The organism is Rhizobium sp. SRDI943, assembly GCF_057653695.1.
On the sequence record NZ_CM172787.1, the window covers coordinates 3613725 to 3843300 of the forward strand.

General features: G+C 61.8%; 208 protein-coding genes, 1 tRNA gene and 2 pseudogenes (2 of these 211 only partly in view). 104 read left to right on the top strand and 107 right to left on the bottom strand.

Translation table 11 applies throughout. The features are described from left to right. The 5 genes from AC245Y_RS18375 to AC245Y_RS18395 all read left to right on the top strand — a co-directional run. Nucleotides 1-1624: the 3' portion of an ABC transporter transmembrane domain-containing protein gene (locus AC245Y_RS18375; protein WP_017995110.1), read on the top strand. The gene continues 179 nt to the left of window position 1, outside the view; the window shows 1624 of its 1803 coding nt (coding positions 180-1803); the start codon falls outside the window, past its left edge; its stop codon occupies nucleotides 1622-1624. A 143-nt stretch (nucleotides 1625-1767) separates the two neighbouring features. Beyond that, nucleotides 1768-2760 carry a Bug family tripartite tricarboxylate transporter substrate binding protein gene (locus tag AC245Y_RS18380; RefSeq protein WP_017995111.1) on the top strand — a complete coding sequence of 331 codons (993 nt, stop codon included), beginning with the start codon at nucleotides 1768-1770 and terminating at the stop codon, nucleotides 2758-2760. Between the two features lie 285 nt (nucleotides 2761-3045). Continuing rightward, nucleotides 3046-3234: a YegP family protein gene (locus AC245Y_RS18385; RefSeq protein WP_003552601.1), complete on the top strand. Its 189-nt coding sequence runs from the start codon at nucleotides 3046-3048 to the stop codon at nucleotides 3232-3234. A 272-nt stretch (nucleotides 3235-3506) separates the two neighbouring features. Then, complete coding sequence (locus AC245Y_RS18390; protein WP_017995112.1) at nucleotides 3507-3845, top strand: YciI family protein; 339 nt, start codon at nucleotides 3507-3509, stop codon at nucleotides 3843-3845. 7 nt (nucleotides 3846-3852) lie between these two features. Beyond that, the gene (locus AC245Y_RS18395) at nucleotides 3853-5109 is read left to right on the top strand and encodes an RNA polymerase sigma factor (protein ID WP_017995113.1); all 1257 of its coding nucleotides are present in this window, start codon (nucleotides 3853-3855) and stop codon (nucleotides 5107-5109) included. 92 nt (nucleotides 5110-5201) lie between these two features. On the opposite strand, the gene AC245Y_RS18400 is transcribed toward AC245Y_RS18395, so the two are convergent. From AC245Y_RS18400 to AC245Y_RS18410, 3 genes are all read right to left on the bottom strand, one after another. Next, nucleotides 5202-6233, bottom strand: a complete 1032-nt coding sequence (locus AC245Y_RS18400; protein WP_017995114.1) for a peptidoglycan -binding protein — start codon at nucleotides 6231-6233, stop codon at nucleotides 5202-5204. Between the two features lie 3 nt (nucleotides 6234-6236). Further along, the gene (locus AC245Y_RS18405) at nucleotides 6237-7343 is read right to left on the bottom strand and encodes a MotA/TolQ/ExbB proton channel family protein (RefSeq protein ID WP_017995115.1); all 1107 of its coding nucleotides are present in this window, start codon (nucleotides 7341-7343) and stop codon (nucleotides 6237-6239) included. Between the two features lie 112 nt (nucleotides 7344-7455). Continuing rightward, nucleotides 7456-8256: an inositol monophosphatase family protein gene (locus AC245Y_RS18410; protein ID WP_017995116.1), complete on the bottom strand. Its 801-nt coding sequence runs from the start codon at nucleotides 8254-8256 to the stop codon at nucleotides 7456-7458. Nucleotides 8257-8474: 218 nt separating this feature from the next. Here AC245Y_RS18410 and AC245Y_RS18415 point away from each other — a divergent pair, with 218 nt between their 5' ends. Continuing rightward, entirely contained in the window at nucleotides 8475-9053 is a 579-nt protein-coding gene (locus tag AC245Y_RS18415) for a TetR/AcrR family transcriptional regulator (RefSeq protein WP_017995117.1), read from the top strand. A gap of 74 nt (nucleotides 9054-9127) precedes the next feature. Beyond that, entirely contained in the window at nucleotides 9128-9868 is a 741-nt protein-coding gene (locus tag AC245Y_RS18420) for a 3-oxoacyl-ACP reductase family protein (RefSeq protein WP_017995118.1), read from the top strand. A gap of 82 nt (nucleotides 9869-9950) precedes the next feature. On the opposite strand, the gene AC245Y_RS18425 is transcribed toward AC245Y_RS18420, so the two are convergent. The 10 genes from AC245Y_RS18425 to AC245Y_RS18470 form a co-directional block, all read right to left on the bottom strand. Further along, on the bottom strand, nucleotides 9951-11048 hold the full coding sequence (locus AC245Y_RS18425) for a protein-glutamate methylesterase/protein-glutamine glutaminase (RefSeq protein WP_017995119.1): 1098 nt from the start codon (nucleotides 11046-11048) through the stop codon (nucleotides 9951-9953). A gap of 61 nt (nucleotides 11049-11109) precedes the next feature. Then, nucleotides 11110-11967, bottom strand: a complete 858-nt coding sequence (locus AC245Y_RS18430; protein WP_017995120.1) for a CheR family methyltransferase — start codon at nucleotides 11965-11967, stop codon at nucleotides 11110-11112. Nucleotides 11968-11997: 30 nt separating this feature from the next. Then, nucleotides 11998-12480, bottom strand: a complete 483-nt coding sequence (locus AC245Y_RS18435) for a chemotaxis protein CheW (RefSeq protein ID WP_012758901.1) — start codon at nucleotides 12478-12480, stop codon at nucleotides 11998-12000. Beyond that, nucleotides 12477-14285 carry a methyl-accepting chemotaxis protein gene (locus tag AC245Y_RS18440; protein ID WP_017995121.1) on the bottom strand — a complete coding sequence of 603 codons (1809 nt, stop codon included), beginning with the start codon at nucleotides 14283-14285 and terminating at the stop codon, nucleotides 12477-12479. The genes AC245Y_RS18435 and AC245Y_RS18440 overlap by 4 nt, the downstream gene beginning before the upstream one ends. Before the next feature lie 209 nt (nucleotides 14286-14494). After that, nucleotides 14495-16417: a HAMP domain-containing methyl-accepting chemotaxis protein gene (locus AC245Y_RS18445; protein ID WP_017995122.1), complete on the bottom strand. Its 1923-nt coding sequence runs from the start codon at nucleotides 16415-16417 to the stop codon at nucleotides 14495-14497. A 245-nt stretch (nucleotides 16418-16662) separates the two neighbouring features. Beyond that, complete coding sequence (locus AC245Y_RS18450; RefSeq protein ID WP_017995123.1) at nucleotides 16663-18372, bottom strand: methyl-accepting chemotaxis protein; 1710 nt, start codon at nucleotides 18370-18372, stop codon at nucleotides 16663-16665. 31 nt (nucleotides 18373-18403) lie between these two features. After that, the gene (locus tag AC245Y_RS18455) at nucleotides 18404-18913 is read right to left on the bottom strand and encodes a chemotaxis protein CheW (RefSeq protein ID WP_017995124.1); all 510 of its coding nucleotides are present in this window, start codon (nucleotides 18911-18913) and stop codon (nucleotides 18404-18406) included. Beyond that, a complete protein-coding gene (locus tag AC245Y_RS18460) occupies nucleotides 18910-20958 on the bottom strand; it encodes a chemotaxis protein CheA (RefSeq protein ID WP_017995125.1) in 2049 nt (682 codons plus the stop codon). The genes AC245Y_RS18455 and AC245Y_RS18460 overlap by 4 nt, the downstream gene beginning before the upstream one ends. Continuing rightward, entirely contained in the window at nucleotides 20955-21323 is a 369-nt protein-coding gene (locus AC245Y_RS18465; protein WP_012758907.1) for a response regulator, read from the bottom strand. Before AC245Y_RS18465 ends, AC245Y_RS18460 begins: the two co-directional genes overlap by 4 nt. Further along, nucleotides 21320-21649, bottom strand: coding sequence for an STAS domain-containing protein (locus AC245Y_RS18470; protein WP_012758908.1), 330 nt, complete (start codon nucleotides 21647-21649; stop codon nucleotides 21320-21322). The genes AC245Y_RS18465 and AC245Y_RS18470 overlap by 4 nt, the downstream gene beginning before the upstream one ends. Nucleotides 21650-21989: 340 nt before the next feature. On the opposite strand from AC245Y_RS18470, the gene AC245Y_RS18475 reads away from it, so the two are divergent. After that, nucleotides 21990-23732, top strand: coding sequence for a chemotaxis sensory transducer (locus tag AC245Y_RS18475; RefSeq protein WP_017995127.1), 1743 nt, complete (start codon nucleotides 21990-21992; stop codon nucleotides 23730-23732). A gap of 102 nt (nucleotides 23733-23834) precedes the next feature. On the opposite strand, the gene AC245Y_RS18480 is transcribed toward AC245Y_RS18475, so the two are convergent. Together AC245Y_RS18480 and AC245Y_RS18485 are read right to left on the bottom strand one after the other, a co-directional pair. Next, a complete protein-coding gene (locus AC245Y_RS18480) occupies nucleotides 23835-24917 on the bottom strand; it encodes a tetratricopeptide repeat protein (protein WP_017995128.1) in 1083 nt (360 codons plus the stop codon). 10 nt (nucleotides 24918-24927) lie between these two features. Next, on the bottom strand, nucleotides 24928-25581 hold the full coding sequence (locus tag AC245Y_RS18485; RefSeq protein WP_012758911.1) for a thiamine phosphate synthase: 654 nt from the start codon (nucleotides 25579-25581) through the stop codon (nucleotides 24928-24930). Nucleotides 25582-25688: 107 nt separating this feature from the next. On the opposite strand from AC245Y_RS18485, the gene AC245Y_RS18490 reads away from it, so the two are divergent. Beyond that, the gene (locus tag AC245Y_RS18490; RefSeq protein WP_012758912.1) at nucleotides 25689-26453 is read left to right on the top strand and encodes a sulfite exporter TauE/SafE family protein; all 765 of its coding nucleotides are present in this window, start codon (nucleotides 25689-25691) and stop codon (nucleotides 26451-26453) included. 166 nt (nucleotides 26454-26619) lie between these two features. Continuing rightward, entirely contained in the window at nucleotides 26620-26880 is a 261-nt protein-coding gene (locus AC245Y_RS18495; protein WP_003552646.1) for an ArsR/SmtB family transcription factor, read from the top strand. A gap of 206 nt (nucleotides 26881-27086) precedes the next feature. Here the strand turns inward: AC245Y_RS18495 and AC245Y_RS18500 are convergent, their stop codons facing one another. Beyond that, the gene (locus tag AC245Y_RS18500) at nucleotides 27087-27260 is read right to left on the bottom strand and encodes a YdcH family protein (protein WP_003552648.1); all 174 of its coding nucleotides are present in this window, start codon (nucleotides 27258-27260) and stop codon (nucleotides 27087-27089) included. 228 nt (nucleotides 27261-27488) lie between these two features. On the opposite strand from AC245Y_RS18500, the gene AC245Y_RS18505 reads away from it, so the two are divergent. The 6 genes from AC245Y_RS18505 to AC245Y_RS18530 all read left to right on the top strand — a co-directional run bounded on the left by AC245Y_RS18505 (nucleotide 27489) and on the right by AC245Y_RS18530 (nucleotide 31520). Next, complete coding sequence (locus AC245Y_RS18505; protein ID WP_003552650.1) at nucleotides 27489-27692, top strand: YdcH family protein; 204 nt, start codon at nucleotides 27489-27491, stop codon at nucleotides 27690-27692. A gap of 37 nt (nucleotides 27693-27729) precedes the next feature. Beyond that, entirely contained in the window at nucleotides 27730-28224 is a 495-nt protein-coding gene (purE, locus tag AC245Y_RS18510) for a 5-(carboxyamino)imidazole ribonucleotide mutase (RefSeq protein ID WP_003552651.1), read from the top strand. After that, nucleotides 28221-29297, top strand: a complete 1077-nt coding sequence (locus AC245Y_RS18515) for a 5-(carboxyamino)imidazole ribonucleotide synthase (RefSeq protein WP_017995130.1) — start codon at nucleotides 28221-28223, stop codon at nucleotides 29295-29297. Before purE ends, AC245Y_RS18515 begins: the two co-directional genes overlap by 4 nt. A 163-nt stretch (nucleotides 29298-29460) precedes the next feature. Then, nucleotides 29461-29586: a type B 50S ribosomal protein L36 gene (gene ykgO, locus AC245Y_RS18520; RefSeq protein WP_003542835.1), complete on the top strand. Its 126-nt coding sequence runs from the start codon at nucleotides 29461-29463 to the stop codon at nucleotides 29584-29586. A gap of 112 nt (nucleotides 29587-29698) precedes the next feature. Beyond that, nucleotides 29699-30334: a tetratricopeptide repeat protein gene (locus AC245Y_RS18525; RefSeq protein ID WP_012758914.1), complete on the top strand. Its 636-nt coding sequence runs from the start codon at nucleotides 29699-29701 to the stop codon at nucleotides 30332-30334. Between the two features lie 109 nt (nucleotides 30335-30443). After that, complete coding sequence (locus AC245Y_RS18530) at nucleotides 30444-31520, top strand: alpha/beta fold hydrolase (RefSeq protein ID WP_012758915.1); 1077 nt, start codon at nucleotides 30444-30446, stop codon at nucleotides 31518-31520. Between the two features lie 45 nt (nucleotides 31521-31565). Here the strand turns inward: AC245Y_RS18530 and AC245Y_RS18535 are convergent, their stop codons facing one another. Continuing rightward, nucleotides 31566-32282, bottom strand: a complete 717-nt coding sequence (locus AC245Y_RS18535) for an SDR family oxidoreductase (protein ID WP_017995133.1) — start codon at nucleotides 32280-32282, stop codon at nucleotides 31566-31568. Between the two features lie 116 nt (nucleotides 32283-32398). Between AC245Y_RS18535 and AC245Y_RS18540 the strand changes: the two genes are divergently transcribed. The 3 genes from AC245Y_RS18540 (at nucleotide 32399) to AC245Y_RS18550 (ending at nucleotide 36199) form a co-directional block, all read left to right on the top strand. Further along, on the top strand, nucleotides 32399-33253 hold the full coding sequence (locus AC245Y_RS18540; RefSeq protein WP_017995134.1) for a helix-turn-helix transcriptional regulator: 855 nt from the start codon (nucleotides 32399-32401) through the stop codon (nucleotides 33251-33253). 76 nt (nucleotides 33254-33329) lie between these two features. After that, a complete protein-coding gene (gene ggt, locus AC245Y_RS18545) occupies nucleotides 33330-35066 on the top strand; it encodes a gamma-glutamyltransferase (protein WP_017995135.1) in 1737 nt (578 codons plus the stop codon). Nucleotides 35067-35224: 158 nt separating this feature from the next. Then, a complete protein-coding gene (locus AC245Y_RS18550; RefSeq protein ID WP_017995136.1) occupies nucleotides 35225-36199 on the top strand; it encodes a threonine ammonia-lyase in 975 nt (324 codons plus the stop codon). A gap of 68 nt (nucleotides 36200-36267) precedes the next feature. On the opposite strand, the gene AC245Y_RS18555 is transcribed toward AC245Y_RS18550, so the two are convergent. Continuing rightward, entirely contained in the window at nucleotides 36268-37065 is a 798-nt protein-coding gene (locus tag AC245Y_RS18555; RefSeq protein ID WP_017995137.1) for an SDR family NAD(P)-dependent oxidoreductase, read from the bottom strand. 129 nt (nucleotides 37066-37194) lie between these two features. Between AC245Y_RS18555 and AC245Y_RS18560 the strand changes: the two genes are divergently transcribed. Beyond that, nucleotides 37195-38139 carry a GlxA family transcriptional regulator gene (locus AC245Y_RS18560; RefSeq protein WP_026157466.1) on the top strand — a complete coding sequence of 315 codons (945 nt, stop codon included), beginning with the start codon at nucleotides 37195-37197 and terminating at the stop codon, nucleotides 38137-38139. Nucleotides 38140-38280: 141 nt separating this feature from the next. On the opposite strand, the gene AC245Y_RS18565 is transcribed toward AC245Y_RS18560, so the two are convergent. Beyond that, entirely contained in the window at nucleotides 38281-39087 is an 807-nt protein-coding gene (locus tag AC245Y_RS18565) for a phytanoyl-CoA dioxygenase family protein (protein ID WP_017995139.1), read from the bottom strand. Between the two features lie 216 nt (nucleotides 39088-39303). Further along, complete coding sequence (locus tag AC245Y_RS18570; RefSeq protein ID WP_017995140.1) at nucleotides 39304-40215, bottom strand: LysR substrate-binding domain-containing protein; 912 nt, start codon at nucleotides 40213-40215, stop codon at nucleotides 39304-39306. 117 nt (nucleotides 40216-40332) lie between these two features. Between AC245Y_RS18570 and AC245Y_RS18575 the strand changes: the two genes are divergently transcribed. The 3 genes from AC245Y_RS18575 to AC245Y_RS18585 are packed head-to-tail and all read left to right on the top strand — an operon-like array spanning nucleotide 40333 to nucleotide 41707. Then, nucleotides 40333-40752, top strand: a complete 420-nt coding sequence (locus AC245Y_RS18575) for a tautomerase family protein (protein WP_017995141.1) — start codon at nucleotides 40333-40335, stop codon at nucleotides 40750-40752. Continuing rightward, nucleotides 40749-41153, top strand: coding sequence for a cupin domain-containing protein (locus AC245Y_RS18580; RefSeq protein ID WP_017995142.1), 405 nt, complete (start codon nucleotides 40749-40751; stop codon nucleotides 41151-41153). Before AC245Y_RS18575 ends, AC245Y_RS18580 begins: the two co-directional genes overlap by 4 nt. Further along, nucleotides 41150-41707, top strand: coding sequence for a DUF4865 family protein (locus AC245Y_RS18585; RefSeq protein WP_017995143.1), 558 nt, complete (start codon nucleotides 41150-41152; stop codon nucleotides 41705-41707). Before AC245Y_RS18580 ends, AC245Y_RS18585 begins: the two co-directional genes overlap by 4 nt. A 2-nt stretch (nucleotides 41708-41709) precedes the next feature. On the opposite strand, the gene AC245Y_RS18590 is transcribed toward AC245Y_RS18585, so the two are convergent. The 3 genes from AC245Y_RS18590 to AC245Y_RS18600 form a co-directional block, all read right to left on the bottom strand. Further along, the gene (locus AC245Y_RS18590) at nucleotides 41710-42345 is read right to left on the bottom strand and encodes a LysE family translocator (protein ID WP_017995144.1); all 636 of its coding nucleotides are present in this window, start codon (nucleotides 42343-42345) and stop codon (nucleotides 41710-41712) included. A gap of 139 nt (nucleotides 42346-42484) precedes the next feature. Further along, nucleotides 42485-43924: a pyruvate kinase gene (gene pyk / locus AC245Y_RS18595; RefSeq protein ID WP_003542849.1), complete on the bottom strand. Its 1440-nt coding sequence runs from the start codon at nucleotides 43922-43924 to the stop codon at nucleotides 42485-42487. Next, nucleotides 43924-44409, bottom strand: coding sequence for a DUF1036 domain-containing protein (locus AC245Y_RS18600; protein WP_011653476.1), 486 nt, complete (start codon nucleotides 44407-44409; stop codon nucleotides 43924-43926). The genes pyk and AC245Y_RS18600 overlap by 1 nt, the downstream gene beginning before the upstream one ends. A 201-nt stretch (nucleotides 44410-44610) precedes the next feature. On the opposite strand from AC245Y_RS18600, the gene AC245Y_RS18605 reads away from it, so the two are divergent. The 3 genes from AC245Y_RS18605 to AC245Y_RS18615 all read left to right on the top strand — a co-directional run bounded on the left by AC245Y_RS18605 (nucleotide 44611) and on the right by AC245Y_RS18615 (nucleotide 46092). After that, nucleotides 44611-45399 carry an N-formylglutamate amidohydrolase gene (locus tag AC245Y_RS18605; RefSeq protein ID WP_026157467.1) on the top strand — a complete coding sequence of 263 codons (789 nt, stop codon included), beginning with the start codon at nucleotides 44611-44613 and terminating at the stop codon, nucleotides 45397-45399. Between the two features lie 32 nt (nucleotides 45400-45431). Beyond that, entirely contained in the window at nucleotides 45432-45737 is a 306-nt protein-coding gene (locus tag AC245Y_RS18610) for a DUF1244 domain-containing protein (RefSeq protein ID WP_003582233.1), read from the top strand. Nucleotides 45738-45828: 91 nt separating this feature from the next. Beyond that, a complete protein-coding gene (locus AC245Y_RS18615; protein ID WP_003542853.1) occupies nucleotides 45829-46092 on the top strand; it encodes a DUF2312 domain-containing protein in 264 nt (87 codons plus the stop codon). Between the two features lie 164 nt (nucleotides 46093-46256). Here AC245Y_RS18615 and AC245Y_RS18620 read toward each other — a convergent pair whose 3' ends face one another. Both AC245Y_RS18620 and AC245Y_RS18625 read right to left on the bottom strand, forming a co-directional pair. After that, nucleotides 46257-48104 (bottom strand): peptidoglycan L,D-endopeptidase MepK, encoded by a 1848-nt coding sequence (locus AC245Y_RS18620; protein WP_017995146.1) that lies wholly within the window; start codon nucleotides 48102-48104, stop codon nucleotides 46257-46259. A 178-nt stretch (nucleotides 48105-48282) separates the two neighbouring features. Continuing rightward, nucleotides 48283-49830, bottom strand: coding sequence for a sigma-54-dependent transcriptional regulator (locus AC245Y_RS18625; protein WP_012758931.1), 1548 nt, complete (start codon nucleotides 49828-49830; stop codon nucleotides 48283-48285). 206 nt (nucleotides 49831-50036) lie between these two features. Here AC245Y_RS18625 and AC245Y_RS18630 point away from each other — a divergent pair, with 206 nt between their 5' ends. The 12 genes from AC245Y_RS18630 to AC245Y_RS18685 all read left to right on the top strand — a co-directional run bounded on the left by AC245Y_RS18630 (nucleotide 50037) and on the right by AC245Y_RS18685 (nucleotide 61967). Continuing rightward, nucleotides 50037-51893 (top strand): M3 family oligoendopeptidase, encoded by a 1857-nt coding sequence (locus AC245Y_RS18630; protein WP_017995147.1) that lies wholly within the window; start codon nucleotides 50037-50039, stop codon nucleotides 51891-51893. A gap of 93 nt (nucleotides 51894-51986) precedes the next feature. Beyond that, nucleotides 51987-53147 carry an aminodeoxychorismate synthase component I gene (locus tag AC245Y_RS18635; protein ID WP_017995148.1) on the top strand — a complete coding sequence of 387 codons (1161 nt, stop codon included), beginning with the start codon at nucleotides 51987-51989 and terminating at the stop codon, nucleotides 53145-53147. Then, nucleotides 53144-53773, top strand: a complete 630-nt coding sequence (locus tag AC245Y_RS18640) for an aminotransferase class IV family protein (RefSeq protein WP_026157468.1) — start codon at nucleotides 53144-53146, stop codon at nucleotides 53771-53773. Before AC245Y_RS18635 ends, AC245Y_RS18640 begins: the two co-directional genes overlap by 4 nt. A 2-nt stretch (nucleotides 53774-53775) precedes the next feature. Then, nucleotides 53776-54060 carry a YciI family protein gene (locus tag AC245Y_RS18645; protein ID WP_017995150.1) on the top strand — a complete coding sequence of 95 codons (285 nt, stop codon included), beginning with the start codon at nucleotides 53776-53778 and terminating at the stop codon, nucleotides 54058-54060. Nucleotides 54061-54077: 17 nt separating this feature from the next. Next, nucleotides 54078-54443, top strand: a complete 366-nt coding sequence (locus tag AC245Y_RS18650) for a nuclear transport factor 2 family protein (protein ID WP_012758935.1) — start codon at nucleotides 54078-54080, stop codon at nucleotides 54441-54443. Between the two features lie 195 nt (nucleotides 54444-54638). Beyond that, nucleotides 54639-56090 carry a homospermidine synthase gene (locus AC245Y_RS18655; RefSeq protein WP_017995151.1) on the top strand — a complete coding sequence of 484 codons (1452 nt, stop codon included), beginning with the start codon at nucleotides 54639-54641 and terminating at the stop codon, nucleotides 56088-56090. 171 nt (nucleotides 56091-56261) lie between these two features. Further along, entirely contained in the window at nucleotides 56262-56630 is a 369-nt protein-coding gene (gene omp10, locus AC245Y_RS18660) for an outer membrane lipoprotein Omp10 (RefSeq protein WP_012758937.1), read from the top strand. A 32-nt stretch (nucleotides 56631-56662) separates the two neighbouring features. After that, nucleotides 56663-56983 carry a hypothetical protein gene (locus AC245Y_RS18665; protein ID WP_012758938.1) on the top strand — a complete coding sequence of 107 codons (321 nt, stop codon included), beginning with the start codon at nucleotides 56663-56665 and terminating at the stop codon, nucleotides 56981-56983. Nucleotides 56984-57156: 173 nt separating this feature from the next. After that, on the top strand, nucleotides 57157-59130 hold the full coding sequence (locus AC245Y_RS18670) for a bifunctional metallophosphatase/5'-nucleotidase (protein WP_017995152.1): 1974 nt from the start codon (nucleotides 57157-57159) through the stop codon (nucleotides 59128-59130). Between the two features lie 124 nt (nucleotides 59131-59254). After that, on the top strand, nucleotides 59255-60289 hold the full coding sequence (hemH, locus tag AC245Y_RS18675; protein ID WP_017995153.1) for a ferrochelatase: 1035 nt from the start codon (nucleotides 59255-59257) through the stop codon (nucleotides 60287-60289). Nucleotides 60290-60467: 178 nt separating this feature from the next. Then, on the top strand, nucleotides 60468-61508 hold the full coding sequence (locus AC245Y_RS18680) for an SPFH domain-containing protein (RefSeq protein ID WP_012758941.1): 1041 nt from the start codon (nucleotides 60468-60470) through the stop codon (nucleotides 61506-61508). A gap of 3 nt (nucleotides 61509-61511) precedes the next feature. Next, a complete protein-coding gene (locus tag AC245Y_RS18685) occupies nucleotides 61512-61967 on the top strand; it encodes an NfeD family protein (RefSeq protein ID WP_017995154.1) in 456 nt (151 codons plus the stop codon). Between the two features lie 28 nt (nucleotides 61968-61995). Here AC245Y_RS18685 and AC245Y_RS18690 read toward each other — a convergent pair whose 3' ends face one another. After that, nucleotides 61996-62991 (bottom strand): KpsF/GutQ family sugar-phosphate isomerase, encoded by a 996-nt coding sequence (locus AC245Y_RS18690; protein WP_017995155.1) that lies wholly within the window; start codon nucleotides 62989-62991, stop codon nucleotides 61996-61998. A 159-nt stretch (nucleotides 62992-63150) separates the two neighbouring features. Here AC245Y_RS18690 and AC245Y_RS18695 point away from each other — a divergent pair, with 159 nt between their 5' ends. Further along, on the top strand, nucleotides 63151-64692 hold the full coding sequence (locus tag AC245Y_RS18695) for an outer membrane beta-barrel protein (protein ID WP_017995156.1): 1542 nt from the start codon (nucleotides 63151-63153) through the stop codon (nucleotides 64690-64692). 69 nt (nucleotides 64693-64761) lie between these two features. Here AC245Y_RS18695 and galU read toward each other — a convergent pair whose 3' ends face one another. After that, on the bottom strand, nucleotides 64762-65649 hold the full coding sequence (gene galU / locus AC245Y_RS18700; RefSeq protein WP_012758945.1) for a UTP--glucose-1-phosphate uridylyltransferase GalU: 888 nt from the start codon (nucleotides 65647-65649) through the stop codon (nucleotides 64762-64764). A 205-nt stretch (nucleotides 65650-65854) separates the two neighbouring features. Here galU and AC245Y_RS18705 point away from each other — a divergent pair, with 205 nt between their 5' ends. Both AC245Y_RS18705 and AC245Y_RS18710 read left to right on the top strand, forming a co-directional pair. Beyond that, nucleotides 65855-67078 carry a lytic murein transglycosylase gene (locus tag AC245Y_RS18705; protein WP_017995157.1) on the top strand — a complete coding sequence of 408 codons (1224 nt, stop codon included), beginning with the start codon at nucleotides 65855-65857 and terminating at the stop codon, nucleotides 67076-67078. A gap of 272 nt (nucleotides 67079-67350) precedes the next feature. Continuing rightward, entirely contained in the window at nucleotides 67351-68589 is a 1239-nt protein-coding gene (locus AC245Y_RS18710) for an SGNH/GDSL hydrolase family protein (protein ID WP_017995159.1), read from the top strand. A 34-nt stretch (nucleotides 68590-68623) separates the two neighbouring features. Here AC245Y_RS18710 and AC245Y_RS18715 read toward each other — a convergent pair whose 3' ends face one another. The 3 genes from AC245Y_RS18715 to gltB form a co-directional block, all read right to left on the bottom strand. Beyond that, nucleotides 68624-69262, bottom strand: a complete 639-nt coding sequence (locus AC245Y_RS18715) for a hypothetical protein (protein ID WP_026157469.1) — start codon at nucleotides 69260-69262, stop codon at nucleotides 68624-68626. A 266-nt stretch (nucleotides 69263-69528) separates the two neighbouring features. Continuing rightward, the gene (locus AC245Y_RS18720) at nucleotides 69529-70983 is read right to left on the bottom strand and encodes a glutamate synthase subunit beta (protein WP_026157470.1); all 1455 of its coding nucleotides are present in this window, start codon (nucleotides 70981-70983) and stop codon (nucleotides 69529-69531) included. A gap of 226 nt (nucleotides 70984-71209) precedes the next feature. Continuing rightward, nucleotides 71210-75934, bottom strand: a complete 4725-nt coding sequence (gene gltB / locus AC245Y_RS18725; protein ID WP_026157471.1) for a glutamate synthase large subunit — start codon at nucleotides 75932-75934, stop codon at nucleotides 71210-71212. A gap of 539 nt (nucleotides 75935-76473) precedes the next feature. Between gltB and AC245Y_RS18730 the strand changes: the two genes are divergently transcribed. Continuing rightward, on the top strand, nucleotides 76474-77526 hold the full coding sequence (locus AC245Y_RS18730; protein WP_012758951.1) for a threonine aldolase family protein: 1053 nt from the start codon (nucleotides 76474-76476) through the stop codon (nucleotides 77524-77526). A 54-nt stretch (nucleotides 77527-77580) separates the two neighbouring features. On the opposite strand, the gene AC245Y_RS18735 is transcribed toward AC245Y_RS18730, so the two are convergent. Then, complete coding sequence (locus AC245Y_RS18735; RefSeq protein WP_017995163.1) at nucleotides 77581-78435, bottom strand: LysR substrate-binding domain-containing protein; 855 nt, start codon at nucleotides 78433-78435, stop codon at nucleotides 77581-77583. A 45-nt stretch (nucleotides 78436-78480) separates the two neighbouring features. Between AC245Y_RS18735 and AC245Y_RS18740 the strand changes: the two genes are divergently transcribed. Then, nucleotides 78481-79530, top strand: coding sequence for a bile acid:sodium symporter family protein (locus tag AC245Y_RS18740; RefSeq protein ID WP_017995164.1), 1050 nt, complete (start codon nucleotides 78481-78483; stop codon nucleotides 79528-79530). A 164-nt stretch (nucleotides 79531-79694) separates the two neighbouring features. Here the strand turns inward: AC245Y_RS18740 and AC245Y_RS18745 are convergent, their stop codons facing one another. Beyond that, complete coding sequence (locus tag AC245Y_RS18745; RefSeq protein WP_012758954.1) at nucleotides 79695-80165, bottom strand: Hsp20 family protein; 471 nt, start codon at nucleotides 80163-80165, stop codon at nucleotides 79695-79697. A 406-nt stretch (nucleotides 80166-80571) separates the two neighbouring features. Between AC245Y_RS18745 and AC245Y_RS18750 the strand changes: the two genes are divergently transcribed. Beyond that, a complete protein-coding gene (locus tag AC245Y_RS18750; protein WP_012758955.1) occupies nucleotides 80572-81546 on the top strand; it encodes an alpha/beta fold hydrolase in 975 nt (324 codons plus the stop codon). Between the two features lie 48 nt (nucleotides 81547-81594). On the opposite strand, the gene hisN is transcribed toward AC245Y_RS18750, so the two are convergent. Beyond that, a complete protein-coding gene (hisN, locus tag AC245Y_RS18755) occupies nucleotides 81595-82368 on the bottom strand; it encodes a histidinol-phosphatase (protein ID WP_017995167.1) in 774 nt (257 codons plus the stop codon). A gap of 276 nt (nucleotides 82369-82644) precedes the next feature. Next, the gene (locus AC245Y_RS18760) at nucleotides 82645-83526 is read right to left on the bottom strand and encodes an N-formylglutamate amidohydrolase (protein ID WP_017995168.1); all 882 of its coding nucleotides are present in this window, start codon (nucleotides 83524-83526) and stop codon (nucleotides 82645-82647) included. A gap of 187 nt (nucleotides 83527-83713) precedes the next feature. Here AC245Y_RS18760 and cpdR1 point away from each other — a divergent pair, with 187 nt between their 5' ends. The 4 genes from cpdR1 to AC245Y_RS18780 all read left to right on the top strand — a co-directional run bounded on the left by cpdR1 (nucleotide 83714) and on the right by AC245Y_RS18780 (nucleotide 85231). Further along, nucleotides 83714-84076, top strand: a complete 363-nt coding sequence (cpdR1, locus tag AC245Y_RS18765; protein WP_003542883.1) for a response regulator CpdR1 — start codon at nucleotides 83714-83716, stop codon at nucleotides 84074-84076. Nucleotides 84077-84159: 83 nt separating this feature from the next. Further along, nucleotides 84160-84234 (top strand) — tRNA-Val (locus AC245Y_RS18770). A 184-nt stretch (nucleotides 84235-84418) separates the two neighbouring features. Next, a complete protein-coding gene (locus AC245Y_RS18775) occupies nucleotides 84419-84613 on the top strand; it encodes a hypothetical protein (protein WP_012758958.1) in 195 nt (64 codons plus the stop codon). 123 nt (nucleotides 84614-84736) lie between these two features. Then, nucleotides 84737-85231, top strand: coding sequence for a hypothetical protein (locus tag AC245Y_RS18780; protein WP_012758959.1), 495 nt, complete (start codon nucleotides 84737-84739; stop codon nucleotides 85229-85231). A gap of 154 nt (nucleotides 85232-85385) precedes the next feature. Here AC245Y_RS18780 and AC245Y_RS18785 read toward each other — a convergent pair whose 3' ends face one another. Next, the gene (locus AC245Y_RS18785) at nucleotides 85386-86111 is read right to left on the bottom strand and encodes a hypothetical protein (protein ID WP_026157473.1); all 726 of its coding nucleotides are present in this window, start codon (nucleotides 86109-86111) and stop codon (nucleotides 85386-85388) included. Nucleotides 86112-86342: 231 nt separating this feature from the next. Here AC245Y_RS18785 and AC245Y_RS18790 point away from each other — a divergent pair, with 231 nt between their 5' ends. Then, the gene (locus tag AC245Y_RS18790) at nucleotides 86343-86855 is read left to right on the top strand and encodes an MgtC/SapB family protein (RefSeq protein ID WP_026157474.1); all 513 of its coding nucleotides are present in this window, start codon (nucleotides 86343-86345) and stop codon (nucleotides 86853-86855) included. Nucleotides 86856-86915: 60 nt separating this feature from the next. On the opposite strand, the gene AC245Y_RS18795 is transcribed toward AC245Y_RS18790, so the two are convergent. Together AC245Y_RS18795 and AC245Y_RS18800 are read right to left on the bottom strand one after the other, a co-directional pair. Further along, complete coding sequence (locus AC245Y_RS18795) at nucleotides 86916-87107, bottom strand: hypothetical protein (RefSeq protein WP_017995172.1); 192 nt, start codon at nucleotides 87105-87107, stop codon at nucleotides 86916-86918. A gap of 58 nt (nucleotides 87108-87165) precedes the next feature. Further along, complete coding sequence (locus AC245Y_RS18800; RefSeq protein WP_017995173.1) at nucleotides 87166-87396, bottom strand: hypothetical protein; 231 nt, start codon at nucleotides 87394-87396, stop codon at nucleotides 87166-87168. Nucleotides 87397-87750: 354 nt separating this feature from the next. Here AC245Y_RS18800 and AC245Y_RS18805 point away from each other — a divergent pair, with 354 nt between their 5' ends. Continuing rightward, the gene (locus AC245Y_RS18805; RefSeq protein WP_017995174.1) at nucleotides 87751-88842 is read left to right on the top strand and encodes a DUF475 domain-containing protein; all 1092 of its coding nucleotides are present in this window, start codon (nucleotides 87751-87753) and stop codon (nucleotides 88840-88842) included. Between the two features lie 104 nt (nucleotides 88843-88946). On the opposite strand, the gene AC245Y_RS18810 is transcribed toward AC245Y_RS18805, so the two are convergent. The 7 genes and pseudogenes from AC245Y_RS18810 to AC245Y_RS18840 all read right to left on the bottom strand — a co-directional run bounded on the left by AC245Y_RS18810 (nucleotide 88947) and on the right by AC245Y_RS18840 (nucleotide 94674). Continuing rightward, nucleotides 88947-89117: a hypothetical protein gene (locus tag AC245Y_RS18810; protein WP_017995175.1), complete on the bottom strand. Its 171-nt coding sequence runs from the start codon at nucleotides 89115-89117 to the stop codon at nucleotides 88947-88949. A 156-nt stretch (nucleotides 89118-89273) separates the two neighbouring features. Beyond that, nucleotides 89274-90791, bottom strand: coding sequence for a tripartite tricarboxylate transporter permease (locus tag AC245Y_RS18815; RefSeq protein WP_012758967.1), 1518 nt, complete (start codon nucleotides 90789-90791; stop codon nucleotides 89274-89276). 88 nt (nucleotides 90792-90879) lie between these two features. Beyond that, on the bottom strand, nucleotides 90880-91371 hold the full coding sequence (locus AC245Y_RS18820) for a tripartite tricarboxylate transporter TctB family protein (protein WP_017995177.1): 492 nt from the start codon (nucleotides 91369-91371) through the stop codon (nucleotides 90880-90882). Beyond that, nucleotides 91368-92312, bottom strand: coding sequence for a Bug family tripartite tricarboxylate transporter substrate binding protein (locus tag AC245Y_RS18825; RefSeq protein ID WP_012758969.1), 945 nt, complete (start codon nucleotides 92310-92312; stop codon nucleotides 91368-91370). The genes AC245Y_RS18820 and AC245Y_RS18825 overlap by 4 nt, the downstream gene beginning before the upstream one ends. 378 nt (nucleotides 92313-92690) lie before the next feature. Then, a complete protein-coding gene (locus AC245Y_RS18830) occupies nucleotides 92691-93737 on the bottom strand; it encodes an ABC transporter substrate-binding protein (protein ID WP_017995178.1) in 1047 nt (348 codons plus the stop codon). 63 nt (nucleotides 93738-93800) lie between these two features. After that, a pseudogene (locus AC245Y_RS18835) lies at nucleotides 93801-93968 on the bottom strand (ornithine carbamoyltransferase); the annotation flags it as partial. Between the two features lie 220 nt (nucleotides 93969-94188). Beyond that, entirely contained in the window at nucleotides 94189-94674 is a 486-nt protein-coding gene (locus AC245Y_RS18840; protein WP_020487030.1) for a hypothetical protein, read from the bottom strand. A gap of 156 nt (nucleotides 94675-94830) precedes the next feature. Between AC245Y_RS18840 and AC245Y_RS18845 the strand changes: the two are divergent. Beyond that, nucleotides 94831-95224, top strand: a pseudogene (locus AC245Y_RS18845) (transposase); the annotation flags it as partial. 123 nt (nucleotides 95225-95347) lie between these two features. Here AC245Y_RS18845 and AC245Y_RS18850 read toward each other — a convergent pair. Then, complete coding sequence (locus AC245Y_RS18850; protein WP_026157475.1) at nucleotides 95348-96217, bottom strand: ornithine carbamoyltransferase; 870 nt, start codon at nucleotides 96215-96217, stop codon at nucleotides 95348-95350. 436 nt (nucleotides 96218-96653) lie between these two features. Here AC245Y_RS18850 and AC245Y_RS18855 point away from each other — a divergent pair, with 436 nt between their 5' ends. The 14 genes from AC245Y_RS18855 to AC245Y_RS18920 all read left to right on the top strand — a co-directional run bounded on the left by AC245Y_RS18855 (nucleotide 96654) and on the right by AC245Y_RS18920 (nucleotide 120795). Next, on the top strand, nucleotides 96654-98522 hold the full coding sequence (locus tag AC245Y_RS18855) for an adenylate/guanylate cyclase domain-containing protein (protein WP_017995181.1): 1869 nt from the start codon (nucleotides 96654-96656) through the stop codon (nucleotides 98520-98522). A 198-nt stretch (nucleotides 98523-98720) separates the two neighbouring features. Continuing rightward, a complete protein-coding gene (locus tag AC245Y_RS18860) occupies nucleotides 98721-99398 on the top strand; it encodes a response regulator (RefSeq protein WP_012758974.1) in 678 nt (225 codons plus the stop codon). Continuing rightward, complete coding sequence (locus AC245Y_RS18865) at nucleotides 99395-100777, top strand: sensor histidine kinase (RefSeq protein WP_017995182.1); 1383 nt, start codon at nucleotides 99395-99397, stop codon at nucleotides 100775-100777. Before AC245Y_RS18860 ends, AC245Y_RS18865 begins: the two co-directional genes overlap by 4 nt. Before the next feature lie 159 nt (nucleotides 100778-100936). Beyond that, nucleotides 100937-104263, top strand: coding sequence for a transglutaminase family protein (locus AC245Y_RS18870; RefSeq protein WP_017995183.1), 3327 nt, complete (start codon nucleotides 100937-100939; stop codon nucleotides 104261-104263). Nucleotides 104264-104301: 38 nt separating this feature from the next. Then, nucleotides 104302-106719 carry a circularly permuted type 2 ATP-grasp protein gene (locus AC245Y_RS18875; protein WP_017995184.1) on the top strand — a complete coding sequence of 806 codons (2418 nt, stop codon included), beginning with the start codon at nucleotides 104302-104304 and terminating at the stop codon, nucleotides 106717-106719. Between the two features lie 5 nt (nucleotides 106720-106724). Beyond that, nucleotides 106725-107603, top strand: coding sequence for a transglutaminase family protein (locus AC245Y_RS18880; RefSeq protein WP_026157476.1), 879 nt, complete (start codon nucleotides 106725-106727; stop codon nucleotides 107601-107603). Between the two features lie 116 nt (nucleotides 107604-107719). Then, on the top strand, nucleotides 107720-108919 hold the full coding sequence (locus AC245Y_RS18885) for a pilus assembly protein (RefSeq protein WP_017995186.1): 1200 nt from the start codon (nucleotides 107720-107722) through the stop codon (nucleotides 108917-108919). 275 nt (nucleotides 108920-109194) lie between these two features. Next, complete coding sequence (locus tag AC245Y_RS18890; RefSeq protein WP_012758980.1) at nucleotides 109195-111657, top strand: glycogen/starch/alpha-glucan phosphorylase; 2463 nt, start codon at nucleotides 109195-109197, stop codon at nucleotides 111655-111657. After that, nucleotides 111654-113861 carry a 1,4-alpha-glucan branching protein GlgB gene (gene glgB / locus AC245Y_RS18895; RefSeq protein ID WP_017995187.1) on the top strand — a complete coding sequence of 736 codons (2208 nt, stop codon included), beginning with the start codon at nucleotides 111654-111656 and terminating at the stop codon, nucleotides 113859-113861. The genes AC245Y_RS18890 and glgB overlap by 4 nt, the downstream gene beginning before the upstream one ends. A gap of 19 nt (nucleotides 113862-113880) precedes the next feature. Next, nucleotides 113881-115143, top strand: coding sequence for a glucose-1-phosphate adenylyltransferase (glgC, locus tag AC245Y_RS18900; RefSeq protein WP_017995188.1), 1263 nt, complete (start codon nucleotides 113881-113883; stop codon nucleotides 115141-115143). Between the two features lie 3 nt (nucleotides 115144-115146). Then, the gene (gene glgA / locus AC245Y_RS18905; protein WP_017995189.1) at nucleotides 115147-116589 is read left to right on the top strand and encodes a glycogen synthase GlgA; all 1443 of its coding nucleotides are present in this window, start codon (nucleotides 115147-115149) and stop codon (nucleotides 116587-116589) included. A gap of 6 nt (nucleotides 116590-116595) precedes the next feature. Beyond that, entirely contained in the window at nucleotides 116596-118227 is a 1632-nt protein-coding gene (locus AC245Y_RS18910) for an alpha-D-glucose phosphate-specific phosphoglucomutase (RefSeq protein WP_017995190.1), read from the top strand. 12 nt (nucleotides 118228-118239) lie between these two features. Then, nucleotides 118240-120216, top strand: a complete 1977-nt coding sequence (glgX, locus tag AC245Y_RS18915) for a glycogen debranching protein GlgX (RefSeq protein WP_012758984.1) — start codon at nucleotides 118240-118242, stop codon at nucleotides 120214-120216. A 90-nt stretch (nucleotides 120217-120306) separates the two neighbouring features. Then, nucleotides 120307-120795 carry a MaoC family dehydratase gene (locus tag AC245Y_RS18920; RefSeq protein WP_012758985.1) on the top strand — a complete coding sequence of 163 codons (489 nt, stop codon included), beginning with the start codon at nucleotides 120307-120309 and terminating at the stop codon, nucleotides 120793-120795. 14 nt (nucleotides 120796-120809) lie between these two features. Here the strand turns inward: AC245Y_RS18920 and AC245Y_RS18925 are convergent, their stop codons facing one another. The 6 genes from AC245Y_RS18925 to AC245Y_RS18950 are packed head-to-tail and all read right to left on the bottom strand — an operon-like array spanning nucleotide 120810 to nucleotide 126792. Beyond that, nucleotides 120810-121208 (bottom strand): VOC family protein, encoded by a 399-nt coding sequence (locus AC245Y_RS18925; protein WP_012758986.1) that lies wholly within the window; start codon nucleotides 121206-121208, stop codon nucleotides 120810-120812. 44 nt (nucleotides 121209-121252) lie between these two features. Beyond that, nucleotides 121253-121801, bottom strand: a complete 549-nt coding sequence (locus AC245Y_RS18930) for a sarcosine oxidase subunit gamma (RefSeq protein WP_017995191.1) — start codon at nucleotides 121799-121801, stop codon at nucleotides 121253-121255. Further along, complete coding sequence (locus AC245Y_RS18935) at nucleotides 121794-124787, bottom strand: sarcosine oxidase subunit alpha (protein ID WP_017995192.1); 2994 nt, start codon at nucleotides 124785-124787, stop codon at nucleotides 121794-121796. Before AC245Y_RS18935 ends, AC245Y_RS18930 begins: the two co-directional genes overlap by 8 nt. Continuing rightward, entirely contained in the window at nucleotides 124784-125125 is a 342-nt protein-coding gene (locus tag AC245Y_RS18940) for a sarcosine oxidase subunit delta (protein WP_012758989.1), read from the bottom strand. Before AC245Y_RS18940 ends, AC245Y_RS18935 begins: the two co-directional genes overlap by 4 nt. Before the next feature lie 12 nt (nucleotides 125126-125137). Next, nucleotides 125138-125539: a hypothetical protein gene (locus tag AC245Y_RS18945; RefSeq protein WP_012758990.1), complete on the bottom strand. Its 402-nt coding sequence runs from the start codon at nucleotides 125537-125539 to the stop codon at nucleotides 125138-125140. Beyond that, nucleotides 125539-126792 (bottom strand): sarcosine oxidase subunit beta family protein, encoded by a 1254-nt coding sequence (locus AC245Y_RS18950; RefSeq protein WP_012758991.1) that lies wholly within the window; start codon nucleotides 126790-126792, stop codon nucleotides 125539-125541. Before AC245Y_RS18950 ends, AC245Y_RS18945 begins: the two co-directional genes overlap by 1 nt. Before the next feature lie 253 nt (nucleotides 126793-127045). Here AC245Y_RS18950 and AC245Y_RS18955 point away from each other — a divergent pair, with 253 nt between their 5' ends. Then, on the top strand, nucleotides 127046-128077 hold the full coding sequence (locus tag AC245Y_RS18955; RefSeq protein WP_026157477.1) for a FecR family protein: 1032 nt from the start codon (nucleotides 127046-127048) through the stop codon (nucleotides 128075-128077). A gap of 5 nt (nucleotides 128078-128082) precedes the next feature. Here AC245Y_RS18955 and AC245Y_RS18960 read toward each other — a convergent pair whose 3' ends face one another. After that, on the bottom strand, nucleotides 128083-130254 hold the full coding sequence (locus AC245Y_RS18960) for a CHASE2 domain-containing protein (RefSeq protein ID WP_026157478.1): 2172 nt from the start codon (nucleotides 130252-130254) through the stop codon (nucleotides 128083-128085). Between the two features lie 435 nt (nucleotides 130255-130689). Here AC245Y_RS18960 and rpsU point away from each other — a divergent pair, with 435 nt between their 5' ends. The 4 genes from rpsU to AC245Y_RS18980 all read left to right on the top strand — a co-directional run bounded on the left by rpsU (nucleotide 130690) and on the right by AC245Y_RS18980 (nucleotide 134650). Beyond that, on the top strand, nucleotides 130690-130905 hold the full coding sequence (rpsU, locus tag AC245Y_RS18965; protein WP_012758994.1) for a 30S ribosomal protein S21: 216 nt from the start codon (nucleotides 130690-130692) through the stop codon (nucleotides 130903-130905). Nucleotides 130906-131041: 136 nt separating this feature from the next. Further along, nucleotides 131042-131911: a tetratricopeptide repeat protein gene (locus tag AC245Y_RS18970; protein WP_012758995.1), complete on the top strand. Its 870-nt coding sequence runs from the start codon at nucleotides 131042-131044 to the stop codon at nucleotides 131909-131911. A 490-nt stretch (nucleotides 131912-132401) separates the two neighbouring features. Continuing rightward, complete coding sequence (locus AC245Y_RS18975) at nucleotides 132402-134054, top strand: sensor histidine kinase (RefSeq protein ID WP_017995196.1); 1653 nt, start codon at nucleotides 132402-132404, stop codon at nucleotides 134052-134054. A 113-nt stretch (nucleotides 134055-134167) separates the two neighbouring features. Next, a complete protein-coding gene (locus tag AC245Y_RS18980; protein WP_012758997.1) occupies nucleotides 134168-134650 on the top strand; it encodes a DUF992 domain-containing protein in 483 nt (160 codons plus the stop codon). Nucleotides 134651-134733: 83 nt separating this feature from the next. Here AC245Y_RS18980 and AC245Y_RS18985 read toward each other — a convergent pair whose 3' ends face one another. The 6 genes from AC245Y_RS18985 to AC245Y_RS19010 all read right to left on the bottom strand — a co-directional run bounded on the left by AC245Y_RS18985 (nucleotide 134734) and on the right by AC245Y_RS19010 (nucleotide 141503). Further along, nucleotides 134734-136128: an NAD(P)(+) transhydrogenase (Re/Si-specific) subunit beta gene (locus tag AC245Y_RS18985; RefSeq protein ID WP_012758998.1), complete on the bottom strand. Its 1395-nt coding sequence runs from the start codon at nucleotides 136126-136128 to the stop codon at nucleotides 134734-134736. 7 nt (nucleotides 136129-136135) lie between these two features. Further along, nucleotides 136136-136534: a proton-translocating transhydrogenase family protein gene (locus tag AC245Y_RS18990; RefSeq protein WP_003552830.1), complete on the bottom strand. Its 399-nt coding sequence runs from the start codon at nucleotides 136532-136534 to the stop codon at nucleotides 136136-136138. Then, on the bottom strand, nucleotides 136534-137682 hold the full coding sequence (locus AC245Y_RS18995; RefSeq protein WP_017995197.1) for a Re/Si-specific NAD(P)(+) transhydrogenase subunit alpha: 1149 nt from the start codon (nucleotides 137680-137682) through the stop codon (nucleotides 136534-136536). Before AC245Y_RS18995 ends, AC245Y_RS18990 begins: the two co-directional genes overlap by 1 nt. A 156-nt stretch (nucleotides 137683-137838) precedes the next feature. Beyond that, nucleotides 137839-138063, bottom strand: coding sequence for an aa3-type cytochrome c oxidase subunit IV (locus AC245Y_RS19000; protein ID WP_003552834.1), 225 nt, complete (start codon nucleotides 138061-138063; stop codon nucleotides 137839-137841). Nucleotides 138064-138304: 241 nt separating this feature from the next. Beyond that, nucleotides 138305-139057 (bottom strand): N-acyl amino acid synthase FeeM domain-containing protein, encoded by a 753-nt coding sequence (locus AC245Y_RS19005; RefSeq protein WP_012759001.1) that lies wholly within the window; start codon nucleotides 139055-139057, stop codon nucleotides 138305-138307. A 142-nt stretch (nucleotides 139058-139199) separates the two neighbouring features. Beyond that, on the bottom strand, nucleotides 139200-141503 hold the full coding sequence (locus AC245Y_RS19010) for a putative bifunctional diguanylate cyclase/phosphodiesterase (RefSeq protein WP_017995198.1): 2304 nt from the start codon (nucleotides 141501-141503) through the stop codon (nucleotides 139200-139202). A gap of 328 nt (nucleotides 141504-141831) precedes the next feature. Here AC245Y_RS19010 and AC245Y_RS19015 point away from each other — a divergent pair, with 328 nt between their 5' ends. Continuing rightward, complete coding sequence (locus AC245Y_RS19015; RefSeq protein WP_012759003.1) at nucleotides 141832-142371, top strand: TRAP transporter small permease subunit; 540 nt, start codon at nucleotides 141832-141834, stop codon at nucleotides 142369-142371. Between the two features lie 21 nt (nucleotides 142372-142392). After that, nucleotides 142393-143886, top strand: coding sequence for a TRAP transporter large permease (locus AC245Y_RS19020; RefSeq protein WP_017995199.1), 1494 nt, complete (start codon nucleotides 142393-142395; stop codon nucleotides 143884-143886). 317 nt (nucleotides 143887-144203) lie between these two features. Here AC245Y_RS19020 and AC245Y_RS19025 read toward each other — a convergent pair whose 3' ends face one another. After that, nucleotides 144204-145310 (bottom strand): TRAP transporter substrate-binding protein, encoded by a 1107-nt coding sequence (locus AC245Y_RS19025; RefSeq protein WP_003552852.1) that lies wholly within the window; start codon nucleotides 145308-145310, stop codon nucleotides 144204-144206. 293 nt (nucleotides 145311-145603) lie between these two features. Here AC245Y_RS19025 and AC245Y_RS19030 point away from each other — a divergent pair, with 293 nt between their 5' ends. Further along, complete coding sequence (locus tag AC245Y_RS19030) at nucleotides 145604-146383, top strand: gamma-glutamyl-gamma-aminobutyrate hydrolase family protein (RefSeq protein ID WP_017995200.1); 780 nt, start codon at nucleotides 145604-145606, stop codon at nucleotides 146381-146383. Nucleotides 146384-146453: 70 nt separating this feature from the next. Here the strand turns inward: AC245Y_RS19030 and AC245Y_RS19035 are convergent, their stop codons facing one another. The 3 genes from AC245Y_RS19035 to AC245Y_RS19045 form a co-directional block, all read right to left on the bottom strand. Beyond that, entirely contained in the window at nucleotides 146454-147410 is a 957-nt protein-coding gene (locus tag AC245Y_RS19035; RefSeq protein WP_017995201.1) for a 2-hydroxyacid dehydrogenase, read from the bottom strand. Nucleotides 147411-147439: 29 nt separating this feature from the next. After that, nucleotides 147440-148462, bottom strand: a complete 1023-nt coding sequence (locus AC245Y_RS19040) for a LacI family DNA-binding transcriptional regulator (protein WP_003542973.1) — start codon at nucleotides 148460-148462, stop codon at nucleotides 147440-147442. 119 nt (nucleotides 148463-148581) lie between these two features. Next, entirely contained in the window at nucleotides 148582-149094 is a 513-nt protein-coding gene (locus tag AC245Y_RS19045) for a MarR family winged helix-turn-helix transcriptional regulator (protein ID WP_012759007.1), read from the bottom strand. Between the two features lie 85 nt (nucleotides 149095-149179). Here AC245Y_RS19045 and AC245Y_RS19050 point away from each other — a divergent pair, with 85 nt between their 5' ends. From AC245Y_RS19050 to cysE, 5 genes are all read left to right on the top strand, one after another. Beyond that, nucleotides 149180-149968 (top strand): creatininase family protein, encoded by a 789-nt coding sequence (locus AC245Y_RS19050; protein WP_012759008.1) that lies wholly within the window; start codon nucleotides 149180-149182, stop codon nucleotides 149966-149968. A 149-nt stretch (nucleotides 149969-150117) separates the two neighbouring features. Next, complete coding sequence (locus AC245Y_RS19055) at nucleotides 150118-151221, top strand: CobW family GTP-binding protein (RefSeq protein WP_012759009.1); 1104 nt, start codon at nucleotides 150118-150120, stop codon at nucleotides 151219-151221. Further along, nucleotides 151221-152210: a WD40 repeat domain-containing protein gene (locus AC245Y_RS19060; protein ID WP_012759010.1), complete on the top strand. Its 990-nt coding sequence runs from the start codon at nucleotides 151221-151223 to the stop codon at nucleotides 152208-152210. Before AC245Y_RS19055 ends, AC245Y_RS19060 begins: the two co-directional genes overlap by 1 nt. A 15-nt stretch (nucleotides 152211-152225) precedes the next feature. Further along, a complete protein-coding gene (locus AC245Y_RS19065) occupies nucleotides 152226-152720 on the top strand; it encodes a GNAT family N-acetyltransferase (protein WP_026157479.1) in 495 nt (164 codons plus the stop codon). Between the two features lie 122 nt (nucleotides 152721-152842). After that, complete coding sequence (cysE, locus tag AC245Y_RS19070) at nucleotides 152843-153661, top strand: serine O-acetyltransferase (RefSeq protein ID WP_012759012.1); 819 nt, start codon at nucleotides 152843-152845, stop codon at nucleotides 153659-153661. Nucleotides 153662-153691: 30 nt separating this feature from the next. Here cysE and AC245Y_RS19075 read toward each other — a convergent pair whose 3' ends face one another. The 4 genes from AC245Y_RS19075 to odc2 form a co-directional block, all read right to left on the bottom strand. Then, on the bottom strand, nucleotides 153692-154849 hold the full coding sequence (locus tag AC245Y_RS19075; protein WP_017995204.1) for a GGDEF domain-containing protein: 1158 nt from the start codon (nucleotides 154847-154849) through the stop codon (nucleotides 153692-153694). Nucleotides 154850-155004: 155 nt separating this feature from the next. Continuing rightward, nucleotides 155005-156033: a serine hydrolase domain-containing protein gene (locus AC245Y_RS19080; RefSeq protein WP_020487032.1), complete on the bottom strand. Its 1029-nt coding sequence runs from the start codon at nucleotides 156031-156033 to the stop codon at nucleotides 155005-155007. Nucleotides 156034-156284: 251 nt separating this feature from the next. Then, nucleotides 156285-156875, bottom strand: coding sequence for a GNAT family N-acetyltransferase (locus AC245Y_RS19085; protein ID WP_012759015.1), 591 nt, complete (start codon nucleotides 156873-156875; stop codon nucleotides 156285-156287). A 94-nt stretch (nucleotides 156876-156969) separates the two neighbouring features. Further along, on the bottom strand, nucleotides 156970-158103 hold the full coding sequence (odc2, locus tag AC245Y_RS19090) for an ornithine/lysine decarboxylase (RefSeq protein WP_003542992.1): 1134 nt from the start codon (nucleotides 158101-158103) through the stop codon (nucleotides 156970-156972). Nucleotides 158104-158629: 526 nt separating this feature from the next. Between odc2 and AC245Y_RS19095 the strand changes: the two genes are divergently transcribed. The 3 genes from AC245Y_RS19095 to AC245Y_RS19105 all read left to right on the top strand — a co-directional run bounded on the left by AC245Y_RS19095 (nucleotide 158630) and on the right by AC245Y_RS19105 (nucleotide 161373). After that, on the top strand, nucleotides 158630-159523 hold the full coding sequence (locus AC245Y_RS19095) for a LysR family transcriptional regulator (RefSeq protein ID WP_003542994.1): 894 nt from the start codon (nucleotides 158630-158632) through the stop codon (nucleotides 159521-159523). 138 nt (nucleotides 159524-159661) lie between these two features. Continuing rightward, complete coding sequence (locus AC245Y_RS19100; RefSeq protein WP_012759016.1) at nucleotides 159662-160303, top strand: DUF1007 family protein; 642 nt, start codon at nucleotides 159662-159664, stop codon at nucleotides 160301-160303. Then, nucleotides 160297-161373 (top strand): nickel/cobalt transporter, encoded by a 1077-nt coding sequence (locus AC245Y_RS19105; RefSeq protein ID WP_017995206.1) that lies wholly within the window; start codon nucleotides 160297-160299, stop codon nucleotides 161371-161373. Before AC245Y_RS19100 ends, AC245Y_RS19105 begins: the two co-directional genes overlap by 7 nt. A 2-nt stretch (nucleotides 161374-161375) precedes the next feature. Here AC245Y_RS19105 and AC245Y_RS19110 read toward each other — a convergent pair whose 3' ends face one another. The 4 genes from AC245Y_RS19110 to AC245Y_RS19125 all read right to left on the bottom strand — a co-directional run bounded on the left by AC245Y_RS19110 (nucleotide 161376) and on the right by AC245Y_RS19125 (nucleotide 163887). After that, complete coding sequence (locus AC245Y_RS19110) at nucleotides 161376-161582, bottom strand: hypothetical protein (RefSeq protein WP_012759018.1); 207 nt, start codon at nucleotides 161580-161582, stop codon at nucleotides 161376-161378. Then, nucleotides 161579-162274, bottom strand: coding sequence for a GNAT family N-acetyltransferase (locus AC245Y_RS19115; protein ID WP_017995207.1), 696 nt, complete (start codon nucleotides 162272-162274; stop codon nucleotides 161579-161581). The genes AC245Y_RS19110 and AC245Y_RS19115 overlap by 4 nt, the downstream gene beginning before the upstream one ends. A 145-nt stretch (nucleotides 162275-162419) precedes the next feature. Next, nucleotides 162420-163139 carry a tellurite resistance TerB family protein gene (locus AC245Y_RS19120; protein WP_012759020.1) on the bottom strand — a complete coding sequence of 240 codons (720 nt, stop codon included), beginning with the start codon at nucleotides 163137-163139 and terminating at the stop codon, nucleotides 162420-162422. Between the two features lie 109 nt (nucleotides 163140-163248). Then, nucleotides 163249-163887, bottom strand: coding sequence for a 2-dehydro-3-deoxy-phosphogluconate aldolase (locus AC245Y_RS19125; RefSeq protein ID WP_012759021.1), 639 nt, complete (start codon nucleotides 163885-163887; stop codon nucleotides 163249-163251). A 154-nt stretch (nucleotides 163888-164041) separates the two neighbouring features. Between AC245Y_RS19125 and AC245Y_RS19130 the strand changes: the two genes are divergently transcribed. The 3 genes from AC245Y_RS19130 to trhO all read left to right on the top strand — a co-directional run bounded on the left by AC245Y_RS19130 (nucleotide 164042) and on the right by trhO (nucleotide 166407). After that, nucleotides 164042-164530, top strand: coding sequence for a CYTH domain-containing protein (locus tag AC245Y_RS19130; RefSeq protein ID WP_012759022.1), 489 nt, complete (start codon nucleotides 164042-164044; stop codon nucleotides 164528-164530). After that, nucleotides 164508-165416, top strand: coding sequence for a CHAD domain-containing protein (locus AC245Y_RS19135; protein ID WP_012759023.1), 909 nt, complete (start codon nucleotides 164508-164510; stop codon nucleotides 165414-165416). Before AC245Y_RS19130 ends, AC245Y_RS19135 begins: the two co-directional genes overlap by 23 nt. A gap of 61 nt (nucleotides 165417-165477) precedes the next feature. Next, a complete protein-coding gene (gene trhO / locus AC245Y_RS19140; RefSeq protein WP_012759024.1) occupies nucleotides 165478-166407 on the top strand; it encodes an oxygen-dependent tRNA uridine(34) hydroxylase TrhO in 930 nt (309 codons plus the stop codon). Nucleotides 166408-166445: 38 nt separating this feature from the next. Here trhO and AC245Y_RS19145 read toward each other — a convergent pair whose 3' ends face one another. Continuing rightward, on the bottom strand, nucleotides 166446-168656 hold the full coding sequence (locus AC245Y_RS19145) for a putative bifunctional diguanylate cyclase/phosphodiesterase (RefSeq protein WP_017995208.1): 2211 nt from the start codon (nucleotides 168654-168656) through the stop codon (nucleotides 166446-166448). Between the two features lie 224 nt (nucleotides 168657-168880). Then, on the bottom strand, nucleotides 168881-170254 hold the full coding sequence (locus AC245Y_RS19150; protein WP_017995209.1) for a GH1 family beta-glucosidase: 1374 nt from the start codon (nucleotides 170252-170254) through the stop codon (nucleotides 168881-168883). A 238-nt stretch (nucleotides 170255-170492) separates the two neighbouring features. On the opposite strand from AC245Y_RS19150, the gene AC245Y_RS19155 reads away from it, so the two are divergent. Further along, a complete protein-coding gene (locus AC245Y_RS19155) occupies nucleotides 170493-170897 on the top strand; it encodes a DoxX family protein (protein WP_012759027.1) in 405 nt (134 codons plus the stop codon). Between the two features lie 177 nt (nucleotides 170898-171074). Here the strand turns inward: AC245Y_RS19155 and AC245Y_RS19160 are convergent, their stop codons facing one another. From AC245Y_RS19160 to AC245Y_RS19180, 5 genes are all read right to left on the bottom strand, one after another. Beyond that, nucleotides 171075-172262 (bottom strand): Gfo/Idh/MocA family protein, encoded by a 1188-nt coding sequence (locus AC245Y_RS19160; RefSeq protein WP_012759028.1) that lies wholly within the window; start codon nucleotides 172260-172262, stop codon nucleotides 171075-171077. Nucleotides 172263-172485: 223 nt separating this feature from the next. Then, nucleotides 172486-173538, bottom strand: a complete 1053-nt coding sequence (locus tag AC245Y_RS19165) for a sugar phosphate isomerase/epimerase family protein (RefSeq protein WP_012759029.1) — start codon at nucleotides 173536-173538, stop codon at nucleotides 172486-172488. Nucleotides 173539-173789: 251 nt separating this feature from the next. After that, complete coding sequence (locus AC245Y_RS19170) at nucleotides 173790-174737, bottom strand: substrate-binding domain-containing protein (RefSeq protein ID WP_012759030.1); 948 nt, start codon at nucleotides 174735-174737, stop codon at nucleotides 173790-173792. Between the two features lie 68 nt (nucleotides 174738-174805). Continuing rightward, entirely contained in the window at nucleotides 174806-175810 is a 1005-nt protein-coding gene (locus AC245Y_RS19175; RefSeq protein ID WP_017995210.1) for an ABC transporter permease, read from the bottom strand. A gap of 78 nt (nucleotides 175811-175888) precedes the next feature. Further along, nucleotides 175889-177415, bottom strand: coding sequence for a sugar ABC transporter ATP-binding protein (locus AC245Y_RS19180; protein WP_017995211.1), 1527 nt, complete (start codon nucleotides 177413-177415; stop codon nucleotides 175889-175891). Nucleotides 177416-177584: 169 nt separating this feature from the next. Here AC245Y_RS19180 and AC245Y_RS19185 point away from each other — a divergent pair, with 169 nt between their 5' ends. Continuing rightward, entirely contained in the window at nucleotides 177585-178616 is a 1032-nt protein-coding gene (locus AC245Y_RS19185) for a LacI family DNA-binding transcriptional regulator (protein ID WP_003543025.1), read from the top strand. A 188-nt stretch (nucleotides 178617-178804) separates the two neighbouring features. On the opposite strand, the gene xylA is transcribed toward AC245Y_RS19185, so the two are convergent. The 5 genes from xylA to AC245Y_RS19210 all read right to left on the bottom strand — a co-directional run bounded on the left by xylA (nucleotide 178805) and on the right by AC245Y_RS19210 (nucleotide 185685). Further along, nucleotides 178805-180115, bottom strand: coding sequence for a xylose isomerase (gene xylA, locus AC245Y_RS19190; RefSeq protein WP_017995212.1), 1311 nt, complete (start codon nucleotides 180113-180115; stop codon nucleotides 178805-178807). 48 nt (nucleotides 180116-180163) lie between these two features. Further along, nucleotides 180164-181615, bottom strand: a complete 1452-nt coding sequence (xylB, locus tag AC245Y_RS19195; RefSeq protein WP_017995213.1) for a xylulokinase — start codon at nucleotides 181613-181615, stop codon at nucleotides 180164-180166. 21 nt (nucleotides 181616-181636) lie between these two features. After that, the gene (locus AC245Y_RS19200; protein ID WP_032996465.1) at nucleotides 181637-182659 is read right to left on the bottom strand and encodes a LacI family DNA-binding transcriptional regulator; all 1023 of its coding nucleotides are present in this window, start codon (nucleotides 182657-182659) and stop codon (nucleotides 181637-181639) included. Between the two features lie 185 nt (nucleotides 182660-182844). After that, nucleotides 182845-184443 carry a DHA2 family efflux MFS transporter permease subunit gene (locus AC245Y_RS19205; RefSeq protein WP_012759035.1) on the bottom strand — a complete coding sequence of 533 codons (1599 nt, stop codon included), beginning with the start codon at nucleotides 184441-184443 and terminating at the stop codon, nucleotides 182845-182847. Between the two features lie 27 nt (nucleotides 184444-184470). Further along, on the bottom strand, nucleotides 184471-185685 hold the full coding sequence (locus tag AC245Y_RS19210; protein ID WP_017995215.1) for an HlyD family secretion protein: 1215 nt from the start codon (nucleotides 185683-185685) through the stop codon (nucleotides 184471-184473). A 151-nt stretch (nucleotides 185686-185836) separates the two neighbouring features. On the opposite strand from AC245Y_RS19210, the gene AC245Y_RS19215 reads away from it, so the two are divergent. The 5 genes from AC245Y_RS19215 (at nucleotide 185837) to lysS (ending at nucleotide 191759) form a co-directional block, all read left to right on the top strand. Beyond that, nucleotides 185837-186517 (top strand): TetR/AcrR family transcriptional regulator, encoded by a 681-nt coding sequence (locus AC245Y_RS19215; protein WP_012759037.1) that lies wholly within the window; start codon nucleotides 185837-185839, stop codon nucleotides 186515-186517. 207 nt (nucleotides 186518-186724) lie between these two features. Next, complete coding sequence (locus AC245Y_RS19220) at nucleotides 186725-187564, top strand: AraC family transcriptional regulator (RefSeq protein ID WP_017995216.1); 840 nt, start codon at nucleotides 186725-186727, stop codon at nucleotides 187562-187564. A 215-nt stretch (nucleotides 187565-187779) separates the two neighbouring features. Continuing rightward, nucleotides 187780-188529 carry a TerC family protein gene (locus AC245Y_RS19225; protein ID WP_018072717.1) on the top strand — a complete coding sequence of 250 codons (750 nt, stop codon included), beginning with the start codon at nucleotides 187780-187782 and terminating at the stop codon, nucleotides 188527-188529. Between the two features lie 244 nt (nucleotides 188530-188773). Then, nucleotides 188774-190240 (top strand): glutamate--tRNA ligase, encoded by a 1467-nt coding sequence (gltX, locus tag AC245Y_RS19230; RefSeq protein ID WP_017995217.1) that lies wholly within the window; start codon nucleotides 188774-188776, stop codon nucleotides 190238-190240. Nucleotides 190241-190262: 22 nt separating this feature from the next. Next, nucleotides 190263-191759 (top strand): lysine--tRNA ligase, encoded by a 1497-nt coding sequence (gene lysS / locus AC245Y_RS19235; protein ID WP_017995218.1) that lies wholly within the window; start codon nucleotides 190263-190265, stop codon nucleotides 191757-191759. A gap of 167 nt (nucleotides 191760-191926) precedes the next feature. Here lysS and AC245Y_RS19240 read toward each other — a convergent pair whose 3' ends face one another. Continuing rightward, on the bottom strand, nucleotides 191927-192679 hold the full coding sequence (locus tag AC245Y_RS19240; protein WP_017995219.1) for an SDR family NAD(P)-dependent oxidoreductase: 753 nt from the start codon (nucleotides 192677-192679) through the stop codon (nucleotides 191927-191929). Nucleotides 192680-192811: 132 nt separating this feature from the next. On the opposite strand from AC245Y_RS19240, the gene AC245Y_RS19245 reads away from it, so the two are divergent. Then, complete coding sequence (locus AC245Y_RS19245) at nucleotides 192812-193702, top strand: AraC family transcriptional regulator (protein ID WP_017995220.1); 891 nt, start codon at nucleotides 192812-192814, stop codon at nucleotides 193700-193702. A gap of 12 nt (nucleotides 193703-193714) precedes the next feature. Here the strand turns inward: AC245Y_RS19245 and AC245Y_RS19250 are convergent, their stop codons facing one another. After that, nucleotides 193715-194443, bottom strand: coding sequence for a hypothetical protein (locus AC245Y_RS19250; protein ID WP_017995221.1), 729 nt, complete (start codon nucleotides 194441-194443; stop codon nucleotides 193715-193717). A gap of 178 nt (nucleotides 194444-194621) precedes the next feature. Here AC245Y_RS19250 and AC245Y_RS19255 point away from each other — a divergent pair, with 178 nt between their 5' ends. The 7 genes from AC245Y_RS19255 to AC245Y_RS19285 all read left to right on the top strand — a co-directional run bounded on the left by AC245Y_RS19255 (nucleotide 194622) and on the right by AC245Y_RS19285 (nucleotide 201552). Beyond that, on the top strand, nucleotides 194622-195530 hold the full coding sequence (locus tag AC245Y_RS19255) for a LysR family transcriptional regulator (protein WP_017995223.1): 909 nt from the start codon (nucleotides 194622-194624) through the stop codon (nucleotides 195528-195530). A gap of 116 nt (nucleotides 195531-195646) precedes the next feature. Next, nucleotides 195647-196807 carry an ABC transporter substrate-binding protein gene (locus tag AC245Y_RS19260; protein WP_026157480.1) on the top strand — a complete coding sequence of 387 codons (1161 nt, stop codon included), beginning with the start codon at nucleotides 195647-195649 and terminating at the stop codon, nucleotides 196805-196807. Between the two features lie 228 nt (nucleotides 196808-197035). Continuing rightward, the gene (locus AC245Y_RS19265; protein WP_017995225.1) at nucleotides 197036-198022 is read left to right on the top strand and encodes an ABC transporter ATP-binding protein; all 987 of its coding nucleotides are present in this window, start codon (nucleotides 197036-197038) and stop codon (nucleotides 198020-198022) included. Beyond that, a complete protein-coding gene (locus AC245Y_RS19270; RefSeq protein ID WP_017995226.1) occupies nucleotides 198019-198984 on the top strand; it encodes an ABC transporter permease in 966 nt (321 codons plus the stop codon). The genes AC245Y_RS19265 and AC245Y_RS19270 overlap by 4 nt, the downstream gene beginning before the upstream one ends. Next, entirely contained in the window at nucleotides 198974-199786 is an 813-nt protein-coding gene (locus AC245Y_RS19275) for an ABC transporter permease (RefSeq protein ID WP_012759048.1), read from the top strand. Before AC245Y_RS19270 ends, AC245Y_RS19275 begins: the two co-directional genes overlap by 11 nt. A 14-nt stretch (nucleotides 199787-199800) precedes the next feature. Next, entirely contained in the window at nucleotides 199801-201228 is a 1428-nt protein-coding gene (locus AC245Y_RS19280) for a gamma-aminobutyraldehyde dehydrogenase (protein ID WP_017995227.1), read from the top strand. Nucleotides 201229-201378: 150 nt separating this feature from the next. After that, entirely contained in the window at nucleotides 201379-201552 is a 174-nt protein-coding gene (locus tag AC245Y_RS19285; RefSeq protein ID WP_003552965.1) for a DUF1328 domain-containing protein, read from the top strand. 76 nt (nucleotides 201553-201628) lie between these two features. Here AC245Y_RS19285 and AC245Y_RS19290 read toward each other — a convergent pair whose 3' ends face one another. The 8 genes from AC245Y_RS19290 to tal all read right to left on the bottom strand — a co-directional run bounded on the left by AC245Y_RS19290 (nucleotide 201629) and on the right by tal (nucleotide 208182). Further along, nucleotides 201629-202288: a DUF3313 domain-containing protein gene (locus tag AC245Y_RS19290; RefSeq protein ID WP_032996720.1), complete on the bottom strand. Its 660-nt coding sequence runs from the start codon at nucleotides 202286-202288 to the stop codon at nucleotides 201629-201631. Nucleotides 202289-202447: 159 nt separating this feature from the next. Then, a complete protein-coding gene (locus AC245Y_RS19295; RefSeq protein WP_017995230.1) occupies nucleotides 202448-203824 on the bottom strand; it encodes a sensor histidine kinase in 1377 nt (458 codons plus the stop codon). Further along, complete coding sequence (locus AC245Y_RS19300; RefSeq protein WP_017995231.1) at nucleotides 203821-204561, bottom strand: response regulator; 741 nt, start codon at nucleotides 204559-204561, stop codon at nucleotides 203821-203823. The genes AC245Y_RS19295 and AC245Y_RS19300 overlap by 4 nt, the downstream gene beginning before the upstream one ends. 234 nt (nucleotides 204562-204795) lie before the next feature. Further along, complete coding sequence (locus tag AC245Y_RS19305) at nucleotides 204796-205074, bottom strand: hypothetical protein (RefSeq protein ID WP_017995232.1); 279 nt, start codon at nucleotides 205072-205074, stop codon at nucleotides 204796-204798. Between the two features lie 194 nt (nucleotides 205075-205268). Then, nucleotides 205269-205760 (bottom strand): hypothetical protein, encoded by a 492-nt coding sequence (locus AC245Y_RS19310; protein WP_017995233.1) that lies wholly within the window; start codon nucleotides 205758-205760, stop codon nucleotides 205269-205271. 125 nt (nucleotides 205761-205885) lie between these two features. Further along, entirely contained in the window at nucleotides 205886-206332 is a 447-nt protein-coding gene (locus tag AC245Y_RS19315; protein ID WP_017995234.1) for a DoxX family protein, read from the bottom strand. Between the two features lie 123 nt (nucleotides 206333-206455). Next, nucleotides 206456-207124 (bottom strand): DUF1345 domain-containing protein, encoded by a 669-nt coding sequence (locus AC245Y_RS19320; RefSeq protein WP_017995235.1) that lies wholly within the window; start codon nucleotides 207122-207124, stop codon nucleotides 206456-206458. A 92-nt stretch (nucleotides 207125-207216) separates the two neighbouring features. After that, nucleotides 207217-208182, bottom strand: coding sequence for a transaldolase (tal, locus tag AC245Y_RS19325; protein WP_003543075.1), 966 nt, complete (start codon nucleotides 208180-208182; stop codon nucleotides 207217-207219). A 425-nt stretch (nucleotides 208183-208607) separates the two neighbouring features. Here tal and AC245Y_RS19330 point away from each other — a divergent pair, with 425 nt between their 5' ends. Next, nucleotides 208608-209633: a sugar-binding transcriptional regulator gene (locus tag AC245Y_RS19330; protein WP_017995236.1), complete on the top strand. Its 1026-nt coding sequence runs from the start codon at nucleotides 208608-208610 to the stop codon at nucleotides 209631-209633. A gap of 32 nt (nucleotides 209634-209665) precedes the next feature. Here AC245Y_RS19330 and AC245Y_RS19335 read toward each other — a convergent pair whose 3' ends face one another. Next, nucleotides 209666-210538, bottom strand: coding sequence for a methylated-DNA--[protein]-cysteine S-methyltransferase (locus AC245Y_RS19335; RefSeq protein ID WP_012759061.1), 873 nt, complete (start codon nucleotides 210536-210538; stop codon nucleotides 209666-209668). 79 nt (nucleotides 210539-210617) lie between these two features. Continuing rightward, nucleotides 210618-211115 carry a DUF2244 domain-containing protein gene (locus tag AC245Y_RS19340; RefSeq protein ID WP_017995238.1) on the bottom strand — a complete coding sequence of 166 codons (498 nt, stop codon included), beginning with the start codon at nucleotides 211113-211115 and terminating at the stop codon, nucleotides 210618-210620. Here AC245Y_RS19340 and nth point away from each other — a divergent pair. Further along, entirely contained in the window at nucleotides 211114-211920 is an 807-nt protein-coding gene (gene nth / locus AC245Y_RS19345; RefSeq protein WP_020487035.1) for an endonuclease III, read from the top strand. The genes AC245Y_RS19340 and nth overlap by 2 nt on opposite strands. On the opposite strand, the gene AC245Y_RS19350 is transcribed toward nth, so the two are convergent. Next, nucleotides 211885-212463: a TetR/AcrR family transcriptional regulator gene (locus AC245Y_RS19350; protein WP_026157481.1), complete on the bottom strand. Its 579-nt coding sequence runs from the start codon at nucleotides 212461-212463 to the stop codon at nucleotides 211885-211887. The two genes, nth and AC245Y_RS19350, sit on opposite strands and share 36 nt — an antisense overlap. Nucleotides 212464-212544: 81 nt before the next feature. Here AC245Y_RS19350 and AC245Y_RS19355 point away from each other — a divergent pair, with 81 nt between their 5' ends. Beyond that, nucleotides 212545-212970 (top strand): VOC family protein, encoded by a 426-nt coding sequence (locus tag AC245Y_RS19355; protein ID WP_011653606.1) that lies wholly within the window; start codon nucleotides 212545-212547, stop codon nucleotides 212968-212970. Nucleotides 212971-212973: 3 nt separating this feature from the next. Here the strand turns inward: AC245Y_RS19355 and AC245Y_RS19360 are convergent, their stop codons facing one another. Next, nucleotides 212974-213687, bottom strand: coding sequence for a sulfate transporter family protein (locus AC245Y_RS19360; RefSeq protein ID WP_012759065.1), 714 nt, complete (start codon nucleotides 213685-213687; stop codon nucleotides 212974-212976). Nucleotides 213688-213921: 234 nt separating this feature from the next. Here AC245Y_RS19360 and AC245Y_RS19365 point away from each other — a divergent pair, with 234 nt between their 5' ends. Beyond that, nucleotides 213922-214776, top strand: a complete 855-nt coding sequence (locus AC245Y_RS19365; protein ID WP_003543085.1) for a MurR/RpiR family transcriptional regulator — start codon at nucleotides 213922-213924, stop codon at nucleotides 214774-214776. A gap of 51 nt (nucleotides 214777-214827) precedes the next feature. Here the strand turns inward: AC245Y_RS19365 and AC245Y_RS19370 are convergent, their stop codons facing one another. The 9 genes from AC245Y_RS19370 to AC245Y_RS19410 all read right to left on the bottom strand — a co-directional run bounded on the left by AC245Y_RS19370 (nucleotide 214828) and on the right by AC245Y_RS19410 (nucleotide 224751). Continuing rightward, complete coding sequence (locus AC245Y_RS19370) at nucleotides 214828-216411, bottom strand: FGGY-family carbohydrate kinase (protein ID WP_026157482.1); 1584 nt, start codon at nucleotides 216409-216411, stop codon at nucleotides 214828-214830. Further along, a complete protein-coding gene (locus AC245Y_RS19375; RefSeq protein WP_017995242.1) occupies nucleotides 216411-217100 on the bottom strand; it encodes an HAD family hydrolase in 690 nt (229 codons plus the stop codon). The genes AC245Y_RS19370 and AC245Y_RS19375 overlap by 1 nt, the downstream gene beginning before the upstream one ends. A gap of 96 nt (nucleotides 217101-217196) precedes the next feature. Continuing rightward, a complete protein-coding gene (locus AC245Y_RS19380) occupies nucleotides 217197-218678 on the bottom strand; it encodes a mannitol dehydrogenase family protein (RefSeq protein WP_017995243.1) in 1482 nt (493 codons plus the stop codon). Between the two features lie 85 nt (nucleotides 218679-218763). Further along, entirely contained in the window at nucleotides 218764-219762 is a 999-nt protein-coding gene (locus AC245Y_RS19385) for an ABC transporter ATP-binding protein (protein ID WP_012759069.1), read from the bottom strand. A gap of 18 nt (nucleotides 219763-219780) precedes the next feature. Beyond that, nucleotides 219781-220611: a carbohydrate ABC transporter permease gene (locus AC245Y_RS19390; RefSeq protein ID WP_012759070.1), complete on the bottom strand. Its 831-nt coding sequence runs from the start codon at nucleotides 220609-220611 to the stop codon at nucleotides 219781-219783. 1 nt (nucleotide 220612) lies between these two features. Next, entirely contained in the window at nucleotides 220613-221485 is an 873-nt protein-coding gene (locus AC245Y_RS19395) for a carbohydrate ABC transporter permease (protein WP_020487036.1), read from the bottom strand. Nucleotides 221486-221623: 138 nt separating this feature from the next. Beyond that, nucleotides 221624-222934, bottom strand: a complete 1311-nt coding sequence (locus tag AC245Y_RS19400; protein ID WP_012759072.1) for an ABC transporter substrate-binding protein — start codon at nucleotides 222932-222934, stop codon at nucleotides 221624-221626. A 146-nt stretch (nucleotides 222935-223080) separates the two neighbouring features. Then, nucleotides 223081-224034: a sugar-binding transcriptional regulator gene (locus AC245Y_RS19405; protein WP_003543131.1), complete on the bottom strand. Its 954-nt coding sequence runs from the start codon at nucleotides 224032-224034 to the stop codon at nucleotides 223081-223083. Nucleotides 224035-224181: 147 nt separating this feature from the next. After that, on the bottom strand, nucleotides 224182-224751 hold the full coding sequence (locus tag AC245Y_RS19410) for an exopolysaccharide biosynthesis protein (RefSeq protein WP_245274032.1): 570 nt from the start codon (nucleotides 224749-224751) through the stop codon (nucleotides 224182-224184). Between the two features lie 413 nt (nucleotides 224752-225164). Here AC245Y_RS19410 and AC245Y_RS19415 point away from each other — a divergent pair, with 413 nt between their 5' ends. Beyond that, nucleotides 225165-226079, top strand: a complete 915-nt coding sequence (locus AC245Y_RS19415; protein WP_012759075.1) for an ROK family protein — start codon at nucleotides 225165-225167, stop codon at nucleotides 226077-226079. On the opposite strand, the gene AC245Y_RS19420 is transcribed toward AC245Y_RS19415, so the two are convergent. Together AC245Y_RS19420 and AC245Y_RS19425 are read right to left on the bottom strand one after the other, a co-directional pair. Beyond that, a complete protein-coding gene (locus tag AC245Y_RS19420; RefSeq protein WP_017995247.1) occupies nucleotides 226076-227986 on the bottom strand; it encodes a beta-N-acetylhexosaminidase in 1911 nt (636 codons plus the stop codon). The genes AC245Y_RS19415 and AC245Y_RS19420 overlap by 4 nt on opposite strands. A gap of 148 nt (nucleotides 227987-228134) precedes the next feature. Then, nucleotides 228135-229576: the 3' portion of an efflux RND transporter permease subunit gene (locus AC245Y_RS19425; protein WP_017995248.1), read on the bottom strand. The gene runs 1702 nt beyond the window's last position; only the last 1442 of its 3144 coding nucleotides appear in the window; its start codon lies off the right edge, out of view; its stop codon occupies nucleotides 228135-228137.

Here is a 229576-nt window from a genome sequence, read left to right on the forward strand (position 1 = left end):
CTTCACCCAGTCGGACGGCCGCTTCATCAACAGCTACTTCGCCATGCTGATGGTCATGGCCATCGTGCTCGCGGTCGCCAGCGCGCTGCGCTATTATTTCGTCATCACCATCGGCGAGCGCATTGTCGCCGATCTTCGCCGTGACGTCTTTGCCCATGTGACGCGGCTGTCGCCCTCCTTCTTCGACGTCAACCAGTCCGGAGAGATCGTCTCGCGGCTGACCGCCGATACGACGCAGATCAAGTCCGCCGTCGGCGCCACCGCCTCGGTGGCGCTGAGGAACCTCATCCTCTGTATCGGCGCCATGGGCATGATGATCGTCACCTCGCCGAAGCTTTCGAGCCTCGTCATTGGAGCGATCCCGCTGATCGTCTTCCCGCTCGTCGCCTTCGGCCGCTCGGTGCGCAAACGCTCACGCGCCGCCCAGGATACGCTCGCCGACGCCTCTGCCTTCGCCAACGAGACGATCGCCGCGACCCGCACCGTCCAGGCCTTCAACGGCGAAGACGCCGCGGCAACGCGTTACGGCACCGCCGTCGAATCCGCCTATGAGGCTGCCCGCGCCGCCATTCGCTCGCGCGCGCTGCTGACCGGGATCGCCATCACGCTGATCTTCGGCAGTGTCGTCGCCGTGCTCTGGGTCGGCGCCCATAGCGTGCTTGCCGGCACGCTTTCGGCCGGCACGCTCGGCCAGTTTCTGCTCTATGCCGTCATCTCCGCCGGTTCGCTGGGCGCACTGTCGGAGGTCTGGGGCGAACTTTCGCAGGCAGCCGGCGCCGCAGACCGGCTGACCGAGCTTCTCGACGAGGTTTCGCCGATCACAGCCCCCGCCAGCCCTGAGCCGCTTCCGTCGCCCAGCCGCGGCCGCGTCGAATTCTCAGGCGTGCATTTTGCGTATCCTTCGCGCCCCGGCAAATCGGCGCTGCATGGCTTAAGCTTCGCGATCACGCCAGGTGAGACCGTCGCCATCGTCGGTCCTTCCGGTGCCGGCAAGAGCACCGTCTTTTCGCTGCTGCTGCGCTTCTACGATCCGCAGCAGGGCAGCGTGAAGATCGATGGTGTCGACGCGCAGCTGACGACGCCCGACGAGCTGCGCCAGCGCATCGCCATCGTGCCGCAGGACGTCACCATCTTTGCCGCCTCGATCCATGACAACATCGCCTTCGGCCGTCCCGGCGCCTCGCGTGACGAGGTCCGCGCCGCAGCCCTTGCCGCGCAGGCCGACGAATTCATCGCCCGGCTGGACCAGGGCTACGAGACCGAGGTCGGCGAACGCGGCATCACGCTCTCCGGCGGCCAGCGCCAGCGCATCGCCATCGCCCGCGCCATCCTGAAGAACGCGCCGGTGCTGCTGCTCGACGAGGCGACCTCGGCGCTTGACGCCGAAAGCGAGACGCTGGTGCAGAAGGCGCTCGACGGCCTGGTGGACGGCCGCACGACGCTCGTCATCGCCCATCGCTTGGCAACCGTGCTGAAGGCCGACCGCATTCTCGTCATGGATCAGGGCCGGGTCGTCGAAGAGGGCACGCATCAGAGCCTGATCCGTCACGGCGGCATCTATGCGCGGCTGGCGCGGCTGCAATTCGACGCCGCCAATGAGGATGTGCTCGCCGCCGCGAAATAGCCGGCGCGCACTTCTCCCGCCAACAGCGACTAAAGTCTGAACCCGCCACGCCTCTCTGCGGTTGTCTTTCGCGCGTCCTGCCCTAACCTCTTCATTCCCCGGGGTGGGGATATTGCTGCTGAAATCCTTGGGAGGAGATAGGAATGGCGCTTTCCGATATGACGCGACGTACGGGCCTTGCGCTCGGTTTCGGTGTGCTTGCGGCCCTTGCCGTCAGCGCGTCTGCCACTGCTGCGGATTTTCCCGATCGGACGATCACCATGGTCGTGCCCTTCGCGGCCGGCGGCTCGACCGATGTCGTCGCCCGCATCGTCGCGCAGAAGATGTCGGAGGATCTCGGCCAGCAGGTGATCGTCCAGAACGTCGCCGGCGCCGGCGGCAATCTCGGCGCCGGTAACGTCGCCCGCGCCGAACCGGATGGCTACACCATCCTGATGGGCACGGTCGCGACCCACGCCCTCAATCCGCTGATCCTGAAATCGACGCCATATGATGCCGAAAAGGATTTCGCACCGATCTCGCTGCTCGTCGTCGTGCCGAACGTGCTGGTCGTCAATCCGGAACTGCCTGCAAAGACCGTGCAGGAACTCGTCGCGCTACTGAAGGCCGAGCCAGACAAATACAGCTACGCCTCATCGGGCAACGGCACGCCGTTGCATCTTTCCGGCGAACTCTTCAAGTCCATGGCCGGCGTCAGCATGCAACACATCCCCTATAAGGGCGCCGGTCCGGCATTGAACGACGTCATCGGCAACCAGGTGCCGATCATGTTCGACAACCTGCCCTCCTCGTCGAGCCACATCAAGGCCGGCACTCTGCGGGCGCTGGCGGTGACCACGGCCGAGCGTGCGCCGTCCTTCCCCGACGTACCGACCGTCGCCGAGTCAGGCATTCCAGGTTACGAGACCTATACCTGGAACGCGCTTTTCGCCCCGGCCAAGACGCCGAACGAAGTGGTGATGCGCCTCAACGCCTCGGCTAAAAAGGCTCTCGCCGACCCAGCTGTCGCTGAACGCATGAAGGAATTCAGCGCCACCATCGTCGGCTCGACGCCGGAAGAACTCGCCGCCCATGTGAAGGCCGAACTCGCCAAATGGGGACCGGTCGTCAAGGGCGCCAACATCCAGATGGAGTGATGCCGAGCATGATGCCGAAAAGTGTGAGCGGCTTTCGGATGACATCATGCTCTATTCTTTAAATGAGAACAGGATTCAGATTTTAGGCCGACCCGGGCTGAAATCATCCTGTTCTCGGCATAGGCGCTGGCGCCCCCTCATTCGCTTGCGTCCAATGGAAACGGTGACAATTGGACGCTAAGCAACCCAATCCTGATTAAGGCAGTGGAAAAGCTCGCCATTTTGATCTAGCCTCCGCTAAGCTGATGGTTGCAATTCAGCGTTTTGGGATTTCGGGAGACATCTATGTATAAATTCGAAGTCTATAAGGATAAGGCCGGCGAGTTCCGCTTCCGCTTCAAAGCATCGAACGGGGAAGCTATGTTCTCGTCAGAGGGCTACAAGGCGAAGGCGTCCGCCATGAGTGCAATCGAATCCATCAAGAAGAACACGCCAAGTGCCGAAATCGTCGATCAGACGAAGGCCGAATCCTGAGCAGACCGGCAGCGGCGGCATGATTGCCGCCCTGCCCTTTCGCGCCCGTAAGCAGCGCCGGCGCCCTTGAGCTCGGCTCGCTTGCTTGCGATTTCGGGCGCCATTTTTCTTTTTAGCATATTTTTTTGAAAGCCATGTCGAAACGACCGGTGGCCGCGCCTCATTGTTTCGGAACGGCCGCGCCGCTCCGCCGGGCTTCACGGCTTTCGGGATCTCGATCCCCGACATCGGGATGCCCGGATCAACGTCAGCAACGAGATCAGGAGTTTTCCATGCAATATGCTCTCATCATTCGCGAAGCCGCCGAGGATTTCGCTCGCCGCGGCGATCCCGTCTATCGCGACGGCTGGGTCGCCTACAGCCAGGCGCTCGCCCAGGCAGGAATCATGACCGGCGGCGCCGGACTGACAGGCCCGGAGACCGGCACGATCGTGCGCCGCAAAGGCGGGGACCATGATGTTCAGGACGGTCCCTATCCGGAAGGTAAGGAACAGCTCGGCGGCTTCTATCTGATCGACGTCCCCGACATGGACACCGCGCTCGAATGGGCGACCCGCGTTCCGATCTCCGACAAGGGTTCGGTCGAGGTGCGCCCGCGCCTGCAGATGTGAGGCGGCAATGCAGCCCGATGCCGGACGCGCTGCCGAAAAGGTGGCGCGTCAGTCGTACGGCAAGCTGATCGCCTTCCTCGCCGCCCGCTCGCGTGACGTGCCGGCGGCAGAGGATGCATTGTCGGAAGCGTTGGCTTCGGCCCTTCGCGTCTGGCCGGAGCGCGGCGTTCCCGGCAATCCGGAAGCCTGGCTGCTGGTGGCTGCCCGCCGCAACCTCATGCAGGCGGCCCGCCACCGCACCGTCGAGGCCAATGCGCAAACGACGATATCGGTCGCCTTCGAGGAGGCGGAGGAACGCATGAACGCGGCCGGCAGCGCCGTCTTTCCCGATGAGCGGCTGAAGCTGCTCTTCGCCTGCACCCATCCCGCCATCGACAGCTCCGTGCATACGGCGCTGATGCTGCAGACAGTTCTCGGCATCGAGGCAAAGACCATCGCCCGATCGTTCGTCGTTTCACCCGAGGCGATGGGCCAGCGGCTGGTGCGGGCCAAGCTGAAGATCCGCGATGCCGGCATTCCCTTCGCCGTTCCGCCTCGCCCCGCGTTGCCGGGCCGGTTGGCGGCGGTGCTTTCGGCGATCTACGCGGCTTACGGTCTTGGCTGGGACGGTCTTGACGGAGAGAACGAACGCCATTCGCTCGCCGGCGAGGCGATCTGGCTCGGCCGCGCGCTACTGGCGGTACTGCCGGACGAACCCGAAGCTGTCGGCCTGCTCTCGCTGATGCTTCACTGCGAAGCCCGCCGCAGCGCCCGGCGCGACGGTAGCGGCCGATATGTGCCGCTGGACGAGCAGGATACGGCCGCGTGGAACGCGATCATGATTGCCGAGGCGGATGCGCTGCTGCGCAAGGCCGGCAGCTTCGACCGTTTCGGCCCCTTCCAATGCCAGGCAGCGATCCAGTCCGTGCATGCAGCGCGCCGGCTATCGGGAACGACCGACTGGCAGGCGCTGACGACACTCTACGCGGCGCTGGTGATGATGAAGCCGACGGTGGGTGCGCGCGTCAGCCAAGCTGCGGTGATCGGCAGGGCCTTCAGCGCCGATGCCGGCCTGGAGCGGCTCGACAAACTCGATCCGCGCGACGTGGCAGCCTATCAGCCTTACTGGGCCGTGCGTGCCTATCTTCAGGCGCAGGCCGGCGACAATGCCGCCGCAGCCGACGCCTATATGACGGCGATCGGCCTCAGCGACAGCCCCGCCGTGCGCGACTTTCTCGCCGGCCGGTTAAAGGGTGTGCAGCGGCAATGTCAGCCCCCTGCATAACTCCTTAAATCGGAATCGATTTAAGGAGTTATGCAGCCATTCAAAGTGTTTCGGCGTCCTTTGTGCGTCTTCGAAGAGGCGCGGCGCTGAAATCACTTCTCGGTCAGCTTCAGCTCGATGCGGCGGTTGGTAGAGCGCGCATCCGGCGTTTCGCCCGGCGCGATTGGCTGGAACTCGCCGAAGCCGGCGGCAACCAGCCGGTCGGCCGGCACGCCTTGTGCGATCAGGAACTTAACGACCGAAATCGCGCGCGCCGAGGAGAGCTCCCAATTGTCGCGATAGCGGCCCGTTCCGGCAAGCGGCACATTATCCGTATGGCCGTCAACGCGCAGCACCCAATTGATCTCCGGCGGAATTTCCTTGGCGAGATCGAGAAGGGCCGCGCCAAGCTTCGCCATCTCGGTCTGCCCTTCCGGGTTGAGATCGGCGCCGCCCGAGGGAAACAGCACTTCCGACTGGAAGACGAACCGGTCGCCGACGATGCGGATATTTTCGCGGTCCGAGAGGATCTCCCGCAGACGGCCGAAGAAGTCGGAACGGTAACGGTTCAGCTCCTGGACACGGGCGGCAAGCGCCACGTTGAGGCGGCTGCCGAGGTCGGCGATCTTGGTCTGCGAGACCCGGTCTTTATCCTCCGACGCCTGAAGGGCTGCTTCGACGGCGGCAATCTGGCTGCGAAGCGCTGCGATCTGCTGGTTTAGCAGTTCGACCTGGCTGAGCGCTCGTTCGCTCACCTGCTTCTGCTCGTCGAGCTCCTGCGTCATCGAGCCGATCCGCTTCTGCGCCGCATCCTGACCGCCCGAACCGGCACTCAGCAGCGCTTGCAGCCGCGACCGGTCGCCTTCGGCGCTGGCAAGCGAGGCCTGCAGATTGGCGACAGAATCCTGGAGATCCTGGTTGCTGCCCTTTTCCAGCGCAAGAAGCTGCGTCAGCTCGTTGATCTGGCTGTTAAGACGATTGAGCACCTCATCGCGTCCGGTGATCTCACGGCTGAGTATGAACTGCCCGACGACGAAGACCGTCAGCAGGAACATGATGGAGATGAGCAGCGTCGACAGCGCGTCGACGAAGCCCGGCCAATAATCGACCGTGCGTTCGCGGCGCCGGTTGCGGGCTAGAGCCATGGCTTACTTGCCCTCGCTCTTTTCTGCCTGGCTGGCGCGGTCGCGCAAACGCTCGCCCCTCTCGCCTGCGCGCTCCTGCACGCCGATGCGTTCGGCAAGCCGGTCGAGCGTGCGGCGCATCGCCTTCGCCTCGTCCTGCTGTGCCTCGATCCAGTCGCGCAGCATCTGCTGCTCGTTGCGCATGTTCTTGACGAGGCCTTGAATGCCTTCGGCAAGGCTCGCCATGGCCGCGACAGAGCGCTGGCTGCCGGCACCACCCTCTTCCGAGACCTTGCGCAGATAATCGGAGAGCGCGCGCATGTCGTCCGACGAAGCGCCGGAAACCGCGTCGAGAGCCGGGGCAAGATGATCGGAGCCGACATCCGTCACCGAGGAGAGCCAGTTTTCCAGCTCCATATAGAAGCGGTTTTGCGCGCGGCCGGCCTGCAGGTCGAGGAAGCCGAGAATGAGCGAACCGGAAAGGCCGAGCAGCGAGGAGGAGAAGGCCTGGCCCATGCCCGAAAGCGGCGTGGAAAGGCCTTCCTTCAGCGCCGAGAGCACGTCCCCGGTGCCGTTCGAACCGGCATCGAGCGACTGGATGACAATGCTGATCGAACCAATCGTGCCGATGAGGCCCCAGAAGGTGCCGAGCAGGCCGAGGAAGACCAAGAGGCCGATCAGGTAGCGTGAAACGTCGCGCGATTCGTCGAGGCGGCTGGCAATCGAATCGAGGATCGAGCGCAGCGCCGTCGTCGACAGCGACGCTGAGGACTTGCGGCTGCCGAGCAGCGCCCGCATTGGCGCAAGCAGCCGCGGATTGCGGTTGACCTTGTCGACGCTGCCGGCGGCGCGGAACGAATTAAACCAGCGGACCTCGGGGCGAAGCGCCAGTACATGGTTGAAAACAAGGATGATTCCGACCGCGAGAACGCCGACGATCAGGCCGTTGAGGCCCGGATTGTGCATGAAGGCGGTCTGCGTCTGGCGGAAGAGGATAGCGGCGATAAAACCGACGATGACGAGGAAAAGCAGCATCGTCCAGAGGAAGGGCATGGGGCTCGAAAGCCTGTTGGCATAAATGCCCGCCGTCTTTTCGGTGGAGCCGATCTCCGCCACATTCACATTTTCCATAGGTTACGCAGCCTCCGGATTCCCTGCTGGCGGAGACTAGAACAACATTGTGCCGAATTGAAGTATGCCGGGGAGAAAACCGTGACTTTACAACAGCCGGATTTTCGTTCGGTCACTTGGCGGGAACCGGCCGCTTGACGACTTCGATCAGCGCCTTGTGGATGATCTCGTTGCCGGCGACGATTGTGCCGCTCTCCAGCATCGTCGCGCCACCCTCCCAGTCGGTGGCGAAACCGCCGGCTTCGCGGATGAGCAGGATGCCGGCCGCCATGTCCCACGGCGCAAGCTCCACTTCCCAGAAACCGTCGAACCGCCCGGCAGCGACATAGGCAAGATCAAGCGTCGGCGAACCCAGGCGGCGGATGCCCGCCACTTCGCCCATCACATGGCGAAGCTCGACCAGGAACTTGCCGTGATTGCGCTTGCCGAGCGCCGGCACGCCACAGCCGATGACGCAATCCGACAGCGCCCGGCGCGCGGCGACGCGCAGGCGCCGATCATTGAGGAAGGCGCCGCCGCCGCGCTCGGCGGTATAGAGTTCGTCGGTCGCCGGATTGAAGACGACGGCGGCGACGATCTCGCCATTGCGTTCGAGCGCGATCGAGACAGCGAAGGCCGGGATGCCGTGCAAAAAGTTCGTCGTGCCGTCGAGCGGGTCGACGATCCAGCGATGCGCGCCGTCGGTGCCCTTGATTTCCTCGCTTTCCTCGCCGAGGAAGCCATAGGTCGGACGCGCCTTGAGCAGCTCTTCCCTGACGATCTTTTCGGCCTTGCGGTCGGCGGTGGAAACGAAGTCGCCCGGTCCTTTCACGGAAACCTGCAGGTTCTGCACTTCGCCGAAATCACGCCCCAGCGACTTTCCTGCCTTGAGGGCAGCCTGAACCATGACATTGAGAAGAGCTGAACGGGCCATCGGCGCATTTTTCCTTGGGACTGATACGGGGCGCGCGCGCTGCCAGGGGCGGGAAGTGTCCCTGACCATGCATGACAGGCAGCGCTGCGAAGATTGGCGGCCTCAAGACCACAAAATCAGGGAAATTTCAAGGGGACGCACGCATGGCTGCCCTGCGGCGTCGGAAACTATTCATTTTATTCTGGACAGACCAGTCCAATAAGAGTAGAAGCCTGGTCATGGCACGACACAAGGAATTCGATCGCGACACCGCCCTTCATGCCGCCATCGGCGTATTTACCGAGCATGGCTATGAAGGCACCTCAACCGAGGAATTGCTGACGGCGATGAAGATCAGCCGCCAAAGCATGTACGACACCTTCGGCGACAAGCGCGGTCTCTATCTGGAAGCGCTGAAGCGCTACAATGTGGAGAGCATCGATAAGATCATCGCCGATCTTCGCCACGACGGTCGGCCGATCGAGGCGCTGGAAGGTGCTCTTGTCGCTTTCGCCTCGCGTCCCGCTGCCGAGGCCCGGCGCGGCTGCCTCGGTGTCAGCGCCATCTGTGAATTCGGCCGCTCCGATGCCGAGGTCGCAGCTCTTACCGACAGCGCCGGCCGCGCGCTTCACGCGGCGATCGAAAGCCTTCTCGCTGAGGCTCGCAGGAGCGGAGAACTCGCAACAGAGATCGATATCGCCGACGCCATTCCGTTTCTCGGCGCTGCGCTGTCGGGCATGAAAGTCAGCGCCCGAAACGGCGCCCAATCCGAGACGCTCCGCGGTATCGCACACATGGCAATCAGAAGCCTCCGCTGACGAAGGGACAACTCCGAACTGACCTTTCCATGGGCAATTCTAGACTGATCAATCCAGAAACAAAGGAAACCTACATGTCTCAATCCCTTTCCACCAAGATCGCCCTCGTCACCGGCGGCTCGCGCGGCATCGGTGCCGCTATCGTCCGAAGGCTCGCCGCTGATGGCGCCGCCGTCGCCTTCACCTATTCCAGCTCGGAGCACAAGGCGAAGGCGATCGTCGCCGAGCTGGAGGCTGTTGGCGGCAGGGCGCTGGCGATCCGGGCCGACAGTGCCGATGCGAAGGCCGTACAGGATGCCGTCGCGTTGACAGCCGGGCATTTTGGCGGTCTCGACATTCTCGTCAGCAATGCCGGCATTCTCATCCTCAACCCGCTCGACGACTATTCGCTCGAAGATTTCGACCGGATGTTCGCCGTCAACGTCCGCGCTGCCTTCGTCGGCATCCAGGCAGCGGCAAGACACATGAAGGAAGGCGGCCGCGTCATCACCATCGGCAGCGTCACCGCCGATCGCAGCGGCTTTCCAACCTCCGCAGTCTACAGCATGACGAAGGGCGCAATCGCCTCGATGACCCGCGGCCTCGCCCGCGATCTCGGCCCACGCGGCATCACCGTCAACAACATCCAGCCCGGCCCGACGGCGACCGACATGAACCCCAATGAGGACGATCATGAGCGCCTCAAGCCGCTGATGGCACTTGGCCGCCTGGGTGAGGACCGCGAGATCGCCGGCCTCGCCGCCTATCTCACCAGTGCCGAGGCCGCCTTCGTCACCGGCGCCAGCCTGACGATCGACGGCGGTTATCTCGCCTGAATACGGAACCTGCACGGCTATGATCAAAAGCCGGCGGCATCCTGCGATACCGCCGGTTTCAGCGGGTTCCGTTGAAACCGACTTAAAACTTCTGCTGCATTATCAAAACTTCGCGAGCGATCTGATCGAGCGGCAGGATACGGTCGACGCCGCCTTTGGCGATCGCCTCCTTCGGCATGCCGAAAACGACTGAACTCGCCTCGTCCTGCGCCACCGTATAGGCGCCGGCCTGATGCATTTCGAGCATGCCGCGCGCGCCGTCGTCGCCCATGCCTGTCATGATGATGCCCATGGCGTTCGAGCCGGCCGAGCGCGCCGCCGAGCGGAAGAGCACGTCGACGGAAGGCCGGTGTCGCGACACCAGTGGCCCGGTCTTGACGCTGACATAGTAGCGCGCACCCTGGCGCTCGAGCAGCATGTGCTTGTCGCCTGGTGCGATCAGCACATGGCCGCGCAGCACCGGATCGCCATCGACGGCTTCCTTGACCTCGACTTCGCAGAGCCCGTTCAGCCGCTTGGCGAAGGCGGCGGTGAATTTCTCCGGCATATGCTGGACGATCACCATGCCAGGCGCATTGGCCGGCAGTTCCTCCAGGAACTCGCGCAGCGCTTCGGTGCCGCCGGTGGAGGCGCCGACGCAGACGACCATCTCCGTCGTCTTCGCCATGGCCCGCCCCGTCGGCGGCGGCAGCATCACATCCGCCGTCAGCTTCTTGGCCGGCCCTTCCGCCGAAGCCGAGCGAATGGTTCCGGCGGCGCGGCGCACGTTTGAAAGGCGTGCATGCGAGGCGCTCTTGACGACTTCGCGAATGCGCATCGCATCATCGGAAAGGCTGTCGGCAGCCCCGATCTTCGATTTCAGGATGACGTCGACGGCGCCGGCCTCCAGCGCCTGGAGCAGCGTTTCCGATCCCGCCTCTGTCAGCGACGAGCACATCACGACGGGGATCGGCCGTTGCGACATCAGCTTGCGCAGGAAGGTGATGCCATCCATGCGCGGCATTTCCACATCGAGCGTGATGACATCGGGGGTCTCCTCCTGCAGCTTCCGCGCCGCCATGAAGGGGTCGGATGCCACCGCCATGATCTCGATATCGGGATCCTGCTCCAGCACATGGGTCAGCGTCTGGCGGATGCTGGCGGAATCGTCGATGATGAGAACGCGGATTTTCTTAGCCATGAATGCCCCTAATGCATGCCGTCCAGAAGTGCGCAGCGGTTTTGGGATGGCGCAATGCGCTTTAGATACGTTGAAACACCGTATTCGAGACCTGCTTCAACGGCAGATCGAAGCCGGTGATCGATTCAGAATGGCCGATGAACATGTAGCCGCCCTTCGCCAGGCAGGCACAGAGGCGGTTGAGAACACCGGCCTGAGTCTGCTTGTCAAAGTAGATTAGCACGTTGCGGCAGAAGATGACGTTCATCAACTCGCCGATCGCGTATTTCTCGTCCATCAGGTTCATGCGGGCAAAACCGATCTTGCTGCGCAGTTTCGGCGTGATACGCACCTCCCGCCGACCCGGCTGCTTGGCTGTCAGCACGTATTTGCGCTGCAGATCGCGCGGCACAGGCGCGATCAAATCTTCCGGGTAGATGCCCCGGCGCGCCGTCTGCAGCACATCAGTGGAAAGGTCGGTCGCCAGAACGCTGTAGGAGACGTCGTTGCGGCCTTCGGCGAATTCCGCCAGCACCATCGCCATCGTGTAGGGTTCCGCTCCCGTCGAGCAGGCCGAACTCCAGGTGCGGATGGTCCGAACGCCGCTATTGACAATCATTGGCAGCGCTACCGTCTGCAGATAGTCGAAATGCTTGGCTTCGCGGAAGAAGTCGGTCTTATTCGTCGTCACCACGTCGATCAGGTAGACGGTTTCCTGGTCGAGGCCGTCATGATTGAACAGGAAATCGCAATAATCGTCGAAGGTCGCATGGTTGGTTGCGCGAAGGCGGCGCCTCAACCGCCCTTCGAGCATCGTCAGCTTGGTCGGCGGCATCTTGATGCCGCTATAATCGTAGATGAACCGGGCAAGCTTATCGAAATTGCGCTTGCTGATCCGGTCGCCCGGCAATTGGGTTTCCACCGCTGCTGCCATTCTCATAGAATGCAGTACTCCGAGTTGATGCGCGGGTCAGGCCGCCGATTGCAGTACCGAGGCGTCCTCGCGCGACAGCAACCGTGCAAGGTCGATGATGACGACGAAGCCGTTTTCACGGCGAACGACGCCGGCGATATAGTCCGAGCGCCAGCGCACGCCGATATCAGGCGCCGCCTCGATCTGCTCGTGCCGGAATGGCGTGACTTCGAAGACGCGATCGGCGACGAGGCCAAGCGTCAGCAGCCGGTTTTCCATCGGCACGTCGAGGACGAGCACCCGCGTGTGCGGCGTCGGCACGGTCTTCGTCATGCCGAGCTTCAAGCGAAGATCGATCGTCGGCACGCCCTGCCCGCGCACGTCGCGCAGGCCGAGCAGATAGTCGGGACCATTCGGAATCTTGAAAGCTTCCGCATAGTCGAGGATTTCCCGTACCACCTCAACCGGCACGGCGAAAATCTCCTCGCCGAGGCTGAAGGTCACGAATTGCGCTTCCAAAGATGTCGTGGCCATGATCATGCGCTTTCCTTGAATTCGGCATCCCCATCATCGGGACCGCCCATGGAGAGATCGAGAGCGAAGCCTTTCGCCCGCGCCTGCTGGCCGGCGACGCTGTTGGCGGCCGGCTTCTTGGGCGTAGACTTGCGGCCGGCGGCGGGAGCCGGGCTGCGAACCGTCATCCTGGCGGCCGGCGTGCGGGACTGGCGGTTGCCTGCAGTATCGACCTTGAAGAAGGCGATCGAGGCCTGCAATTCTTCCGCTTGAGTCGCGAGCTCTTCCGAGGTTGCGGACATCTGCTCGGAGGCGCCGGCATTCTGCTGCGTCACCTTGTCGAGCTGCTGGATCGCTTCGTTGATCTGCGAAGCGCCGACATCCTGTTCGCGGCAGGCGGCGCTGATCTCGGAGACCAGTTCCGCCGTCTTGCGGATATCCGGCACCAGCCGGCCAAGCATGTCGCCCGCTTCCTGAGCGGCCTTGACGGTATCGCCCGACATCGAGCTGATTTCGGCAGCAGCCGACTGGCTGCGTTCGGCAAGCTTGCGCACTTCCGAAGCCACCACCGCAAAGCCCTTGCCGTGTTCGCCTGCACGAGCAGCTTCGACGGCGGCATTGAGAGCCAAGAGATCGGTCTGGCGGGCGATTTCCTGGACGATACCGATCTTCTCGGCAATGGTCCGCATCGCCTGTACGGCGCGCGTCACCGCGTCCCCGCTGGCTTCAGCATCCTTGGCCGACTGGCGGGCGATCTTTTCGGTCTGGGCGGCGTTATCGGCGTTCTGCTTGATGTTGGCGGCCATCTGCTCCATCGAGGCGGAAGCCTCTTCGGCCGAAGCCGCCTGTTCGGTGGCGCCCTGCGATACCTGCTCGGAGCTCGAGGACAGTTCCTGGCTGCCGGCCGAAACATTTTCTGCGGCAGCCGCCGCATCAGAGACGACACCGCGCAGACGCTCGACCATCTGCTCGAGCGCAATGCCCAGCATGTCCTTGTCAGAAAGCGGCTTCGGCGACACGGTCAAGTCGCCGTTCGAGATCTGGCTGGCGATACCAGCAGTGCTGCGAAGATTATCCGTCATGACGTTGATCGTGTTCACCAGGTCCTTGATCTCGTCGTTGCTGTTGATCTCGGCCTTCTGGTTCAGGTCGCCGGTGGCGACGGCGTTGGCGACGTTCATGATCTTACGCAGGCCGCTGTTGATGCCGAGGGCGATCCACAATGCGGCGGCAAAAGCGATGACGGAGGCGCCGACGGCGATGCCGATCAGCAGGTTCCTGGTGGAACCATAAAGGGTTTCGGTATCGTCATCGGCCTGCGCCATTGACTTCTGCTGCTGCGCAACGAGCGCCGCGAAGACGTCTTCCAGTTCCGTAACGAGGGCGCGAACCTCTCCCGACGACAGGGCATTGGCCCCTGCCCTGTCACCACTTTCCTGGATGGAGGCGACTTTGTGGGAGCCCTCGGTGAAACGCTTGGCCAGTTCGATCAGCCTATCCCACGTGGGCTTGCCGTCGACACTTGCAAGCTGTTGGCCACTCACCGCATAGGCCAGCATTTCGTCCATGCTCTTCGCCGAGTTCTGGTAGTTCTTCCTGGCCACTTCGGGATCCATTTCCAGAAGGGCATTCTTCTGCCAGCGAATGGCACTGAGCTCCGCAGCTTTTGCTTCCAGGGCCAGTTCCAGGCTTTTTGCAGGACCCGCGACAAGGTTGCCGACGGCGTCGTTCAGTGTGCTGAGGCTGATGATCCCATACACCGCGCTGCCCACCAGCAACAAAATGACGAAGCCGAACGCGGCCGCGAGCTTAAGCTTGATCGTGATACGCATCTCAATATCCTTTGTGAGAGCGACGTAATAAGTGTGAACCGGCTATTCCTTGGCGCTGCGTCATGCAGCAAAACCTTCCGGCGGACGAAGACTGCCCACGGATCTCCGTGCCGGCACCCGCAGGCGCCGGAAGCATGCCTCGCGGGCGCATTAGCTGGCCCGCGACGAGTGCGACGCGATAGCGCTTAAGCGCTTTCCCCAGGGGAGCGCTATGCGCTCTCCCGGAATTCCTCGTCGACCGTGTCGGGACCGCCCATCGACATGTCGAGGGCAAAACCCTTCACGCGGGCCTGCTGGCCGGCCACCGTATTGGCCGGCGCCTTGCCAGCCGGTTTGCGAGGTGCGGCGGGAGGCCGGTTGCGGACGGTGAGTTTTGCAGCCGGCGCACGCTCGCGGCGACCGCCTGCCATGTCGACCCTGAAGAAGGCAATCGACGTCTGCAGCTCTTCAGCCTGGGAGGCGAGTTCCTCCGAGGTTGCCGACATCTGCTCGGAGGCGCCGGCATTCTGCTGCGTCACCTTGTCGAGCTGCTGGATCGCCTCGTTGATCTGGGCCGCCCCGATATCCTGTTCGCGGCAGGCGGCACTGATCTCGGAAACCAGCTCGGCCGTCTTGCGGATATCGGGCACCAGCCGGCCGAGCATTTCGCCCGCTTCCTGGGCCGCCGTCACCGTATCGCTCGACATCGAGCTGATCTCGGCGGCAGCCGACTGGCTGCGTTCAGCAAGCTTGCGCACTTCGGATGCAACGACTGCGAAACCCTTGCCGTGCTCACCCGCACGAGCCGCTTCCACGGCAGCGTTGAGGGCGAGAAGATCGGTCTGGCGGGCGATTTCCTGGACGATGCCGATCTTCTGGGCAATCGTGCGCATCGCGTCGACAGCGCGGGAGACAGCCTCGCCGCTGGCTTCCGCATCCTTCGCCGACTGACGGGCGATCTTTTCGGTCTGGGCGGCATTGTCGGCGTTCTGCTTGATGTTGGAGGCCATCTCTTCCATCGAGGCGGAAGCCTCTTCGGCGGAAGCCGCCTGCTCCGTGGCGCCCTGCGACACCTGCTCGGAGCTTGCCGAAAGTTCCTGGCTGCCGGAAGAGACGTTCTCGGCGGCCGATATCGCATCGGCAACGACGCCGCGCAGGCGTTCGACCATCTGTTCGAGCGCGATGCCCAGCGCGTCCTTGTCGGAGAGCGGCTTTGGAGACACCGTCAGGTCACCGTTTGCGATCTGATCGGCGATGCCGGCGGTGGTCCGCAGGTTGGAGATCATGCTCTGCATCGCGATGCCGAGCGCATCCTTGTCCGAAAGCGGCTTGGCATCGGTGCTGAGGTCACCCATGGCGATCTGGTCGGCAAGTGCTGCCGTGGCACGCAGATTGGCAGTCATGGCATTGACCGTATTGATGAGATCCTTGATCTCGTCATTGGTCTTGACATCGACCTTCTGGTTGAGATCGCCGATTGCGACGGCGTTTACGACGGTCGTGATCTTCCTCAAGCCATTGTTGATTCCAAGCGTGATCCAGAGCGCAGCACCGAGCGCGATGAGCACTGCGATGCCGGAAGCAGTGGTGAGGATCAGCTTCGTTGAGGTGTAGAGATTGGTGTTCGATTGGTTGGTCGCCTGCATGCCCTTGCGCTGGATCTCGGTAAGGGCGGAGATCGCATCGCCCATGTCGCCGGTCATCGCCCGGAGGTCGCCGAGTGAAAGCGCCAGCGCGCCGGCCTTGTCGCCCTTGGCGTCAAGCTGCTGCAGCTCGGCGGATTTTTCACGGAATTTCCCGCCGACCGTCCGCAGCTTCTCCCAATGGGGTTTGCCTTCCGGCAAGGCGATCGCAAGGCCGGCATCGACGGCATCGAACATGACCTGCAAATTCTGGTCGCCTTCCTTGTAGAAGCCGGCAGCCGCGTCAGGATCGGTGGAAAGCAGAGCGTTCTTCTGAGCGCGGATGGCGTTGACTTCGGCAATATTGGCGTTCAGCGCCAGTTCCAGGCGGCGCACAGAGCCGTCGATCATCTTGCCGCTCGCCTCGTTCAAGGTGCCGAGGCTCAGGCTTCCATAAACCGCGATGCCGATCAGCAGCAGCGTCATGATGCCAAAGGCAAGACCCAGTTTGAGTTTAATGGTGAAACGCATGTGATACCCCCGATTTGCGGTCAAAACGAATGGAGAGACATGTCCCCTTGGCGGGACGTCAAGCTTGGAAAGTGATGTGCTGAAACGGGGAAAAGCGACTAAATTCACTTCCCGGCAGCCGGACATCTATCCATCGCAGCGCCAACGCCTACATGCGTTGGGGGATGTTCTCGCCTCAGGCCGCCGGAGCAGCCCGAGGGATCACATTGAGGCGAAGCGCTCACGCGCTTTCCCCGGGGGAGCGCTTATGCGCTCTCCCTAAAGTCGTCGTCGCTGGCGTCTGGACCGCCCATCGACATATCGAGAGCAAAGCCCTTGAGGCGCTGCTGTTGAGCCGAAACCGTCTGGCCGCGGCCTTGGCTGTGAGCCTGCAGGCCGGGCTTGCGGCCAGCGGCCGGGGCCTTGAGCGCCTTGGCCGAAGCCTTTGGCTGCGCTTTGTGGGCGCCGGACCGTGCGTTGCCTGCCGTATCGACCTTGAAGAAGGCGATTGACGTCTGCAGTTCCTCTGCCTGGGAGGCGAGCTCCTCGGAGGTTGCCGACATCTGCTCGGAAGCGCCGGCATTCTGTTGCGTCACCTTGTCGAGCTGCTGGATCGCTTCATTGATCTGCGAGGCGCCGATATCCTGTTCGCGGCAGGCCGCACTGATCTCGGAGACCAGTTCCGCCGTCTTGCGGATATCGGGCACCAGCCGGCCGAGCATATCGCCGGCATCGGCGGCAGCTTTGACCGTGTCGCTCGACATCGAGCTGATTTCGGCAGCCGCCGACTGGCTGCGTTCGGCAAGCTTGCGCACTTCCGAAGCGACCACCGCAAAGCCCTTGCCGTGTTCTCCCGCACGAGCCGCTTCCACGGCCGCGTTGAGAGCCAAGAGATCGGTCTGGCGGGCGATTTCCTGGACGATGCCGATCTTCTGGGCGATCGTGCGCATGGCGTCGACAGCACGCGTCACCGCTTCACCGCTCATCTCCGCGTCCTTGGCGGACTGGCGGGCGATCTTTTCGGTCTGGGCGGCGTTATCGGCGTTCTGCTTGATGTTGGCGGCCATCTGCTCCATCGAGGCGGAAGCCTCTTCGGCCGAAGCCGCCTGTTCGGTGGCGCCCTGCGATACCTGTTCCGAACTCGCCGAAAGTTGCTGGCTTCCGGAAGAGACGTTGTCGGCGGCCGACAGTGCGTCGGCAACGACGCCGCGCAGACGTTCGATCATGATATTGACGTTGCCCAGAAGTTCGCCGATTTCGTCATGGCTGGTGATGTCGGCCATCTTGGTCAGATCGCCTTCCGACACTTCGCGCACCACGGTGTTGGCACGGCCGAGGCCCTTGCTGATCGTGCTGGCGATCCAGAAGGCGGTGAGGGCGGCAATCAGCAGGGCGACGGCTGCGACCGCAACCATCATTGTGCGTGTCGTCGTGTACTGCGCTTCGGCGCCGTCGTCGGCAGCCTTCATGCGCTGCTTTTCAAGTGCCAGGATTTCGCTGAGCGTCGCGTCGATATCGTTGGCAGCGGCCCGCGCCGTCGTAACAGAGACGGTATTTGCGCCTTCGGCATTACCGGCCTTCACATAGTCACGGATCTGATCGTCGGCCGCATTGAAGGTCTTGGAAAGTTCGGCGATGCGCGCCCAGCGCGCCTTGCCTTCTTCCGTCGCCAGCGCCAGCACCTGGTTGAAGGCGTCGGTGAACTCCTTGCGGGCCTGATTGCCCTTCGCGACCGCGCCGGCCGTCTCGTCTGCGCTGCGGGCGGTGAGCAGGTTCTTCTGCTGGCGGATGGCCTCGAGCTGGGCAATGTTGATCTGCTGCGCGAGATCGAGGCGGGCTGCCGGGCCGGCAAGAAGCTTATCGATCGTGTCGTTCAGCGATCCAAGGCTGAAGATACCGTAAGCGGCGGTGCCTACGAGCATCAGAATGATGAAGGTGAACGCGGTCACCAGTTTCGTCTTTATTGTCAGTCGCATCGTCCAAACCCCTCGTTGAATTCATCCAGCGTCAATTGACGGCTCCCGCCGCATCGTGCCTCGATGAAAAGATCGCCTGCAGATTGGGGAGAATGATGAATTCTCCGCCCCTCTTCACCAGGCAGTTGATGTAGTCGGCGCGCCAACGCATGCCGATGCTGGGCGGGGCTTCGCTCGCGGACTTTGCAAGTGTCGTCACCTCGTTCACCTTGTCGGTTCTGAGGCCGACGAGCGTCTGCTCGCCCTGTAGGTCGATCTCGATGACGATGAAGCGGCTGTCGATCGTCGCCTCTGCTGCTTCCATCCCGAAGGCGAGACGCAGATCGGCGAGCGGAATGACCTTACCGCGGAAGTTGATGACGCAGGCGACGAAGGGCTGACTGCCCGGCACCGCGGTCTCAGGAAGCAGGTCCAGGATTTCCTGGACGATGACCGCTTCCAGCGCGAAGGTTTCGCCGTTGAGATCGAAGGTCAGGACCTCGACTTCCTCGGCATAGCTCCAGTGCTTGTCGAACCGTTCGGCTGCTGCTGTTGCACTCATCCTGCTACACGCAATTGCGCCTCCTGTTGCTGACCCGCGGCAACCAGGTGCCCAACGTCGAGAATGAGAGCGACGCTGCCGTCGCCGAGAATGGTGGCGCCCGAAAAGGTCGCGACGTTATTGTGCAGTTTCGACATCGACTTGATGACCGTCTGGTGGTCGCCGATGATCTGGTCGACGACGAGGCCGACGCGCTCCGTGCCGGTCGAGATGACGACGACCTTCTGATGCACGTCGGGCTTAGTGCCGGTGCGGAAGAGGTCGCGCAGGCGCAGGAACGGCACCAGGCTGTCGCGCAGCGAGATGAAGCTGCGGCCGCGCGAGCGGAGATCTTCCTCGAGCGACAGTTCGAGGCATTCCTCGACTGCCGAGAGCGGGATGACGTAGCGGCCGGAGCCGACCCGCACCAGCAGGCCGTCGATGATGGCGAGCGTCAGCGGAATGCGCAGCGACACTTCCGAACCTTGTCCCGGCAGGCTGACGATATCGATCGCGCCGCGGAGCGCTTCGACCGTCTTCTTCACCACGTCCATGCCGACCCCGCGGCCGGAGAGATTGGTGATTGCCGCGGCCGTCGAGAAGCCGGGGGCGAAGATTAGTTGCAGCAACTCGGAGTCGGAAAGCGGCTGACCGGGCTGGATGAGACCGGAGGATTCCGCTTTGGCGCGAACGCGTTCACGATTGATGCCGCGGCCGTCATCCTTGATCGAGATGATCACCTCGCCGCCGGCCTGGCGGGCCGAAAGCGTCACCGTGCCGGCTTCGGTCTTGCCGGAGGCAAGGCGGTCGGCGGGCGTTTCGAGGCCGTGATCGATCGAGTTGCGCACCAGATGCACAAGCGGATCGGCCAGACGCTCGATGACGGTTTTGTCGACTTCGGTGCTCTCGCCCTCCGTCACCAGTTCGATCACCTTGCCGGTTTCGCGGGCGAGATCGTGAATGAGGCGGCGAAAACGGGAGAACAGGGTGGCGACCGGCACCATGCGCAGCACCATCATCGTGTCGCGCAATTCGCCGGAGAGGCGTTCGATTTCTTCCGAGACGGAGCGCAGCGCGATATCGGCGCTGGCACTGGCCAGCTGGCTGAGGCGCGATTGCGCGATGACGAGCTCTCCGACACGGTCCATCAGCTCATCGAGACGTTCGGCCGGAACGCGGACATTCTCGGCCGCCTTCGCCTGGCTGATGGCGGCGGGCGCCTCGCGCTTGGCCGGAACCGCCTCGACAGGACGGAATTCCGGGACGCTGGTCGGCGAAGCCGCCGATACCGCGGCGACAGGGGCAGTTGCGGCCTTTTCCTCAACCGGCGCGGCGGTTGCCGCTGCCTGCCCGCCGATCTCCTCGACGCTGAGTTCCATATCATCAAGCACGAAGATGAAGACGTCGTCGATCGCTGAGCGGTCTTGCTCGCTGGTCAGCGTCACGTCCCAGGAAATGTGGAGTTCCGTCGGAGCCAGCGCGTCGAGGGGCGGAATGGCCGAGGAGTTGGCGCGCACGGTGCATTCGCCGAGATCGCGCAGCTCGTCCAGCAGGCCGAGCGGGTTGGTGCCGTTGGCCATCGAATTGGCAGGCAGGCTGAAGCGGATGCGCCAGCTGTTCTTCTTCTTCGCTGGCGCCTCGCGCCCGGCCGCAGTCGTAGGAACAGCGGCGGGCGCTGCTGCAGCCGCTTGCTTGCCGCCGACGGCAGCCTGCAGCTGCGCCAGAAGCTTATGCCCGGTATCGCCGTGATCGGCGTCCGGCTGGTCGACGAGGGCACGCATATGGTCCTGGGCGGCGAGAACGGCGGCGACGAGTTCGCTGGTCGCCGCGACCTCGCCCTTGCGGACGCGATCGAAGGCTGTTTCGCAATGATGGGTGAAGGCGGCGAGCGCCTCGAAACCGAACATCGCACCGGAGCCCTTGAGCGTGTGGAGGCCGCGGAACACGGCATCGACGAGATCCTTGTTGTCGAGCTGGTGGGTCAGGTCGAGAAGACCAGCCTCGATCGCTTCGAGGCATTCGGCAGCTTCCGTGCGGAAGACGGCGACCGGATCGAGCGTACTCATCGTCCGAGAACCTTCTTCACGATCTTCACCAGGCTTTCCGGGTCGAACGGCTTGGTCAACCAGCCCGTCGCGCCGGCGGCCTTGGCGCGCGCCTTGAGATCGGCGTCCGATTCCGTCGTCAGGAAGATGATCGGAACGCCGGCCTGCGCCGGCAGCTTGCGCAGTTCCTCGATCATCGTCAGACCGTCCATAACAGGCATGTTGAGATCGGTCACGATCAGATCGAAGCTGCTGCCCTTGGCTGTCGCGAGGCCCTCTGCCCCGTTGACCGCCTCGGTGACGCTATAGCCGGCATTGGTCAGCGTGACCTTGGTGGTCAGACGAATGCTGGCGGAATCGTCGACAGTCAGGATCTTTGCACTCATAACGTCACCTCTTTATGCAACCAGAAATTTGCGTCTTCGTGATCGAAGGATTCGATGAAACCTGCACGCTCAAGTACCTTCAGGACCGAGCCACTGGCCGGCGAAGAAAGCTTGAAGGTCTTTCCCTTGGCCTTTGCTTGGCGGCGCGAGGATTCGATGAGTTGAACAAAACTCAGATCCGCTTCTGCGCCCTCGGGAATGCTGATGATGATTGTATCATTGCTATGAAATTCATCGGTAAACTTGGAATATAGTTCGGACACGTTGCGAATGCTGAGCACGTCCGGCAAATTTATAGATTCGTAATATTGTTTCTGAGTATCCAATGCAGCCTCCTGGGCCAGAAAATACTTGACGACCCTAAAAGGACTCTCACGGCAGCGTTAATGCGGGGTAAACAGCGGTTGTAGGAAACTGCCGTATAGCGCATTCCCAGACTCCCAATTCTCATCCGGGATAAGTTGTATTTTTTTCTCAAAATTTAGAAATAAGTAAAATAAAAACAATAAGTTGAATCATCAATCCGAGCGTTAGGCTTTCCCCGACAGGCCATCAACATCTTTCGTTAATCACAACGCTGGCGAGTCCGGCGCGTTTACCGGACGTTTCCATCCTGCCCGTAAAAATAGAGTTCGAATTGCCTGGATTTTAAGAAAAGGTATAAAAGTGGCACACGCTCTGGTATCGCCGAACGCTGCAGCCTACTCATCAGGACGGGACATAAGCCAGACCCTGGAATCTGCTCGTAGCCAGGTGGAGGAACGTTTCCTCGAAGGCGGCACCGTGCTGCTCTCGGTGATGGATGTGCTCAACCGTCTGTTGAACTCGCTCGAGAGCGTCACCACGACGCTCGACAACAAGGAGGCGAGCGACACCAGCGCCGATCTCCGCGCCACGGTGGAGAGCCTGATGGCGCTGCCCGTCACCGAGGAAAACCGGCAGCAGGCGCTCGTCTCGCTGGCGCATACCGGCAGGGAACTGCGCAAGCACGTCGCCGACATGCAGGAGACGATGCGTTATCTCAGAACCTTCGCGGTGACCGTGAAGATTACCGGTGCCGGCCTTGCCGAATTCGCCGGCTTCGCCCAGGAGATCCTGGAGCGCATCTATTCCGGTACCGATGAGGTCAACCGTTTTGCCACGCATCTCGACAGTCTCGACAAGGAGGTCAAGCTCGCCGCCTCCTTTGGCGCCAGCGTTTCGAAGGGCTATGCCGATACCGTTCCTGCCGTCGCCGGAGCCCTGCGCGATGATGCCGCCAAGATCGCCGGCCATCGCAAGGATCTCGGCGTCATCGCCCGCGAGGTCGGCGCGATTGCCCGCGCCGTCCAGAGCAAGGTCGCCTCGACCCTGTCTGCCCTGCAGATCGGCGATATCACCCGCCAGCGCATCGAGCATGTGCAGGCCACTTTTTCGCTGCTTGAAGATTTCTTTGCCGGTGAGGATGGCGCCAGACTCGACGCCGGCGCGCGTCAGCGCCTCCAGAACGTCATTCACCATCTGACGGCGGCGCAGATGAGCGACATGTGTGCAAATTTCCAGCGGGATTCCGAGAACGTCGTCAAGACGATCGCAAGTTTCGATCACGACATGCGGGAGATTCTCAAGCTGCGCGATCAGATGAGCGGTCAGAGCGGCGAGGCCGGCGGCAACTTCATGCGCGCGCTGGAATCCAGCGTTTCGGCCGCCCATGAAATCGTCAAGCAGGTCGATACGGCAAGCCGCCAGGCCGACCAGGTGAGCCAGTCGACGATCGGTACCGCGGCCAAACTCTCCGAAGCGATCGGCAACATCCGCGCCGTCAAGACTGACATTCACTATATGGCTTTGAATACCAACCTGCGCTGCAGCCGACTCGGCGAGGAAGGCAGGTCGATCAACGTCGTCACCGCCGAGCTGCGCATCTTCGCCGGCAAGCTCGACGATTCCGCCGACGCCATCGTCAACGGCCTGCCGGCGCTCGAAGCTGCGGCCGGGCGCGTCGCCCCCGCCACGGATGCCGGAGCCGGCAATCTCGGAGAAAGCCTGACCTCGGCCGTCGGCAACATCCGCTCTGCAGCCAACGTGATGGAAAACGAGCTGAAGGTGCTCGCCGAGAACGGTCGCGAGGTCGCCACCAAGATCAGCCTGCTGATCGGCAAGCTCGATTTCCAGCATAATCTGGGCGAAGTCCTTGCCGGCTGCGCCGATATGCTAGAAGGCGTCGCCGGCACCGATGTCGCCGATATCTCCGATCTCGCTGAGACGATCGCGCCGCTCGACCGCAAGATCTTCAAGCACTATACGATGGTCCAGGAGCGCAGCATTCATCGCGGCATCATTCCGGCGAGCGAGGACAGCACCTCCGCTCCCGCCGAAACCGTCAAAGCCGAAAACGATGAAGACCTGTTCGCCGATGCTCTTTTCTAGGTTGGAACGCTACAGCGCCGCGCGTCTTTCAGACGAGCAAAGGACGCTGTAGTCCTCTGAATTGATGCATAGTAGCCCGTCGGCCGGGTCGCCAAGCGGCCGCTATCGCCGCCGGAACTTGTTGGCGGCATCGATCGCAGCCTTCTGCTGGGTGTCCTCGATACCGAGATAGAAATCTTCGAGCGCCGGATCGGCAAGCCCGGCGCGGCGCGACAGCACGTACCACTTCGCGGCCTCGATAGGGTTGGGCGCCGTGCCGATCGCGTTGATATAGAGATGGGCGAGCTTGTTCTGTGCAGCGACATTGCCGCCATTGGCGGCAAGTTTCAGCCATTCGAAGCCCTTGACGTAATCCTTCGGCCCGCCGACGCCGTTGACGAGCCAGATGCCGAGATCGAGCTGGGCCGTGTCGAAACCGGCGCGCGCCGCGCGTGCCATCCACTCGCGGGCGAGCTTTGTCTTTTCTTCCGGCAGGTCCTTCAGCGTCGCATAGATCTGCGCCACGGCATATTGCGAATCGGCAATGCCCTGCTCGGCCGATTTCTCATAAAATGGTAGCGCGAGCTTCAGTCCCTTCTCGCCGGGATTGTCGGCGATGAGAAGCTGCGCCCAGTTGAATTCCGCCGAAGGATTGCCGGCCTCGGCCGCCTTGCGCATGTAGTCGTCGGCCTTGACCCTGTCACGCGGCACGCCCTCGCCTTCCATCAGGATCAGTGCATATTTGAACATCGCCGCCCCGTCGCCGCCTTCGGCCGCCTTGCCGTACCAGAAGGCGGCGTTCTTCACGTCCTTCTTGACGCCGAGGCCCTGCGAGAGGATTTCGCCGATCAGCGTCTGCGCCGCCGGATCGCCGAGCTGGGCGCGCGGCAGCGCCTTGTCCATCGCCGTCAGGTAATAACCGCGCTGGAAGGCGCCATAGGCCTCGTCGATCGGCCCCTTGTAATCCTTCTCCGGCGGCAGATCCGGCAACTTCGCGCCCATGCGGTCGAATACGCCGACGCCATCGGAGGGTTGCACACCCGGGCTGGAAGGCCGGTCGGTGCGGAAGGTCGAAGCCGGCCCCGTGCCCGGCTGGCTGATGACGCTGTCCGGCGCCTGCGCCAAGGCAACATTCGGCCCGGCCGCAACGAGGGCGGCCATGCTGGCAAGGATATATTTCAAAAGGCGGGCGGGCGGGATCGGCATGAGCGCGATTTCAATCCTCAAACCGTGGCGCTTTTTCGTCAAGCAACGCATTGATTTCGGCAACGACAGACGGCGCCCGGGCAGGCTCGGCGAAGACCGCCAGCCGCAGCGCCACAAACTCCGCTCCGGTTTCGGCGACGGCGAGCGCCGAGGCCGGATCGGTGCCGCCCATGACGATGCAGGGAATCTCGATCATCGAGGCCCACCATTCGCCGAGCGCAAGGTTCTTCGGATGCGCCTCCGGCTTGATATCGCCGTCGAGCTTGCCGAAGAAGATATAGTCCGGCCTGACTTCGCCGATCTCCAGCGCATGGTGCCGGTCGGCCGCGTTGCCGCCGCCGACGATCAGCTTCGGCGCATGTTTGTCGATCGCTTCCGAAAGCGCCTCTGCATTGCTGGAAAGGTGCAGGCCATCGGCCTTTGCCCGGCCTGCGACACGGCTGTCGCCTGATATCAGCGCGGCTGCTCCAGCATCCTGGATCAATGGCACCAGCTTTTCCGCATGTTTCTGGAAGGTGCCGTCGTCGAGCCCGTATTGCGGCACGATCACCGAGGCGACATCGCCGCCCTTCAGCGCGTCGGCGACGATCTTTGCCTGTTCATCTGCATCGGCGATATCGGGCACGATGAGCACAAGGCGGCAGCGGTTTTCCGGTTCGGTCATGGGGTCTTTCCGTTTCCTGCGAATTCCCCTTCGAAATGAGGGATCCGCACTCGTTTTGTGTGAGTAGTTCCGTTAGACGAGGCTGGCAAGAGGAGGACGTCGAAAGCATGCCGCAGGATCTGTCATTCTACTACGCCGCCGTGCCCGCCGTTCTGCTGGTGGGCCTCGCAAAGGGCGGCATGGGCGACGCTTTGTCGCTGATCGGCCTGCCCTTTCTCGCCCTCGTCGTCTCGCCCGTCGAGGCAGCGGCCATCCTGCTGCCGATCCTGGTCTTCATGGACATGATCTCGCTCGTCATCTGGCGCAAACATGGCGACTGGGCGACGCTGAAAATCATGCTGCCGGGCGCGATCTTCGGTATCGCGCTGGGCTGGGCGACCTCGGCGCTGGTTCCGGGCAACATGCTGCGCATCGTCATCGGCGCGGTGACCATCCTCTTCTGCCTGCGCTATTTCTGGAACAGTTTCGGCCCGGGCGCCGGCAAGGTGATCCCGCCGCGCGGCCAGCGGCCGGTGGCCGCCGGCCTCTGGGGGACATTTTCCGGTTACGGCAGCTTCGTCGCTCATGCCGGCGGTGCGCCCTTCCAGATCTATGCCCTGCCGCTCAAATTGCAGCCGCGCGAATATACCGGCACCAGCGTGCGCTTCTTCGCAATCCTCAACGCCATCAAGCTGATCCCCTATTTCGCGCTCGGCCAGCTCGACACCCAGAACCTTGCGACCTCCGCGACGCTTCTGCCCTTCGCCCCGCTCGCCACCATCGCCGGCGCCTGGTGCGTGCGCCGGATGAGGCCACAGATCTTCTATCCCTTCATGTATGCGATGGCGCTGATCGCCGCCTTCCTGATCGTGGGCGAGGGCCTTGGCTGGTAGAAGCCATACAGCGCCGCACATCTTTCGAGAGGCGCAAAGGACGCTGTGGCACTTTGAACGGCTGCATAATTCCTGAAATCGACTCCGATTTTAGGAATTATGCAGTGACACGCTGCAATGCACAATTTCCTTGCTGGCGCGGCCGGTTTGACGTAGCGTTCCCGCCATGTCGAACACGGACCCCTTCTCTGCGATTGCCGATCCGAACCGGCGGTTTCTGCTGGAGGAATTGCGTCGCGCGCCACGGACCGTCAATGAGCTCGCCGAAGGCCTGCCGATCAGCCGTCCTGCTGTTTCGCAGCACCTGAAGGCGCTTCTCGACAGCAATCTCGTCTCCGTGACCTCGGAAGGCACCAAACGTATCTACGCGGTCAACAACCGCGGCTTCGACAAGCTCAATTTGTGGCTGGATCAGTTCTGGGCCTGATGCATGTTCCCATGCGATCTGGGAATACGATGTGAATCATAAGAACGCGATGTGAGACGTGGCGGACCCAAAAGCGCCAGCCACGATGCCGGATGCATCGGGCTGGCGCAAATCTGGTGTCAAATCACCGGTTCTTGCTGATTTTTGGTGGAATGGATGGATTTACCTTGTTGCGCAAGATGATCGTCCGGCGATCCTTGGGAAGATTAGTGGACGGATGACTTAAGACGCTGAATCTCGTCCTTGATGCGCAGCTTGCGACGCTTGCAATCGGCAAGTGCCGTATCGGAAATAGAGGGAGATGTTCTGAGCGCGTGCAACTCCTCCTCGAGAGCGACATGCTTTTTCTGGAGTGACTCAAGATGAGCTTGAACAGTCATATGACCCTTCCTTCCTCTTACCCTCCCCGGCCAACATCGTCGGGGATCAAGGTGTCAACGGGCGGGACTGTGACACATTTTTGAAGGCTTGTCGAAGGCCAAAAGATGAAGACTGGATGGCAATTTCATGATCAAGACTAACTAGCCGTTACCTGTATTTGATGATAGGAGCTTGCGGAAATCATCGGCAGATCGGACAAGGTCCAGGGACGATAACGGGGAATGTATATGGCCGATCAGGAACAGGCGGAAATCAGGCTCATAGTGGCGCGCTTGCGCCAGGAGCACGAGGATTTCGACGCCGCGATCAACGCCATGATCCAGACCGGATGCGACGCTCTGCGGATCCAGCGCATGAAAAAGAAGAAGCTCGTCATCAAGGACAGGCTCTCCAGGCTGGAAGATCAGATCATCCCTGACATCATCGCCTGAGCCTGACATCATCGCCTGAGAGGGAATAGCAGCAACGATGACAGACAGACCACCCGTCGCCATCATCATGGGCAGCCAGTCCGACTGGGAGACCATGAAAAACGCCGCCGACACGCTGGAGGCGCTGGAAATTCCCTATGACGCGCGCATCATTTCGGCGCACCGTACAGTCGACCGGCTGGTCAATTTCGCCAAGGGCGCACGCGCGGAGGGCTTCAAGGTCATCATCGCCGGCGCCGGCGGCGCTGCCCATCTGCCGGGCATGACCGCCTCGCTGACACCGCTGCCGGTTTTCGGCGTGCCGGTCCAGTCGAAAGCCCTGTCCGGCCAGGACAGCCTCCTTTCCATCGTACAGATGCCGGCCGGTATTCCGGTCGGCACGCTCGCCATCGGCAAGGCTGGTGCGGTCAACGCCGCCCTTCTCGCTGCCGCCGTACTTGCCCTTTCCGACGAAGAAATTGCCGACCGGCTCGACGAATGGCGCGAGCGCCAGAGTGCTGCCGTCGCCGAATACCCGATGGACGACCTATGACGGCAACAACGATCGGCATTATCGGCGGCGGCCAGCTCGGCCGCATGCTGGCGATTGCCGCCGCCAGGTTGAATTTTCGCACGGTCATCCTCGAGCCGCAGGCGGACTGCCCGGCCGCCCAGCTCGCCAACCGGCAGATTACCGCTGCCTATGACGATCCGGCGGCACTCGCCGAACTCGCCGATATCTGCGATGTCGTCACCTACGAATTCGAAAACGTGCCTGTCGCAGCCGCCGAAAAGCTCTCGGCGAGCGTGTCGGTCTATCCGCCGCCGAAGGCGCTGGAAGCCGCCCAGGACCGTCTCGTCGAAAAACGCTTTCTCAACGGCTGCGGCATAACCACTGCACGCTTCCATGCGATCGACAGCCAGGCCGATCTCGAAACGGCGCTGAAGGATTTCGGCGGCCAGGGCGTGCTGAAGACCCGCCGTCTCGGTTATGACGGCAAGGGCCAGAAGGTTTTCCGCTCGGCCGCAGACAGCCCGGATGGCACCTATGCAGCACTTGGCGGCGTGCCGCTCATTCTCGAAAGCTTCGTCGCCTTCGAGCGTGAAGTCTCGATCATCGCCGCCCGCGCCACCGACGGTACGGTCGTCTGCTTCGATCCCGCCGAGAATGTCCACCGCAACGGCATCCTCCACACCTCGACGGTTCCCGCCGCGATCTCGGCGCCGACGGCGGACGCCGCGCGGAAATCGGCCGAGAAAATCCTTGCCGCATTGAACTATGTCGGCGTCATCGGCATCGAATTCTTTGTGCTTGCCGATGGCGGTCTGATCGCCAACGAGATGGCGCCGCGCGTCCACAACTCCGGTCACTGGACGGAAGCCGCCTGCGTCGTCAGCCAGTTCGAGCAGCATATCCGCGCCGTCACCGGCCTGCCGCTTGGCAATGCCGAGCGACATTCCGACTGCGTCATGCAGAACCTGATCGGCGACGATATCCTAGCCGTTCCCGACTGGCTGCGGCGCCCCGACACGCTGGTTCATCTCTACGGCAAGACCGAGTGGCGCCCCGGCCGCAAGATGGGTCATGTCACCACCGTGACGCCGAAATCGCCGGTTTGGACCTGAGAAAACACCTCTACGCCTTGGGAAAAACACCTTCATGTGGTTGACACGGAAAAGGTGACGGGGTATCTGCTCCCCCACCTAAACAGCGCGCCCGATGGCGCGCTTTTGATTGTTAAAGATACGGGCGAATGTGAATTCCCCATAGAGATCGCGGATCAAAAAAATGAAGATTAAGAATTCGCTCAAGTCGCTCAAGGCTCGTCACCGTGACAACCGTCTGGTTCGCCGCAAGGGCCGCATGTACATCATCAACAAGCTGAACCCGCGCTTCAAGGCTCGTCAGGGCTGATTTCGCGCGTCCGGATCGCCCTGCCGCGTGCGCTTGCGCCGGCAGATATATCCGGTGGGTCGCTGCGGTGATCACGTCAAATTTGTTTGATCTTCGGCGCTGGCGGGCTAATATGTCCGCCATGCGCTTTTTTGCTTTGACATCAGCGGCGCTGCCGCTCGCCCTCATTCTCCTTACCCCCTCCTTTCCGGCCGCCGCCGCGGAAAAGTCGGCTGCCGTCGCGAAAAAGGACGTCATCGTCGAGCAGGCGGATGCCAACAATTCGCCGAAGCAGCACCTCGACCAGCTCTTCAGCCAGCTGAAGCGTGAACGCGATCCCGAAAAAGCCAGTGGCATCGCCAATGAAATCCGCATGGAATGGAACGATTCGGGCAGTGCCACCGTCAATCTGCTGATGCAGTGGGCCGACAAGGCGATCGAGGAAAAGCGCAACCCCGCCGCCCTCGATTTCCTCGACGAGGCGATCGCGCTGAAGCCCGATTATGCCGAAAGCTGGAACCGCCGCGCCACGCTGAATTTCGTCATGGGAAATTATCGCAAGTCGATGTCCGACATCGAACGTGTACTCGATCTCGAGCCGCGTCATTTCGGCGCGCTCTCCGGCATGGCGGCGATCCTCAGCAATTCCGGTAACGATCAGCTGACCTTGAAGGCGTGGGAGCGTTTTCTCGATATCTATCCCGCCGAACGCACCGCGCAAGAACAGGCCAACACACTTGCGGAAAAACTCGCCGGCAACCGCACCTGATTCCGGACGGCGGCCTTGACGTCGGATCGTGCCGCGCAATTTTAGAATAGAGCGGGAACGATGCGGTGCCCGCTCGCAGGTCATCCCGCAACTACCGCTTGTTGAGATCATGCTTGCAGAAGTTTCCGCTCTTCTCGCCCCGCTCGCCGCCGCCATCGGTTACTCCACTTATAAGGCGCGGCAATTTGAACACGCCTATCCGAATATCGGCGAACTGACCGATATCGGCGGCTACCGCATGAATGCGGTCCACGTCCCGCCGCCAGAAAATTCGGATCTGCCGGCTCTGGTCTTCATTCACGGCGCCAGCGGCAATCTGCTCGACCAGGTCGTGGCCTTCCGCGCCGCACTCGAAGGCCGGGCGGAAATGCTGTTCGTCGATCGCCCCGGTCATGGCTATTCCGAACGCGGCGGTCCTGAGAACGCCGTCCCCTCCGGCCAGGCAGATGCAATCGCCAGACTGATGGAGAAGCGCGGCATCGAAAAGGCGATCATCGTCGGCCATTCCTTCGGCGGCGCGATCACCGCCGCCTTCGGCCTGCGCCATCCTGACAAAACCGCCGGCCTGCTCTTCCTCGCGCCCGCCACTCATCCATGGCCAGGCGGCATCGACTGGTACTATCACCTGGCAACCGTGCCGATCGTCGGCTGGCTCTTCAACCACGCAATCGTCGTGCCGCTTGGGCTCAGCCGGCTGGAGCGGGGCACGCTGAATGTATTCCGCCCCAATCCGCGCCCGGCCGACTACATCGAAAAAACCGGTCCGTCGCTGGTACTGCGTCCCAGCGCGTTCCAGAACAATGCCGACGATTTCAAACGACTGCTTGCCTATGTGAAGGAGCAGTCGCTGCTCTATTCGCAGATCACCGCTCCGACCGTCATCATAACAGGCGACAGCGACGAGATCGTCTGGGAACACCTGCACTCGCGCGGCCTGGCCCGCGATATATCAGGCTCCGAACTCATCACCGTTCGCGGCGTCGGCCACAAGCCGGATTACCTCGCAACCGATGTCGCCATCGCCGCCATGGAGAAGATATCAGGCAAGCCGCGCGACCTGCAGGCGATCGCCCGCAGGGCCGAAGAGAGGCTTGCCGCGGCCTCACGCGATCGGACGGCCGCAGCCGTACCATCGTTGGGGCCGACAGGACCCCACGTCTTTTCAGAGGCGCCGAGGACGCCGTAGCACTTTGATGCTGCATAATTTTGTCAGCATCGTCCGAAACCTGCCTCAGGCGCCGAGACTGACGCCACCATCGCAGGTGATGACATGGCCACTCATAAATCCGTTTCCGATCAGGAAGGCAATCGCCTCCGCGATATCCTCCGGCCTGCCGACACGGCCGACCGGCGTGCGGCCGGCGAAATCCGCAAAGACGCTGTCGCGCTGCTCGGGCGGCAGGAAATTCCACCACGGCGTATCGACGACCCCGGGGGAAACGCCGTTGACGCGCAGCGGCTTCAATTCGGCGGCAAGCACCGGCACCATCGCCTCGATGCCGGCATTGACGGCCGCAAGTCCAGCCGTGCCAGGCATCGCAGCTTGCGCGCTGACCGCCGAAACGAAGGTGATGCTGCCGCCCGGCTGCAGCAGCGGCAGTGCCGCCTGGGCTGCCGCGGCATGCGGGATGAGCTTGGTCTGAAACCCGGCAAGCAGATCCGCCATGTCGAGCGTCACGAAGGGTCCGGCACCGTGACCGCTGCCCATCGCCAGCACGAGATGACCGAATGCGCCGATCTGGGAAAAAGCCTCCCCGAGACCGGAGAGCTCCGCCGCATCGAGCACGAGGCTGCGCAGCTCGCCCGCGAGCGATGCCGTCGCCGCGGCAAGCTTTTCGCCGTCGCGGCCCGCAATGGTAACGGTATACCCCTGTTTCAACAGTAATTTCGCCGTGGCAAGGCCGATGCCGGAAGAACCGCCGATGACGACCACATGCTGCAAAGACATGATGCTGCTCCTTGAATTGATCGAGCCGCGGGCGTTTCAATCACCCGCGGCACCGGCATCATGCGCGGCCTGGAAACGGCAAACAGTTCCAGTTTTATCCTGGTATTGATACTGATATGATCGCTCCCATGGACCAGAGACCCGATACATTCGATGCCCGCCGCCGTGAATTCGCAGCCTTTCTGCGTTCCCGTCGCGAGCGGCTGACGCCCTCCGAAGTTGGCCTGCCGGAGGGGTTTCGCCGACGCACGCCGGGTCTCCGCCGCGAGGAGCTCGCCATGCTCGCCGGCGTCGGCACCACCTGGTACACCTGGCTGGAACAGGGCCGCGACATCCGACCCTCCATTCAGGTGCTCAACGCCCTTGCCGATGCGCTGCGCCTCGACGAGGCCGAGCGCCGGCATCTCTTCATCCTCAACAATCGGCAAGTGCCTCAGGCAATCTCGTCCGCACCCGAATGTGTTGACGAGCCGCTGCAGCGCATGCTCGCCAACCTGACACACCAGCCGGCCTATGTGCTCGGCCGCCGGTGGGACGTGCTCGCCTGGAACCGTGCCGCCGAGGTGCTGTTCGGCGGTTACGACACGCTCGACCGCGACGAGCGCAATACCATGCATCGCCTCTTTGCCGACCCCGCGCATCGCAAGCTGCTCGTCGACTGGGAAGCAGTTGCCCGCGTCTCGCTGGCGATGTTTCGCGCCGACAGTGCGCGTTATGCCGGCGATCCGGATTTCGATCGGCTGATCACGCTGCTGAAACAGGCAAGCCCTGAATTTCGTGATTGGTGGCAGCGCCATGAGGTCGTCAGTCCGCTATCCGGCATCAAGCGCATCAACCATCCCGTCAAGGGCCGCATGTCCTTCGAACATACCGGCCTAACACTGACCAGCCGGCCGGAAATGAAACTCATCGTCTATACGCCGCTCGATGACGACGACACCAACCGGAAACTCGCCGAGCTCCTCACATAAAAGCCAACCCCTTGCATTGCCTCGGGCTGCCGCAGTCCCATATGTTTTTCCATCATTGTCCATAGGAGGGGAAATCATGGGCCGCCTGCATATCGGGACGATCTCCGTCATATCAGCTTTGTCGCTGAGCCTGACCTCGGCTTTCGCCGCCTCGCCTGCGCCCGTCGAAGCCGAGCACGGCATGGTCGTCACCGCCCAGCATCTGGCGACCGATGTCGGCGTCGACGTGCTGAAAAGCGGCGGTAACGCCGTCGATGCGGCGGTCGCCGTCGGTTATGCGCTGGCGGTGGTCTATCCCTCGGCCGGCAATCTCGGCGGTGGCGGCTTCATGACCATCCGCCTGAAGGACGGCACGAAGACCTTCCTCGATTTTCGCGAACGCGCGCCGCTTGCCGCAACGAAGACTATGTATCTCGATGCCAAGGGCGATATCGTGCCGCGCGCCAGCCTCGACGGCTATCTTGCCGTTGGCGTGCCGGGCTCCGTCATGGGCTTCGAGACCGCGCGCGAGAAATACGGCAGCAAGTCGCGCGAAGAACTGATCGCGCCGGCACTTCGCTTCGCCAAGGAAGGTTTCACGCTGGAACAGGGCGACGCCGCAAGTTTCGCCGGCAACGCCAAGCGCCTCGCCAAGGATGAGGCGGCGGCGAAGATCTTCCTGAAACCTGATGGTAAACCCTATGCATCCGGCGAAAAACTCCAGCAGCCGGACCTTGCCGCAGTCCTGGCAGGCATTTCCGAAAAAGGCCCCGACGCCTTCTACAAGGCCGCCCCCGCCGAGGCGATCGTCAAAGCGAGCCAGGCCAAGGGCGGCATCCTCGCCAAGGAGGATTTCGAGCAATATGCCGTGCGCGAATTGAAGCCGATCGAGTGCAATTACCGCGGCTACGACATCATTTCCTCGCCACCGCCGTCTTCCGGCGGCGTCATCATCTGCGAGATCCTCAACGTTCTCGAAGGTTATCCGCTCTCCTATCTCGGCTATAACTCGGCCGAAACCGTGCACATCATGGTCGAGGCGATGCGCTACGCCTATGTCGACCGCAATGCAGCGCTCGGCGATCCTGATTTCGTCGAGAACCCGGTCGAGAAACTGCTCGACAAGAAATATGCCTCGGAAATTGCCGCCAAGATCGATCCCTACAGGGCCGGCGCCTCGGCGAACCTGAAACCGCTCGGCGGCAAGGAAAGCACCGAGACGACGCATTATTCGATCATCGACGACGAGGGCAATGCGGTCGCCGTCACCTATACGCTGAACGGCTCCTTCGGCGCCGCGGTCGTCGCGCCCGGCACGGGTGTCCTACTCAACAACGAGATGGACGATTTCACCTCCAAGCCCGGTGTGCCGAACCTCTACGGATTGGTGCAGGGCGAAGCCAATGCCATCGCCCCGAAGAAGACGCCGCTTTCCTCGATGAGCCCGACGATCGTCACCCGGGACGGCAAACCATTCATGGTGATCGGCAGCCCCGGCGGCTCGCGCATCATCACCATCACATTGGAAGCGATCCTCAATGTCGTCGATTTCGGCATGGATATCAGTCAGGCGGTCAACGCCCCGCGTGTCCACCACCAATGGCAGCCCGACAAGGTCTTTCTCGAACCCTATGCACTCTCGCCCGATACCGAAAAGACGCTTGCCGCCATGGGCTACAGCTTCGATGGCGGCAATGACGCGCCGCAATGGGGCCAGGCCGCAGGCATCCTCGTCGGCGGCAAAAGCCTTGCGGCAATCGAAAAGGGCGGCGGCGCCCGCTACAATGGCGCCATGGATAGCCGCGCAGCGGAAGGGTCGGCAAGCGGCTACTGACGCTTCGAGATCGCCTGATCAAACAGTCGGTGGAAAGCGCAACACGGCTCTCAACAAGCGGCAGAGGCACCATTCATGTCACCGTGACAAAGTCGCCGTTCACAATTGACTTGCCTCGCCCTATGCATGGGCGAACCCGCAAGCAGAAAGATTCCCGAATGGCCAGCATTGAAATGATTGTCGCAGCCCGCGCCCGTCTGCGCGGTCATGCAAGGCGCACGCCGCTTCTCTCCTCCCCTTTCCTCGATGAGATCGCCGGCCGGCGTCTGTTCGTGAAAGCGGAATGCCTGCAGCATTCCGGCTCGTTCAAGTTTCGCGGCGGCTGGTCGGCCGTCTCCGGCCTCGATGCTGCGGTACGCTCGAAGGGCGTCATCGCCTTTTCCTCCGGCAACCACGCCCAGGGCGTTGCGCTTGCGGCCAAGCTGCACGGCGTGCCCTCCGTCATCATCATGCCGAGCGATGCGCCGAAGCTGAAGATCGCCAACACCCGCGCCTTCGGCGCTGAAGTGGTGCTCTACGACCGCGTCAACGAGGATCGCGACGAGATCGGCGCGAGACTTTCGGCCGAGCGCGGCCTGACGCTGATCAGGCCCTTCGACGAACCGCTCGTCATCGCCGGTCAGGGCACGACCGGTCTCGAAATCTCCGAGCAGGCTGGGGAGGAAGGCGTGACATCCGCCGAAGTCCTCGTTCCCTGCGGCGGCGGCGGATTGACCTCCGGCATTGCGCTGGCCCTTGAAGCCAGCTCCCCCGGCTTTCGCGTCCGTCCCTGCGAGCCCAGGGATTTCGACGACACGACCCGCTCGCTCGCCTCCGGCAAGATCGAACGCAACGCGGCGGTATCGGGCTCGATCTGCGATGCGATCGTCACGCCGCAGCCGGGCAACATCACCTTCCCGATCCTCAAGCGCCTCGCCGGCGCCGGCATCGTCGTCACCGACGAGGAGGCGCTGCGGGCCATGGCGCTTGCCTTCTCGCGATTGAAGATCGTCGTCGAGCCCGGCGGCGCCGTGGCACTCGCTGCCGCCCTCTTCCATGGCGATGCCCTGGAAAGCGACACGGCCGTCGTGGTCACCTCCGGCGGCAATGTCGATCCCGATATCTTCGCCATGGCTCTGGAACGTTTCGGCTGAACATCGTGCAAGTGAACGCCGTCGACCATCCGCAGCAGCAGCCGCGGATGGTTTCTATCTTTTTATAATTACGCGACCTTGTAGCGTTTCGCCGGCGCGGTGCGTGAGAGGTTCGGCATCAATGCCTGACGCGCCTGCTCGTAGGCGGCAAGCAGGCCTGCATCCTCAAGCGAGGGGATCGTTGCAAATTCGCCTTGCTCAAGACCTGCGAGCGACGCATCGACCATATTTTCTGCCGACATCACGATCTCATCCGGCAAATGTTCGACCGGCGTGCCGGCGATGTCCCAGAATTCCGTCGCGGTGGCGCCCGGCAGCACGGCCTGCACGCGAATGTTCTTCTCCGCCAGTTCGTGCTTCAGCGACTGGCTGAAGGCAAGCACGAAGGCTTTCGTACCGCCGTAAACGCCGTTCAGCAGCTCAGGCGCGATCGCGACGATGGACGCAATATTGATGATCGTGCCGCCGCCGCGTGTAGCGAAACCCGGCACGGCGGCATAGGTCAGCCGCGTCAGCGCCGTGACGTTGAGCTCGATCATCTCCTGCATCTTTTCGACATCGGCGGAAAGCAGCGGCGCCGTTCCACCGACACCGGCATTGTTGACCAGCAGCGTGATGCTCCGGTCTTCCTTCAACACCCCTTCGATGCGGGCAAGATCGGCCCGGTTGCCGAGATCGGCAACGACCATCTCGACCGTCCGGCCGGTCTCATCGGTCAGCCGGGTTGCCAGCGCCTGCAGCCGCTCGCCGCTGCGGGCAACGAGGATGAGATTGTAACCCTGCTTTGCCAGCCTGTGGGCATAGATTGCGCCGATGCCCGAGGATGCGCCGGTCACCAGCGCCGTACCCTTATGGTCCTGTGTCATGATCCGTCTCCTTGCATGCGCGCCAGCCCGATGCCTTGCGCTTAAGGAAAGTCTTACTCCCAATTGCGAATGTCTTGAATGTCATATATACCGCCTTTAAGGACATCGTCTTGCCAGGACGTGATGGTCATGCAGCAAATCGGCTTTCTTGTTTATCCCGGCTTCCAAATCATGAGCCTCGCGGCCGTCTCGGCCTTCGAGTTCGCCAATATCGAACTCGAGGAAAAGGTTTACGAGGTCCGCTATCTCTCCGAACACGGCGGGCCGATTACCAATTCGCTTGGCATGGTGATGGAGACGGAGGCCTTTGGGGACCCGGCCCTCGACACGCTGATCGTGACGGGAGCGCCCGGTATCAGGCTGCCGAATGCGGCGGAAACCGACTTCATCCGCACCGCCCTGCCCGCCACACGTCGCCTGGCGTCGATCTGCACCGGCGCCTTCTTTCTTGCCGAAGCCGGCATTCTCGACGGCCGCCGCGCGACGACGCATTGGTATGTCTCTCGCGAGCTGCAAAGCCGCTATCCCAAGATAAAGATGGAAGAGGACCGGATATTCATCATCGACGGTTCCATCTGGACCTCGGCAGGCATGACGGCCGGTCTCGACCTGACTTTGGCGATGGTCGAGAAGGATCACGGCTTCGAGGTAGCGCGCGCCGTTTCCCGCATGCTCGTCGTCTATCATCGCCGCTCCGGCGGCCAGTCGCAGTTTTCCGCCCTGCTGGAGCTGGAGCCCAAATCAGACCGGATTCAGAAGGCGCTCGCCCACGCCCGCAGCAATCTGAAATCGACGCTTTCGGTCGAGGAGCTGGCGGAAACTGCCCATCTCAGCCCCCGCCAGTTCAGCCGCGCCTTCCGCGCAGAAACCGGACAATCGCCGGCGAAGGCCGTCGAGAACCTGAGGCTGGAAGCGGCCCGGCTGATGATGGAGCAGGGCCGCCACCCGATAGATGTCGTTGCTCGCGAAACCGGCTTTGCCGATCGCGAGCGCATGCGCCGCGCCTTCCTTCGCGCTTTCGGTCAGCCGCCGCAGGCAATTCGGCGCGCCGCCCTGCAGGAACAGCAGATGTGATGCACCCGGCCTGCTGCATAATTCCTTAAATCGGAATCGATTTAGGGATAAAATTATGCAGCAATTCAAAGTGCTACAGCGTCCTTTGCGCGTCTGAAAAGACGCGCAGCGCTTTAGGCGGCAGGATGCATCCTGTTCTCGTTACCGCTCCTGAAGCGCCCGGCGTATTGCCGTCTCGACCGCTGAATAGGCACCGTCCTCCCGTTCGAGCCGAATGGGTTCGGAAGGTGCAAGGCCGGGCTGCGCCATGAAACGCGGCTGCTTGCCGCGATGCATCTGCGCTGCATGGATGAGAAACGGATGGCATAGATAGACGGTACCCGCCCGCCCTGTCGCCAAGGCCAGCGGCCGGTCTTCCCCGACGTGCTCCAACCTAAGATAGGCCATTCCCGACTCGCCCGCTGGCTCAAGAAGGCGGGCAATATCCTTGTGCGAACCGACGCGGATTCGGGTCGGCGCATCCTCTTCCCCGACATCCGAGAACAGGAAGAGCATCAGCAACGCCCGCCCGCGCGAGGTGATGTTCACCCGCCAGGCGGAAAAGTCCCGCTGCTCATCCGGATTGGAATCCTCGCCGACAAAGCTCAGATCGACATGCCAACCGGCATCGCCCGGATCATCGGGATGGGGAAAGCGGACCGGGAAACTGCCAAGCCCGCTGCGCGGCTCCCAGCGACCCTTGCCGACGAGCTGGTCGAAGGCCGAATGCAGCACCGGCGTGTTGACGGCTTTCTCGAATGGTCCGCCGCCATAACCGGCAAGCCGCACGACGGGCTGCGTCCACGTCCCTGGATCATCCGCAGCGAAGGGAATGTCGCGCCACATGATGGCACGAGCTTCCTTGGCCAATGCGCGGGGAAAAGCGTCGTCGATTCTGGTGAAGCCGTCCTCGATGAATTGCTCGATCTGCACAGCACTCAGTGCCGGCGGGTAAACATCTGATGTCATGACATATCTCTCTATCGCCAAACCTGCCGGTTCTGTCCTTGGCCAGATGCAGGGTGGTTACAGTCCACGGCAACGCACCAGCCACGAAGGCTGGTCAGCGGCCGCATCTTCTGATGCCCGAAGGCAGAGCCTCAATGGCTCAAGAAGAAGACCGAAGCGATATTGAGGGTGAACGTCTTCATAGCGGCCCAAAGCTACAGCCACGCGTCCGACGGGTCAATGCTGGGATGTCAGGCCACCACCCCCGCGCAACGCGCCATGCACCGACTGCAGCACGAGTTCGGCAAGCCGGGCCGCAGCCGGCTGCGGTTCGGCTTCCGCCCGATGCAGGACCAAGCCGAGCTTCGGCAAATCCGGCAAGCCGATCGCCCCCGGCGCCAGCGGCCGGACCTTCGCCGGCAGGCCGATCGGCGTGCGGATGGTGAGACCGAGGCCTGCCGCCGTCGCGGCCCAGAGACCGCCGAGACTGGGACTCACGAAGGCGAGCCGCCAGGAGATTCCCGCCTCATCCAGCGCCTTGGTCGCTGCACTGCGCAGCAGGCATGGCGCCTCCAGCGAGGCAAGCGGCATCGGCTCGCCGCTTGCGGCTTGCCAGGCCGGCGCCCCCTCGGCAGGTCCGATCCAGCGCATCGACACTTCGCCGATCCGCTCGCAATGCGCCGTCAGCGTGCCGTCACTCCAGGCAAGCGCGAGATCGAGCTTGCCCGATGTGACGCGCTCGAGCAGCTCGGCATTACGCACCACCCGCGCTTCGATCCGGACCTTCGGGTGGGCACGCGCAAAGCGGCCGAGCACATCAGGCAGCAGGGTCTCGCCGAAATCCTCCTGCAGGCCGAGCCGCACCCAGCCTTCCAGCTCGACGCTGTTAACGGCGGCAGCCGCCTCGTCGTTGAGCTCTAGCAGCCGCCTGGCATAGCCCAGCATCGTCTCGCCGGCATCGGTCAGCGCCAGCCCGCGACCCGCCTTGCGGAAGATCGCCGTGCCCGCCTGTTCCTCCAGCTTCTTCAGCTGCGCACTTACTGCCGAGGTCGAACGCCCGAGCCGCTCGGCCGCCTTGGCGAAATTGCCAAGCTCCATGCCGACCGAAAAGGTCCGAAGCACGTCGAGATCGAAGATCGTTCGTCTCATCACATAGTCCCATTTTTCAGGATCATTAATCCATAAAATTCTGCTTTTCAGCATTATCGTGCCGTGCGATGGTTCTGCTGTCAAGGCCGACCGACGGCCTGAACCATGGAGATTCCGATGCCCTTAGTTCGCATTTCCCTTCGTAAAGGCAAGTCGCCGGACTACCTCATGGCACTGGCCGACAACATCCAGCGCGCCCTGGTCGAGACCTTCGACGTGCCCGAAAACGACCGCTTCCAGGCCATCCACCAGCATGACGAGCGCGAGTTGATCTTCGATCGCAGCTATCTTGCCGGCCCGCGCTCGGACGACTTCGTCTACATCTCGATCACGATCGGCAGGCCTCGCACCGGCGAGATGAAGGCAGCGCTCTATCGGCGGCTCGCCGATCTCCTGGCGCAATCGCCGGGCCTCCGGCCTGAGGATGTGATGATCGTCATCAGCACCAGCGCACCGGAAGACTGGTCCTTCGGCAACGGCATTGCCCAGATGACCGACCCAGACTGGCGGCTTCGTGTGGCTGGAGGCCGACAATGATCGCTTTGAACCTGAGGACCATGACTGTTAGACGCCCTGGCAGGGCGGTCCGTTCGCCAGAGGGTGTCGCAACCTCGCCTTTCTGGATCGAGATGCTGCTCGAAGGCAGCGCCGATGGTGAGAACACCGCAATGCGCGCCACGCTCGATCCCGGCACTATCACCCGCTGGCACACACATCCCAAAGGCCAGCTGCTCTATGTGCTTTCGGGCCATGGGTTGGCGCAGAACGAGGGCGGCCTGATCGAAGCATTGCGTGCCGGCGATGCCGTCTGGTTTGCGCCCGGCGAGCGCCACTGGCATGGCGCGGCTGATGACAGCCCCTTCAGCTATATCAGTATCCAGCCGACGGAAAATGGCAGCGTCGTCGAATGGCTGCAACCGGTGGAGGCACAGCCATGATCGCCATGCAGTACAGCTTCACCCTGCCCGCCGATTACGACATGTCGATCATCGACCGCCGCATCCGCGACAAGGGGCCGATGCTCGACGGCTTCCCCGATCTCGGCTTCAAAGCCTATCTCAGCGCCCGCAAGGGGGAGTTCGGCAACCGCGACAATCTCTATGCGCCCTTCTATCTCTGGCAGAGGCCGGAAGGAGCAAGCGACTTCCTCTGCGGCCCAGGTTTCGAGGCTCTCACCAGCGCCTTCGGCTGGCCACAGGTGAGGACCTGGATCGTCTGGCAGGCAGAAATCTCGCCTGATATCGCCTCAGCCAAGTTCGCCACACGCGATGTCCTGCAGACAGAGCCTTATGCGCCGCTCGCCGACATCCGCCAGGCCGAAAGCGCGCAGGCTGGAGCCGACGTTGCGACGGGCAGGGCACTCGCCTCCGTCTCCGGCTTCGAACCGACGACCTGGACGCGGGTACGCTTCAGACTGTGGCGAGAAATTCCCGAGATCGGCGAGCAGACGCAGGCCTATCGCGTCGGCCATCTATCCCTGGCTCGACCCTGACCTCAAGCGGTTGCCCGGCGATAGAATGCCAGCGAGCCGGCAAGCGCCAGCAGCGCGCCACCGCAGGCCCGCTCCAGCCACATGGCGCTGGAGGTTTTGAGGAAACGCACGGCCTGCGAACCGAAGAAGGCGTAGCCGAACATGATGAGGAAATCGAGCGCGGCAAAGACCAGCGCGAGCAACGTGTATTGCGTTGCCTGCGGCAGGGTCGGGTCGATGAACTGCGGCAGGAAGGCCGAGAAGAACAGGTAGCCCTTCGGATTGGTCGCCGCGACCATGAAGCTCTTCAGCCCGATCGAGAAGGGCGAAGTCGCGCCCGCAGGCGCTCCGGACTTCAACGCCGCATCGATCGCGCCCTTCGAACGCAGCAGCATGATGCCGAGAAAAGCGAGATAGGCGGCGCCCGCCCATTTCAGCATCGAGAACCAGAATTCCGATGCAGCGAGCAGCGCACCGAGCCCGATCGCGACGGCGCCGATCAGCACGAAATCGGACAGCACCGCGCCGATCATGCCGGCAACTGCCCGGCGCAGGCCATGCCGAGAACCGTTGGTCAGCGCCAACAGCACCGTTGGCCCGGGCGTCGCGATGCCGACAAAAGAAACGGCTGCAAAAGCCAGAAGCGTGACGATATCCATGATGCTCCTCCGAACCCGGAGCATGTCCAGCTCCAGGGAGCGAAACTTGCATGCGTCGCCAAGCTTGGCAATGCCAGTCCGTCAACGAAAAAGCCCGCCGCCTCTTCAGGCAGCGGGCGTTCGAAGGCATGCGATTGGATCAGACGCCGCTCTGGCCGTCGGAGCCGATATAGGCGATGCGGATCATGTTGGTGGCGCCGGGCGTGCCGAGCGGCACACCGGCCGAGATGATGATGCGATCGCCCGGCTTGCCGAAGCCTTCGTCCGCGACGATGCGGCAGGCGCGGTTGACCATGTCGTCGAGATCGGTCGCGTCATGGGTGACGACGCAATGCAGGCCCCAGACGACGGCAAGACGGCGCGCCGTCTTGATGATCGGCGACAGCGCCAGGATCGGCACCTGCGGACGCTCGCGCGAGGCACGAAGACCTGTCGTGCCCGACGAGGTGTAACAGACGATCGCCGACAGCTTCAGCGTTTCGGCGATCTGACGGGCGGCCAGCGAGATCGCATCGGCGCCGGTCGCTTCCGGCTGGGCACGCTGGGCATAGATGATGCCGGGATAATGCGGCTCGCGCTCGATGGCGGTGGCAATCGACGCCATCGTCGTGACGGCTTCGACGGGATAGTCGCCCGAGGCCGATTCGGCCGAGAGCATGACGGCATCCGCACCTTCAAAAACGGCGGTCGCGACGTCGGAAACTTCGGCGCGTGTCGGCACCGGCGCTGAAATCATCGATTCCAGCATCTGCGTGGCAACGACCACCGGCTTGCCCGAACGGCGGCAGGCACGGATCAGCTGCTTCTGGATGCCAGGAACCGATTCGAGCGGCATTTCGACGCCGAGATCGCCGCGGGCGACCATCAATGCGTCTGACAGTTCGATGATTTCCTCGATGCGCTCGAGAGCCTGCGGCTTTTCGATCTTCGACATCAGGCCGACGCGGCCGCGGGCGATCTTGCGCACTTCGGCAAGGTCGTCGGGACGCTGGACGAAGGAAAGCGCCACCCAGTCGACATCGTCGGTGGCAAGCACTGCGTCGAGATCGGCGCGGTCCTTGTCCGTCAGCGCGCCGACGCCGAGCAGCGTGTCGGGAAGGCTGACGCCCTTGCGGTCGGAGATGCGCGTGCCCGAAATAACAGTCGTGACGATGCTCTTGCCGTCGCATTTTTCTGCGCGCAGGGCGAGCTTGCCGTCATCGATCAGTAGACGGTGGCCGGGCTGTACCGACTCCAGGATCTCGGGGTGCGGCAGATAGACGCGGTTCTGGTCGCCGAGGGCTTCGTTGTTGTCGAGCGTGAAGGTCTGGCCGGGCTTCAGATCCACCTTGCCGTCGACGAACTTGCCGACACGCAGTTTCGGTCCTTGCAGGTCGGCGAGAATGCCGATCGGCCGGCCGGAGCGCGCCTCGACCGAGCGGATGCGCTGGATGAGCATACGCATCATGTCGTGGCTCGCATGGCTCATGTTGATGCGGAAGACATCGGCACCCGCCTGGTGCAGCTTCTCGATCATCGATTCCTCGGAGGAGGCTGGCCCGAGGGTGGCGAGGATTTTAACTTTGCGATTACGCTTCATCAATTCTGGCTTTCTTGCGTCCCTGGGGTGTCGGAGAGTTGAACCATCCAGCTACCCTGGCGGCCCGTATCATATTCCTTGAATCCCATCTTCTGGTAACCGCGGGCATAACAATCCTGCACACCCGAGATCTTGAATTCATTTTCCGCCACGCACATCTGCACGTCACCCGTCCATCGTCCTCCCCGGGCGGCGTCCTCTGCGTAGAGGTAATAATAACGCGACTGCAATTCTCCCTCGATCAGCGTGGCGCAGGTCGTTGCCGGCACCTGCCACCAGCCCTCCGTCACCCAGCCATCCTTGGCCCGGTATCCGATCGCGACGCCGACGAGATTTTGTGTTCCATTGCAGACGCGAAAATCGGCGCGTGCGGCATCTGCGATGAAAAACGGCATGGCGGCTGCAAGAGCGAACAGAGCGAGACGGACCAGCGGTCCGGACCGCGTGAGGAAACTTGGCGCGGCTTGGATCAACACGGCTCCCAAATAGCTCCACGGTTATTCGTATCCGTGTCTTCTTGCGCCGCCGTCAAGCGAAAGTCAACGCAATGCTAATCGATTATATTTCCTTTCATAACCACCGTCGAGGGTCCGACTCAACCTCTCCCCACCCTGCCGCGCTTGAACCTGCCGCAGGTGCATGCGATCACTGCGCCCGACGGCGCAATGACAAACGGCAATTCCCTGATGGACGACTTCCAATCCTTCGAAATCCTATCCGGCAAACATGACAAAGGCATGGTGATCCTCGCAGATCACGCGATGAACCGCCTTCCAGCGCGATATGGCAGGCTCGGACTGCCCGACGCAGCTTTCGCCCGCCACATCGCCTATGACATCGGCATCGAGGGCCTGACGCGGCAGCTCTCGGCGAAACTCGGCGTTCCAGCCGTGCTCGGCGGCTTTTCGCGCCTGCTGATCGATCCGAACCGCGGCGAAGACGATCCGACGCTGATCATGAAGATCTCCGACGGCGCCGTCATATCGGGCAATCATCCGATCACGCCGCAGGAATGGGACTACCGCATCGAAACCTTCCATCGCCCCTATCACGACGCTGTGGCCGCAACGATCGACAGCGTGGCGAATGCCACCGGCAGAGCGCCGCTGGTGCTGTCGCTGCATTCCTTCACGCCGGCCTGGAAAGGCATTCCCCGTCCCTGGCACGCCGCCGTGCTCTGGGACAGCGACCATCGCGCCGTCGGCCCGCTGCTCGACATGCTGCGCGCCGACCCCGATCTCGCCGTCGGCGACAACGAACCCTATGACGGCGCGCTGAAGGGCGATACCATGTACCGCCATTGCATGATCACAGGCATTCCGCATGCGCTGCTCGAAGTGCGCCAAGACCTGATCGGAGACGAGACCGGCATATCCGCATGGGCCGAACGCCTGGCACCGATCTTTGCGGCGATGAATGCCGATCCCGCCTTGCACGGATACGATGTTCATCTGTCGCGCGCCGGCCCTTATTGAACGAATGGCCTCATTTAACGAAAGGAAGCGAGATGACCGCGCTCAGCAAGGAACAACAGACCGAATTCGAAGCTGCCGCCTTCCGCCGCCTCGTCGCACATCTTCGCGAACGCAGCGACGTTCAGAACATCGACCTGATGAATCTGGCCGGCTTCTGCCGCAACTGCCTGTCGAACTGGTATCGCGAAGCCGCGGAGGCCGAAGGTGTCCCGGTTACCAGGGACGAATCGCGCGAAATGGTCTATGGCATGCCCTATGAGGATTGGAAGAATCTTCACCAGAACGAGGCCTCGCCTGTGCAAAAGGCTGCTTTTGAACTGAACAACCCACACAAATAGCTTGGCTGGCCGCGAACAGGCTTGACCGTGACGCCGCTTCGCGGCAGTCACTGGCATCCAAAATTGATCACCAAAAAACCAGGAGAACACGATGTCTGATGCTCATGGCGTCGCCCGCGATCAGCTTCGCGCTTTCATCGAGCGCATTGAACGGCTGGAAGAAGAAAAGAAGACCATCGCCGACGACATCAAGGACGTCTATGGCGAAGCCAAGGGAATGGGCTTCGATACCAAGATCCTGAAGAAGGTCGTGGCGCTGCGCAAGAAGGACGAGCAGGAACGCATGGAAGAGGAAGCAATCCTCGACACCTACCTGCTCGCGCTCGGCATGATCGAGTCGCCGCCGGAAGGCTGATCCTTCCGGCATTACCGATGTCGACAAGCCGCCGGCCTCCCGGCGGCTTTTCTTTTGCGGTGAAAACAACTGCCTAAACAGCCAGCTTGCCGGATCGAAATAAAAAAGAAAAACCGCCGGATCGCTCCCTCCGGCGGTTTTCGACATTTCCTCGATTGGCAGGTTCAGTTCGTGTTGAACTTGCGCACTTCCATGAAGTTCACAGCCGTGCCGCTGAAGCGGGCCGGGTCGACCGAAGCGGTCTTGATGTTGAAGCCCTCGGCATAGACGGCGGTCGGCTGGGCGCGCATCGTCTGGCTGACGAACCGCGGCGCCTTGACCAGCTTGGAGGCCATTTCGAGGCGCGCATTGGTGAGCGCCCACTGCGAGATCATCTTTTCCGTCAGCTTCGGCTCGGTGCGCACCGTCGTGCGGCTGGCATCCGCTGCCGCGGCTTCCTTATGCGTCGGGCGACCACCCTTGGCGGGAAGCCCCTGCGCCACGGCGCTTTCGACAGCCGGTTCGTCGAAGCCGTCGCCAAAGCTTGCCGATTTGGTCATCGGCGCCAATGCCGCGAGTTCGAGCGGCGGCTTTGTTGCGGCAGGCGCCTTTTGCGTCATCGCGGCGTTGATCGCCTGCTCGACCGTCTGCGGCGGAGCCTTCGACGCGATCTGGCTTTCCCCCTCGTTCCGCTGCTGGTCGAGCGCATCGGCAACGGCAGGAGACAGCGCGTCCTGATCGGCTTCGTCGGCCTCTGCTTCCGGATCGGCATCGGCCGCGGCAAGAAGGTTCTCGGCAACGGAAGGGCGTTCGATCGGCGTCGGAACCGGCAGCGCATTCGCACCCGTCAGCACGGGATCGGTCGCTGCAACCTCGGCGTCGCCAGGCGCGCGGCGCTGGCCGAGAAGCGAGGGAACCGGAATGCTGTAGGCGCTGAGATCGGCGAACTGCTGCGGCTGGGCCTGATCGGCCGGAAGGGCCGCCGCAAGAGCCTGCTGTGCGGCATTACCCGAAGGCGGCGCGACGAGTGCACTCGCCACTTCGCTGGCCGCCGGCTGGTTGCTGAATGCGGGGCGAACCTGCGGCACCGGCGCGTTCAGATCGGCGACTTCGGTCTGTTGCGGCTCGGCGGGAGCAGGCTCGGCCTTCGGCGGCGTCGCCTTGGCGACGGCAACAGGGGTGGAATCATCCGACTCGTCTTCTTGCTCGTCCGCTCCGCCGCCAAAGAGCGCGGCAAACAACGTCTTGTGCTTTGGCGCCGATTCGGAAGCGCTGGCGATCTGGATCTGCGTGCCGCTGGCGCGGCGCTTATAGTCGGCCATCGCCTGCTGGTAGCCCGGTAGCGGCTTGCCATCGGCCGGAATATGGATGGTATTACCGTTCGGGAAGAGCCGGACAAGCTCGTCGCGGCTCATGCGCGGCCAGGCGCGAACGCCACCGACATCCATATGCACGAAGGGCGAGCCCGATTTCGGATAGAAGCCGACGCCGCCGACCTGCATCTTCATGCCGATGCCGCGCAACGTCGCCAGCTTGACGTCGGGAATGAAGAAGTCCATCGCCTTGCCAAGCATATGCTGGCTCTTTTCGGCGACGCCGGAATTGCGCGAGCGGCCGCGCAGCAGCTCGTTGGTTCCTGGCGAACGGAAACCGCAGACAACGTTGATGTAGTCCCTCGAACCGCTCTGGCGATAGACTTCCCAGATCAGGTCGAACAGGCGCGGGTCCATCTTCGTCGGCTGGTTCTTGCGCCAGTCGCGCAGGAAGCGGTTCAGCTGCTCTAGACCCTTGGGGTCGAACTTGCCGTTACGCTTATAGGTGATGACGGCTTTTTCGCCGGTATGAATGAAATAGAGCTTGAGGCTGCGGGTGTCGCCCGCTGCCTGCGAAGGCGTACCAACGAATACCGGTGAGGAAACCGCGAGCGCAAGAAGGGCGGCCGCTACCGTCCTTATTGCCTTTCCGCAAATGTCGGCGCACAACAAACGCCAGCTCAAGCGCGAAGGCTTGGAATTCCCATTCAGATTCGGCAACTCGATCCCCGTCAGACAGACAATGTCCCGTACTGTCTCAGATGACTGTCAAATGCGGTCACACGATGGCAAAAATGCCACACATGATCAACCTTTTCTTTACATAGTGAACGCGCCACTAACAAGTGGTTTATGACTAGTAACAAAACGTGGTTGCCTTAACCTTAATGAAAAGCGCTTAAGCCGCATCTTTCTGGGGATTGTCAGGGTCTATGCCGTAGTCCTTGAGCTTGCGATAAAGTGTGGATCGGCCGATACCGAGCTTGCGCGCTACTTGACTCATCTGCCCGCGATAGAATTTGAGTGCGAATCGGATGAGTTCCTCCTCGACATCGGCAAGTTTGCGCACGTCTCCGGCAGGATTGACGCTGGCAATCGCGTTTTCCGAGGCCTCGGACAGGCGGTGGTGGTGTACCTCCCCCGACATCGACGCCCTGAAGTCCTCGCCATAGCCGTTGTCGGGATCGAGGCCGGTATTGTCGGCAACGAGGGCCAGGTGATCCACCACGTCATATTCCGGAAGCTGGGCGGCGATCTGCGGGAAATCAGCCTCGGTCAGCTCCGGCCCTTCGGCCAGGACGACTGCGCGGAAGATCGCGTTTTCGAGCTGGCGGATATTGCCCGGCCAGTCATAGGCCGTCAGCAAAGCCAGCGTGCCGGCATTCACCGTCATGCGGCGGCCGTTCTTCTGCTCGCTGGAGAAGCGGTCGGCAAAGACGCGCACCAGATGCGGAATATCTTCCTTGCGTTTGCGCAACGCCGGAATGGTGATCGGGAAGACGTTGAGGCGATAGTAGAGATCCTCGCGGAAATGGCCGTTCTTGACCTCCTCGATCAGATCCTTGTTGGTCGCCGAGATCAGCCGGACATTGACCTTGTGCGCGGTGCGCGCACCGACGGTCTCAATCTCGCCCTGCTGGACGGCGCGCAAGAGTTTCACCTGCACTTCGAGCGGCAGGTCGCCGATCTCGTCAAGGAAGATGGTGCCGCCGTCGGCTTCCATGAATTTGCCGATGTGGCGCTCGGTCGCGCCGGTAAACGCGCCCTTCTCGTGACCGAAGAGAATGCTCTCGACCAGATTATGCGGGATCGCCCCGCAATTGACGGTGACGAAGGGCTTGTTCGAGCGGTCGCCGCCGGATTGGATGGCGCGCGCCACCAGCTCCTTGCCGACGCCGGATTCGCCTTCGAGCACGACGGGAATGTTGGACTGAGCCGCCCGCTGGGCGAGATCGATGACGCGGAGCATCGCCGGGCTTGCCGAGACGATATCGTCGAAGCCAACCGAACCTGAGCGCGACCGGCGTCCGGCGCGCGCCTTGACTTCGCGCTGGTCGAGCTTCATCGCGTTCGAGATCGAAGTGGCGATGCGTTCGGGCGAGACCGGCTTGACGACGAAATCGAAGGCGCCGGCGCGCATGGCCTGCACCACCGTTTCGATGCCGCCCTGCCCCGTCTGCACGATGACAGGGATCTGCGTGCCGAATTCGTGAAGCGCATCGAGGAATTCGAGGCCGGTCATCTCCGGCATCATCAGGTCGAGCACGATGACGTTGAAAAGGCCGCTGTCGCGTTTGACCATTTCCAGGCCGATACGGCCATTTTCCGCCTGGTGCACGACATGGCCGTGACGCTCGATTGCGTTCTTGAGCAGGCGGCGCTGCACGGGGTCGTCCTCGACCACGAGGATTTGCCCTGCTCCCTTGAGCTCATTGTAACCGGTCATTGTCGCCTCACTTCATGCGAAACCATAAAGCGCACTCTGACAGCAAGGCTTGAACATCCAGTTTTGAGAAATAATTGCATTTTAACGATTGCAACGGGTCGATTTCGTGCCGAAGCGAGGCCTTTCATGCGCCGAAAGCCCCTTGATGCCGGGCCTTAGCGCGCTTAGACAAGCAGTCTGTTATGAATGTGGAGAGGAATGCGCCCATGAAAATCAAGCTCCCGCACGCCGGCCTTCTTCTATCGGCAGCAGCGCCAGCTGGGGCCGCCGATCCGGCGCTCGGCGTTCTGCCGGTCTGGAAGCTGCAGGATCTTTATCCCTCCGCCACCTCCACCGCCTTCGTCGCCGACATGGAAAAAGCCGGCAAGGCCGCGATCGCCTTTGAAGAAAAGTGGAAGGGCACACTCACGGAGGCGACGGCGAAGACCGGCGCCGAGGGCATCGGCGCGGCCCTGAAGGAATATGAGGCGCTGGACGACATCATCGGCCGCCTCGGCTCCTTTGCCGGCCTCACTTATTTCTCCGATACCACCAACCCGACAAACGGCAAGCTCTACGGCGACGTACAGGCCAAGATCACCGAATTTTCCGGTCATCTCCTGTTCTTCGCGCTGGAACTCAACCGCATCGACGACGCGGTGATCGACGCCTGCATGGCGAATGATCCCGCCGCCGGACATTATCGCCCTTGGCTGCTCGACCTCAGGAAGGACAAGCCCTACCAGCTCGACGATAGGCTGGAACAGCTCTTCCTTGAGAAGTCGATGACATCAGCCGCAGCCTTCAACCGCCTCTTCGACGAAACCATGGCGGAACTTCGCTACGAGATCGATGGCGAGAAAGTGCCGCTCGAAGTGGCGCTGAACAAGCTGCAGGAAAAGGATCCGGAAGTGCGCCGCAAGGCAGCCATGGCGCTCGCCGAAACCTTCAAGGCGAATATCCGCACCTTTACGCTGATCACCAACACGCTTGCCAAGGATAAGGAGATCGCCGACCGCTGGCGCGGCTTCGAGGACATCGCCGACAGCCGACACCTGGCAAACCGCGTCGAGCGCGAGGTCGTCGATGCGCTGGCCGCAGCCGTCCGCGAAGCCTATCCCCGCCTTTCGCATCGCTATTACAAGATGAAGGCGAAATGGCTTGGCATGGAGCAGATGAATTTCTGGGACCGCAACGCGCCGCTTCCAGAAACCTCCAGCGCCATCATCTCGTGGCCGGAGGCGAAGGACACCGTGCTATCGGCCTATGGCAATTTTTCCCCCGAGATGGCTGATATCGCCAGGCGGTTCTTCGACGAACAGTGGATCGATGCTCCGGTTCGTGCCGGCAAGGCGCCCGGCGCCTTCGCGCATCCGACGGTTCCCTCGGCCCATCCCTATGTGCTCGTCAATTATATGGGCAAGCCGCGCGATGTAATGACGCTTGCCCATGAACTCGGGCACGGCGTGCATCAGGTTCTCGCCGGCGCGCAGGGAGCGCTGATGTGCCAGACGCCGCTGACGCTTGCCGAAACCGCTTCCGTCTTCGGCGAGATGCTGACCTTCCGCGCGCTTCTGCAAAAGACCACCGATACGCGCGAGCGCAAGGCGATGCTCGCCCAGAAGGTCGAGGATATGATCAACACGGTCGTGCGCCAGATCGCCTTCTACGAATTCGAGCGCAAGCTCCACACCGCTCGTAAAGCTGGCGAACTCACAGCTGACGACATCGGCGAACTCTGGCTCTCCGTCCAGTCGGAAAGCCTCGGGCCGGCGATCAGCATTTCTGAAGGGTACGAGACCTATTGGGCCTATATCCCCCATTTCATCCACTCGCCCTTCTATGTCTACGCCTATGCCTTTGGCGATTGCCTGGTAAATTCGCTCTATGCCGTCTACCAGAAAGCCGAGAAGGGCTTTCAGGAGAAGTATTTCGAACTGCTGAGGGCCGGCGGCACCAAGCACCACTCCGAACTGCTGAAACCGTTCGGCCTCGACGCCACCGATCCGTCGTTCTGGAGCCAGGGCCTGTCGATGATCGAAGGGCTGATCGACGAGTTGGAAGCGTTAGATAGAGCGGCCTGATCAGCCCTGTCCCCACGCCAAACCTCTTCCCGCAAACGGGAAGAGGCGCCGGCAGGCGGACGAGGGATCGCGCTCCAAGAAAAGACGCCGCCGATGGCCGAAACCCGACCCACTATTCTCTTCCGCGACGACGTGACCGGACAGGTGATGCTCTTTGCCGAACCGGCGGAGATCATCGTTGCCAGGACGCGCGCCGAGTTCTTTGCAGGCCTTGCCCGGATGGAGCAGGCCAAGGCCGCAGGCAAATGGCTTGCCGGCTACATGGCCTATGAGGCCGGATACCTCTTCGAGGAAAAACTCGCCTCCTTCGCCGGGGAGCATCGCGAGACCCCGCTCATCTGTTTCGGCGTGTTCGACGCTCCGCAGGCCGATACGCATCCGCTTGCCCAGCCAAAACAGCGCCTCGAAAACGAGGAATTCCTCACCGCTCCGAAAGCTGCCTGGGATTTCCCTATATATAAAGAGCGCTTCGACCGTCTCCACCAGCACCTGCGGCTCGGCGACGCCTATCAGGCAAACCTCACCATGCCGATCGAGGCCCGCTGGAGCGGCGATTCCCGTGCCGCCTTCTGGTCGCTGATCGAACGCCAGCCGGTCAAATACGGCGCGCTGGTCGATCTCGGCGGCCCGATCATCCTTTCGCGGTCGCCCGAACTTTTCTTCCGCACCGATGAAGAGGGCTGGATCGAGACCCATCCGATGAAGGGCACGGCAAAACGCGGCGCTACCGCCGCCGAGGATGCCGAAATCATCGAGGCCATGCGCCGCGATATCAAGACGCAGGCGGAAAACCGCATGATCGTCGATCTCCTGCGCAACGATATCTCCCGCATTACCGAGGTCGGCACGCTCGACGTCCCGAAGCTCTTCGACATCGAGACCTATCCGACCGTCCACCAGATGGTCAGCCATGTCCAGGCAAGGCTCCGCCCCGATCTTTCGATCCGCGACATCTTCTCCGCGCTCTTTCCCTGCGGTTCGATCACCGGCGCGCCGAAGATGCGGGCAATGGAAATCCTCCATGCGCTCGAGGATGTCCCGCGCGACGCCTATTGCGGCGCGATCGGCATGATCTCGCCCACCGGCGCCATGCGTTTTTCCGTCGCCATCCGCACCATCACGCTTTTTCAGGGCGGCAGGGCCGTCTTCAATGTCGGCGGCGGCATCGTCTTCGATTCGACCGCCGAGGCCGAATATGAGGAATGCCTGCTCAAGGCCCGCTTCGCTGTCGGCGACCAATGGATTGCGCGATGATCGATTTTTCGCTGATCGAGACGCTGCGCTGGCAGCCCGGCGAGGGCTTCATCCGGCTGCGGCTGCATCTCGCCCGGCTTTCCCGCTCCGCCCGTCGCCTTGGCTTCCCGCAGCCGATCGAGGCGGCGGCCAAGCTCGACGAAGCCGTTGCGGGTGCTGCCGGTCCGCTACGCATCCGCCTGACCTTCGACGCGCAAGGCCAGATCGAGGTGACGAGCGCCGCTTTCGCGCCCCTGGCGCCCGATGCCATCTGGACCGTCCGTGTCGCTGAGACCCGTCTCGATTCTGCTGATAGGTTGCTGCGTGTCAAAACCACGCGCCGCGCCATCTACGAGACCGCACGCGCCGAATACACGCCAGCCGAGGCCGATGAAGTTATCCTTTTGAACGAGCGCGGCGAAGTCTGTGAAGGCGCCATCACCTCGATCTTCCTGGACGACGGAACCGGCATCCTGCGCACCCCGCCGATCTCCTGCGGCCTACTCGCCGGCGTGCTGCGCACCGAGTTCATCTGCCGGCGCCAAGCCCGCGTCGGCCGTATCACGCTTGCCGATCTCGATGCCGGCACGCTTTATATCGGCAATTCGCTGCGCGGCCTGATCCGCGCAAACCTCGTCAGGAGCTGACCATGTTCATTCTCTCGCTCACCTATGTGAAATCCAACGATGAAGCCGACAGGCACATGGAACCGCACATGGCCTGGGTGAAGGAGGGTTATGCCAAGGGCTGGTTCCTCGCTTCCGGCCGCAAGGTGCCGCGCACCGGCGGCGTGATCCTCGCAATCGGCGATCGCGCTGCGATCGAGACCTATGTCGCCGCCGATCCCTTCACCATCCACGGCGTCGCCGAATACGACATCACCGAGCTTGCCGTAACGACCGCGGTCGAAGGGCTGGAAACCCTGAAGCGCTGAATTGACAGGAGCCGATCATGAATGATCTCGCCGCCCATCTGAAAGAGCTCGAGGAAAAACTCTTCGAGCCATCGGTTCGCGCCTCGCGGGAGATGCTGACTACGCTGCTCTCGCGCGATTTCCGTGAAATCGGCAGTTCCGGACGGCTCTATACCTTCGACGTCATTGTGCCCAGTCTTTTGGCCGAGCAACGGACGGGAACGTCCCGCGGCGAGCATTTCGAAACCCAAAGACTTGCGGAGCACATCGCGCTCGTCACCTACCGCGCCATTTACACAGACACCGACGGAAGCAAAAGGCGGACGCTGCGCAGTTCCATCTGGCGGCTGGAAGAGGAGGGGCACTGGCGCATGCTCTTCCACCAGGGCACCGTCATTGGTTAAGCCAATCCATGCGGGCTGCCGATCCCAGGGCAGCCTCGCCGGCCCTATCGCCGCTCGATATTTGGCCTTTCCCCGTCAATGCTCTTTATTGTGACGTCGTTTTATGGTTAGAGCCGGTCACCTCGCACTCTCTGCGGCAATTTCAAAACAATTCTTCGGGCTGAACGCCTTCGTCGCCTTCCACAGGAGAAAAGAATGACGGAACAGAATTATCCGGTATATGCCGAAATTACCGGTCCGATCGTAATGATCGGCTTTGGCTCCATCGGCCGCGGCACCCTGCCCCTGATCGAGCGCCATTTCAAATTCGACAAGAGCCGGATGGTCGTCATCGACCCTCGTGAAGAGCCCTCCGACATGGAGATCCTGAAGAAGCACGGCGTTCGCCATATCAAGGAATATGTCACCAAGGACAATTACAAGGAACTGCTGAAGCCGCTGCTGACGGAAGGCGAAGGTCAGGGTTTCTGCGTCAACCTCTCGGTCGACACCTCCTCGCTCGACATCATCAAGCTCTGCCGTAAACTCGACGTTCCCTATGTCGACACCGTCGTCGAGCCCTGGCTCGGCTTCTATTTCGACAAGGGCATGAGCAATGCCGACCGCACCAACTATGCGCTGCGCGAAACCATGCGCAAGGAAAAGGCGAAGAACCCGGGCGGCGCCACCGCCGTCTCCACCTGCGGCGCCAATCCGGGCATGGTCTCCTGGTTCGTCAAGCAGGCGCTCGTCAACCTCGCCAACGACATCGGCCTCAAGTTCGAGGAGCCGGACCAGCATGATCGCGAAGGCTGGGCAAAGCTGATGAAGAAGGTCGGCGTCAAGGGCATTCACATCGCCGAGCGCGACACCCAGCGCACCAAGCATCCGAAGCCGCTCAACGTCTTCTGGAACACCTGGTCTGTCGAAGGCTTCATCTCTGAAGGCCTGCAGCCGGCTGAACTCGGCTGGGGCACGCATGAAGAGTGGATGCCGAAAAACGCCAAGAAGCACAAGAAGGGCAACAAGGCGGCGATCTACCTGGAGCAGCCGGGCGCCAACACCCGCGTGCGCACCTGGTGCCCGACGCCCGGCCCGCAATATGGCTTCCTCGTCACCCACAACGAGTCGATCTCGATCGCCGACTTTTTCACGGTCCGCGACAAGGACGGCGAAGTGACCTTCCGCCCGACCTGCCACTATGCCTACCATCCGGCCAACGACGCCGTGCTCTCGCTGCACGAGATGTTCGGCAATGGCGGTACGCCGCAGCCGGTCCATCACGTTCTCGACGAGGACGAATTAGAAGATGGCATCGACGAACTCGGCGTCCTGCTCTACGGCCACGAGAGGAATGCCTACTGGTATGGCTCGCGCCTCTCGCTGGAAGAAACCCGCCGCATCGCGCCCTATCAGAACGCCACCGGCCTGCAGGTGACCTCCGCCGTTCTCGCCGGCATGGTCTGGGCGCTGGAAAACCCGAATGCCGGCATCGTCGAAGCCGACGAGATCGATTACAAGCGCTGCCTCGAAGTGCAGATGCCCTATCTCGGCCCGGTCGAGGGCCACTATACCGATTGGACTCCGCTGGACGGCCGCCCGGGCCTCTTCCCCGAGGATATCGACACCAAGGATCCGTGGCAGTTCAGGAACATTCTCGTTCGCTGAGATTGTCTGCACGGCTTTGACAATGCCCGCCGCAAGGCGGGCATTTTTGTAACGCCGGCTGTCTAAATGCCGCTCGCCGCCCCACCAAGGCTTGCCTTCATGCCGGGCGCGCGCCATGTTTTGCCCGAACTTGGCGGCTGTCCGCCGCGCCGATTCGCCGGGAGAAGCCTTATGAAAATCAGAACTGGTCTCGTTCTTGTCGGTGCAGCGGCCGCTCTTGCCGCCTGCGTTTCATCAGAGCCGCGTCGCTTGCCGGTTGCAACCGCGCCCGCCGCCACTGGCGTCGAAGGCAACTGGAGCGATCCGAACGGCATCGTTTCCACCTTCCAGGGCGGTAGCTTCACCACCCGCACCACCGACAGCAACCAGCTTCTTGCCTCGGGCACCTATATCAATACCTCACCGACCCTGGTCGAGATCAACATGACCTCGCTGGTGCGCAAGACCCAGTCCAAGGTCAATTGCGCCCTCGTCAACCCGAGCCAGCTCAATTGCACCTCCGATTCCGGCGCACAGTTCACGCTTTCCCGCCGCGGCTGAAAGATGTGGCGATAGGCTAGACTAAGCACACCATGCGGGCCCTCGCCTCTTATCTCGTCCTGCTGCTCGCCATGCCGCTTGCGGCACTTGCGGTCGTTTCGCCGGCCAATGTCTATCGTGCCCAGGGCATCGCCGCTCCCGATTGCGACGGGCCGCTGCAGGTGCTGATCTTCGCAGTGCCTGCCGTCCTGATCTATGGCGCAGGCGCGCTCCTTGCCTATCGGGCCGGCCGGCGCTTTCATCGCCTCGTTTCCGTTCTCTGCTTGATCATCGCGCTCGCCACGGTTCCGAATATTGCCGAGGCCGTGCACGAACTTTATCGAAACGCCGCCGACGGCGAATGCCTGGGATAGGAACTCGGCTTTTTTCCCCCGCCCCCTTGGAAAGCGCCTCGCCTGGCCCAGCTTTCTCTTGCGGTCGTGCATCGTCTGATGGAACATCCGCAGGCCGGGAAACCGCCCCGGCGCACGATAAAAGGGATCGGCGAGGATCAGGGGGATCTTTCGCCTCAATCAGGAGAACAGGGATGACGAAGTCTTTCAGCTTCGGTCTTTTGACCGCGTCCATGCTAGCGCTGAGCGCGGGCGCCGCCTTTGCGGATTACGAACTCAATATTCTTCATATCAACGATTTCCATTCGCGCATCGAATCGATCAACAAATTCGACTCCACCTGCTCGGCCGAGGAGGAAGGCAAGAAGGAATGCTTCGGTGGTGCGGCCCGCCTGAAGACCGCGATCGACCAGCGCCGTCAGGCGCTATCCGGCAAGAACGTCCTCCTCCTCAATGCCGGCGACAATTTCCAGGGCTCGCTCTTCTACACGACCTACAAGGGGGCAGCCGAAGCCGAATTCCTGAACCTGATGAAGTTCGACGCCATGACCGTCGGCAACCATGAATTCGACGACAGCGAGGACGGGCTCGCGACCTTCCTCGACAAGGTACAGTTCCCTGTCGTGACGGCGAACGTCAAGGCGACAGCCGCCTCCAAGCTCGGCGACCGCATCAAGCCCTTGCTGGTGCTCGATGTCGGCGGCCAGAAGATCGGCATCGTCGGCGCCGTCACCAATGATACGGCAGAGCTTTCCTCTCCCGGCCCGAACGTCACGATCGCCGATGACGTCCAGAGCATTACTTCAGCCGTTCAGGATCTGAAGGGTCAGGGCGTCAACAAGATCATCGCGCTCACCCATGTCGGCTACCCCCGCGATCTCGCCCTGATCGCCAAGATCCCGGATGTCGATGTCGTCGTCGGAGGCCACTCCCACAGCCTGCTCTCCAACACCGACCCGAAGGCTGAAGGTCCGTATCCGACGATGGTCGACAATCCCGGCGGCTACAAGGTGCCGGTCGTCCAGGCTGCCTCCTACAGCAAGTATCTCGGCGATCTCGTCGTCAATTTCGACGATAGCGGCGTCGTCAAGGATGCCAAGGGCGATCCGATCCTGATCGATTCCACCTTCACGCCCGATCCGGCCGTCCTCACCCGTATTGCCGAACTGGCAAAACCGATCGAGGACCTGCGCAAAAAGGTGATCGGCTCTTCCGAAAGCCCGATCGAAGGTGACCGCAAGGTCTGCCGCGTCAAGGAATGCTCGATGGGCAATCTGGTGGCAGACGCCATGCTCGATCGCACTAAAAACCAGGGCGTCACCATTGCCGTTCAGAACGGCGGCGGCCTGCGTGCGTCGATCGACGGCGGCGAGATCACCCAGGGCGAGGTCATCACAGTCCTGCCTTTCCAGAACACGCTCGCTACGTTTGAGCTGACCGGCGCAAACGTCGTCAAGGCGCTCGAAAACGGCGTCAGCCAGATCGACCAGGGCGCCGGCCGCTTCCCGCAGGTCGCCGGCCTGAAGTTCTCCTTCGACCAGTCGAAGCCCGTCGACAGCCGTGTCAGCGACGTTCAGGTGAAGGACGGCGACAATTTCGCTCCGATCGACCCGGCTAAGACCTACAAGGTCGCCACCAACAACTTCATGCGGGGCGGCGGCGACGGCTATACGATCTTCAAGGAAGGCCAGAACGCCTATGATTTCGGCCCGGATCTTGCCGACGTGACGGCCGAATACGTCGCCGCGCATTCACCCTACAAGCCCTACACGGATGGCCGCGTCACGGAACTGGCGCAGGCAGCGCCTGCACCCTCCGCTTCCGAGTCGGCGCCTGCCGCACCTGCTGCTCCGACCCCATCTACCGAACCCGGCCCTGCACCGGCTGCTCCTGCTCCATCCACCGAGCCGGCTCCCGCACCTGCTGCCCCGGCCCCAACAGCACCGGCTCCTGCACCCACTGCGGAACCGGCACCCGCACCGGCAGCCTCCACACCTGCCGCGACGACGCCTTCCACCCACGTCATCGCCGCGGGCGACACCTTCTGGGATCTCGCCGTGACCTTCTATGGCGACGGCACGCTGTGGCGGAAGCTTTCGGATGCCAATGGCAAGCCGAACCCACGGCACCTGACGGTCGGCAAGGAGATCGAAGTCCCCGCCAAGTAAGACGATTTGTCTCGATGCCACTGGCCGGTCCGGGGTTTTCCGGGCCGGCTTTTCTTTCTATAGGGTGAACCACGATCTCCAGGCTGCGTATGAGCCAACGGGACAAATGAACGTTAGGGCCAGAATGACAGCAGATATTTCACTCCGCCCGGCCGATCATCCGGCCGTTAAATTTGGTAAGGTCGGTGTGCTGCTGGTCAATCTCGGCACGCCTGACGGCACTGATTATACCTCGATGCGCCGCTATCTCAGGGAATTCCTGACCGATCGCCGCGTCATCGAATGGTCGCCCTGGAAGTGGTATCCGATCCTGTTCGGCATCGTGCTCAACACCCGCCCGCAGAAGGTCGGCAAGGCCTATGAGCTGATCTGGAACAAGGAGAAGAACGAAAGTTATCTGCGCACCTACACCCGCAACCAGTCGGAGCTGATGGCCGAGCGCCTGAAGGATCTTGATAACGTCAAGGTCGACTGGGCGATGCGCTACGGCACGCCGTCGATCGCCTCGCGCATCGACGCGCTGAAAGAAGAAGGCTGCGACCGGATTGTGCTCTTCCCGCTCTATCCGCAATATGCGGCGGCGACGACCGCCACCGTCAACGACAAGGCCTTCCAGAAGCTGCTCTCGATGCGCTGGCAGCCGGCGCTACGCACCGTTCCCGCCTATCATGACGACGAGACTTATATCGAAGCGCTCGCCACATCCGTCGAGAGGCATCTTTCGACCCTCGACTGGAAGCCCGAGATGCTGCTCGCCTCCTTCCACGGCATACCGATGTCCTATTTCAAGCAGGGCGATCCCTACTACTGTCAATGCCAGAAGACCGGCCGGCTGCTGCGCGAGCGGCTCGGGCTCACCAAAGAAAACTTCATGGTGACCTTCCAGTCCCGCTTCGGGCCGGAGGAATGGCTGCAGCCTTACACCGACAAGACGGTGGAGAAGCTCGCCAAGGGCGGCGTCAAACGCATCGCCGTCATCAATCCCGGCTTCGTCTCCGACTGTCTGGAGACGCTGGAGGAGATCGCCGAACAGGCCGCCCACTCCTTCCACGAAAACGGCGGCGAGAAGTTCGCGCATATCCCCTGCCTCAACGATGGCGAGGACGGCATGAAGGTGCTGGAAAAGGTCGTCCGCCGCGAATTGCAGGGCTGGATCTAGGAAACCATCTTCAGAAAATTACGCCGCACGGATAGTCGGCGACGACCCGACGGACCTAACCCTCCTTTCGCTTGGAAGGTGCGGCAGGCGTGCGTCATTTCCTCCTCGCAAAGAACATGCTAACTCACCACATCAGTGGTGTAGGTGGGCGCGAATGCGCCGATAGGAGGAATTTTTCATGCTGTTCGGCGGCTTCGACATCGTCGTGATCGTGCTGGTCATCTTCGTCATCCTGGTGCTCTTTGCCGGGATCAAGACCGTGCCGCAGGGCTACCGCTATACGATCGAGCGCTTCGGGCGTTATACCCGCACGCTGGAGCCAGGCCTCAACCTCATCACCCCCTTCATCGAGCGCGTCGGCGCCAAGTTGAATGTGATGGAGCAGGTGCTGAACGTGCCGACCCAGGAGGTGATCACCAAGGATAATGCCTCGGTTTCGGCCGATGCGGTCTCCTTCTATCAGGTGCTGAACGCCGCCCAGGCTGCCTATCAGGTCTCCAACCTCGAAAACGCCATCCTCAATCTCACCATGACCAACATCCGCTCGGTCATGGGTTCGATGGATCTCGACGAACTGCTCTCCAACCGCGATGCGATCAACGACCGGCTATTGCGCGTCGTCGACGAAGCCGTGCATCCCTGGGGCATCAAGGTCACCCGCGTCGAGATCAAGGACATTCAGCCGCCGCGCGACCTCGTCGATGCGATGGCCCGCCAGATGAAGGCCGAGCGCGAGAAACGCGCCCAGGTGCTGGAGGCCGAAGGCTCGCGCAATGCGCAGATTCTGAGGGCCGAAGGCGCCAAGCAGTCCGCCATCCTGCAGGCCGAAGGCCAGCGCGAGGCCGCCTTCCGCAACGCCGAAGCCCGCGAACGTCTGGCCGAGGCCGAAGCCAAGGCGACGAAGATGGTTTCGGAAGCGATCGCCGCCGGTGACATCCAGGCGATCAACTATTTCGTCGCCCAGAAATATACCGAGGCGCTCACCTCGATCGGTTCGGCGCCCAATTCCAAGATCGTGATGATGCCAATGGAAGCCTCTTCCATCCTGAGCTCGCTCGGTGGTATCGGCGCCATTGCCCGCGAAGTCTTCGGCGATGCCGGTAACGGCCCGTCAACGCCGCTGCCTGTGCCGCCGCGTCCACGTCCCGCACCGGCGCGCTCGACACCGCCGATCAATCCATCGACCCCCAATCCCTTCAATCCCGAGCAGGAGCGTTAAGCCATGCTGGCGAAGATCGTCGCCGAACTCGGTCCGTGGAGCTGGTGGGTCGCGGGCCTCGTGCTGCTCGCCGCGGAAATGATCGTTCCCGGCTTCTTCCTGGTTTGGATTGGCCTTGCCGCCTTGATCGTCGGCGCGCTGTCGCTGCTTTTCTGGGACAGCGCCTTCTGGGTCTGGGAGTTGCAGGCAATCCTTTTTGCGCTTTTCGCCGTTGCCGCGACCTTCGCCGGCCGCCGGCTGACACTGCGCAATGCCACGACCGACGAGCCCTTTCTCAATCAGCGCGGCGCCAGCCTCGTCGGCCGCACCGCAACACTGCACGAACCGATCCGCGAAGGCCGCGGCCGCATCCGTCTCGACGATACGCTATGGCAGGTGATGGGACCCGACCTGCCCGTCGGAACACAGGTGAAAGTGGTTTCAAGCAACGGCCGCGACCTGATGGTCGAGCCGGTCTGATCAAATAACTCTGAACAAACGAACCTGATCAGGCGACGCCGATCCGCAGCAGGTCGTGGAAATGCACCAGCCCGACCGGCCGGCGGTCGTCGTCGATGACGATCAGCGCGCCGATATGATGCTGGTTGAGCAGCGCCAGGGCCGCGGTCGCCAGCACCGTCGGCTTCACCGTCTTCGGCGTCCGCGTCATGATGTCGTCGACGGTAAGCTCGGCAAGATTGCGCGTCAGGTTGCGCGCCATGTCGCCTTCGGTGACGATGCCGCAGAGCCGCCCATCCTCATCAAGCACGCCGACGCAGCCGAAGTGCTTGCGCGACAGCACCGTGATCGCCTCCGGCATCGGTGTACCCTTGGCAACGAGCGGCAGCCGCTCGCCGGTATGCATGACATCGGCGACATGCATCAGGCTCGCGCCCAGCTTGCCGCCCGGATGGAAGACGTGGAAATCCGTGGCGGTAAAGCCGCGCGCCTCCAGGAGCGCCACCGCCAGCGCGTCGCCGATGGCAAGCTGCATCAGCGTCGAGGTCGTCGGCGCCAGCCCATTGGGGCAGGCCTCCTGTTCATTCGGCATCAGAAGGACGATATCGGCGGCGGCGGCGAGCGAGGAGCCTTCGCTGCAGGTGATCGCGATCAGCGGAATGGAGAAGCGCCGCGTGAAGGAAATGATGCTCTTGAGCTCGGCGCTTTCGCCACCTTTGGAAATCGCCAGCACGACGTCGTCGCGCGCGATCATGCCGAGATCGCCGTGATTGGCCTCCGCCGCATGCACGAAAAAGGCAGGCGTTCCGGTCGAAGCGAATGTCGCCGCGAGCTTGGCGCCGATATGCCCGCTCTTGCCGACGCCGGTGACGATGACGCGCCCGGAGATGTCGCCGATCACTTCGACCGCCCGTGTGAAAGGACCGGCCAAGCCATTGTCAAAAGCCTGTTCGAGCGCTTCAAGACCGCGTCTTTCGGTCTCTATCGTGCGTTTTGCCGATTCGAGCACGCTGTTTTCAACGAGGTTGATCGCTCTTCTGTTCATGAAATTGCGTTAGACCTTTTCACTTTCCAAGTCCACCCCGCAGTCTTTCCGACCCGCACTCTTTCCGAATTGTGAACAGCGCCCGCCGCCGGCAACGAATGGTTAACCACAAGGCTTTACCTTTGGGTAAGAACCGAAAGCATGTCAGGCGCGAATTGCATGGGCCAGCCAAAACAGACGAGCAGTGTGACGCCGCTCCGCGCCATGAGCCGTGCCGTCTCCTTTGCCGTGCTGGGTGGCCTGCTTCTCAGCCAGACAGCAGCCTTCGCGCAGTCCGCCTTGCCGCAGCCGGCAAACGGTCGCTCCGCCGCCTCCCAGGATAACCGCGCCACCAACAACGCCGCATCCGCCGCCGGCTTCGATGACGAGACCGGCGATAGCGCCACTCCTGCGGCAAACGACGCGACTGAGAACGCGGATGATAGCCAGCAGCGGCCGGCCATACCGGATGCACAAGCCGGCGACGACATTACCGGTTCCATCCTCGACGAGGACATACGCCGGCTGAACACCCGTGAAGCGCCGCTCGACGAGACACTGCCACGCCGCAGGGTTGCCGAAAGCGCCTCGACAGAGGAGACGCCGGGAATCCCGATCGGCACGTTTGTGCTCCGCCCGAGCGTCACCCAGAGCATCAACACCGAAACCACCAAGGACGGCAATACCAGGCAGCGGCGCGCCTTTCTCGAAACGGATGCGGCAGCGACCCTGACTTCCGACTGGGGCCGGCACCAGCTGACCGTCACCTCCGAAGGCGCCTGGCAGAGGAATATCAGCGGCGAGGGCGAGGAGCAGCCTTCCTTTAAAATCAACAGCGATCTTAGGCTGGATCTTCCCGACGAGACGACCGCGCACCTGACCGCTGGCTATAATTTCTACCGTGAAGATACGGACGATCCCGACGCCATCGCCGACGCCGCACAGCAGTCGGACGTGCAGGAATTTTCGGCCGGCGCCTCCGTCCAACGCGATTTCGGCATCCTGCGCGGCACGACGGCACTGGCGCTGACCCGCTCGATCTATTCGGATGCCAAGCTTGCGAACGGCACCACCGTCGCCCTCAGCGACCGTAACCAGACGACGGGCACGCTGCGCGGCCGCGTCGGCTACGAACTGTCTCCCGCACTCATCCCCTTCATCGAGGCGACGATCGGCCGTTCGGTCTATGACGAAACCCGCGACTCCGCCGGTTACGAGCGCTCCGGCCATAGCTATGGCGCCAAGGCAGGCGTCGAGGTCGATCTCGGTGAAAAGCTGAAGGGTGAAGTCGGCGTCGGCTACGAGATGGCAGATTTCGAAGACAGCCGCCTGTCCTCGATCGATACCGCCACGCTCGATGCGAGCCTGCTCTGGTCGCCGATCCGCGGCACCGATGTCAATCTCGACCTGCAGACGAGCATCCAACCCTCGACCACGGCAGGCGAAAGCGGCTACGTCTCACACGCGCTGACGACGACGGTCACCCACCAGCTGCGCGACAACCTGGTCGGGACGATGATCGGCGGGGTGATATGGCGCGATTATCCCACGGACAGCACCATCAACGACGAGCTCGTCTATACCGCCGCGACCGGCCTGACCTGGAACATCAACCGCTATCTCGATCTGACCAGCACGCTCGGCTACGAGTTGACGACGCGCAAGGAAGGCAGCGACTCGCAGCAATGGCGAGCCGGCGTCGGTCTCAAGCTGAAACGCTAAGAATGTCGGAAAATAGAGCGCCGCGTATCCCTTAGGACACGCGGCGCTCTATCACATTGAATCTACGACTTATTTCAGGCCCGCAAGCAATTCCCTGAAGCCGCCTTCGACGGAGGGGCGGATATCGTCGCGTTCGAGGGCGAAGGCGACGTTTGCCAGGATGAAGCCGTCCTTGGCGCCGCAGTCGTAAGTCGCGCCGCGGAAGTGGTAACCGGCGAAATCCTGTTCCTTCAGCAGCTTCAGCATGCCGTCGGTGAGCTGGATCTCGTTGCCGGCGCCGCGCTCCTGGGTTTCGAGGATCTTGAAGATCTCCGGCTGCAGGATATAGCGGCCGTTGATGAAGAAGTTGGAAGGCGCCGTCCCCTTGGCAGGCTTTTCCACCATGCCGGTGATGCGGAAGCCGTCGCCGATCGCCTCGCCGACGCCGACGATGCCGTATTTATGCGCCTGGTCCGGCGCGCATTCCTCGACGGCGATGATATTGCCGCCGCTCTGGGCATAGAGGTCGATCATGCCCTTCATGCAGCCCTTGTCGCCCTTCATGATCATATCGGGCAGCAGCAGTGCGAAGGGCTCGTCGCCGACGATCTCGCGGGCGCACCACACGGCGTGGCCGAGGCCGAGAGGCTCCTGCTGACGAGTGAAGCTCACCGTGCCGGCCTTCGGCAATTGCTGGGCGAGAAGGGTAATTTCCGCCTTCTTGGCGCGCTCGCGCAGCGTCTGTTCCAGCTCGAAATGAATGTCGAAATAATCTTCGATGACGTGCTTGTTGCGTCCGGTGACGAAGACCAGATGTTCGATCCCGGCTTCGATCGCCTCGTCGACGACATATTGAATGATTGGCTTGTCGACGACGGTCAACATTTCCTTCGGAACAGCCTTTGTCGCCGGAAGGAATCGCGTTCCCAACCCGGCAACCGGAAATACTGCTTTACGAACTTTGTTGTGTTGAGCCACACCCGGCCTCCTGCTTCGATCATATCGCTTTGGAAATGGAGTTTTTTTAGCTTTAACTAGTATAGAATTGCTACTGTTTTGCAAATGGTGACCGCAGCGGATCGCCATGGTAAAGAATTTGTTGACTCCGTTCCTGTAGTCTCGGGTCTGGGCGGAAATGATGCCCCGCTGCACCAGAAACTGAAGATGACGGATACGACTGTCGATGACCCAGAATCACAAAAACTCCCTTCGTGGTCTTGCTCTCGCCCTCATTGTCGCTGCCCAGGTGGCACTGGTCCCCGACAACGCGAAAGCTGATTCCCGCTTCCAGAAATGGATCGCGGATTTTTACCAGACTGCCGCTCAGAGTGGCATCAGTAAGGCAACCTATCAAAAGGCCTTTTCCGGGGTGAGCGAGCCCGATCCGACCGTGCTCGAAAAGGCGACCTACCAGCCGGAATTCACCTCGAAGATCTGGGACTATGTCGATTCCCGCGTCAACCCCTATACGGTCAAAATCGGCCGCGAGATGGCCGCCAAACACGCAAGGACGCTCGCTGCGATCGAGCAGCGTTTCGGCGTCGACAAGACCATTTTGCTGGCCATCTGGTCGATGGAATCGAATTACGGCGCGGTTCTCGACAAGGACGACCGGCTGCACTACGTGCCGCGCGCCCTGGCCACGCTTGCCTATGCCGATCCGAGCCGCGCCAAATTCGCCAAGAAGCAGTTGGTCGCCGCGCTGAAGATCCTGCAGAACGGCGATGTGCCGGCACGCGAGATGACCGGCTCCTGGGCCGGCGCCATGGGCCACACCCAGTTCATCCCGACAAGCTACCTGCTTTATGCTGTCGATGCCGACGGCAACGGCCATCGCGATATCTGGAACTCGATCCCCGACGCACTGGCGACCTCGGCCAATCTCCTGATGAAGAACGGCTGGGATACCGGCAAGACCTGGGGCTATGAGGTCGTCGTTCCCGCAGCGGCCGCCAAGCAGGCCGGCAAGACCCATACACTGGCCCAATGGGCGGCACTCGGCCTGACCCGCCCGAACGGCAAGGCCTTCCGCGAGAGCGCCACCAAGGCCATGCTGAAGATGCCGGCCGGAGCTGGCGGCCCAGGCTTCCTGATGACCGCCAACTTCTTCACCATCAAGAACTACAATGCCTCGGACAGCTACGCGCTTGCCGTCGGCCTGCTTGCCGACCAGATCGCCGGCTACGGCGGGATGCAGCAGCGTTGGCCGCGCCCGAACGGCGCACTCGACATCACCGAGAAATTCGAGCTGCAGACGCGTCTCAAGACGCTCGGCTATTACAATGGCGAGGTGGACGGCAATTTCGGCTCGGGTTCGAAGGCGGCGATATCAGCCGTGCAGTCTCGCATCGGCATGCAGCCGGACGGCGAGCCCTCGCTGCCGCTTCTGAACGCACTTCGTCGCTAGATCAGGATGATTTTAGGCCCGATCGGCCTAAAATCTGAATCCTGATCTAAATCAAAGAAGTAGAGCATGATGTCGTCCGAAAACCGCGCACACTTTTCGGCATCATGCTCTAGAGTTTGCGTCGGTTCGGGAATCATGCAGGGCGCTTCAAGTCTTTGTCTCATGCAGGTCGCCCCGTCCTGGCGCACGGTTTCGGCGAACCAGCATTGGAAGCGGCAGAACCGTGACCTAGATATTAGTGGGAGTGGACGCTGGCCTGCCCTGCGTGCAAGATGCCGGCAGATGCGGAACTGCCCATGACGAAGAAAATTGATCGGACCCGTAAAATCCGTTGGCTCGTGCTCGCCTTGGCGGCGGCTTCGCTATGCCTTGGCGTGTCTGCGCCGGTGCATGTCGCCGAAGCCCAGGAGCAGCGCTATCAGCGCCGGTCGATCTTCGATTTCTTCCTTGGCCGGCGCTATCTCGACGACGGCCCGCAGGCCCCTGACGTCCAGCAGCCGCGACGCCAGCAGCGCAAACGCCCGCCAGCGCAGAAAGCCATCGTCAATACCCGCACTGCGCCGCCGGTCCGCGCTCCCGTCGAGGAGGAGCCGGCCGTACAGAAACTTGGCGACGCCCGAAAGATCCTGATCGTCGGCGATTTTCTGGCCAGCGGCCTCGGCGACGGCCTCACGGCCGCCTTCGAGACCTCGCCGGGTGTCGTCGTCGAAGCCCGCGGCAACGTCTCATCGGGTCTTGTCCGCGACGATTATTATGACTGGCCGGAACAGCTGCCGAAGATGATCGACGAGCTGAAGCCGGCAATGGTCGTCGTCATGATCGGTGCCAACGACCGCCAGCAGATGGTGACCGACACCGCCAAGGAAAAATTCCGCACCGATGGCTGGTTCACCGAATACCGCCGCCGCGTGCTTTCCTTCGGCAAGGAGGTCACCGACCGCAAGATCCCGCTGCTCTGGGTCGGTCTTCCCGCCTTCGAATCCGATTCGATGACGGCCGATGCCGTTCAGATGAACCAGCTCTACCGCAACCAGGTCGAAAGCGTCGGCGGTGAATTCGTCGATATCTGGGATGGTTTCGTCGACGAAAACGGCAACTTCATCGTCACCGGTTCGGATGTGAACGGCCAGCAGGTGCGCCTGCGCACCTCCGATGGCATCAACCTTACTCAGGCTGGCCGGCGCAAGCTTGCCTTCTATGTGGAAAAACCGGCCCGGCGTCTTCTCGGCACCCAGGCGAGCCCGGATCTGGTCCGCCTCGACTCCAGCAATCTGCCCGGCCTCGGCCTTCCCGCCAATCCGGTCGAACATACCGTGCCGATCAGCCTCTCCGATCCCAATCTCGACGGCGGCGCCGAGCTTCTCGGCGCCAGGCCGCCGCCTGTGGCTTTGACGCGGTCGCCGCGCGACCTGCTGGTCGAGCAGGGCGAAATGACGCCAGCACCTCCCGGCCGCGTTGACGATTACCGCCTGCCTGCCGCAAAGGTGCCGGCCGAAGTCTCGGTCAAATAAAGGCTGCGCGAGGCTGCCCTCCACTTCGTCCCGTTTACTTCGCCGTCGCCGTCGCCTGCGGCCAGCTCAGATAATAGTAGTTCGCGCCGATCAAGCCAAAAAAAGCATTGCTGTCGTTCGTCTGGTCGACGTAGCTGCCGTTTTCCTTGACGAAGGCGCCGTTGGCGCCACGCTCCAGATGCGCATCGAGGAAGCCGCTCCAGCCGCTGACATCGATATCCTGGCCGGCCTTGCTCTCCGTGTCCGCCTCGTCGACATCGGCGACATCCCAGGCGTTGATCGATACGCCCTGTGTCGGATCGGTGATGGTCAGCGTGCCCGCTTCGAGGGCGGCCAGCATGTCATGGGCCTTGCCGCTCTCGCCCTCGGCCGCAGCCGCATCCTGCAGCTGCTGCTTCAGCATAGACATGAAGGAGGCGCTGGTGACGTCGGCGCCATCACCCGTTGTGTCGGACTCATCAGACGTGTCGCTTTGGGCCGAAAGCGTATCGAGCAGCCCGGAAAGGGCCTGGTTGGAAAGAAGCGAGGAAGAGCTCGGATCGAGCCCGTAGCTGCTCAGAATGCTGGCGGCCGACGAACTCTGCATATCCTGCGCGCTGTCGTCGGAGCCGCGAAGGTTTTTCAGGGCATATTGGGCCGAAACCAGCCGCGTGCTGTCAAGTGCGGAAACCATTTGAAAATCCTTGTCGATCATTCGCGGCCTTGCGTCGCGGCCGACGGTGAAATGCGCTGTGGCCAAAACGGCGGGGCACCTCCGCTTCGGTCGCCGCTGGCTGCTTCTCAGCCCGCGTCCGGCGAAAATCTCGCTTCCCGACATTGCCTGAGGCTTGCGGCGCAAGGCCTCCGCGTCAAGCGGTCGCACCACAGCGCGGCGCGCCAAGAAAAAACTCCGCCGGAGGGGCGGAGTTTCGTGTCTTCGAGAGGGTGTGCAGCCGACGGTCAGTTCGGCAGGACGGTCGAGCCCATTAGATCCTCGTCGATGGCGCGCGCTGCCTGCCGGCCTTCACGGATCGCCCAGACCACCAGCGACTGGCCGCGGCGCACGTCACCCGCCGTCCAGAACTTGTCGATCGAAGTCTTGTAGTCGCGGTCGTTGGCGACGACGTTGGTCGAGCCGCGCTTGTCGGTGTTGAGCGTCAGCTTGCCGTCGAGCTCCTTCAGCACGCTGCCGGTGAACGGGCCACGGAAACCGATGGCGATGAAGGCGAGATCGGCCCGGATGACGAATTCCGTGCCCGGAACCGGCCGCCGGCGCTCGTCGACCTCACAGCACTTGACGCCGGTCAGCACGCCGTCTTCGCCGACGAATTCAAGAGTGGCCACCTGGAATTCACGCACCGCGCCCTCGGCCTGCGAGGAGGAGGTGCGCATCTTCGTCGCCCAGAAGGGCCAGACGGCAAGTTTGTCTTCCTTTTCCGGCGGCTGCGGCCGGATGTCGAGCTGGGTGACCCTGACGGCCCCCTGGCGGAACGCCGTGCCGACGCAGTCCGAAGCCGTATCGCCGCCGCCGACGACGACGATATGTTTGGCGCCGGCAAGGATCGGATCCGACGGCCAGCCGACGCTGTCGATGTTTTCACGCCCGACCCGGCGGTTCTGCTGCACCAGATAGGGCATCGCATCATGCACGCCCGCAAGGTCGGTGCCCGGAATGCCCGCCTCGCGCGGCGTCTCGGAGCCGCCGCAGTAAAGCACGGCGTCGTGATCGGCGAGCAACTGCTCGACCTTGACGTCGACGCCGATATTGACGCCGCAATGGAAGGTGACGCCCTCACCCTTCATCTGCTCGACGCGGCGGTCGATGAAGTTCTTCTCCATCTTGAAATCGGGAATGCCGTAACGCAGCAGTCCGCCCGGCTTGGTCTCGCGCTCGTAGAGATGCACCTCGTGGCCGGCGCGGCCGAGCTGCTGGGCGGCCGCCATGCCGGCGGGGCCGGAGCCGATGACGGCAACCTTCTTGCCGGTATGGACCGTGGCCGGCTGCGGCCGGATGAAGCCGAGTTCATAGGCCTTGTCGGCAATTGCCTGTTCGACCGTCTTGATGGCGACCGGCGCATCCTCGAGATTCAACGTGCAGGCTTCCTCGCAGGGCGCCGGGCAGACACGACCGGTGAACTCAGGAAAGTTGTTGGTCGAGTGTAGGTTCTGGATCGCCGCTTCCCAGTTGTTGTTGTAGACGAGGTCGTTCCAATCGGGAATCTGGTTGTGAACAGGACAGCCGGTCGGGCCGTGGCAATAGGGGATGCCACAGTCCATGCAGCGGGCTGCCTGTTTCTGCACTTCCGGGTCCGACATCGGGATCGTGAACTCACGGAAGTGACGGATACGATCCGACGCCGGCTGGTACTTCGCCACCTGCCGGTCGATTTCCAGAAACCCTGTTACTTTACCCATATCTTCGTCCCTTACCCTCATGACCGCCTCACCGCAGCCAATCTGTCTATCGTCAGTCCCGGTACCCGGGGCAAGTTGCTTGTCTTGACCGTCATTGGACCATATCCCCTGGAAGACATCCGGCGATCTGAACAGCTTTCGCCGTCGGCGTAATCGTCACAAGTCATCGAGATATTTTCGTCACCCGTCACCTGCAGTCAGCTGGTGACGGATGTCCCGGTGCAATTCATTCCGCCGCGATGCCCATCCGGCTGCGCTCCATTTCCTCGAGCGCACGCCGGTATTCAACCGGCATGACCTTGCGGAATTTCGGGCGGTAGTCGGCCCAGTTGTCGAGGATCTCAGTGGCGCGGGCCGAGCCCGTATAATGCAGATGGTTGGAGATCAGCTGGTAAAGGCGCTCCTCGTCATGGCGCGTCATGTCGCCAGAGACGTCGACGCGTCCCTTGTGCATGAGATCACCGCCGTGATGATGCAGCTTTTCCAGCATGTCGTCCTCCTCAGGCACCGGCTCGAGCTCGACCATTGCCATGTTGCAGCGGCTGGCGAAATCACCGGTTTCATCGAGCACGTAGGCGACACCGCCGGACATGCCGGCTGCAAAGTTGCGGCCCGTGGCGCCGAGCACGACGACGACGCCGCCGGTCATGTATTCGCAGCCATGGTCGCCGACACCCTCGACGATGGCGATCGCGCCCGAATTGCGCACGGCGAAACGTTCGCCCGCCACACCGCGGAAATAGCACTCGCCCTCGGTCGCACCATAAAGCACGGTGTTGCCGACGATGATGGAGTCCTCGGCCACGATCCTTGAATTCTCCGGCGGCCGGATGATGATCTTGCCGCCTGAAAGCCCCTTGCCGACATAGTCGTTGCCGTCGCCGATCAGGTTGAAGGTGACGCCGCGCGCCAGGAAGGCGCCGAAGCTCTGACCTGCGGTGCCGCGAAGTGTCACGTTGATCGTGTCTTCCTTCAGACCGCGATGGCGATAACGCTTGGCGACCTCGCCAGAAAGCATCGCGCCCACCGAACGGTCGACGTTCTTGATGCCGACCTCGAAGGCGACGGGTGTCTTGGCCGTCAGTGCCGGCTGCGCCTGTTCGATCAGCACGCGGTCGAGAATGTCGTCGATCGGGTGCTTCTGCCGGCTCGTCCAGAAGGTCTCTTCCTTGGGAGCGTCAACCTTGTGGAAGATGCGGCTGAAGTCGAGGCCCTTGGCCTTCCAGTGCGACAGCATCTCGTCCTTCTCCAGCAGCTCCGAGGCGCCGATGATCTCGTCAACCCGGGTGAAGCCGAGCGAGGCGAGGATTTCGCGCACCTCGTTCGCGACGAAGAAGAAATAGTTGATGACATGCTCCGGCGCGCCTTTGAAGCGCTTGCGCAGCACCGGATCCTGGGTCGCCACACCAACAGGACAGGTGTTGAGATGGCACTTGCGCATCATGATGCAGCCGGCGGCAATCAGCGGCGCGGTGGCAAAGCCGAACTCGTCGGCTCCAAGCAGCGCCCCGATGATGACGTCGCGGCCTGTCTTCAGCCCGCCGTCCACCTGCAGGGCGACGCGCGAACGCAAGCCGTTCAGCACCAGCGTCTGCTGAGTCTCGGCAAGGCCGATTTCCCAAGGGCTGCCGGCATGTTTGAGCGACGTCAGCGGCGACGCACCCGTACCGCCGTCGAAGCCGGCGACCGTGATATGGTCGGCGCGCGCCTTGGCGACGCCGGCGGCGACCGTGCCGACGCCGACTTCCGAGACCAGCTTGACCGAGACATCCGCGGTCGGGTTGACGTTCTTCAGATCGTAGATCAGCTGCGCCAGATCTTCGATCGAATAGATGTCGTGATGCGGCGGCGGCGAAATGAGGCCGACACCCGGTGTCGAATGGCGGGTCTTGGCAACCGTCGCGTCAACCTTGTGACCCGGCAGCTGGCCGCCTTCACCAGGCTTGGCGCCTTGCGCGACCTTGATCTGCAGCACGTCGGCATTGACGAGATATTCGGTGGTGACGCCGAAGCGGCCCGAGGCGATCTGCTTGATCGCCGAACGTTCCGGGTTCATCGAACCATCGGCCAGCGGCATATAGCGGTCGGATTCCTCGCCGCCCTCACCGGTGTTCGACTTGCCGCCGATCCGGTTCATGGCGATCGCCAGGGTCGTATGCGCCTCCCTGGAAATCGAGCCGAAGGACATCGCCCCCGTCGAGAAACGCTTGACGATATCGACCGCCGGCTCGACCTCGTCGATCGATACTGGTGTGCGGCCGAGTGCCTCGGCGCTCTTCATCTTGAAGAGCCCGCGGATCGTGTTCATGCGCAGCGCCGAGTTGTTCACCATCTCGGCGAATTCCTGGTAACGGTCCTCGGCATTGCCGCGCACGGCATGCTGAAGGGCGGCGACCGCATCGGGCGTCCAGGCATGGCTTTCGCCGCGCATGCGATAGGCATACTCGCCGCCGATATCGAGCGTCGTCGCCAGGATCGGGTCGGCGCCGAAGGCCGCGGTGTGGCGGGCGACGGTCTCAGCGGCGATTGCCTCGAGGCCAACGCCTTCGATCATGGTCGCGGTTCCGAAGAAATACTTGTCGATGAACTCCGACTGCAGGCCGATCGCATCGAAGATCTGTGCGCCGCAATAGGACTGATAGGTCGAGATACCCATCTTCGACATTACCTTGAGGATGCCTTTGCCGACCGCCTTGATGTAGCGGTAGACGATTTCGGTGGCATCCACTTCCTTCGGGAATTCGCCCTTGGCATGCATGTCGAGCAGCGTGTCGAAGGCGAGATACGGGTTGATCGCCTCGGCCCCGTAGCCGGCGAGTAGGCAGAAATGATGGACCTCGCGCGGTTCGCCGGTCTCGACGACGAGACCGACCGAGGTACGAAGCCCCTTGCGGATCAGGTGGTGATGCACGGCAGCTGTAGCGAGCAATGCGGGAATCGCGATCCGGTCCGGCCCGATCTGGCGGTCGGAGAGCACGATGATGTTATAGCCGCCCTTGACGGCCGCTTCCGCGCGCTCGCAGAGCCGGTCGAGCATCTCGGGCATGCCTTCGGCGCCGCGCTCGATATCATAGGTGAAATCGAGCGTCTTGGTGTCGAAACGGTCTTCCGTATGGCCGATCGAGCGGATCTTTTCGAGATCGCCATTGGTCAGGATCGGCTGGCGCACTTCGAGCCGCTTGGCGTTGGCCGCGCCCTCATGGTCGAGAATGTTCGGCCGCGGCCCGATGAAGGAAACCAGGCTCATCACCAGTTCCTCGCGGATCGGGTCGATCGGCGGGTTGGTGACCTGCGCGAAGTTCTGCTTGAAATAGGTGTAGAGCAGCTTCGACTTTTCCGACATGGCCGAGATCGGCGTATCCGTGCCCATCGAACCGATCGCCTCCTGGCCCGTCGTCGCCATCGGCGACATCAGGATGCGGGTATCCTCGAGCGTGTAGCCGAAGGCCTGCTGGCGGTCGAGCAGCGACACGTCGCGGCGCAGCGCCCGCGGTTCCACCGGCTTCAAGTCTTCGAGGATGAGCTGCGTGCGGTTGAGCCAGCTGCGATAGGGATGGGCCGTCGCCAGTTGCGACTTCACCTCGTCGTCTGAGATGATACGGCCTTCTTCCATGTCGATCAGCAGCATCTTGCCCGGCTGCAGGCGCCACTTCTGGATGATGATCTCTTCCGGAACCGGCAGCACGCCGGCTTCGGACGCCATGATGACGCGATCGTCATTGGTGACGAGGTAGCGCGCCGGCCGCAGTCCGTTGCGGTCGAGCGTCGCGCCGATCTGCTTGCCGTCGGTGAAGGCGACCGCGGCCGGCCCGTCCCACGGCTCCATCAGCGCCGCATGATATTCGTAGAAAGCCTTGCGTTCGGCGGCCATCGACTGGTTGCCGGCCCAGGCTTCCGGGATCAGCATCATTACCGCATGCGCCATCGAATAACCGCCGCGCACCAGGAATTCGAGCGCATTGTCGAAGCAGGCCGTGTCCGACTGTCCCTCGTAGGAGATCGGCCAGAGCTTGGAGATGTCCTCGCCAAACAGCGGCGAGGAGACCGACGCCTGGCGCGCCGCCATCCAGTTGACGTTGCCGCGCAGCGTGTTGATCTCGCCGTTATGGGCAACCATGCGGTAGGGATGTGCGAGCTTCCACGACGGGAAGGTGTTGGTCGAGAAGCGCTGATGCACCAGAGCGACCGCGCTTTCGAAACGCGGATCCGACAGGTCCTTGTAATAGACGCCGACCTGATAGGCCAGGAACATGCCCTTGTAGACCACCGTCGCCGACGACAGCGACACCGGATAGAAATTGCTCTCCTCGCCGTCGAACTCGTCATAGATGCGGTTGGAGATTACCTTGCGCAGCGTGAACAGCCGGCGCTCGAACTCGTCGTTGTTTTCGGCATCCTCGCCGGCGCCGATGAAGACCTGCACATGATGCGGCTCGGTTGCGGCAATGGCCGGCGCCTTGGAGAGCGAGGAATTGTCGACCGGCACGTCGCGGAAGCCGATGAAGACCTGACCTTCCTCGGTGATGACGTCCTTGATCACCTTCTTGAAGTGCTCGATCTGCTTTTCATCGCGCGGCATGAAGATATGGCCGACACCATATTCGCCGACCGGCGGCAGGGTGATGCCCTGCTCGGCCATCTCCTCGCGGAAGAAACGGTCGGGGATCTGCACCAGGATGCCGGCCCCGTCACCCATCAGCGGATCGGCGCCGACGGCGCCGCGATGCGTCAGGTTCTCAAGGATGAACAGGCCATCCTTGACGATCTGGTGCGACTTCTGGCCCTTCATATGGGCGACGAAGCCGACGCCGCAGGCATCATGTTCGTTGCGCGGATCGTAGAGGCCCTGCTTCTTCGGCAGGCCGGAGGCGGATTTGGACATATTGGCCGTCGCGCGCAGATTAGCAGCAGCAAACCGGTCAACTTCCATGGATGGCGTCTTCGTCATCATCTTTCCTCCTGTCGAAGCCCGCGGAGCCGCGGGCGGCTTTTCGTCCAGCGCCGCAACCCGAAGATAGGTTCGGCGCATGACAGCGCTGTTGCATTGTGAAGATCGGCCGCAGACATCTGCTTTGAAGGAAAGCAAACCGTCGCGTTCCGCGCCTGCCATTCGCCTCCGCGCGCCGCCCCTTGAGGCTTGACGCTCGGAAGAACTATAGCGTGAAAGCCGGTCTGTTCCAGGGCTTTCGGCGTCTCTTCGGTCACAAAGGCCAAAATAGGACAGCAACACTGTCCTAATTCATCAGTTCTATGCCAGAAAGCATTCGGCTCTGCAAGAGCGCTCCGTTAAAAAACGTCAATTTGCGACGGAAGATTGCCTGGGTAGCGGCGATCGCGCAATAAAATTACGCGGAGACGTATTATTTTGTTTATTGATTGCGTAGTTCAATTTCCGTGATGTGTCGCGGGCGACAACCTTGATCCTGTGAAGCTTTGGCGTAATGTCCGCTGCGGACTTTGCCAACCCCTTCCTTTCCAACGGTTTCCCCCATGTTCTTTGCTTCCGATAATTGGGCCGGCGCCCACAAATCCATTGCCGAACGTCTGCTGACGGAATCGACCGGCTTTGCCGCCGCCTATGGCGCCGGCGATCTCGACAGGAAGGTCGAGGCCCGTTTTTCCGAGATCTTCGAGCGCGAGGTTTCGGTTTTCTTCGTCGCCACCGGCACGGCCGCCAACTCCCTGTCGCTGGCAAGCGTCCAGCGGCCCGGCGGCATCACCTTCTGCCATTCGGAGGCCCATGTGATCGAGGATGAATGCGGCGCGCCGGAATTTTTCTCCGGCGCTGCCCGTCTCGTTGCCATTGACGGCGAAGCCGGCAAGATCGATCCGGCGAAGCTTTCGGCGAAGATCGCAAGCTTTCCCGAGGACGCCGTCCATCATGGCCGCGCCAGCGCGGTGACCATCACCCAGGCGACTGAGATCGGCACCGTCTATTCCTTGCCGGAGATCGGCGAGATCGCCGCCATATCAAGGAAGCGCAATCTGCCGCTCCACATGGATGGTGCCCGCTTTGCCAACGCCCTGGTCGCACTCGGCGCCACCCCGGCCGAAATGACCTGGAAGCGCGGCGTCGACATGCTGTCCTTCGGCGGCACCAAGAACGGCTGCTGGTGTGCCGAAGCGATCGTCTTCTTCAATCCGGATCGAGCCCGGGAAATGCCCTTCATCCGCAAACGCGCTGCCCAGCTCTTCTCCAAGTCGCGTTTCATCGCCGCCCAGTTCGATGCCTATTTCGAAGATGGCCTCTGGCTCGATCTCGCCCGCCATTCGAACGGCATGGCCGACCGGCTGCGCGCCGGCATCGGCACGAGCAACTCCGCCCGCCTCGCCTGGCCGACCGCATCCAACGAAGTCTTTGCCGTCGTCAGCAAGAGTGCCGTGAAAATTGCTGAGGAAAAGGGCGCGAAGTTTTACGAATGGCCGGTCCCGGCGGCAACCCCCGAGCTCGTTTCCGAAAGCGAAACCCTGATCCGCCTCGTCACCAGCTTCGCGACCACGGAAGCGGACGTGGATGGTTTCCTGAAGTGCTTGGCGGCCTGATCGCCTGCCGGAAAGGCCTGCCGGCCCGGCAGGCCTTTCGGTGACGGGCAGGATTCACGCCGACCGCAATCCCCTCACCTTTTGCAGAATATCGTCGGACAGTGCCGAGACCAGAGCCTGGTCCGCGCCCTTGCGCGGCACCAGCACGAATTCCACATCCTCCAGCACCGGAAGTCTTCCCGCAGCGATTTCCTTCAGCCCTGAGGGCGCCATGCTGCGCGGCTGCACCAGCACGCCCATCCCGGCCCGCGCCGCCGCCGTCAACCCGCTCAGGCTGCCGCAGGTACAGACGATCCGCCACGGCACCCCGTTTCGCCCGAGTGCTTCGAGCGCGATCACCCGTGTGACGCTCGGCGGCGGAAAGGCGATCAGCGGCAGGGGGCCGGAGGCAAGCACACGCTCGGGATCACGCGCCAGCCAGACGAGTGGCTCGCGATAGACGAGTTTTCCGCGCGCATCGCCGAGCCGGCGCTTGGCAAGCACCAGATCGATCTCGCCATTGTCCTGCATCTCGTAAAGAACACCGGACAGCGCCACCGTCAGTTCCAGGTCGACCGAGGGGTGCGAACGAACGAAATCCTCCAGCACCGCAGGCAACTGGCTAGTGACGAAATCCTCCGACACGCCGAGCCGCAGACTGCCACGCAGGCTGTTATTCTTAAACAGCGACTGCACCTGTCCCTCGATCGAAAGCATGGCGCGCGCATGCGACAGCAGCGCCTCGCCGTCGCCGGTCAACATCACCTTATGGGTGTCGCGCGCCAGCAGTCTGCGCCCGAGTGCTGCCTCCAGCCGCTGGATGTGCTGACTGACCGTCGACTGCCCGAGGCCGAGCCTTTCTGCGGCGAGCGTGAAACTGCCCATCTGCTCGACGGCGACGAAACTGCGCAATTGCGAAAGGTCCAGCATGATCCAGCTTCTCGATAACTGTTATTACTTGCATCCTGGATCATAATGGACGACAGAACAATGACTGTTTTATCACGCCGCGAGACCGCCATGCGCCGCTTTCTGCCCGATACATTCACCACCCTGCTCATCTGCACGGTCATCCTTGCCTCGGTGCTGCCGGCAAGCGGCACATTCGCGGATTATTTCGGCATCGCCACCGATCTTGCCATCGCGCTGCTGTTCTTCCTGCATGGCGCCCGCCTGTCACGCGACGTGGTCATCGCAGGCTTGCTGCACTGGCGCCTGCATATCGTCATCCTGCTGACCACCTTCGGCATCTTCCCGTTGCTCGGCATGGCACTCGGGCTGATCCCCGACACGATCCTGCCGCAGCCACTCTATCTCGGCATCCTCTTCCTCTGCGTGCTGCCATCGACGGTGCAGTCGTCGATCGCCTTTACCTCGATGGCCGGCGGCAACGTGCCTGCCGCCATCTGCTCGGCCTCGGCATCCAACATCTTCGGCATGTTCCTGACGCCACTGCTCGTCGGCCTGCTGTTTTCCGTCGGCGGCCATGGCGGCTTCTCCTTCGACGCATTGAAGCAGATCCTGCTGCAGCTGCTTGCCCCCTTCATCCTCGGCCAGATCCTGCAGCCCTGGATCGGCGACTGGATCCGCGCCAAGAAGAAGATCCTGATGCCTGTCGACCGCGGCTCGATCCTGATGGTCGTCTATCTCGCCTTCAGCACGGCGGTGGTCGAGGGCCTGTGGCACACCTTCTCGATTGCCGATATCGCAGTCGTCATCTTCGCCGACATGGTCCTGCTGGCGATTGTCCTGGTGCTGACGATGTTCGGCAGCCGCTGGCTGGGCTTCAACAAGGCCGACGAGATCACCATCACCTTCTGCGGCTCGAAGAAGAGCCTCGCAAGCGGCGTGCCGATGGCGAACGTCATCTTCGCCGGCCAGTCGATCGGCGCGATCGTGCTGCCGCTGATGCTGTTCCACCAGATCCAGCTGATGGTCTGCGCCGTCATCGCCCAGAAATATGCCGCCGCCGCGGCCCGCCGCGCAACGGACAAGGAAATCGACGAAGCAACCAGCCCGGCATGAAGCATGTCGCGCAAATGTGTGCAGCGGTTTTGCGACAACGACATGCGTAAAAATAAATGGCTAAAGCGCGAGGAGCGAATCTGAAAGATCGCGGCACGCTTTAAGCCGCAATAAAAAACGGCGCCCCATAGGAGCGCCGTTCGTTTTATCCGATAAGGATCTGATTAGCCGTTGATGATCTGCGCCTCGATGGCCTTCGGAGCCTCGACCGGTTCTGCAGCAATTGCGATCTTGCGGGGCTTCATGGCCTCGGGAATATTGCGCAGAAGGTCGATGTGAAGCAGGCCGTTCTTCAGCGAAGCGGCGGTCACCTCGACATGATCGGCAAGCTGGAAGCGGCGCTCGAAGGCGCGCTTGGCAATGCCGCGGTAGAGGAACTCGCCGCTTTCGGCAGGTTCCTCGTTCTTTTCACCCTTCACGGACAGCACAAGGGCATGGGCTTCGATCGAAAGTTCGGTCTCGTCGAAACCGGCAACGGCCATGGTGATGCGATAGGTGTTTTCACCGGTGCGCTCGATATTATAGGGCGGATAGGTCTGCGCCTGCTCCGGCTGGGCAAGGCTGTCGAGCATGGTGAAGAGCCGGTCGAAACCGACGGTCGAACGATAAAGGGGGGAGAAGTCTACGTGACGCATGATGTCCTCCTGTGGAAGCGACGTGTTGCGATGAAATGCCCCTGAGACCCCATCTTTGGCGGCCTTGGGACGGTTGCGCAGGCCCTGTTCGGCACCCGCAGAAAGGAGATGGTGATGGGATTCGAGGAGTTCAAGACCTTTTTGCAATCGCCTTGATCGGCCCGTGAACCCCGCATGAACGACAGGTTCGGAGCACGTTCAGGCGCATTCACTTAGGAATTTAGGCGTCGGGTGAAATCTGGTCCCGATGGCTGAAGTGCATCGTCCCTTCTTCTTCAGCCTCAACTTCGGCCGGCCGCGAGCACCCTCATGCTCCTGCCGGCCCTTTTCCCCCACCGCTTTCCAAGCCGGATGCCATGCGCTATCCCTGATGCGAAGCAGTCAGCAGCGGCGCATTGGCAAAGTCATGGATCAGGTTCTCTATTCGACGCCCGATAATCCCGCCCCGGAAAACCGCACGGAAGGGTTCTTCGAAACCCATGACGGCCAGCAGCTGCGATACGCCGTCTTCCGCTCGAGCGGCCAGATTGCCAAGGGCACCGTCGTCATCCTGCACGGCCGAAACGAATATATCGAGAAATATTTCGAGACGATCCGCGATCTGACGGCCAAAGGACTCTGGGTCGCGACCTTCGATATGCGCGGCCAGGGCGGCTCGCCCCGGCTCCTGAAGAGCCGCAACCATGGCCACATCCGCCGCTTTGCCGATTACGAGCGTGATCTCGACACCTTCCTCGAAAAGGTGGTGCTTCCGGATACCCGCCTGCCCTTCTATCTGCTCGCGCATTCCACAGGCGGCCTGATCGCGCTGTCGGCTGCGCCCTATCTCACCACCCGTATCGATCGCATGGTGCTGTCGGCGCCCTTCATCGGCCTGACCGGCCAGTCGGCCTCGCCGCGTGTCATCCGCGCTCTGGCCGGCACGCTGGCTGCCGTCGGCCTCGGCTTCCTGCCGCTGACCTCGAAACCGAAGGAGCCGAACTTCAGCGACAACCCGCTGACCTCGGACGAACACCGCTTCGAGCGCAATGTCGCAATGATGAAGGCTCATCCGGAATTGACGCTCGGGCCGCCGACGGCCCGCTGGCTGATCGAGGCTTTCCGCACGATGGACCGGGTCACCTCCCCCTATCATCTCTTCTCGATCACCATCCCGACCATCGTCATCGCGCCGACGCGCGACGGGGTCGTGCCCTACACGGCGCAGGAGCGGCTTTCACGTTATTTCCGCGCCGGCCAACTGGTGCCGATCAACGGCGCCCGGCACGAGATCTTCCAGGAACGGGATATCTACCGTGCCGCCGCCCTTGCCGCCTTCCACGCATTCATTCCCGGCAGCGATGCCGAAGAAAACCAGGACGTCGCCGCCCTCGGCACGTGAGCCGGATCGGCTTTGCCGACCGGGGGATCAGCGCTGCTGACCCTGGGATCAGCGCTGCAGGATGGCGATTGCCTGTTCGTAGACTGCCCGGCTGCCGGCGGCGATGATCGAGCCGCCGTTTTCCGGCCGTCCACCGTCCCAGGTGGTGATGATGCCACCAGCCCCCTCGATGACGGGAATGATGCCGCCGACGTCATAGGGCTTCAGGCTGTTTTCGACGACGAGATCGACATGGCCGGCGGCAAGTAGCGCATAGGCATAGCAGTCGCAGCCATAGCGGAAGAGCCGCACCTGGCTCTCGATCTCGCGGTATTTCTCCATCTCCTCGCCGGCAAAGAGATGCGGCGAGGTGGTGAACAGGATGGCGTTCGAAAGCGCATCGCACTGGCGCGTCGCCAGACGCCGCTCGCCCTCCGGCCCGGTATAGATCGAGCCGTTCTGGTCGGCGAAATAACGCTCGCCGGTAAAGGGTTGTTCGATCATGCCCATGATCGCCCGGCCCGCCTTCTGCAGGCCGATCAGCGTTCCCCATACCGGCACGCCGGAGATGAAGGCGCGCGTGCCGTCGATCGGATCGATCACCCAGACATATTCGCGGTCGAGCCCGACATTGCCGTGTTCCTCTCCGAGAATGCCGTGGCTAGGGAAATTCTCCTCGATCAGCGCCCGAATGGCGAGTTCGGCCGCGCGGTCGCCCTCCGTCACCGGATCGAATCCCGAGGAAAGCTTGTTCGTGACATCGAGGCCGGAGCGGAAGCGCGGCAGCGTCTCGGCTCGGGCGGCTTCCGCCAGGCGGTTGAAGAACGAACGGTCAGGAAACATGATGGATCCGTTTGGCTGGCGGGAATGGCGCTTTTCATAGCGAAAAGCAACGAGAATGCAAACGCAGCAGGCAATCTGGCTCTAACTGCCCAAAGATATCGCAGCGCAATATATTGCTTGACATTTGTGCAATGCAATAGTAGCGTCTTCATACAGTCTTCTGACTGTAAATACCCTCCTTGGGTGTTTCCTCCCTAGACTTAGCCGCGCTCACAAGCGCGGTTTTTTTTGGCCGGGAAGACGAAGGCCAGACGCCGGCGACATCGAAAAAGAGAGCTATTCGGCGGCCAGCGCCCGCTCGCCGGCAAATTTCTCAACGTATTCCGCCATCTGCTGCATGAAGTCGGTGACGGCATCAGCCACTGCGGCGAAATCCTCGCGTTTCTCCAGCGTCACTTCATCGACGTAGATCGCCCGGTTCACTTCGATCTGCAGCGCGTGCAGGCCGCGCGAAGGCCGACCGTAATGTTCGGTGATGAAGCCGCCGGCATAGGGCTTGTTGCGGATCGCAGCGAAGCCCATTTCCTCGAGGATGGCGATGGCCGCGCGCGAAAGTTCGGCCGAAGCGCTGGTGCCGTAGCGATCACCGATGATGAAATCGGGTCGCGCAGTGCTGCCGGCAACGCGCACATTGCCGGGCATCGAGTGGCAGTCGATCAACACGCCGAAGCCGAACTGCACATGCGTTCGCGCAATCAGCCGGCGGAGCGCCGCATGATAGGGCTTGTAGACCGCCTCGACGCGGTCGAGCCCCTCCTGCACCGGCAGGCGCCGCGCATAGATCTCCATGTTTTCGGCGACGATGCGCGGAATGGTGCCGAGCCCGCCGGCGACCCTGAGCGAATTGACATTGGCATAGGGCGGCAGCAGCCCGTCGAACATCCGCGGATCGAGCTCGTAGGGCTCGCGATTGACGTCGAGATAGGCGCGCGGAAAGTTGGCCGCCAGAAGCGGCGCGCCGAGTGCGACGGCCGAGCCGAAGAGCTCGTCGACATAGTGATCCTCGGAACGGCGGATGGCGATGCCCTCCAGCCTGGACTGGGCGATAAATTCCGGTGGATAAATGCGGCCGCTATGGGGGGAGTTGTAGACGAAGGGAATGGTCTGCGACACGGGCTCATGAACCTCAAAAAGCTCGTATTCGCGTATTTCCGGCACTTTCGGCCCTCTTTACCATGTCATGAACTGACTGCTTGGCCCATGTTGCCAGTTGCCCGGCCGCAAGTCCATACTATGTAGAAGGGATGGCGGTCACGCACAGACAATTCACCGGTTGTTTACCGGGTAAAGACTAGTGTAAACGGCTGGCAGCCCACCAAAAACCTATGGATCGCGGTCTGGATTGATGACTCAGAAGATACTTCTCGCCGAAGACGACAACGACATGCGCCGCTTCCTGGTGAAGGCGCTCGAAAAGGCCGGCTACAAGGTCCTTTCCTATGACAATGGCGCCAGCGCCTATGACCGGCTGCGCGAGGAGCCGTTTTCCTTGCTGCTGACCGATATCGTCATGCCCGAGATGGACGGCATCGAGCTGGCGCGACGCGCCACCGAACTCGACCCCGACCTGAAGGTGATGTTCATCACCGGTTTTGCCGCCGTGGCGCTGAACCCTGATTCGAAGGCGCCGAAGGATGCCAAGGTCCTTTCCAAGCCTTTTCACCTGCGCGATCTCGTCGACGAGGTCAACAAGATGCTTGCCGCGTAAGGCCTGCGGGCGGCGCGTCACAAAACTGAAAAAAGCCTATTGACGGCTCCGAAGGTTTTGTGATCTATGCGCCGCCATCGGATGGGCGTGTAGCTCAGCGGGAGAGCACTACGTTGACATCGTAGGGGTCACAGGTTCAATCCCTGTCACGCCCACCATCCGATCCCCCTGACATTGTTGAGAAATCCCCGCCTTGGGGATTTTCTAATTCTTGAGGCTGGCCCGCGCTCCAGATCCGGCACTTTGCGGAGCGAGGGTTTGCACATGATTGGCCCGGGCCATGATCCGGGCCGGATTCAATTGGCTGTGGGATAGCCCCACACGTGGCAAATTGAGGGACGTATGACGCAAAGGACGCGGACACGGAAAGCGATATCCATCATCCTCGGCGTCGCCCTGGTTGGGGCTGGCCTCCTCGGTTTCGGTTATATGCAGTTTCATGTCGTCGAGCCCATCAGCATCAAGCTTTGGCTGATCCCGATCACGATATTTGCGGCTGGGGCAGCGATCCTCTGGGACGACTTCAAAAGTCCCTAACGCCTTGTTTGATGTCGAGCATCCGCCGGGTAGGACCAAAATAAGTCACAGAAGAGTGCCAATGCCTGGCTATCCAGTGCACGGCCGATTCGCCGTCGCAGACAGATGGGGTTGAGACAGAGAATGAGACTTTTCGCATCGGCAGCCGCCGCAATTTTTTCCGCCGCCCTTGCCTTGCCGGCCTCTGCCGCGCCGGCCGCGCCCGTCGAGACCTTTCCCGGTGCGCCCGGCGTCATTACCCTTTCCGGCAAATGCGCCAAGCTGGTCGTTGCCAAATTCGACGCCACCAAGGGCTGCAAGAACGAGCTTGCCAGCGTCACGCTGGCCAATGGCTTGGTGACCTTCATCTTCACCTCGGACGGCAAGGCGCTCGGCTTCCAAGGCGACGGCAGCGGCATCAAGCCTGCCTCCAACGGTAATGCCCGCCTGCCGCTCAGCCTCGTCACCACGGGTGTCGGCAACAAGATGACCGGAGAGGTCAAGGTCGCCGGCTTCTGCACCTTCGGCAATCCCTATGCCGGCAAGCCGATCGCGATCGAATGCACCGCCGAAAGCAAAGATTCCTCGTTTACCGGCAGCTTCCGCACCGGCGGCAAGCTGGTGAAGAAGGGTAAGTAGCCAGAGCAATCCCTGCAAAACTGCGCAGCGGTTTTTCGTCCGGAATCGCGTGAAAACAAAGAGAGCTTTTCCATGCATTCGAGAATGGAAATGCTCTACAGCGCCGCGCGTCTTTTCAGACGCGCAAAGGACGCTGTAGCATTTTGAATTGCTGTCAGGCGCACCAGGCGCCGCCGGCGGCCCCTGGCTTGCGTGCCAGTCCCTCGTTGATCAGCTGCGCGCCGAAAGAGCGCCCGTCGCGCGAGATGACGCGCGGCGCGCCAGAGGGCTCGCTCTTGCCCGCGGCATTCATGGTGAAGGGTCCGGCGTTCAGAAGCGCCAGCAGCCGCGACTTGGCGGCAAAGGCCACTCGGCGCTCGCCGTCACAGCGCGCTTGGTCGACCACCGGGCTTGCCATGTCGGCAATCACGATCTTTTCGCCCTTGTACCAGAAGACGCCGCCGTCGCTGACGCAATTGATATGGGCGCCCTGCCCGCAATAGCCGAAGGCAACCGTCCCGGTTTCCGAAACGGCCGGAGAGGCCGGTGACGGCACTGCCTTTATCGGCTGGATCATCGGCGTCGGGATCGTGGCCGGCGGCAGCGATTGCGACTGTCGCAGCGGCACTGCGACTTTCGGCGTGGGTGCGGCAAGCGCCACCTGCTTCGGCGGCACGTCCTTCCTGACGACGGGCCTCGGCTCCGCCGTTTCCCGCGTGATCGATGTCGATTGCCTTGCAAGCATCGGCTGGATGCTCTTCCAATGGTCGTGGGCGACGATGCCGCCGATCGCGGCAATTCCGATCACCGCCCAGGGCAGCAATCCGCCACCGCTGCTGCGCGCTTTGCTCTTTCCTCTGGCCGGCGCCTTGCGGCGGCCGCGTGTCGCTGTCTTGGCCATCTGTCCGATTCCCGTGAGGCCGGGATTATCGCTGCCCAATCCTTTCCGAAAGGTTGGCGCGGCGACAGGATGATGCCTGGTGCGCCGAACTTTCCCTCCAATGACATGCAAGCGCCGGCGCGGACCGGAGAGACCAACGGGACGGCCGAAACGCATGAGGGAAAAAAGCTGAACAAATTCCGCGCTCAGACGTTAGCCAGCGAAAATTCCATCTATTCTGGGGAAAAATCCATGGATCTCATCATCGCCGACATAATACCGGCGTCGCGTATCCACTATCCCGTCATCTTCGCCCGCCTCTTCGGCGCCATCGTCTTCGGCGGGCTGATCGGCTTCGAACGCGAGGCACGCGACCGCCCGGCGGGCTTCCGCACCCATATTCTGATTAGTCTTGCCGCTGCCCTCTTCGCCATCATCTCGATCGAGGCCGTGCACATGCCGGGTTTTACCGATGACGAGCAGGTGCGCATCGATCCGCTGCGCGTCGTCGAAGCAGTGACCGCCGGCGTCGCCTTCCTTGCCGCCGGCATGATCGTCTTTGCAAGAGGTCGGGTGCACGGGCTGACGACGGGCGCCGGCATGTGGCTCTCCGGCGCGATCGGCCTCGCCATGGGCTTCGGCTATTGGCCGCTCGCCTTCTTCACGACGATCGTCGCCATCTGCGTACTCTTCGCCTTCGGCAAACTCGAACAGCGGTTCGGCTTTAATTCCGGACAGCGTGTCGATCGCGATGAACAGAAATAGAAAAGCAAAGCGCCCGGCATCATGCCGGGCGCTCGTGTTGTCGGCGTGCCCTTCTGTGGGTCACTCGGCTGTTGGCCATTCAGCGCGTGTAGCCGAAGGATCGCTTTTACCAACCGACACGGTGCCGCCGATGGCGGAGAGCGGCTTCTGGCGTTTGCCGATATTGATGCGCTCGTCCGCCGCCTCGCGTACGGCCTTCCATTCATTTTCGTGCCGGATGAAGATTTCGCGGGGCACAAAGTTGATCGTCATATGTTTCTCACCCTGTTTCAAATCTACTGTCATCGCCCAAGGGCTTCCGGAATAGCCGTTATTTCTTGGTCTCTGCATTGCCCTTGATGTCGGGGCCACCCTTGGAAAGATCGGCGCCGGTAACATGGGCCGGCACGTGAATGTCGTGGTAGACGCCGGGCGTAAGCGTCAAGTCGACATGATGCGGCGGCAGCACCTGCGCCTTCTGCATGCGGTTCGGCTTCGACCGCTTCATGCGGTCGGACGCCTCCGTGCGTTTGTCGGGAAGATGGGTCGAAGTGTGCATCATCGGCCTCCTTTTTTAAGCTCAACCAGGGCCTAACGGGCGGGTATCAGGATGGTTCCAAAAAAAAATGCCCAATCTCGGTGTACCTGTCGGCCTTGACTGGCCCGCGAAGTTCATTACCTAGAGCCTATCCTGCAGCCTTCCAGACATCGGCTGACGGGGGAACTTTGGTGCCGGGCCCCTCTGGCGAGAGTTTTACGGCGCTCTCGTGATGTCGGTACCGCCTGCAGCTTAGCCGGCGGATTTTTCATCGATGAACAAGCTCACCATGCCTGACCCGCGTGCCCGTTGTGGCGTGCGGCGTCTTTCCAATTTTTCCACCCTCTTCGACACGATTTGCGGCCGCGAGGTGCGGCCATGAACCAGACTGTGACCTCTAAATCCTCGCTCAGCTATTTCCGCTGGGCTTTCATCGTCACTGCCCTCGGCCTCGTTCTCGGCGCCGTGCTCGGCTGGCAGACGACCGGCACGATCGGCGGCATGGCGACCGTCTTCTTCATCTGCACGGTGCTTGCCGTGCTGGAGATCTCCCTCTCCTTCGACAATGCCATCGTCAACGCCAACAAGCTGAAGGAGATGACGCCGGTCTGGCAGAAGCGCTTCCTCACCTGGGGCATCATCATCGCCGTCTTCGGCATGCGCATCGTCTTCCCGCTGGCGATCGTCGCGATCGCGGCACAGATCGGCCCCTGGGATGCTCTGGTGCTTGCCGCTCGCGAGCCTGCCGAATATGCCCGCATCATGAACGACGCGCACCTGCCGATCGCAGCCTTCGGCGGCACCTTCCTGATGATGGTCGGCCTCAACTATTTCTTCAATCACCAGAAGCAGGTGCACTGGATCGGCGGCCTTGAAAAGATGATGGCGCGTTCCGCCACCATCAAGGGTATCGAGATCGCCTTCGTGCTGGCGCTGATGCTGGTTTTCTCCTGGCTGATCGGCGGCGAGGAAGCCACTGTCTTCGTCCATTGCGCCATCTACGGCCTGCTCACCTTCCTCGCGGTCGAGGTGGTCGGCGGGCTGCTCGATGCCTCGCAGCAGACGATGAGCGCTGCCGCCAAGGGTGGCCTCGGCGCCTTCATCTATCTAGAAGTGCTGGACGCCAGCTTCTCCTTCGACGGCGTCATCGGCGCCTTTGCGCTGACGCAGAACCTCTTCGTCATCGCCATCGGCCTCGGCATCGGCGCCATGTATGTGCGCTCGATGACGATCATGCTGGTGGAGAAGGGAACACTTGCCGAATACCGCTATCTCGAACATGGCGCCTTCTATGCCATCCTGATCCTCTCGGTGATCATGTATGCGCAGACCATGGTGCACATCCCCGAAGTCATCACCGGCCTCGGCGGCGCGGCCTTGATCGGCCTGTCCCTCTGGTCATCCATCCGCCACAACAGGCGCGAAAAGGTGGAGGGTCATGGCATCAGACAGGAGGAGCTTCACGCCTGACATCGGGTGTCACAGCGCGCCGCGCTGCTGCATCCGTAGGGATAAAAATAAAGCCCGCGACCATCCGGTTGCGGGCTAATTCATTCATGCATGGCTTGAAGGTGTTAGCGGGAGACCTGACCGAAGGTGGCCGGGTCGATGCCGAGCTTCGTGAGATCATTGGCGCGCGGCCGACGGCCTGCTTCGACAGCGGCGCTGACAGCGTTTGCAGCCCCAAGGACGGCGAATGCGCGGCCAAAGAAGCCAGTACGGATTGAATTGCGAAGTGCGGACATTGTCCTTTTCCTCTTGCTCTATGATTGACTGTCCATAGATGGCGTCACGCATAGACCTCCACAATGCTCAGAAAATCACCTCAGCCATGCATAAACAGCAGGCCGGCACATGTCTCCATGGCCGGCCTCGAGGGAGGGGTGGATCGTCTTCTTATTTTAGTCTTCGTTTGCCGCAAGTTGCGACAGCACCTGACCTCTGCCGCGCAGCCGCAGGATCAGCGGGATGAGGAAGGCGGCGGCTGCAACGATGAGCAAGCCTGCCGCGATCGGCGACATCACAAGCGTCGTGACGTCGCCCTGGCTGATCGCCAGCGCTCGGCGCAGCTGCTGTTCGGCAAGCGGGCCGAGGATCAGGCCGACGACGGTAGGCGCGATCGGATAGCCGAACAGCCGCATCACATAGCCGAGCAGGCCAAAAGTGAGCAGCATGCCGAGCTCGAACACGGATGGATTGGCGCCGATTGTCCCAAGCGTCGCAAACAGCAGGATACCGGCATAGAGCCATGGCTTCGGGATTGTCAGCAGCTTTACCCAGAGCCCGATCATCGGCAGGTTCAGCACCAAAAGCATCGCATTGGCGATGAGCAGGCTGGCGATCAGTCCCCAGACGAGCTGCGGATTGGTGGCAAACAGCAGCGGCCCCGGCTGCAAGCCGTACTGCTGGAAGCCGGCAAGCATGATCGCCGCCGTCGCCGTCGTCGGCAGGCCGAGCGTCAGAAGCGGCACCAGCGTGCCGGCGGCCGAGGCGTTGTTTGCTGCCTCGGGACCGGCCACCCCTTCGATCGCGCCGTGGCCGAACTCTTCCGGGTTTTTCGCCAGCCGCTTTTCGGTCGCATAGGAGAGGAAAGTTCCGATTTCGGCGCCGCCGGCCGGCATCGCGCCGATCGGGAAACCGATCAGCGTGCCGCGCAGCCAGGGTTTCCATGAGCGCGACCAGTCCTCAGCGGTCATCCAGAGCGAACCCTTGACCGCCTCGATCTTTTCCGCGATCCGGTTGCCCTGCGCGGCGATATAAAGCGTCTCGCCGATCGCAAACATCGCCACCGCCAAGGTCGTTACCTCGACGCCGTCGAGCAGGTCGGGAATGCCGAAGGAAAGCCTGGCCTGCCCCGTCTGTTGGTCGATGCCGACCATGGCGAGCGCAAAGCCGATAAACAGCGAGGTCAGGCCCCTGAGCGCTGAATCGCCGAAAGCCGAGGAGACGGTGACGAAGGCAAGTACCATCAGCGCGAAATATTCGCGCGGCCCGAAAACCAGCGCCAGCTTGACGATGTAGGGAGCGATGAAGGCAAGCCCGAGCGTCGCGATCAGGCCGGCGACGAAGGAGCCGATCGCCGCCGTCGCCAGCGCCGGTCCGCCGCGCCCGGCGCGCGCCATCTTGTTGCCCTCGAGCGCGGTGACGATCGAGGCGCTTTCACCCGGCGTGTTGAGCAGGATCGAGGTCGTCGAACCGCCATACATGCCGCCGTAATAAATGCCGGCGAACATGATCAGCGAGCCGCCCGGATCGAGTTTGTAGGTGACGGGCAACAGCAGCGCCACGGTGAGTGCCGGGCCGATGCCGGGAAGCACGCCGACGGCGGTGCCCAGCGTCACGCCGACCAGCGCATAAACCAGGTTCATCGGCTGCATCGCAACCAGGATACCCTGCCATAGGAATTCGAATGTGCTCATCTTGGTGTCCCAAGCGGCGTTCCCGACCATCCGATTTCGGGGTCAGGCGCCGCGCAAAATCAAAAGAGCTGACAGCGCGTCCGCGCGGTCAGAAGAACAGATGTTCGAGCGGGCCGGCCGGCAGCGTCAGTTGCAGCAGCTGCGAGAAGATCGCCCAGACGACAAAGCTGAGGACGATGCCAAGCGGCAGCGAGATCCAGAGCTTACGCTTGCCGAAGCCGCGTGCCGTCAGCGCGAAGAGGATGCCGGTCGCGATCGAGAAGCCGGCGACGCGCAAAAGCAGCATCTGGCCGGCAAGACCGGCGACGATCCAGATGACGGGTGCGACTTCCTGCCGGTCACGTTCGGGAAAATCGCCGCGCCAGGCTTCGAAGGCGGTCCAGATCCCGAGACAGAAGAGGCCGAGTGCCACCACTTGAGGCACAGTCGCCGGACCGATGCGGTCGTACTGCGCAATCGTTTTCAGATGCAAGGCATCCCAGGCCATCACGCCGGCGACGACGAAGAGGAAAACGGCAATGATGAACGCCGCCCAATCAGGGCGGCGTTCGGTTGCCGAGGAGGGGCTATCCTCGCTCATTGAACAAGTCCGATATCTTTGAGAATGCCTTCAGTGGCCGAGACATCCTTTTCGAGCTGCGCCTTGAAGGCGTCGCCGGACAGATAGGTGTCGGCCCAGCCCTTGGTCTTCAGGGTTTCCTGCCAGGTGGCGGAGCTGTGCAGTTTCTCGAAATCGGCGGTGACGCTTGCCACCTGCTCTGCCGACAGGCCGGGAGCAGCGGCAACCATGCGCCAGTTCTGAATGGTGACGTCGGTGCCGGCTTCCTTCAGCGTCGGCGCATCGACGCCGTCGATACGCTTGTCGCTGGATACGGCGAGAAGACGGAGCGTGCCCGACTTCACCTGCGATTCGAATTCGCTATAGCTCGAGACGCCAGCCGTGACCTGGCCGCCGAGAATGGCGGCGAGCGCTTCACCGCCGCCGGAAAAGGCGACATAGTTGATCTTGGTCGGGTCGACGCCGGAAGCCTTGGCGATCAGGCCGACGGCGATGTGGTCGGTGCCGCCGGCAGAGCCGCCGCCCCAGGAAACCGCACCCGGATCCTTCTTCAGCGCCGCGACCAGGTCGGCCATGGTTTTGATCTCGGACGCGGCAGGAACGACGACGGCCTCATACTCGCCGGTCAGACGAGCGATCGGCGTGACATCCTTGAGCGTCACCGGCGACTTGTTGGTGAGGATCGCGCCGACCATGACATAGCCGCCGACAATCAGCGAATTCGGGTTGCCGGCAGCCTGGCTGCTGAACTGCGCAAGGCCGATGGTGCCGCCGGCGCCCGGAACGTTCTGGACCTGCACGTTGCCGGAGATCTTCTCCTGCTGCAGCGCGGTCTGCAGCGAACGGGCCGTCTGGTCCCAGCCGCCGCCGGGAGCGGCCGGCGCGATGATGGTGTAATCGGCCGCATAGGCCGGCAGCGCGATAGTCGCTGCAAGAAGGGTTGCAATGAACGTATGCTTCACGATGTGTCCTCCGTCGGCGGCTGAGCAGACCGCCTGTTATTCTCAAGGGAATCGGGAGGAATGGCTGCCAGCGGACGCAAGCGTCCTGAATGACGAGCGGAAATACCTCCCAAGGCTTCAGCTCTCCGCCTCCACGGAGAAGAAGTAGCCAAAGCGACCACAACAACCTGTCATTTAGCTGACATCGGTGAGATATCCAGAAGGACACGACACTTTTTTGCCGTAATTGGCAGTTGCCGGTCTAAATCCCGGTTCTTCGCTGCCGCATGGCCAGTACTTCTAGTCGCCGCGAAGTATGGCCGCGAGCCTCATCTGGCGAGAGCTACGGGCGGAGCGATCCAAAGCCTATAAGGAGGGCGAAGCCCACCGAAAGCGCCTTCACTGCATCCGCAGAACCTCGTTCCAGTGCGCGATCAGCCGCGCCCGCTTCACCTGGTCGAGATAGACCATCAGTCCGGGGCTGACCGGCACCGGCCGCAGTTGGGCGCCGAGCAGTTCCTGCAGCGTATTGGCGGTATTCTCGCCTGCCACCTCGGGGCTGACCGCGGGGATCTGCAGCTCGCGCGCCAGGATCGTCTGCCCTTCCCTCGACATGAAGAAGGTGAGATAGCGCCGCCCGAGTTCCGGCTCGGCGGCCGCCTGCGGCACCAGCCCGATCCGCGACATCACCACGGTATAATCCTTCGGCAGCACGATGCCGACATCGGGATAGCGCGACGCCCAGTCGGCCGCATAGGAGCCGAGAATATTGTAGCCGAGCACGAAGCGCCCGTCGGCAACGCGTTCGAGGATCGCCGAACTCGTCGAATAAAGCTTGACGCCGGCAGCCCCCATCGCCCCGATCACCGACCAGATGTCGCCGAACTGCTCCTGGTCGCGCGCCATGAAAAGAAAGCCGACGCCCGAGCGCTCGATATCGTAGGTGCCGATCCGCCCATAGACGTCGTTGCCCTTGCGTTTCAGATAATCGACGAATTCAGCCCGCGAGCTCGGCACCGGCTCATGCGCAAAGCTCGGCTTGTGATAGACGAACACCGCCGGCTCGAAGGTGAGCGCATAGGCGGTGTTGCGCCAGTTCGCCCATTTCGGCCATGCACCGCTCATCGGCAGGTTGCTGACCTGGGCATATCCGTCGTTGGAAAGCTTTACCTGCAGGTCCATCGCCGAGGAAAAGGCGAAATCCGCCGTCTTCTTGCCGGCATCCGTCTCCCTGACGATCCGGTCGTAGATGTCGCCGGTCAGCATGTCCTCGTATTTGACCGCGACATCGGGATTGGCCTCCAGGAAACCCCGGATCATTGGCTGCGCCAGAGGCTCGTCGAGCGAGGAATAAACCGTCAGCACCGGCGCATCGGCATTGCCCGACTTCGCCGGATAGAAGGCCTGATCGGCGACCGCGAAGCCCGGCCAGAACGCCAGCAGCAAGATGAAAACTCTCCTCATGCCGCAACAATGCCTGAGCGCGTCCAGAGGAGCAAGGGCACCGGACTAGGCAGCGACCCACTCCATCAGCGCATTCTGCGCATGCAGCAGAAAAGCCTTGGCGATACGGCTTCGGCAGAGCGGATGTTCCATCGCCCCCGCCGTTACCTCCTCGCCGCGCCGAACCGGCGGGCACGGCAGGGAGATCGCACCCTCCGACAAACGATCGAGCAGATACCCTGATCGACAAACTCACTGCATTGGCCGACAAGGCGTCCATCGCCATCCGGGAGCTCAAGGAGCGGGATTGGGCCGACGGAGGAAGCCATTCTCTGGGCGAACGCGGGCGGGCTGAGTGGCATTTGGGGTCGGGGAGCACTTTACTACTAGGCGACCCAACTTCGCGACCTAGGTGTCCCCTATGCATCCAAACCACATTTGAGCTGGTTTGCTCCTATTCAGTTTTGATGCCTGTGTTTAGCGTCACATAATAACGCGCAACAGCAACATCCATCTCTGCAATTACCAGTTGATACACCAATCGGGCACTCTTAGCGCCACCGTCTGAAGCTCTCAACGTAAGATCAATTATTTCCTGGGGTGAGTTGGCCATTCGAAAAGTTGGAGCCACAAGTAGATCATATCCGTCCTTGTTCCATTCAGTGTCACCTTGATCGTCAGATTTTGCTATTTCATCTTCCATTTCACTATCAATTCGCCGCTTTGCATCGGACAGCATTCGTAGGACTTCCTCAAGGTCTCCTTGCCCGATTGGTCTCTTTTGATCGCTCATCCGAGACTTTGCGCGTGTCGTGATCTCCTCTAACTCATGAATGGCCGCCATAGCAGCACCCACAGCGGCGTTGAACTTTTTCGACGGAACCCGCAGAATTTTGGGTGATGGGTCCGGCTCTGCTTTGCGTCGTAGGAAACCAAGCATTGTGTGTTCTCTCGTTCAAGGGGAACCGCCCGGGTTTGCCGGAGACCGTTTGGTTTAAGTTATGCGGCCATGGCTGGCGCGTCCAGCATGACGTAGTATCGTTCTTCAGCTTCGGCTGGTGGAATGTTGCCGATGGGCTCCAGAAGACGGCGGTGCCGCCGCGCCAATGAGGACTTGGCCATCTGCATGCGCGCCTTGTCGACGTCGACTATCCCGGCGCCGACAAGGTTCGTGTCATGATGGATAACCTATCAACCCACACGACCTCCGCCGTCTATCAGACCTTCCCAGCCGCCGAGGAGCGCCGGATTTTGCGACGTCTGGAGTTCCACTACACGCCCAAGCACGCCAATTGGCTCAATATGGTCGAGATCGAGATCGGCGTCCTGTGCCGCCAATGTCTTGACCGCCGCATCGCCAGTCGCGACAGCCTTGAAACCGAGGTCCGGACCTGGCTGCGACGCCGCACCGAAAGGGCCATCGCATCCGATGGATGTTCTCAACACAGCACGCAAGAGCCAAGATGGCAAAATCATATCCAACGCCATCGCTCAACGAGGCAGGAAAAGTGTGTAGCGGTTTTCCCAGGCAAAGCGCGAAGCACTTTTGCCGGGAATTGCGTAAAGACAAAAGGATAGAGCGGTTCTGCGCTTCCGTTAAAAGCTGAATCGCTCTAGGTCGCGACCCACTCCATCAGCGCATTTTGCGCATGCAACAGAAAGGCCTTGGCGACGCGGCTTTGGCAGAGCGGATGCGTCATCGCCTCCGCCGTCACCTCCTGGCCGCGCCGAACCGGCGGGCACGGCAGAAAGATCGCATCCTCCCGCAAACGATCGAGCACATCGGCCCCGATCCGGTAGCTGGCGAGCGCGTCCGAGGCTGCATCTCCCGGCCATGAATCGGTGATGACGACGTCGGCATCCGATAGTTCGCCCATATCGTTGCTCACACGGAAGCGCCCGTTGAGCAGCGCGGCGTCACGAATGTGCCAGCGTTCGGGATAGACCTGCACCACCTCGATCGGCAATGCGATCGACGCTTCGGCCCAGGAGCGGAGGATATTTGCGTCCGCCGCCACGCCAACGACCTTCAACCCATCGATCGAGCCGCGCCGGCTGTTGATATAGGCAAGGTCGCCGAGCGTCTCGCAGGGATGGTTGGAGCCTGTGCGCGCGTTGATGACAGGGACCGGCGAGGCTGCCGCCACCGCCTTCAATGTCGCAAACTCCTTCGTGCGGATCACCAGCATGTCGAACCAGTTGCCGAGATAACCCGAGAGATCGCCGGTTTCCTCCCTGGCATTGAAGCCGATCGGCACATGCACGCAAATACCGCCCATCGCCTGGATGCCGAGATCGAAGGCGGTGGTATTGCGCCAGCCGCCGTCATCGACAATCAGCGCGACGCGTTTGCCCGCAAGGCTCTGCGGCATCGTGCGCTCATCCCAGGCTTTGGCAAGCTCACCGGCGCGACCGATGATCGACCGCAGCCCGGCCTCCGGAATGTCGTGAAACTCCAGAAAATTCCGGGCCAAATCCGTCATCCAAAATCTCCGTCAGCCATGACACGTCACCACAATACCTTTCGCTGGCCTCACGACAATCGCCGAAGCAACCGCGAATCACATTGCATACCGCGTTGGATATCCTGGCGATTCGTCTTCCAAGCCATGCCCCTGGGTCCGGCTCAAGCCTTAAATCGTTCGGCGATCGGTTTTATGATGCCGACACGGGAAGTATCGGCCAAGGCAGAACACTGGGTTTTTCTCCGAAGCAAATTGCTTTTTCATCACAAAGGATTAGTAACTGGCTCCATCCTTCACCCATTTAGAGTATTGATGAAGATCGACGACGTTATATGGTCGCGCTGCCGCGTTAAAACGTCGAGACCGCCCGAATTTCTTATTTCGGGGGACGACTCTATGCGACAAAAACTCTATAAAAAGCTAGACTAAACTGGGAAGATCCATGGGAGGGGTCATGGAACGACGACTGAGCGCTATTCTCGCTGCAGACGTCGTCGGCTACAGCCGATTGATGGGCATCGATGAATCCGGCACGTTGCAGGCGCTGAACCGCCATCGCTGCGAGCTGGTCGACATTCGTATTTCAGACTACAAGGGCCGGATCGTTAAACTCACCGGCGATGGCATCCTTGCCGAATTCCAGAGCGTGGTGAATGCGGTGGCCTGTGCCGCCGAGATCCAGCGCAGCATGGCCGCCCGTAACGAGAAGGTGCCCAAGGACGAGCGCGTCGAATTCCGTATCGGCATCAATCTCGGCGACGTCGTGGTCGAGAACGGCGACATATTCGGAGATGGGGTCAATCTCGCCGCCAGGCTTGAGCGTATCGCAGCGCCGGGCGGCATCGCCGTGTCGGCCTCGGTGCGTGACCAAGTCGGCTCGCGCCTCAATCTTGGCTTCGAATTCATCGGCGAACATATGCTGAAGAACATCAGACAGCCCGTTCAGGTCTATACCGTCAGCTTGGCGCCGCCTTCCTCCGCCAGATTGGTGGCGCAGAACCGCAACACCTGCTTCATCGCGGTGCTGCCCTTTACCAATATGAGCGGCGATGCCGACCAGGATTACTTCTCTGACGGCATCACCGAAGACATCATCACCGATCTCTCCAAGATCTCCAGCCTGCACGTCGTGCCGCGCAATACGATCTTCACCTACAAGGGCATATCGGTAAAGGTGAAGCGGCTCGCCCAGGAGCTTGGCGTACGCTACGTGCTCGAGGGAAGTGTGCGCATCGTCGGCAATCGCGTGCGCATTTCCGGCCAACTGATCGACACTGCCAATGGCGACCATCTCTGGGCCGAGCGTTACGACCGCGACATGACCGACATCTTCGCCATCCAGGACGAGATCACCCATGCGATCGTCGGCCAGTTGAAGGTGCGCCTGCTGCCGGAAGAGAAGAAGGCGATCGCGACTGAGCCGACCGCCAATGTCGAGGCCTATACCTATTATCTCAGGGGCCGCCAGCTCTCCCACACCTGGACCAAATCCTATCTACAGCTCGCAAGGCGCATGTTCTGCAAGGCGGTGGAGCTCGATCCGGATTATGCCCGCGCCTATGCCGGCATCGCCGATTGCGACGCGGCGATCCGTGACTGGGCGCCTGATGACGTGCCGCTGAGACGCATCCTCGAGATGAGCGCCCGCGCCCTGGCGCTTGATCCTGACCTTCCCGAAGCCCACGCCTCCCATGGTCTCGCATTGCATCAGAGCGGCTATGACGACAGGGCGGCGGCAGCCTTCGAACGTGCCCTGGCGCTCGACCCGAACCTCTTCGAGGCGAATTTCCACTATGCCCGGTTCTTCTTCATGCACGGCAACTTCGCCGAATCCGTGCAATATTTCACCCGCGCCGCCGCAATCCGCCCTGATGACTACGTCTCGCCGATCCATCTGATGTCGGCCTACCGCTCGCTCGGCCGGGTGCTGGATACGGAAAACTGGGCGCGCCTCGGCCTGCTGCGCGCCGAACGGGCCTTGAACGTCAACCCGGAAAATTCAGGCCCCGCCCATCGCGGCGCGCTGGCGCTTGCCCATCTCGGCGACGCTGCAAGGGCACGCGACTGGGCCGCCCGCGCGATCGCCATCGATCCCGACGACATCGTCGCGCAGTATAATCTCGCCTGCGTCTACTCCGTCCTCGGCGACGTCGACCAGGCGATCGATCTGCTGCAGAAGCTGCTGCCGAACAGTTCCGTCTACCATATCAAATGGTTCGACAATGATTCCGACCTCGACAACATCCGCGACGATCTCCGCTTCCGGAAGCTGCTCACCGCCGCAATGATGCAGCGCGAGCGGGTCGAAAGGACCGGGAGCTGAGGTCGAGCTTTTCCCGGCCGTTCACTGGCGCATCGGCCCGAAAATCGGAATCGATTTTCGGAAAGCACGATGCGTAGATTCAAAGTATTACAGCGTCCTTTGCGCGTCTGAAGGACGCGCGGCGCTGTAAGCTTGAAAATCGCTGTGACATCCCTGCTTCATCTCTGTAATCTCCCTTGAAAAACAGGGGAAACATCCGTGCGCATCCTGCTCACCGAAGACAATATCGCGCTGGCAGACGGCCTGTCGGCGATCTTGCGCGGCACGGGCCATGCCGTCGATGTCGTCCATGACGGGGCGTCTGCCAATGCGGTCATCGCAGCGGAAAATTTCGATCTGGTGATCCTCGACCTCAACCTGCCGGAGATGGACGGTCTCGACGTGCTGCGCGCCATGCGCGCCCGGCAGAATCAGGCGGCCGTCCTCATCCTGACCGCGCGCGGCACGCCGGAAGAGCGGGTGAAGGGGCTCGATCTCGGCGCCGACGATTATCTGATCAAGCCCTTCGACATTGCCGAATTCGAGGCGCGCGTGCGCGTGCTGCTACGCCGCCAGGCCGGGCTGCGCTCGGCGACGGTCAGCTTCGGCGGCATCTCCTTCGATCTCAATTCCCGCACCTTTTCAGCAGGCGCCACTCCGCTCGATATTCCTGCTCGCGAGCTCGGTCTGCTCGAAATCCTCTTCATGCGGGCCGGCAAGGTCGTCGCCAAGGAAGCGATCATTCAATCGCTGACCGCCTTCGACGACGACATTTCCGCAAACGCCATCGAGCAATATGTCAGCCGCCTGCGTAAGCGCCTGTCGCCGCACGGCCTGACCGTCAAGACCGCGCGCGGCATCGGCTATTATCTCGACAAGCTGCCCGAGGCCTCATGAAAGCCGCCTATTCCCTCCGGCGCCGGCTGCTCTTCTGGCTGCTCGTCTCCACCGCCGTCATCGGTACGCTGGCCCTCGCCGATACCTATCGCGAGGCGGTCCAGACCTCCAATATCGTCTCCGACCGCGTGCTCGCCGGTTCCGCGCTGGCGATCGCCGAGCGCGTCGTCGTCGCCGAGGACGGCACGCTGCAGGTCGATATCCCCTATGTCGCACTGGAGATGCTGACCTCGGCCGCGCAGGATCGCGTCTTCTACCGCGTCGACGGCCCGCCGGGCCAATTCATCACCGGCTACCAGTCCCTGCCGGTCCTCAAGAAGACGCCGGGCGATGCCGCCGCCTTCGCCGACGATAGCTTCCGCGGCGAGCCGATCCGCATCGCCACACTCGAACGCTCGGCCTCGACAGGCATCCGCTCTGTGCCCTTCGTGGTGACGGTCGCCGAAACCACCATCGCTCGCCGGCAGCTGGCGCAGGCGATCCTCGTCCGCTCCGCACTCCGTCTCGCCTTCATGATCGCGGGCGCTGCCGTCATCGTCTGGATCTCGGTCACGGTGGCTCTGCGCCCGCTCTACAAGCTCGGCGACGCCATCGGCGAACGCAGCCCCGATGACCTGCATCCGATTGAGCAGACCGTGCCGAGCGAGGTCGAACCGCTCGTCGATACGGTGAATTCCTTCATGGTCCGCCTGCAATCGGCGCTCGATGCGCTCCGCCATTTCACCGGCAATGCCAGCCATCAGCTGCGCACCCCGCTGGCGATCATCCGCACTCAGCTCGCCCTTTCCGCCCGTGCCGGCTCGCTCGACGAGGCCCAAGCGGCGGCACTGAAGGGCGACCAGGCGGTGGCACATGCCGAACGCATCATCGCCCAGCTTCTCCTGATGGCCAAGATTGACGCCGCCACCGCCAAGGAGGCGCTCACCGCCTCCGCCATCGATCTCGCCGCCATTGCCCAGGAGATCACCGGCGAACAGATCCCGACGGCCGCTGTTGCCGGCATCGATCTCGGCTTCGAGGGCGAGAGCCCGGCGATGGTCCGCGCCGAGCCGCTGCTGATCGGCGAAATGCTGCGCAATCTTGCCGGCAATGCCATCGCCTATGCCGGTAAGGGAGCTGAGGTCACCGTCCGCATCATCGCCGCGTCAGAGACGGTCCGCCTCGAAGTCGAGGACAATGGCCCCGGTATTCCGCGCGAGAAGCTGGAAGCAGTGCGCCGGCGTTTTTCGCGCGGCAATGAGTCCGGTGCGCCCGGTGCTGGCCTCGGCCTGCCGATCGTCGAAGAAATCGCCAATCTTTTCAATGCCGCGCTGACGCTGGAGCCGGGCACAGGCGGTAAGGGCCTGAAGGCGGCGGTTACCTTTTCCAAGGCAGCGTAAAAGCCTTTGGCAATTCAAAATGCGACTGCGTCCTTTGCGCGTCTAAAACGACGCGCGGCGCTGTAGACCTTTCCGCCTTGCTTTCTTTCGCTGCATTGCACACACTGATCTCGGGAACAGCAAGCCGCACGACGATGCGAGCCGGATAAAAAGAGAAATATGTCGATCAAAGCCAGCATCTATCATCTGACGCATTACATCTATGACAAGCCGGTTCGCCTCGGCCCACAGATCATCAGACTGAAACCTGCCTCGCATTCGAAGACACGGGTGCTCAGCCACTCGCTGAAGGTCACGCCTTCCAACCATTTCGTCAATCTGCAGCAGGACCCCTACGGCAACTACCTTGCCCGCTACGTCTTTCCGGATCCGGTGACCGAGTTCAAGATCGAGGTCGATCTCGTCGCCGACATGACGGTCTACAATCCGTTCGACTTCTTCGTCGAGGAAGAGGCAACCAAGTGGCCGTTCGGATACCCCGAAACGATCCAGGAGGATCTGTCGATCTACATGACGCCGGAGCCGGCCGGTCCGCGCCTCAAGGCGCTGCTGCCGACGCTCGACTGGTCGCCCGACCAGCCGACGGTGGACATGGTCGTCGGCCTGAATGCCCGCCTGCAGCGGCAGATCGGCTATGTCATCCGCATGGAAACCGGCGTGCAGACGCCGGAGGAGACGCTGGAAAGCGCCAAGGGTTCCTGCCGCGACACCAGCTGGCTGCTCGTCCAGATCCTTCGCCATCTCGGCCTCGCCGCCCGCTTCGTCTCCGGCTACCTCATCCAGCTGACGCCGGACCTGAAGGCGCTTGACGGACCCTCCGGCACCGAAGTCGATTTCACCGACCTGCATGCCTGGGCTGAGGTCTATCTGCCTGGTGCCGGCTGGGTCGGTCTCGATCCGACCTCCGGCCTGCTGACCGGGGAAAGCCACATCCCGCTTGCCGCCACACCGCATTTCCGAAATGCCGCTCCGATTTCCGGCGGTTATTTCGGCGAGGCCGAAACCGAATTCGCCTTCGACATGAAGGTATCGCGCGTCGCCGAGCACCCGCGCATCACCAAGCCCTTCTCCGATGAGAGCTGGGACGAACTCAACGAACTCGGCGAGAAGGTCGATCGTGTCCTCGAAGCCGAGGACGTGCATCTGACGATGGGCGGCGAACCGACCTTCGTTTCGATCGACGATTTCCAGTCCGAGGAGTGGAACACCGCCGCCGTCGGCCCGACCAAGCGCGAAAAGGCCGACGTCCTGATCCGCAAGCTGCAAGAACGCTTCGCCCCCGGTGGTTTCCTGCATTACGGCCAGGGCAAATGGTATCCGGGCGAAAGCCTGCCGCGCTGGACCTTCTCGCTCTACTGGCGCCGCGACGGCAAGCCGGTCTGGCAGAACCTCGATCTGGTCGCCGCCGAAGGCAAGGATACCGGCGTTACCGCCGAGGATGCCGAAAAGCTCCTGACGGCGATCGCCAAGGAGCTGGCGATCAAGCCTGACATGGTGCAGCCGGCCTATGAAGATCCGGCCGACTGGATCATCAAGGAAGGCAACCTTCCCGAAAATGTCGATCCGGCGAATTCGAAGCTGAAGGATCCTGAGGAACGCAACCGCATCGCCCGCGTCTTCGCCCGCGGCCTGACCGTCGCGACCGGCTACATTCTTCCGGTCCAGGCATGGAACGCCAAGGCAGCGGAAAGCCGAGTCTGGGTCAGCGAGAAATGGCGCACCCGCCGCGGCAAGATCTTCCTCGTCCCGGGCGACAGTCCGATCGGTTACCGCCTGCCGCTCGGCACGTTGCCCTATGTTGCCCCGGCGCGTTACCCCTATATCCACCCCGCCGATCCGACGATCCCGCGCGAACCGCTGCCTGATGTCTTTGTACCGGCCGGCCGCGCCATGCCGGAAGCCTCTTTCCATGCCGATGAGAGCAATCGCGGCCGTGTCGAACAGACGCTCGGCGAACTCCGCGGTGCCGTGCGCACCGCCATGTCGGTCGAGCCGCGCGACGGCAGGCTCTGCATCTTCATGCCGCCGGTCGAGCGCATCGAGGATTATCTCGAGCTGATCGCCGCAGCCGAAAACGCCGCAGCCGAACTCAAGCTTCCCGTCCATATCGAAGGTTATCCGCCGCCGCAGGACGAGCGCATCAACGTCATCCGCGTCGCCCCGGATCCCGGCGTCATTGAGGTCAACATTCATCCGGCCTCGAACTGGAAGGACTGCGTCGACATTACGACCGCGATCTACGAGGAAGCGCGCGCCACCCGGCTCGGCGCCGACAAGTTCATGATCGACGGTCGCCACACCGGCACCGGCGGCGGCAACCATGTCGTCGTAGGCGCGGCCAATCCGAACAACAGCCCCTTCCTGCGCCGTCCCGATCTGTTGAAGAGCGTCGTCCTCCACTGGCAGCGTCATCCCTCTCTCTCCTACCTCTTCTCCGGCATGTTCATCGGCCCGACCAGCCAGGCGCCGCGCATCGACGAGGCTCGTCACGACAGCCTCTATGAGCTGGAGATCGCCATGGCGCAGATCGCTGCCCCCGGCAGCGGCCAGCAACCGCTGCCCTGGCTCGTTGACCGCCTGTTCCGTAACCTTTTGACCGACGTCACCGGCAATACCCACCGTGCCGAGATCTGCATCGATAAGCTGTTCTCGCCCGACGGCCCGACCGGACGGCTCGGCCTCATCGAGTTCCGCGGCTTCGAGATGCCGCCGAATGCGCGCATGTCGCTTGCCCAGCAATTGCTGGTGCGCGCGCTGATCGCTCGTTTTTGGGTCAACCCGGTCGACGGCAACTTCGTCCGCTGGGGCACGACCCTGCACGACCGTTTCATGCTGCCGCATTTCGTCTGGACCGATTTCCTCGACGTGCTCGCCGACCTTCGCCAAAACGGCTTCGACGTCAGCCCGGAATGGTTCAAGGCCCAGCTCGAATTCCGCTTCCCCTTCTGCGGCGAAGTCGAATACGAGGGCTCGAAGCTCGAACTGCGCCAGGCGCTGGAGCCTTGGCATGTCATGGGCGAGGAAGGCGCGCCGGGCGGCACCGTCCGATACGTCGACAGCTCCGTCGAACGCCTTCAGGTGCGGCTCGAAACCAGCAATACCGCGCGTTATACCGTCACCTGCAATGGCCGCACCCTGCCGCTGACGCCGACCGGCACCGCTGGCGTGTCGGTCGCCGGCGTCCGTTACAAGGCGTGGCAGCCATCCTCCGGTCTGCATCCTGTCCTGCCGATCAACACGCCTTTGACGTTTGACATTTATGATACATGGTCGAAGCGTTCGATCGGCGGCTGCATCTATCATGTTGCCCATCCGGGCGGCCGGACCTATGACACCTTCCCGGTCAACGGCAACGAAGCGGAAGCAAGGCGGCTCGCCCGCTTCGAGCCGTGGGGACATACGGCGGGCGGTTATATCCCGCACGCCGAGACGGGTTCGCTTGAATTCCCGCTGACGCTGGATCTGAGGCGGCCCGCCGGAATTTAAGGCCGAGGGTTAGGGCCGGGGGTTGGGGTTCAGTTTTGATGGGTAAGAGGCCGGCAGCGGAGCGCAGGGGAGAGGCAGAGGTCCGCATCGCCAAGGGTGCGGCCTTCGGCTATGCGCCGCTTCCTGGCACCGCTGACGAGATGGTCGACAACAAAGGCGCAGTCCGCCCCGTCTGGCAGAATTTCCTCTCGCATCTGAGCGCAATGCCGGAAAAGGATCTCGCCGAGCGTTTTGCCCGCGCCGACCGCTACCTGCGCGATGCCGGCGTCTTCTACCGCGCCTATGGCAGCAAGGGCACCGGCGAACGCGCCTGGCCGATTTCGCATATCCCGGTGCTGATCGACGAGCGCGAATGGAAGACGCTGTCGGCGGGGCTCGTCCAGCGCGCCGACCTGCTGGAGGCGATCGTTGCCGATATTTACGGCGACAACCGGCTGGTGGAGGAAGGGGTCCTGCCGCCGGCGCTGATGGCCGCCAATCCCGAATTCCAGCGCCCGCTCGCCGGTATCCGGCCGGGCTCCGGCCATTATCTGCATTTCTGCGCCTTCGAGATCGGCCGCGGACCTGACGGCAACTGGTGGGTGCTGGCCGACAGGACGCAGGCACCGTCTGGCGCCGGTTTCGCGCTGGAAAGCCGCGTCGCGACGACCCGGGCCTTCTCGGATATCTACGCCGAAACCCCGGTCCACCGCCTCGCCTCCTTCTTCGGCGCCTTCCGCGACGCACTACAGGGTATGAAACATTCGGGCGACGACCGCATCGCCGTGCTGACGCCCGGCCCGGCCAACGAGACCTATTACGAGCACGCCTACATCGCCCGCTATCTCGGTCTCATGCTGCTCGAAGGCGAGGACCTCACTGTCGTGAAGGGCCGCGTCATGGTGCGCACCGTTGCCGGCCTGAAGCCGATCGGGGTGCTCTGGCGCCGTCTCGATTCGGCCTTTGCCGACCCGCTGGAGCTGAACCAGAATTCGCATATCGGCACGCCCGGCCTGGTGGAAGCGCTGCGCGCCGAAAGCCTCACCATCGTCAATGCGCTCGGCACCGGCGTTCTCGAAACCCGGGCGCTTCTGGCCTTCATGCCGACCATCTGCCACCGTCTGCTGGGGGAAGATCTGCAATTGCCCTCGATCGCTACCTGGTGGTGTGGCCAGAAGGAAGAGCGCGAGCACGTCGCAAAGAACATCGAGAAGATGGTGATCGGCCCGGCCTATTCCCGAGCACCCTTCTTCGACGACAACGGCGAGTCCGTGCTCGGCTCGTCGCTGCGTGCGACCGCCAAGGATTCCATCACCGACTGGCTGAGTTCGGACGGCCCGAAACTGGTCGGCCAGGAGGTCGTCACGCTGTCGACGACGCCCGCCTGGGTGGACGGCAAGCTCGTGCCGCGGCCGATGTCGCTGCGCGTCTTTGCCGCCCGCACGGCAAACGGCTGGCAGATCATGCCCGGCGGCTTTGCCCGTATCGGCTCCGGCGCCGATGTCGCGGCGATCGCCATGCAGTCGGGCGGAGCGGCCGCCGACGTCTGGATCGTCAGCGACAAGCCGGTCGAGCGCCACACGCTGCTGCCGGCCGAGGGCAGCTTTACCCGCAACATGCCGGGCAGCCTGCCAAGCCGGGCAGCCGACAATTTGTTCTGGCTCGGCCGTTACATCGAACGTGCCGAAGGGGCGCTGCGCATCCTGCGCGCCTGGCATGCGCGTTACGCCGAAGCTGCCGATCCGAGCCAGCCGCTGCTCGCCGATGTCTCCGAGTATCTCACGGCCGTCGATATCGATACCGCCGAACCCGTGCCGGAAACGCTCTTGCGCAACATCGACAGCGCCGTTTATTCGGCGAGCAACATCCGCGACCGTTTCTCCCCGGACGGCTGGCTGGCACTCAACGATCTCGCCAAAACCGCCCGCCGCTTTCACGTCACCGTCGCTGCCGGCGACGACGCCAGCCATGCGATGACGATCCTTCTGCGCAAGCTCGCGGGCTTCGCCGGTCTCGTGCACGAGAACATGTACCGCTTCACCGGCTGGCGCTTCCTCTCGCTCGGCCGCTATATCGAGCGCGGCCTGCACATGACGCGCCTGCTCGGCCACATGTCCGGCCCGGAAGCGCCCGACGGCGCGCTCGACATGCTGCTCGAAATCGGCGACAGCGTCATGACCCATCGCCGCCGCTACAACGTCAACACGGCGCGGCTGACCGTCACCGACCTGCTGGCGCTCGACCCTCTCAATCCCCGCTCGGTCCTTTTCCAGGTGAACGAGATCCACCATGAAGTCGAGCAGTTGCCGAATGCCCTGATCAACGGCCAGATGTCGCCCTTCTACCGCGAAGCGATGCGGCTCCATTCCGGCCTGGCGGTGATGACGCCGGAGGGCATGGGGGCCGAGGTCTATCAACGGCTAGAACGCGAATTGGAGCAGCTTTCCGATCTGCTCGCCCAAACCTATCTCGGGTGACGGCGATGCTCTACGATCTCTCCCTCCGCATGGGTTACATCTACGACGTGCCGGCCTCCGGCGCTCGCCACGTCATGCGCCTGATGCCGCTGTCGCTGACCAATCGACAGCGCCTGGTCGCCGGCTCGATCACCATCTCGCCGACGCCGGACGAGCAGTCGCATTTCGTCGATTTCTTCCATAATCCCACCACCTCCTTCATGCTGCGCGCGCCGCACGAGACGCTCGACATTCGCATGCAGGCCCGCGTGCAGGTGGAAAGCCAGCCGATCGCCGCCGATTTCTCGCCGCTGCTTGCCGACCTGCCGGAGGAGGTCGCCGGAATCTGGTCGCTGGCGCCGGATTCGCCGCACCATTTCCTTGGCGACAGCCCGCGCCTGACCCAAGCCCGCGAGATCGCCGACTATGCGCAAAGCTGGGCCGTGCCTGATCTGACGGCGATGCAGATCGCCCATGCGCTCTGTAGCCGGATCAACAAGGATTTCACCTACGATCCTGACGCGACAACGGTGGACACGACGCCGCTCGAGGCGTTCAGATTGAAGCGCGGCGTCTGCCAGGATTTCACCCACATCATGATCCTGGCGCTTAGAAGCCTCGGCATTCCGGCCGGCTACGTCTCCGGCTTCCTGCGCACCATCCCGCCGCCCGGCAAGGAACGGCTGGAAGGGGCGGACGCCATGCATGCCTGGGTCAGGATCTGGTGCGGCGAGACGAACGGCTGGATCGAGCTCGACCCGACCAACGACATCCCCGCCGGCACAGACCACATCGTGGTCGCCTATGGCCGGGACTATTCCGACGTCGTTCCCGTCATCGGCGTATTGAAAAGTTATGGCGGCCAACGCGCCGTCCAGGCGGTCGACGTGATCCCACTGAAATAATCCCAAAACTGGAAAAATCCGACGATTCGTTAAAATTGTATTGACGCCGTAAGGACAGCGGAAAGGAGGAGCGTGCCTAATATCACCGCACAGGGCCTCCTACACGGGTGAACATGATGAGCACCTCCTTTTTGCATCCCTGCCTGCGTCGCATGCTTGGCGACCGTGGCGGTAATTTCGGTATAATGACGGCGATCGTATTGCCCGTCCTCTTTGGTGCTGCCGGCATGGCGATCCAGGTGGGCGACCTATTGCTCTCGAAACAGCAATTGCAGGAAGCCGCCGATTCTGCCGCGCTGGCAACCGCGACCGCCCTGGCAAACGGCACGATCCAAACCTCGCAGGCCGAGGCCTTCGCGCGGGATTTCGTCGCCGGACAAATGGCGAATTACCTTCAGAGCGGCATCGATATCAAGAGCACGACGGGCGTCGATGTCCGGACAACGACATCGGGCAAGTCGACATCCTATCAAGTGACGGTTTCGCCCGACTACAACATCGCGGTCAATCCGCTGATGCAGACGATCGGGTTCACGACGCAGAACATTTCAACGTCGAGCACGACGACCAGCGGCAATTCGCAAACCCAAGGCTCCGTCTCGATGTTCCTCGTCCTCGACAGATCCGGCTCAATGGGCGAGGATACCGCGACGGTCAACGCGTCAGATCCTACGGAAGAATACAATTACGACTGCAGCGAAAAAGACAGATACGGCAACGTAACCAAGAAGAAGACCTGCACCGATACGCGTCCTCACTACTACACCAAAATCGAAGCCCTGAAGCTTGCCGTCGGCACGCTGACGGGCGAACTCGACGCAGTCGATCCCGAAAAGGAATATGTCCGCACGGGTGCCGTTTCCTACAATATCGAGATGCAGAAAGCGAAAGCGCTGGATTGGGGAACGGCCCACGTCACCAAATATGTCAACAAGCTGACGGCGACCGACGGTACGGACTCTGGCGAGGCATTCAAGACGGCCTATAATAAGCTTGCCGACGCGGCCGAAGACAAGGCGCACGTGGACAAGACGGGACAGGTTCCGACAAAATACATCGTCTTCATGACGGACGGAGACAACAACTATACCTCCGCCGACACCGAAACGAAGACGTGGTGCGACAAGGCGCGCGACGCCAAGATGCAGGTCTATACGATTGCCTTTATGGCGCCGGCGCGTGGCCAGGCTCTGCTGAGCTATTGCGCGACAGCGCCGGGCAACTATTTTCCCGCTGGCGACATGACGGCGCTCCTGAAGGCATTCAAGGAAATCGGCATGAAAGCATCCAATCAGGTCACGCGTCTGACGAACTGATACAACGCCCAGAGAAATGGGAAACGAAAAGCCGCGCCGGAACAAACCGGTGCGGCTTTTCGTTGTGCTCGTTCGGCGCATCAGATCGGGAAAAGCGATTGAAATCAAGCCCCTCGACCCGCGTGAATATGAAGGTTTCGCAATTTTTTCGTTTGTCCAAATCCTTTGTTGCAAGTGCTTAGTAACGATGCATAAACTGTCGGCTGCGCAAGCGACAAATTGATTGAATCAGGCATAACATCCTGAAACAAAATTAAAATTGGCGAGACCTGACGATGAACACTGTTTCCAAGCCGATCATCCCCTCCCCCGCCCCTCGCAGTTCAAGGCCGGAAATTCTCGCTGAAGAAATTATCGAACGTCTGACCTACCGCATCGGCAAGGATGCCAAGGTGGCAAAGCCGCATGACTGGCTGACCGCGACGATCCTGGTGGTGCGCGACCGCATCATCGACAGGTGGATGGCTTCCACCCGCGAGGTTTATGCGACCGGCGCTAAGCGCGTCTATTATCTTTCTCTCGAATTCCTGATCGGCCGGCTGATGCGCGACGCCGTTTCGAACCTCGGCCTGATGGAGGAGGTGCGCGACGCACTCGCCTCGCTCGGCGTCGACGTCAACGTCATCGCCGGCCTGGAGCCGGACGCCGCACTCGGCAACGGCGGCCTCGGCCGTCTGGCTGCCTGTTTCATGGAGAGCATGGCAACGGTCGACGTCCCGGCCTACGGCTACGGCATCCGCTATGTCCACGGCCTCTTCCGCCAGCAGTTGGCCGACGGCTGGCAGGTGGAACTGCCGGAAAACTGGCTCGCCCACGGCAATCCTTGGGAATTCGAACGCCGCGAAAGCGCCTATGAAATCGGCTTCGGCGGCGCCGTCGAATTCATCACCACCCATGACGACCAGCCGCGCTACGTCTGGAAACCGGCCGAGCGCGTCATCGCCGCCGCCTTCGACACGCCGGCCGTCGGCTGGCGCGGCAAGCGCGTCAACACGCTGCGCCTCTGGTCGGCGCAACCGATCGATCCGATCCTGCTCGATGCCTTCAACGCCGGCGACCACATCGGCGCTCTGCGCGAAAGCAACAAGGCCGAAAGCCTGACCCGGGTTCTCTATCCTGCCGACGCCACCCCGGCTGGCCAGGAACTGCGGCTGCGCCAGGAATTCTTCTTCTCGTCGGCCTCGCTGCAGGACATCCTGCGCCGCCATCTGCAGCAATACGACGATTTCACCTCGCTGCCGGACAAGGTGGCGATCCAGCTGAACGACACTCACCCCGCCGTCTCGGTCGCCGAACTCGTGCGTCTACTCTGTGACGTACACGGGATGGATTTCGACCAGGCCTGGGAAATTACCCGCCAAACCTTCTCCTACACCAACCACACGCTTTTGCCCGAAGCGTTGGAAAGCTGGGCGGTGCCACTGTTCGAGCGTCTGCTGCCGCGCCACATGCAGATCATCTATGCGATCAATGCCAAGATCCTGATCGACGCCCGCAAGGGCAAGAACTTCTCCGATGGGGAAATCCGCTCGATCTCGCTGATCGATGAAAGCGGCGACCGCCGCGTGCGCATGGGCAACCTCGCTTTCGTCGGCTCGCATTCGATCAACGGCGTTTCGGCCCTGCACACCGACCTGATGAAGGTCACGGTCTTTGCCGACCTGCACAAGCTCTATCCTAACCGCATCAACAACAAGACCAACGGCATTACGCCGCGCCGCTGGCTGCAGCAGTGCAATCCCGGTCTCACCGGCCTGATCCGCGAGGCGATCGGCGACGAATTCCTCGATGATGCCGAAAAGCTGCGTGCGCTCGACGTGCATTCTTCCGATCCGGCTTTCCAGCAGAAGTTCGCAGCGGTAAAGCGCGCCAACAAGGTGGCACTCTCCAACCTCGTCGCCAGCCGCATGGGCGTGAAGCTCGATCCGTCGGCGATGTTCGACATCCAGATCAAGCGCATCCATGAATACAAGCGCCAGCTGCTTAATATCATCGAGGCCGTCGCGCTCTACGACCAGATCCGCTCGCATCCCGAGCTCGACTGGGTGCCGCGCGTGAAACTCTTCGCCGGCAAGGCGGCGCCGAGTTATTACAATGCCAAGCTCATCATCAAGCTGATCAACGACGTCTCCCGCACGATCAACAACGACCCGTCGGTGCGCGGCCTGCTGAAGATCGTCTTCGTCCCGAACTACAATGTCTCGCTTGCCGAAGTCATGGTTCCGGCCGCCGACCTCTCGGAGCAGATCTCAACCGCCGGCATGGAAGCATCCGGCACCGGCAACATGAAATTCGGCCTCAATGGCGCGCTGACGATCGGCACGCTCGATGGCGCCAATGTCGAGATGCGCGACAATGTTGGCGAGGACAACATCGTCATCTTCGGTCTCAAGGCCGACGAGGTGTCGAAAGTCCGCAGCGATGGCCACAATCCGCGCGCCATCATCGAGGGATCGCGCGAACTCGCCCAGGCGCTTGCCGCCATCGGCTCCGGCGTCTTCTCGCCCGATGACCGCAATCGCTATACATCGCTGATCGATGGCATCTATTCGCACGATTGGTTCATGGTCGCAGCCGATTTCGACGCCTACGCCCAGGCCCAGCGCGAGGTCGACCAGATCTGGACCAACCAGTCCGCCTGGTACACCAAGACGATCAACAATACCGCGCGGATGGGCTGGTTCTCTTCCGACCGTACCATCAGGCAATATGCAGACGAAATCTGGAGAGCCGGATGAAAACGCCGAAGACCATCCCTGAAGTAAAGCTTTCCTGGGAAATTTCGGCAGATGAAATCACGGCAATCCTTGCCGGCTCGCATTCCAATCCCTTTGCCGTCCTCGGTGTGCACCAGGCCGGCGACGCCTTCGTCGCCCGGTGCTTCATCCAGGGCGCCGAGGAGGTGACCGCCATGACGCTCGACGGCGGCGTCATCGGCGAACTGAAGCAGCTCCATGCCGACGGCGTCTTTGCCGGCCCGGTTTCCCTCACAAAGCTCCAGCCGGTGCGTTACCGCGCCCGGCGCGGCGATGCCGAATGGGCAGTCACCGATCCCTACAGCTTCGGTCCGGTGCTCGGACCGATGGACGATTATTTCGCCCGCCAGGGTTCGCATCTGCGCCTGTTCGACAAGATGGGCGCCCACCTCATCAAGCACGACGGCGCCCAGGGCATCCATTTTGCCGTCTGGGCGCCGAACGCACAGCGCGTCTCCGTCGTCGGTGATTTCAACAATTGGGACGGCCGCCGCCACGTGATGCGCTTCCGTGCCGACAGCGGCATCTGGGAAATCTTTGCCCCTGACGTACCGATCGGCGTTGCCTACAAGTTCGAGATCCGCGGCCAGGACGGCGTATTGCTGCCGCTAAAGGCAGATCCCTTTGCGCGGCGCAGCGAGCTCCGACCGAAGACCGCCTCGATCACCGCCGCCGAGCTGGAGCAGGAGTGGGAAGACGAGGCCCATCTGAAGCACTGGCGCGAGACCGACAAGCGCCGCCAGCCGATCTCGATCTACGAGGTGCATGCCGCCTCCTGGCAACGCCGGCAGGACGGCACGATGCTGTCCTGGGACGAGCTCGCCTCCAGCCTCATCCCCTATTGCGCCGACATGGGCTTCACCCATATCGAATTCCTGCCGATCACCGAGTACCCCTACGACCCCTCTTGGGGTTACCAGACGACCGGCCTCTATGCGCCGACCGCTCGTTTCGGCGAGCCGGAGGGTTTTGCCCGTTTCGTCAACGGCTGCCACAAGGTCGGCATCGGCGTCATCCTCGACTGGGTGCCGGCGCATTTTCCGACCGACGAACACGGTCTCGGCTGGTTCGACGGCACGGCGCTCTACGAGCACGAAGATCCGCGCAAGGGCTTCCACCCGGACTGGAGCACGGCGATCTACAATTTCGGCCGCACCGAGGTCGTTTCCTATCTCGTTAACAACGCGCTCTACTGGGCCGAAAAATTCCACCTCGACGGTCTGCGTGTCGATGCCGTCGCTTCGATGCTCTACCTCGATTATTCGCGCAAGCACGGCGAGTGGATCCCGAACGAATATGGCGGCAACGAGAACCTCGAAGCGGTCCGTTTTCTGCAGGATCTCAACATCCGCATCTATGGCAAAAATTCCAACGTCATGACCATCGCCGAGGAATCGACCTCCTGGCCGAAAGTCTCGCAGCCCGTGCATGAAGGCGGCCTCGGTTTTGGCTTCAAGTGGAACATGGGCTTCATGCACGACACGCTGAGCTACATGAGCCGCGATCCTATCTATCGCGGCCACCATCACAACGAACTCACCTTCGGCCTGCTCTACGCCTATTCGGAAAATTTCGTCCTGCCGCTCTCGCATGACGAGGTTGTCCATGGAAAAGGCTCGCTGATCGCCAAGATGCCGGGCGACGACTGGCAGAAATTCGCCAATCTGCGTGCCTACTACGCCTATATGTGGGGCTATCCCGGCAAGAAGCTGCTGTTCATGGGCCAGGAATTCGCCCAGTGGAGCGAGTGGAGCGAAGAGAAGGCACTCGACTGGAACCTGCTTCAGTATCGCATGCACGAGGGCATCCGGCGCCTGGTGCGTGACCTCAATTTCACCTATCGCAGCAAGCCGGCGCTGCATGAGCGTGACTGCGAGGGCGAAGGTTTCGAATGGCTGGTCGCCGACGACCACCAGAATTCCGTCTTTGCCTGGTTGCGTAAGGCGCCGGGCCAGAAGCCGGTCGCCGTCATCACCAATTTCACCCCTGTCTATCGCGAGAATTACTCGATCCGCCTGCCGTCCGCAGGTCGCTGGCGGGAAATCCTGAACACCGATGCCGACATCTACGGCGGCAGCGGCAAGGGCAATGGCGGGCGCGTGCAGGCCGTCGATGCCGGCGGCAACATCACCTGCTCGATTACCTTGCCGCCCTTGGCGACAATCATGCTTGAACCTGAAAATTAGTGACTGGTGGGAGGAGAAAATGGTAGAAAAGCGCGTTCAGCCACTTGCCCGCGATGCAATGGCTTATGTTCTGGCGGGCGGTAGAGGAAGCCGTCTCAAGGAACTCACCGACCGGCGTGCCAAGCCGGCCGTCTATTTCGGCGGCAAGGCCCGCATCATCGATTTCGCCCTGTCGAATGCCCTGAATTCCGGCATTCGCCGTATCGGCGTTGCCACGCAATACAAGGCGCATTCGCTGATCCGCCACATGCAGCGCGGCTGGAACTTCTTCCGCCCCGAGCGTAACGAGAGCTTTGATATTCTGCCGGCCAGCCAGCGCGTTTCCGAGACGCAATGGTATGAAGGCACGGCCGACGCCGTCTATCAGAACATCGACATCATCCAGGATTACGGTGTCGAATACATGGTCATTCTCGCCGGCGACCACGTCTATAAGATGGACTATGAATGGATGCTGCAGCAGCACGTCGATTCCGGCGCCGACGTCACCATCGGCTGCTTGGAAGTGCCGCGCATGGAAGCGGTCGGCTTTGGCGTCATGCATGTCAACGACAAGGACGAGATCATCGCCTTCGTCGAGAAACCGGCCGATCCGCCGCCCATTCCCGACAAGCCGGATTTCGCCCTCGCCTCGATGGGCATCTATGTCTTCCACACCAAGTTCCTGCTCGATGCGCTGCGCCGCGACGCCGCCGATCCGACCTCGAGCCGCGACTTCGGCAAGGACATCATCCCCTATATCGTCAAGAACGGTAAGGCGGTCGCCCACCGCTTCGCCAAGTCCTGCGTCCGTTCCGATTTCGAGCACGAGCCCTACTGGCGCGACGTCGGCACGATTGACGCCTATTGGCAGGCCAATATCGACCTGACGGCAATCGTTCCGGAGCTCGATATCTACGACAAGTCCTGGCCGATCTGGACCTATGCCGAGATCACCCCGCCGGCGAAATTCGTCCATGACGACGAGGATCGCCGCGGCTCGGCCACCTCCTCCGTTGTGTCAGGCGATTGCATCATCTCAGGCGCCATGCTCAACAACAGCCTGCTCTTCACCGGCGTCAGGGCCAACTCCTTCTCCAAGTTGGAAGGAGCGGTCGTCCTGCCGAACGTGAAGGTCGGACGGCGCGCGCAGCTCAAGAATGTGGTCATCGACCATGGTGTCGTCATTCCGGAAGGTCTGGTCGTCGGCGAGGATCCCGAGCTCGATGCCAAGCGCTTCCGGCGGACGGAAAGCGGCATCTGCCTGATCACGCAACCGATGATCGACAAGCTGGATATCTGACTTATGAAAGTTCTTTCGGTTTCGTCCGAAGTCTTCCCTTTGATCAAGACAGGGGGTCTGGCCGATGTGTCCGGCGCCCTGCCGATTGCTCTGAAAGCCTTCGGGGTCGAGACCAAGACCCTTCTACCCGGCTATCCTGCCGTCATGAAGGCCATTCGCGACGCCGTCGTCAGGCTCGAATTCCCCGACCTGCTCGGTGAACGGGCGACCGTACTCGAGGTCCAGCACGAGGGCCTCGATCTGCTCATCCTCGATGCGCCGGCTTATTACGACAGGCCGGGCGGGCCCTATCTCGATCCGCTCGGCAAGGACTATCCCGACAACTGGCGTCGTTTCGCTGCTCTGTCGCTCGCCGCCTCCGAGATCGCCGCCGGCCTGCTGCCCGGCTGGCGGCCGGATCTCGTCCACACCCACGACTGGCAGGCGGCGCTGACGTCGGTCTATATGCGCTACTACCCGACGCCGGAATTGCCGAGCGTGCTGACCATCCACAACATCGCCTTCCAGGGCCAGTTCGGTTCCGAGATTTTCTCCGGCCTGCGCCTGCCTGCCCATGCCTTCGCCACCGAAAGCGTCGAATATTACGGCACTGTCGGCTTCCTCAAGGGCGGCCTGAAGACCGCCCATGCGATCACGACGGTCAGCCCGACCTATGCCGATGAGATTCTGACGTCGGAATTCGGCATGGGGCTGGAGGGCGTCATCGCCAGCCGCGTCGACGATCTGCACGGCATCGTCAACGGCATCGACACCGATATCTGGAACCCGGCGACCGATCCTGTCGTCCACACCCACTACGGCTCGACGACGCTGAAGAACCGCGAAGAGAACCGTCGCTCGATCGCCGAGTTCTTCCACCTCGACAATGACGACGCCCCGATCTTCTGCGTCATCAGCCGTCTCACCTGGCAGAAGGGTATGGATGTCGTCGCCAACATCGCCGACGAGATCGTCGCCATGGGCGGCAAGCTCGTCGTGCTCGGGTCCGGCGAAGCCGCCCTTGAAGGCGCGCTGCTCGCCTCCGCCAGCCGCCATCCCGGCCGCATCGGCGTTTCGATCGGCTACAACGAACCGATGTCGCACCTGATGCAGGCCGGCTGCGATGCGATCATCATCCCCTCGCGCTTCGAACCCTGCGGCCTGACCCAGCTTTACGGCCTGCGTTACGGCTGCGTGCCGATCGTCGCCCGCACCGGCGGGTTGAATGACACCGTGATCGACGCCAATCACGCCGCACTTGCAGCGAAAGTCGCAACCGGCATACAATTTGCCCCCGTGACAGAAACAGGCATGCTACAGGCAATCCGCCGTGCGATGCATTTTTATCGGGACCGAAAACTCTGGACCCAATTGCAAAAGCAGGGCATGAAATCGGATGTCTCCTGGGAGAAGAGCGCCGAACGCTACGCTGCCCTCTATTCAAGCCTCGTCTCGAAAGGCATGTGACCTAAAATGATCAAGTCCGTCTCCACCACGCCCTATCTGGACCAGAAACCCGGCACGTCGGGCCTGCGCAAGAAGGTTCCGGTCTTCCAGCAGCCGAACTATGCGGAGAACTTCATCCAGTCGATCTTCGATTCGCTGGAAGGCTATCAGGGCAAGTGCCTCGTCATCGGCGGCGACGGACGCTACTACAATCGCGAGGTCATCCAGAAGGCGGTCAAGATGGCCGCGGCCAATGGCTTCGGCAAGGTCATGGTCGGCAAGGGCGGTATCCTGTCGACGCCGGCCGCTTCCCACATCATTCGCAAATACAAGGCTTTCGGCGGCATCATCCTCTCCGCCAGCCACAATCCCGGCGGCCCGACCGAAGACTTCGGCATCAAGTACAACATCAACAATGGCGGCCCGGCGCCGGAAAAGATCACCGACGCGATCTATGCGCGCTCCAAGACGATCGACAGCTACAAGATCGCCGATTTCGCAGACGTCAATCTCGACCGCATCGGCAAGGACGAGCTTCCCGGCGGCACGATCCTCTCGGTCATCGATCCGGTCGAGGATTATGCCGCGCTGATGGAAGAGCTGTTCGATTTCGGCGCCATCCGCAACCTGATCAGCCTCGGCTTCCGCATTGCCTTCGATGGGATGAGCGCCGTCACCGGTCCCTATGCCAAGGAAATCTTCGAGAATCGTCTCGGCGCTCCCTCGGGTTCGGTGCGCAACTTCATGCCGCTGCCGGATTTCGGCGGCCATCATCCGGACCCGAACCCGGTGCACTGCAAGGAACTCTTCGACGAAATGATGGGCGATGACGCGCCCGATTTCGGCGCCGCTTCCGACGGCGACGGCGACCGCAACCTCATTATCGGCCGCGGCATCTTCGTCACGCCGTCCGACAGCCTGGCGATCCTTGCCGCCAACGCCAATCTCGCCCCCGGCTATTCCGGCGGCCTCGCCGGCATCGCCCGCTCGATGCCGACATCGGGTGCTGCCGACCGCGTCGCCGAAAAGCGCGGCATCGGCATGTATGAAACGCCGACCGGCTGGAAGTTCTTCGGCAACCTGCTCGACGCCGGCATGGCGACGATCTGCGGTGAGGAAAGCTCCGGCACCGGTTCCAGCCACGTCCGCGAAAAGGATGGCCTCTGGGCCGTGCTGCTGTGGCTGAACATTCTTGCCGTGCGCGGCGAGAGCGTCGCCGATATCGTCACCCAGCATTGGCAGACCTACGGCCGCAACTATTATTCGCGCCATGATTATGAAGGTCTCGACACCGATGCGGCGAACGGCCTGGTGGATAATCTCCGCAGCCAGCTTCCCACCCTGCCCGGCGAGAGCTTCGGCAACCTGAAGGTCGAGAAGGCCGACGACTTCGCCTATCACGATCCGATCGACAAATCGGTGAGCGAGCATCAAGGCATCCGCGTGCTCTTCGAAGGCGGCTCCCGCGTCGTCTTCCGCCTGTCCGGCACCGGCACGTCTGGCGCAACCTTGCGCGTCTATATCGAGCGCTACGAGCCGGATTCGACTCGTCACAACATCGAAACGCAAGAAGCGCTCGCCGATCTGATCGCCGCCGCCGAAAGCATAGCCAGCATTCGTGAACGCACGGGACGCGATGCGCCAACCGTGATCACCTGATCCGGGGGGAACATGCGGGGGAACAGTTCGGCGCAAGCCGGCGCGATCGTCTTCGAGACCGGCGTCGAATTTGCCGTATGGTCGCATCATGCCGCACAGATCGAACTCTGCCTCTTCGAGGATGACGGCAACAGGGAATTCGCGCGCCTGCCGATGGCGCGCGACAGCAACCACATCCATCGACTGTTTGTCGACGGATTGAAGGCGGGCGCGCGCTACGGCTATCGCGCCGACGGTATTTATGCGCCCGATAACGGCCTCTGGTTCGATCCCTCCAAACTGCTGATCGATCCCTACGCCAAGGAGATCGATAGGCCGTTCCGCTACGATCCCCGCCTCGGCATCTATGGCGAGGACAGCCAGGATCTGATGCCGAAGGCGATTGTCACCACCGATACCCGAGCCGCGATCAGCAAGCCGCTCTTCAAACCGGGCGGCTTTATCTATGAGGTGGCGGTACGGCCCTTCACCATTCTCCATCCCGACGTGCCGGAGGCTGAGCGCGGCACGGTCGCAGCGCTTGCCCATCCCTCCGTCGTCGCACATCTGAAGCGGATCGGTGTCGATGCCGTCGAACTGATGCCGATCACCGCCTGGATCGACGAACGCCACCTTCCGCCGCTCGGCCTCACCAACGGCTGGGGCTACAATCCCGTCGCCTTCATGGCGCTCGACCCGCGGCTCGTGCCTGGCGGCATGACCGAGTTGCGCCAGACGGTCGCGGCCCTCCATGCCGAAGGCATCGCCGTCATCCTCGACCTCGTCTTCAACCATACCGGCGAGAGCGACCGTTACGGCGCGACGCTGTCGCTGCGCGGCCTCGACAACCTGCATTATTATCGCCACGCCCAGAATTGCCCGGGCGAACTCGTCAACGACACAGGCACCGGCAACACGCTCGCCTGCGATCATCCTGAGGTTCGCCGCCTCGTCATCGACAGCCTACGCCATTTCGTGCTCAACGCCGGCGTCGACGGTTTTCGCTTCGATCTCGCCCCGGTACTCGGCCGCACCGCGACGGGCTTCGAACGCGACGGAACACTGGCCTCGATCCTCTCCGACGATGTGCTTGCCGACCGGATCATGATCGCCGAACCCTGGGATATCGGCCCGGGCGGTTACCAGCTCGGCAATTTCCCGCCGCCCTTCCTTGAATGGAACGACCGGGTTCGCGATGATCTGCGCTGCTACTGGCGCGGCGACGATTGGAAGACCGGCGCGCTGGCAACCGCACTTGCCGGCTCCTCCGACATCTTCTCCCGCAACGACGGCAACGAGACGCGCAGCGTCAATTTTCTCGCCGCCCATGACGGCTTCACGCTGATCGATCTCGTCTCCTATGCCGCAAAGCACAACGACGCCAACGGCGAACACAATCGCGACGGCCATAACGAGAATCATTCCTGGAACAACGGCGTCGAGGGGGAAACCGTCTATCCTACGATCCGCAAGCGTCGCCGGGACGATGTGATGGCGCTGATCTCAACGCTTTTTGCCACCCGCGGCAGCATCATGCTGACGGCGGGCGACGAGGGCGGCCGCAGCCAGCACGGCAACAACAACGCCTATTGCCAGGACAACGAGATCACCTGGCTGGACTGGAAGGCGTTGGACGAGGGTCTCATCGCCCATACCGCCTTCGTTGCAGGGTTACGTCGCCGTTTCACCGTTTTCTCCGAAACGGGCTTCCTGGCGGGAAATGGCGATGTCGAATGGATTTCGCTTTCCGGCGAACCGATGAGCGTTGCCGAATGGGAGACGCCGTCGCTCTCCACCCTCGGCATGCTGTTATCGACCGGTGACCGCTCCTCTCGCGGCAGGCAGACCAGGCTTGGTGTGCTTTTCAATCGCTCGGGGAGCCGCCAATTTTTCACGCTGCCTTCTCAGAGCGAACCGGGCTGGCGCCAGTTGACCCCGGATGGAGCGAAGAAAACCGGTGGCCGTGCAACCGTCGAGCCACGCTCGATTGCCTTTTTCGTAGAAAATTGACCGCCTCCCGTCCCGCACGCAAATCCTTGTCGCAATCGTCACAAATGCACGATAAGGCTTTGCCGCGGCGGCTTATTTCACGAGGAATTCATGGTCACGGAAATTTCACTCTCCGACGTGCGGGGATTGATCGGCATGGAAACGGGCCTTTCGGATTGGGTCACCGTCGACCAGACGATGATCGACGCCTTCGCGTCGGCGACCGACGACCATCAGTTCATCCACGTTGATCCCGCACGCGCGGCGGCCGAAAGCCCCTTCGGCGGCACCATCGCCCATGGCTTCCTGACCCTGTCTCTGCTGTCGACGATGAACTACAACTGCCTGCCGAAAGTGCGCGAGCAGACTCTTGGCATCAATTACGGCTTCGATCGCGTCCGCTTCATGACGCCGGTGAAAAGCGGCGCCCGCGTTCGCGGTCGCTTCCTGCTTTCCGAAGCCCGCTTCCGCGGCGCCGGCATGCTGATGACCACCTATGACGTTACGATCGAGATCGAAAACGAGAAGAAGCCGGCACTGACGGCAAAATGGATCACCATCATCCAATTCGACCCGAAGGACCGTCCCGCGGACATCTGAGCAAAATCGCTTTGTTATTCGGCCGAATTGAACACGGCTTCGAGAGCATGTCCGTCGGGATCCATGACGAACGCCGCATAATAGTGCTCACCGTAATGAGACCGCAGGCCGGGACGGCCATTGTCGCTGCCGCCATGCGCGATTGCCGCCGCATAAAACTGATCGACTGCCTGGCGGTTCGGCGCGGCAAACGCCAGATGAAAACCCGGGCCGGGCGCACGCTGGCCATCCGGGCGATGCTTGATCGCCAGCTTGTCCCCGCCGCCGGGAAGGCCGTAGCCGATTGCCTCCCCTGTTTGCCCTGGCCTGATATCGTCCCAGACCCTGATATAGCCGAGCGCGGCAAGGGCGGCATCGTAAAATGCCGCCGACCGCTCGATATCGGAAACACCGAGGGAGACATGGTGCAGCATTCGCTTACCCCTTGAATGAGCGCACGCCCGCGATTTGCTGAGACTCAGTGCCCAGCGTCTTCAGCCGCCTCGTTCAGCAGCCCGAAGACATAATCCGAAAACGACCGCCAGCACTCCACCCGGAACGTGTCTTCTTCCGTACGGAAAAGCACGATTTCCGCCTTGCCGAAGACCGTGCGCGATGCGGCGCCGATCGGAAAGGAAGAAAGCGACAGATCCTGTGGGCAGCCGCCCGAAAGCGTCGCCTCGGCACCCGGTCCCGAAACGATGATCGCGACATTGCGGTGGGAAACGTCGGTCGCCGAATGCAGCGTACCGGCGGCGGAAAGTGCAGCCATCAGACCGGCGCCGGCCTCATCGATCACCAGCCACTCGTCCGGGCCAATCCAGAGCGCCGATCGGGCGCCGGCCCGGCCGGATGTCTTCGGAGCATCCGGCAGCGTCAGGCCGAGAGCAGAAGAAAGTGCCGAGAGCGATTCCGCCGGCGCGCGTAGCGCCACCCGGCTGGCCGTGGGTGCGGTCGTCAACCGCACCGCTGCGGAGCCGCCGAGACGTCCGGCCAGCGCCGGTTTGCGAATTGCGACATCAGCCATGGATGCGCCCCCCTTCCTTGTCAAAGAATACCAGATCCGTCACTTCGACGGCGATCGTCCGGTCCGGCATCGGCACATAGAGCGTTTCGCCCATCCGCGCCCGGCCGCCGGCGACGAGCGCGAAGGCAATCGACCTGCCGCAATTGTCCGACCAATAGGCTGATGTGACGTGGCCGAGCATGGTCATCGGCTTCGGCTCGTTCGGGCTCGCGACGATCTGCGCGCCTTCTTCGAGCACCAGCTTCGGGTCCTTGGTGACGAGGCCGACGAGCTGTTTGCGCCCGTCCTTGACGAGATCCGGCCGCTTCAACCCGCGGATGCCGACGAAATCCGTCTTTTTCTTCGAAACCGCCCAGGAAAGTCCGGCGTCATCGGGGGTCACCGTCCCATCGGTATCCTGCCCGACGATGATGTAACCCTTCTCGGCGCGAAGAACGTGCATCGTCTCCGTGCCGTAGACGCAGGCGCCGAGCGGCTCAGCATTGGCCCAGACCGCTTCGAGAACCGACTGGCCGTAATCGGCCGGCACATTGATTTCGAAGCCGGTTTCACCGGTGAAAGAGACGCGGAAGAGCCGCGCCGGCACGCCGCAAACCGTGCACTCGGCAACGCTCATATGCGGGAAGGCCTCGTTCGAAAGATCGAGCCCTTCGACCAGCGGCGCGACGATCTCGCGCGCCTTCGGTCCCTGCACGGCGATGACAGCCCATTGTTCGGTCACCGAAGTCAGCCATACCTTCAGATGCGGGAATTCCGTCTGCAGGTAATCTTCCATGTGATGGAGAACACGCGGCGCGCCGCCGGTGGTCGTCGTCACATGGAAACGGTCGTCCGCCAGGCGTCCGACAACGCCGTCGTCATAAACGAAACCGTCCTCGCGGGTCATGATACCGTAGCGGGCCTTGCCGGGCTTCAGCGTGTCCCAAGCATTGGTGTAGATGAGGTTGAGAAATTCCGCCGCATCCGGCCCCACCACCTCGATCTTGCCGAGCGTCGAGGCGTCGAAGATACCGGCCGCCTCGCGTGCCGTCCGGCATTCGCGAGCCACCGCCTGATGCATGGTCTCGCCGGCCTGCGGATAGAACCAGGCACGCTTCCAGTTGCCGACATCCTCGAAGACCGCGCCATGGGCTTCTTCCCAGGCATGCAGCGGCGTCTTGCGCGTCGGATCGAACAGCTCTCCGCGCGAATGACCGATCAGCGTACCGTAGGTAACCGGCGTATAGGGCGCACGGAAGGTGGTGAGGCCGACCTGCGGGATTTCCTTGCCGAGCATTTCAGCGGCAATCGCCAGGCCATGCATGTTGGAGAGCTTGCCCTGGTCCGAGGCCATGCCGTTGGTCGTGAAGCGCTTGATATGCTCGATCGAATGCATGCCCTCGCGCACGGCAAGGCGGATATCCTTGGCGCAGACGTCATGCTGGAAATCGATAAAGGCCTTGGCGTTGGTCTTCGGCCCGGCGCCTTCGGCAGCACCAATCATGCCGCCCGTCCAGTCATAGGCCTGTTCGGCCGAAATTGCGATCTTCTCGCCACTGCTTCTGCCGGTGGCCTGCGCCATCAGTTCGCCGGCGGCAAGCGACTCCTCGATCGTCCGCTGCAGGTCGTCGGTGCCGTTGCACGCGCCGACCGAGAGGCAGTCCTGCGCATAGGAGCCGGGCAGGAAACGCTGGCTTTCGGCATCGAAGGCCACTTTGCCGCGCGACTGCGAGAACAGATGGACGGACGGCGTCCAGCCGGCCGAAACCAGCAGCGCATCGACCGCGATCTTGCGCGGCGAACCGCCGCCGTTGCGCGCCACCGTCATCGACGAGATGCGCAGCCGTCCCGAGGTGTTGACGACCGATTGGCCGGCCAGAACATCGATGCCGAGCGTACGCGCCTCCTCCAGCACCGCCGCTCCCGGCGTCTGCCTGCAATCGACGATGGCGGCGATCGAAACACCGGATCGTTTCAGGTCGAAAGCCGCCTCATAGGCCGAGTCGTGCGCCGTGTAGATGCCGACTTTGGCCCCGACCGCAACGCCGTAATGATTGAGATACATCCGCCCCGCCGAGGCGAGCATGATGCCCGGCCGGTCGTTGTTCGGAAACACCATGTGCCGCTCGATCGCGCCGGTGGCAAGGATCACCCGCTTGGCCCGGACCTGCCAAAGCCGCTCGCGCGGCAGATCGCGGGAAGGCTTGGCAATATGATCGGTGACGCGCTCGGCAAGACCGACGAAATTGTGGTTGTAGTAGCCGAAGGCGGTCGTGCGGGTGAGCACTTCGACATTATCCATCGCCTTCAGCCGCGCCACGGCCTTCTGTGCCCAGCTATTGCCGTCCTGTCCGTCGATCCTCACGCCGGCATCGTAGCGCAATGCCCCGCCCGCTTCCGCCTGCTCGTCGCAAAGGATCACGCGGGCGCCGGTCTCGGCCGCAGCCAGCGCCGCCGAAAGCCCGGCAACACCGGCGCCGACCACCAGCACGTCGCAATGGGCATAGCGGCTGGCATAATGGTCCGGATCCTCCTCCGTCGGTGCGACGCCGAGGCCGGCGGCACGACGGATGAGCGGTTCGTAGACGTGTTTCCAGGCGGCGCGCGGCCACATGAAGGTCTTGTAGTAGAAACCAGCGGCAAAGAACGGCGACATCAGGTTGTTGACCGCACCGACGTCGAAGGCAAGCGAGGGCCAGCGGTTTTGCGAGCTGACGATCATGCCGTCGAAGACTTCCTGCACGGTGGCGCGCACGTTCGGCTGCTTGCGCGCCGTATCGCGGGAAACGTCGATCAGCGCGTTCGGCTCTTCGGCCCCTGCCGACAGAATACCGCGGGCCCGGTGATATTTGAACGAACGGCCGATGAGATGCACGCCGTTGGCGATCAGCGCCGAGGCGACGGTATCACCTTCGAGCGCCGTATAACTCTTGCCGTCGAAGCTGAAGCGCGCGGTCCTGGCCGGTGTCAGGCGCCCCTTGCCTGCGATACGGTTCACGCCGCTCATTGCGCCTCTCCTTCCACGGCTTCATATGTCTCGACAGGCCCATGCTGCTTGGCCGCCGCACCGATCTCAGGCTTTGGCTCCCCCGCCTTGTAGGTCATGATGAACTTGTCGCTCACCGTATCGCGCGCCGCGTTGAAGAAGCGCCCGCAGCCGTGAATATGCCGCCAGCGCTCGAAGATCAGCCCCTTCGGATTGTCGCGGATAAAGAAATAAGACTCGAATTCCTCGTCCGAAATCGAGGCGATATCGGCGGGCCGCGCGATATGCGCGTCACCTGCGCCACGGAATTCGAGCTCGGAGCGCTCTTCCTGACAGTAGGGGCAATAGATCAGCAGCATGTGTTACCCGTCTTAGAGTTCCGACCCGGAAACATTGGTTCCCGGAGGTTGATTGCAGAGACGCTTTCCCATCGTCACATAGGGAATGAGGCGCTTGAGAAGCTGTTCGAAATTGTCATAGGGCTCCAGCACATCGGTCATGCCGATATTCGCAAAAGCCATCTTGGCGATATCGTTGTCGATCACGAAGGCACGTCCCGGCGTTCCGCCGACCTCAGGCACGAAATAAACGGCTGGTTGGCGCAGGATCATCGCGCAAAGCAGCGTGCCGCTCTCGGCAACGAAGGGCCATTCGCTTTCGCCGGCAACCCTGTGGATCTTCTGCAGGCGGAAATCTCCGACGCCGGGAAAGACGTCACCGGCCGGCATTGCCGCGCCACTGATCCCGATCGTCAGGAGAGCCGCCGTCCACATCAGTGTGCCACCGCCGCCGCCGCCGCCTCGTCGATCAGCCGGCCACTGCGGAAACGATCCAGCGTCAGCCCGGCATTGAATTTGTGCGGCTCGTCGCGGGCAATCAGATGCGCGAAGAGATTGGCCGAGCCCGGCGTCGCCTTGAAGCCGCCGGTGCCCCAGCCGCAATTGACGTAAAGCCCGGGAACCGGCGTCTTCGACTGGATCGCCGAACGATCCGGCGTATTGTCGACGATGCCGCCCCATTGCCGCATCATCTTGACGCGCCGGAACATCGGGAAGAGCTCGCAGATAGCGTCGAGCGTGTGCGTGATGATCTGCAGCCCGCCGGTCTGGGAATAGGAATTATACTGGTCGGTGCCGGCGCCGATGACCAGCTCTCCCTTGTCGGACTGGGAGATATAGGCATGCACCGTGTTCGACATGACGACGCAGGGAAAGATCGGCTTCAGCGGCTCGGAGACCAGCGCCTGCAGAGGGCTCGATTGCAGCGGCACGCGCACACCAGCCATCTGCATGATTGTTGTCGTATGGCCGGCCGCCGAGACGGCGATCTTTCTGGCGCCGATGAAGCCACGCGAGGTCTCGACCCCGGTCACCTGTCCGTCCGGACCGCGCCGGATGCCGGTCACTTCACAATTCTGGATGATGTGCACCCCGCGGTCTGAGGCCGCCCGCGCATAACCCCAGGCGACCGCGTCGTGCCTGGCCGTGCCGCCGCGCCGCTGCAGTGCTGCGCCGTTGATCGGGTAGCGCGCGCTGGCCGAGATATCGAGCGGCGGACAATAGGCCCTCGCCTGCTCCGGCGTCAGCCATTCATTGTCGATGCCGTAGAGCCGGTTGGCATGGATATGCCGCTTGAAGGACTGCTGGTCGTGAATATTGTGCGAAAGCATCATCACGCCGCGCGGCGAATACATCACATTGTAGTTGAGCTCCTGGGAAAGCCCTTCCCAGAGCTTCATCGAATGCTCGTAAATGTGCATGCTCTCTTCGTAGAGATAGTTCGAGCGGATGATGGTGGTGTTGCGCCCGGTATTGCCGCCGCCGAGCCAGCCCTTCTCGATCACCGCCACATTGGTGATGCCGTGCTCCTTGGCGAGATAGTAGGCAGCGCCCAGCCCGTGGCCGCCGCCGCCAATGATGACGACGTCGTATTCGGCGCGCGGCTCAGGCGAAGTCCACTGCTTCTCCCAGCCCTTGTGGCCGCGAAGGGCCTCCCGTGCCACGGCAAAAACCGAATATTTCCGCATCCGCCTTCTTCTCCTTCGGGAAAGGGCTTGTTCTCCGCGCTCATACAAATCGCAAATCCAAATGCGGCACAACGGTTCTTTTGCGACGCGCGAGAGCTTTGCTTTCGACACGCTGACGAGAATGCCGTTCCAGGCGGATGACGCAAGCGTCTGCATTTCCGCTGAGCCGCCGGACCGCCCCTAACCCAAGAGGGTGAGAAGACAAGCAATTGCTAAAATGTTAACAATCGCACGTTCCCGGGGTACGTGTATCATGTGGGGTTGGCGCTCAGTATCAATCGCGATGCTTTGCATCGCGTTAAGCGGCGCATGGCCGGCGCTCGCCGCCGAGCCGGTTGGCCAGGCCGTCGTCATCAAGACGCAGGTGACGGGACAGAGCGGGCCGATCGAGGTCGACACCAGCGTCCATCGCAACGAGCGCATCAAGACATCACCGTCGGGGCTTGGCCAATTCGTGTTTCGTGACGGCACGAAGCTCGCGGTGGGCTGGGGTTCGTCGGTCGTGATCGACAAATATGTCTTCGATGATTCCCAATCGGTCAAGAAACTGACGATCAGGGCAGCAAAGGGCACATTCCGCTGGGTCAGCGGCAATTCCAACTCCTCGGCCTACCAGATCCTGACGCCGGCCGGCACGATCGGCGTGCGCGGCACCGCTTTCGATTTCTACGTCGGCCCGGATGGCACGACCGCCGTCGTGCTGTTGAATGGCGCTGCCCGTTTCTGCGGCCCGGGCGGCTGCCGGCAATTGCAGCAGCGCTGCGATTGTGTGGTGGCCAAGCCGAACGGCGATATGTCGGCGGCACGCCGGGTCGATCCCAGCATCCTCGCGACACTCGGAAATCAGCACGCCCTGCCCTTCCTCTCCGGCAATCAGCGGCTTGCAGGCGGCATCGGCATGCTCGGCGGCTGCAATATGGCGTCAGCCGCGCCGGAAAGAAGGGACAGGAACCGGCCCCCGCCTCCGGCTTCGCCCGATCCACAGAAACAAGATCCGCCGCCGAAACAGGCCGAGCCGCAAAAGGAACGGCCACACAAGCCCGATAAGCCGCATCACGACAAACCGCACCATGATAGGCCACATCACGACAGGCCGGATAGGCCCGACAAGCATGATGGAAACGACAGGCCGGGAAATCACAGCCAGAATCACGGGAATGACCGGGATCATCGAGGACACGACCGCGACCATGGCGGAGATCGTGATCACGATAAGGATCGTGATCGAGATCACGGCAGGGATCGCAACCACGACAAGGGCCGGAGTTTCAATCGGAACCGCTGACGCCTTCAGTCGGCCGCGCTCTTCTCGAAGCGATCAGCCACCTCGCGAAAATGATCGGTCCTGCCGGAGATCCGCTGATAGAATTCCGCCAAACCGCCGATCACCTGCGCCGCCCGGAGCTTTGCCGTGCCGATAAGCTTGCGGGTGTTCTTTGAATGCGAAAGCAGGGCCTGCATCAGTTGCTGGTGAACGACAACAAGCGCTGCAAACTCGGCAGATGCTGCAACGCGCTCGGCGCCGACGACGGCGAGGATCTGCGTTCGGCTGCTCTTGCCCTTGAGCGGGATGGCACCGGCCTCGATCAGCGCCATTCCCCGCACCGACCTTGCCGTGCTGTCGGATATCAGAATATCGAAGCCGACCTCTTTGCAGCATGATTCCAGCCGCGCCGCGACGTTGACGGCATCACCAACCGCCGAATAGTTGAAGCGCGTCTTGGCGCCCATATTGCCGACGCAGGCAAGGCCGGTATGGATGCCGATGCCGATCCCGACCTCTTGTCCTGGCCCGAAGCCGAAGGCGTCGCCGGCGTTCAATTCGGCCAGCGTTTCGCGCATGGCAAGTGCTGCGCGAACGGCCTTGGTTTCATGATCGGCCACATCGACAGGCGCATTCCAGAACGCCATGATCGAATCGCCGATGAACTTGTCGAGCGTGCCTTCATGGGCCACCACATGGCGGCTCAGCGCATCGAGCAACGTGTTCAGGAACGCGACGACATCTGTCGGCGCCAGCCGCTCGCTGATCTCCGTAAAGCTCCTGACGTCGACAAACATCACCGTCAGTTCGCGATCGTCGCCGCCGAGGCGCAAAGCATCGGGGGTATGCTCGATGCGGTGGAGCAGCGATGGAGAAAGATAATGCCCGAAGGCGCGCCGCACCGCGCGCCGCTCCCTGTCGATCACCAGGATCCGGAACGAGGTCGCGGCAAAATGAATGATCGATCCGCTGACGATCGGAGCCAGCGGATCGAAGAGAAGTCCTGCATAAAGAAACGACAGCCAGGACGCCACCAGCGCCATGGCCGTGATCAGCAGGCCACAGATTAGAGCGACGGCGGGGCTGACGAAGGTCGTCACCACGACGAGCAGGCATCCGACCACCGCGATCGTCAGGATTTCCAGCCCGTCGGCCCAGTCGGGCCGCGACAGGAAATGGCCGGAGAGGATCTGCTCGACGGCCTGCGCATGCAGCGAAACGCCGGGAACGTTCTCGCCAAGCGCAGTGACGCGGATGTCCTGCAGGCCGGCTGCCGATGTGCCGACGAAGACGATGCTGCCGTCGATGGCGGCCGCGACCTCGGGAGAGGCCCCTTCGGCCGCGAGCACCTGACGGGCGGATATATAACGTTCCGCTCGGTCGGGGCTGACATAGAGCCAGAGTTCGCCTGCTGCCGTCAGCGGCACGACGAAATCGCCGATCTTTGCCGATGTCATGATGCCGACGCGATCGGGCGCTCCCGATAGCACATAGGTCGATGCCCCCTGTGCGACGCGCAGGGCCTCGATTGCGAGATTAGGATAGAGCTGCTCGCCGTCTGTCAGGAACAGTGGCACCGCCCGCACCACCGGCGAGGGGTTGCCGGGATTGAGGCTGATATGGCCGAGCCCCGCCGCATTGGCCTCCAATTGCGGTCTGAGCGGCGTCGAGGCGCCGAGATAGGGCGGAGCCGAGACGGGGCTTTCGCCGGTGAAGGCGAAGCCCGCCTTGACCGGCGGCCGATAGTTGCCCTCGTTGGAAAGACCGAAGCCGAGCACGACGGGTTTTCCGGCAATTGAACGGGCGAATATCTCGTCATTGTCGGGCAGCTTCTCGGCCAAGGACGGATCCACACCGGCAACGTCGCGCACAACATTGCGCGGCGACAGCCGGTCCGGCTCGGCGAAGAGAACATCGAAGGCGATGGCCGAGGCACCCATCTCCGAAAGCCGGTCTACCAGCAGAGCCATCCGGTCCCGCGGCCACGGCCACTGGCCGAATTCGCGCAACGACGTCTCGTCGATGTCGATCACGCGGACCGGCATCGGCTCGAAGGTCCTGGGAACCAGTCGCTGATACTCGTCGAACGTCACGCCGCGGATCAGCTTGAAAATCCCAGGATCGCCTGCCCGGAGGAGCGTCAGCATAGCCACGATCGCCAGGCCGATAACGACACCGATTTGCTGCACGCGCGTCATGATCTCACCGGCTGTCCCTCCGACGGCCGACAGAACGGCCCGCACCTGCTGGCAGACAGGCTACGCCGCTTTCGGTCCAAACGCCATTCGCAGATGCATCCCGGGCGCTGTCTTTTCAGCATCCTGAGCTACGAAACCTATGCGCTAGTGAACGAAATCGTCGACGCCGGAGCACGCCGATCGCCCAAGGGTCAGGACGGCTCTCAAGGAGGCAATCGCCGCGCTGGACGAAGCTGCGCCCGAACCGGCCGGATCATGACTGGATTAGGCGAAGCATGATTTTTCCGCCCGCCTCCCATCCCCATCTGGACTTCCCCTACCCAATCTGCTATTTCGCGTCACCAATCGCAAGGCTCCTGCCGCGCGAACGTAATTATTTTGCCTCAGGCCGCTGCGCCGCCTCCGGCATCAACCAACCAAAGGAACGTGATTCTCGTGCAGGTACTTGTCCGCGATAACAATGTTGATCAGGCTCTCCGCGCTCTCAAGAAAAAGATGCAGCGCGAAGGCATTTTCCGCGAAATGAAGATGCGCGACTATTACGAGAAGCCGTCGCAGAAGCGTGCTCGCGAAAAGGCCGAGGCTGTTCGTCGCGTTCGCAAGCTGGCCCGCAAGCGCGCCCAGCGCGAAGGTGTGGTCGCAGCACGCTGAGCGTTTCCGTCGTTATTTCGACGTTTTCAGATGCATTGTGGCGGGGGCGATCGGTTCGCCGCCGCCTTTTTTAGTTTGCCGCTGAGAGATCGCATATCCGCGCACCGGATATGCCGTATGGGGAAAGCGAGCCCGAATGGCTGTCAATACCTTTAATCCGTCCCGCGCTCTGCGTTTGCAGAAAACGGCATTCCTGCCCGCTCTGGCGCTGGCGGCAATGTTCGGCCTCGCCGGCTGTGAGACGACCAATACCACGGATGCCGTGATCCGCATCGACAAGGCGCAGGGCTCGGAAGAGAACATCGCGTCGCTGACGGCGGTCATCAACGCCAATCCGAGGGATCCCGAAGGTTACAACGTCCGTGGTTCCGCCTATGGCCGCGCCGGCCAGTTCCGCCCGGCGCTGAACGATTTCAACACGGCATTACAGATCAATCCGCGGTTTTTCCAGGCTTACGCCAACCGCGCTCTCGTTTATCGCAACATGGGCCAGCAGGCCCAGGCGATTTCCGATTACAATGCCGCCCTGCAGATCAATCCGAGCTACGACGTCGCCTATATCGGCCGCGGCAATGTCTATCGCATGGCCGGCCAGGATGATCAGGCTTTCAACGATTTCGACAAGGCGATCCAACTCGGCACTACCGATGGCCGCGCCTATCACAATCGTGGCCTGATCTATCAGAAGCGCAATCAGCAGGACAAGGCGATCGACGATTTCTCGAAAGCGATCTCGCTCGCCCCGAATTCGGCCGAGCCCTATAATGGCCGCGGCATTTCCTATATCGCGCTGAACGACGACGACAACGCCTTTGCCGATTTCAACCATGCGATCGAGCTTAACGGCAACATCGCCGAATCCTGGGCCAACCAGGCGCTCGTCTACGAACGCCGCGGCGACAAGGCGAAGGCTGCCCGCTCCTATCGTCACGCGATCGGCCTCGATCCGAAGTACCAGCCGGCCCGTGACGGCCTTGCTCGCGTCGGCGTCGCCCCAGCCGGCTAAGGACATCATCGGGCGGCCCGCAACGGCCTCTTGCCGGTCGCGCCGCCCATCGGAGATGTCGACCAAAGCATTGATGATTCAAGCGAATCTTCCGGCCGCCCGATGTTATCGAGGTGATAGCGTGCTAACCTGGGCGGAGGAAGCGACGCTGCCGCAAAGCCGACCGCACCGCCTTGCAAAGAGAAGCCGAAAAAGCGTCCATCATCGTCGATGGCCTGTTATAGTGTGTTGCAACCTGCTCTTGCTCCCCCTAACATGGACCTGCTTCGATAGCCCGCTATCGGATGTTCGAACACGTGTTGAGGGCGGTTTGCGAAAGATGCGGATCTTTGCTTTCCTGGCCGCAGGCGAAAACCGTTGCGGGCCACGCGCATTGCAGCGCCGCGCGTCCTTTCAGACGCGCAAAGAACGCTATAGCCCTTTGAGTTGCTGCATGACTTTATCCTTAAATCGATTCCGATTTAAGGAATTATCCGATGTGGCGTAGCAGATGAAAATCGTCACGCTGTTCTTTCCCAAGGCTTCGATCGGCACCTACCTCGTCGCCATGGCCGTGGCGATCGCACTGCCGATCTTCGCCTTCGTGGCGCTGCTTCTGCTGCAGCTGGAGGACAATCAGCGTTCGACGCTGAAGCGCGAGACGGCCCAGGATGCGCTTGCCCTTTCACGGATCATCGACCGCCAGCTTCAGGACATGGCGACGACACTGCGGCTGCTTTCGAGTTCGCCGGAGCTTGAAAACGGCAATCTCGCTTCCTTCCATGAGCGCACGGAAACGGCCCTCAGAGACAATACGCTTTTCGTCATCGCCGTCGACAGCAGCGGCCAGCAACTACTGAACACGCGTCGGGCATTCGGCACGCCGCTTGGCAAGACGGCGAACATCCCTGCCCTCGAAGCGGTCATGGCTTCCGGTCGCATCGAGGCCTCCGACGTCTTTCGCGGCCGGACCAGCGGCGAATGGGTCTATAACGTCACCCTGCCACGGAAGAATGATCCGGTCGCAGCCCTTATCATCACGCAAAACGCGAAGGATCTGGGCAAGCTCGTGACCACCGAAGGTCTTGCCTCTGGCTGGTCGGCCGCCGTCATCGACGAGAGCGGCCACGTCGTCGCAGCCAGCGGCCCCGCTAATCTTGAACCCGGTACGCCCTTCGATCCGCGCATTCTGCCGGCGCTCACCGTGTCCCGCGGCGTCTTCGAGGACGAGACGATCCTGCCGCACATGCTCCTCGGTTATGCCCAGATTCCCGGTTGGTCGTGGAAGACAGTGATCTGGGGACCGATTGCCCAGGCTTCGATCCTCAGCACCTGGCGTTTCCTCATCATCGGCGGCGTGGCACTGGTGCTGGTCGCCGTGCTGGGCGCCTATGCCGTCGCAAGACAGGTGCGCACCACCATCCGCGATATCGCCGACATGGCAAACCGCATGGGCGAAGGTCATATCGTCTCACCGGTCGAGACCAGCGTCATCGAGGCGAACCAGGTGGCGATTGCCCTTTCGAATGCCTCTTTCGACCGCAGCCAGACCGAAGACCGGCTGCGTTTCGTCATGCACGAGCTCGTCCACCGCACCAAGAATCTTCTGACGCTTGCTCAGGCAATGATGCGCCAGCTGGCCAAGCAGTCGGACAGCGTCGAGACCTTCCGCGCCGCCGTCGCCGACCGCCTTGAGGGGTTGGTGCGCTCGATCGAGCTCCTGACCAGCGAACAATGGGGAGGCGTATCGCTGCGGCGGGTCGTCGACATCCATTTGCACGCATTCCCGCAATCGCGCGAACAGATCGACATCAGCGGCAAAAACTTCGTGCTGAAGCCGGATGCAGTGCAGAATCTCGGCCTCGCCTTGCATGAACTCGCCACCAATTCGGTGAAATACGGGGCGCTCTCCGTACCGCAAGGCCGTGTCCGCTTCGAGTGGCGCGACGTCAGCGAGGAAGACAAACCGGATGCCCTGCTCCGCTTCACCTGGGAGGAACGCGGCGGCCCGCCGGTCGCCCAGCCATCGCGCTCGGGCTTCGGCACGACCGTTATCAAGGCTCATGCCGCCTCCGCCTTCCGCGGCACGGTTGAGATCGATTTCCGGCCCGAAGGCCTGTTATGGGTGCTGACGGCGCAGCGCGCCACGCTGGAGCGGGAATAGAGCGCCGCGCGTCTCTTAAGACGCGCTAAGGACGTTCTATCACTTTGAAACTGCGCCCGGAACAATCGCTATCTCCACCCGTTTCGGACAGGTCGTTCCAAAGGAGAAAGACCATGTTCAAGCAAACGATGATCGCAGCCGCGGCACTGACGGCCGTTGCCTGGGCGAGCCCGGCGGGCGCGGAAAACTATGTCACGCTTGGCCGGCTGGTCTGCGGATCGGATGGCGGCCAAGGTCTGATCGTCACCTCGCAGAAGAGCCTCATTTGCACTTATACGTCGGCGGCCGGCGGCGCCAAGGCAGTCTATGCTGGCAAAATCGAGAAATTCGGCCTTGATATCGGCCAGACCGGCAAGAGCGTCATGATCTGGCAGGTGCTGGCAAAGACCGGCACGGATATCCCGCAATTCGCCCTTGCCGGCGAATATTACGGGATCGGCGCCGATGCGAGCATCGGTGCAGGCGCCGGCGCCAAGGTCATCGCCGGCGGCACGGACAAGGCCTTCATGCTGCAGCCGTTGAACGTCCAAGCGCAGGAAGGTTTGAACCTGGCGATCGGCGTCGAGAAGATGACGCTCGTGCCGGGCGAGACCTGACGACAGCAGCCACGTCAGCCAAGGCAGACAGCAGTTGCCTGCTTACGTGAATCAAACAGTCGCCCGAAGGGCGGCTGCAGCGATCAGTGCGCGAGCGCCTTGTTGATATCCTCGGTCATCTTCTTCGCGTCACCGAGCAGCATCATCGTGCCGTCCTTATAGAACAGCGTATTGTCGATGCCGGCATAACCCGAGCCGAGCGAGCGTTTGACGAAGAGGCAGGTCTTTGCCCGGTCGACGTCGAGGATCGGCATGCCGTAGATCGGTGAGGTCTTGTCGTCGCGCGCCGCCGGATTGGTCACGTCATTGGCACCGATGACATAGGCAACGTCGGCCTGGGCGAATTCCGAATTGATGTCCTCGAGCTCGAAAACCTCGTCATAGGGAACATTCGCTTCGGCGAGCAACACGTTCATGTGCCCAGGCATACGTCCTGCGACCGGGTGGATCGCATATTTTACCTCGACGCCGTTCTTCTTGAGATTGTCCGCGAGCTCGCGCAGCGCATGCTGGGCCTGGGCGACCGCCATGCCATATCCCGGCACGATGATAACCTTCGATGCATTGGCCATCAGATAGGCCGCATCCTCGGCCGAGCCGAGCTTGACCGTCCTGTCTGACGTGTCTGGTCCGCCGGACGCCGTCTCACCGCCGAAACCGCCGAGGATGACGGAGACGAAGGAACGGTTCATACCCTTGCACATGATATAGGAGAGGATCGCGCCGGACGAGCCGACGAGCGCGCCCGTGATGATCAGCGCCAGATTGCCGAGCGTGAAGCCGATGCCGGCCGCCGCCCAGCCTGAATAGGAGTTCAGCATCGACACGACGACCGGCATATCGGCCCCGCCGATCGGCACGATCAGCAGAACGCCGAGCGCCAGCGACAGCGCGACGACGGCCCAGAAGTCGAAATGGCTCTCGGTGGCGGCCAGCCCGATGATGAAGAGCACGATCAGCAGCAGCAGGCTCGCATTGATCACATGCCGGTAGGGCAGCAGGATTGGCTTGCCGGACATGCGCCCGTCGAGCTTCAGGAAGGCAATGATCGAACCGGTGAAGGTCAGCGCGCCGATCGCCACGCCGAGCGCCATCTCGACGCGCGCCTCAGTGTGGATGTGACCGATCTCGCCGATGCCGAAGGAAGCCGGCGTGTAGAGCGCGGAGGCCGCGACCAGCACGGCGGCAAGGCCGACCAGCGAATGGAAACCAGCGACGAGCTGTGGCATCGAGGTCATGGGTATGGTGCGGGCGACATAGGCGCCGACGCTGCCACCGATGGCAAGCCCAAGGATGATCAGCACGAAGCCGCCGAAGTCAGGCGTCGCCAGCACCAGCGTCGTCAGGATCGCGATCCCCATGCCGATCATACCGTAGAGATTGCCCTTGCGGCTGGTGGCCGGATGCGACAGGCCGCGCAGCGCCAGGATGAAGAGCACGCCGGAGACGAGGTAGAGAAAGGCTGCGATATTGGTCATCAATCCCTCACCGGTCCTTCTTGCGGTACATCGAAAGCATCCGCTGCGTGACAAGGAAACCGCCGAAGATGTTCACCGAGACGAGCACCAGGGCGACGAAGCCGAAGCCAGTCGCAAGCCCGCTGGTCGAGATGCCGACCGCCAGAAGCGCGCCGACGACGATGACGGAGGAGATCGCATTGGTGACGGCCATCAGCGGCGTATGCAGCGCCGGCGTCACCGACCACACGACGTAATAGCCGACGAAGATCGACAATACGAAGATGGCGAGCTGGAAGACGAAGGGATCGATCGCCCCGCCGGTCGCAGCACTTGCCGCTTCCGGTGCCTGGGCCGCCGCCGTGATCACGGCGGTCACCGCATGGTCGAGCTGCTCCAGCGCCCTGTCCATTGCTTCACTGGCCATCAGATGTCTCCCTTCTTCGCGCCGCCGAAGGCGGGATGAACCACGTCGCCGGCATAGGTCAGCATCGTCGCCTTGACGAGTTCGTCGTCAAGATTGACGACGACGCTCCGCGTTTCCTTGTTGACCATGGTCTCGAAGAAGGTCACGAGGTTCTTGGCGTAGAGCGCCGAGGCGCTGGCCGCAACCCGGCCCGGCATGTTGGCGAAACCGATCACTCTGACGCCCTCGACATCGGCGACCTCGCCGGGGACGACGCCCTCGATATTGCCGCCGCGCTCGACCGCGAGGTCGACGGCGACCGCACCCGATTTCATCGAGGCAAGCATGGCGCGCGAAACGAGCCGCGGCGCCGCACGACCGGGGATCAGCGCGGTGGTGATGACGATATCCTGCTTGGCGATGTGTTCGGCAACCAGAGCCGCCTGTTTCGCCTGATAGTCGGCAGACATTTCCTTGGCATAGCCGCCGGCCGTTTCCGCCGCCTTGAACTCTTCGTCCTCGACGGCGATGAACTTGGCGCCGAGCGAGGCGACCTGCTCCTTGGCAGCGGGGCGAACGTCGGTGGCCGAGACCGCGGCGCCGAGACGGCGCGCGGTCGCGATCGCCTGAAGACCGGCGACGCCGGCGCCCATGACGAAGACTTTGGCGGCCGGGACGGTGCCAGCCGCCGTCATCATCATCGGCATGGCGCGGTCATAAACCGCCGCCGCCTCGATGACGGCCTGGTAACCGGCAAGATTGGCCTGGGACGACAGCACGTCCATGGACTGGGCGCGGGTAATGCGCGGCATCAACTCCATCGCGAAAGCCGAAAGCCCGGCACTTGCCAGTGCCGCGATCGCTTCGTCATTGCCGTAGGGGTCCATGATGGCAATGATCACCGCACCGCTTTTATAGCCGGAGATTTCCGATCCGCTGGGCCGACGCACCTTCAGCACGACATCGGCCAAGGCTGCATCCGCAAAACTGCCGATCCTGGCACCGGCGGCCTCGAAATCCCCATCCGGAATCCGCGAAGCCGCACCGGCACCGGCTTCAACGACGACGTCGAAGCCGAAACTCTTCATCTTCTTCACGGTCTCGGCGGAGGCGGCGACGCGTGTCTCCTCGCCCGTGACTTCCCTTGCAACGAAAACGATATTGCCCAACTGCCCCCTCCTCCGGGTCAGCCAGACCGCCGCAGGTTTCCCTGCGCAGGCCAAGCACCTCATTCAAAAAGCTTCGGAGAAGCTCTCCTTCCCTCAGAGTGCCGTGCGTCCTTTCGGACGCACAAAGGACCGCTCTGACCCTCTGAATCTACGCGATCAGCGGAACAGGAAGATGCCGGCTGCGAGAAGAATGATGAAGACGAAGAGGCCACCGAGAAGGCCGGCGCCGCCGAAGAAACCAGCGGTCATCGCAAGCAGGAGGACGATGAGCAGCATCGAGCCGTATTTCGCGCTGGCGATGAACATGTCGTAGGTCTTTTCATGTTCTTTATAATCCATCGGCGCGCCGGTCTCGACCGGTCCGGTATGATGTTCGGCCATAAATATCGTCTCCCTGAAATGCCTCTGCGCTGCTCGATTCCCTAGCCTGAGCGAGGGAAATCCCTTCTTGCAGGGATTACACAATGACAGGCGAAAGCGCAATGCATGAGAATGCCGCAGGCGCGCGTGGCAACCGCGATGTCAGAGGCCTGGACGGACCTGAAGGACGGCTGATATCGCCTGCCGTCCATCGCCCTCCTCTGCCCGGCGGAGATCGTCTCTCCGTCGGGAACAGGGTAAATTACAGCGGCAGGTCGGTGCCGAGTTCGCCTTGCGGCACGAAACGCGCCGTCGGAATGATGGTGAGCGGCGGCAGGGTGTCGTTGGGATTGCGCGAAAACATCATGCGCTGCTCGCTGGCGCTCGAGATGAAGAAGGGATAGCGCGTCAACAGCTTTCGCCCGACCTCGATCACATTCGTCGCCATCAGCGTCATGTCGATCCCGTAATTCTTCGCCAGCCGGCCGGGCACGACCGTATCGGCATAGAAGACCCGCTTGTAGAAGGCCGCATGCGGCGGCCGAACGAATTGAAGAACGCGGTCCGCACGGAAATACGCCGCCGCCACGATGGTCGGCCTCAGCGTCAGATAGGGAACCCACGGCAGATCGGCGGTGAGCTCGGGGTCGGCCGCGAAACGCGCCGGATCGATCAGGGTCAGCCCCGCATCCAGAAGGTCATCCATCGCCTCGGGAAAGGCGCCACCGGACTGACTGAGGCGATGTTCCGGTGTCACATAATGAACCCGGATCGTACTGACCAGTTCCCCATAATAATACAGACCGAAGATATAGGCGTGGCTGTCGAAATCGCTGTCATCAAGCAGCCCTTTCGGGGCAAGCGCCAGCACGTCATGGGCCTTGTAGGCCTTGTAGCGCAACCGTTCCACCTGCTCCATGTCTTCGCTGCTTTCGACGCGGCGATACTCGACATGATCCAAAACTTCCAAAATTTTTGTGCTGAAATCGCTACGCTTGAACAGTGTCTCTGACATTTCTCGATCCGCTCGTTAACGGATCATTAATCATACGCCAGCGAAATTTAGGCAAGGAAATCCGATAATTTCCCTTGTTTTTAAATCGTTAAGGTTAACGCGGCACGCGCTTTTCACGGGGGAAACTGTCTGTTGAGACCGCTCAGGCGACCTTGTTGCGGCGGCGTTGTACGACGCGGCGGCCGATGCCCTGCTGCAACAGCGGGATATTCTGGGAAGGCACGGGCGGCGAGAAAACGTAACCCTGAACAAGATCGGCGCTGCGGTGCTTGTTGAGCAGTGCGAGCTGCTCCTCGGTTTCGACACCTTCAATGACGATCTTCAGGCCCAGTTCACGGGCGAGATGGACCGTGCCGCGCAGCAGCTTCAAGCGGCGGTTATCTTCGACGATGTTGCGCACGAAGGAGCGATCGATCTTGACGATATCGAGCGGCAGTGTGTCGAGGTAGCTGAGGCTGGAGAAGCCGGTACCGAAATCGTCGATGGCGATGGTGATGCCGCGAGCCCTGAGCTCGGCCAGGATGGCGCGCACAGCCGCCGGCTCGTCGATCAGGCAGCTTTCGGTGACTTCGAGATGCAGCCGCGCCGCGTCGAGACCGGAATGGGCAAGCGCTTCGGCGACCACCGCGAGAATATCGGCATCGCGCAGATCCCGCGCCGAAAGGTTCACCGAGACGGCGATATGTTCCGGCCAGTTCAAGCATTCGCTGCACGCCTTGAACAACACGAAACGGGTGATGTCGGAGATGATGCCCATATCTTCGGCGAGCCGGATGAAGACGTCGGGCGGGATCGAGCCCTTCTCCGGATGCACCCAGCGCGCCAACGCTTCGGCGCATTCGATCCGCGAGCCGTCGGACCGGAACATCGGCTGGAAGGCAAGATGCAGCGCCTGCGCCGAGACCGCGTCGCGCAAATCCGCTTTCAGCTTCTGCTGCTCGATATAGCGGCCATCCATCTCCCGCTCGAAGCCGGAAATGCCGCCCTTGAAGCGCGACTTGCTTTCGAACAGCGCCAGATCCGCCTTGACGCTCCATTCGTCCATCGCAAACGCAGCACTCTCGAGGATCGCGTAGCCGGCGCTGAGCGAAACCAGGAAGGTCAGCTCGTCGACTGCGTAGTTGCCCTGGATTGCGGCGTGCACGCGGCGGATCTCGACGTCGAGCGAGGCCTGTTCCTTCGCATGCGGGAAGAACAGGATGAACTGGTCTCCCATCAACCGGCCGAGGATGGCGTTGCCGGACGCCTGCTTGATGCGGGCGGCGATGGCGCAAAGCAGGTGGTCGCCTGTAACGTGGCCGCGCATGTCGTTGACATGTTTGAACTCGTCGATATCGAGAACCATGAAGCCGAGTGGCCCGGACTTCCTTTGATGTTTGGCGAGATAATCCTGCACCAGCTGCCCGAAATATTCTCGGTTCGGCAGGCCGGTCAGCGCATCGAAGCGGACCATGTGCATGATCTTCTGCTCCGCCTTCACCCGGCTCGACACGTCCTCGAAGATCAGCACGGCGCCGCCGTCGGCCCTGCGGCTGGCGGAGAATTCGAGCGACAGGCCCTCGGGGAAATGGATGAGCGTGCGCGACAGGTTGCCTTCGGCGACTTGGGTGAGCTGGCGCAGGATGAGCTCCGGCTGCGAGGCGTCCATGAAGCTGTAGCGCGCGCCGTAGCGTAGCACGGCGCCGAGATCGCGGTCCTTCAACCGATCCGGCGCACCGATCTTCAAAAGCTCGCAGGCCTTGCGATTGACGACCTGGATGCGGTTTTCGGCATCGACCATGACTAGGCCATGCGGCATGTTGTTGAGCGCCGTATCGAAGCGGTCGGCGATGATGGTGATTTCCCGGCGCGCGATGACATTCTCATAGAGGAACTCGCGCACGCCGTTCGCCATGGCACGCGTCGTCAGCCAGAAGGGAATGAGGAAGATCGACAACAAGCCACGATAAAAATCGAGCGCCAACAGGCTGCAGACAATCATCGGCAGACAGCAGGAAAAGGTCTGGAGGTCAACCGCCAGGCGCGAACCATAATTGCGGCCGACAACGGAAACCATGGTCGCCATGGTAACCGCAATGCAGGCAAGTTCCGCAAAGGAATCATGGACGACGAAGATGGCGTAGCCGCTGGCGATGCCAAGCAGGGTGGTGGTGCAGGCAGCACCCGCAACCAGGATCCGCTCCCAACGCTCGATTCCGGCGTGCGACAGGCTCTCCTTGTCAACGCGGTCGAACTGCCGGAAGATGACCATGCGAACGCAGAAGACCAGGAGGAAGGCGGCCGCCAGCAGGATATAGACGAAGGACTGGGTCTTGGCAGCAACGGCAAGGCATGTCGCGACATGCACGATCACGCCAGCAAGCAGCGTCATGCGGTTCCCGGAAAGGGAACTCACAAACGACAGATACACATCTATAGGGACCCTGTTCGGGTTATCTGGCTTCATCCACACTTTCCCTGTGCGCGGGAATTCTAGGCCCAACCTTTTAAAAATTGATTTCAATGGAATCAAACATTTGGTCAAATTTTCTAAAACCACAGGGTGAACCGCACAGCTTACGCGAGTTAATGCAGCCTACCGGCGAGATTACCGAAATAATTTATCCACGCCTGGGTTGTTGAAATATTTGACGGCCCTACGGCGGGGCCGATGCGTCTAAGACTATACTCCAACGCGAGGCATTTATCCTTCCAATTTCAAAGGCCGTGGTCTAAATCGATTGCAAGAGGAAAAACTGCCGGAAAACCGGTGGGACAAGAACAAGGGGAGGCGAATGTCGGTACTTCTGGCCGCAAGCCGGCTGATTGACTCGATCAGTCAGTTCATGGGCAAACTTTCCGAATATATGGTGCTGTTCTGCTGCCTGATCAGCGCCGGAAACGCCATCGTCCGCTACGCCTTCAACTACAGTTCGAACGGCTGGCTGGAGATTCAGTGGTATCTCTTCGCCTTCGTCGTCATGCTCGGCGCCTCGCATGCGCTGCGCAACAATGAGCATGTCCGCGTCGACCTGATCTATGGTTCGGTTTCCGACAGGGCGAAGATCTGGATCGACATCGTCGGCCTCATTGTCTTCCTCCTTCCCGCATGCCTCTATCTCACCTGGCTGTGCTGGCCTTTCTTCACGCTCTCCTACCATCAGGGGGAAATATCGGGCAACGCCGGCGGACTGATCCGTTGGCCCGTCAAGCTGATCCTCGTCGCCGGCTTCGCACTGCTTTCCCTTCAGGGCGTTTCCGAGCTGGTCAAGCGGATCGCAGCCCTCACCGGCCATATCAGCATCGATACGAAATACGAAAAGCCGCTGCAGTAACGCGGGCTGGGAGAAACGGACTTGTTTGATTTCGGCATCATCCCGCCGGCCATGTTCCTGGGCATGATCATCTTCATGCTCTACGGCTTTCCGGTCGCCTTTTCGCTCGCCGCCGTCGGCTTGTTTTTCGCCATCATCGGCATCGTCACCGGCCATTTCGGCGAGGTCTTTCTGCAGGCTCTGCCGCTGCGCTTCTTCGGCATCCTTTCCAACGACCTTCTGCTCGCCATTCCCTTCTTCACCTTCATGGGTGCGGTGCTGGAGCGCTGTGGGTTGGCCGAGGACCTGCTCGAGGGCACCGGCAAACTCTTCGGTGGTATACCCGGCGGGCTTGCCTATGCCGTCATCCTCGTCGGCGCCGTGCTCGGAGCGATCACCGGCACGGTGGCCGCTTCCGTGATCACCATGGGGATGATCTCGCTGCCGATCATGCTGCGCTATGGCTACAATCCGCGCCTTGCCACCGGCGTCATCGCCGCCTCGGGCACGATCACCCAGGTCATCCCGCCCTCGCTCGTGCTCGTCGTTCTCGCCGATCAGCTCGGCAGGTCGGTCGGCGACATGTATCTCGGCGCGATCGGCCCCTCGATCCTGCAGGTGACGATCTTCGTGCTCTTCATCCTGGTGATGTCGATTATTCGGCCGAAATCAATGCCGCCGCTGCCGAAAGAGGTGCGCGGCGATTTCAATTGGGCTCTGCTCGTGAAGGTGCTGATGGGCATGGTGCCCTCGATCGTGCTGATCTTCCTCGTGCTCGGCACGATCTTCATGGGTCTTGCAACGCCGACGGAAGCAGGCGCGCTCGGCGTCGTCGGCGCCATTGTGCTTGCCGCCATGAATCGCCGCCTCACCTGGCCGCTGATCCGCGAAGCAATGGCATCGACCACACACATTACATCCATGGTGGTGATGATCCTGATCGGCTCCACCTGTTTCAGCCTGGTCTTCCAAGGCATGGACGGCTCGCGCTGGATCGAGCACATGCTGTCGGGCATTCCCGGCGGGCCGGTCGGTTTCCTGATCTTCGTCAACATCTTCATCTTCGTGCTCGCCTTCTTCCTCGATTTCTTCGAGATCGCCTTCATCGTCATCCCGATGCTCGCACCCGTCGCCTCCAGTCTCGGCATCGACCTGATCTGGTTCGGCGTCCTGATCTGCGTCAACATGCAGACGAGCTTCATGCATCCGCCCTTCGGCTTCGCGCTCTTCTATCTGCGCTCAATCGCCAGCAAGGACGTCAAGACCTCGGATATCTACATGGGCGCGCTCCCCTGGGTCGGCATGCAGCTGATCCTGGTGGCGATCGTGATCTTCTGGCCGCAATCGGTAACCTATTGGCTGGATCACGGCCCGAAGGTCGACCCGAACTCGATCAAGATCGAAGTCCCGGGCTTCGGCGGCCAGCTCGGCCTGCCACCGCTGGGCGGCGGCGGCAATGGCTCACCGCAGATCCCCGGCCTGACCCTGCCGCCACTGAACGGCCTGCCGGGAGCACCGCCGCCACCGGCCAAATAGAGCCTTTCCGGATTAGATTGCAGCATTCTGCCGGAGCAGGTTTTCGTCAGGGCAAAGGCGATTGGCGACGGGCATACCCCAAGGTACGTCCGAGCCGATCGCCTTTGCCCTGGCGGAAAGATGCCCGGCCCATTTGCGAGGCAAATCTGCGGGGGGTTGGCTGAAACGGGCCGGCTGATCGACCGGCCGACTCCGTTTGAGCCAACAGAATGCTGCAATCTAACCCGGAAAGGCTCTAGTCCAGCAAAAAGCAAAACCCCGGATGGAGATCCGGGGTTTTGTTATTGCGCTCGTCTGAAGCGTCGACGGCGGAAAGCTTAAAGCTTTCCCGCCCGCTGCTGGATCATCATGAACGTATCGAAGGTGTATTCCGACAGCTGCATCCAGAGATAAGCGTCCCGCTTGAAGGCGGTCTGGTCGTCATAGATCTTCTTGAAATACTGGTTCGTGCCCGAGATTTCGCTGTAGATGCCCGTGGCTGCCTGGAAGCAGGCTTCCATGATCTCCTGGCTGAACGGGCGCAACGTCGCGCCTTCTGCGACGAGCTGCTTCAGCGCCGTCGGGTTCTTCGTGTCGTACTTTGCCAGCATGTTGGTATTGGCGAAGGCGCAGGCGTCGGTCAGCGCTGCCTGATAATGCTTGGGCAGGCTGCTCCATTTTTCGAGATTGAAGAACCCATGCACCGTCGGGCCACCTTCCCACCAGCCCGGATAATAGTAGTACTTCGCCACCTTGTGGAAGCCGAGCTTCAGGTCGTCATAGGGGCCGACGAATTCCGCCGCATCGATCGTGCCTTTTTCCAACGCCGGATAGATATCGCCGCCGGCGATCTGCTGCGGGATGACGCCGACCTTCTCCATGACGCGACCGGCAAGGCCGGCAATGCGCATCTTGACGCCCTTGAGGTCATCGAGCGTATTGATTTCCTTGCGGAACCAGCCGCCCATCTGCGCACCGGTATTGCCAGCCGGCAGCGCATACATGCCCTGCGTGGCATAAAACTCGTTCATCAGCTTGTTGCCGTTGCCTTCATAGTACCAGGCATTGGTCAGACGGCTGTTCAGCCCGAACGGAATGGCCGTTCCGATGGCGTAGGTCGGGTCCTTGCCGACGAAATAATAGGAGGTGGTATGGGCTGCTTCGACCGTACCGGCGGCAACGGCATCGACGGCCTGCAGGCCCGGCACGATTTCACCGGCCGCGAAGGGCTGGATCGTGAAATTGCCATCCGTCGCCGCGGCAACATGCTTGGCGATATCCTCGGCGCCGCCATAGATCGTATCCAAGCTCTTCGGAAACGACGACGTCATGCGCCACGCGATCTTCGGATTCTCCTGCGCGATCGCAGGCGCTGCCAATGCCGTTGCGGCAACCGCACCGGCGCCGGCGGTTCCCGCCTTCTTGAAAAACGAACGACGATCCATCAAAAACCTCCCGTATAGATGGTACTGCGCGGCGATCTTCACCCCCACCCGCAGCAAGGGCAAACCTAAGCATGGCGGGGGCCGCGATTCAAGCTTTAGTCTATTAGCCTTTGGCATCAAGACGGCAATAAGGCAACGCGCACGTATCCATCAGAATCAGCGGCTTAGCGGTAAACCGGAAAGGCAGGGCGCCGCCTCCGTCGCAATTTGGCTGCCTAATGCAGCCAAGCGTTGACTTGACGGCCGTTCAGGCGGAAGAAACGACGAGAATAAAGATTTTCACCGGGGCTGATATGACGAAACCGATCGTTGCCATTCCTGCCGATATCCGTAGCTTCGACGGCGCGACCTGGCATGCCGTGCAGCATCAATATCTGCGCGCCGCATTGAACGCATCCGGTGTCATGGCCTTCATCATCCCCGCTTTCGAAGAGGGCTACGATACCGACGCGATCCTCGACCGCGTCGACGGTCTGCTGGTCTCCGGTTCGGCCAGCAATGTTCATCCCTTGCTCTACGGTGCCGAGGCGGATGACAAGGACGGCCCCTTCGACCCCGCCCGCGACGCCACCAGCCTGCCGCTCATCCGCCGCGCCATTGACCGCGCCATCCCGCTGCTCGCCATCTGCCGCGGCATCCAGGAGCTAAATGTCGCCCTCGGCGGCTCGCTGGCAAGCGAGATTCAGGAGCAGCCCGGCATCTGGGACCATCGCCGGCCAGAAGGCGTCGACCGGGACGGCATGTACGCCATTCGCCAGACCGTCCACGTCAAGGAAGGCTCCTGCATCGCAGCCATTCTCGGACCGGGCGAGATCCGCGTGAATTCCCTGCATCGCCAGGCAATTGCCAGAACCGCCCCACGCCTGCAGGTGGAAGCGATCGCCGAGGACGGCACGGTGGAGGCCGTTTCCGTTATCGACGCCAAGGCTTTCGCCGTCGGCGTGCAATGGCATCCGGAATATTGGGCTGAAACCGACAAATCTTCGAACCAGCTGTTCGCCGCTTTCGGCGACGCCGTCCGCGCCTATGCCGCCGGCAAGCTACCGGATCTCCCGGCACAGGCGATCGCGTGACCACCAGGCGCCCGCGAAGCGCTATGTCTGTTGCTTGGCAGCAAGCATCGTCCGCCGAGCCAACCCGCACCTAAGCCTTCTGCGGCGTCTCCGGCACCGGTGTCAGCGCCGCACCCTTTTCGAACCAGGCGATGAGATTGTCGGAAACGAGATCGGCCATCGCATTGCGCGTCGGCACGGACGCGGAGGCGACGTGCGGCAGCAGCACGGCGTTGGTCGGCTCCAGCAGGTCGGCCGGCACGCTCGGCTCCTCATAAAAGACGTCGAGACCGGCAGCCCCGAGTGCGCCGGAGGCAAGCGCAGCACTCAGCGCCTCCTCGTCCACCGTCCAGCCGCGGCCGACATTGACCAGGATGCCGTCAGAGCCGAGTGCTGCCAGAATATTGGCATCGATCGTCTTATGCGTCTGCGGCGTCTTCGGAACGATGGCGATCAGCGTATCCACTGCTTCCGCCAGCCCTTTCAATGTCGGGTGATAGTCGTAGGACACATCGGCGTGGCGCGAACGTGTGTGATAACTGATCTTCACCTTGAACGGCTCCAGCCGCTTGGCGATTTCGAGCCCGATGCGGCCAAGGCCGTAAAGCCCGATATGGCGGCCCTTGAGCGAGAAGCGCGACAGCGGATAGGCCGTTCCCGGCTTCCAGTTGCCGGCACGCAGCCACGCTTCGGCCCGCGGCAACTCGCGAACCGTGTTCAGCAGCAGGCCGATCGCCGTATCGGCGACCTCGTCGTTCAGCACATCAGGCGTATTGGTGACGACAATGCCTTTTTCGGCGGCATGTTTCACATCGACGCCGTCATAACCGACACCGAAATTGGCGATCACTTCGGCATGCGGCAGCTGGTCTATCCAGGCGCCTGGGAAGGAGCCGGACACGGCGACGCCGCGGATACGGCCGGCAGTCTCGCCGTCCAGCGCAAGCTTCTCCTCGCGTGGGACGGCGATAATCTCAAACCGATCCTTCAACCTTTCGAGAACACGCTCGTGTATCTTCCCAGGAACGAGAATGGCGATGCGGGACATGGCTTTTCCTCTTGGATATGGCGGTCGGTTCAGGCGCGCGGCCGATGGGGACTGGTGGACTGGCGAATGCGCATTTCCGGTTTGATCAGATGCATGCCATCAGGCTCATGGCTGCCGGCAAGGCGATCGAGCAGCGCCCGAGCGGCCAGGCGCCCGACCTCGGCCTGACCGTTCCAGACGGTCGTTAGCGCAGGCGTAGCGATCGAGGCCTCCTCGAGATCGTCGTAGCCGGTGACGGAAATATCGCGTCCCGGCACCAGGCCCGCGCGCGCAATGCCGTTCATCAGGCCGATCGCTACGAGATCGTTCCAGCAGACGGCCGCGGTCGGCTTCTGCGGCAGCGAAAGGAAATGCACGGCCGCCTCGAAACCGCCCTGTTTCGAGCGCGGACCGGGAATGCGCAAGTTCGGATCGACCTCGATGCCGGCCTTGCGCAGCGAATTGACATAGCCCTGGTAACGGTCGCGGCCGGTGGATGTCTGGTCCGTGCCGCCGATCATGGCGATCGAGCGATGACCAAGGCCGATCAGGTGGTTGGTGGCAAGCGAGATGCCGTAGCTGTCGTCACCGCGATAGGTCGGCAGGTCCTGCCCTTCCATCGAGCGGGCGACGAGGATCGCCGGCATGCCGTTGTCTTCTGCCAGCTGCACGTCTTCAGGCGGAGTACCGATCGCCGGCGACATGATGACGCCGTCGCCACCGAGCTGCAGCAGCGTCTCGATGAAGGTGCGCTGCTTCTCGACATTGTCGTAATGGTTGGAAAGGATGAAGGTGTGGCGGCTGCGATCAAGCTCGCTTTCGATCGCCTTCAGGATCTCGCCATAGAACGGGTTCATGATGTCGTGCACGACGACGCCGATGATGCCGGAGCGCGAGGTCCGAAGGCTGGCGGCACGGCGATTGTAGATATAGCCGAGCGCGCGCGCCTGTTCCTTGATCTTCTCCCGGGTATTGCCGGCGACGAGCGGACTGTCGCGTAAGGCAAGCGATACGGTCGCCGTAGAAATGCCGAGCGTTTCGGCGATTGTCGAAAGCTTGATCTTCTGAACCACGTGTCCTCCTCCAGGCAGCACGCAAGGCAGTCAAGACCCCGCCGTCACACCGGCGCGGCCCTTAAAATGTTTAATTAAAAGATTTAATCGATGGAAGCAATTCGTCTTTCGGGGAAATTTCAGTCTTCGTCCGGTTCTTCGATATGAATGGCTTCGGCCTGCAGATTGGCATCGATCGCCTTCAGCAATCGGACGAGATTGCGAATTTCCTTCTCGGAGAACTCCTGCGTCGCCAACTTGTCGCAGGCCGAGGCCGCCATCTCGATCCCTTGCACGCTGCCGCGGCCGAGTTCGGTGAGATAGACCTTGGTGAGGCGCGCATCCTCCGCATCGGGCTTACGCTCGAGAAAGCCCTGCGCTTCCATGCGGCCGATGGTGCGCGTCATCGTCGGCGCTTTGACGCCGAGCTTCTGGGCAAGGCCGCCGGCCGTCATGCCGTCGCTCTCGGCAAGCGAGAGGATGACGCCATCCTGGCCGGCATAGAGGCCGCTTTCGAGCAGGTTGCGCGAGAGCACCGTCCGCATGGAACGTGCCGCCTGGGTCAGAGCCGGAGAGAGATCGACGAGCGTATACTCGGTCTGATCCTTCTTCTTGGACTTGTTCTTTTTGCCGTCCTTGTGCTTCTTTCCCATAGCCATCCCTTTGATCTTTAAGCCCCGGCGCCGCTGCGATATGACATTGCTCAGGATCTCGTCATAAACAAGAGGCAACGACCGGATGATGACACCTTCGCCGCGCTTCGAGGACAGCAACCCGGCCTCTACACCTGACGGGCGCCATCTGATCGCCGTGCTGCCGCTCGGCGCCCATGAACAGCACGGCCCTCACCTGCCCTTCGAAACCGACACCCTGATTGCCGAAGGCATCGCCGGACGATTGAAGATAGCCTTGCCTGCCGGCCTGCCGGTCACCTTCCTGCCCGCCGAATCTGTCGGCTATTCCATAGAGCATATGGATGTTGAAGGAACGAAGACGCTTGCCTTCGACGAAGCGGTAAACCGCTGGCTCGGCATCGCCGAGGGGCTGGCAAAGCAGGGCATCCGCAAATTGGTGATGCTGAACGCCCATGGCGGCAATTCGCCCATCGTGACCATTGTCGCGACCGAGGCGCGGCTCCGCTTCGCCATGCTGGCGGTGGCAACGAGCTGGACCCGTTTCGGCCTGCCGGATGGCGTGGTCACGCCGGAGGAAAAGGCGATCGGCATCCATGGCGGCGATATCGAGACATCGGTGATGCTGGCGCTTCATCCCGACAAGGTTGATATGGCGAAGGCGGCGAACTTTTCCTCGCGGCAGACGGAATTCGCCGAGCGTTTCAAGCATCTGCGCGCCTACGGGCCGCACGCCTTCGGCTGGAAGATGTCGGACCTCAATGCTGAAGGCGTGGCGGGAAACGCCGCCGCCGCCACAGTAGAGAAAGGCGAGGCGCTGATTGCCCATGCGGTAAAAGGACTGGTGGAATTGCTGAGTGACGTCGATGCATTCGATGTCGCGCAACTGCGGTGACTATGGGGCATCTGCACCGGCCAGACGACGTGATCTTATAACATTATAAAACCCTTTGAACTGCCACGCTCAAGCCATTATATGAGACCAACCGTTCAAGCAGCCGATCCCAAGCCGCTCGGCCGCACGCCTAAATCCTAGAGGTTCTCATGACCGACGCGATCTCCACCCTGAAGCCCATTCCCGTTACCGTGCTCACCGGTTATCTCGGCGCCGGCAAGACGACATTGCTCAACCGCATTCTCTCCGAAAATCACGGCAAGAAATATGCGGTCATCGTCAATGAATTCGGCGAAATCGGCATCGACAACGACCTGATCGTCGAGTCGGACGAAGAAATCTACGAGATGAACAATGGCTGTGTCTGCTGCACGGTGCGCGGCGACCTGATCCGCGTTGTCGAAGGCCTGATGCGCCGCCCCGGCCGCTTCGACGGCATCATCGTCGAGACGACCGGCCTTGCCGATCCGGTGCCAGTCGCCCAGACCTTCTTCATGGATGACGATGTGCGCGCCAAGACCGAGCTCGACGCCGTCGTCGCCCTCGTCGATGCCAAGCACCTGCCGCTGCGCCTGAAGGACAGCCGCGAGGCCGAGGACCAGATCGCCTTCGCCGACGTCGTCATCATCAACAAGAGCGACCTGGTGACCCCGGAAGAACTTGATGTGATCGAGGATATCGTCCGCGCCATCAACCCGGCCGCCCGAGTTTACAAGACCAGCCGCTCCGGCGTCGACCTCGCCCGCGTGCTCGATCAGGGCGCCTTCAACCTGGAGCGCGCGCTCGAAAACGATCCGCATTTCCTCGAGCACGGCCATGACGACCATGTCTGCGGCCCCGATTGCGATCACGACCACCACCATCATGACCATGATCATCAGCATGGTGACCACGGCCACGACCATCATCACCATGGCGCCCATCAACATGGCGCGATGTCGGCGATCCACGATGTGACGGTGCAGTCGGTGTCGCTGCGCGGCGCCGAGATGAACCCGGAGCGCTTCTTCCCCTGGATCCAGAAGGTCACCCAGACGCAGGGGCCAAATATCCTGCGTCTTAAGGGCATCATCGCCTTCAAAGACGATCCCGAGCGTTACGTCGTTCAGGGCGTGCACATGATCATCGAGGGCGACCACCAGCGGCCGTGGAAGGAAGGCGAAAAGCACGAGAGCCGTCTCGTCTTCATCGGCCGCGAACTTGACCGCGAGAAGCTCGAAGCCTCCTTCAAGGCCTGCGAGGCAGCCGCCTGATGCCGACAGTTGCACCGCTTGATCTCGACGGCCACGTTCTGGCCGTCGAATTTTTAGGTGATGTTCCCTTCTTCGCAAGCGCAAACGGTACATTCCACCGGCTGGACGGCGGCGACAGGGTTTCCGAAGCCCACCAGGGCATGCTCACCGCGATCCGCGATCCCTATAGCGAGAGCCTGATCTCGGGCGGCGAGGACGGCAAGGTGCTGCGCATTGCCGCCGACGGCAGCGTCAGCGAGATCGCGACCGCGCCGCGCAAGTGGATTTCGCAGGTCGCAGCCGGCCCGCAGGGTGCCGTTGCCTATTCCTACGGCAAGAGTTCACTGGTGCGCCTTGCCGACGGCACGACCAAGGAATTCGCCGAAGAGCGCACGGTCGAAGGCCTTGCCTTTGCGCCGAAGGGCCTACGCATCGCGGCGGCGCGCTACAACGGCGTGTCGCTGCACTGGATCGGTATGAACGCCAAGCCGGTCGACCTGGAATGGAAGGGTGCGCATACCGGCGTCACCTTCTCGCCTGATGGCAATTTCCTCGTCACCTCGATGCAGGAAAACGCACTGCACGGCTGGAAGCTCGACATCAAGCCCGGTACCGAAGCTCGCCACATGCGCATGACCGGCTACCCCGCCAAGGTGAAATCGCTCTCCTGGTCGGTCAAGGGCAAGTGGCTCGCGTCTTCAGGCGCGCCTGCGGCAATCGTCTGGCCCTTCCAGGGCAAGGACGGGCCGATGGGCAAGGCGCCGATGGAGCTCGGCACCCGCGCCAATATCATGGCGACCGCGGTGAAGTTCCATCCGCTCGAAGACATCCTCGCCATCGGCTTCATCGACGGCATGATCCTGGCTGTGCGCATCACCGACAGCAAGGAAGCGCTCCTGCGCCGACCCGGCAAGGGCGCGATCACGGCGATGAGTTGGAGCAAAAACGGCAAGCTGCTCGCCTTCGGCTCCGAAGCCGGCGACTGCGGCGTCGTCGATATTTCGGCTTGAGGCGCGTTGCCGGCGATGGACGACGCCTTGACGGTATCCGAAATCGTGGCGCTCACGGCCAATCACATGCAAGCCGCGGCCGAAATCAGACGTGTCGCCCTGTGGCAGCGGCTGCCCTGGCTGCCGGATGTCCATACGCCCGAGGAAGAGGAGCAGTATTGGCGCATGCATCTGCTACCGAATTGCTCGATCCTCGGCGCTGCCATGGGCAACCGGCTCGTCGGTGTCATCGCCTATGGCGACAACTGGATAGAGCAGCTTTACGTTCTCCCCGGGTTCCAGGGCATGGGCATCGGCTCCTCCCTCCTTGGCTGCGCCAAGGAGGAGATGAACGAGATCAGGCTCTGGACGTTTCAGCGCAATGCGGGCGCTCGCGCTTTCTACGAACGGCACGGTTTTATCGCCGAGGAGGAGACCGATGGCGCCGACAACGAAGAACGGGAGCCTGATGTACTCTATCATTGGCGCCTGCTTCCGGAGCTGACTGCTCGCCTGCAGCCATCCGGCTAGAATATGCTATCGGACCCAAGGCCATAGGATATCGGGGCTTGCCAAACGCCTTGCCCGGGCGAAACATGAAGCACGAGCAGGAAGCGCTTTGCGCGCCACCTTGGCTGATAGAGGAAACGAGAATGTCGAAATCGACCGGCCTCGGTTTGACCGAACAACAGCCGCAGGCTTTGGGCGACGCATCCGTCTGGACCGTGATCCGCGCCGAGGCCGTTGAGCTTGCCGCACGCGAGCCGATATTGCGGCGGCTGCTTGCCGCTCAGGTAACGGACACCGCTGGCAACGATGAGATCATCGCCCGCGTGCTGGCCGCGCGGCTCTCCGTGGCGCAGGTGGAAACGGGTGATCTGTTCGATCTCATCCTGTCCACACTTGATGGCGATATCATGCGAAAGGTCGAGGCCGATCTCATCGCCGTGCGCGAGCGCGATCCGGCCTGCACGACATTTCTGCACGCGCTTCTCAATCTCAAGGGCTTCCATGCGCTGCAGACGCATCGCATCGCCCATGCGCTCTGGACCGCCGGCCGTCCGGAGATCGCCAGTTGGCTCGCCAATCTCGTTTCGCTGGTCTTTGGCCCGGATATCCATCCGGCGGCGCGGATCGGCGCGTCCATCATGCTCGACCACGGTTCGGGCATCGTCATCGGCGAAACAGCGGTCATCGAGGATGAAGTGTCGATCCTGCAGAACGTCACGCTCGGCGGCACCGGCAAGGAGACCGGCGACCGCCACCCGAAGATCCGCCACGGCGTGATGATCGGCGCGGGCGCCAAGATCCTCGGCAATATCGAAATCGGCGCCTTCAGCAAAGTCGCCGCCGGCAGCGTCGTGCTCAAGTCGGTTCCCACGCATTGCACGGTCGCCGGCGTGCCGGCGACGCTCGTGCGCGTCCACCGCGTCGACGAAATCCCGGCCGAGACGATGGATCAGAATATCTAGAGCTGTCCTGAATAGGGAATTCGCCCGATCCTAGGCGGCTTGCTGATTTTCGCTGAAGGCCTCGACGCGGTTGCGGCCTTCACGCTTCGAACGATAGAGCGCCTCGTCCGCCTTCTGCATCAGCCGTTCAAAATCTCCGCCGCTTTCCGCGCGCGCGGCAACGCCGATGCTCAGCGTCGGAAAGATCGCCAGATCCGGTCGCTGCAGGACGGCAGCGGCGAAGGCGAGACGGATGCGTTCGGCAATAATCACCGCATCCTGCCGGGAAGCATTTTTCAGCACCGCCAGGAACTCATCCCCACCTTGACGGGCGAGCAGGTCGTCGGAGCGCATGATGCTTCTCGAAACACTGGCGAAAAGCCGCAGGATATCGTCGCCGGCGGCATGGCCATGCCTGTCGTTCAGCTGCTTGAAATGGTCGATATCGATGATCAGCAGCGATACCGGCTGGAAGCCGAGCGCCGGCAGATGCTGGGCAAGGCCGCCGCGATTGAGGGCGCCGGTCAGCGGATCGTGGTGAGCGAGTTCCGTCAGCTGATTTCGGCTGCGCTCGGCGGCCATCAGCACCATCGCCATGCTGCGCAGCATGATGAACGCGACCGCCGATACCGCCATCCAGCTGTGAACTGCACTGCCGCCGAAAGGATCCGGCCCGCCAATCTCACCGGTCGCCGCGAGAATGCTGCGAACCGCAAAAATCGCGGCAGTGCAGGCGTAGAGGCCGACAAGCAGCGCTGCCGAATACAGCTTCTCGCACCGGGCAATGATGATTGCCTCCCTTGCGACGGCAAGATCGCAGAGGCAGCAGATGACGGAGACGTAGAGGAGCCTCGCCGAGACTGCCGAGGGATCGCGGACAATAAGCGCGACAGGAACGCTGACGACGAAGATGGCAAGCCAGAAAGTGCGCTGGTCGAGCGCTCGTCCCGAAAACACCCGTACGGCAAAGAACATCAGCATGTAGCCGGCGATGGTGACGATATTGCCGCCGTCGATCGAGACAGAGGTGGGAACGAGATTGCGTAGCGCGACGAGAAACGAACCGACGCCGACAAGAAGGTTGCTCAAGCCCCACCAGAGCGGCCACCTCTCGAAGCGACCGGTCGCATAGGCTGCAAGCTGGAGAATGCCCAGCACGAAACAGCTCACGGCAACAATGAAATAGATTGTCCTGAGATCCAGCAGCATGGCGCTTTCCCGAAATTCTCGCGGAACTTACAGGAAGCGTTTTGCGGTTTGATTGGAGCCTTCGCTAAGAATTTAACGATCGCCGGTTTTTCCCTGCTGCATAGTTCAAAATGCGACAGACCCTTTGCGCAACTCAAAGACGCGCGGCGCTGTCGTCAAGCGGCCCGCACCGAGCCGATGATGTCCGCCAACAGACCGTGCAGCAAGTCCCTGTAGCCGTTTCGGGCAGACGGACCGCTCTCTTCCGAGGTCATGACGACGGTGAGATCGAGCGACGGCACGATGTAGAGCATCTGCCCGCCATAACCCCAGGCGAAATGCACCTGCTCGCCGCCGATCTGCCGCGTGAACCAGCCATAGCCATATTCATCGCCTGAGAAGCGCGAGTTGGTGCGCTGCTGCCACGACTGGGCGATCCAGTCGGCGGGGACGATCTGGCGGCCGTCGGCGGTCTTGCCGCCGTTACGGTAGAGTTCGCCGAAGGCAAGCAGCGACCGGGCGCTCATCGCCATCTGATTGCCGCCGAGATAGATGCCCTGCGGATCGCGCTCCCATGCGCCAATGCGGAAACCGTCGACAGGACCCAGCCATTCGCGCGCCAACACCAGCGTCGGCCGCCGGCCGACCTTGGTGAGAATGGCAGACAGCAGATGCGTGGATGCGGTGGAATAGAGCATCTCACCACCGGGCTGATCGACGAAAGGCTGCGACAGCGCAAAGCGCACCCAGTTGCGCGAGGAGACCCAGCGGCCGTAGTTCGGCCCCGACATGCGATCGAGCCCAGCCTGCATCGAGAGAAGATTGCCGATGGTGATGTCGTTGATGCGCGGGTCGGGCGTTACAGGGAGATCGGCCTTCAGGATCGGCGCGATCTTCTGATCCGGCCCAATGAGCAGGCCTTTGTCGATAGCGATACCGACCAGCGCCGAGATGATCGACTTCGAAGCGGATTTGATATTGGTCGATTCCGAGGGCGAATGACCACGAAACCCACGTTCGCTGAGCACGCGTCCGTCGCGAGCGACAATGACCGTCTTCAAAGGCCGCATCGCGGGGTCGCTCGCCACGCGATCGAGACGCGGACCAAGCCCGCCGACGGCGGAAGCCGTGCTCTGGGCAGCAGCCGGCCCCGTTGCGTCAAGCGGCAGGCAGAGGAGAAGCAGAAGGGAGAGAATGCGGATCATGTGGCGCAAGATAGGATATCGCCGCGATATGTTCGCATGCCGGCGCCACTTTTCACGCGATTGTGTTTCCGCGTGCGCCGGCGCCTTCTCGAAACTTGATGCCAGAAATACAATCCGCGCCGCAACCACACCAAGCCCGCCTGCCTGGGTGGTCAAACGGCGCGGATATTACCAGCCGGGGGAAAAGTTCCCAACCTGGCCGGCCGGTCGGCGCAGCCTTACAGCGCCGCGCTTCTTTCAGAATCGATGCGCTAGGCTGCGCGGCGAACCGGGGCACCGGCCAGCATGCGTCCCGAGGCGACGATCATGCCGGCCGCGCCGTCGAGCCAGCCTTCCGTCAATTCGAGCGCCAGAAAGCGCGAGCGTTCGAACGGACCCGGCATGACAAGATGGCGAGCCTTTTCGGCAAAGAAGCCGAAGCGCTCGTAATAGGCAGCATCGCCGACGAGCAGGACGGCACCGTGCCTACGCTTCTTCGCTTCGAGGATCGCCGCGCGCATCAGCGCCGAGCCGATGCCCTTGCCGCCGTGATGCGGCGCAATGGCGAGCGGTCCGAGCAGCAGCGCATTGATCGGCGTGCCTTCGTCATTGACGCCGGCCTCGATGTTCCAAAGCCGCACCGTGCCGATGACATGGCCGTCGCGATCGCGCGCGACGAGCGCAAGGCCCTCGGCCGGAACGCGGCTGCGGCGGATCTTCTCCGACGACTTCTTGCGGCGATCTGGTCCCATGACGCGGTCGAGCAGGTTTTCACGCGCAACGACATCCGAAGGATTTTCGGCGTCGATGGCGAAAGTGGTAGGCGCAAAGAATGCGCGGACAGAATCAAGAACAGCGGCCATCTTGGCCTCCCGTACCCAATACCGTTATCAGCGGCGATGAAGGAAAATTGTGAAGTTGCCGCCCCGGCTGGTTACGGGGCCGGCGGAAACGACCTTAGATGACGTAGGCCTTCAACGGGTCGAAACCGTTGAAAGCGACCGCCGAATAGGTCGTCGTATAGGCGCCGGTGCCTTCGATCAGGACCTCGTCGCCGATCGAAAGGGAGATCGGCAGCGGATAGAGGTTCTTCTCGTAGAGCACGTCGGCCGAATCGCAGGTCGGACCGGCAATGACGCAGGGCTCCATCTCGTCACCATCGTGTTCCGTGCGGATCGGATAGCGGATGGCTTCGTCCATCGTCTCGGCGAGACCGCCGAACTTGCCGATGTCGAGGAAGACCCAGCGGGCATCGTCATTGTCCGACTTCTTCGAAATCAGAACGACTTCCGCCTTGATGACACCGGCATTGCCGACCATGCCGCGGCCCGGCTCGATGATCGTCTGCGGGATCTGGTTGCCGAAATGCGTGCGCAGCGCCTGGTAGATCGACTTGCCGTAAGCTTCTGCGGACGGAACGTCACGCAGGTACTTGGTCGGGAAGCCGCCGCCCATGTTGACCATCTGCAGGTGGATGCCCTGCTTGGCAAGCGATACGAAGACGCGCTTGGCATCGGCGAGTGCCGAATCCCAGGCATCGACCTTGGTCATCTGCGAACCGACATGGAACGAGACGCCATAGGACTGCAGGCCAAGCTGATGGGCGTAGACGAGAACGTCGACAGCCATCTGGGGAACGCAGCCGAACTTGCGCGACAGCGGCCATTCAGCGCCTTCACCATCGGTCAGCACGCGGCAGAAGACACGGGCGCCGGGAGCGGCGCGCGAGATCTTCTCGACTTCCTCGTGGCTGTCGACCGCAAAGAGGCTGACGCCGAGCGCATGCGCGCGGGCAACGTCACGTTCCTTCTTGATCGTGTTGCCGTAGGAGATGCGGGCGGCGGTTGCACCGGCTTCGAGCGCCATTTCGATTTCGGCAACGGACGCGCAATCGAAATTGGAGCCGAGGCCTGCAAGCAGCTTCAGCACTTCCGGGGCCGGGTTGGCCTTGACGGCGTAGTAGATGGCGCTGTCCGGCATGGCGTGACGGAAGGCGTGGAAATTGTCGCGAACGACGTCGAGGTCAACCACGAGGCAGGGACCATCGGGACGTCGGGTTGCGAGAAAGTCGCGGATGCGCTGGGTGGTCATATCGATTCCCTCTTCCAATTCCAGAGCTCCGGTTTGAACCGGAGGACAAAGGGCATACGATAGCTCGCATTGGAACCAGCCGGTGGAGACCCCGGAACCATAGCAAGCGCTCGATGCGCAGATCGTGAACCAACGCCGCGGTGCGGTGTAAGTTCGGCTTTGTCTGCCATGGATTGGAGGGAGAATCCCAACCGCACTTCCGGCAATGATGGTGTGCCTCTTCAGTAACCCCCGCTGATGGAAAGCAGGGAGAGAACAAAAAGGCCCGCACCGTCGTTGCTTCAGGCGTCCTCGCATTTTCCGGTTGGCCGGAATAGCGACTGGAGGGGTTAATTCCAGGTACCTTACCGATTTCCTCACCAATTCGAGGGTTCGGCGGACACCCATGGGCACGTGCGACTTTGGGCTGAGTGGGAAATAAGAATATTCGCCTTCATAATCAAGCGATTTTTTGATCTCGGGCCAAAAAAATAATTGAACAATAGGAAGCAATTTGTTCAATATTCCGAAACAGCTGAGGGGTGCCATGGATACCTTGACCCGCATACGCGCCTTCATCGATGTCGTCGAGGCCGAAGGCTTCTCCGCCGCGGCACGGCGCACCGGCCGCTCAAAGGCGCTGCTCTCTAAATATGTGCGTGAACTGGAGGATGAGCTCGGCGCGCTGCTGCTCAACCGCACCACCCGGCAGTTCTCCATGACCGAAGCCGGCCACACCTATTACCGCACCGCCTCCGATATCCTGAAGGAGATCGACAACCTCGCCGATCTCGTGCGTGAGAACAATGCACAGCTCAAAGGACGGCTTCGCATTTCCGTGCCGCGCACCTTCGTCGATGCCGATGTCGGCCAGTCGCTGATCGATTTCGCCAAGGAGAACCCGGACCTTTCGCTGGAGATCGCCGCCGACGACCGGTTCGTCGACCTGATCGAAGAAGGTTTCGACGTGGCGATCCGCATCACCAAGCTCGAAGATTCCGGCATGATCGCCCGCAAGATCTCGGATTTCCGCATCCATATCTGCGCCACCCCTGAATTTCTCGAGCGTTATCCCGATCTCGATCACCCAACGGCCCTTTCCAGCGTCCCCTTCATCGTCGATACCAATGCGCGCACCCAGGCGAGCATCCGCTTCCACAATCCCGACAACACCTCGTTTGCCGTCGCCGTTTCCGGACCGATAGAGGTCAACAGCCCGCATGCGACATTACGCGCGGCACTTGCCGGCATCGGCGTAGCCTTCATCCCGGATTTCATCGCCCGCAAGCCGATCGAGAGCGGCGAACTGGTGACCCTGTTCAACGATTACACCCCGACCGACCGCGGCATCTATGCCGTCTACCCGCACCGGCGCTACCTGCCGGCCAAGGTAAGGATCTTCGTCGATTACCTGCACAACTGGTTCAAGAAGCATCCGTAGGGCGGCGCACCTGCGCAGCGATGCGACATTCCGCCCCGCTTCAACGTGTGGCCCCACGAATCCGATACGGAGTCCGGTCCCAATTCCGTCCCAATTTCTGGCAAGAAGTCTGGGGCAGCGAACAGGGCAGCGGGATAGATGAAACATTCAACGATACTGATGGCCGCGCTTCTTTCGCTGGCGCCGGCCGCCGCCTTTGCCCATCCGCACATCTTCATCGAGGCCCGCCTCGAAGTCGTGGCCGGCAAGGACGGCAGTGTCGAGGAACTGCGCAATGTCTGGCGCTTCGACGAGGTCTTTTCCTCCTCCGTGGTCATGGATTTCGACAAGAACACCGACCTGAAGCTGGAACCGAACGAGCTGACCGACGTCGGCAACACGGTCAAGAAGTCTCTTGCTGACTACGACTACTACATGAACCTGACGATCAACGGGAAGAACATCACCGTCCAGAAGCCCGACATCATCCATGTCGACTACAAGGATGGCCAGCTGCTGATGTTCTTCGCGGTGAAGCCGGTGGAGAAGATGCCGCTGAAGGGCAGGCTCACCTTCGGCGTCTACGACCCGACGCTCTACACCTCGATCGATTTTCCCACCGACAACGAGCTGGCGATCGTCGGAGACGGCTTCAAGGCCTGCAAACATCAGGTGGTGCGGCCGGATGCCGACGAGGTGATCTCGCAAAACAAACAGTCGCTGACGGACGCCTTCTTCAACGATCCCACCGGCACCAACATGTCCAAACTCTTCGCCACCCGGCTGGAGGTCACATGCTGACGAAACGCCTTCCCCTCATCTTTTCCGCCGCCGTCCTCGCGCTGGTGACGGCGGCAAGCCTCGCCCATGCGCAATCGCCGCTCGGCATCGGCACGGCGGAACCAAGCTTCCAGCCGACCGGCGGGCCGTTTGCGCCGCTATTTCTCTACGTCAATTACGAGCAGCAGGCTTTCTATCGGGCGCTGACCGGCGCCTTGAAGGCGATGCGCCAAGACCCCTGGCAGCTGGCTTCGCTGATCGGCCTCTCCTTCGCCTATGGCGTCTTCCATGCCGCCGGCCCCGGACACGGCAAGGCGGTCATCTCCTCCTACATGATCGCCAACGAGGTCGAGCTGAAGCGCGGCGTGGTGATTTCCTTCATTTCTGCCTTCGTTCAGGGCGTGGTGGCGGTGGCGCTGGTCGGCGGCGCCTGGCTGGTGCTGCGCGGCACCGGCATTACGCTGACGGCGGCGACCCACGCAATGGAGATCGCAAGCTTCGTCATGGTCATCCTTTTCGGCGGCTGGCTGCTGTTCCGCAAACTGCGCTCGCTGGTGGGCAACATGCCGCGCCGCCGGCTGATGGCGACGCCTGCCGGTCCGGTCAGCATGATGCTCGACTGGAAGGACAATGCGGCCGAACGCCAAGCCTATGCCTTCAACGGCAAGGCGCAGCCTGTCGAAGCCGGCCATACCTTCGTTCCCGGCATGGTCTGCGAGACCTGCGGCAATGCCCATGTGCCCGATCCGGCCTTGCTCGGCGGCGACAGGTTCAGCGCCAGCGAGGCCTGGTCGGCGATCGTAGCCGTCGGTCTGCGCCCCTGTTCCGGCGCATTGCTGGTCATGACCTTCTCACTGCTGAACGGGCTCTATCTCGGCGGCGTGCTTTCGGTCGCCGCCATGTCGCTCGGCACGGCGATCACCGTTTCCCTGCTTGCCACACTTGCCGTTACTGCCAAGAGCGCGGCCGTCCGCCTCTCCGGACGCGGCTCGACCACCTCGATCTGGGTCGGCAACGCCATCGAAATCCTCGGCGCCGTGCTCGTCATGCTGATGGGCGCCCTGCTGCTCGGGGCCTCGCTGCAGGGATAAAATTATTTTCCCCGGCGGCGCTGGTAGCGCGCCCGCAGCCAGAAGACTGCGAAAAACGCCATGATCAGGCAGACGCCGACGACAATCGCCAGCGTCGGCGAGAAATTGCCGATCCACAGCACGATGGTCGGCAGGAAATAGATGACGAGGGCGGCGCTAAGCAGGATGATGCCGGCGGCGGTCGCCTGCGAGCGGCTTTCCGGGCTCACGCGAGTCTTTCCTTTTCAAGATCGGTGCGGATGTCCTGCAGGCGGCGGATCTGGTTGCCCTCGGCGTCGAAATTCTCCGGCGAAAGCCAGGCTTCGAAGGCATCGTTGATCATCGGCCATTCGGCATCGATCATCGAGAACCAGGCGGAATCGCGGTTGCGATGCTTGGAGATCATGTGCTGGCGGAAGACCCCTTCGAAGCTGAAGCCGTAACGCGCAGCCGTCGTCTTGCTTGCCTCGTTGTTATTGTCGCATTTCCATTCGTAGCGGCGGTAGCCGAGATCCTCGAAGACATGCTTGGCCATCAGGTAGTGCACCTCGGTCGACAGCGGCGACCGCTTCATCTCGGCCCCGTGCGCCACCCCGCCGATCTCGACGACGCCGTTTGCCGGGTCGGCGCGCATGTAATTCGCCATGCCGACAATCTTGCCGGTGGCGTTGTCGCGAAAGATGTGGGTAAGCCAGCCGGACTTGGTGTAGACGGTTTCCAGCCAGTTGGCGAAATCGTCGATACCGGAGAAATCGTCCTGGGCGAAATAGAGAAGCAGGGGATTGATGCCCATGCCGCCGAGCCCGTCCCACAGCGCCTCGAGATGTTCGGCGCGCCGATAGGGCTCTACGGTAACGAAACGGCCCTTCAGCGTGACCGGCTTCGGCGCCGGGCAGCCCTTGAAATTTGCAAGATCGCGCATGGTCACTCCCCTTTTCGGAAGAGTGGATAGGCCAGCCGCCCGACAAAGGCAATCGGCCTAAAGCGCATCGCGCTTTAGGCCCTTATTTCCACGCATGTCGTTGTCGCAAAACCGCTGCACACTTTTGCGCGACATGCTTTAGATGTCACTGTGACAAGGTCACCTTGGCGGAGGACACCGTCGCCTCGATATGGTCGACCAGCTGGTCGGCAAGGCCGAGGCGGCCGGCAAGCAGATCGAGATAACCGCGCTCGGCGCGCGAATCCGGGTCGATGGTGAGCCGCGAGGCGGTGTAAAGCTCGACGCGTTGTTCTTCCGTCGTCGCGGCGGCAACGAACGCATCGATATCCGTCGGCGAAGCGAGTTCATGCTCGATGAAGGCCGCGGCCTCGCCGCTGACATCGGCGGCCTTGACCTTATCCATGATGAGGGCGCGTTCGGCATCGTCGATGTGGCCGTCGGCCTTGGCGGCGGCGATCATCGCGCGGATCAGCACCAGCACGAATTCATTGCTGCCGGCGGGCGACGCTGGTCCGAAACCGGATTCGACGGGCGGCGGCAGGAGCACCGGATTATTGGCGGACGGTGCATCGGAAGGGGCAGCGGGCGCCTGCCCGGCCTGATAATTCTTGTAGGCCTGGTAGCCGAGGCCGGCAATCGCGGCAAGACCGCCGATCGCCAGTGCATTACCGGCAATACCACGACCGGTCTTGGTGCCGAGCAGCGCGGCGGCAATCGCGCCGGTCTTCATCGGATTATTCCTGGCCGTCTGCACGGCATCGCCCGCCCTGTCGCGGACCGAACCGCCGAGACCTGGCACCTGCGAACCCAAGAACTGGTCGAGAAGCTTTTTTGCGTCGAACATTCCTCGTCATCTCCCTGTTGAAGCTGGAGGGAACATAGGTTTGCGACGGCTGAAATACAAATATGGGGAGCGGGATTGAGCCGTCAGGCTCACCCGCCCCTGCCGAAACTCAGGCCTTCAATGCGGCAGCCTCTGCCGCGAGCCTGGTGATGCCAGCCCAGTCGCCGGCCGCGACCAGTTCCTTCGGCGCCACCCACGAACCGCCGACGCAGATGACGTTCGGCAGCGAGAGATAATCATTGGCGTTCTTCAGCGAGATGCCGCCGGTCGGGCAGAACAAGGTGCCAGCAAGCGGCGAGGACAGCGCCTTGAGATAAGCGGCGCCGCCGGCCTGCTCCGCCGGGAAGAATTTCAGCACCTGGTAGCCTTCCTCGCGCAACGCCATGACTTCACTGGCGGTCGCGGCCCCCGGAAGCAGCGGCACGTCGGAATCGGCGGCGGCATCGAGCAGTTCCTGCGTCGTGCCCGGGCTGACGATGAACTTCGACCCAGCCTCGACGGCGGCTTCCCAATGGGCGACATTGAGGATCGTGCCGGCGCCGACTTCGGCTCCTTCGACCTCGGCGGCGACGGCGCGCACGGCCTCGAGTGCCGCCGGCGTGCGCATGGTGATCTCGATCGCCTTCAGGCCGCCCGCGACGAGCGCCCGGGCCAGCAGAACCGCCGATTTCGCATCGTCGACGATCAAGACCGGAACGACAGGCTGGAGTTTCAGGATGGAAAGGAGCTTCTCTGTTTTCTCGCCCATGGTCGCGCGACCTCCTTAAAACGATTGAATTCGGACCCCGAATAACGCCCTCGCGGAACCTTGTCGAGATAAAACCGGACCACATGCCGAGAAGGGTATGAAATGGGTGGAAATTGGGCTACCGTGCCGCAATCGTCACAAAAGGTTCACTGGTATGGCGAAAGAGATCGAGCGGAAGTTCCTTGTACGCAGCGATGGATGGCGTGCCGCGGTCGAGACGAAGTCCGTCCTCCGGCAGGGTTACATCGCCTCGATGGACGACCGTTCCGTGCGAGTGCGCATACTCGACGGCAGGAAGGCGAGACTGACGATCAAGATCGGCCGCAGCACCATCACCCGTGACGAATTCGAATACGACATCCCGATCGCCGATGCCGAAGAGCTGTTGCGCAACGCGATCGGCGTCGTCATCGAGAAAACGCGCTACCGCGTTCCGCATGAGGACTTCGTTTGGGAAGTCGACGTGTTTACCGGCGAGCATCGGGGACTGGTGATCGCCGAGGTGGAAATGACGTCGGAAACCGATGATCCCGCCCTGCCCACCTGGCTCGGACGCGAAGTGACCGGAGATTTCCGTTACTCTAACCAGGCCCTTGCCACAGAATACGGGCACGACAGGCATGGCCTATCGCATTCGGCCTGACGCCGATTTCACCGAGGCGTTCCGTAGCGTCGCGACCAAGCAGCTGGAACACGCCGTCACCATCCTCGATGAACGCCCGGATGGCGCGCATGAGGCGATCCATTCATTCCGCAAGAATCTGAAACGACTACGCTCGCTCTACCGTCTCGTGGCCCGCGACGTGCCGGATTTCCAGCGCCGCGAAAACGCAAGGCTGCGCGATGCCGCACGCTCGCTTTCGGCGATCCGCGACGCTGCCGCCCTTATCGGCACCGCCCAATATCTGCAGCATGCAGCCCGCGAGAACGAGGAGAGCGAGGCGCTCGGCCGCATCGTCACCATTCTCGAAGGGCGCCGTGACTGGATGGCGGAAGCCGAAAGCGGCCTGGAACAGCGGCTGGCGGAAACCTCCGGCGTTCTGAAGCAGGCGATCGCCGCCTTGGACGCCGTCTCCTTTGATGGCGGACACCGCAAGAATGCCCGCATGCTGGCAAAAAGCTGGCGCCGCACCGCACGGAAGGCCAAGGCGGCGCTTGCGGCCTGCCACGGCGGGGCATCGGCCGACGATTTCCACGATCTGCGCAAACGCACCTACGACTATCGGCTCTACCATGCCCTTCTGCGCGACGTCTGGCCGGGCGCGATGAAGGCCAAGCGCGATGCGGCCAAGGAACTCGTCGAGGATCTCGGCCACATTCACGATCTGACCGTACTCTCCGAACTGGTCGAGGCCGAACCACAGCTCTTCACCCGCAATGACGACCTGGCGCATCTGCTCGACATCATCATCTTCCGCCAGCAGGAGGACCGGCGGCAAGCGCTGATCAAAGCCGAAGCCGTCTTCGCCGATGATGCCGACGAGGAAGCCCAGCGCATCGAGCTTCTCTGGCTGATGGCCGGAAACTGAGAGAAGGCCGCCGCCGGCGAAGGCAATTGCGCGGCCCGCCGATTTTCTGTATTTCCGCCCCATGACCGACAGCCCGACACACACCAGCCCGTTCCTCGTGGCCGCACTCTATCATTTCGTTTCTGTGCCGCGCTTTGCCGACCTGCAGGCGCCGTTGCAGACGCTTTGCGAGGAGAACGGCGTCAAGGGAACGCTGCTTCTGGCGCATGAAGGCATCAACGGCACGATCGCGGGCCCGGATGCCGGCATTCACGCCGTGCTTGCCTTCCTGCGCGCCCAGCCGGAATTTTCGGGCCTCGAGCACAAGGAAAGCCACGCCTCGAAAATGCCCTTCCTGCGCATGAAGGTGAAGCTGAAGAAGGAAATCGTCACCATGGGCGTCGAAGATATCGACCCCAACAAGGTGGTCGGCACCTATGTGGCGGCCAAGGACTGGAACGCGCTGATTTCCGATCCCGATACGATCGTCATCGACACCCGCAATGACTACGAGACAGCAATCGGCACTTTTCGCGGCGCGCTCGACCCAAAGACCAAGACGTTCCGCGAATTTCCCGATTGGGTGCGCGCAAATCCCGGTCTGCACAACAAGCCGAAGGTCGCCATGTACTGCACCGGCGGCATACGCTGCGAGAAGGCCACCGCCTTCATGAAGGCTGAGGGCTTCGACGAGGTCTATCATCTGAAGGGCGGCATCCTGAAATATCTGGAGGAAGTGCCGCAGGAGGAGAGTCTCTGGGATGGCGCCTGCTTCGTCTTCGACGAGCGTGTATCCGTCGAGCACGGGCTGAAGCAAGGCGAACACCGGCTCTGCCACGCTTGCCGCAACCCGATCACCGCCGAGGAAATGATCTCGCCGCTCTACGAGGAAGGCGTTTCCTGCAGCCACTGCTACCACACCCGCACGGAAGAAGACCGGCTGCGTTACCGTCAGCGTCAGCACCAGATCGCGCTCGCAAGAAGGCGCGGCCAACGACATATCGGTAGCTGAGCCAGATTTCTGTGTGGATCAACTTTGCTTTCTGAAGATCAGGCTGCGTCGATGCGACGCCGGGCTGCCGGCTCCGCTTCACGTCGCTCGTGCAGCATCTCGGTGATAAGCTCTGATATCACGGGCTTGCCGAACAAATAGCCCTGCAGGCAGTCGCAGCCGAAGAGGCGCATGGCTATCGCCTGCTCCTCGGTCTCGATGCCTTCGGCCGTCACCGGAATGTCGAGCGAGCGGGCGAGCGCCACCGTCGCCTGCAGCATCTCGCGCTGGCGTTTGTCGTTGACGCCCATGACCAGCGAGCGGTCGATCTTGATGCGGTCGAAGCCGAACTGCCTGAGATAACCGATCGACGAGAAGCCGGAACCGAAATCGTCGAGCGCCACCTTGACCCCCAGCCCCTTCAGCCGTTCGATCGACTGGCGGGTGCGCTGCGGATTCTGAATCATGTAGCCTTCGGTGATCTCGAGCGTGATGCGGCCGGCCTCGATCTCCGTCTGTTTCAGTACGTAGCGCACATAGTCGGTAAAGGCAGGATTGCGGAACTGGCCGGGCGAGACGTTAACCGAGACGTTGAGTTCCGGCCATTGTTTGGCCGTCTCACAGGCCTTGCGCAGTACGAACAGACCGAGCGATTCGATGAGGCCGCTGGTCTCGGCGATCGGGATGAACAGCTCGGGCGAAACAGGGCCATGGCCCGGACGGTTCCAGCGCACCAGTGCTTCGACGCCGGTCATCGCATGCGTCGCCGCATCGATCAGCGGCTGGTAGGCGAGCGTCAGGTCGCCGCTTTCGATGGCGATCCGGAGATCGAGCTCCAGCGCGTTGCGCTGCTCTCGATCGGTGTCCATCGACGGATCGTAGAGGGTCATGCGCGCGCGGCCGGCTTCCTTCGCCTTGTACATGGCAAGGTCGGAACGGCGCACCAGCTCCTCACGCCCGATCGTCCCGGAAGGCGACATGGCAATGCCGATGCTTGCCCCGACGACAACGACACGGCGACCGATCTCCAGCGGCTCGACAAGAAAATCGAGAATCTGCTCGGCAAGCTGTAGTGCGGCGGCATTCTCACTGTCGGAGAGAAAGGCGATGGCAAATTCATCGCCGCCGATGCGGGCGAGAACGGCACCCTGCGGAATGAGCACAGCGAGCCCGGCCGCGACCGCACGGATCAACTGGTCGCCGGTGCCATGGCCATAGCTGTCATTGACTTCCTTGAAGCCATCGAGGTCGAGATAGAGGAGGAGCACGTTGCGCTTGGTCTGGCGTGCCTCGACGACAAAACGATCGACGGCCAGCCCGAGGCCATCACGATTGGAAAGCCCGCTCAGCCTGTCGCGCAGCGCCTCCTCGCGAGCGCTGTTTTCCTCCGCCTTCAGGCGGCGGCCGGCAAGCCAGCCGATGACCAGCAGCACGACGAAGAACAACCCGACGAGGCCGAGCGCCTGGATGACCATCGGCCGCACCTGTGCATAGCCGATATCGCCGGGTGAACGCGAGATCCAAACCAGCTTGCCGAGCGTTGCCCCCGTCGGATCGACGATCGGCACAAGATAGTCGGCCGCAAAACTCGGCGGCGCCAGCCTCAGCCCGCCGATGACATAGGTCTGGCCGAGAGCGGTCACCCTGTCGTCGTCAAGATGGCGGGCGAAAACGAGATAGCGCTGCTGGCCGGCGGGCACATCCAGCGCACCGGACTTTTTCCGCACCAATGCCACACCGACGGCGGCAATGCCCCGCTTGGTGGTGACGAAACCGATCGCCTGAGGACGATCGGCCGGGCCGGCCGCCTTTACCGTGTCGAAGAGGGTCCAGAGCGAAGGCGCGAAGAAATCTGTGAGCGGCTCCTCCATCGGTTTGCCGTCGCGATAGGCCATGATCGCCTTCTTCTCGCCATCGATGACGATCGCCATGTCGAACAGCGAGCTGTTGACCGACATCTCGCCGTAGTTGCTCACCGTCCAGGCCATACCGTCGGCTGCGTAGACGTTGACGGCAGCGTCATCCCAGGCGGCGTAATCGTCGAGCGTCGCACCAAGCTGATCCTCGAAGGTCTTCAACGCGCCGATCGTCGTTTCGCGCGAGCGCTCGTCATCGAGAACATTGGAATTTTCGGCCACGCGTTCAAGCGCCGTCAGCACCATGATGGTGACGACCGCGACGATGACTGCGAACGAGAAAAGCACGCCCGTGACGGTGATGTGACGGCCTATTCCCGATCCCTTGCTCTGCGACTTTCCGGCTGTCTGCATTACGACTCCCTGACCGTTGGACTTTGCCAGTCAAGGGTTCAAAAACGTTTAAGCAACCGCCTGTTGCAGGCCTCTCGCGATCTATTTTTCTGCCTGCCTCCGGTCGTCGCGAAAATGCTGGCAAGCAACGTCAGCTTGCCATGCCGGCCGGAAGTCCGCGCCCCCAGATGCTCGCGATAAGCGTCAGACAGGTGCCTCTCTCAAGTGCCCGCGAGGCAGCTGCGCTAAACCGCCGTGTGATTGCCCTTCGGGAATTGCGCCGCGAGTTGGCGATACCACTTGCCGCTCTTCTTCACCGTGCGCAGCTGGGTTTCATAATCGAGATGGACGAGACCGAAGCGCATACGGTAGCCTTCCGCCCATTCGAAATTGTCCATCAGGCTCCAGGCGAAATAGCCGCGTAGGGGATAGCCGTCCTTGATGAGGCCGGCAACGATTTCGAGGTGATCTCCGACATAGTCGAGGCGCATCGTATCGTCGACCTCGCCGTCGATGACATCGGTGTTGTCGCAGGCGCCGTTCTCCGTGATGTAGCATTCCGGCAGTTCGTAGCGGCGGTAGAGATCCTCGATCGAGAGCTTCAGGCCCGGCGCATAGATTTCCCAGCCGATATCGGTCTTGACGTCGCTTGCCGGCGGCGCCTCCACCGTCCAGGGGAAATCGCCTTTGCGTTCGGCATCGTCGGTGACGCGTTCGGGCTTATAATAGTTCAGGCCCCACCAATCGAGTTTCTGGCTGATGAGCTTCAGGTCGCCATCCTCGATGACAGGCATGCGGTCGCCGAGCGCCGCGACGAATTCCTTCGGATATTCACCCTTGAAGACGGGATCGAAGAAAGCGCCGTTGTGGAACTGATGCGCCCGCTCGCCCGCGGCAAGGTCGGCCGGGCTGTCGGAGCCGGGAATGATCGAGGCGGCATTGAGCACGAGGCCGACCGGCACATTGGGCGCTTCCGAGCGGATCGCCTCGACGCCGAGGCCGTGGGCAAGGTTCATGTAATGCATGGCGTGAAGGGCAGCCTGCATGTTGCGCTCGCCCGGAGCATGGATGCCGTAGAGGTGGCTGAGCCAGACGATGCACCAGGGTTCGTTGAAGGTCGCGACCCGGTCGAGGCGATCGCCAAGGCGGTTCATCACCGTCTTGGCATAGCGCTGAAACGCATAGGCGGTCGAGCGCGCGGTCCACCCGCCCTCGCCGGCGAGCAACAGAGGCAGATCCCAGTGGTAGAGCGTCGCGAAGGTCTTGATACCGCGCGCCTTGCAGCCGTCGACCAGCCGGTCGTAGAAATCGAGGCCGGCCTCGTTCACCGGACCCGTGCCGTCCGGGATAATGCGCGGCCAGGCAATCGAGAACCGGTAGGCTTCGACACCCATCTCCTTGATGAGATCGAGGTCCTGTTCCAGGCGATTGTAGTGATCGCAGGCAACATCGCCGTTATCGCGATTATGGACGCGGCCAGGCATATTGCAGAAAGCATCCCAGATGGATGGCTTGCGGCCATCAGCTTTGCTGGCGCCTTCGATCTGGAAGGCAGCGGTGGCAACGCCGAAAATGAAGTCGCCGGGAAAGCGCTCCGCGAGTTTCTTCGGATCGATCATCTGGAAATCCTATCTCTCAGGTTGAGCCGTTTGCGCCGGATTTAGCCAAGCCTGAAGGCAAAGTACAGGCTGGCCGGAAGAAAAACTGCAACGTTGCAGGAGGAAAAACAGAACAGCTGCAGCGCCGCTCCCTCGCCGCGCTGCCGCCCTCATAACGGCAATGTCAGCAGTCGTGATTTGGCCGTTGAGACCGCGATCCTTACACGGGAAATGGCATCACAAATATGAAAGGGATCCAATGCTCTCTTCGGTCCATTCGCTGCAGCCTCATCTGCTGAGCCTGTTGCGCATTGTCTCGTCACTTGTACTTTTCAGCTATGGAACACAGAAGATCCTGCATTTTCCGGCTGCGGCAAGCGTGCCGCCCGCAGGCTCGCTGCCCTGGATTGCCGGCCTGCTCGAACTCACCTTCGGGTTCCTGGTGCTTGTCGGATTCCAGACCCGTATCGCCGCCTTCGTGCTCTCCGGCCTGATGGCCGTCGCCTATTTCATCGCACATGCATCGAAGGGCATCTACCCCGCCCAGAACGGCGGCGTCGCGGCGATCCTGTTCTGCTTCGTGTTTCTTTATCTGGTGGCGGCAGGTGCCGGACCGTTGAGCGTCGACAACCTGCTGAAGCGTGGCCGCACTGCTGCGGTCTGATCAAAATAAAACAAAACGCCGAGGCGACTCTACAGCGCCGCGCGTCTTTTCAGACGCGCAAAGGCGCTGTAGCGCTTAGAATTACTGCATAATTTTGTCCTTAAATCGATTCCGATTTAAGGAATTATGCAGTAGATCGCCTCGGCGTTTTTCATGGGGCAACCGAGATCGTTAAATTCAGACTTTGATCCAGGCGCCGTTCCTCTTCGAAGACGCGACGCAGGCTTCCACGAAGGCCACACCCTTCACGCCGTCATCGACTGTGGGATAGACCACCGCCTTGTCGACGGCCTTGCCCTTCTTGCGGGCGTTTATCGCATGCGCGGCTTCCGTATAGATCGTTGCAAAGGCTTCGAGATAACCTTCCGGATGCCCTGATGGCACGCGCGTGACACGGCCGGCAGCCGCGCCTGAACCGGCGCCGCCGCGGGTGATCAGCCGCTTCGGCTCGCCGAAAGGCGTGTACCACAAGTAGTTCGGGTCCTTCTGGGTCCATTCCAGCCCGCCCTTGGTGCCGTAGACACGCACCATCAGGCCGTTTTCATGGCCGGGCGCAACCTGGCTGCACCAGAGCATGCCCTTGGCCGGCTTCTCCGAACCCTTCGCCTTGAAGCGCAGCATGACATGCGCATTATCGTCCAGCCGGCGGCCGGGAACGAAGCTATCGAGATCGGCGGCGAGGCTGTCGAGCTCCAGGCCAGTGATGAAGGCGGCGAGATTATAGGCATGGGTGCCGATATCGCCGGTCGAGCCGCCGACGCCGGACTGCGCCGGATCGGTGCGCCAGGCAGCCTGTTTCTGGCCGGTTTGCTCGACCGCTTCCGTCAGCCAGTCTTGCGGATATTCGGCCTGGACGACGCGGATGTCGCCGAGTTCACCATTCGCGATCATCTCCCGCGCCTGGCGGACCATCGGATAGCCGGTGTAATTATGCGTCAGCACGAAGAGTGCCCCGCTCTCGTCGGCGATCTTCTTCAGCTTCTTCGCATCGGCAAGGTTGGATGTCAGCGGCTTGTCGCAGATGACATGAATGCCGCGCTTCAGGAATTCCTTGGCTGCATCGTAGTGAACATGGTTCGGCGTGACGATCGCCACCGCCTCGATGCCATTCTTCAGCTTCGCCTCGCGGATCGCCATCTCGCGATAGCTGGAATAGGTCCGCGACGGATCGAGGCCGAGGTCGCGGCCGGATGCGATCGCCTTTTCGGGCGAAGCCGACAGCGCGCCGGCGATGAGATCGTACTGATCGTCGATGCGGGCCGCGATACGGTGCACCGCGCCGATGAACGCGCCCGCGCCGCCGCCCACCATGCCGAGCCGGATGCGCGGCTCGCGTGTCTGTTCGGATGATGCTTCGATTGCCATTGATTCCTCCTCAATTTTTCTTCCCTTCTCCCCTGGGTGGTTCAAAGGACGGGTTGAGCCCCGTGGCTCAACCCCGGTCGGTGGCCCGAAGGGTCGGATGAGGGGGCTTCGCGGTAGATATGCCTTTCGCTTGTCGCTCAAGGCATTCGTCGCTATCGCTCCTCATCCCCCTCATCTGCCCTGACGGGCATCTTCTCCCCGCTGGGGAGAAGGGAATAGAAACCTAGAGCCCCAGCATCCGCCGGTTCGCCGCCTGGTCCGTGCCGCTGCCGGCGAAATCGTCGAAGGCTTTCTCGGTCACGCGGATGATATGGGCGGCAACGAATTCGGCGCCTTCGCGGGCGCCGTCCTCCGGATGCTTCAGCGCGCATTCCCATTCGACCACGGCCCAGCCATCGAAATTATTCGCCGTCATCTTCGAGAACACCGCGCCGAAATCGACCTGGCCGTCGCCAAGCGAACGGAACCGGCCGGCGCGTTCGACCCAGCCCTGATAGCCACCGTAGACGCCCTGGCGCCCGGTCGGATTGAACTCAGCATCCTTGACGTGGAACATCTTGATGCGGTCTTTGTAGATGTCGATGTTGTCGAGATAATCGAGGCACTGCAGGACGTAGTGCGAGGGATCGTAGAGCATGTTGGCGCGCGGATGGTTCTTCACCCGCTCCAGGAACATCTCGAAGGTGATGCCGTCATGCAGGTCCTCGCCCGGATGGATCTCGTAGCAGACGTCGATACCGTTCTCGTCCGCATGGTTGAGGATCGGCGTCCAGCGGCGGGCGAGTTCGTCGAAGGCAGTCTCGACCAGACCGGCAGGACGCTGCGGCCAGGGATAGATGAAGGGCCAGGCAAGCGCGCCGGAAAAGGTCGCATGCGCCTTGAGACCGAGGTTTTTGGATGCCGTCAGTGCCATCTTGACCTGCTCGACCGCCCATTCCTGACGCGCCTTCGGATTGCCGCGCACCTCCGGTGCAGCAAACCCGTCGAAGGCTTCGTCATAGGCCGGGTGAACGGCGACGAGCTGTCCTTGCAGATGAGTGGAGAGTTCGGTGATCTCGATGCCGTTTTCACGCGCCTTGCCGGCGAATTCGTCGCAATAATCCTTGGACGTGGCAGCCTTCTTCAGATCGATCAGCTGGCTGGCCCAGGTCGGCACCTGGACGCCCTTGTAACCGATGTCGGCCGCCCATTTGGTGATCGCGTCCCACGAGTTGAAAGGAGCAGTATCGCCCGCGAACTGGCCAAGGAAAAGGCCGGGGCCCTTGATCGTCTTCATGTCAGATTCCTCCCTGAATATCGGCCGTAAACGTTTCTGAAGTGTTGTAGCACGCAATTTGGCGGGAGCAAGGCGCCTCCTCGCCCTTGGCTCGTGATTTGGCGCGAAGCCAGATGCGATATGGCGGCGAGCTAATCATGATGGGCTTTGGCGGGCAAGAGGTACGTGCAGCATTTTCGGCCACCCGCTCTATTGGAAGCATAAAAAATGCGCCCATCCTTACGAATGGGCGCATGTCTCCAGTCGATGGATCAGAACGGAGAATCCGGGAAGTAGAAGTCCTTGGCATTGTCCTTGGTGACGAGCGTCGCGTCGAGGATGTAGCTGCCGTGAACCGGAACCTGATCATAAAGTGCCGCCGCCGTCAGTTCCATCGCTGTGCCGACCATTGCCGGCGGATAGAGGACGTCGACCGGGATCAGCTTATCGCCGTCCATGACCTTCTTGACCATGTCCTTGGAGCCGGCGCCGGCGACGACATACTTGATGTCGGTGCGCTTGGCCTGCTCGATCGCCTGCAGAACGCCGACGGCCATGTCGTCGTCCTGGCACCATACGACGTCGATCTTCTGATACTTGGTCAGGTAGTCCTGCATGACCTTGAAGGCATCGTCGCGGTTCCAGTTGCCGTACTGGCGGTCGAGAACCTTGACGTTCGAGCCGGCAATGCCCTTGTCGAAGCCGTCCTGGCGCTGCTGGTCGATCGGGATCGGCAGACCGCGGATGATGACCACTTCGGCGTCCGGAGTGGTGTCCTTGATGTACTTGCCGGCGACTTCGCCGAGAGCCGGGTTGTTGCCGGCGACATAGAGATCGCGCACGGAATTGTCGTTGTTGCTCGGCGCACGGTCGACGAGGGCGACGAACTTGCCCTTGCCCTTGACTTCCTTGATGGCGTTGACGAGCGGATCCGGATCCGACGGCAGGATGACGAGGGCGTCGATGCCCTGCGTATCGAGATCCTGCACGGCATTGGCCTGGCTTGCGGCGTCCGGCGAGGTCTTGACGATGACGTTGAGACCGGGATGTTCGGCCATCAGCAGCTTGGCGACGCGTTCGGCATGGAACACCACGCCCGATGTCCAACCGTGGTCGGCGGCCGGAATGGACACGCCGATCGTGAATTTCTTGTCCTGGGCGTGAGCGGCGCCGGCGAACGTCACCGCCGCAACCGTCAGGCCCAACATCAATTTACGCATGCTATTTCCTCCCAATAATTTCAGGGACTTTTCCATACGGGACCGGACGCCCTGTAAGCCCGATCAAGTCATGATTTGCGCACCAGCGAGCGCTGGACGAACATGGCGATGATGATGATCGCACCCTGGATGGCGCCGATCAGATACTCGCTGATGAAATTCGAAAGCAGCATGATGTTGCCGACCAGTTCGAGAATGAAGGCGCCGCAGATCGTGCCCCAGACCCTGCCCGCGCCGCCTTTGAGGGCCGTGCCGCCGACGACGACGGCCGTGATCGCCTGCAACTCCCATAGGATGCCCGTCGTCGCCGACGTCGAGCCGAGACGGGGAACATAGAGCAGCACGGCAATGGCGACGCACAATCCCTGGATGACGAAGGCGATCGTCCGCACACGGTTGACCGCGATACCGGAATAGCGGGCGACATCGCTGTTTGATCCAACCGCAACAACGTGGCGCCCGTAGCGGGTGCGATAGAGGATGAAGGCCGCAACCGCCGTCACTGCCAGGATCACCACGATCGGCACGGGTATGCCGGCGACATTGCCGAAATAAGCAGGGCGATAGAGCGTCTGGATATCGGCTGAGCGAAGCGTGATCGCACCGCCCTGCGACAGCCAGGTCGTCAGGCCGCGATAGATGCCCATCGTGCCGAGCGTCGCAATGAAGGGCTCGATCCTGCCGACCGTCGTGATCAGGCCGTTCGCCAGGCCGCAAAGCGCGCCGCCGACGATCGTGAAGACGGCGGCGACCGTCAGCATCAAAGCCGGGTTTTCGATGGCGCCCGAATTCATCAGCAGGATCATCAGGCTGGCGACGAAGGCCACCATCGAGCCGACAGACAAGTCGAGATCGCCTGCTGATATCACGAAGGTCGCACCGACCGCGATGATGGCGATGAAAGCGCTGCGCGTCGCGACATTGGCAAGGTTGGTGATGCCGATGAAATTGGGATTGACCAAGGCTCCGACGATCAGCAGCAGCGCCAGGGCGACGAAGGGAGCGACCGCACGCAGGTCGACATCCCGCCAGGATCGGCGCCGGATTTCCCTGGTCTCCTCGTTGACACTCATTTCCAAAATCAACCTCCCGTCCCATATTTTCTGGGCATTTTATCTGTCGTCCTGATCGGCAAAGCCCTGCTTCAGCCTTCAGGCGGCCGCCTTCCTCTTGAGCCCGGCGGCGTAACGCATGATCTCCTGCTCGGAAATCTCGTCTCCCTCGAGCACGCCGACGATACGCCCTTCGCGCATCACCGCCACTCTGGTGCAGAGGCCGATGACCTCCGGCATCTCCGAGGACACGACGATGATCGACCGGCCGTCCCGGGCGAGGGCCGAGATGAAATGATAGATCTGCTGCTTGGTGCCGACATCGATGCCGCGCGTCGGCTCGTCGATGATGATGATCTGAGGTTCGGTCTCCATGACCTTGGCGAGCAGCAGCTTCTGCTGGTTCCCCCCCGACATCCGGCCGGCGACGATATTGCCGTCACGAACCCTGATATCGAAGCGGCGCTTGGCCTTTGCCATCGCGGCCGCCTCGCTGCCCGGGCTGAGATAGCCGTGACGAGCGTGCCTTCCGAGCGATTGCAGTGTCAGATTGGTCACCATGCCGGAGCGCAGCAGCAGGCCTTTCGACTTGCGGTCCTTGGTCATGTAGGCGAGCCCGCAGCGATTGGCGGCATGGACGTCGCCGGAGGGAACAGTTTCCCCCTTGATGACCACCTCGCCCTCGAGACGGGTCCGCAACCCGGCGATCGCTTCCATCAGTTCGGTGCGGCCGGAGCCGATCATGCCGGAAAACCCGATGATCTCGCCCTTGCGCACCTCGAAGCTCGCATCCTTCACATAACCCGTTGATACCGAAGCGACCCTGAGGACGACCTCCTCGTCGACATCAGGCTCGACCTTGGCGGGATAGAGGCTGGAGAGTTCGCGGCCTACCATCAGCTGAGCGATCGATTCCCCGTCCAGAACGGACGTCGGCGAAGTCTTGATCCATTGGCCGTCGCGCAGCACCGTGACACGATCGGTCAACTCCATCACCTCGTCGAGCTTGTGGGAGACGAAGACGAAGCTGGTCCCCTGGTCGCGAAGCTTGCGAACCTGTTTGAACAGCATATTGGTCTCTTCCCGCGACAGCACCGCGGTCGGCTCGTCCATGAACACCACCCGCGCATCGCGGCTGATCGCCTTGGCGATTTCGACCATCTGCTTGTCCGCGATGGAAAGCGTGCTGATCAGCGCATTCTCGTCGACATGCGAACCGAGCACGTCGAGAACCTTGCGTGTCTCCGACCGCATATATTTACGGTCGAGCATCCCGAAACGCGTGACTTCGCGCCCGAGAAAGAGGCTCTCCGTCACGGTCAGATGTTCTGCGAGGTTGAATTCCTGGTGAATGATGACGATGCCGAGCGCCTCGGCGTCGCCGTTAGGCGGCAGGACAACGGGCTTGCCATCAAGCAGAATTTCGCCGGAACTCGGCTGTTCGAAACCCGACAAAACCTTGACAAGCGTGGATTTGCCGGCGCCGTTTTCACCCATCAGTGCATGGATTTCGCCGGCGCGGAGATCGAAGTTAACGCTGAAAAGGACCTGCACTCCACTGAAGGATTTGCATATGCGCCTGGCGGACAGCACCACGGGTGCGGTGTCGGCGATCTCCACGGTCATCTGGTCCTCCCAAAGCGGCTCCCCGTCCGCCCTGAAGCCTTATGTAAACCTTTACATACATCGTGTAAAGGTTTACATCGTTGATTTACACAGATCAGTTGAAGCCTGCCTTTGACCTCTCGACAAGTCTGTGTAGTGTCGCGGCGAAGACAGCCCAAGGCAGAGCTCAGTGTCGAATTCCACGCCCGCAACCATCGAAGACGTCGCCCGGATCGCCGAGGTCTCTATCGCGACGGTTTCCCGGGCAATCCACATGCCGGAGAAGGTCGCCAACTCCACCCGCCTCAAGGTCAACCAGGCGATCGCCATCACCGGCTATACGACCAATGCCATGGCGCGCAGCCTGAGGCTCGGCCGCTCCAATATGATCCTTGTCGTGGCGCCCGATATTGGCGATCCCAATTTCTCCAACATTCTCGTCGGGCTGGAGAACGAAGCGCGCGCGCACGGCTACGGCATCCTGATTGGCCACACCCAGAACGATGCCCAGCGCGGCCTGGAATATCTGAAATTCTTCAATTCCAACCAGGCGGCTGGATTGATCCTCTTCACCGGCATCCTGCCCTTCGGGCATCAGACGATGACCGCGCGGCTGCCGCCGAGCGTCGGCGTTTTCGAGCCCGTCTTCAACGGCGGCATTCCCTATGTCGGCGTCGACGATACCGAAGGCGCTCGGAAAGCGGTGGACCTGCTGCTGGCTGAAGGGCATCGCAAGATCGCCTTCATCGGCGATTCGCGCACCCGGCTTGCCTATACCAGGCGCCGCATGGGTTACGATGCCGGTCTCGACGCCGCCGGCATCCCGCCCGACACCAGGATCGTGCTCGAAGGCGACGGCACGATCGAAAGCGGGCGGCATGCGGTCGAACAGCTTTTCATGCGCGACACGCTTCCAACCGCCTTCATGTGCGTCAACGACCAGACCGCGATCGGCGTCATGGTCGGGCTCGGCGCGCGAGGTTACGATATTCCGCGGGATTTCTCGGTGACCGGTTTCGACGACGTGCCGCAGGCTGTCTTCATATCGCCGCCGCTGACCACGATCCGCCAGCCGAGAACGGCAATCGGCAAGCAGGCGATGGCGCTGCTGCTGGAACTCCTGTCCGATGGCCGGCCGACCGAAACGGAAATCCTGCTGCGGCCGGATCTCGTGGTTCGAAACTCCGTCTCGGCGCCGTCGCGCAACTGGTCGAAACGTTGAACCCGTATCACTAAGCACTTAAGGCACATTTAGATCAGGATGATTTTAGGCCCGATCGGCCTAAAATCTGAATCCTGATCTAAATCAAAGAGTTAGAGCATGCTGTCTTCCGAAAACCGCGCACACTTTTCGGCATCATGCTCTAGCCGGCAAATTCGCCGGCGACCAATGGCCGCCGGCGCGCTTTATCAAACGTAACGATTGACGACGTTCTCAAGCAATTCCTGCTTGCCCGACCTCGGCTGCGGGTTCACGTCGTGGCTCTCGACATAATGGGTGATCTCACCCAGCGAATACTCGCCGCGGAAGAGTTTCTGCGCCTCGGCGGATTCCCAGCCAGCATAACGATCGGCGAGCGGCTGCGACAGAGCCTTGTCCTCGATCATCTTGGCAGCGGCCTTCAGGCCGCGGGCGCAGCAATCCATGCCGCCGATATGGCCGATCAGCAGATCCGCCGGGTCGAGAGACTGACGGCGAAGCTTCGAGTCGAAGTTGGTGCCGCCGGTCTTGAAGCCGCCGCCTGCCAGAACATGGTAGTAGGCGAGCGCCATTTCGGGAACATTGTTCGGGAACTGATCGGTATCCCAGCCGGACTGGTAGTCGTTGCGGTTCATGTCGATCGAGCCGAAGATGCCGAGCGCATTGGCAAGCGCCAGCTCGTGCTCGAAGGAGTGGCCGGCAAGGATCGCGTGGCCCTGCTCGATATTGAGCTTCACCTCGTTTTCAAGGCCGTGCCTTTTGAGGAAGCCATAGACGGTTGCGACGTCGTAGTCATACTGGTGCTTGGTCGGCTCCTGCGGCTTCGGCTCGATCAGGATCGTGCCCTTGTAGCCGATCTTGTGCTTGTATTCGACGACGAGGTTGAGGAAGCGGCCGAGCTGGTCGAGCTCGCGGCCGATATCGGTGTTGAGCAGCGTCTCGTAACCTTCGCGCCCGCCCCACAGCACGTAGTTTTCGCCGCCGAGCTTCTGCGTGGCATCGATGCAGGTCTTTACCGTCGCGGCTGCAAAAGCGAAGACGTCAGGATCCGGATTGGTCGCAGCGCCCGACATATAGCGGCGGTGGGAGAAGAGGTTCGCCGTGCCCCAGAGCAGCTTGGTGCCGGTTGCGGCCTGCTTCTCGGCGAAATAATCGACGATCTCGTTGAGGTTTTTAGTGTTCTCGGCAAAACTCTTGCCTTCCGGACGCACGTCGGCGTCATGGAAGCAATAGTAGGGCGAGCCGAGCAGCGAGAAGAATTCGAAGGCGACGTCGGCCTTGAGCTTGGCGGCCTTCATCGTGTCCTCGAACCAGGGACGCAGGAAGGTCTGCCCGCCGAAGGGATCGCCGCCCGGCCAGGTGAAGGTGTGCCAGTAGGCCACCGCAAAGCGCAGATGGTCTTCCATGCGCTTGCCCATGACGATCTCGTCCGGCTGGTAATGGCGGAAGGCCAGCGGATTGGTGCTGTCGGGGCCTTCGTATTTTACTTTCTGGATATCGCCGAAAAATCCGGTGCTCATGTTGGTTCTCCTTGGGTTCGTATCTTTTCGAAGTTCTGAATTGTTGGCCTACGCCAGCGACTTGATCGCCGGGTAGAGCGCACGGTAGCGCTTGTAAGCATCCTCATAAGCGTCGCTTAGCGCCGCTACAGGCTCGATCGTGCCTGCCGTCACCGGCGGCGTGCAGACGGAGACCGGATCGACGCCCGTTGCTGCGATCAGGCCGAGGCGGGCTGCCCCGAAGGCCGCGCCGAAATCGCCGTCAGCCGGCAGGTCGACCGGAACGTCAAGCGCAGTCGCGATCGACGCCAGCCAGTAACGCGAGCGCGAACCGCCGCCGATTGCCGTGACCCGGGATATGCCGGTGCCGGCCGAACGCAGCGCTTCGAGATTGTCGCGAATGGCGAAGGCGACACCTTCGAGCACCGCCTGGGTGAGAACGACACGGCTGCTTTCGTGTTCGAGGCCGATGAAGGCGCCGCGGATGACGGCATCATTGTGCGGCGTGCGCTCGCCGGAGAGATAGGGCAGGAAGGTGACGCCGGTGGGAGCCTTCAGCGTCTCCCCGAGTTCGCCGGTGAGATCTGCGGCCGACTTCCCAGTCACACCAGAATGCCAGTTCAGTGCATCGGTGGCCGACAGGATGACGCCCATCTGGTGCCAGGTGTTCGGCAGTGCATGGCAGAAGGCATGAACGGCGCTTTCCGGCTTCGGCAAATAGGAAGCGTTGGCAGCAAAAAGCACGCCTGATGTGCCGAGCGAGACGAAGGCGGCGCCATCGCTGACCGTGCCCATGCCGCAGGCCGAGGCCGCATTGTCGCCGGCACCGCCGGCCACGACGACATCGCCTGATATGCCCCATTGCGCCGCCAGTTCGGACCGCAGCTTGCCGGCCTGCTCGGTGCCTTCGACAAGCGCCGGCATCTGCTCCTCGGAAAGCTTGGTGGCGGCGAGCAGTTCGGAGGACCAGGCGCGTTTGCCGGTGTCGAGCCAGGAGGTGCCGGCCGAATCCGACATTTCCGAGATATATTCGCCAGTCAGCCAAAGACGCAGATAGTCCTTCGGCAAGAGCACCTTGGCGATCTTGGCGAAGACATCGGGCTCATGCTTCTCGATCCAGGCGAGCTTCGGCGCCGTAAAGCCGGGGAAGACGATGTTGCCGGTGAGCGCGCGAAAGCGCGGATCGGCATCGAGTGCGGCGGCCTCGACGTAGCTGCGCGTGTCGTTCCAGAGGATGCAGGGGCGCAGCACCTTATCAGTGGCATCGATGAGCGTTGCGCCATGCATCTGGCCGGAAAGGCCGATGCCCTTGACCGCCGCCAACTCCTTCGGATGTTTTGCCTTGAGGCCGGCGACAGCCTCTTCCGTGGCGCGCACCCAGTGGGCCGGCTCCTGCTCCGACCAGCCGGAATGCGGACGCGAGACGTCGAGCGAACCATTGGCCGAGCCGACGATCTTCTGATCACCGTCGATCAGCATCGCCTTGACGCCGGAGGTTCCGAGATCGAGACCCAGATACATGTGGTATTTCTCCCTTTGCCGTTACGGCAGATTGTCTTTCAGGAATATGTCGAGGCGGATGCGCTCCTGCGCTTCGATGACGGCAAGCCCGTCCGCCTTGGCTTTCAGCACGCGGATCGCGCTACGCACCTCATGGCCGGCATCCTGATTGAGGATCGCATCGATCGTATTGTCGATCAGTGCTGCGCGCGTATGGGCGGTCAGTTCGTGGGCAATCACGGTCAGTACGCGATCGACGGCCTTCTCCTTCAACGCCCGGATCAGGCCGCGATTGCCGGCGCCAAGGCTGTAGACGCCGATGATGCCGGCATTCCCGAGCGCGTCGGCAACGAGCCTATGGGCGACCTCGGGATCGTCGCGGCCTTCGAGAACCGGAAGGATCGCAAGATCGGGAAATTCCTCGGCCATGACAGCGGTGAAGCCCTCCAGCCGCTCGCGATGGTCGCGCACCAGCATAGAGCCGGCGAGCACGGCGATTTCGCCCTTTCGCGGCCCAAGGAATCGTCCGAGCAGGCGCGCGGCCGTGCGGCCGGCTGCGATATTGTCGACGCCGGCATAGTGATGGCGCAGCGACCCCGTGAGATCGGAAACCAGGGTGACGATGGGAAACCGCTCGCGCACCAGCCTGTCGACGGCGGCGCGCACGTCAGGCGCATCGGTCGCAACCAGCGCAATGCCGCAGGGCTTTTCCCGGGAAAGCCCTTCAAGCACGGCGACGAGGGCGGCGGGATCGAAGGCCGGCACCTCGATGGTGCGGATATCGGTACGCTCGGCCGACGAGCGGAGGATCGCCTGACGGATCTCGGCATTGAGCCCGTGCATGAAGGAATTATCGCTGGCCGGAAGGATGAAGACCAGCGGATAGGTGCGCCCCTTGGCAAGATTGGCGGCGGCGACGTCTCTGACATAACCGAGCTCGCGGATCGCGGTCTCGACCTTTTCCCGCGTGACGTGGCGCACACCGGGCCGCTGGTTGAGAACCCGGTCGACAGTCGCGAGACTGACACCGGCGGCAGCGGCGATATCGTGAACGGTTGGCCTCATCATTCCTCCTGACGAGACCATTAGCGCCAATTTTGATGTACGTAAATCAAAAAATCTGACAGGCCGGTTTCCACGTCGGTTTTCCGACCCGGCCCACAGTCATCCGCCTGATGCCACAGCGGCCGGAAGACGGCAACAAAAAGGCCCTCCGAAGAGGGCCTTTTCAAGGGGCGGCAGGCCGGAGGTCAGTGGCCGCCACCGCCTCCCCCGCCTTGCGGCGCGGGTTTCTTGATCATGGCGACACCGAGGATCATCGCGAGGAAAAGCGCGGTCAGGATCAGGAACACGTCGCTGAAGGAAAGGATGATCGCCTGTTTGGTGGCAAGCCCGACCATCTGCTTGATCGCAACCGAGGCGCCATCCATGCCATAGGTGTTGAAATTGGCGGCCATGTTGTTCATCTGGTCGATCGCCGCCGGGTTGCCCCAATCCATATTCTCCCGCAGCCGCTCATAATGCACGTCCTGCCGGTTGGTGAGCACGGTATTGATGACGGCAAGGCCGACGGCGCCGCCGAGGTTTCGGGTCAGGTTAAACAGGCCGGACGCGCCGCGGATGCGCGAGGGCGGCATCGTGCCGAGCGCGATGTTGTTGATCGGCACCATGCACATCATCAGCCCGAAGCCGCGCAGGATCTGCGGGATGAAGAGTTCGTAGAAATCCCAATCCGCCGTCAGATGCATCATGATGAAGGTGCCGGCGGCGAAGCTGACGAAGCCGATCACCATCATCAACCGCAGGTCCATCTTGGTCGACAGCCGCCCAGCGATCGGCGCGGTGAAGAACATCGCCAGCCCGGAGACGAACATCGTCTCGCCGATCATCAATGAATCATAGCCGCGGATGCGCCCGAGATAAACAGGATAGATATAGGTGAGGCCATAGAGGCCGATGCCCATGACGAAGGAAAACACCGAGCCGAAGGAGAAATTCCGGTTCGAAAAGGCCTTGAGGTCGACGACCGGGAAATCCACCGTGAAGGCGCGATAGAAAAAGACGATGGCCGCAACGCCGGAGGCAACCGCTGCGATGGCGATCGAGCTGTCGTTGAACCAGTCGTTCGAATTGCCCTCTTCGAGCACATATTCCAGCGCGCCGAGGAAGACGCCCATCGAGATCAGACCCCACCAGTCGAACTTCTTGAAGAGCGACAGTTCCGGCTTGTCGAAATCGATGAAGTTCCAGGTGACGATGGTGACGATGATACCGGGAACGATGTTGACGAGGAACAGCCAGTGCCAGGAAAAGGCATGGCTGAGATAACCGCCGACGGTCGGGCCGATGGTCGGCGCCAGCGTCGCGATTAGGCCGATGATCGGCGAGACGATGCTGCGCTTCGACGGCGGGAAGATGGTGAAGGCGGCCGCGAAGACCGACGGAATCATGCCGCCGCCGATGAAGCCCTGGATGACGCGGTAAACGATCATCTGATCGATATTGGTGGCCGTCGCCGCCAGCGCGCTCGCCATGGTGAAGCCGGCAGCCGAGATTGCGAAGAGATAACGCGTCGAGATGATGCGCGCCAACGTGCCCGAAAGTGGGATCATGATCACTTCGGCGATCAGATAGGCCGTCTGCACCCAGCCGACCTCGTCGCTGCCTGCCGAAAGGCCGGCCTGGATTTCGGCAAGAGAAGCCGAGACGATCTGGATGTCGAGGATCGACATGAACATGCCGAGCACCATCGCGAAGAAGGCGATAAGCTTCTTCGGATCCATGCGTTCGTCGGCATGGGCGGGTGCCGCCGGAATCGTCCCCGCTGTTGCTGTCGCGCTCCCGGCCATCAGACCACCTCCGCCTTTCCTGAAGGCTTACTTGCTCGGCGCCGTACGGGTGTCGACGTCGACGACGACGCTCAGGCCCGCGCGCAGCCGCCCGCTGTCGAGCGCTTCCTGCGGCAGCGCGATGCGCACAGGCACGCGCTGGATCACCTTGGTGAAATTGCCCGTGGCGTTTTCCGGCGGCAGCATCGAAAAGACCGAGCCGGAAGCCGGTGAGATCGATTCGACGGTGCCCACGATCGGATGATCGCTATAGGCATCGACCTGGACGTTGACCTTCGAGCCCGGCACCAGATGCTGGATCTGCGTTTCCTTGAAATTGGCGTCGATGTAGAGCTGGCGCACCGGAACGAGTGCCATCAGGCGCTGGCCGGGAGAGACGAGGTCGCCTTCCTGGACGGAGCGGTTGCCGACAATGCCGTCATAAGGCGCCTTGAGCACGGTGAAGGAAAGGTCGCGGACGGCCTTGTCGCGCGAGATCTCAAGCGAACGGACCGAGCCTTCGGCTTCCTTGCGCTGGGCCTGGAGAATGGTGATGTTGGCCTGTGCAGCGGTGATGTTGGCATCGCCGCCGGCAAGATTGGCCTTGGCCTGGTCGAGGGCGATATTGGCGTTGTCGAGATCGGCGGCGGTGCCGACCGACTTCGCCTGAAGGTCGCTCTGGCGCTTCTGAGTAATCTCGGCACCACGAACGGCCGCTTCGAGTGCCACCTTCTGCGCCTGCGCCTGCACCAGGCTCGCATTCGCGCCTTCGATCTGCGCGTCGATACGCTGCAGCGAAAGCTGTTCGGTGACGATCTGGGCCTGGGCCAAATCGAGGGCGTTCTGATAGTCGCCGTTATCAAGCGTGGCAAGCACGTCGCCCGCTTTGACTTCCTGGTTGGCGACAACGTTCACCTTCGCGACGTAGCCCGTGACCTTCGGCGAAATCGTTGCGATATCGCCTTCGATATAGGCGTCGTCGGTCGACACCATGAAGCGGCCGTTCGTCCACCATTCGTAACCATACCAGCCGCCGCCTGCGAGAAGGGCGAGCACGACGATCGGCAGCACCGGGCTGCGGCGCTTCTTCGCAGCCGCGGGTGCGGCGACCGAAGCCGGCGCCGACTGCGCGGGGGCAGACGGCACTTCGCGGGCTTCCGCCATCGGAGCCTCTGCAACGGTCGCGACCTCGGCCTGTGCCTCTTCGGTCCCGGCGTTTTCGCTGACGATCCGCGCGACGTTGCTCTTCTGGTTGCTCGACATGGCCACTTTACCGATCTTGGAGTAAATAATCGAACTGAACGGTTCGGTTCAGTTGACTTAAACCTGTTTTATCGTCATATCAAGATGTATAGAACCAATCGGTTCGATTTCTTTAAAGAAAATGCGAAACCGTCAACACGGTTAAGAGGACATGACGCTGAAACCCGACCACGCCGCCGTATTCAGTCCTCCCGCTGCCGGAGGCCGATTTGCCGCAGGCGAAGATCCGGCCAAGCGCCAGCAGATTCTCGCCGGCGCCAAGCGTGTCTTCATGAAGATGGGTTTCGACGCCGCCAGCATGAACGACGTGACGCGTGAGGCCGGCGTCTCCAAGGGAACGCTCTACGTCTATTTCACCAACAAGGAAGAGCTGTTTTCGGCGATGATCGAGACCGAGCGCGCCGCCTTCGTGGCGGCCGTGCGCACGGCGCTTGCCGAACATGACGATCCCGAAGCCGGCCTGTACGAATTCGGGATAAGCTTCGTCACCCATATGACCGATGAAAAGGTCATCAGCGCGATGCGCACCGTTCTCGGCGTTCGCGACCGCATGCCGGTGCTCTGTCAACGCTTCTTCAAGGGTCCGGAAAACCTGCGCACTATCATGCGCGACTTCCTGGAACGCCACATCGCCGAAGGCAGGTTTGAGATCGACGACATCGATCTGGCCGCCGGCCAGTTCCTCGATCTCGCCAGCGGTAGTTTCTTCAAGCTCCGCCTGTTCGGAAGCATGGAAGAGCCGCCGTCGCGCGATGAAATTGAGCGCGTCATCCGCGGCGCGATCCGGGTCTTCATGGCCGCCTACGGCGCGCGCCGGCACGAGACCGCCTGACCACACCCTTGACCGCGGCGCTGCATCGGCCAAAATCCCGCAATAGCGATCAAATCCGGCTGCCGACTTTTCTTTAAGGAAGAGTCGCAACACTGCATAATTCCTTAAATCGGAATCGATTTAAGGATAAAATTATGCAGCACTTCAAAGTGTTACAGCGTCCTTTGCGCGTCTGGAAAAGACGCGCGGCGCTGTAGGAGAATAAGGATGAGCGCCGTCGGACGGGCGATCTGGTTCATCGAGAGCCATTTCGAAAGCGATATATCGCTGGAAGAGATATCGGAAGCAGCCGGATTGTCGCGCTACCACCTGTCACGCGTCTTCGGGCTCATCACCGGCCACTCGATCAGCAGTTATATAAGAGGGCGGCGCCTCAGCCGTGCCGTGCCGGCGTTGGTCGGCAGCTCATCCACCATTCTCGAGGTTGCGCTTTGCGCGGGCTACGGCTCGCACGAGGCCTTCACCCGTGCCTTCCGCGACCAGTTCGGCATGACGCCGGATGCGGTGCGCAGACAGGGGCACGCCCGTAACCTTGTCTTGTTGGAGCCGATCAGAATGGACCCCGCCCACCTCAACGACCTCGAACCGCCCCGCTTCGAAACCCTCCAACCGATGCTGTTTGCCGGCCTGCAGGAGATCTACCCCCATGGCGGCAATGCCGCCATCCCCTCTCTCTGGCAGAAATTCAATGCCCATTTCGGACATATCTCCGGCCAGAAAGGCAGCGTCGCCTACGGCATCTGTACGCATATCGACGGCGAAGCGGAGAAATTCCGCTATATGGCCGCGGTCGAGATCTCCGATGCCGGCGATCTGCCGGCGGATTTTGCAACGCTCAAGCTTCCAGGCCAGCGCTACGTCGTCTTTGCTCATCGCGGCCACGTCTCCGGCATCCCGGCGACCATGAACCGGATATTTGGCGCATGGTGGCCGACCTCGGGCCTGGAGCACGGCGAGACACCCGACATGTTCGAACGCTACGACGAGCGCTTCGACCCCTATACCGGCATAGGCGTCACCGAAATCTGGTTGCCGATCAGAGCATGATGCCGAAAAGTGCGAGCGGTTTTCGGACGACATCCTGCTCTACCTCTTTAATTGAGAGCAGGATTCAAATTTAAGGCCGACCGGGCCTTAAATCCTGTTCTAGGGAATAAAAGTCACATCGGTTTCGTATACCCCCTTGCGGCGCTTGCCTGGCAGGCCGGCGACATTACATTGCGAGCGTCATTACTTATGTGACGCAAGAGGGATATATGCTGATGCAGGAAATCATGACGCTCATTCAGGATCCGGCCGCCTGGGTGGCGCTCATCACGCTGGTGGTGATGGAAGTCGTTCTCGGGATCGACAACCTGATCTTCATTTCCATTCTCACCAACAAACTGCCGCCCGAGCACCGGGAGAAGGCCCGCAAGATCGGCATCGGTCTTGCGCTCGTCATGCGTCTCGCCCTGCTCGGCACCATCGCCTGGATCGTACAGCTGACCGAACCGCTGTTTGAAGCCTTCGGCCACGGTTTCTCCTGGAAGGATCTGATCCTGATTGCCGGCGGTCTGTTCCTCGTCTGGAAGGCCACCAAGGAAATCCACCACAGCGTCGATCCGGAAGATCACGGCGAGGACTTCATCGCAAGTTCGGCCACGACAGGCTTTGCATCGGCCATCGGCCAGATCCTGCTGCTCGACCTCGTCTTCTCCGTCGACAGCATCATCACCGCCGTCGGTATGACGCCGCATCTGCCGATCATGGTGGTCGCCGTCGTCGCCGCCGTCACCGTCATGCTTGTTGCCGCGACCCCGCTTGCCAACTTCATCGAGAGGAACCCGACGATCGTCATGCTGGCGCTCGCCTTCCTGCTGATGATCGGCACGACGCTGATCGCCGAAGGCATGGGCTTCCATGTGCCGAAGGGCTACGTCTACGCCGCCATGGCCTTCTCGGCGCTGGTCGAAGTGCTGAACATGTTCGCGCGCAACGCCCGCAAGCGAAAACGCGACGCCGCGCATTGAGGCTTGGGCAGGAGGGCGCGGCGGAACCGGCGCGCCCTCACGCATTGCCATCAGGCCGTTCCTGGCGTGTTTTTCTTGACGCGCCCGGTTGAATATGGCCTAAGGCCAGCCGAACGGACGATCGGCGGATAGTGCGGGCGTATGCCCTTTTCCGGCCGGTTTGCCGATGAAGCTATCTGCATCCTTCCGGCCGTACGTCGCTTTCCCATGAAAGCCGTCCGGCATTCATTGACGGGCACACACAATGACAGTTTCCGGGACAGCTACCGGCGTCCGCGTCCGCATCGCTCCCTCGCCGACCGGCGAGCCGCATGTCGGCACCGCTTACATCGCTCTTTTCAACTACCTTTTCGCCAAGAAGCATGGCGGCGAGTTCATCCTGCGCATCGAGGATACCGATGCGACACGCTCGACCCCGGAATTCGAAACGAAGGTGTTGGACGCCCTGAAATGGTGCGGGCTGGAATGGAAGGAAGGCCCTGATATCGGCGGCCCCTACGGCCCCTATCGCCAGTCCGACCGCAAGGAAATGTACCAGCCTTACGGGCAGGAATTGCTGGACAAAGGCCATGCCTTCCGCTGTTTCTGCACACCCGCGCGGCTGGAGCAGATGCGCGAAACCCAGCGCGCCGCCGGCAAGCCACCAAAATATGACGGCCTCTGCCTGAATCTTGCCGCCGAGGAAGTCACCTCGCGCATGGCCGCCGGCGAGACGACCGTCATCCGCATGAAGATTCCGGCCGAAGGCTCATGCGACTTCACGGACGGCGTCTACGGCGATGTCTCCATTCCGTGGGATTCGGTCGACATGCAGGTGCTCGTCAAGGCCGATGGCATGCCGACCTATCACATGGCCAACGTCATCGACGACCATCTGATGAAGATCACCCATGTGGCACGCGGCGAGGAATGGCTGGCTTCGGTGCCGAAGCACATCCTGCTTTATCGCTATTTCGACTGGGATCAGCCGGTCTTCATGCATCTGTCGCTAATGCGCAATGCCGACAAGTCGAAGCTGTCGAAGCGCAAGAACCCGACCTCGATCTCGTATTACTCCGCGCTCGGCTATATCCCGGAAGCGCTGATGAACTTCCTCGGCCTGTTCTTCATCCAGATCGCCGAGGGCGAAGAGCTCCTTGGTATGGACGAGCTCTCCGAGAAGTTCGACCCGGCAAACCTCTCCAAGGCCGGTGCGATCTTCGACATTCAGAAGCTCGACTGGCTGAACGGCCGCTGGATCCGCGAGAAGCTCTCCGAGGAGGAATTCCAGGCGCGTGTGCTGACTTGGGCGATGGAAAACGACCGCCTGAAGGAAGGTCTGCGCCTGTCGCAGACACGCATTTCCAAGCTCGGTGAGTTGCCCGATCTTGCCGGCTTCCTGCTGAAGTCCGATCTCGGCCTGCAGCCTTCCGACTTCGCCAAGATCAAGTCGCCGCCGGAAGAGATCCTGGAGATCCTCAACACCGTTCAGCCGGATCTCGAAAAGATCTTGGAATGGAATGTCGAGACGATCGAGGCGGAGCTGCGCGCGATCGCCGACCGCATGGGCAAGAAGCTGAAGGTCGTGGTCTCGCCGCTCTTCGTCGCCGTGTCCGGCTCGTCGCGCTCGCTGCCGCTCTTCGATTCCATGGCGATCCTCGGCCGGTCCGTTGTGCGTCAGCGCCTGAAGCTCGCCTCGCAGGCGGTCGCCGCCCTCGTCGGCTCGAAGTAAGAACAGTCAGAGGATTTCGACAATGGCTGACAACAAGACCGAAAACACCCTTTCCTCCGACGCGACGGAAGTGCGCGCCCAGAAGCTGAAGCTGCTGCGCGAGCAGATCGGCGAGGTCTATCCGGCGCATTTCCACCGCACGATGACCAATGCCGAGCTCATCGCGAAATATGAGAACCTGGAACCTGACGTCGAGACGCAGGATGTCGTCACCGTCGCCGGCCGCGTCTACTCGTCGCGCAACTCCGGCATGTTCATGGACATCCACGATGCCGGCGGCAAGACCCAGATTTTCAGTCACAAGGACACGACCCCGGAAGAAGCCCGCGCCCTGCTGCCGATGATCGACATCGGCGACATCATCGGCGTCACCGGCATCGTGCGCCGCACCAAGCGCGGCGAGCTGACGATCAACGCGCAGACAATCACCATGCTGACGAAGTCGCTGCTGCCGATGCCGGAAAAGTGGCACGGCCTCTCCGACATCGAGTTGCGCTATCGCAAGCGCCATCTCGACATCATGACCAACGAGGATTCGAAGCTCCGCTTCCAGCAGCGCTCGAAGATCCTCTCCGGCATCCGCCGCTTCATGGAAAATGACGGCTTCATGGAAGTCGAGACGCCGATGCTGCATTCGGTCTATGGCGGCGCCACCGCCGAGCCGTTCAAGACGCATCACAACACGCTGAAGCTTGACATGTACCTGCGCATCGCGCCGGAACTGTTCCTCAAGCGCACGCTGGTCTCGGGGCTGACCGACAAGGTCTTCGAGATCAACCGGAACTTCCGTAACGAAGGCGTCTCCACCCGGCACAATCCCGAATTCACCATGATGGAGTGTTACTGGGCCTATGCCGACTACGAGGACATCATGGACCTCGTCGAGCGGCTGTTCGAGAGCTTAGCACTCTCCATTCATGGCGCGACAGAATTCCCCTTCGGCGACAAGACCATGTCCTTCAAGGGTCCGTTCAAGCGCGTGCCGATGCCCGACGCCGTCAAGGAAGCGACCGGCATCGACTTCCTCGCCATCAAGACCGATGAAGAGGCGCGCATTGCCGCCAAGGCTGTCGGCTTCGCGGTCGAGAAGGATTGGACCTGGGGCGAATGCCTCGCCTTCATCTTCGAAGAAAAGGTTGAATCCACCCTGATCCAGCCGTCGCATGTCACGCATTTCCCGAAGGACATCTCGCCCTTCGCCAAGGAAGTACCGGGCGAGCCGCGCCTGGTCGAGCGCTTCGAGACCTATTGCAACGCCTGGGAACTCGGCAACGCCTTCTCGGAACTCAACGATCCCGAAGAGCAGCGCCGCCGTATGGTCGAGCAGCTCGAACAGGCGCATGCCCGCGGCGAAAAGGAAAAGCAGCTGGACGAGGAATTCCTCGACGCCATCGACCAGGGCATGCCGCCGGCAGGCGGCCTTGGCATCGGCGTCGACCGTCTCATCATGCTTCTGACCAATGCGCCGTCGATCCGCGACGTCATCCTCTTCCCGGCCCGCCGCAGCAAAGCCGACTGAGAACCACATTCTTTAAAGTGAAAAAACGGAGCGCCCAAAAGGACGCTCCGTTTTGTTTTAAGCAGACTGGTGGAGACCCAGCCGATGGACCAAGACACAGTGGTTTGGTCGATCACGGAATGACGTTATTTCGATGGCTTGTGTCATGATCGCGCTCGTCACTACACTCAGATCATGTAGCCGCCGGCGACCTCGATTGTCTGCGCATTGATCCATGCGCCGTCGTCGGACGCGAGCATGGCGATGACGCGGCCGACATCCTCGGCTTCGCCGATACGGCCGAGAGCCGTCTGTGAGGCAAGCAACGCGGCGAACTCCGGGTTCTTGTCCAGCGCAGCGTCGGCGAGATTGGTACGGATAGGACCGGGCGAGATGGCATTGGCGCGGATCCTGCGATCGCCGAACTCCTTCGCCTGATAGCGGGTCAACGTCTCAAGTCCGGACTTGAGGGCTGCATAGGGCGCAACGCCTGCTGTTGCGACGCGAACGGAAGCGCTCGTTACATTGAGGATCACGCCGCCATCGACCATTAGCGGCAGCAAAGCCTGCGTCAGGAAGAACGGCCCTTTCAGGTGGACATTCATCAGAGCGTCGAACTGGCCCGTCGTCACCGTCTCCATGAGATTGAACATGCCGAAACCGGCATTGTTGACGAGGCAATCGAACGTATTCCGGCCCCAATAAGTGGAAAGCAGCCGTTTCACCTCCGCCACGAAATCCGGAAAGCTGTCGGCATCCCCGACATCGAGGGCAAGCGCAACGGCCTGACCACCGTCTGCCTTGATCGCGGCGATGACGTCATCCGCACCTGGCTTGTGGCTGTTATAGGTGAGGATGACACCCATGCCGCGCCTTGCGCATTCCTGCGCTGCCGATTGACCAATGCCACGGCTGCCGCCGGTAATGATTGCGATTTTCATTTCTGTCTCCTTTGCTTCGATGGCCGGAAGCTATGGGAAACAGCCGGCCTGCACTCCGCCGGAAACTGCCTCGTTCTTGCCTATTCCTGCTTTTACCTTGCGCCGTGACACTTGCTGGGTCAGGATTTCACCATGCAAACAATGCTCGAAGAGATGCGCCGCTTGACGGTCCACGCTGAAAACCGCCCGACGGAAACCGGCATCCCCGGCATCCTGATGGTCAAGGGGGAGATCCCCGAACACAAGCTCGGCGCCGTGTATGAGCCGATGGTCAACCTGATCCTCGATGGCAGCAAGACGCTGACGATCGCCGGGCAGGACTATTATTACGATCCAGCGAGCTACTTCGTGATATCGATCGATGTGCCGGCGACGGGCATGGTGCAGCAGGCAGGTCCCGACCGGCCCTATATCAGCGTCAGCCTATCGCTCGATTCGGCAAAGGTCGCAGTGCTTCTCCTGGATCTTCCGCCGCAATCCTATCAGGAGGGACAAAGCGGCGGCTATTCCGTCTGTCGCATGACGCCGGAACTTCTGGGTGCCTGGCTGCGGATGCTGCAACTCATGGAGCGCCCGCAGGATATCCCTGCCCTTGCCCCGGCCTACGAACGCGAAATCCTCTATCGCGTGCTGCAGGGGCCGCAGGGCTGGATGCTACGCGATATCGCAGCACCCGATAGCGCCCTGTCGCGGATACGGCTCGCCATCCGCTGGGTTCGCGAGCACTATGCCGAAGCGGTCGAGGTCGAAAAACTTGCCGCCCTCACCTCCATGAGCGTCTCGGCTTTTCATCGCCATTTCAAGTCTGTGACCGCGATGAGCCCGATCCAGTTCCAGAAGCGTATCCGCCTGCTGCAGGCCCGCCAGCTTCTGATTTCCCAATCCGGAAATGCATCCTCGGTCGCCTATTCCGTGGGCTACGAAAGCGCTTCGCAATTCACCAGGGAATATGCACGCTTCTTCGGCCAGCCACCGGCGCGCGACGCCTCGCTGATAAGGGGAAATATCAGGCCTGCCGCCTGATGCTTTTTGGGTTTAGTGCCCGCTCTTGGCCGGCGGTTCTTCTGCGGGAGCGGCTTCTGCTGGAGTGGCAGCATCCTTGGCAGCCTGCTCCTGAGCAGACGGTTCCTTGGTCTCCGGCGCTGCGCCGTGTCCGCCGGCGGCTGCCTTGCCCTCACTCTTTGTGGAAGCAACCGCGACTGGGTCGACGCAATCCTCGGGATCCTTGAAAGCGGCGCTGATCATGGCGATCTCGTCGAACGGCATCTCTATCCGCTCGCCGAAGAACAGCCCGTTTTCACTGGCCTTGCCGTCGTAGTAACGCGCTGTATAAGACTTGTCGTCGAGTCCCGGAACGGTCTTGTCGGGATGCGGGATATAGACGACATCAGCGCCGATCGCCCGGCCGCGAATATCGGCGCGCAGTGTCGGTCCGTTTTCGTCAAGCACCACCACCTGGACCAGATCCGGCTTCTGCGCGGCATAAACGGCCTGAGCGACACGAAGCGCGGTCTTGACGCGCGTCATCCCGTCGGTCGGTTCGGTCTTGATGTATTTGCGCACCCAGACGTGGTCCTGCTTCCTGATCGTCACCAGGTTAACGTCGCTGCATTCGAGCCCGTAGCCACCACCAGTTGCACCGATCAGCCTGTCCTTGCCGACATACACCGCCGCGCCGCCGGAAACGCCCATGAGAAGAGCGACTCCGCCAATGATGATTGCCAATTTCCGGGAAGGCCGGAATATGCGCAGTAAGGCCTTCACGCCAACTGCTCCGCCATCTGAAACTCCAACGCAGGACAAGTGCTGAGAACGCTAAAGAAATGACGTTTCCGAAAGTTTAAGTGGGCGTCTGAAGCCTGCGCCATTTTGAGAAAACACCAAAAAAGGTCCGCTTTCCGGGCGGCTTGCCACGGCCTGTTCCGCCATGCTCTAAACGCCCATGGCCTTCACGCTTCGCCAGGTTCAATATTTCGTCGCCGTCGCCGAACAGGGTTCGGTGACGCGCGCCGCACAGAACCTTTCGATCTCTCAATCCTCGGTGACGGAAGCGCTGAAGGAGCTCGAAACCGACCTCGGCGTCGCGCTCTTCGAGCGCCATCCGCGCGGCCTGACCATCACCCATAACGGCCACCAGTTCCTGCGTCACGCGACGAAGATCCTGGCCTCCGTCTCCGATGCGCGGACCAGCTTTTCCGGCCAGCAAAGCGCCCTCTCCGGCACGCTGAACATCGGCGTCACCTCACTTGTCGCCGGCTACGTGCTTTCCGACCTGCTGGCGCGATACAGGCGCGCCTGTCCAGGCATCGAGGTCAGCGCCATCGAGGACAATGGCGGTTATCTCGAACATCTCCTGGTCGGCGGCGAATTGGATGTCGCCGTCATGGTGATATCAAACCTGCGCGACCGCATGGCGCTGCAGGCGGAGATCCTGGAAACCTCGCCCTATCGACTATGGCTGCCGATGGGCCATCCGCTGGTTTCGGCCGACATCATCTCGGTCGCCGATATCGCCCGCGAACCGCTGATCATGCTGACGGTCGACGAAATCGAGGAGAACACCGGCAAGCTGCTCTCAGCCCTCGGCGCCCGCCCGCATGTCGCCTTCCGCACCCGCTCGGTGGAGGCTGTGCGCAGCTTGGTTGCAACGGGAGCCGGCGTGGCCCTGCTTCCCGATCTTGTCTACCGACCATGGTCGCTGGAAGGCGACCGCATCGAGAGCCGCGACGTCTCCGGATCGCTGCCGGTCGTCCAGGTCGGCATGGTCTGGCGCAAAGGCTCCAGCCTGCCGCAGGCGGCGCGCGATTTCGTCGGTATCGCCGAGAGCTTAAGATCCGGTCGCATCCGCTGATATCGGAATTTCCGATATCGCCTTTCTGATAAATGAATTTGCGAAAGCGGCTTTTTCGCGTCACCTTTTCATCCGGGAACAAACCGCCACAGAAGTGGCAAACCGGGAGACGGATGATGACGAATCTGTTGAAATCCTGCACGGCAGCGCTCGCCTGCCTGAGCTTCGCGACGCAGGTGATCGCCGCCGAACCGCTGAAGGCCTTGGGCAAGGGCGAAGGTGCGGTCAGCATCGTTGCCTGGGCCGGCTATATCGAACGCGGCGAAACCGACAAGAACTACGACTGGGTCACCGATTTCGAAAAGGAGACCGGCTGCAAGGTTTCCGTCAAGACCGCCGCCACCTCGGATGAAATGGTGTCGCTGATGAACGAAGGCGGCTTCGATCTCGTCACGGCATCGGGCGACGCCTCGCTCCGCCTTATTGCCGGCAAGCGTGTCCAGCCGATCAACACCGATCTGATCCCGAGCTTCAAGACCGTCGACGAGCGTCTGCAGAACGGACCGTGGTATACGGTCGGCGGCGTGCATTACGGCGTGCCCTATCTCTGGGGGCCGAACGTGCTGATGTACAATACTGATGCCTTCAAGGACAAGGCGCCGACCAGCTGGAACGTCGTCTTCGAGGAGCAGACACTGCCCGACGGCAAGTCCAACAAGGGCCGCGTCCAGGCCTATGACGGCGCTATCTACATCGCCGATGCCGCCATATATCTGATGGCCCATAAGCCGGATCTCGGCATCAAGGATCCCTACGAGCTGAACGAGGACCAGTACAAGGCCGCCCTCGACCTGTTGCGCGGCCAGCGCAAGCTCGTCTCCCGCTACTGGCACGACGCGATGATCCAGATCGACGACTTCAAGAACGAAGGCGTCGTCGCCTCCGGCTCCTGGCCTTTTCAGGTGAACCTGCTGCAGGCCGACAAACAGAAGATCGCCTCCACTTTCCCGGATGAAGGCGTCACCGGCTGGGCCGACACCACCATGCTGCACGCCGACAGCGAACATCCGAACTGCGCCTATATGTGGATGGAACATTCGCTGAAGGCCAAGGTCCAGGGTGATGCTGCCGCCTGGTTTGGCGCCGTGCCCTCCGTTCCCGCTGCCTGCAAGGGCAACGAGCTGATAGGCGACAGCGGTTGCGCCACCAACGGCTTCGATCACTTCGACAAGATCAAGTTCTGGAAGACCCCGGTCGCCAAATGCGCCACGCAAAGCGAATGCGTGCCGTACCATCGTTGGGTGTCGGATTATATCGGCGTGATCGGCGGCCGATAATTAGCGTCCTCACTGAGGTGACTGTTGTAGCGTAAGCTCCTCCCCAACCCCTCCCCGCAAAGGGGGAGGGACGTTGAATGGCACCGTCGAATTCCTGCCGAAACGCCAAGGTATTTGCGAAAGGGGTACGGCAGATTAAGCCCCTCCCCCTTGTGGGGAGGGGTTTGGGGCGGGGTTATATGAACCAAGACCGCAGCCTCTCTAAAAGCAAAGAAGCCGGAGCCCCCAATGACGTCAGCCGTCCGTTTCCAGAAGGTATCGCGCCATTTCGGCCAGGTTCGCGCCGTCGACGGCGTCGATCTCGAGATCGCGCCCGGCGAGTTCTTCGCGATGCTTGGCCCCTCCGGCTCCGGCAAGACGACGTGCCTGCGATTGATCGCCGGCTTCGAGCAGCCGACCGCGGGCCATATCCAGATCTTCGGCGAGACGGCCGACGGCGTTCCGCCCTATCGCCGCAACGTCAACACCGTATTCCAGGACTACGCGCTCTTCCCGCATCTCAACATCCTCGACAATGTCGCCTACGGGCTGATGGTCAAAGGCGTCGGCAAGGCGGAGCGGATGAAAGCGGCAGGCGATGCCCTCGATCTCGTCAAGCTGCCAGGCTACGGCGCCCGCCGCCCCGGCCAGCTGTCCGGTGGTCAGCGCCAGCGCGTGGCGCTCGCCCGCGCACTGGTCAACAAGCCGAAGGTGCTGCTGCTCGACGAGCCGCTCGGCGCGCTCGACCTGAAGCTGCGCGAACAGATGCAGGAGGAGCTGAAGAGCCTGCAGCGCGCACTCGGCATCACCTTCGTCTTCGTCACCCACGATCAGGGCGAGGCGCTGTCCATGGCCGATCGCGTCGCCGTCTTCAACGACGGCAATATCGTCCAGGAGGGCACGCCGCAGGATATCTACCGCCGCCCGAAGAACCGCTTCGTCGCCGATTTCGTCGGCTCGTCGAACGTCATCGCACCTGATCTGATGTCCGCGCTCGGCGGCGAAAGACGCTGGGCAAGCCTCCGCCCCGAAGCGATCCGGCTGGCAGGCGACGGCGTCGAGGCGCAGGTCGACAATGCGAGCTTCCTCGGCGCAGCCACGCGCCTCACCGTTGGCCTCCGGGGCGCGCGGCTGCATGTGATGCTGCCGGCGGGCGCAGATGTGCCTGTCGTCGGCGCCGGCATACGCCTTGCCTGGCAGCCCGACGATATCCACTACATGGATGACGCGGCATGACGGCGATCTTCATCACCACCAATGAGGCGACATCGATTCTTCCGGGGCGCGGCGGCCTCTTCGGCCGGCTGTCCGATGCCTTCTGGCGGCACCCGAAACTGCTGCTCTTCCTGATGCTGACGCCGCCGCTGCTCTGGCTCGGCATCATCTATATCGGTTCGCTGCTCGCCCTGCTTCTGCAGAGTTTCTTTTCGATCGACGATTTCTCAGGCCTGGTGAATTACGAATTCACCCTTGCGACCTATGCGCAGCTTCTAAACCCGACGAATTTCGACATTATCATCCGCACTTTCGTCATGGCGGCACTAGTGACCGTCGCTTCCGCCTTGATCGCCTTCCCGATCGCCTACTACACGGCGCGTTACGCGCAAGGCAAATGGAAGGCGCTTTTCTATCTCGGCATCATGCTGCCGCTCTGGTCGAGCTATCTCGTCAAGATCTACGCCTGGAAGCTGATCCTCGCCAAGGAAGGCATCCTCACCTGGATCTTCGAGAAGCTGCATCTCTCCTGGCTGCTGGACGGCATCCTGGACCTGCCTATTATCGGCGGCAATTCGCTCTCGGTGAGCTACCTCGGCACCTTCATCGTCTTCGTCTATATCTGGCTGCCGTATATGATCCTGCCCACACAGGCAGCCCTCGAGCGTGTGCCCGGTAACCTGATAGAGGCCTCGTCCGATCTCGGCGCCACGCCGCGCCAGACTTTCCGCACCGTGCTGCTGCCGCTGGCATTGCCCGGCATCGTTGCCGGTTCGATCTTCACCTTCTCGCTGACATTGGGCGATTATATCATCCCGCAGATCATCGGCTCGTCCAGGCTCTTCATCGGCCAGGCGGTCTATACCCAGCAGGGAACGGCCGGCAACGTGCCGCTTGCTGCCGCCTTTTCCGTCGTGCCGATCGTCATCATGGCGCTCTATCTCTGGCTCGCCAAGAAACAGGGAGCTTTCGATGCGCTCTGACCTCAAGACATCGCCACTTGCGCTGAAGGTCGCCGCAGCCGGCGGGCTGCTCTTCCTGCATCTGCCGATCCTGCTGATCTTCGTCTATGCCTTCACGACGGAGGAGAAGAGCTATCAATGGCCGCCGCCCGGCCTGACGCTGCAATGGTTCGAGGTCGCCTGGAACCGGCCGGACGTCTGGTCGGCGCTCGGGCTTTCCGTGCAGGTCGCCGTCATCGCCACGGCGATCGCGCTGGTCCTCGGCACGCTCTGTGCTGCAGCCGTCAGCCAGACGAAGTTCTTCGGCCGCGAGGCGATCTCGCTGCTGGTCATCCTGCCGATCGCCCTTCCCGGCATCATCACCGGCATTGCGCTCCGCTCCGCCTTCAGCCTGTTCGACATCCCGTTTTCGGTCTGGACCATCGTGCTCGGCCACGCCACTTTCTGCGTCGTCGTCGTCTACAACAATGCGGTCGCCCGCTTCCGCCGCACCTCCGGTTCGCTGATCGAGGCCTCGATGGATCTCGGCGCCGACGGCTTCCAGACCTTCCGTCATGTCATCCTGCCGAATATCGGCACCGCCCTTCTTGCCGGCGGCATGCTTGCCTTCGCGCTGTCTTTCGACGAGGTCATCGTCACCACCTTCACCGGTGGCCAGCAATCGACCTTGCCGATCTGGATGCTCGAAGAACTCATCCGCCCGCGCCAGCGCCCTGTCACCAATGTGGTCGCCATGGTCGTGGTGCTCGTCACCTTCCTGCCGATCCTGGCAGCCTATTACCTCACCCGCGATGGCGACCAGATCGCCGGCGCCGGTAAATAAAAAGGGAGAACATCATGGATATCCAAATGCTGATCGGTTCCCGCTTCGAAAGAGGCACAGAGACGGAAGAGCACATCCTGAACCCCAAGACGGGCGAGACGGTGCTGGACCTTGCCGAAGCCTCGCTCTCCCAGGTCGACGCTGCCGTCGACGCCGCCGAAAAGGCCTTCAAAGCCTGGTCGCAGACGACACCAGGCGAGCGCTCCGGCTACCTGTTGAAGATCGCCGATGCAATCGAAAAGGATGCCGCCGGCTTTGCCGCACTGGAGGCGCTGAACTGCGGCAAGCCGATCAATGCGGTGCTGAACGACGAAATCCCGGCGATCGTCGATTGTTATCGCTTTTTTGCGGGCGCCGTGCGCAACCTGCACGCACCGGCGGCCGGCGAATACCTGCCCGGCCACACCTCGATGATCCGCCGCGATCCGATCGGCATCGTCGGCTTGATCGCGCCGTGGAACTATCCGCTGATGATGATGGCCTGGAAGCTGGCGCCGGCCATTGCCGGCGGCAATACAGTCGTCTTCAAGCCTTCGGAGCAGACGCCGCTGACGGCGTTGAAGATGGCGAAGCTGCTCTCCGAAATCCTTCCCGAAGGCGTCGTCAACGTCATCCTCGGCCGTGGTGAAAGTGTCGGCAACGCCCTGATCAATCACGCCAAGATCGGCATGGTCTCGATTACCGGCGATGTCGCAACCGGCAAGAAGGTACTGCAGGCCGCGGCCAAGACGGTCAAGCGCACCCACCTGGAACTCGGCGGCAAGGCCCCGGTCATTGTCTTCGATGATGCCGATATTGATGCGGTCGTCGCAGGCATCCGCACCTTCGGCTATTACAATGCCGGCCAGGACTGCACCGCCGCCTGCCGCATCTATGCCGATGCCAGGGTCTACGACAATTTCGTCGCCGACCTCTCCTCAGCCGTCTCGAGTATCCGCTTCAACCAGGCCGACGATACAGAAAACGAGATCGGCCCGCTGATCTCCAAGCGCCAGCGCGACCGCGTCGAAAGCTTCGTCGCCCGCGCTTCCGAACACAAGCACATGGAGATCACCGCCGGCGGCAAGGTTTCCGGCGACAAGGGTTTCTTCTTCACGCCGACGGTCATTGCAGGCGCCCTGCAGGACGACGAGATCGTCCGGCGCGAGGTCTTCGGCCCGGTCGTCTCGGTCACCCGCTTTTCCGATGCCGACGACGCCGTTGCCTGGGCAAACGACAGCGACTACGGCCTGGCCTCCTCCGTCTGGACCAAGGATATCGGCCGCGGCATGAAGACCGCCGCCCGCCTGCAATATGGCTGCACCTGGATCAACACGCATTTCATGCTGGTCAACGAGATGCCGCATGGCGGCCTCAAACAGTCGGGCTACGGCAAGGACATGTCGGTCTACGCGCTGGAAGACTACACCGCCGTACGCCACGTGATGATCAATCACGGCTGATCGCCGGGAAAGGCAAGGCTACGAAATTCAACGCAATGCCCATCGGTAGCACTGGGAGGGTGCTCCACACAGATCGCCATTCCATTCAAGCGACCTGGAACATTTTCCCGGTTGCTGCGTCTTTCCCAGGCAAACGCAAAGGATGATGTCATGCTGAAATGGGCTCTGATATTTTTCGTGATTTCGATCATCGCCGGCTTCTTCGGTTTCTCCGGCGTCTCCGCCGCTACCGCGACGATCGCCCGCGTTCTCTTCGGCATTGCGCTGGTGATCTTCCTGATCTTCCTTGTCCTTGCGCTGATGGCCGGCCAGGCGATCCTGTGAGCGGGCGCGGGGCCGCTGCGTCTTGCGCTTGCGGCCCCCACCGTCTGTTGTCGCCACAACCCCTTTGCTCTTGATCCTATTTCAACTCGGCGAGCAGAGCGTCGGCACCTTTACGGACGCCCACCATGGAGGCATCCATCGCCGTAAAGCTTGCGCCGATATTCATCGCATTGGGATACTGCTTGGTGACATAGGAAGACAGGAGACGATTGCTCGATGCATCATAGATCTCCACGGCATAATTCACCGAGCCGGTCATCGAGCCTTCCCGGCCGCGAGCGGCCTGGACGGTGTTGTACAATCCGCCTGCAACGTCGATGCGCGTGACCGTTCCGAGGACCGCAGTCGTTGCCTTGGCGCCCGTCAGCGTCAGATGCAATCTGAGAGTTGCCGGAGCGACTGCGCTGACGACCGCAAAGCGCGTCTTCAATCTTTCGGTGAATTGAGTCTGCATGTAATTGGCCAGGAAGATCCTGTCTTTTTCCGGAAGCTTGCCAAACTGACTGTCAGGACCGTTATAGACGGTTACGGGATCGACGATGATCCGGTTGTACTGGCTCCAGTTGACTTTCGTCTGATAGCGATACGGCACGCGGCCGGTTTTATCCTCAGTGTTCGGCTGGAGCTGTGATGCCGAAGCAAGTCCGGAATAGACCGTGGGGTCAGGGGTCGTGCATGCGGCAACGCTCGAACAGGCGAGTATCAGTGCGGCGCCGACTTTCAAATTTTTTATCAATGACTTGGCTCCAGCTTTGGAAATGCCGAATGGCATCTGCTGGCAGCGGTTTTATGGAATTCGAATGTTGCTGTGTTTGCTATGATATGCGGAAATGTTCGTGAGCCGTGTTCGCTCCGAAGCAGCGCGACGCGTGATGACGCGACGGCCGGGCAATAGTCATTGTGATGAAGGGATCGGCGGCGCGCCTTCGGGTTGCATCCCCTGAGGGGCGGGAAGATCGATCACGACGACCAGGCCGGTTGGCGTCCTGTCCAGCAACGTCAACTGTCCATTATGCGCTTTGGTGACAATTCCTTTGGCGATCGGAAGGCCGAGCCCAAGCCCGGAGCCGCCCTGGGCACCGATCTGGCGGGATTTATCCACTTTGAAGAACGGCTCCAGAACTTTTGCCTTGGCCTCATCGGTCAAACCAGGACCATTGTCGCCCACCGATATTTTGATCCCGCCATCGTCGCTCTCTTGCAGATCGATTTCGACTTGCTTTGCATAACGAGACGCATTGTCGACCAGATTCGTGATTGCCCGAGTCAGGGCCTGAGGTTTGCAGACAAACGCCAGCCGCCGCGAACCGGTGAAGCCTACATCGACGCCCATGTCGGAGAAGTCTGTCGCAATCGTCTGCAGCAGGCTTGAGATATCGACCTTTCGATCAGTCTCCGCAGTGGACGCGTCTTTGAAATAGGCCAGGCACTCGTCGATCATGAAACTCAAGGTGGCGATATCGGCCAGCATCAGGCCGCGAAGCTCGGGCTCGCCAGAACGCTCGGCACGCATCCGCAATCTCGTCAGAGGCGTCCTGAGATCATGCCCCACGCCACTCAGCATTCTTGTTCGATCCTCCGCCATGCTCTGGATTCGATCGCTCATGACGTTCAGCGATTCCGCCAGACTTCGAATCTCGGCTGCGCCGTCCGGTTCGAAAGGCTTTTCCCAACTGCCCTCGATGCTTGCTCGCTTTGCGGCGGCGGCAAAGCGCCTCAGAGGCTCGGTGATAAGCCAACTGCTGAAATATGCAAGCAGCACCAATGGGATGACGATTTTCAAAAACCCGCTCACGGCGGCCGGAACAAACCAGACATAGCTGGGAAAAACCGGCAGTTGAAAGACGAGGGCGCGCTTGTCGTCAATTCCGACAGTCAGGACATCTGGGTGCGATTGACCGATGACGAAGCGATGAAATGCCGCAAAAATATTGTCGGCAAGCATTGTGTTGATACGCGTCACCAACTCGCTGGGAGATACCATCTGCTGTTGGCCGGCAAGCGGCCGATCCAGGGACAATTTTTCGACCCCAACACCGAGTGCCGCTGCTCTCTTGAGAACGGCGACTTCATCTTGCGCTGAACTTGCCTGGGAAAATTGCTCCGCGACCATTGCCGCTCTGGCAGCAAACAGGCCGTTTTGAAACCCGCGGTCATGACGGCCGTAGATATAAGGCTCCATGGCGGTCGCCACCACGGAAACGAGCACGACAAGCAAGGTCGCCAATATGAGGATCTGGCTTTGGATCGAAGCGCGCCGAAAATTTCTCAAGAGAGACGCTCTACCTTGGATGCGAAGAGATAACCGCCCAGCCGCACCGTCTTTATGAACGTCGGATCTTTCAGATTTGGTTCGATCTTTTGCCTGACCCGGCTGATGTGGGCGTCGATGCTGCGCTCGACCGGCCCCGCCGATCCGGCATGTGTCATCGACAACAGCTGTTCGCGCGTCAAAACCTTGTTGGGATTGCAGCAGAAGGCCAGGAGGATATCGAACTCCGCGGTTGTCATGGAAACCTGCGCGCCGTCGGCGTCGTGGAGTTGACGGCTTTTTGGATCGATGCGCCATCCCGAGAACATCATCGGTCCAAGTGCTTCCTCCTGATGATGCGCATATGACGCCCTGCGGAGAATACTCTTGATCCGGGCCAGCAGCTCGCGGGAGTTGAATGGTTTCGTGACATAGTCGTCGGCTCCGAGCTCCAGGCCGAGAATGCGGTCGATATCCTCCTGGAGCGCCGTCAACATCAGAATTGGCACCGAGCACGCCGCACGAAGCCGCCTGCAGATGCTGAAACCGTCCTCGCCCGGCAACATCGCATCGAGGACGATGAGATCGAATTGCTGTCGCACCATCATTCGATCCATAGCCGCGCCGCTTTCCACCGACGAGGCCTCGAAGCCGCTGCTTCGGACAAGATCCACCAGCATATCCGCGATGGCGGGATCGTCTTCGACGATGAGGATATGAGCCTGATTGGGAGCTGCCATTTCATATGCCATCGTCATTCGTTCTCTTGCCGGGAGATGCCCTTGGCGCGAAATTACCACGTTCACCGTGTCTCGGTCAGGCGGCCTCGTCGACTGTCAATCGCGGCGGCTAATCTCCGCAGTCAATCAGACACCACACGATATCGGTCGCCGCGCCGACGCGGTCTCCGCCTTCAGGATATCAAGTATCGTGCAATGCTATATTCGATAATGTTGAGATATGTTGCGGGACTGCCAATGCGGAGTCCGGCGTCAAAACTGGCTTTCGGGATCGCCGCTGATTTCCACCTTGTCACCTAGGATGGCGCTGTCAATGATGACCGTGGCGATGAAACACATCCGGACGACCAGCAGGCAAAAGAACACCAGAGAGACGACCGCCGTCGTATAAAATTTCAACGCCGAGCGCTTCGGGAGCCCTGCGGTGAGCTTATCGAGAGCGCGTCTGGCGAGACGACCGATCGCCACCAGCAGGAACAATGCCGTGATGATATATCCGCTTACCGATGCTGCACCGAGCAACTGAAACATGAGAAGACATCCGCACCACGTAAAAAGCTCCGGTCTCGGAATGACGTTTTCAAGCCGCCGAAACCCGGTAGAAATATGCTCATAGGAATCGTCCGGAACGAGGCGCAGCGTGGCCGGCCGGAGAGACGGGGCCGGGTCATCGGGATCTGAATCGGGCGAAGACCGATCCGCCGGCGACGAGAATTCTGCCACCTCTAATCGACTCGTTCTGCACTGGGCGCGGCGCGGCGGCTTAAAAGAAGGGAGGTGGCGGCACGCCACCGGGATGCCTTCGCCGTGCCTGCAATCACCGTCTCGTTCGCAGCAGGGGCTCTCTGGACTGCAGCAATTCTGCCTGTCCTTGACTCGGTAAGGGCCGAGATCCTTCTCAGAAATGCATCGCTGTCGAATTCCTTCGAGGAGTGAACCGCCTTCGTGGCCGGCTGGACGGCATGGAAAAACACCTCCAGATTGATGATCGGTATCGGCTTGATGTTTCGGACCATATCGATGTCCGCCCGCATCGTTACGGCCAGAAAATATCGATCCGAACGCAAGGCGTCGAAGAGCTCCGGTATTGAGGACACCGCCGTCGCGGCATATCCGTTCTCATTCAGCTTCGAGACGATATCGCAGGCAGCATCTTTTCCGAGAAAGACGAGAATTGGTTTTTGCTGGTTGCTTTGCGCGGAAGACATCACTGGCACACTCCTGACCTGTCGCCAAAAGTGTAGCCCGCATCGACGCTTCTATTTATTCGGTTTTATTTGGTTTTATTGCGCCCGCGAGCGCTCGAGAAATTCAGCCCAAGATGGCCGTCCTCGGTAAATATTTAGGACAACACCGCCTTGAGCCAGGGATGCATCCCGGCCCGCTTTCTCAGCAGCTTGTCGATCGATATCGATCCCGCACCCGAAGCCGCCAGCACGAACATGCCGCCGGCAATCGCCAGGTCCTTCTCGAAATGCAGCAGTTCGTTCTGGCTGGCAAAATTCGTGTGGAAGAGCAAGGCGGTCGCCAGGCAAAAGAGCGCCAATGCCGATGCGCCAAGCCGGCTGAAGAAGCCTGTCGCAACGGAAAGGCCGGCGCCGATCTGAAGGGCAATGGTGGCAAGCGCGACCGGCGCCGACAGCCCCAGTTTCGCGAAAATGTCGAAAGTCGCGGTGATATCTGCCGCGAGTGACCAAGCTTCGTGCAGGAAGATCAGCGACAGCAGAAGCCTGCCGAGAAGAAGAATGAGATCGGCCAGTCGGGGCCGGCTTGAGGCGCTTTCCATCACACCCTCCAATTTGAAGAGCAGGCGGTCCGCCCGCCCGCTCGTGCGCTCAGATCCTATGCTGCCGCTGGACCTGATGGCTCTTTACAGCTCCTCAGATCCTCGCAGCCACTCTGGCAAGATGCATTATAGCAGGCTAGCCCCGACGTTGATCGCAAGCGCCAGGATCGTCGTATTGAACAGGAACGACAGCACGGCATGCAGCAGCGTCAGCTTGCGCATGCTGGTCGAACTGACCGCGACATCCGCCGTCTGTGCGGCAACGCCGATGGTGAAGGAGAAATAGAGAAAATCCCAGTAGCCGGGCTCTTCGATCCCGTCCGGAAACTTCAGCCCACCCTCCTCGTCCGCCCCGCCATAGAAATAATGGGCATAGTGGATGGTGAAGAGTGTATGCAGGAAGATCCAGGAAATCAGGATCGTCAGAACCGCAACACCTGCCCGCGCCAGCGCGACGTCAGGTGCCGCCTCCTTGATCGAATGAAGCTCGAGGCCGATCCCGGCAACGCTGGCAAGGGCGGCACCGATCGACAGAGCCAGCAGGACGGTGTCGGAGAAATCGAGATCCTCCGAACGTTTCCGGATGCTTTCGACCGTCGCCCGCAGCATCTTGCGCCAGCTGAGCGCGACAAAAACGCCGGCGCTGACATTCCAGCCGAACAGGATATTGCCGGCGCTGACGTCGCGTGAGGTCAGCGCCAAGAAGACCACCAGTCCGGCAACAACGGCAAAGATGAAGCTCGCATGCTTGTAGGCAAATGCTGCAAGCGAATTTGCCCGTTCCTCATCCGCCATATCGGTCTCCGACAGCATATGCCCTTGATAACAGCATGAAAAAGGCGCGCCTGCCAGCCGGCAGCCGCGCCTCCGATTGTGGCCGAGCCTTATCAGGCGGCGGCGAGCTGCAGTTCCTTCTGCACCATGGTGCGCAGCGTTCCGAGATCCTTGGCGAAGGCGCGGATGCCTTCGGCGAGTTTTTCCGTCGCCATCGCGTCTTCGTTCATCATCCAGCGGAAGGTCTTCTCGTCGACGGAGACCTTCGGATCCGGCTTGCGGCTCTCCGGCGAGAGCTTGCGCTCCAGCTTGCCTTCATCCTTGGCGAGCTCGTCGAGCAGGTTCGGGCTGATGGTCAGGCGGTCGCAGCCGGCAAGGGCTTCGATTTCGCCGGCGCTGCGGAAGGAGGCGCCCATGACGATCGTCTTGATGTCGTTCGCCTTGTAGTAGTTGTAGATTTCACGGACGGAGATGACGCCCGGATCTTCCTCGGCAGTGTAGTCCTTGCCGGTCGACTTCTTGTACCAGTCGAGGATGCGGCCGACGAAGGGCGAGATCAGGAACACTTTGGCGTCGGCGCAAGCGATCGCCTGGGCCTTGCTGAAGAGAAGCGTCAGGTTGCAATCGATGCCTTCCTTCTGCAGCACTTCGGCGGCGCGGATGCCTTCCCAGGTGGAAGCGAGCTTGATGAGGATGCGGTCCTGGCCGATACCGCGATCCTTGTAGGCGGCGATGATGGCCCGCGCCTTGGCTAGCGAAGCCTCGGTATCGAAGGAAAGATCGGCGTCGACTTCGGTCGAGACGCGGCCCGGGACGAGTTTCACCAGGGCTGCACCGACGGAGATGGCGAGGCGATCGGCGACGGCGGAAGAAACGGCTTCGGGATTGCCGCCCTGCTTCTTGCCCCAGGCGACGGCTTCCTTGATGGCGTCGGCAAACATCGGCGTGCCGAGAGCCTTGAGCACGATGCTCGGGTTCGTCGTGCAATCGACCGGCTTCAGGCGGGCGACGGCTTCGATGTCGCCGGTATCGGCGACCACGGTGGTAATCTCGCGAAGTTGGTCAAGCTTGGATGTCATGGTCAATAATCCTTGTTGAACTTGGGCTGCGACCGGCGCGAGTTCCGCCGGGCAAAGGTGATCTACCGACAGGTTGTTTGCATGCTGCAGGCGAAAATGCGCGCATCCGTCACGGATGATTCATAAACGTGAAGGACAGTGGCCGTGTTCCGGCCGCGAACGAACGGCTGCTCGCACGCAAACGATACCGCTTGCGGCTGGAAGGCCGGTCGTGACTTTCGGCATGCCCGCACTATGTCCTCCTCGGACGGACAAGAACGACGTGTGTCACCCGGACTATCGCCATTCGCCTTGCGAAAAGTCAAGGACATTTGTGCATTTCAATTGACATAAGTGTCACACCCGTCATTATCCCCGGCAACAAAAGTGTCGCTAAGGCCTTCATCCCATGAGGGATCTAGGGCAGGAAATCGTGCGGAGGAGATGTGGTCAAGCTCAAACGCGGCACGCACACGGCCTATTCGGAGGCATCCTCGCTGCGGCTCAGGGCGGCATGGCTCTATTACAACGAGGGCCTGACCCAGAAGGACGTCGCCGAACAGCTCGGCATCAGCCGCACCACGGTGATCCGCCTGCTCGACGAGGCGATGAAACGCAGCGAAGTCCAGATCTGGATCAACGATTCGATTGGCGACTGCGTTGAACTTTCGGTGAAGCTGGAGCGTGCCTATGGCCTCGACGAGGCGATCGTCGTCCCTGCGCCGGTCAATGGCGACGTCAATTCGCTGGCGAGAAATGTCGGTCTGGCGCTTGGCCAGTTCCTCTCCGAAGCCATCCCCGACGACTATACCATCGGCGTCGGCTGGGGCCGCACCATGACCGCCTCGCTGTCGAGCTTCCGGCCGCCGCGCCGCGCCAATTGCAAGGTCGTCTCGCTGCTCGGCGGCATCGTTGCCGTGCATCAGACGAACCCGATTGATTACACATGGCGGCTGGCAAACCAGCTTGGCGCCGAATGCTACATGTTCCTGGCGCCGCTTCTCGTCGATTCCATCGAGACCAAACGTAATCTGATCGAGAAATGCGGGCTGGACACGATCTACCGTCTCGCCGAAAATCTTGATCTGGCGATCGTCAGCTGCGGCGATATCGGCCCGCATTCGACCTCGCTGTCGGAGGGCTGGATCTCGAAGGCCGAGCTGCAGGAGTTGATCGATGCCGGCTGCGTCTGTGACACCATGTTCAACTTCCTCGACAGGGACGGCAATTCGGTCGACCACTCGATCAATCGGCGCGTGATGTCCGTCGATCTCGACACGCTGAAGGAGGCAAAGCACATCGTGCTCTCCTCCGGTGGCGCCCATCGGGCCGTGGCAATCCGCGCGACGATCAAGCGCATCGGCTGCAACACGCTGATCACCGATGAAAGTGCTGCCCGGGCATTGCTGGAATTGGCAGAAGCCTCGCCGCCCGTCTCTTCTCCCCAGCGGGGAGAAGTGCCGGAGCGATGAGCGGCGACCACGCCGCTCCGTCCGGAAACCCCTCAGGCGTGCGCCGATTCCCAGCCGAGCATCGCCCGCTTGCGGGTGAGGCCCCAATGGTAGCCCGTCAGCGCGCCGTTCTTGCCGAGCGCCCGATGGCAGGGCACCACGAAGGAGATCGGGTTTGCCCCGACCGCCGCACCCACGGCGCGCTGCGCCGTCGGACTGCCGATATCGTTGGCGATATCGGAATAGGTGACGGCCTTGCCGAAGGGGATTTTCAGCAGGCTCTGCCAGACGCGTACCTGGAAGTCCGTGCCGATCAGCACGACACGCAGCGGCTGGTCCGAGGACCATTTGCCGGGCTCGAAGATGCGGGCTGCGTAGGGGACCGTCGCCTGCAGGTCTTCGACATATTCGGCGTTCGGCCAGCGGCAGGTCATATCCTCGAGGCAGGCTCTCTCGTCGCCGGAATCGCTGAAGGCAAGGCCGGCAAGGCCGCGGTCGGTCACCATGATCAGCGCCACGCCGAAGGGGCAAATGTGGAAGCCGTAGCGGATGATGAGACCGCCGCCCTTGGCCTTCCATTCACCGGGCGACATCGCCTCATGGGTGACGAAAAGATCATGCAGCCGGCTCGGCCCGGAAAGGCCGACCTCGATCGAGGTCTCGAGCAGCGGCATGTCTTCCTTGCGCAGCAGCCGCTTGGCGTGGTCGAGCGTCACCGCTTGCAGGAAGCCCTTGGGCGATAGTCCTGCCCAGCGGGTGAAGGTCTTCTGCAGCTGGGTCGGCGACTGGTTGAGCCGCGCCGCGATCGCCTCCAGCGAAGGCTGGTCGCGGTAATCCTCGGTGATGAGTTCGATCACCCGACGGACAATGTCATAATCAGGGCCGTCAGGCGTGATGTCTGTCTGCAGGTTGGCAATCATATTCATCGTCTTTCTCCTTGTAACAAGGAGATAGTCAAGTGGGGGTGAGCAAACCACCCGATTCTTGCGCATCCGCCGGATAGGTTCAGATCCGCTGCTTGACCGTCGCCAGCGCTCCCTTGAAGGCTTTGGCGAAGCTTTCGCGATCGTCGGGATTGAGGAAGGAGCCGATATCCGTGCGCCGGCCCTCGCCGAAGATATGCATGGAAAGGATGCCGATCTCCTGGTGCCGGCGAACGAGGAAGCGTGCCCAGAACGGATTGAAATGATGCTCCACCATCCGTCCTGATGGCGCAAACTTGCGCACCGACACGTCCGTACGTGACACCGTCACCTGTTCGTGCGCTTTCCCGGAGCGGTAATTCAGCCAGAAAGCGCCGTAGAGAAGCAGGAAATCCAGTCCGAAGAAGAAGCCGATCGGCCAGGCCCCCGTCGCGATGAAGAACGTGCCGTAAAGCAAGCAGACGGCACCGGATAGGGCAAGCAGCACCTTGAAGCCCCGGCGGCCGAGCGACCGGTGGGGAAAGAGCTCGGCAGCGAAAACAGGCTGCTCATTGAAGCTGTCGGCGTTGCTTTCCATCATGGCTGCTGAGTATAGAGTTTCCATGGCGAATCCGAAACTCAAATCCGTTACCAAGACGCCGCAGGGCACGAATGTGATTGCCCGCCGCAAACCGGCGGCAGCGGTGCGCACGGCCTATTCGCTGACCGAACGCGAGGAGATATTCCGCCGCTTCTCGGTGCAGCGGCCGGAACCGAGGGGCGAGCTCGAGCACACCAACCCCTTCACGCTCGTCGTTGCCGTCGCGCTTTCAGCGCAAGCGACCGATGTTGGCGTCAACAAGGCGACGCGCGCGCTCTTCAAGGTTGCCGATACGCCGGAAAAGATGCTCGATCTCGGCGAGGAGCGGCTGCGCGATTACATCAGGACGATCGGCCTCTACCGCAACAAGGCGAAAAACGTCATCGCGCTCTCGCAGATGCTGATCGACCAATTCGGCGGCAAGGTGCCGGAAACGCGCGACGAACTGGTGAGGTTGCCGGGCGTCGGCCGCAAGACCGCCAATGTCGTGCTTTCCATGGCCTTCGGCCAGGCGACGATGGCCGTCGACACACACATCTTCCGCATCGCCAATCGCACCAGGCTTGCCCCCGGCAAGACACCAGACGAGGTCGAGGCGCGGCTGATGAAGGTGATCCCGAGCCATTACCTCTATCACGCCCATCACTGGCTGATCCTGCACGGTCGCTATACCTGCAAGGCGCGCCGCCCCGAATGCGAGCGCTGTATCATCGCCGACCTCTGCAAATCGCCGGAGAAGAGTTGGGATGTGCCGGCGCCGCTGGTCGAGCTACCGCCGCAGGTGATCGGCGAGGCCGTCGAGTAGGACTGCGATCGCCTGCTCGTAATGCCGCCTTTCAGCGCCCGCCTCGATCGCGATCGCCGCGCGATCGAAGGCCGCCGATAGCAGCGACGTCAGCGGTTCGAGCATGGCGCCGGCCTCTGGAAGCATCGCTGCAAGCCCTGTCCGCAGCGTCGCTTCCGCATTCTCTGCATCGATCGCCGCACTCGCCAGCGGGCCGAGAACGGCAGGTGCCTCGATCAGCAGCAGCTGCGTGCGCCCATGCCCCATCATCGCATCGAAATAGGCCGAGGCACCGGCGATCAGCATGGCACGCGGCGCGTCGTAGGACGCCGAACGCGCCTCGATCGCCGCGGTCACCGCTTTCGCCTCGCATTCGATAACCGCCCTAAAAAGCGCCTTCTTGTCTTCAAAATGATGGTAGAGCGCACCACGCGTCACTCCCGCCGCCGCGACGATCTCCGGCGTCGCGGTTTCGGCATAACCTTTCTCGACGAAGAGACGTCGACCGGCATCGATCAGTGCCTGTCTCGTCTGCTCCGTTCTCTCGCGATTGCTGCGGCCCATGCACACCTCTTTACATACAAACAGAATGTATGTTAATAGACAAAAACATACAGATTGTATGTAAAAAAGGAGGAAAACGAGATGAAATCGACGAGCTATTATCCTGTCATGATGACCGACGACGTTGCCGGCACCGCCAGCTTCTATTGCACGCATTTCGGCTTCAAAGCTCTGTTCGAAAGCGACTGGTATGTTCACCTGCAATCGGCAGAGGAGGAGCATATCGCGCTTGCCATCCTTGACGGCAGCCACGAGACCATCCCGGCCATAGCCCGCGGCAGGGTGTCCGGCCTTCTCCTCAATTTCGAGGTCGGCGATGTCGATGCGATCTATGCAGCCTGCCGGAGCGCCGGCCTGCCAATTCTGAGAGAAATCCGCGACGAGGATTTCGGCCAGCGGCATTTCATCACCGCCGATCCGAACGGCGTGCTGATCGACATCATCAAGCCGATCCCGCCGAGCGCCGAATTCGCGGCGATGTACGACACCTCCGCCCTGCCCGCTTGAGTCTTAGGCACGCAAACCGGTGTCCTTAGCGGAAACCAACTTGTGCAGATGCACCATCATACCGGCGGCAAAAAGCGGCGTCAGAAGATTGACGATCGGGATCGCCAGGAAAAGGGCGATCATCAGCCCGCCGAGAAAGACGGTGGAGGCATGCTTGGCGCGGAAGAGCCGCGCCTCATCCGGCGAACGGAAGCGCATGGCGGCGAATTCGAAGAATTCCCGTCCGAGCAGATAGCCGTTCACCAGAAAGAACGCGACCAGATTGACGCCGGGTATGAACAGCAGCAGCAATGCCAGGATATTGCCGAGAATCACCACACCGAGAAACTTGATCGAGCTTACCATCGCCGGACCGAGCGGCATGGCGGTGCCCGGCGCGTCCTTGGGATAGTCGCGCTTTTCGATGACCTCGGCGACGTCGTCGAGAAACAGGCCGGCAATCAGCGCCGTCACCGGCGAGAGCAGCAGCGCCAGCATGAGAGCAAGGCCGATTCCGGCAAAAATTGCGAAGATGAGAGCGAACCACCCCGCCCAATCCGGCATATCGGGAAAGAAGCTCGTGAGCCAGGGAAAGAGAAAGGCCATGAAGGCCCCGCGCAGCGCGAACCAGAGGCCGACAAGCACGAGAACCGTCAGGCCGAGCACCTTCCAGAAGACAGAGCGTGTTTCCGATGCGAACAGATTGGCGAGCGAAAGTCGAGCGGCGTCAAGAATCATGTCTCAGGCGTCTCCGGTTGCGCCGAAGATGTAGGGAAGATGCGGGCCACCGACAAGAGAGAATAAAATTGCATTCAGTAATAGAAAACTTGTCGAAAACCAAATACTAATATAATATTGTGGCATACATGAAATACGCACGGGCCTGAGAAGCAGCTTCCGAAATAGTTGCAAAGACAAGGGGTCGCAACAGCGCATCCACGGAACGCCTCTGAGGAAGATGGGGAGGCTGCCGTGGAAGACTTTGTGCAAAAACTCAGGCAATACGCAAAAACCGGCACACCCGCCGAGCGCCGTATCGCGAAATATTTCACCGAACATCTGAACGACCTGCCATTCGAGACGGCTGCGTCCGTTGCCGACAGGCTGGATCTCTCGCCGATGACCGTCGGGCGCTTCCTGCGCTCGCTCGGTTATCAGGGATTGGACAGCGTCAAGGTGGAGATTCGCGAGACCGTGACGACATCGCCGGCGCAATTACAGAGCGCCATGAGCGAGCTGCATGCCGACGCCGCGGAGGGCAAACCGCTGGCCGTGCTGGTTGCCGAACAGATCCAGGCCCTCCATCATATCTATCATCTGACGGCGCAGCCGCACTGGTCGGAAGCCGTCGGCTTGATCAGCACTGCCCGCGAAGTGTCGATCGCCACGCATGCGCGGCTCGCAAGCCTGGCCAATCATTTCTGCCAGCGGCTGACACAAGCCCGCGACGGCGTGCGCACGCTCGACGCCGCCGACAACCGTTTTGCGGAACTCTTCGCCCGGCTGGCGGTCGACGACGCACTGCTCGTCATCATCGATTGTCGCCGCTTCGCCAAGGCGCGGCTGCTTGCCAGAACGGCGCGGCGCTACGGCTATAAGGTCGTGCTGATTTCGCCGCAGCAAGCGGACTGGATGGCGGACCAGTCGAACGTCATGCTGCCTCTGCCGCCCGCTCGTGCACCCGATCTCGACAATCTTCCGCCGCTGATCGCGCTGCTCGATTGCCTGTCGGAATCCGTCATCCTCCAAGTCGGAGAAGAGGCGGCACTTCGCCGCCGCCGCATGATGGAGTTCGCGACCGTGCTCGGCGAGACGGCGAACCACTAATTTTAAAAGGATCATGCGCAGATTCAAAGTGATGGAGCGCCGCGCGGCGCTCTATTGCATCGTTTCCAATTCGGCGCGGTGCCGGTGCATGGCGAGAAGTCGGCGGTAGTCGCGGTCGTAGAGCGCCTGCTTCGCCTTGTCGGGAAGCCGTTCGTCAGCGCCCGGATACATCGCCTCGCCGGCCGCCGCCAGATCCTTGTACAGGCCGCAGGCGACGGATGCTGCGATCGCCGTGCCGAGCAGCACTGCCTCGTTCATCTTCGGCACCACGACCTTGCAGCCGGTCGCATCGCTATAAAGCTCCATCAGCACCGGGTTCTTCACATGCCCACCGGCGATATGCAGCGTATCGGTCATGTAACCGTATTGCTTCATCATTTCCAGAATATGGCGGATGCCGAGCGCAATGCCCACCGCAGAGCGCCAATAAAGCGCGCAGAGCCCGTCGAAGGACGTATCGAGCGTCAGTCCACTGACGACGCCGACCGCATGCGGATCGGCGAGCGGCGAGCGGTTGCCATGGAAATCCGGCAGCACGAAGATCCGCGCACCGAAGGCATCGCCCTCCTCGGCCCGCAATTCGGCGATCCGCGCGACGATCCTCTGATGCAGCGCCGCCGTCGGCTCGCCGCCGGCCGCATGCATGCGCACGATGTGGTCGAGCAGCGCGCCGGTCGCCGATTGCCCGGCCTCCACCAGCCAGGATTGCGGGAAGACAGCCTCGTAATAGGGACCCCACATGCCATGGCTCGGCTTGCGCTCCCGCGAGAACGTAACGATGCAGCTCGATGTGCCGGCAATCAGCGCCAGCTGGTGCTCGCGTTTGACAGGATCAGCGGCATAGCCGCCGAGCGCGCCGAGTGCGCCGGCATAGGCGTCGATCATCCCGGCAGCGACACGGCAGTCCACAGTCAGCCCCAGCGCTTCTGCCGCTTCCTCAGTCAGCCGGCCGACGCTGTCTCCGACAGGCGTGGTCTCATCCGGCAGGTGGCCGCGCGCCTGAAGGTCCTCGAGGCCGATCCGCTCCAGGAAATCCTGCTGCCAGCCCTTTTCGAGATGGGCGAGATAGTTCCATTTCGCCGTCAGCGTGCAGCGCGAACGGGCGGCCGATCCGGTCGATTTCCACGTCATGAAATCGGCGAGATCGAAGAAGTAGCCGGCCTTTTCCCATGTGGCGGGCAGCTTTTTCTTCAGCCACATCAGCTTCGGCATTTCCATTTCCGGCGACATCACGTGGCCGGAATGTTCGAGCACCCTGTGCTCCGTCGCCGTGCAGAAATCGGCTTCCTTCAGCGCCCGGTGATCGAGCCAAACGATCGTGTCGAAACGCCGGTCGCCGCCTGTGGAGACGCTGAGCTGCCGGCCCTCGATGTCACGGACGACGAGCGAGCAGGTGGCGTCGAAGCCAATCGCTCCGACCGAGGCGGCGGCGATGCCGGATTGCTCCACCGCCCTGCGCACTGCCGTGCAGGCGGCCGACCAGATGTCTTCGGAATCATGCTCGGCATGGTTTTCGCGTGGCCGGTTCATCACGATCGGATGCTCGGCCTTGGCAAGCAGACGGCCGCGTACATCGAAGACGCCGGCGCGCGCGCTGCCCGTGCCGATATCCACCGCAACCACATGATCACGCATCAAGTCTTGGTCCCGTCCAGCTTATGGTTGCGGACAAGGTGTATCAAATCCGGCATGGCGTCAAACACCACATCAGGCGAAAGGCGGTCGAGTTCGGCACGATATCCGGTGAAATTGGCGTGTGATCCGCCGGTGAAGGCAAAGACCGTCATGCCTGCTGCCTTGGCGGCGGCAATGCCGGCCGGGCTGTCTTCGACGACAAGGCAATGAGCCGGCTCGACCTGCATTTCACGCGCCGCATGCAGGAAGAGATCGGGCGCCGGCTTGCCGCGCTTGACCATCGTTGCGCTGAAGATGTCGGGCAGCCTGTCGAGAAGCCCGGTCACCGACAGCGACAACCGGATTCGCTCCATCTGGCTGGAGGAGGCAACGCAGCAGCGAACGCCCAGCCCGTCGATCGCCGCGGCGATACCGTCGATCGGCTTCAGTTCCGTGCGAAAACGAGCGTAGAGTTCGATGCGGATACGCTCGAGGAATTCCTCGTCGGCATGGACGTTGAATTCGGTTTCCAGCGTATCGATGAGGGTCGACAGGCTGCGGCCGAGAAAACGCTCATAGGCCTGGTCCTCGGTGATCGAGACGCCGAGATCGTTCATTGCCCCGACGAGCACGCTGATCGAGATCGGCTCGCTGTCGACGAGTACGCCATCGCAATCGAAGATCACCAGCCGTGTTTCAGCATCAGCCATGCAAGACCCAACCTGAGTTCAATTCGGACGCGTTACCGTCCCGCTTCACTCGCAAGGCCGGATGAATGGCGGCAGTAGAGACCGCCACCGAATTTCTTACACTGCGAGCTTGCCGTCGAGATAGAGCTGCAGCGTCTCCCGCGTGCCCTTTTCCCACAGGGTTTTGAGAGCATGGGCAAAACGCTTGCGGAAAAGTTCGGATTTCGCCACTTCGCCGAAAATATCGTCGAAGACGAGGAAGGCCGATGGATCGTCCTTGGCTTTCAGCGCTGCCGCATGCAGGCGCTCTGCGCTCGCGTCGTTGAAGACGATATCCTTGCCGCTGTCGGTCTTGCCGGCGAAATAACGGCACCAGAGTGCCGAAACCAGCGCCAGACCGACGACGTCCCTGCCCTGACTCAAATTGTCGAGCGTCGACGGCAGGATGAATTTCGGTTGGCGGTTCGAGCCGTCCTGCGCCAGCCGCGGAATGGTGTCGGCAATCTTCGGATTGAGCAGGCGATGTTCGATCAGCGCGAAATAATCAGTCAGCGACGTGTTCGGCACCGGCGGCACGATCGGAATGATCTCGTCTTTCTCGAGTTTGGCGAGGAAGGCGCGGATCAGCGGGTCTTCCATGGAATCATGCACGAAGTGAATGTCCATCAGCGCCGCCGGATAGGCGATCGCGGCATGCCCGCCGTTGAGGATGCGGATCTTCATATGCTCGTAAGGCGTGACATCGGCAACGAAGGTGACGCCGACCTTTTCCAGCGCCGGCCGGCCGGCGGTGAACTTATCCTCGAGCACCCATTGCTTGAATTCCTCGCAATAAACCGGCCAACTGTCCTCGATCTGGAAATTGTCCCTGAGGAAATCGATCTCGCGCTGGCTGGTCGCCGGCGTGATTCGGTCGACCATGGCGTTCGGGAAGGCGACATTCGCCCGGATCCAGTCGGCAAAGGCAGGGTCCGAAAGTGCCGCCGTGCCGACGACGGCATTGGCGGTGACGATGCCATTATGGGGAATGTTGTCGCAGGACATGACGGTGAAGGGTCCGATGCCCTTGTCCTTGCGCGCCTTCAGGCCGGCGACGATCAGGCCGAACACCGTCTTCGGCGCGTTGGGGTTCTCTCCGTCTGCGGCGATCGCCGGATGGGCCGGATTGAACGTGCCTGAGGCATCGATGAAATAACCGCCCTCGGTGATCGTCATCGAAACGATGCGGATTTCGGGATCGGCAAGCCTGGCGATGATCGCAGCGGCATCGCCGACCGGCAGGATGTCGATCATCGGTGCGGTGACGCGCGCCGCCGTCTTGTTGTTGTCCTGTTCGACCACCGTCGTCAGGAAATCCTGCGCCGCAAGCTTTTCGCGCATCGCCGCATCCGACGGCAGCACGCCGGCGCCGACGATCGCCCAGTCGTGATCCGTGCCGGCGTTGAAGAGATCGTCGAGATAGATCGCCTGGTGGGCACGGTGGAAATTGCCGACGCCGAAGTGCACGATGCCGGCCTTCAGCGACGCCCTGTCATATCCAGGGATGGCAGCAGTGCGCGCCACATCCGAAAGCGTTGCCAGCGATAGTTTGCACGTCATGTTTCAGTCCTCTTGAAGGTCTTGCCGAGACGGCCGGGCGCCATCGTCCGGCTCGCATGCCTGCCCTCCGGCCCGGCCGGCTGCCTCAGATGGCAAGACCGCCTTCGTTAAATTTATGAATACGCGAACGGTCCGGCGTCAGGAAGACCGTATCGCCCGCTTTGGCGGCGAAATCGCCGCTGCCGCGCGCCGTCAGCATGCCGATGCCATCGGCATCGATATGCAGGAAAGTGTCGGAACCAAGATGTTCGGCGACCACGACCCTGCCCTTCCAGTCGCCGCTTTCCATCGACAGCAGCACATGTTCGGGCCGGACGCCGATGGTATGAGCATTGAGCGCGGCGGCGTTTTGGCCGGTGATGAAGTTCATCTTCGGCGATCCGATGAAGCCGGCGACGAAGAGGTTCAGGGGACGGCTGTAGAGTTCGAGCGGCGATCCGACCTGCTCGATATTGCCCCGGTTCAGGACGACGATCTTGTCGGCCATGGTCATCGCCTCGACCTGGTCGTGGGTGACGTAGACCATCGTCGTCTTCAGCTGCTGATGCAGCTCGCTGATTTCGAGGCGCATGTTGACGCGCAGCGCCGCATCGAGGTTCGACAGCGGTTCGTCGAACAGGAAGGCCGAAGGCTGGCGCACGATGGCGCGGCCGATCGCCACGCGCTGGCGCTGGCCGCCCGATAGCTGGCGAGGCTTGCGCTCGAGATAATCGGTGAGGTTCAGCACCCGGGCGGCATCGCTCACCTTGCGGTCGATCTCCGCCTTGTCGATCCCGGCCATCTTCAGCGGGAAGGCGATGTTGTTACGCACGCTCATATGCGGATAGAGCGCATAGGACTGGAACACCATCGCAAGGCCGCGCTCAGACGGCGCCTTTTCGGTGGCGTCCCTGCCGTCGATGACGATCTTGCCGCCGGAGACGTCCTCGAGCCCGGCGATCAGCCTGAGCAGCGTGGACTTGCCGCAGCCCGACGGACCGACGAAGACGACGAACTCGCCGTCCTTGATGTCGAGATCGATCGAAGGGATGACCTTGGCTTCGCCGAAGACCTTGGAAACCTTCTGAAGGGTAATGCTGCCCATGTTTCTCTCCCGTTTATGTTATTTCACAGCGCCGAAGGTCAGGCCGCGGACGAGTTGTTTCTGGCTGAACCAGCCAAGGATCAGGATCGGCGCGATCGCCATCGTCGATGCCGCCGAAAGCTTGGCGTAAAACAGACCCTCGGGGCTGGAATAGGAAGCGATGAAGGCCGTCAGCGGCGCCGCCTTCGAGGCGGTGAGGTTGAGCGTCCAGAACGCCTCGTTCCAGGCAAGGATGATGTTCAAGAGCAGCGTCGAGGCAATGCCGGGCACGGCCATCGGCGTCAGCACGTAGACGATCTCCTTCATCAGCGACGCCCCATCCATGCGCGCCGCCTCAAGGATCTCGCCGGGGATTTCCTTGAAATAGGTGTAGAGCATCCAGACGATGATCGGCAGGTTGATCAGCGTCAGCACGATCACCAGGCCGGTGCGCGTGTCGAGCAGGCCAAAATTGCGGAACATCAGATAGATCGGGATCAGTGCGCCGACCGGCGGCATCATCTTGGTCGACAGCATCCACATCAGCACGTCCTTGGTCCGCTTGGTCGGCGAAAACGCCATCGCCCAGGCGGCCGGAATGGCGATGATCAGGCCGATCAGCGTCGAGCCGAAGGAGATGATCACCGAGTTCATGAAGTGGCTGAGATAGTTCGACCGGCTCTGCACCTCCGCGTAGTTCTCCGTCGTCCAGTGGAAGAACAGGAACTGCGGCGGCGAGGCGATGGCATCGGCTTCCGACTTGAAGCTGGTGAGAAACGTCCAGAGAATCGGGAAGAAGATCAGGATGCCGAGCGTCCAGGCGATCGCGGTGACGATGAGCTTGCGCTTGGTTGTGACTTTTCTGGCCATCTCAAGCCTCCAGATTCTTGCCGACGAGGCGCACGAGGAAGATCGCGACGATATTGGCGAGGATAACAGCCACGATACCACCGGCCGATGCCCCACCGATATCGAACTGCAGCAGCGCCTGGGCATAGACGAGATAGGTGAGGTTGGTGCTGTCGGTGCCCGGCCCGCCATTGGTGGTGACGAGGATTTCGGCAAAGACCGAAAGCAGGAAGATCGTCTGGATCAGGATCACCACGGTGATGGCGCGCGCCATGTGCGGCAGGATGATGTAGATGAACTTCGAGATCGGACCGGCGCCGTCCATTTCGGAGGCTTCCTTCTGCTCCTCGTCGAGCGATTGGAGCGCCGTCAGCATGATGAGGGTGGCAAAGGGCAGCCACTGCCAGGCGACGATCAGAATGACGGAAAACAGCGGCGCATTCGCCAGCCAGTCGATCGGCTGCAGGCCGAGCGCCTTGGCAAGATGGGCAAACAGGCCGTTGACCGGGTTCATGAACATGTTCTTCCAGACCAGCGCTGCCACCGTCGGCATGACGAAGAACGGCGCGATCACCAGGATGCGCACGATGCCCTGGCCGTACATCGGCTGGTCGAGCAGCAGCGCAAAGGCGATGCCGCCGATGACGGTGATCAACAGCACGCCGGCAACAAGCAGCAGCGTGTTGATCAGTGCGGCGAAGAAGGCCGGATCGGACAGGAAATATTCGTAATTCAGGAAACCGACGAAGCTTTCCATGCCGGGGCTGAGCAGATTGTAGTTCAGCAGCGAGAAATAGATCGTCATCGCCAGCGGGACGATCATCCACGCAAAAAGCAGCAGCACGGAGGGCGCGATCATCAGGCGCGCGGAGGAGCGGGTGTGTAAGGTTGCCATGGCAATCACCGATCTGGACTGAAGCGGGGAGCGGCCGCAAGGCAGCTTTGTCTGGAAAAAAGCGGCCGCCGATGCAGTTCGGGCAATCGGCGGCCCAGAGAGGCGGATTGTCAAGGATCCGCCTCTTGCTCAGGAGGTTTATTTTATGTAGCCGGCCTTGGTCATTTCGCGAGTGGTCAGTTGCTGTGCCGCCTGCAGGGCCTGGTCGACCGAGAGCTGGCCGGCAAGAGCTGCGGAGAACTGCTGGCCCACCGCCGTGCCGATGCCCTGGAATTCCGGGATCGCCACGAACTGGACGCCGACATAGGGAACCGGCTTGACGGTCGGCTTGGTCGGATCGGCCGACTCGATCGAGTCGAGCGTCATCTTGGCGAACGAAGCCGCCTTCTGGTAGTCCGCATTCGCATAGAGCGATTTGCGGGTGCCCGGAGGTGCGTTCAGCCAACCTTCCTTCTCGGCGACGAGGTTGCTGTATTCCTTGCTCGTCGCCCAGGCAACGAACTTTTCAGCAGCTTCGGCCTTCTGGGTACCTGCTGGAATGGCGAGGCTCCAGGCCCAGAGCCAGTTGCCGCGCTTGCCGAGGCCCTTGTCCGGGGCGAGCGCGAAGCCGACCTTGTCGGCGACCTGCGACTGCTTCGGATCAGCGACGAAGGAAGCGGCAACCGTTGCGTCGATCCACATGCCGCACTTGCCGGTCTGGAAGAGCGCCAGGTTCTCGTTAAAACCGTTGGAGGAGGCGCCTGGAGGACCGGCATCCTTCATCAGTTTGACGTAGAAGTCGAGCGTGTCCTTCCATTCGGGCTGGTCGAACTGCGGCTTCCACTTCTCGTCGAACCAGCGTGCGCCGAAGGAATTGGACATGGCCGTCAGGAAGGCCATGTTCTCGCCCCAGCCGGCCTTGCCGCGCAGGCAGATGCCGTAGATTTCCTTGTCCTTGTTGGTGATCTTGCGGGCAGCATCGGCAACGAAGTCCCAGGTCGGCGCGTCGGGCATCTTCAGGCCGGCAGCTTCGAACAGGTCCTTGCGGTACATGACCATCGAGCTTTCACCATAGAACGGCGAAGCATAGAGCTTGCCGTCCACAGTCAAGCCGCTGCGAATTGCCGGCAGCAGGTCGTCGACGTCGTAATTGGCGCCGAGATTGTCGAGCGGCAGCAACCAGTCCTGTTTTGCCCAGATCGGAACTTCATAGGTGCCGATCGTCAGAACGTCGTACTGGCCGCCCTTGGTCGCGATATCGGTCGTGACCTTCTGGCGCAGCACGTTTTCTTCCAGGGTTACCCATTCAAGGTCGATACCGGGGTTCTTCGCCTTGAAATCATCCGTCAGCTTCTGCATCCGGATCATGTCGCCGTTGTTCACGGTCGCGATTGTCAGCGTTTCGGCCGAAGCCATACCGGCAAACGCCAGTGCTGAGCAGGCGCCCAGCAGAAAAGTTCTCAATGTCATAATCTTCCTCCCAGAAGATGGGGTGTGAGCATTCGCTTCGCTCATGGGCAATTACTCAATAAACAACAAGGAATGTCAATCGACAATCGTTGCTGCGGTGCCGAAGGCGATGGTCATCCTATTGATTTAACGAGAATATTTTTTGCTCAGTTCCTGAGCAAAAACTCAGCCGTCTCTTCGTCGGTGATCAGAGCGTTGATTTGATGGCCGACAACCGCAGCCCTGATCGCCTTGAACTTGCGCTTGCCCTTGGCCAGCCCAATGACCATCGACGCGTCGCGGGACGGGATCGGCGCCGACGCGACGCGCTCGTTGATCGGGTTGTCGATCAACCTGCCATCGACATCGAAGATCCAGCCGCAGATCTCGCCGACAGCACCCCCGCGCATCAGCTCCATCATCTCGTCCTTCTCGAGAAAACCGTCGACGCAGAGCGGCCCATCGATGCCGAGCTCGCCGATGCCGACGAAGGTGACATCGGCTTGCGCACTCATATTCAGCGTCGAGCGCACCAGCTGTTGGCCATGCAGCAGCTCCCGCTCCTCCGCCGAGGTGACGAGCACCGGCAGCGGCATCGGATAGTGCCGCGCCTTCACCGCATCGGCCATGCTGAAGATGACGTTGTAATAGGCCGCCGATCCGTCCGGGGCGATATTGCCGGTCAGCGAAACGATGCGGTGATTGGGACATTCGATCGCCGGAAGCTGGTCGACGGCCGCCTTCAGCGTGCGGCCGGTACCGATGGCGAGCACGATCGGCTCCGGCCGTTTCAGCCACCGCTCGATCTCGGCCGCGGCCGCCTCGGCGATACCGACCGTCGTCGACGACGATGCGGGATCGCTCGGCACCACTTCCACATGTTTCAGCCCAAATTTTCGCCGCAGCTGACTGCCGAGCTCCAGGCAGGCGGCGATCGGATGATCGAGCCGCACCTTGATCAGGCGCTCGGCGACCGCCAGCGACACCAGCCGCTGCGCCGATTGCCGCGAGATGCCCATCGCAGCGGCGATTTCGTCCTGCGTGCGCCCGGCGACGTAATAGAGCCAGCCGGCACGCGCCGCATCGTCGAGCCGTGCAGGGGTCTCGGATCTTTTTACCATTTACTGCCTACCGCGCGAAGTGAGCCGGCGTGCCGCCGCCGAACATGATCTGAGTCTGTATCGCCAGATCAAAACAAAATTCCGGCAAATGTCGAGCCTGTTGCAAAGTGGACCGCTAAATAACCGCCATCACTCCGGCAAACCCGCTCAGGCAAACCATTGCACGACGAGATAGATCGCCGCCTTCACGAGACCGTAAATCACCCCGCCGGCGACGACGAGCGACACGGCCGTCATCACGAAGCCGATGAGCGCGAAGAGCCCGTCACGGCCCAATATGCCGAAGGCGAAGACCGAGATCGTGACCGCCGGCAGGATGTTGCCGAGCGGGACCGGCAGCAACAGCACGATCGACAGCAGCAGGCATGCCGCCCCGGCAAGATATTCCGCCGGCGGTTCGGCGAAGATCGCAAGCCGCGGTTTCAGCATGCGTTCGGCCCAGGCGAGCCAGCGATGGATGCGGCCGACAATGGTCTCGAAATCCTCCCGCCGCATCGAACGGTTGGCAATCACCTTCGGTAGCCAGGGTTTCAGCCCGAAGGTCAGTTGCGCTGCCAGGAAGACCAATGGCGCCCCGAGCACTGCCGAGGTGCCCGGCGGAGTGGGAAAGGCATTCGGCAGCGCGAAGATCAGCATCAACGCGCTGATCGCCCTGTCACCCATAGTATCGAACAGATCGCCTATCGAGATCCGTTCGCGGCTCTGGTCGGCGGCCATCTGCCGCAAAATGGATGAAAGGCGGCGGCCTTTGGGACGTGGTCTTCGGATGGTACTGTTTTCTCTCGTATCGATGGTCGTGGGTCCGGCAGTTGATAAAAGTGTAGGGCCGGATTCTGGCGATGCAATATGCCAATTGAATGACTTGTGGGGTTAGAAATTGCGGCCGCGATCGAAGCCGATGGGCTTGGGCTCACCGGATTTCTCCAACGTCTTGCCATGACGGAATGAAAGACGGAAAACCGTCGCGCCTATCCGATCTCCCCACCTGCGGGAGAGATGTCAAGCAGAACAGACGGGGTAGCACACGACACGACCCTAAAGCCGGCGACACCACCGCCGAATGAGCGCTTGAAATTCCCCGCCAACAATGCAAGCAGACGGTGGGAGACCAGAAAAACGGCAGAGTGGCAATGATCATTTCATTCGACATCGGCGGCACCGCTATCAAGGGCGGCATCGCCCACTCCGAGATAGACATCCTTCCCCTCGGCCGCCGCCCGACGCCCAAGGATGATTTTGCCGCGTTCGTCGAGACCCTGCGCGACATCATCGCCGAAACCGGCGAACAGCCGAGCCGCATCGCCCTCTCCATCGCCGGCGTCGTCGATCCCGATACGCAGCGCCTGATCTGCGCCAACATTCCCTGCATCCACCACCGTACGCTTGGCGCCGATCTCGAAGTCGAGCTCGGCCTGCCGGTGCTGATCGCCAACGACGCCGACTGTTTCGCGATGGCCGAAGCCGGTCTCGGCGCCGGCCGCGGCCACCGCATCGTCTTCGGCGCCATCCTCGGCACCGGCGTCGGCGGCGGCCTGGTTGCCGACGGGCGCCTCGTCAACGAGGCCGGCGGCTTTGCCGGCGAATGGGGTCATGGGCCGATCATCGCATCTGCGGCCGGCAATCCGCCCGTCGCCATTCCCGCCTATGCCTGCGGCTGCGGCCAGAGGGGCTGCGTCGACACCGTCGGCGGTGCCCGCGGCCTGGAGCGGCTGCACCAGACGCTGCACGATCTCGACCTTTCCAGCGAGGAGATCATCGCTCAGTGGGGGCGTGGGGAGGAAAAGGCGACAAGGACGATCGACGTCTATGTCGATCTCGTCGCCTCGCCCTTGGCGCTGACGATCAACATCACCGGCGCGACCATTGTGCCGGTCGGAGGCGGGCTTTCCAATGTCGAGCCGCTGCTTGCCGAGCTCGACCACGCCGTGCGCGCCCGCATCCTGCGCAAGTTCGATCGCCCGCTGGTGGTGCGCAGCGAATGCCGCATCGAACCCGGCCTGATCGGCGCAGCGCTTTTGGGGCTGAAGGCCGAGACGGCGGCTTAAAGCACCGGCCACATCCGCACGATCGCTGCGAACCGATCCCAGTCCTTGCGCGCAGAAGGCGTCCAAGCAGCCTCGGCGACCGCTGGGAGACGCGGGAAAACCAGCCGGTTGAAATAGGCACGCGAGAGGAAATTTTCAGTCCAGATGCAGGCCTGGATGCCGCGCATCTTCTCCTGCAGCGCCGCCGGCAGCTCGCCCTCGGCCTCGTAAGCGTAGGTGTGTTCCGGCAGGCTGAAGCCCGCCCAGCTCGCGCCGGGCTCGCCCCAGGCTTCCGCTTGCGCCATGTCGAGATAATAGGCCTGGCCCGGCGTCATCACCACGTCGTAGCCCTCCTGTGCCAGCTCGATGCCGACGGCGGGCTTTTCCCAGGCCATCAGCAGCGTGCCGTCGCGGTCGACGCCGCCGCCATGCGAAACCTCGTTCCAGCCGACGAGTTTCTTGCCGCGATCCGACAGCATGGCTTTGATACGTTTCAGGAAATAGGATTGCAGCTCGGCAGTGCCTGCCAGTTTCTCCCTCTCCATCAGCGTCTTGCAGAGCGGCGAGGAAAGCCAGGAGCCGTGCGCCACTTCGTCGCCGCCGATATGGAGATATTCGCCGGGAAACAGCGTCACCATCTCGTCGAACACCTTACCGAGAAATTCATAGGTGAATTCCACCGCCGGACTGAGGGCGTTGTTCGAATAACCCTGCACCGAGCGGTAACTATCCGGCGCCTCCTGGCCGTCGACGAGCTCGGGCAGCGAGAACAGCGTCGCCATGCTGTGGCCCGGAATATCGATTTCCGGCAGTACCTCGATATGCAGCGAGGCTGCATGCGCAACGATCCGCTTGGCATCCTCCTGCGTGTAATGACCGGAGCGCGTTTGCGCCCCGTCGCCGAGCTGCGGCACGAGCACTTCATCCGGCCCGCGCCGGGCGCCGATCTCCGTCAGCGCGGGATAGGCCTTGATCTCCAGCCGCCACGCTTCGTCATCGGTCAGATGCCAGTGGAAGATGTTGAGCTTGTTCCAGGCGAGAATATCGATCAGCCGCACGACGTCTGCCACCGGATAGAACTGCCTGGACACATCGAGATGGCAGCCGCGCCAGTCATAACGCGGCTGGTCGGCAATCGTGCCGAAATTGGGGAATTTGAAGCGCTCAGGATCGGCGCGGGCGCCGTGCAGCAGTTGCGCCAGGCTGATCAGCCCGTAATGCCGCCCGGCGGCATCCGCACTCGAAAGCACGATCTCATGCGCGGTAAAACGCAATTCATAAGCGAAGGCGGCGATCGACGATTCGGTGACGAAACGAATGGCCCGCCCGCCTTCGACGGCACCGAGGGAAAACGGCATATTGTCGGCCGGATAGAGCCGCTGGTAGAGCTCCAGAACCAGCGAGAGCGCCTTGACCGCATCAGGGCGCGTCCGCTCGGCCGGATAAAGCACGACCGGCAGCTCTCCCGCCTTCAACCCGAGCGCCAGCGGCCAGGGCAGTAGCGAATAAGGTTCCTCGGCCCGGCCCGGCGGCAGAAGCGGCGGCGCCACGCCACCATCCCGGCCTTCGAGCATGAGATCGCCGAAACCAACAGGAACGTGGCGTCCGTCGCCAAGTGTCAGATAGGCCGACTTGACGCCGGCCGTGACATGTTTCGGCTCCCTGGTCAGTCCCTCGACAGTGAAGCGCCAGCGCCCACCGGGCGGCACGCTCAGGTCTTCGGGCGGCAGGAATTCATGGAAATGCGCGACCCGCCGCTTGAGGCTGCCGCCGTCGCAGACATGTTTGTCGGCAACCCGCGTCTCTGACGTATAGGCGAGCGAGAAGCCGGACAGCGGCTCGGTCGAAAGATTGAAAAGCATGAAGGTGAGGCGCCCGAAACTGCCCTCGATCGGGCTCCAGCTTGCTTCCAGATGGTAATCGGCCATGGTCGTGCTCTGCCTCGTCGCTGAGTGGCCGGGATCGCGGTTGGTATCCCGGCATGCTTTGGCAGCTTAGCTTTTTCGAGGCGGCAATGGAATCGGCGCACGAGGACCTGTAGCCAAGGAAAACGGCGCGGCTTTCGCCGCGCCGTCCTCACTCTGCTGCCAACGCCGGCGGATGTCTGTCATCCGCCTCTTCCTGGATGGCGTCGGCATGCTCGCCCGGCTCGTCCTTCGCCTTCGGCTCCCGGCCGAAGAAAAGAGCGTAACCGGCGGGCAGAACCAGAATGGTGAGCACGGTCGCAACCAGGATGCCGCCCATCATCGCGAAGGCGAGCGGACCCCAGAAAACACCGCGCGAGATCGGGATCAGCGCCAGAACGGCGGTCAGTGCCGTCAGCATTATCGGCCGGAAACGTCGCACGGCCGCGCCGACAATCGCCTCCTGCCGGTGCATGCCGGCCTTGATATCCTGGTCGATCTGATCGACCAGGATGATCGAATTGCGCATGATGATACCGAGCAGCGCGATGACGCCGAGGATCGCCACGAAGCCGAAAGGCGCGCCGCTGATCAGCAATGCGGCCGCCGCACCGATGATCCCGAGCGGTCCGGTGGCGAGCACCAGCATCGCCTTGCCGAAATGCTGCAGTTGCACCATCAGCAGTACGATGATGACGGCGAGCATGATCGGCGCCTTGGCGGCGATCGACATCTGGCTTTCCGCCGCATCCTCGGCGCCGCCCTGGATTTCGACCTTGTAGCCGGCCGGCAGGCTGTCGCGCAGATCCTTCATGTCGGCATACATCTTCATCACCACGTCGTTCGGCTGCACATCGTCAGGCAGCGTGGCGCGCACGGTGATTGTCGGCAGCCTGTTGCGCCGCCATTCGATGCCCTGCTCCATGACGGGCACGACCTTGGCGACCTGCGAGACCGGTACGAAGCCGCCGAAATCCGTCGGCACATAGACCGAGTTGACCGCCGACAGCAGCGAGCGGCTGGCATCCGGCTCGCGGGCGACGATCGAAACCGTCTCCTCGCCATCGCGGAAATCGTCGAGCGCAGTCCCTGACATGGCGGTCTGCAACATCTGGCGGACACGCTGCGAGGTGACGCCGAGTGCCCGGGCGCGATCCTGGTCGATCACCAGCTTCATCGCCGGCACCTCTTCCAGCCAATCGTCATGGATGGCGCCGAGCTCCGGATTGGCCTGGAAGCGCGCCTTTACCTGATCGGCGATCTCCCTGACTTCCTGACGGTCGGGCCCCATCACGCGCATCTGCACCGGCCAGCCGGTCGGCGGACCAAGGAAGAGGCGGTCGACCTTGCCGCGAATATCGGGGAAGTCTTCCGCAAGGATCGTCCGCAGCTTGACGATCAGCCGCTCGCGCGCCGGTTCGTCATTGGCCATGACGAGCAGCTGGGCGAAGTTCGGATTGCGCAGCTGCTGGTCGAGCGGCAGGAAGAAGCGCGGCGCGCCTTCGCCGATATAGGTGGCGATAAACCGCTTGTCGGGATCATCCATCATCTTGGTTTCGAGTGCCTTTGCCTGCACCTCGACTTCCATGATGCTGGTGCCCTCGGGCAGCCAGA

Coding starts and splice junctions, on each gene's coding strand:
- AC245Y_RS18635 (WP_017995148.1), top strand. CDS start 51,987: ATGGCCGAAACCCGACCCACTATTCTCTTCCGCGACGACGTGACCGGA.
- AC245Y_RS19210 (WP_017995215.1), bottom strand. CDS start 185,685: ATGTCGAGCAACCAGAAGAGCAACGTCGCGCGGATCGTCAGCGAAAAC.
- AC245Y_RS18880 (WP_026157476.1), top strand. CDS start 106,725: ATGCTCTACGATCTCTCCCTCCGCATGGGTTACATCTACGACGTGCCG.
- AC245Y_RS19375 (WP_017995242.1), bottom strand. CDS start 217,100: ATGGCTGATGCTGAAACACGGCTGGTGATCTTCGATTGCGATGGCGTA.
- AC245Y_RS19280 (WP_017995227.1), top strand. CDS start 199,801: ATGGATATCCAAATGCTGATCGGTTCCCGCTTCGAAAGAGGCACAGAG.
- AC245Y_RS18745 (WP_012758954.1), bottom strand. CDS start 80,165: ATGCGTCACGTAGACTTCTCCCCCCTTTATCGTTCGACCGTCGGTTTC.
- AC245Y_RS18625 (WP_012758931.1), bottom strand. CDS start 49,830: ATGACCGGTTACAATGAGCTCAAGGGAGCAGGGCAAATCCTCGTGGTC.
- AC245Y_RS18585 (WP_017995143.1), top strand. CDS start 41,150: ATGATCGCCATGCAGTACAGCTTCACCCTGCCCGCCGATTACGACATG.
- AC245Y_RS19010 (WP_017995198.1), bottom strand. CDS start 141,503: ATGAAGCCAGATAACCCGAACAGGGTCCCTATAGATGTGTATCTGTCG.
- AC245Y_RS19240 (WP_017995219.1), bottom strand. CDS start 192,679: ATGAAAATCGCAATCATTACCGGCGGCAGCCGTGGCATTGGTCAATCG.
- AC245Y_RS18785 (WP_026157473.1), bottom strand. CDS start 86,111: ATGGCCAAGACAGCGACACGCGGCCGCCGCAAGGCGCCGGCCAGAGGA.
- AC245Y_RS19220 (WP_017995216.1), top strand. CDS start 186,725: ATGAGCGCCGTCGGACGGGCGATCTGGTTCATCGAGAGCCATTTCGAA.
- AC245Y_RS18500 (WP_003552648.1), bottom strand. CDS start 27,260: ATGACTGTTCAAGCTCATCTTGAGTCACTCCAGAAAAAGCATGTCGCT.
- glgA (WP_017995189.1), top strand. CDS start 115,147: ATGAAAGTTCTTTCGGTTTCGTCCGAAGTCTTCCCTTTGATCAAGACA.
- AC245Y_RS18490 (WP_012758912.1), top strand. CDS start 25,689: ATGCCGCAGGATCTGTCATTCTACTACGCCGCCGTGCCCGCCGTTCTG.
- AC245Y_RS18645 (WP_017995150.1), top strand. CDS start 53,776: ATGTTCATTCTCTCGCTCACCTATGTGAAATCCAACGATGAAGCCGAC.
- AC245Y_RS19225 (WP_018072717.1), top strand. CDS start 187,780: ATGCAGGAAATCATGACGCTCATTCAGGATCCGGCCGCCTGGGTGGCG.
- AC245Y_RS19125 (WP_012759021.1), bottom strand. CDS start 163,887: ATGGGCGAGAAAACAGAGAAGCTCCTTTCCATCCTGAAACTCCAGCCT.
- AC245Y_RS19180 (WP_017995211.1), bottom strand. CDS start 177,415: ATGACCGTGGAGATCGCCGACACCGCACCCGTGGTGCTGTCCGCCAGG.
- AC245Y_RS19120 (WP_012759020.1), bottom strand. CDS start 163,139: ATGTTCGACGCAAAAAAGCTTCTCGACCAGTTCTTGGGTTCGCAGGTG.
- AC245Y_RS18795 (WP_017995172.1), bottom strand. CDS start 87,107: ATGACGATCAACTTTGTGCCCCGCGAAATCTTCATCCGGCACGAAAAT.
- AC245Y_RS18665 (WP_012758938.1), top strand. CDS start 56,663: ATGCGGGCCCTCGCCTCTTATCTCGTCCTGCTGCTCGCCATGCCGCTT.
- AC245Y_RS18640 (WP_026157468.1), top strand. CDS start 53,144: ATGATCGATTTTTCGCTGATCGAGACGCTGCGCTGGCAGCCCGGCGAG.
- AC245Y_RS18730 (WP_012758951.1), top strand. CDS start 76,474: ATGTTCTTTGCTTCCGATAATTGGGCCGGCGCCCACAAATCCATTGCC.
- AC245Y_RS19165 (WP_012759029.1), bottom strand. CDS start 173,538: ATGAAGACGATCAAGGGCCCCGGCCTTTTCCTTGGCCAGTTCGCGGGC.
- AC245Y_RS18740 (WP_017995164.1), top strand. CDS start 78,481: ATGGACGACAGAACAATGACTGTTTTATCACGCCGCGAGACCGCCATG.
- ykgO (WP_003542835.1), top strand. CDS start 29,461: ATGAAGATTAAGAATTCGCTCAAGTCGCTCAAGGCTCGTCACCGTGAC.
- AC245Y_RS18985 (WP_012758998.1), bottom strand. CDS start 136,128: ATGACCAATATCGCAGCCTTTCTCTACCTCGTCTCCGGCGTGCTCTTC.
- AC245Y_RS18615 (WP_003542853.1), top strand. CDS start 45,829: ATGTCTGATGCTCATGGCGTCGCCCGCGATCAGCTTCGCGCTTTCATC.
- AC245Y_RS18670 (WP_017995152.1), top strand. CDS start 57,157: ATGACGAAGTCTTTCAGCTTCGGTCTTTTGACCGCGTCCATGCTAGCG.
- AC245Y_RS19285 (WP_003552965.1), top strand. CDS start 201,379: ATGCTGAAATGGGCTCTGATATTTTTCGTGATTTCGATCATCGCCGGC.
- AC245Y_RS19305 (WP_017995232.1), bottom strand. CDS start 205,074: ATGTTTCAGTTGCTCGGTGCAGCATCGGTAAGCGGATATATCATCACG.
- AC245Y_RS18840 (WP_020487030.1), bottom strand. CDS start 94,674: ATGCTTGGTTTCCTACGACGCAAAGCAGAGCCGGACCCATCACCCAAA.
- AC245Y_RS18560 (WP_026157466.1), top strand. CDS start 37,195: ATGCAGCAAATCGGCTTTCTTGTTTATCCCGGCTTCCAAATCATGAGC.
- AC245Y_RS18530 (WP_012758915.1), top strand. CDS start 30,444: ATGCTTGCAGAAGTTTCCGCTCTTCTCGCCCCGCTCGCCGCCGCCATC.
- AC245Y_RS18930 (WP_017995191.1), bottom strand. CDS start 121,801: ATGGCTGATGTCGCAATTCGCAAACCGGCGCTGGCCGGACGTCTCGGC.
- hisN (WP_017995167.1), bottom strand. CDS start 82,368: ATGTTTCCTGACCGTTCGTTCTTCAACCGCCTGGCGGAAGCCGCCCGA.
- nth (WP_020487035.1), top strand. CDS start 211,114: ATGGCTGCTGAGTATAGAGTTTCCATGGCGAATCCGAAACTCAAATCC.
- AC245Y_RS18890 (WP_012758980.1), top strand. CDS start 109,195: ATGAACACTGTTTCCAAGCCGATCATCCCCTCCCCCGCCCCTCGCAGT.
- AC245Y_RS19255 (WP_017995223.1), top strand. CDS start 194,622: ATGGCCTTCACGCTTCGCCAGGTTCAATATTTCGTCGCCGTCGCCGAA.
- AC245Y_RS18975 (WP_017995196.1), top strand. CDS start 132,402: ATGAAAATCGTCACGCTGTTCTTTCCCAAGGCTTCGATCGGCACCTAC.
- AC245Y_RS18950 (WP_012758991.1), bottom strand. CDS start 126,792: ATGCGGAAATATTCGGTTTTTGCCGTGGCACGGGAGGCCCTTCGCGGC.
- AC245Y_RS19055 (WP_012759009.1), top strand. CDS start 150,118: ATGACCGACGCGATCTCCACCCTGAAGCCCATTCCCGTTACCGTGCTC.
- AC245Y_RS18495 (WP_003552646.1), top strand. CDS start 26,620: ATGTCGAACACGGACCCCTTCTCTGCGATTGCCGATCCGAACCGGCGG.
- AC245Y_RS18940 (WP_012758989.1), bottom strand. CDS start 125,125: ATGCTGCTGATCTATTGCCCCTACTGTCAGGAAGAGCGCTCCGAGCTC.
- AC245Y_RS18815 (WP_012758967.1), bottom strand. CDS start 90,791: ATGAGCACATTCGAATTCCTATGGCAGGGTATCCTGGTTGCGATGCAG.
- AC245Y_RS18575 (WP_017995141.1), top strand. CDS start 40,333: ATGCCCTTAGTTCGCATTTCCCTTCGTAAAGGCAAGTCGCCGGACTAC.
- AC245Y_RS19130 (WP_012759022.1), top strand. CDS start 164,042: ATGGCGAAAGAGATCGAGCGGAAGTTCCTTGTACGCAGCGATGGATGG.
- AC245Y_RS18515 (WP_017995130.1), top strand. CDS start 28,221: ATGACGGCAACAACGATCGGCATTATCGGCGGCGGCCAGCTCGGCCGC.
- AC245Y_RS18525 (WP_012758914.1), top strand. CDS start 29,699: ATGTCCGCCATGCGCTTTTTTGCTTTGACATCAGCGGCGCTGCCGCTC.
- AC245Y_RS19360 (WP_012759065.1), bottom strand. CDS start 213,687: ATGATTCTTGACGCCGCTCGACTTTCGCTCGCCAATCTGTTCGCATCG.
- AC245Y_RS18705 (WP_017995157.1), top strand. CDS start 65,855: ATGACCCAGAATCACAAAAACTCCCTTCGTGGTCTTGCTCTCGCCCTC.
- AC245Y_RS18440 (WP_017995121.1), bottom strand. CDS start 14,285: ATGCGTATCACGATCAAGCTTAAGCTCGCGGCCGCGTTCGGCTTCGTC.
- AC245Y_RS19025 (WP_003552852.1), bottom strand. CDS start 145,310: ATGGATCGTCGTTCGTTTTTCAAGAAGGCGGGAACCGCCGGCGCCGGT.
- AC245Y_RS19035 (WP_017995201.1), bottom strand. CDS start 147,410: ATGTCCCGCATCGCCATTCTCGTTCCTGGGAAGATACACGAGCGTGTT.
- AC245Y_RS18390 (WP_017995112.1), top strand. CDS start 3,507: ATGCAATATGCTCTCATCATTCGCGAAGCCGCCGAGGATTTCGCTCGC.
- omp10 (WP_012758937.1), top strand. CDS start 56,262: ATGAAAATCAGAACTGGTCTCGTTCTTGTCGGTGCAGCGGCCGCTCTT.
- AC245Y_RS18400 (WP_017995114.1), bottom strand. CDS start 6,233: ATGGCTCTAGCCCGCAACCGGCGCCGCGAACGCACGGTCGATTATTGG.
- cysE (WP_012759012.1), top strand. CDS start 152,843: ATGTCGAAATCGACCGGCCTCGGTTTGACCGAACAACAGCCGCAGGCT.
- AC245Y_RS19275 (WP_012759048.1), top strand. CDS start 198,974: ATGCGCTCTGACCTCAAGACATCGCCACTTGCGCTGAAGGTCGCCGCA.
- tal (WP_003543075.1), bottom strand. CDS start 208,182: ATGACATCCAAGCTTGACCAACTTCGCGAGATTACCACCGTGGTCGCC.
- AC245Y_RS19005 (WP_012759001.1), bottom strand. CDS start 139,057: ATGTCAGAGACACTGTTCAAGCGTAGCGATTTCAGCACAAAAATTTTG.
- lysS (WP_017995218.1), top strand. CDS start 190,263: ATGGCTGACAACAAGACCGAAAACACCCTTTCCTCCGACGCGACGGAA.
- AC245Y_RS18555 (WP_017995137.1), bottom strand. CDS start 37,065: ATGACACAGGACCATAAGGGTACGGCGCTGGTGACCGGCGCATCCTCG.
- AC245Y_RS19215 (WP_012759037.1), top strand. CDS start 185,837: ATGACGCTGAAACCCGACCACGCCGCCGTATTCAGTCCTCCCGCTGCC.
- AC245Y_RS18380 (WP_017995111.1), top strand. CDS start 1,768: ATGGCGCTTTCCGATATGACGCGACGTACGGGCCTTGCGCTCGGTTTC.
- AC245Y_RS18775 (WP_012758958.1), top strand. CDS start 84,419: ATGACGCAAAGGACGCGGACACGGAAAGCGATATCCATCATCCTCGGC.
- AC245Y_RS19350 (WP_026157481.1), bottom strand. CDS start 212,463: ATGGGCCGCAGCAATCGCGAGAGAACGGAGCAGACGAGACAGGCACTG.
- AC245Y_RS18415 (WP_017995117.1), top strand. CDS start 8,475: ATGGCACGACACAAGGAATTCGATCGCGACACCGCCCTTCATGCCGCC.
- AC245Y_RS19115 (WP_017995207.1), bottom strand. CDS start 162,274: ATGCGCGATCTTGCAAATTTCAAGGGCTGCCCGGCGCCGAAGCCGGTC.
- purE (WP_003552651.1), top strand. CDS start 27,730: ATGACAGACAGACCACCCGTCGCCATCATCATGGGCAGCCAGTCCGAC.
- AC245Y_RS19045 (WP_012759007.1), bottom strand. CDS start 149,094: ATGGGAAAGAAGCACAAGGACGGCAAAAAGAACAAGTCCAAGAAGAAG.
- AC245Y_RS18885 (WP_017995186.1), top strand. CDS start 107,720: ATGAGCACCTCCTTTTTGCATCCCTGCCTGCGTCGCATGCTTGGCGAC.
- AC245Y_RS19260 (WP_026157480.1), top strand. CDS start 195,647: ATGACGAATCTGTTGAAATCCTGCACGGCAGCGCTCGCCTGCCTGAGC.
- AC245Y_RS19170 (WP_012759030.1), bottom strand. CDS start 174,737: ATGCGTAAATTGATGTTGGGCCTGACGGTTGCGGCGGTGACGTTCGCC.
- AC245Y_RS18925 (WP_012758986.1), bottom strand. CDS start 121,208: ATGCTGCACCATGTCTCCCTCGGTGTTTCCGATATCGAGCGGTCGGCG.
- AC245Y_RS19135 (WP_012759023.1), top strand. CDS start 164,508: ATGGCCTATCGCATTCGGCCTGACGCCGATTTCACCGAGGCGTTCCGT.
- AC245Y_RS18945 (WP_012758990.1), bottom strand. CDS start 125,539: ATGTGGACGGCGGCTCTCCTGACGATCGGGATCAGTGGCGCGGCAATG.
- AC245Y_RS18610 (WP_003582233.1), top strand. CDS start 45,432: ATGACCGCGCTCAGCAAGGAACAACAGACCGAATTCGAAGCTGCCGCC.
- cpdR1 (WP_003542883.1), top strand. CDS start 83,714: ATGACTCAGAAGATACTTCTCGCCGAAGACGACAACGACATGCGCCGC.
- AC245Y_RS18655 (WP_017995151.1), top strand. CDS start 54,639: ATGACGGAACAGAATTATCCGGTATATGCCGAAATTACCGGTCCGATC.
- AC245Y_RS18780 (WP_012758959.1), top strand. CDS start 84,737: ATGAGACTTTTCGCATCGGCAGCCGCCGCAATTTTTTCCGCCGCCCTT.
- AC245Y_RS18805 (WP_017995174.1), top strand. CDS start 87,751: ATGAACCAGACTGTGACCTCTAAATCCTCGCTCAGCTATTTCCGCTGG.
- AC245Y_RS19400 (WP_012759072.1), bottom strand. CDS start 222,934: ATGACATTGAGAACTTTTCTGCTGGGCGCCTGCTCAGCACTGGCGTTT.
- AC245Y_RS18420 (WP_017995118.1), top strand. CDS start 9,128: ATGTCTCAATCCCTTTCCACCAAGATCGCCCTCGTCACCGGCGGCTCG.
- AC245Y_RS18720 (WP_026157470.1), bottom strand. CDS start 70,983: ATGGGTAAAGTAACAGGGTTTCTGGAAATCGACCGGCAGGTGGCGAAG.
- AC245Y_RS19105 (WP_017995206.1), top strand. CDS start 160,297: ATGCTGACGAAACGCCTTCCCCTCATCTTTTCCGCCGCCGTCCTCGCG.
- AC245Y_RS18735 (WP_017995163.1), bottom strand. CDS start 78,435: ATGCTGGACCTTTCGCAATTGCGCAGTTTCGTCGCCGTCGAGCAGATG.
- AC245Y_RS18980 (WP_012758997.1), top strand. CDS start 134,168: ATGTTCAAGCAAACGATGATCGCAGCCGCGGCACTGACGGCCGTTGCC.
- AC245Y_RS19320 (WP_017995235.1), bottom strand. CDS start 207,124: ATGGCGGATGAGGAACGGGCAAATTCGCTTGCAGCATTTGCCTACAAG.
- AC245Y_RS19060 (WP_012759010.1), top strand. CDS start 151,221: ATGCCGACAGTTGCACCGCTTGATCTCGACGGCCACGTTCTGGCCGTC.
- AC245Y_RS18485 (WP_012758911.1), bottom strand. CDS start 25,581: ATGACCGAACCGGAAAACCGCTGCCGCCTTGTGCTCATCGTGCCCGAT.
- AC245Y_RS18790 (WP_026157474.1), top strand. CDS start 86,343: ATGGATCTCATCATCGCCGACATAATACCGGCGTCGCGTATCCACTAT.
- AC245Y_RS19175 (WP_017995210.1), bottom strand. CDS start 175,810: ATGAGTGTCAACGAGGAGACCAGGGAAATCCGGCGCCGATCCTGGCGG.
- AC245Y_RS18435 (WP_012758901.1), bottom strand. CDS start 12,480: ATGATCATGGCCACGACATCTTTGGAAGCGCAATTCGTGACCTTCAGC.
- AC245Y_RS18395 (WP_017995113.1), top strand. CDS start 3,853: ATGCAGCCCGATGCCGGACGCGCTGCCGAAAAGGTGGCGCGTCAGTCG.
- AC245Y_RS19100 (WP_012759016.1), top strand. CDS start 159,662: ATGAAACATTCAACGATACTGATGGCCGCGCTTCTTTCGCTGGCGCCG.
- AC245Y_RS19095 (WP_003542994.1), top strand. CDS start 158,630: ATGGATACCTTGACCCGCATACGCGCCTTCATCGATGTCGTCGAGGCC.
- AC245Y_RS18605 (WP_026157467.1), top strand. CDS start 44,611: ATGGACGACTTCCAATCCTTCGAAATCCTATCCGGCAAACATGACAAA.
- AC245Y_RS19085 (WP_012759015.1), bottom strand. CDS start 156,875: ATGGCCGCTGTTCTTGATTCTGTCCGCGCATTCTTTGCGCCTACCACT.
- AC245Y_RS19380 (WP_017995243.1), bottom strand. CDS start 218,678: ATGACGTGCAAACTATCGCTGGCAACGCTTTCGGATGTGGCGCGCACT.
- glgX (WP_012758984.1), top strand. CDS start 118,240: ATGCGGGGGAACAGTTCGGCGCAAGCCGGCGCGATCGTCTTCGAGACC.
- AC245Y_RS19420 (WP_017995247.1), bottom strand. CDS start 227,986: ATGGCCGATTACCATCTGGAAGCAAGCTGGAGCCCGATCGAGGGCAGT.
- AC245Y_RS18810 (WP_017995175.1), bottom strand. CDS start 89,117: ATGTCCGCACTTCGCAATTCAATCCGTACTGGCTTCTTTGGCCGCGCA.
- AC245Y_RS19335 (WP_012759061.1), bottom strand. CDS start 210,538: ATGAATATGATTGCCAACCTGCAGACAGACATCACGCCTGACGGCCCT.
- AC245Y_RS18710 (WP_017995159.1), top strand. CDS start 67,351: ATGCCGGCAGATGCGGAACTGCCCATGACGAAGAAAATTGATCGGACC.
- AC245Y_RS19145 (WP_017995208.1), bottom strand. CDS start 168,656: ATGCAGACAGCCGGAAAGTCGCAGAGCAAGGGATCGGGAATAGGCCGT.
- AC245Y_RS19080 (WP_020487032.1), bottom strand. CDS start 156,033: ATGATCCGCATTCTCTCCCTTCTGCTTCTCCTCTGCCTGCCGCTTGAC.
- AC245Y_RS18865 (WP_017995182.1), top strand. CDS start 99,395: ATGAAAGCCGCCTATTCCCTCCGGCGCCGGCTGCTCTTCTGGCTGCTC.
- gltX (WP_017995217.1), top strand. CDS start 188,774: ATGACAGTTTCCGGGACAGCTACCGGCGTCCGCGTCCGCATCGCTCCC.
- AC245Y_RS19355 (WP_011653606.1), top strand. CDS start 212,545: ATGAAATCGACGAGCTATTATCCTGTCATGATGACCGACGACGTTGCC.
- AC245Y_RS19395 (WP_020487036.1), bottom strand. CDS start 221,485: ATGGCAACCTTACACACCCGCTCCTCCGCGCGCCTGATGATCGCGCCC.
- AC245Y_RS19265 (WP_017995225.1), top strand. CDS start 197,036: ATGACGTCAGCCGTCCGTTTCCAGAAGGTATCGCGCCATTTCGGCCAG.
- xylA (WP_017995212.1), bottom strand. CDS start 180,115: ATGAGCACCGGATTTTTCGGCGATATCCAGAAAGTAAAATACGAAGGC.
- AC245Y_RS18570 (WP_017995140.1), bottom strand. CDS start 40,215: ATGAGACGAACGATCTTCGATCTCGACGTGCTTCGGACCTTTTCGGTC.
- glgC (WP_017995188.1), top strand. CDS start 113,881: ATGGTAGAAAAGCGCGTTCAGCCACTTGCCCGCGATGCAATGGCTTAT.
- AC245Y_RS19155 (WP_012759027.1), top strand. CDS start 170,493: ATGCTCTCTTCGGTCCATTCGCTGCAGCCTCATCTGCTGAGCCTGTTG.
- AC245Y_RS18855 (WP_017995181.1), top strand. CDS start 96,654: ATGGAACGACGACTGAGCGCTATTCTCGCTGCAGACGTCGTCGGCTAC.
- AC245Y_RS18820 (WP_017995177.1), bottom strand. CDS start 91,371: ATGAGCGAGGATAGCCCCTCCTCGGCAACCGAACGCCGCCCTGATTGG.
- AC245Y_RS18955 (WP_026157477.1), top strand. CDS start 127,046: ATGTGGGGTTGGCGCTCAGTATCAATCGCGATGCTTTGCATCGCGTTA.
- AC245Y_RS18460 (WP_017995125.1), bottom strand. CDS start 20,958: ATGAGTACGCTCGATCCGGTCGCCGTCTTCCGCACGGAAGCTGCCGAA.
- odc2 (WP_003542992.1), bottom strand. CDS start 158,103: ATGACCACCCAGCGCATCCGCGACTTTCTCGCAACCCGACGTCCCGAT.
- AC245Y_RS18590 (WP_017995144.1), bottom strand. CDS start 42,345: ATGGATATCGTCACGCTTCTGGCTTTTGCAGCCGTTTCTTTTGTCGGC.
- AC245Y_RS19030 (WP_017995200.1), top strand. CDS start 145,604: ATGACGAAACCGATCGTTGCCATTCCTGCCGATATCCGTAGCTTCGAC.
- AC245Y_RS19415 (WP_012759075.1), top strand. CDS start 225,165: ATGATCATTTCATTCGACATCGGCGGCACCGCTATCAAGGGCGGCATC.
- glgB (WP_017995187.1), top strand. CDS start 111,654: ATGAAAACGCCGAAGACCATCCCTGAAGTAAAGCTTTCCTGGGAAATT.
- AC245Y_RS18430 (WP_017995120.1), bottom strand. CDS start 11,967: ATGAGAATGGCAGCAGCGGTGGAAACCCAATTGCCGGGCGACCGGATC.
- AC245Y_RS19370 (WP_026157482.1), bottom strand. CDS start 216,411: ATGCGTGATCATGTGGTTGCGGTGGATATCGGCACGGGCAGCGCGCGC.
- AC245Y_RS18970 (WP_012758995.1), top strand. CDS start 131,042: ATGGCTGTCAATACCTTTAATCCGTCCCGCGCTCTGCGTTTGCAGAAA.
- AC245Y_RS18550 (WP_017995136.1), top strand. CDS start 35,225: ATGGCCAGCATTGAAATGATTGTCGCAGCCCGCGCCCGTCTGCGCGGT.
- AC245Y_RS18445 (WP_017995122.1), bottom strand. CDS start 16,417: ATGCGTTTCACCATTAAACTCAAACTGGGTCTTGCCTTTGGCATCATG.
- AC245Y_RS18800 (WP_017995173.1), bottom strand. CDS start 87,396: ATGATGCACACTTCGACCCATCTTCCCGACAAACGCACGGAGGCGTCC.
- AC245Y_RS18690 (WP_017995155.1), bottom strand. CDS start 62,991: ATGAACAGAAGAGCGATCAACCTCGTTGAAAACAGCGTGCTCGAATCG.
- AC245Y_RS18910 (WP_017995190.1), top strand. CDS start 116,596: ATGATCAAGTCCGTCTCCACCACGCCCTATCTGGACCAGAAACCCGGC.
- AC245Y_RS18850 (WP_026157475.1), bottom strand. CDS start 96,217: ATGACGGATTTGGCCCGGAATTTTCTGGAGTTTCACGACATTCCGGAG.
- AC245Y_RS19300 (WP_017995231.1), bottom strand. CDS start 204,561: ATGACGATGGCATATGAAATGGCAGCTCCCAATCAGGCTCATATCCTC.
- AC245Y_RS18565 (WP_017995139.1), bottom strand. CDS start 39,087: ATGACATCAGATGTTTACCCGCCGGCACTGAGTGCTGTGCAGATCGAG.
- AC245Y_RS18685 (WP_017995154.1), top strand. CDS start 61,512: ATGCTGGCGAAGATCGTCGCCGAACTCGGTCCGTGGAGCTGGTGGGTC.
- xylB (WP_017995213.1), bottom strand. CDS start 181,615: ATGTATCTGGGTCTCGATCTCGGAACCTCCGGCGTCAAGGCGATGCTG.
- AC245Y_RS19050 (WP_012759008.1), top strand. CDS start 149,180: ATGATGACACCTTCGCCGCGCTTCGAGGACAGCAACCCGGCCTCTACA.
- AC245Y_RS18680 (WP_012758941.1), top strand. CDS start 60,468: ATGCTGTTCGGCGGCTTCGACATCGTCGTGATCGTGCTGGTCATCTTC.
- gltB (WP_026157471.1), bottom strand. CDS start 75,934: ATGATGACGAAGACGCCATCCATGGAAGTTGACCGGTTTGCTGCTGCT.
- AC245Y_RS18455 (WP_017995124.1), bottom strand. CDS start 18,913: ATGAGTGCAACAGCAGCAGCCGAACGGTTCGACAAGCACTGGAGCTAT.
- AC245Y_RS19160 (WP_012759028.1), bottom strand. CDS start 172,262: ATGGCAATCGAAGCATCATCCGAACAGACACGCGAGCCGCGCATCCGG.
- AC245Y_RS18870 (WP_017995183.1), top strand. CDS start 100,937: ATGTCGATCAAAGCCAGCATCTATCATCTGACGCATTACATCTATGAC.
- trhO (WP_012759024.1), top strand. CDS start 165,478: ATGACCGACAGCCCGACACACACCAGCCCGTTCCTCGTGGCCGCACTC.
- AC245Y_RS19075 (WP_017995204.1), bottom strand. CDS start 154,849: ATGCTGCTGGATCTCAGGACAATCTATTTCATTGTTGCCGTGAGCTGT.
- AC245Y_RS18650 (WP_012758935.1), top strand. CDS start 54,078: ATGAATGATCTCGCCGCCCATCTGAAAGAGCTCGAGGAAAAACTCTTC.
- AC245Y_RS18695 (WP_017995156.1), top strand. CDS start 63,151: ATGGGCCAGCCAAAACAGACGAGCAGTGTGACGCCGCTCCGCGCCATG.
- AC245Y_RS19245 (WP_017995220.1), top strand. CDS start 192,812: ATGCAAACAATGCTCGAAGAGATGCGCCGCTTGACGGTCCACGCTGAA.
- AC245Y_RS18935 (WP_017995192.1), bottom strand. CDS start 124,787: ATGAGCGGCGTGAACCGTATCGCAGGCAAGGGGCGCCTGACACCGGCC.
- AC245Y_RS19390 (WP_012759070.1), bottom strand. CDS start 220,611: ATGGCCAGAAAAGTCACAACCAAGCGCAAGCTCATCGTCACCGCGATC.
- AC245Y_RS19200 (WP_032996465.1), bottom strand. CDS start 182,659: ATGAGGCCAACCGTTCACGATATCGCCGCTGCCGCCGGTGTCAGTCTC.
- AC245Y_RS18450 (WP_017995123.1), bottom strand. CDS start 18,372: ATGCGACTGACAATAAAGACGAAACTGGTGACCGCGTTCACCTTCATC.
- AC245Y_RS18750 (WP_012758955.1), top strand. CDS start 80,572: ATGGATCAGGTTCTCTATTCGACGCCCGATAATCCCGCCCCGGAAAAC.
- AC245Y_RS19000 (WP_003552834.1), bottom strand. CDS start 138,063: ATGGCCGAACATCATACCGGACCGGTCGAGACCGGCGCGCCGATGGAT.
- AC245Y_RS18385 (WP_003552601.1), top strand. CDS start 3,046: ATGTATAAATTCGAAGTCTATAAGGATAAGGCCGGCGAGTTCCGCTTC.
- pyk (WP_003542849.1), bottom strand. CDS start 43,924: ATGAAGCGTAATCGCAAAGTTAAAATCCTCGCCACCCTCGGGCCAGCC.
- AC245Y_RS18480 (WP_017995128.1), bottom strand. CDS start 24,917: ATGCCGATCCCGCCCGCCCGCCTTTTGAAATATATCCTTGCCAGCATG.
- AC245Y_RS19015 (WP_012759003.1), top strand. CDS start 141,832: ATGTCGGTACTTCTGGCCGCAAGCCGGCTGATTGACTCGATCAGTCAG.
- AC245Y_RS18535 (WP_017995133.1), bottom strand. CDS start 32,282: ATGTCTTTGCAGCATGTGGTCGTCATCGGCGGTTCTTCCGGCATCGGC.
- AC245Y_RS18715 (WP_026157469.1), bottom strand. CDS start 69,262: ATGGTTTCCGCACTTGACAGCACGCGGCTGGTTTCGGCCCAATATGCC.
- AC245Y_RS18465 (WP_012758907.1), bottom strand. CDS start 21,323: ATGAGTGCAAAGATCCTGACTGTCGACGATTCCGCCAGCATTCGTCTG.
- AC245Y_RS18960 (WP_026157478.1), bottom strand. CDS start 130,254: ATGACGCGCGTGCAGCAAATCGGTGTCGTTATCGGCCTGGCGATCGTG.
- AC245Y_RS18630 (WP_017995147.1), top strand. CDS start 50,037: ATGAAAATCAAGCTCCCGCACGCCGGCCTTCTTCTATCGGCAGCAGCG.
- AC245Y_RS18920 (WP_012758985.1), top strand. CDS start 120,307: ATGGTCACGGAAATTTCACTCTCCGACGTGCGGGGATTGATCGGCATG.
- AC245Y_RS19340 (WP_017995238.1), bottom strand. CDS start 211,115: ATGATGGAAAGCAACGCCGACAGCTTCAATGAGCAGCCTGTTTTCGCT.
- AC245Y_RS18875 (WP_017995184.1), top strand. CDS start 104,302: ATGGGTAAGAGGCCGGCAGCGGAGCGCAGGGGAGAGGCAGAGGTCCGC.
- AC245Y_RS18425 (WP_017995119.1), bottom strand. CDS start 11,048: ATGGCTAAGAAAATCCGCGTTCTCATCATCGACGATTCCGCCAGCATC.
- AC245Y_RS19385 (WP_012759069.1), bottom strand. CDS start 219,762: ATGGGCAGCATTACCCTTCAGAAGGTTTCCAAGGTCTTCGGCGAAGCC.
- AC245Y_RS19270 (WP_017995226.1), top strand. CDS start 198,019: ATGACGGCGATCTTCATCACCACCAATGAGGCGACATCGATTCTTCCG.
- AC245Y_RS18410 (WP_017995116.1), bottom strand. CDS start 8,256: ATGGCCCGTTCAGCTCTTCTCAATGTCATGGTTCAGGCTGCCCTCAAG.
- AC245Y_RS18990 (WP_003552830.1), bottom strand. CDS start 136,534: ATGGCCAGTGAAGCAATGGACAGGGCGCTGGAGCAGCTCGACCATGCG.
- AC245Y_RS18405 (WP_017995115.1), bottom strand. CDS start 7,343: ATGGAAAATGTGAATGTGGCGGAGATCGGCTCCACCGAAAAGACGGCG.
- AC245Y_RS19205 (WP_012759035.1), bottom strand. CDS start 184,443: ATGGCCGGGAGCGCGACAGCAACAGCGGGGACGATTCCGGCGGCACCC.
- AC245Y_RS19065 (WP_026157479.1), top strand. CDS start 152,226: ATGGACGACGCCTTGACGGTATCCGAAATCGTGGCGCTCACGGCCAAT.
- AC245Y_RS18580 (WP_017995142.1), top strand. CDS start 40,749: ATGATCGCTTTGAACCTGAGGACCATGACTGTTAGACGCCCTGGCAGG.
- AC245Y_RS18540 (WP_017995134.1), top strand. CDS start 32,399: ATGATCGCTCCCATGGACCAGAGACCCGATACATTCGATGCCCGCCGC.
- AC245Y_RS19405 (WP_003543131.1), bottom strand. CDS start 224,034: ATGGTAAAAAGATCCGAGACCCCTGCACGGCTCGACGATGCGGCGCGT.
- AC245Y_RS19150 (WP_017995209.1), bottom strand. CDS start 170,254: ATGATCGATCCGAAGAAACTCGCGGAGCGCTTTCCCGGCGACTTCATT.
- hemH (WP_017995153.1), top strand. CDS start 59,255: ATGACAGCAGATATTTCACTCCGCCCGGCCGATCATCCGGCCGTTAAA.
- AC245Y_RS18505 (WP_003552650.1), top strand. CDS start 27,489: ATGGCCGATCAGGAACAGGCGGAAATCAGGCTCATAGTGGCGCGCTTG.
- ggt (WP_017995135.1), top strand. CDS start 33,330: ATGGGCCGCCTGCATATCGGGACGATCTCCGTCATATCAGCTTTGTCG.
- AC245Y_RS19410 (WP_245274032.1), bottom strand. CDS start 224,751: ATGGCCGCCGACCAGAGCCGCGAACGGATCTCGATAGGCGATCTGTTC.